This window comes from Burkholderia sp. USMB20, from assembly GCF_000949135.2.
Lineage (GTDB): Bacteria > Pseudomonadota > Gammaproteobacteria > Burkholderiales > Burkholderiaceae > Burkholderia.
The window spans coordinates 1-224909 of the sequence record NZ_JTAN02000002.1 but is presented as its reverse complement, the minus strand read 5'-3'; the positions used below and the strand labels follow the sequence as shown (position 1 = coordinate 224909).

212 protein-coding genes, 7 pseudogenes and 1 riboswitch are annotated in these 224909 nt (G+C 67.5%); of the genes and pseudogenes, 90 read left to right on the top strand and 129 right to left on the bottom strand.

Going from position 1 to position 224909, the window contains the following annotated elements:
• Positions 1-139: 139 nt before the first annotated feature.
• From PL79_RS03715 to PL79_RS03680, 8 genes and pseudogenes are all read right to left on the bottom strand, one after another.
• A complete protein-coding gene (locus tag PL79_RS03715; protein ID WP_044848322.1) occupies positions 140-1951 on the bottom strand; it encodes an ExeM/NucH family extracellular endonuclease in 1812 nt (603 codons plus the stop codon).
• 218 nt (positions 1952-2169) lie between these two features.
• Positions 2170-3111 carry a copper resistance D family protein gene (locus PL79_RS03710; protein ID WP_044848321.1) on the bottom strand — a complete coding sequence of 314 codons (942 nt, stop codon included), beginning with the start codon at positions 3109-3111 and terminating at the stop codon, positions 2170-2172.
• A complete protein-coding gene (gene copC, locus PL79_RS03705; RefSeq protein WP_044848363.1) occupies positions 3108-3488 on the bottom strand; it encodes a copper homeostasis periplasmic binding protein CopC in 381 nt (126 codons plus the stop codon). The genes PL79_RS03710 and copC overlap by 4 nt, the downstream gene beginning before the upstream one ends.
• Positions 3489-3502: 14 nt before the next feature.
• Positions 3503-3850, bottom strand: a complete 348-nt coding sequence (locus PL79_RS03700) for a copper-binding protein (RefSeq protein WP_044848320.1) — start codon at positions 3848-3850, stop codon at positions 3503-3505.
• Between the two features lie 73 nt (positions 3851-3923).
• Entirely contained in the window at positions 3924-5219 is a 1296-nt protein-coding gene (locus PL79_RS03695) for a multicopper oxidase family protein (RefSeq protein ID WP_044848319.1), read from the bottom strand.
• 1 nt (position 5220) lies between these two features.
• Positions 5221-6862: pseudogene (locus tag PL79_RS03690) on the bottom strand (TolC family protein).
• Positions 6859-7164 carry a hypothetical protein gene (locus PL79_RS03685; protein WP_044848317.1) on the bottom strand — a complete coding sequence of 102 codons (306 nt, stop codon included), beginning with the start codon at positions 7162-7164 and terminating at the stop codon, positions 6859-6861. The pseudogene PL79_RS03690 and the gene PL79_RS03685 overlap by 4 nt, the downstream one beginning before the upstream one ends.
• Positions 7165-7251: 87 nt before the next feature.
• On the bottom strand, positions 7252-7638 hold the full coding sequence (locus PL79_RS03680; RefSeq protein ID WP_044848316.1) for a hypothetical protein: 387 nt from the start codon (positions 7636-7638) through the stop codon (positions 7252-7254).
• Between the two features lie 266 nt (positions 7639-7904).
• Between PL79_RS03680 and PL79_RS03675 the strand changes: the two genes are divergently transcribed.
• From PL79_RS03675 to PL79_RS03665, 3 genes are all read left to right on the top strand, one after another.
• Positions 7905-8576 carry a heavy metal response regulator transcription factor gene (locus tag PL79_RS03675; RefSeq protein ID WP_044848315.1) on the top strand — a complete coding sequence of 224 codons (672 nt, stop codon included), beginning with the start codon at positions 7905-7907 and terminating at the stop codon, positions 8574-8576.
• Entirely contained in the window at positions 8573-9988 is a 1416-nt protein-coding gene (locus tag PL79_RS03670; RefSeq protein ID WP_044848314.1) for a heavy metal sensor histidine kinase, read from the top strand. Before PL79_RS03675 ends, PL79_RS03670 begins: the two co-directional genes overlap by 4 nt.
• 139 nt (positions 9989-10127) lie before the next feature.
• Positions 10128-10304: riboswitch (yybP-ykoY riboswitch) on the top strand.
• A 72-nt stretch (positions 10305-10376) separates the two neighbouring features.
• On the top strand, positions 10377-11387 hold the full coding sequence (locus tag PL79_RS03665) for a sodium:calcium antiporter (RefSeq protein WP_044848313.1): 1011 nt from the start codon (positions 10377-10379) through the stop codon (positions 11385-11387).
• Positions 11388-11557: 170 nt separating this feature from the next.
• Here PL79_RS03665 and PL79_RS03660 read toward each other — a convergent pair whose 3' ends face one another.
• From PL79_RS03660 to gstA, 6 genes are all read right to left on the bottom strand, one after another.
• Positions 11558-11926: a copper-binding protein gene (locus PL79_RS03660; protein ID WP_044848312.1), complete on the bottom strand. Its 369-nt coding sequence runs from the start codon at positions 11924-11926 to the stop codon at positions 11558-11560.
• Positions 11923-15129 (bottom strand): efflux RND transporter permease subunit, encoded by a 3207-nt coding sequence (locus PL79_RS03655; protein WP_044848311.1) that lies wholly within the window; start codon positions 15127-15129, stop codon positions 11923-11925. Before PL79_RS03655 ends, PL79_RS03660 begins: the two co-directional genes overlap by 4 nt.
• A complete protein-coding gene (locus PL79_RS03650) occupies positions 15126-16640 on the bottom strand; it encodes an efflux RND transporter periplasmic adaptor subunit (protein WP_044848362.1) in 1515 nt (504 codons plus the stop codon). Before PL79_RS03650 ends, PL79_RS03655 begins: the two co-directional genes overlap by 4 nt.
• Positions 16641-16651: 11 nt before the next feature.
• Complete coding sequence (locus PL79_RS03645; protein ID WP_044848310.1) at positions 16652-17941, bottom strand: TolC family protein; 1290 nt, start codon at positions 17939-17941, stop codon at positions 16652-16654.
• Positions 17942-18032: 91 nt separating this feature from the next.
• Positions 18033-18413 (bottom strand): hypothetical protein, encoded by a 381-nt coding sequence (locus tag PL79_RS03640; RefSeq protein WP_044848309.1) that lies wholly within the window; start codon positions 18411-18413, stop codon positions 18033-18035.
• 83 nt (positions 18414-18496) lie between these two features.
• Entirely contained in the window at positions 18497-19129 is a 633-nt protein-coding gene (gene gstA, locus PL79_RS03635) for a glutathione transferase GstA (RefSeq protein WP_044848308.1), read from the bottom strand.
• Positions 19130-19264: 135 nt separating this feature from the next.
• Here gstA and PL79_RS03630 point away from each other — a divergent pair, with 135 nt between their 5' ends.
• Complete coding sequence (locus PL79_RS03630) at positions 19265-19621, top strand: winged helix-turn-helix transcriptional regulator (protein ID WP_044848307.1); 357 nt, start codon at positions 19265-19267, stop codon at positions 19619-19621.
• Positions 19622-19642: 21 nt separating this feature from the next.
• A complete protein-coding gene (locus tag PL79_RS03625) occupies positions 19643-20011 on the top strand; it encodes a hypothetical protein (RefSeq protein ID WP_044848306.1) in 369 nt (122 codons plus the stop codon).
• A 121-nt stretch (positions 20012-20132) separates the two neighbouring features.
• On the opposite strand, the gene PL79_RS03620 is transcribed toward PL79_RS03625, so the two are convergent.
• The 3 genes from PL79_RS03620 to PL79_RS03610 all read right to left on the bottom strand — a co-directional run bounded on the left by PL79_RS03620 (position 20133) and on the right by PL79_RS03610 (position 23257).
• Complete coding sequence (locus PL79_RS03620; RefSeq protein WP_044848305.1) at positions 20133-21053, bottom strand: LysR family transcriptional regulator; 921 nt, start codon at positions 21051-21053, stop codon at positions 20133-20135.
• Positions 21054-21188: 135 nt separating this feature from the next.
• Positions 21189-22649 carry an NAD(P)/FAD-dependent oxidoreductase gene (locus PL79_RS03615; protein WP_044848304.1) on the bottom strand — a complete coding sequence of 487 codons (1461 nt, stop codon included), beginning with the start codon at positions 22647-22649 and terminating at the stop codon, positions 21189-21191.
• A 263-nt stretch (positions 22650-22912) separates the two neighbouring features.
• Positions 22913-23257, bottom strand: a complete 345-nt coding sequence (locus tag PL79_RS03610; protein ID WP_044848302.1) for a cupin domain-containing protein — start codon at positions 23255-23257, stop codon at positions 22913-22915.
• 198 nt (positions 23258-23455) lie between these two features.
• Between PL79_RS03610 and PL79_RS03605 the strand changes: the two genes are divergently transcribed.
• The 3 genes and pseudogenes from PL79_RS03605 to PL79_RS03595 all read left to right on the top strand — a co-directional run bounded on the left by PL79_RS03605 (position 23456) and on the right by PL79_RS03595 (position 26995).
• Positions 23456-24373 carry a helix-turn-helix transcriptional regulator gene (locus tag PL79_RS03605; RefSeq protein ID WP_044848301.1) on the top strand — a complete coding sequence of 306 codons (918 nt, stop codon included), beginning with the start codon at positions 23456-23458 and terminating at the stop codon, positions 24371-24373.
• Positions 24374-24555: 182 nt separating this feature from the next.
• Positions 24556-25506: an agmatinase gene (gene speB, locus PL79_RS03600; RefSeq protein WP_044848300.1), complete on the top strand. Its 951-nt coding sequence runs from the start codon at positions 24556-24558 to the stop codon at positions 25504-25506.
• A gap of 22 nt (positions 25507-25528) precedes the next feature.
• Positions 25529-26995, top strand: a pseudogene (locus PL79_RS03595) (aldehyde dehydrogenase family protein).
• Between the two features lie 126 nt (positions 26996-27121).
• Here the strand turns inward: PL79_RS03595 and PL79_RS03590 are convergent.
• Complete coding sequence (locus PL79_RS03590; protein WP_044848063.1) at positions 27122-27526, bottom strand: nuclear transport factor 2 family protein; 405 nt, start codon at positions 27524-27526, stop codon at positions 27122-27124.
• Positions 27527-27911: 385 nt separating this feature from the next.
• Between PL79_RS03590 and PL79_RS03585 the strand changes: the two genes are divergently transcribed.
• Positions 27912-28502 carry a GNAT family N-acetyltransferase gene (locus PL79_RS03585; protein WP_044848062.1) on the top strand — a complete coding sequence of 197 codons (591 nt, stop codon included), beginning with the start codon at positions 27912-27914 and terminating at the stop codon, positions 28500-28502.
• A gap of 52 nt (positions 28503-28554) precedes the next feature.
• On the opposite strand, the gene tam is transcribed toward PL79_RS03585, so the two are convergent.
• The 4 genes from tam to PL79_RS03565 form a co-directional block, all read right to left on the bottom strand.
• The gene (tam, locus tag PL79_RS03580; RefSeq protein WP_044848061.1) at positions 28555-29340 is read right to left on the bottom strand and encodes a trans-aconitate 2-methyltransferase; all 786 of its coding nucleotides are present in this window, start codon (positions 29338-29340) and stop codon (positions 28555-28557) included.
• Positions 29341-29460: 120 nt separating this feature from the next.
• Complete coding sequence (locus tag PL79_RS03575; RefSeq protein WP_044848060.1) at positions 29461-29895, bottom strand: GNAT family N-acetyltransferase; 435 nt, start codon at positions 29893-29895, stop codon at positions 29461-29463.
• Between the two features lie 82 nt (positions 29896-29977).
• Positions 29978-30178: a hypothetical protein gene (locus PL79_RS03570; RefSeq protein ID WP_044848059.1), complete on the bottom strand. Its 201-nt coding sequence runs from the start codon at positions 30176-30178 to the stop codon at positions 29978-29980.
• 35 nt (positions 30179-30213) lie between these two features.
• On the bottom strand, positions 30214-31533 hold the full coding sequence (locus PL79_RS03565; protein WP_044848058.1) for a DUF3422 family protein: 1320 nt from the start codon (positions 31531-31533) through the stop codon (positions 30214-30216).
• A 161-nt stretch (positions 31534-31694) separates the two neighbouring features.
• On the opposite strand from PL79_RS03565, the gene PL79_RS03560 reads away from it, so the two are divergent.
• The gene (locus PL79_RS03560; protein ID WP_044848057.1) at positions 31695-32570 is read left to right on the top strand and encodes a LysR family transcriptional regulator; all 876 of its coding nucleotides are present in this window, start codon (positions 31695-31697) and stop codon (positions 32568-32570) included.
• Here the strand turns inward: PL79_RS03560 and PL79_RS03555 are convergent, their stop codons facing one another.
• The 3 genes from PL79_RS03555 to PL79_RS03545 form a co-directional block, all read right to left on the bottom strand.
• Positions 32571-33131: a hypothetical protein gene (locus tag PL79_RS03555; RefSeq protein WP_044848056.1), complete on the bottom strand. Its 561-nt coding sequence runs from the start codon at positions 33129-33131 to the stop codon at positions 32571-32573.
• Between the two features lie 155 nt (positions 33132-33286).
• Entirely contained in the window at positions 33287-33637 is a 351-nt protein-coding gene (locus PL79_RS03550) for a hypothetical protein (RefSeq protein ID WP_044848055.1), read from the bottom strand.
• A 217-nt stretch (positions 33638-33854) separates the two neighbouring features.
• On the bottom strand, positions 33855-34772 hold the full coding sequence (locus PL79_RS03545) for a LysR family transcriptional regulator (RefSeq protein ID WP_044848054.1): 918 nt from the start codon (positions 34770-34772) through the stop codon (positions 33855-33857).
• A 326-nt stretch (positions 34773-35098) separates the two neighbouring features.
• Between PL79_RS03545 and fae the strand changes: the two genes are divergently transcribed.
• The 4 genes from fae to PL79_RS03525 all read left to right on the top strand — a co-directional run bounded on the left by fae (position 35099) and on the right by PL79_RS03525 (position 39671).
• Positions 35099-35623 carry a formaldehyde-activating enzyme gene (fae, locus tag PL79_RS03540; RefSeq protein ID WP_011356415.1) on the top strand — a complete coding sequence of 175 codons (525 nt, stop codon included), beginning with the start codon at positions 35099-35101 and terminating at the stop codon, positions 35621-35623.
• A 41-nt stretch (positions 35624-35664) separates the two neighbouring features.
• Entirely contained in the window at positions 35665-36687 is a 1023-nt protein-coding gene (locus PL79_RS03535; RefSeq protein WP_044848053.1) for an aldo/keto reductase, read from the top strand.
• A 38-nt stretch (positions 36688-36725) separates the two neighbouring features.
• The gene (locus tag PL79_RS03530) at positions 36726-38177 is read left to right on the top strand and encodes an NAD-dependent succinate-semialdehyde dehydrogenase (protein ID WP_044848052.1); all 1452 of its coding nucleotides are present in this window, start codon (positions 36726-36728) and stop codon (positions 38175-38177) included.
• 159 nt (positions 38178-38336) lie between these two features.
• Positions 38337-39671, top strand: a complete 1335-nt coding sequence (locus tag PL79_RS03525; protein ID WP_235879198.1) for an MFS transporter — start codon at positions 38337-38339, stop codon at positions 39669-39671.
• A gap of 157 nt (positions 39672-39828) precedes the next feature.
• Here the strand turns inward: PL79_RS03525 and PL79_RS03520 are convergent, their stop codons facing one another.
• The gene (locus PL79_RS03520; RefSeq protein ID WP_044848069.1) at positions 39829-40128 is read right to left on the bottom strand and encodes a type II toxin-antitoxin system RelE/ParE family toxin; all 300 of its coding nucleotides are present in this window, start codon (positions 40126-40128) and stop codon (positions 39829-39831) included.
• Positions 40125-40382: a type II toxin-antitoxin system ParD family antitoxin gene (locus PL79_RS03515; protein ID WP_044848050.1), complete on the bottom strand. Its 258-nt coding sequence runs from the start codon at positions 40380-40382 to the stop codon at positions 40125-40127. The genes PL79_RS03520 and PL79_RS03515 overlap by 4 nt, the downstream gene beginning before the upstream one ends.
• A 221-nt stretch (positions 40383-40603) precedes the next feature.
• Between PL79_RS03515 and PL79_RS36010 the strand changes: the two genes are divergently transcribed.
• The 3 genes from PL79_RS36010 to PL79_RS03505 all read left to right on the top strand — a co-directional run bounded on the left by PL79_RS36010 (position 40604) and on the right by PL79_RS03505 (position 42216).
• A complete protein-coding gene (locus PL79_RS36010; protein WP_193759804.1) occupies positions 40604-40744 on the top strand; it encodes a hypothetical protein in 141 nt (46 codons plus the stop codon).
• 138 nt (positions 40745-40882) lie between these two features.
• Positions 40883-41866 (top strand): hypothetical protein, encoded by a 984-nt coding sequence (locus tag PL79_RS03510; RefSeq protein ID WP_235879191.1) that lies wholly within the window; start codon positions 40883-40885, stop codon positions 41864-41866.
• Entirely contained in the window at positions 41863-42216 is a 354-nt protein-coding gene (locus PL79_RS03505) for a hypothetical protein (protein WP_044848049.1), read from the top strand. Before PL79_RS03510 ends, PL79_RS03505 begins: the two co-directional genes overlap by 4 nt.
• A 166-nt stretch (positions 42217-42382) precedes the next feature.
• On the opposite strand, the gene PL79_RS03500 is transcribed toward PL79_RS03505, so the two are convergent.
• The gene (locus PL79_RS03500; RefSeq protein WP_044848048.1) at positions 42383-43258 is read right to left on the bottom strand and encodes a LysR family transcriptional regulator; all 876 of its coding nucleotides are present in this window, start codon (positions 43256-43258) and stop codon (positions 42383-42385) included.
• Positions 43259-43490: 232 nt separating this feature from the next.
• Here PL79_RS03500 and PL79_RS03495 point away from each other — a divergent pair, with 232 nt between their 5' ends.
• From PL79_RS03495 to PL79_RS03470, 6 genes are all read left to right on the top strand, one after another.
• Complete coding sequence (locus PL79_RS03495) at positions 43491-44429, top strand: LysR substrate-binding domain-containing protein (RefSeq protein ID WP_011356424.1); 939 nt, start codon at positions 43491-43493, stop codon at positions 44427-44429.
• 336 nt (positions 44430-44765) lie between these two features.
• A complete protein-coding gene (gene aldA, locus PL79_RS03490) occupies positions 44766-46190 on the top strand; it encodes an aldehyde dehydrogenase (protein WP_044848047.1) in 1425 nt (474 codons plus the stop codon).
• A 129-nt stretch (positions 46191-46319) separates the two neighbouring features.
• Positions 46320-47651, top strand: coding sequence for an MFS transporter (locus tag PL79_RS03485; protein ID WP_193759803.1), 1332 nt, complete (start codon positions 46320-46322; stop codon positions 47649-47651).
• Entirely contained in the window at positions 47648-48865 is a 1218-nt protein-coding gene (locus PL79_RS03480) for a mandelate racemase/muconate lactonizing enzyme family protein (RefSeq protein WP_044848046.1), read from the top strand. The genes PL79_RS03485 and PL79_RS03480 overlap by 4 nt, the downstream gene beginning before the upstream one ends.
• Positions 48866-48880: 15 nt before the next feature.
• Positions 48881-50548 (top strand): GMC family oxidoreductase, encoded by a 1668-nt coding sequence (locus PL79_RS03475; protein WP_044848045.1) that lies wholly within the window; start codon positions 48881-48883, stop codon positions 50546-50548.
• 77 nt (positions 50549-50625) lie between these two features.
• Positions 50626-51174, top strand: coding sequence for a hypothetical protein (locus PL79_RS03470; protein ID WP_135800960.1), 549 nt, complete (start codon positions 50626-50628; stop codon positions 51172-51174).
• 145 nt (positions 51175-51319) lie between these two features.
• Here the strand turns inward: PL79_RS03470 and PL79_RS03465 are convergent, their stop codons facing one another.
• The gene (locus PL79_RS03465) at positions 51320-52213 is read right to left on the bottom strand and encodes a LysR family transcriptional regulator (protein ID WP_044848043.1); all 894 of its coding nucleotides are present in this window, start codon (positions 52211-52213) and stop codon (positions 51320-51322) included.
• Between the two features lie 121 nt (positions 52214-52334).
• On the opposite strand from PL79_RS03465, the gene PL79_RS03460 reads away from it, so the two are divergent.
• Entirely contained in the window at positions 52335-53366 is a 1032-nt protein-coding gene (locus tag PL79_RS03460) for an NAD(P)H-quinone oxidoreductase (RefSeq protein ID WP_082088717.1), read from the top strand.
• A 14-nt stretch (positions 53367-53380) separates the two neighbouring features.
• On the opposite strand, the gene PL79_RS03455 is transcribed toward PL79_RS03460, so the two are convergent.
• The 3 genes from PL79_RS03455 to PL79_RS03445 form a co-directional block, all read right to left on the bottom strand.
• On the bottom strand, positions 53381-54202 hold the full coding sequence (locus PL79_RS03455) for a quaternary amine ABC transporter ATP-binding protein (RefSeq protein ID WP_052664826.1): 822 nt from the start codon (positions 54200-54202) through the stop codon (positions 53381-53383).
• A gap of 14 nt (positions 54203-54216) precedes the next feature.
• Positions 54217-55182: an ABC transporter permease gene (locus PL79_RS03450; protein ID WP_044848041.1), complete on the bottom strand. Its 966-nt coding sequence runs from the start codon at positions 55180-55182 to the stop codon at positions 54217-54219.
• Between the two features lie 70 nt (positions 55183-55252).
• On the bottom strand, positions 55253-56290 hold the full coding sequence (locus tag PL79_RS03445) for an ABC transporter substrate-binding protein (protein ID WP_044848040.1): 1038 nt from the start codon (positions 56288-56290) through the stop codon (positions 55253-55255).
• 573 nt (positions 56291-56863) lie between these two features.
• Here PL79_RS03445 and PL79_RS03440 point away from each other — a divergent pair.
• Together PL79_RS03440 and PL79_RS03435 are read left to right on the top strand one after the other, a co-directional pair.
• Positions 56864-58015, top strand: coding sequence for a porin (locus PL79_RS03440; protein WP_044848039.1), 1152 nt, complete (start codon positions 56864-56866; stop codon positions 58013-58015).
• A gap of 882 nt (positions 58016-58897) precedes the next feature.
• Complete coding sequence (locus PL79_RS03435) at positions 58898-60274, top strand: acetate kinase (RefSeq protein WP_044848038.1); 1377 nt, start codon at positions 58898-58900, stop codon at positions 60272-60274.
• A gap of 97 nt (positions 60275-60371) precedes the next feature.
• On the opposite strand, the gene PL79_RS03430 is transcribed toward PL79_RS03435, so the two are convergent.
• The 7 genes and pseudogenes from PL79_RS03430 to PL79_RS03395 all read right to left on the bottom strand — a co-directional run bounded on the left by PL79_RS03430 (position 60372) and on the right by PL79_RS03395 (position 68146).
• Positions 60372-61082 carry a hypothetical protein gene (locus PL79_RS03430; RefSeq protein WP_135800959.1) on the bottom strand — a complete coding sequence of 237 codons (711 nt, stop codon included), beginning with the start codon at positions 61080-61082 and terminating at the stop codon, positions 60372-60374.
• Positions 61083-61090: 8 nt separating this feature from the next.
• Positions 61091-61783 (bottom strand): C39 family peptidase, encoded by a 693-nt coding sequence (locus PL79_RS03425; protein ID WP_044848037.1) that lies wholly within the window; start codon positions 61781-61783, stop codon positions 61091-61093.
• 3 nt (positions 61784-61786) lie between these two features.
• Positions 61787-62275 carry a hypothetical protein gene (locus tag PL79_RS36445; RefSeq protein WP_044848036.1) on the bottom strand — a complete coding sequence of 163 codons (489 nt, stop codon included), beginning with the start codon at positions 62273-62275 and terminating at the stop codon, positions 61787-61789.
• Between the two features lie 230 nt (positions 62276-62505).
• Positions 62506-63744: pseudogene (locus PL79_RS03415) on the bottom strand (hypothetical protein).
• A gap of 971 nt (positions 63745-64715) precedes the next feature.
• Complete coding sequence (locus PL79_RS03405) at positions 64716-65306, bottom strand: class I SAM-dependent methyltransferase (protein ID WP_044845405.1); 591 nt, start codon at positions 65304-65306, stop codon at positions 64716-64718.
• A 344-nt stretch (positions 65307-65650) separates the two neighbouring features.
• A complete protein-coding gene (poxB, locus tag PL79_RS03400) occupies positions 65651-67372 on the bottom strand; it encodes a ubiquinone-dependent pyruvate dehydrogenase (protein ID WP_044845406.1) in 1722 nt (573 codons plus the stop codon).
• Positions 67373-67618: 246 nt separating this feature from the next.
• On the bottom strand, positions 67619-68146 hold the full coding sequence (locus PL79_RS03395; RefSeq protein ID WP_044845407.1) for an Lrp/AsnC family transcriptional regulator: 528 nt from the start codon (positions 68144-68146) through the stop codon (positions 67619-67621).
• Positions 68147-68311: 165 nt separating this feature from the next.
• On the opposite strand from PL79_RS03395, the gene mdeB reads away from it, so the two are divergent.
• The gene (gene mdeB / locus PL79_RS03390) at positions 68312-71038 is read left to right on the top strand and encodes an alpha-ketoglutarate dehydrogenase (RefSeq protein WP_052664666.1); all 2727 of its coding nucleotides are present in this window, start codon (positions 68312-68314) and stop codon (positions 71036-71038) included.
• A 60-nt stretch (positions 71039-71098) separates the two neighbouring features.
• Here mdeB and PL79_RS03385 read toward each other — a convergent pair whose 3' ends face one another.
• The 3 genes from PL79_RS03385 to PL79_RS03375 form a co-directional block, all read right to left on the bottom strand.
• The gene (locus tag PL79_RS03385) at positions 71099-71572 is read right to left on the bottom strand and encodes an RES family NAD+ phosphorylase (RefSeq protein WP_044845408.1); all 474 of its coding nucleotides are present in this window, start codon (positions 71570-71572) and stop codon (positions 71099-71101) included.
• On the bottom strand, positions 71569-72072 hold the full coding sequence (locus tag PL79_RS03380) for an antitoxin Xre/MbcA/ParS toxin-binding domain-containing protein (RefSeq protein WP_044845409.1): 504 nt from the start codon (positions 72070-72072) through the stop codon (positions 71569-71571). Before PL79_RS03380 ends, PL79_RS03385 begins: the two co-directional genes overlap by 4 nt.
• Positions 72073-72182: 110 nt before the next feature.
• Positions 72183-72683, bottom strand: coding sequence for an Lrp/AsnC family transcriptional regulator (locus tag PL79_RS03375; RefSeq protein WP_044845410.1), 501 nt, complete (start codon positions 72681-72683; stop codon positions 72183-72185).
• 191 nt (positions 72684-72874) lie between these two features.
• Between PL79_RS03375 and PL79_RS03370 the strand changes: the two genes are divergently transcribed.
• A complete protein-coding gene (locus PL79_RS03370; protein ID WP_044845411.1) occupies positions 72875-73891 on the top strand; it encodes a 1-aminocyclopropane-1-carboxylate deaminase in 1017 nt (338 codons plus the stop codon).
• Positions 73892-73939: 48 nt separating this feature from the next.
• Here the strand turns inward: PL79_RS03370 and PL79_RS03365 are convergent, their stop codons facing one another.
• The 5 genes and pseudogenes from PL79_RS03365 to PL79_RS36985 all read right to left on the bottom strand — a co-directional run.
• On the bottom strand, positions 73940-77002 hold the full coding sequence (locus PL79_RS03365) for a hybrid sensor histidine kinase/response regulator (protein ID WP_044845412.1): 3063 nt from the start codon (positions 77000-77002) through the stop codon (positions 73940-73942).
• A gap of 61 nt (positions 77003-77063) precedes the next feature.
• Positions 77064-77747: a response regulator gene (locus PL79_RS03360; RefSeq protein ID WP_044845413.1), complete on the bottom strand. Its 684-nt coding sequence runs from the start codon at positions 77745-77747 to the stop codon at positions 77064-77066.
• Between the two features lie 224 nt (positions 77748-77971).
• Complete coding sequence (locus PL79_RS03355) at positions 77972-78169, bottom strand: hypothetical protein (RefSeq protein WP_044845414.1); 198 nt, start codon at positions 78167-78169, stop codon at positions 77972-77974.
• Between the two features lie 241 nt (positions 78170-78410).
• Positions 78411-81434, bottom strand: coding sequence for a hybrid sensor histidine kinase/response regulator (locus PL79_RS03350; protein WP_082088539.1), 3024 nt, complete (start codon positions 81432-81434; stop codon positions 78411-78413).
• Between the two features lie 285 nt (positions 81435-81719).
• Positions 81720-81944: pseudogene (locus PL79_RS36985) on the bottom strand (sel1 repeat family protein); the annotation flags it as partial.
• Here PL79_RS36985 and PL79_RS36000 point away from each other — a divergent pair.
• The 4 genes from PL79_RS36000 to atsR are packed head-to-tail and all read left to right on the top strand — an operon-like array spanning position 81850 to position 85570.
• Positions 81850-82272: a hypothetical protein gene (locus PL79_RS36000; RefSeq protein ID WP_193759802.1), complete on the top strand. Its 423-nt coding sequence runs from the start codon at positions 81850-81852 to the stop codon at positions 82270-82272. The pseudogene PL79_RS36985 and the gene PL79_RS36000 overlap by 95 nt on opposite strands.
• A gap of 40 nt (positions 82273-82312) precedes the next feature.
• Entirely contained in the window at positions 82313-83191 is an 879-nt protein-coding gene (locus tag PL79_RS03340) for a response regulator (RefSeq protein WP_044845415.1), read from the top strand.
• Between the two features lie 48 nt (positions 83192-83239).
• Complete coding sequence (locus PL79_RS03335; protein ID WP_044845416.1) at positions 83240-83740, top strand: molybdopterin-dependent oxidoreductase; 501 nt, start codon at positions 83240-83242, stop codon at positions 83738-83740.
• A 9-nt stretch (positions 83741-83749) separates the two neighbouring features.
• Complete coding sequence (gene atsR, locus PL79_RS03330) at positions 83750-85570, top strand: hybrid sensor histidine kinase/response regulator AtsR (RefSeq protein WP_044845417.1); 1821 nt, start codon at positions 83750-83752, stop codon at positions 85568-85570.
• Positions 85571-85638: 68 nt separating this feature from the next.
• On the opposite strand, the gene PL79_RS03325 is transcribed toward atsR, so the two are convergent.
• Both PL79_RS03325 and PL79_RS03320 read right to left on the bottom strand, forming a co-directional pair.
• On the bottom strand, positions 85639-86058 hold the full coding sequence (locus tag PL79_RS03325; protein ID WP_044845418.1) for a secondary thiamine-phosphate synthase enzyme YjbQ: 420 nt from the start codon (positions 86056-86058) through the stop codon (positions 85639-85641).
• A gap of 10 nt (positions 86059-86068) precedes the next feature.
• A complete protein-coding gene (locus PL79_RS03320; protein ID WP_044845419.1) occupies positions 86069-86395 on the bottom strand; it encodes a thioredoxin family protein in 327 nt (108 codons plus the stop codon).
• Positions 86396-86623: 228 nt separating this feature from the next.
• On the opposite strand from PL79_RS03320, the gene PL79_RS03315 reads away from it, so the two are divergent.
• The 6 genes from PL79_RS03315 (at position 86624) to PL79_RS03295 (ending at position 90187) form a co-directional block, all read left to right on the top strand.
• Complete coding sequence (locus PL79_RS03315) at positions 86624-87328, top strand: flavin reductase family protein (RefSeq protein ID WP_044845420.1); 705 nt, start codon at positions 86624-86626, stop codon at positions 87326-87328.
• Positions 87329-87601: 273 nt separating this feature from the next.
• Complete coding sequence (locus tag PL79_RS03310) at positions 87602-87934, top strand: DUF2322 family protein (protein WP_044845421.1); 333 nt, start codon at positions 87602-87604, stop codon at positions 87932-87934.
• 116 nt (positions 87935-88050) lie between these two features.
• Positions 88051-88191, top strand: a complete 141-nt coding sequence (locus tag PL79_RS35995; RefSeq protein WP_193759801.1) for a hypothetical protein — start codon at positions 88051-88053, stop codon at positions 88189-88191.
• A gap of 102 nt (positions 88192-88293) precedes the next feature.
• Entirely contained in the window at positions 88294-89145 is an 852-nt protein-coding gene (locus tag PL79_RS03305; RefSeq protein WP_044845422.1) for a hypothetical protein, read from the top strand.
• Positions 89146-89544: 399 nt separating this feature from the next.
• Positions 89545-89913: a type II toxin-antitoxin system RelE/ParE family toxin gene (locus PL79_RS03300; RefSeq protein ID WP_415749152.1), complete on the top strand. Its 369-nt coding sequence runs from the start codon at positions 89545-89547 to the stop codon at positions 89911-89913.
• Positions 89900-90187: a helix-turn-helix domain-containing protein gene (locus PL79_RS03295; protein WP_044845424.1), complete on the top strand. Its 288-nt coding sequence runs from the start codon at positions 89900-89902 to the stop codon at positions 90185-90187. The genes PL79_RS03300 and PL79_RS03295 overlap by 14 nt, the downstream gene beginning before the upstream one ends.
• 75 nt (positions 90188-90262) lie before the next feature.
• Here the strand turns inward: PL79_RS03295 and PL79_RS03290 are convergent, their stop codons facing one another.
• The 3 genes from PL79_RS03290 to PL79_RS03280 all read right to left on the bottom strand — a co-directional run bounded on the left by PL79_RS03290 (position 90263) and on the right by PL79_RS03280 (position 91940).
• A complete protein-coding gene (locus PL79_RS03290) occupies positions 90263-90577 on the bottom strand; it encodes a hypothetical protein (RefSeq protein WP_442861523.1) in 315 nt (104 codons plus the stop codon).
• Positions 90578-90692: 115 nt separating this feature from the next.
• A complete protein-coding gene (locus PL79_RS03285; RefSeq protein WP_044845426.1) occupies positions 90693-91262 on the bottom strand; it encodes a hypothetical protein in 570 nt (189 codons plus the stop codon).
• Positions 91263-91481: 219 nt separating this feature from the next.
• Entirely contained in the window at positions 91482-91940 is a 459-nt protein-coding gene (locus tag PL79_RS03280; protein ID WP_006486309.1) for an Lrp/AsnC family transcriptional regulator, read from the bottom strand.
• A 126-nt stretch (positions 91941-92066) separates the two neighbouring features.
• On the opposite strand from PL79_RS03280, the gene PL79_RS03275 reads away from it, so the two are divergent.
• The 3 genes from PL79_RS03275 (at position 92067) to surE (ending at position 94233) form a co-directional block, all read left to right on the top strand.
• Positions 92067-92804, top strand: a complete 738-nt coding sequence (locus PL79_RS03275) for an AzlC family ABC transporter permease (protein ID WP_044845427.1) — start codon at positions 92067-92069, stop codon at positions 92802-92804.
• A complete protein-coding gene (locus PL79_RS03270; RefSeq protein ID WP_082088540.1) occupies positions 92794-93096 on the top strand; it encodes an AzlD family protein in 303 nt (100 codons plus the stop codon). Before PL79_RS03275 ends, PL79_RS03270 begins: the two co-directional genes overlap by 11 nt.
• Positions 93097-93453: 357 nt before the next feature.
• Complete coding sequence (surE, locus tag PL79_RS03265) at positions 93454-94233, top strand: 5'/3'-nucleotidase SurE (RefSeq protein ID WP_044845428.1); 780 nt, start codon at positions 93454-93456, stop codon at positions 94231-94233.
• Positions 94234-94252: 19 nt separating this feature from the next.
• Here the strand turns inward: surE and PL79_RS03260 are convergent, their stop codons facing one another.
• The 5 genes from PL79_RS03260 to PL79_RS03240 all read right to left on the bottom strand — a co-directional run bounded on the left by PL79_RS03260 (position 94253) and on the right by PL79_RS03240 (position 98534).
• Positions 94253-95074: an SDR family NAD(P)-dependent oxidoreductase gene (locus PL79_RS03260; protein ID WP_044845429.1), complete on the bottom strand. Its 822-nt coding sequence runs from the start codon at positions 95072-95074 to the stop codon at positions 94253-94255.
• Between the two features lie 69 nt (positions 95075-95143).
• Positions 95144-95611, bottom strand: coding sequence for a cupin domain-containing protein (locus PL79_RS03255; protein WP_044845430.1), 468 nt, complete (start codon positions 95609-95611; stop codon positions 95144-95146).
• A 163-nt stretch (positions 95612-95774) separates the two neighbouring features.
• Positions 95775-97127 carry a pyridoxal phosphate-dependent decarboxylase family protein gene (locus PL79_RS03250; RefSeq protein ID WP_044845431.1) on the bottom strand — a complete coding sequence of 451 codons (1353 nt, stop codon included), beginning with the start codon at positions 97125-97127 and terminating at the stop codon, positions 95775-95777.
• A gap of 20 nt (positions 97128-97147) precedes the next feature.
• Positions 97148-97447, bottom strand: a complete 300-nt coding sequence (locus tag PL79_RS03245; protein ID WP_040139054.1) for an ArsR/SmtB family transcription factor — start codon at positions 97445-97447, stop codon at positions 97148-97150.
• 187 nt (positions 97448-97634) lie between these two features.
• Positions 97635-98534, bottom strand: coding sequence for a LysR family transcriptional regulator (locus PL79_RS03240; protein ID WP_044845432.1), 900 nt, complete (start codon positions 98532-98534; stop codon positions 97635-97637).
• Between the two features lie 128 nt (positions 98535-98662).
• Here PL79_RS03240 and PL79_RS03235 point away from each other — a divergent pair, with 128 nt between their 5' ends.
• A complete protein-coding gene (locus PL79_RS03235) occupies positions 98663-99700 on the top strand; it encodes an aldo/keto reductase (RefSeq protein ID WP_044845433.1) in 1038 nt (345 codons plus the stop codon).
• A gap of 230 nt (positions 99701-99930) precedes the next feature.
• Here the strand turns inward: PL79_RS03235 and pdxR are convergent, their stop codons facing one another.
• The gene (gene pdxR, locus PL79_RS03230) at positions 99931-101409 is read right to left on the bottom strand and encodes a MocR-like pyridoxine biosynthesis transcription factor PdxR (protein WP_044845434.1); all 1479 of its coding nucleotides are present in this window, start codon (positions 101407-101409) and stop codon (positions 99931-99933) included.
• Between the two features lie 131 nt (positions 101410-101540).
• On the opposite strand from pdxR, the gene PL79_RS03225 reads away from it, so the two are divergent.
• A complete protein-coding gene (locus tag PL79_RS03225) occupies positions 101541-102017 on the top strand; it encodes a GNAT family N-acetyltransferase (RefSeq protein ID WP_044845435.1) in 477 nt (158 codons plus the stop codon).
• A gap of 45 nt (positions 102018-102062) precedes the next feature.
• On the opposite strand, the gene PL79_RS03220 is transcribed toward PL79_RS03225, so the two are convergent.
• Entirely contained in the window at positions 102063-102788 is a 726-nt protein-coding gene (locus PL79_RS03220) for a class I SAM-dependent methyltransferase (protein WP_044845483.1), read from the bottom strand.
• Positions 102789-103006: 218 nt separating this feature from the next.
• On the opposite strand from PL79_RS03220, the gene PL79_RS03215 reads away from it, so the two are divergent.
• Entirely contained in the window at positions 103007-104014 is a 1008-nt protein-coding gene (locus PL79_RS03215) for a hypothetical protein (protein WP_044845436.1), read from the top strand.
• Between the two features lie 229 nt (positions 104015-104243).
• Complete coding sequence (locus PL79_RS03210) at positions 104244-105053, top strand: TlpA family protein disulfide reductase (protein ID WP_044845437.1); 810 nt, start codon at positions 104244-104246, stop codon at positions 105051-105053.
• Positions 105054-105168: 115 nt separating this feature from the next.
• Here the strand turns inward: PL79_RS03210 and PL79_RS03205 are convergent, their stop codons facing one another.
• Entirely contained in the window at positions 105169-105573 is a 405-nt protein-coding gene (locus PL79_RS03205; RefSeq protein WP_044845438.1) for a hypothetical protein, read from the bottom strand.
• A 431-nt stretch (positions 105574-106004) separates the two neighbouring features.
• On the bottom strand, positions 106005-106268 hold the full coding sequence (locus PL79_RS03200) for a hypothetical protein (protein WP_135800956.1): 264 nt from the start codon (positions 106266-106268) through the stop codon (positions 106005-106007).
• Between PL79_RS03200 and PL79_RS03195 the strand changes: the two genes are divergently transcribed.
• The 3 genes from PL79_RS03195 to PL79_RS03185 all read left to right on the top strand — a co-directional run bounded on the left by PL79_RS03195 (position 106267) and on the right by PL79_RS03185 (position 108544).
• The gene (locus tag PL79_RS03195; protein WP_044845439.1) at positions 106267-106656 is read left to right on the top strand and encodes a fucose-binding lectin II; all 390 of its coding nucleotides are present in this window, start codon (positions 106267-106269) and stop codon (positions 106654-106656) included. The genes PL79_RS03200 and PL79_RS03195 overlap by 2 nt on opposite strands.
• Positions 106657-106782: 126 nt before the next feature.
• Positions 106783-107601: a fucose-binding lectin II gene (locus PL79_RS03190; RefSeq protein ID WP_044845440.1), complete on the top strand. Its 819-nt coding sequence runs from the start codon at positions 106783-106785 to the stop codon at positions 107599-107601.
• 202 nt (positions 107602-107803) lie between these two features.
• The gene (locus tag PL79_RS03185; protein WP_044845441.1) at positions 107804-108544 is read left to right on the top strand and encodes a fucose-binding lectin II; all 741 of its coding nucleotides are present in this window, start codon (positions 107804-107806) and stop codon (positions 108542-108544) included.
• A gap of 185 nt (positions 108545-108729) precedes the next feature.
• Here PL79_RS03185 and PL79_RS03180 read toward each other — a convergent pair whose 3' ends face one another.
• Positions 108730-110100, bottom strand: a complete 1371-nt coding sequence (locus PL79_RS03180; RefSeq protein ID WP_044845442.1) for a M23 family metallopeptidase — start codon at positions 110098-110100, stop codon at positions 108730-108732.
• A 325-nt stretch (positions 110101-110425) separates the two neighbouring features.
• On the opposite strand from PL79_RS03180, the gene PL79_RS03175 reads away from it, so the two are divergent.
• A complete protein-coding gene (locus tag PL79_RS03175; protein ID WP_044845443.1) occupies positions 110426-111301 on the top strand; it encodes a mechanosensitive ion channel family protein in 876 nt (291 codons plus the stop codon).
• Positions 111302-111355: 54 nt separating this feature from the next.
• Here the strand turns inward: PL79_RS03175 and PL79_RS03170 are convergent, their stop codons facing one another.
• Complete coding sequence (locus PL79_RS03170) at positions 111356-112501, bottom strand: branched-chain amino acid ABC transporter substrate-binding protein (RefSeq protein WP_044845444.1); 1146 nt, start codon at positions 112499-112501, stop codon at positions 111356-111358.
• Positions 112502-112571: 70 nt separating this feature from the next.
• Positions 112572-113609, bottom strand: coding sequence for a histone deacetylase family protein (locus PL79_RS03165; protein WP_044845445.1), 1038 nt, complete (start codon positions 113607-113609; stop codon positions 112572-112574).
• Between the two features lie 125 nt (positions 113610-113734).
• Here PL79_RS03165 and PL79_RS03160 point away from each other — a divergent pair, with 125 nt between their 5' ends.
• The 5 genes from PL79_RS03160 to dbpA all read left to right on the top strand — a co-directional run bounded on the left by PL79_RS03160 (position 113735) and on the right by dbpA (position 118818).
• Positions 113735-114223: an Lrp/AsnC family transcriptional regulator gene (locus tag PL79_RS03160; protein ID WP_044845446.1), complete on the top strand. Its 489-nt coding sequence runs from the start codon at positions 113735-113737 to the stop codon at positions 114221-114223.
• A 61-nt stretch (positions 114224-114284) separates the two neighbouring features.
• Positions 114285-114614, top strand: coding sequence for a hypothetical protein (locus tag PL79_RS03155; protein ID WP_044845484.1), 330 nt, complete (start codon positions 114285-114287; stop codon positions 114612-114614).
• A gap of 537 nt (positions 114615-115151) precedes the next feature.
• A complete protein-coding gene (mqo, locus tag PL79_RS03150) occupies positions 115152-116795 on the top strand; it encodes a malate dehydrogenase (quinone) (RefSeq protein WP_044845447.1) in 1644 nt (547 codons plus the stop codon).
• Positions 116796-117226: 431 nt separating this feature from the next.
• Complete coding sequence (locus PL79_RS03145) at positions 117227-117424, top strand: hypothetical protein (protein ID WP_044845448.1); 198 nt, start codon at positions 117227-117229, stop codon at positions 117422-117424.
• Positions 117421-118818 (top strand): ATP-dependent RNA helicase DbpA, encoded by a 1398-nt coding sequence (gene dbpA, locus PL79_RS03140; RefSeq protein WP_044845449.1) that lies wholly within the window; start codon positions 117421-117423, stop codon positions 118816-118818. Before PL79_RS03145 ends, dbpA begins: the two co-directional genes overlap by 4 nt.
• Positions 118819-118847: 29 nt before the next feature.
• Here dbpA and PL79_RS03135 read toward each other — a convergent pair whose 3' ends face one another.
• Positions 118848-119795, bottom strand: a complete 948-nt coding sequence (locus tag PL79_RS03135) for a LysR substrate-binding domain-containing protein (RefSeq protein ID WP_235879190.1) — start codon at positions 119793-119795, stop codon at positions 118848-118850.
• A gap of 58 nt (positions 119796-119853) precedes the next feature.
• Here PL79_RS03135 and hndA point away from each other — a divergent pair, with 58 nt between their 5' ends.
• On the top strand, positions 119854-120804 hold the full coding sequence (gene hndA / locus PL79_RS03130; protein WP_044845451.1) for a 2-hydroxy-1-naphthoic acid nonoxidative decarboxylase: 951 nt from the start codon (positions 119854-119856) through the stop codon (positions 120802-120804).
• Positions 120805-120888: 84 nt separating this feature from the next.
• Here the strand turns inward: hndA and PL79_RS03125 are convergent, their stop codons facing one another.
• The 17 genes from PL79_RS03125 to PL79_RS03045 form a co-directional block, all read right to left on the bottom strand.
• Positions 120889-121791 carry a SphA family protein gene (locus PL79_RS03125; RefSeq protein WP_044845452.1) on the bottom strand — a complete coding sequence of 301 codons (903 nt, stop codon included), beginning with the start codon at positions 121789-121791 and terminating at the stop codon, positions 120889-120891.
• 67 nt (positions 121792-121858) lie between these two features.
• Complete coding sequence (locus tag PL79_RS03120; RefSeq protein ID WP_044845453.1) at positions 121859-122680, bottom strand: alpha/beta fold hydrolase; 822 nt, start codon at positions 122678-122680, stop codon at positions 121859-121861.
• 37 nt (positions 122681-122717) lie between these two features.
• Complete coding sequence (locus PL79_RS03115) at positions 122718-122927, bottom strand: 2-hydroxymuconate tautomerase (RefSeq protein WP_082088541.1); 210 nt, start codon at positions 122925-122927, stop codon at positions 122718-122720.
• A gap of 9 nt (positions 122928-122936) precedes the next feature.
• On the bottom strand, positions 122937-123725 hold the full coding sequence (gene dmpH / locus PL79_RS03110) for a 2-oxo-3-hexenedioate decarboxylase (RefSeq protein WP_044845454.1): 789 nt from the start codon (positions 123723-123725) through the stop codon (positions 122937-122939).
• Positions 123722-124768 (bottom strand): 4-hydroxy-2-oxovalerate aldolase, encoded by a 1047-nt coding sequence (gene dmpG, locus PL79_RS03105; protein ID WP_044845455.1) that lies wholly within the window; start codon positions 124766-124768, stop codon positions 123722-123724. Before dmpG ends, dmpH begins: the two co-directional genes overlap by 4 nt.
• A gap of 44 nt (positions 124769-124812) precedes the next feature.
• Entirely contained in the window at positions 124813-125733 is a 921-nt protein-coding gene (locus PL79_RS03100; protein ID WP_044845456.1) for an acetaldehyde dehydrogenase (acetylating), read from the bottom strand.
• A 41-nt stretch (positions 125734-125774) separates the two neighbouring features.
• Positions 125775-126557, bottom strand: a complete 783-nt coding sequence (gene dmpE, locus PL79_RS03095) for a 2-oxopent-4-enoate hydratase (RefSeq protein WP_044845457.1) — start codon at positions 126555-126557, stop codon at positions 125775-125777.
• 28 nt (positions 126558-126585) lie between these two features.
• Positions 126586-128097, bottom strand: a complete 1512-nt coding sequence (locus PL79_RS03090; RefSeq protein WP_044845458.1) for a 2-hydroxymuconic semialdehyde dehydrogenase — start codon at positions 128095-128097, stop codon at positions 126586-126588.
• A 99-nt stretch (positions 128098-128196) separates the two neighbouring features.
• A complete protein-coding gene (locus PL79_RS03085; protein WP_044845459.1) occupies positions 128197-128646 on the bottom strand; it encodes a GlcG/HbpS family heme-binding protein in 450 nt (149 codons plus the stop codon).
• Positions 128647-128667: 21 nt separating this feature from the next.
• Complete coding sequence (locus PL79_RS03080) at positions 128668-129612, bottom strand: catechol 2,3-dioxygenase (protein WP_044845460.1); 945 nt, start codon at positions 129610-129612, stop codon at positions 128668-128670.
• A 25-nt stretch (positions 129613-129637) separates the two neighbouring features.
• A complete protein-coding gene (locus PL79_RS03075; RefSeq protein WP_044845461.1) occupies positions 129638-129994 on the bottom strand; it encodes a 2Fe-2S iron-sulfur cluster-binding protein in 357 nt (118 codons plus the stop codon).
• A 1-nt stretch (position 129995) separates the two neighbouring features.
• Positions 129996-131060: an NADH:ubiquinone reductase (Na(+)-transporting) subunit F gene (locus tag PL79_RS03070; RefSeq protein WP_044845462.1), complete on the bottom strand. Its 1065-nt coding sequence runs from the start codon at positions 131058-131060 to the stop codon at positions 129996-129998.
• Positions 131061-131085: 25 nt separating this feature from the next.
• The gene (locus PL79_RS03065; RefSeq protein ID WP_044845463.1) at positions 131086-131442 is read right to left on the bottom strand and encodes a phenol hydroxylase subunit P4; all 357 of its coding nucleotides are present in this window, start codon (positions 131440-131442) and stop codon (positions 131086-131088) included.
• A 74-nt stretch (positions 131443-131516) separates the two neighbouring features.
• On the bottom strand, positions 131517-133067 hold the full coding sequence (locus tag PL79_RS03060; protein WP_044845464.1) for an aromatic/alkene/methane monooxygenase hydroxylase/oxygenase subunit alpha: 1551 nt from the start codon (positions 133065-133067) through the stop codon (positions 131517-131519).
• 37 nt (positions 133068-133104) lie between these two features.
• Positions 133105-133374, bottom strand: a complete 270-nt coding sequence (locus tag PL79_RS03055; RefSeq protein ID WP_044845465.1) for an MmoB/DmpM family protein — start codon at positions 133372-133374, stop codon at positions 133105-133107.
• Between the two features lie 37 nt (positions 133375-133411).
• A complete protein-coding gene (locus PL79_RS03050) occupies positions 133412-134407 on the bottom strand; it encodes a phenol hydroxylase (protein ID WP_044845466.1) in 996 nt (331 codons plus the stop codon).
• Positions 134408-134423: 16 nt separating this feature from the next.
• Complete coding sequence (locus PL79_RS03045) at positions 134424-134636, bottom strand: phenol hydroxylase subunit (RefSeq protein WP_311766337.1); 213 nt, start codon at positions 134634-134636, stop codon at positions 134424-134426.
• Between PL79_RS03045 and PL79_RS35990 the strand changes: the two genes are divergently transcribed.
• From PL79_RS35990 to PL79_RS03035, 3 genes are all read left to right on the top strand, one after another.
• Entirely contained in the window at positions 134635-134859 is a 225-nt protein-coding gene (locus tag PL79_RS35990; protein WP_193759809.1) for a hypothetical protein, read from the top strand. The two genes, PL79_RS03045 and PL79_RS35990, sit on opposite strands and share 2 nt — an antisense overlap.
• An 81-nt stretch (positions 134860-134940) precedes the next feature.
• Positions 134941-136629, top strand: a complete 1689-nt coding sequence (locus PL79_RS03040) for a sigma-54-dependent Fis family transcriptional regulator (RefSeq protein WP_044845468.1) — start codon at positions 134941-134943, stop codon at positions 136627-136629.
• Between the two features lies 1 nt (position 136630).
• The gene (locus PL79_RS03035; RefSeq protein WP_044845469.1) at positions 136631-137371 is read left to right on the top strand and encodes a GntR family transcriptional regulator; all 741 of its coding nucleotides are present in this window, start codon (positions 136631-136633) and stop codon (positions 137369-137371) included.
• Positions 137372-137395: 24 nt separating this feature from the next.
• Here PL79_RS03035 and PL79_RS03030 read toward each other — a convergent pair whose 3' ends face one another.
• A complete protein-coding gene (locus PL79_RS03030; RefSeq protein WP_044845470.1) occupies positions 137396-138220 on the bottom strand; it encodes a phosphate/phosphite/phosphonate ABC transporter substrate-binding protein in 825 nt (274 codons plus the stop codon).
• A gap of 355 nt (positions 138221-138575) precedes the next feature.
• On the opposite strand from PL79_RS03030, the gene PL79_RS03025 reads away from it, so the two are divergent.
• Together PL79_RS03025 and PL79_RS03020 are read left to right on the top strand one after the other, a co-directional pair.
• Positions 138576-139601 (top strand): fatty acid desaturase, encoded by a 1026-nt coding sequence (locus PL79_RS03025; protein ID WP_044845471.1) that lies wholly within the window; start codon positions 138576-138578, stop codon positions 139599-139601.
• Between the two features lie 226 nt (positions 139602-139827).
• Complete coding sequence (locus PL79_RS03020) at positions 139828-141030, top strand: benzoate/H(+) symporter BenE family transporter (protein WP_044845472.1); 1203 nt, start codon at positions 139828-139830, stop codon at positions 141028-141030.
• Positions 141031-141057: 27 nt separating this feature from the next.
• On the opposite strand, the gene PL79_RS03015 is transcribed toward PL79_RS03020, so the two are convergent.
• Both PL79_RS03015 and PL79_RS03010 read right to left on the bottom strand, forming a co-directional pair.
• Positions 141058-141945 (bottom strand): NmrA family NAD(P)-binding protein, encoded by an 888-nt coding sequence (locus PL79_RS03015; protein ID WP_044845486.1) that lies wholly within the window; start codon positions 141943-141945, stop codon positions 141058-141060.
• A 295-nt stretch (positions 141946-142240) separates the two neighbouring features.
• Entirely contained in the window at positions 142241-143146 is a 906-nt protein-coding gene (locus PL79_RS03010) for an AraC family transcriptional regulator (RefSeq protein WP_044845473.1), read from the bottom strand.
• Positions 143147-143338: 192 nt separating this feature from the next.
• Here PL79_RS03010 and PL79_RS03005 point away from each other — a divergent pair, with 192 nt between their 5' ends.
• Positions 143339-143572, top strand: a complete 234-nt coding sequence (locus PL79_RS03005; protein WP_235879189.1) for a hypothetical protein — start codon at positions 143339-143341, stop codon at positions 143570-143572.
• 38 nt (positions 143573-143610) lie between these two features.
• Here PL79_RS03005 and PL79_RS03000 read toward each other — a convergent pair whose 3' ends face one another.
• Entirely contained in the window at positions 143611-144564 is a 954-nt protein-coding gene (locus tag PL79_RS03000) for a LysR family transcriptional regulator (RefSeq protein ID WP_044845474.1), read from the bottom strand.
• Positions 144565-144664: 100 nt separating this feature from the next.
• Here PL79_RS03000 and PL79_RS02995 point away from each other — a divergent pair, with 100 nt between their 5' ends.
• The 3 genes and pseudogenes from PL79_RS02995 to PL79_RS36435 form a co-directional block, all read left to right on the top strand.
• On the top strand, positions 144665-146023 hold the full coding sequence (locus tag PL79_RS02995) for an NAD(P)/FAD-dependent oxidoreductase (RefSeq protein WP_044845475.1): 1359 nt from the start codon (positions 144665-144667) through the stop codon (positions 146021-146023).
• 323 nt (positions 146024-146346) lie between these two features.
• Positions 146347-146781, top strand: coding sequence for a hypothetical protein (locus tag PL79_RS02990; protein WP_044845476.1), 435 nt, complete (start codon positions 146347-146349; stop codon positions 146779-146781).
• A gap of 149 nt (positions 146782-146930) precedes the next feature.
• Positions 146931-147118 (top strand): annotated as a pseudogene (locus tag PL79_RS36435) (histidine-type phosphatase); the annotation flags it as partial.
• A gap of 7 nt (positions 147119-147125) precedes the next feature.
• On the opposite strand, the gene PL79_RS02980 reads toward PL79_RS36435, so the two are convergent.
• Positions 147126-147377 (bottom strand): energy transducer TonB family protein, encoded by a 252-nt coding sequence (locus tag PL79_RS02980; RefSeq protein WP_044845477.1) that lies wholly within the window; start codon positions 147375-147377, stop codon positions 147126-147128.
• A gap of 79 nt (positions 147378-147456) precedes the next feature.
• The gene (locus tag PL79_RS02975) at positions 147457-147747 is read right to left on the bottom strand and encodes a hypothetical protein (RefSeq protein WP_044845487.1); all 291 of its coding nucleotides are present in this window, start codon (positions 147745-147747) and stop codon (positions 147457-147459) included.
• A 30-nt stretch (positions 147748-147777) separates the two neighbouring features.
• On the opposite strand from PL79_RS02975, the gene PL79_RS02970 reads away from it, so the two are divergent.
• The 6 genes from PL79_RS02970 (at position 147778) to PL79_RS02950 (ending at position 154375) form a co-directional block, all read left to right on the top strand.
• Positions 147778-147975, top strand: coding sequence for a hypothetical protein (locus PL79_RS02970; RefSeq protein WP_135800955.1), 198 nt, complete (start codon positions 147778-147780; stop codon positions 147973-147975).
• A gap of 166 nt (positions 147976-148141) precedes the next feature.
• On the top strand, positions 148142-148441 hold the full coding sequence (locus PL79_RS02965) for a hypothetical protein (RefSeq protein WP_044845478.1): 300 nt from the start codon (positions 148142-148144) through the stop codon (positions 148439-148441).
• A 16-nt stretch (positions 148442-148457) separates the two neighbouring features.
• Positions 148458-148592, top strand: a complete 135-nt coding sequence (locus tag PL79_RS36845; protein WP_268906912.1) for a hypothetical protein — start codon at positions 148458-148460, stop codon at positions 148590-148592.
• Positions 148593-148909: 317 nt separating this feature from the next.
• Complete coding sequence (locus tag PL79_RS02960) at positions 148910-150514, top strand: EAL domain-containing protein (protein WP_082088543.1); 1605 nt, start codon at positions 148910-148912, stop codon at positions 150512-150514.
• Between the two features lie 251 nt (positions 150515-150765).
• The gene (locus tag PL79_RS02955; RefSeq protein ID WP_135800954.1) at positions 150766-153132 is read left to right on the top strand and encodes a DNA polymerase II; all 2367 of its coding nucleotides are present in this window, start codon (positions 150766-150768) and stop codon (positions 153130-153132) included.
• A gap of 115 nt (positions 153133-153247) precedes the next feature.
• Entirely contained in the window at positions 153248-154375 is a 1128-nt protein-coding gene (locus PL79_RS02950) for a molecular chaperone DnaJ (protein ID WP_044848817.1), read from the top strand.
• Between the two features lie 45 nt (positions 154376-154420).
• On the opposite strand, the gene PL79_RS02945 is transcribed toward PL79_RS02950, so the two are convergent.
• From PL79_RS02945 to PL79_RS02920, 6 genes are all read right to left on the bottom strand, one after another.
• Positions 154421-155326, bottom strand: coding sequence for a LysR family transcriptional regulator (locus PL79_RS02945; protein ID WP_044848816.1), 906 nt, complete (start codon positions 155324-155326; stop codon positions 154421-154423).
• 79 nt (positions 155327-155405) lie between these two features.
• Entirely contained in the window at positions 155406-156650 is a 1245-nt protein-coding gene (locus tag PL79_RS02940) for an acyl-CoA dehydrogenase family protein (protein WP_044848815.1), read from the bottom strand.
• A gap of 38 nt (positions 156651-156688) precedes the next feature.
• Positions 156689-157447: an SDR family NAD(P)-dependent oxidoreductase gene (locus PL79_RS02935; RefSeq protein WP_044848814.1), complete on the bottom strand. Its 759-nt coding sequence runs from the start codon at positions 157445-157447 to the stop codon at positions 156689-156691.
• 7 nt (positions 157448-157454) lie between these two features.
• Complete coding sequence (locus tag PL79_RS02930; RefSeq protein WP_044848813.1) at positions 157455-158219, bottom strand: SDR family oxidoreductase; 765 nt, start codon at positions 158217-158219, stop codon at positions 157455-157457.
• Between the two features lie 58 nt (positions 158220-158277).
• The gene (locus PL79_RS02925; protein WP_044848812.1) at positions 158278-159309 is read right to left on the bottom strand and encodes a phosphotransferase; all 1032 of its coding nucleotides are present in this window, start codon (positions 159307-159309) and stop codon (positions 158278-158280) included.
• 20 nt (positions 159310-159329) lie between these two features.
• Positions 159330-160004: a histidine phosphatase family protein gene (locus tag PL79_RS02920; protein WP_044848811.1), complete on the bottom strand. Its 675-nt coding sequence runs from the start codon at positions 160002-160004 to the stop codon at positions 159330-159332.
• 211 nt (positions 160005-160215) lie between these two features.
• On the opposite strand from PL79_RS02920, the gene PL79_RS02915 reads away from it, so the two are divergent.
• On the top strand, positions 160216-160371 hold the full coding sequence (locus PL79_RS02915) for a DUF3309 family protein (RefSeq protein ID WP_044848819.1): 156 nt from the start codon (positions 160216-160218) through the stop codon (positions 160369-160371).
• Between the two features lie 132 nt (positions 160372-160503).
• On the opposite strand, the gene PL79_RS02910 is transcribed toward PL79_RS02915, so the two are convergent.
• The 19 genes from PL79_RS02910 to PL79_RS02820 all read right to left on the bottom strand — a co-directional run bounded on the left by PL79_RS02910 (position 160504) and on the right by PL79_RS02820 (position 183020).
• A complete protein-coding gene (locus tag PL79_RS02910; RefSeq protein WP_044848810.1) occupies positions 160504-161793 on the bottom strand; it encodes an acyl-CoA dehydrogenase family protein in 1290 nt (429 codons plus the stop codon).
• A gap of 172 nt (positions 161794-161965) precedes the next feature.
• Complete coding sequence (locus tag PL79_RS02905) at positions 161966-162640, bottom strand: TetR/AcrR family transcriptional regulator (protein WP_235879188.1); 675 nt, start codon at positions 162638-162640, stop codon at positions 161966-161968.
• Positions 162641-162807: 167 nt separating this feature from the next.
• A complete protein-coding gene (locus PL79_RS02900) occupies positions 162808-164313 on the bottom strand; it encodes an NAD(P)/FAD-dependent oxidoreductase (RefSeq protein WP_044848808.1) in 1506 nt (501 codons plus the stop codon).
• 11 nt (positions 164314-164324) lie between these two features.
• A complete protein-coding gene (locus PL79_RS02895) occupies positions 164325-165566 on the bottom strand; it encodes a thiolase family protein (RefSeq protein ID WP_044848807.1) in 1242 nt (413 codons plus the stop codon).
• 25 nt (positions 165567-165591) lie between these two features.
• On the bottom strand, positions 165592-167145 hold the full coding sequence (locus PL79_RS02890; RefSeq protein ID WP_044848806.1) for an AMP-binding protein: 1554 nt from the start codon (positions 167143-167145) through the stop codon (positions 165592-165594).
• Between the two features lie 39 nt (positions 167146-167184).
• Positions 167185-168315: a saccharopine dehydrogenase family protein gene (locus tag PL79_RS02885; RefSeq protein ID WP_044848805.1), complete on the bottom strand. Its 1131-nt coding sequence runs from the start codon at positions 168313-168315 to the stop codon at positions 167185-167187.
• 171 nt (positions 168316-168486) lie between these two features.
• Positions 168487-169176 (bottom strand): c-type cytochrome, encoded by a 690-nt coding sequence (locus PL79_RS02880; protein ID WP_044848804.1) that lies wholly within the window; start codon positions 169174-169176, stop codon positions 168487-168489.
• On the bottom strand, positions 169177-170655 hold the full coding sequence (locus tag PL79_RS02875) for a flavin monoamine oxidase family protein (protein ID WP_044848803.1): 1479 nt from the start codon (positions 170653-170655) through the stop codon (positions 169177-169179).
• Positions 170656-170700: 45 nt separating this feature from the next.
• Positions 170701-171672 (bottom strand): WD40/YVTN/BNR-like repeat-containing protein, encoded by a 972-nt coding sequence (locus PL79_RS02870; RefSeq protein ID WP_044848802.1) that lies wholly within the window; start codon positions 171670-171672, stop codon positions 170701-170703.
• Between the two features lie 30 nt (positions 171673-171702).
• Positions 171703-171987 carry a hypothetical protein gene (locus PL79_RS02865; protein ID WP_044848801.1) on the bottom strand — a complete coding sequence of 95 codons (285 nt, stop codon included), beginning with the start codon at positions 171985-171987 and terminating at the stop codon, positions 171703-171705.
• 31 nt (positions 171988-172018) lie between these two features.
• The gene (locus PL79_RS02860) at positions 172019-174379 is read right to left on the bottom strand and encodes an efflux RND transporter permease subunit (RefSeq protein WP_044848800.1); all 2361 of its coding nucleotides are present in this window, start codon (positions 174377-174379) and stop codon (positions 172019-172021) included.
• Between the two features lie 55 nt (positions 174380-174434).
• Positions 174435-176279 (bottom strand): DUF1302 domain-containing protein, encoded by a 1845-nt coding sequence (locus PL79_RS02855; RefSeq protein ID WP_044848799.1) that lies wholly within the window; start codon positions 176277-176279, stop codon positions 174435-174437.
• Positions 176280-176359: 80 nt separating this feature from the next.
• Positions 176360-177727 (bottom strand): DUF1329 domain-containing protein, encoded by a 1368-nt coding sequence (locus PL79_RS02850; protein ID WP_135800953.1) that lies wholly within the window; start codon positions 177725-177727, stop codon positions 176360-176362.
• A 214-nt stretch (positions 177728-177941) separates the two neighbouring features.
• The gene (locus PL79_RS02845; RefSeq protein WP_044847491.1) at positions 177942-178355 is read right to left on the bottom strand and encodes a RidA family protein; all 414 of its coding nucleotides are present in this window, start codon (positions 178353-178355) and stop codon (positions 177942-177944) included.
• A gap of 17 nt (positions 178356-178372) precedes the next feature.
• Entirely contained in the window at positions 178373-179206 is an 834-nt protein-coding gene (locus PL79_RS02840) for a phytanoyl-CoA dioxygenase family protein (RefSeq protein WP_044847492.1), read from the bottom strand.
• Between the two features lie 246 nt (positions 179207-179452).
• Positions 179453-180076: a TetR/AcrR family transcriptional regulator gene (locus PL79_RS02835; protein ID WP_044847493.1), complete on the bottom strand. Its 624-nt coding sequence runs from the start codon at positions 180074-180076 to the stop codon at positions 179453-179455.
• Positions 180077-180149: 73 nt separating this feature from the next.
• Positions 180150-180824: a hypothetical protein gene (locus PL79_RS02830; protein WP_044847494.1), complete on the bottom strand. Its 675-nt coding sequence runs from the start codon at positions 180822-180824 to the stop codon at positions 180150-180152.
• A 41-nt stretch (positions 180825-180865) separates the two neighbouring features.
• Positions 180866-181525, bottom strand: a complete 660-nt coding sequence (locus PL79_RS02825; RefSeq protein ID WP_044847495.1) for a c-type cytochrome — start codon at positions 181523-181525, stop codon at positions 180866-180868.
• A gap of 10 nt (positions 181526-181535) precedes the next feature.
• Entirely contained in the window at positions 181536-183020 is a 1485-nt protein-coding gene (locus tag PL79_RS02820) for a flavin monoamine oxidase family protein (protein WP_044847496.1), read from the bottom strand.
• A 390-nt stretch (positions 183021-183410) separates the two neighbouring features.
• On the opposite strand from PL79_RS02820, the gene PL79_RS02815 reads away from it, so the two are divergent.
• Both PL79_RS02815 and PL79_RS02810 read left to right on the top strand, forming a co-directional pair.
• On the top strand, positions 183411-184139 hold the full coding sequence (locus PL79_RS02815) for a response regulator (protein ID WP_044847497.1): 729 nt from the start codon (positions 183411-183413) through the stop codon (positions 184137-184139).
• Positions 184136-185263 carry an ATP-binding protein gene (locus tag PL79_RS02810; RefSeq protein ID WP_044847498.1) on the top strand — a complete coding sequence of 376 codons (1128 nt, stop codon included), beginning with the start codon at positions 184136-184138 and terminating at the stop codon, positions 185261-185263. The genes PL79_RS02815 and PL79_RS02810 overlap by 4 nt, the downstream gene beginning before the upstream one ends.
• Before the next feature lie 63 nt (positions 185264-185326).
• On the opposite strand, the gene PL79_RS02805 is transcribed toward PL79_RS02810, so the two are convergent.
• Positions 185327-186007 (bottom strand): hypothetical protein, encoded by a 681-nt coding sequence (locus tag PL79_RS02805; protein ID WP_044847499.1) that lies wholly within the window; start codon positions 186005-186007, stop codon positions 185327-185329.
• Positions 186008-186313: 306 nt separating this feature from the next.
• On the opposite strand from PL79_RS02805, the gene PL79_RS02800 reads away from it, so the two are divergent.
• Complete coding sequence (locus tag PL79_RS02800; RefSeq protein WP_044847500.1) at positions 186314-187618, top strand: MFS transporter; 1305 nt, start codon at positions 186314-186316, stop codon at positions 187616-187618.
• Positions 187619-187764: 146 nt separating this feature from the next.
• On the opposite strand, the gene PL79_RS02795 is transcribed toward PL79_RS02800, so the two are convergent.
• Positions 187765-188709 carry a LysR family transcriptional regulator gene (locus PL79_RS02795; RefSeq protein WP_044847501.1) on the bottom strand — a complete coding sequence of 315 codons (945 nt, stop codon included), beginning with the start codon at positions 188707-188709 and terminating at the stop codon, positions 187765-187767.
• A 155-nt stretch (positions 188710-188864) separates the two neighbouring features.
• Between PL79_RS02795 and PL79_RS02790 the strand changes: the two genes are divergently transcribed.
• The 8 genes from PL79_RS02790 to PL79_RS02755 all read left to right on the top strand — a co-directional run bounded on the left by PL79_RS02790 (position 188865) and on the right by PL79_RS02755 (position 197029).
• The gene (locus tag PL79_RS02790; RefSeq protein ID WP_044847502.1) at positions 188865-189941 is read left to right on the top strand and encodes a 4-hydroxythreonine-4-phosphate dehydrogenase PdxA; all 1077 of its coding nucleotides are present in this window, start codon (positions 188865-188867) and stop codon (positions 189939-189941) included.
• 59 nt (positions 189942-190000) lie between these two features.
• Positions 190001-191173: an L-rhamnonate dehydratase gene (locus PL79_RS02785; RefSeq protein ID WP_044847503.1), complete on the top strand. Its 1173-nt coding sequence runs from the start codon at positions 190001-190003 to the stop codon at positions 191171-191173.
• Positions 191174-191181: 8 nt separating this feature from the next.
• Positions 191182-192099: a dihydrodipicolinate synthase family protein gene (locus tag PL79_RS02780; protein WP_044847504.1), complete on the top strand. Its 918-nt coding sequence runs from the start codon at positions 191182-191184 to the stop codon at positions 192097-192099.
• A 98-nt stretch (positions 192100-192197) separates the two neighbouring features.
• Entirely contained in the window at positions 192198-193490 is a 1293-nt protein-coding gene (locus PL79_RS02775; RefSeq protein ID WP_044847505.1) for an MFS transporter, read from the top strand.
• Between the two features lie 57 nt (positions 193491-193547).
• Complete coding sequence (locus PL79_RS02770) at positions 193548-194495, top strand: YncE family protein (protein WP_044847506.1); 948 nt, start codon at positions 193548-193550, stop codon at positions 194493-194495.
• The gene (locus PL79_RS02765) at positions 194473-195429 is read left to right on the top strand and encodes an amidohydrolase family protein (protein WP_044847507.1); all 957 of its coding nucleotides are present in this window, start codon (positions 194473-194475) and stop codon (positions 195427-195429) included. Before PL79_RS02770 ends, PL79_RS02765 begins: the two co-directional genes overlap by 23 nt.
• A gap of 126 nt (positions 195430-195555) precedes the next feature.
• Complete coding sequence (locus PL79_RS02760; RefSeq protein ID WP_052664798.1) at positions 195556-196512, top strand: hypothetical protein; 957 nt, start codon at positions 195556-195558, stop codon at positions 196510-196512.
• Between the two features lie 67 nt (positions 196513-196579).
• Positions 196580-197029: a GNAT family N-acetyltransferase gene (locus PL79_RS02755; protein WP_044847538.1), complete on the top strand. Its 450-nt coding sequence runs from the start codon at positions 196580-196582 to the stop codon at positions 197027-197029.
• 133 nt (positions 197030-197162) lie between these two features.
• Here PL79_RS02755 and PL79_RS02750 read toward each other — a convergent pair whose 3' ends face one another.
• The 4 genes from PL79_RS02750 to PL79_RS02735 all read right to left on the bottom strand — a co-directional run bounded on the left by PL79_RS02750 (position 197163) and on the right by PL79_RS02735 (position 205611).
• On the bottom strand, positions 197163-200048 hold the full coding sequence (locus PL79_RS02750) for a bifunctional YncE family protein/alkaline phosphatase family protein (RefSeq protein ID WP_052664799.1): 2886 nt from the start codon (positions 200046-200048) through the stop codon (positions 197163-197165).
• Between the two features lie 268 nt (positions 200049-200316).
• Complete coding sequence (locus tag PL79_RS02745; RefSeq protein ID WP_044847508.1) at positions 200317-202251, bottom strand: SMP-30/gluconolactonase/LRE family protein; 1935 nt, start codon at positions 202249-202251, stop codon at positions 200317-200319.
• Positions 202252-202706: 455 nt separating this feature from the next.
• Positions 202707-204014, bottom strand: a complete 1308-nt coding sequence (locus PL79_RS02740) for a dicarboxylate/amino acid:cation symporter (RefSeq protein WP_044847509.1) — start codon at positions 204012-204014, stop codon at positions 202707-202709.
• Positions 204015-204405: 391 nt separating this feature from the next.
• Positions 204406-205611, bottom strand: a complete 1206-nt coding sequence (locus PL79_RS02735; RefSeq protein ID WP_044847510.1) for an MFS transporter — start codon at positions 205609-205611, stop codon at positions 204406-204408.
• A gap of 619 nt (positions 205612-206230) precedes the next feature.
• Between PL79_RS02735 and PL79_RS02730 the strand changes: the two genes are divergently transcribed.
• On the top strand, positions 206231-208378 hold the full coding sequence (locus tag PL79_RS02730; protein ID WP_044847512.1) for a TonB-dependent receptor: 2148 nt from the start codon (positions 206231-206233) through the stop codon (positions 208376-208378).
• Between the two features lie 275 nt (positions 208379-208653).
• Here PL79_RS02730 and PL79_RS02725 read toward each other — a convergent pair whose 3' ends face one another.
• From PL79_RS02725 to PL79_RS02715, 3 genes are read right to left on the bottom strand one after another with little or no spacing between them, the layout of a single operon-like run.
• Entirely contained in the window at positions 208654-208830 is a 177-nt protein-coding gene (locus PL79_RS02725) for a DUF1289 domain-containing protein (protein ID WP_185500436.1), read from the bottom strand.
• 2 nt (positions 208831-208832) lie between these two features.
• Positions 208833-210116: a CDF family Co(II)/Ni(II) efflux transporter DmeF gene (gene dmeF / locus PL79_RS02720; protein ID WP_044847514.1), complete on the bottom strand. Its 1284-nt coding sequence runs from the start codon at positions 210114-210116 to the stop codon at positions 208833-208835.
• Positions 210117-210127: 11 nt separating this feature from the next.
• A complete protein-coding gene (locus PL79_RS02715) occupies positions 210128-210400 on the bottom strand; it encodes a metal/formaldehyde-sensitive transcriptional repressor (RefSeq protein WP_044847515.1) in 273 nt (90 codons plus the stop codon).
• A 185-nt stretch (positions 210401-210585) separates the two neighbouring features.
• On the opposite strand from PL79_RS02715, the gene PL79_RS02710 reads away from it, so the two are divergent.
• The 5 genes from PL79_RS02710 (at position 210586) to PL79_RS02690 (ending at position 215653) form a co-directional block, all read left to right on the top strand.
• Entirely contained in the window at positions 210586-211563 is a 978-nt protein-coding gene (locus PL79_RS02710; protein WP_044847516.1) for a chromate resistance protein ChrB domain-containing protein, read from the top strand.
• Positions 211560-212738, top strand: a complete 1179-nt coding sequence (locus PL79_RS02705; RefSeq protein ID WP_044847517.1) for a chromate transporter — start codon at positions 211560-211562, stop codon at positions 212736-212738. The genes PL79_RS02710 and PL79_RS02705 overlap by 4 nt, the downstream gene beginning before the upstream one ends.
• A gap of 66 nt (positions 212739-212804) precedes the next feature.
• Positions 212805-213233 (top strand): chromate resistance protein ChrB domain-containing protein, encoded by a 429-nt coding sequence (locus PL79_RS02700; protein WP_044847518.1) that lies wholly within the window; start codon positions 212805-212807, stop codon positions 213231-213233.
• Entirely contained in the window at positions 213220-214476 is a 1257-nt protein-coding gene (locus PL79_RS02695) for an MFS transporter (RefSeq protein ID WP_044847519.1), read from the top strand. Before PL79_RS02700 ends, PL79_RS02695 begins: the two co-directional genes overlap by 14 nt.
• A gap of 91 nt (positions 214477-214567) precedes the next feature.
• On the top strand, positions 214568-215653 hold the full coding sequence (locus PL79_RS02690; protein WP_044847540.1) for a YncE family protein: 1086 nt from the start codon (positions 214568-214570) through the stop codon (positions 215651-215653).
• Positions 215654-215919: 266 nt separating this feature from the next.
• Here PL79_RS02690 and PL79_RS02680 read toward each other — a convergent pair whose 3' ends face one another.
• Positions 215920-218001: a hypothetical protein gene (locus PL79_RS02680; protein WP_044847541.1), complete on the bottom strand. Its 2082-nt coding sequence runs from the start codon at positions 217999-218001 to the stop codon at positions 215920-215922.
• Between the two features lie 239 nt (positions 218002-218240).
• Between PL79_RS02680 and PL79_RS02675 the strand changes: the two genes are divergently transcribed.
• Positions 218241-219359, top strand: a complete 1119-nt coding sequence (locus PL79_RS02675; protein WP_044847520.1) for a helix-turn-helix transcriptional regulator — start codon at positions 218241-218243, stop codon at positions 219357-219359.
• A 514-nt stretch (positions 219360-219873) separates the two neighbouring features.
• Here the strand turns inward: PL79_RS02675 and PL79_RS02670 are convergent.
• The 3 genes and pseudogenes from PL79_RS02670 to PL79_RS02660 all read right to left on the bottom strand — a co-directional run.
• Positions 219874-220002 (bottom strand): annotated as a pseudogene (locus PL79_RS02670) (IS256 family transposase); the annotation flags it as partial.
• Between the two features lie 204 nt (positions 220003-220206).
• Positions 220207-221499: a beta-ketoacyl-ACP synthase II gene (gene fabF, locus PL79_RS02665; RefSeq protein ID WP_044847521.1), complete on the bottom strand. Its 1293-nt coding sequence runs from the start codon at positions 221497-221499 to the stop codon at positions 220207-220209.
• 177 nt (positions 221500-221676) lie between these two features.
• Positions 221677-222318 (bottom strand): acyl-homoserine-lactone synthase, encoded by a 642-nt coding sequence (locus PL79_RS02660; RefSeq protein ID WP_044847522.1) that lies wholly within the window; start codon positions 222316-222318, stop codon positions 221677-221679.
• A gap of 325 nt (positions 222319-222643) precedes the next feature.
• Here PL79_RS02660 and PL79_RS02655 point away from each other — a divergent pair, with 325 nt between their 5' ends.
• Complete coding sequence (locus PL79_RS02655; protein WP_235879186.1) at positions 222644-223306, top strand: LuxR family transcriptional regulator; 663 nt, start codon at positions 222644-222646, stop codon at positions 223304-223306.
• 92 nt (positions 223307-223398) lie between these two features.
• Here PL79_RS02655 and PL79_RS36430 read toward each other — a convergent pair.
• From PL79_RS36430 to PL79_RS02645, 3 genes and pseudogenes are all read right to left on the bottom strand, one after another.
• A pseudogene (locus tag PL79_RS36430) lies at positions 223399-223518 on the bottom strand (IclR family transcriptional regulator); the annotation flags it as partial.
• A gap of 32 nt (positions 223519-223550) precedes the next feature.
• Positions 223551-224354: a transglutaminase family protein gene (locus tag PL79_RS02650; RefSeq protein WP_044847524.1), complete on the bottom strand. Its 804-nt coding sequence runs from the start codon at positions 224352-224354 to the stop codon at positions 223551-223553.
• 8 nt (positions 224355-224362) lie between these two features.
• Positions 224363-224909, bottom strand: a 547-nt coding sequence (locus PL79_RS02645) for an alpha-E domain-containing protein (protein ID WP_135800951.1), incomplete at its 5' end; no start/stop codon positions are given.

The following is a 224909-nucleotide window of genomic DNA, read 5'->3' as shown; positions in this document are numbered from 1 at the left end:
CGAATCGGGCACGTGATGCGTGGAGGAGAGAGAGGCCGGTGAGCGAGCGACAGCGCATGACTTGCGCGCCGCCGCCGACTCAAGCGACGACGTGCGGCAGCGCCGCACGCCGTACTTCAGAGGTTCGACGTGGAGAAGATCAGCGCCCGCCGCCCGGCAGCGCGATATCGATCAGCACCGGATCGTGGTCCGACGAACGATACGCATCCGGCGCGTAGAAGGTCTTCTGCTGCTCGGCCGACTTGTACGCGAGCGTGTACTGCAGCGCGAGCGGCTCGTCCGCGTTGATGTGCCATTCGTGCACGGCCTTCACGTGCGATGCGAGCGGCAGCGACGCGAGCGCGTGATCGAGGTAGCCGGCTTCGCCGTTGTACACGTAGCTGTACGCATTGGCGCCGATCCAGCGCGACACGAGGTTGCGGTAGCCGCGCGATTCGAGCAGGCGGATCGGGTCTTCGTACGTGTAGCTGTTGAAGTCGCCGATCAGCAGCGTGCCCTGCCCCGCGACGCCCGTCGGCGTGCCGGCGAGCCAGTCGGCCAGCTTCGCGGCCGCGCGCGTGCGCGTCGGGTTCCAGCAGCCCTGGCCGTCGCCCTGGTCGAGATCGTCGTTCGCCGCGTCCGGGCAGTTCTTCGACTTCAGGTGGTTGACCGCGATCGTCAGCGCCTGCTTGCCGCCGATCCGGCGGAACGACTGCGCGAGCGGCTGGCGGTTCTTGTCGTCGATCGCGAGCGTCGACGCGCGGCCGACGGGTTCGACCGCGCGGCTGTCGTAGATCATCGCGACCGTGATCGCGTCACCGCCGAGGCGCGACGTGCCCGGGTCGACCACGCGCCAGTGGCTGCCGAGCTTCGCCGCGAGCTGGCGCACCGCGCTCAGTTCGCCGTAGCCGTTGTTCTGGATTTCCATCAGGCCGATCACGTCGGCGTCGAGCGCCTTCAGCGCGCTGACGATCTTCGCTTCCTGGCGCTGGAATTCCGGGTAGCTCTTCGCGCCGCGGTTGTTCGGATCGTCGAAGCCGCCGCCGAGACCGTTGCCGTTGAAGTAGTTGAGGACATTGAACGACGCGACGCGCAGGTTCGATTTCGGATCGCGCGCCGGGGCGTTGGTGCGCGGGTTCGAACGCGCGTCGAACGTCGGCGCGGCCGCGCCGGGCAGCGGCTGCACGCGCCATGCGCCGTAACGCACCTCGAGCACGCCTTCGACGTCGCGCACCGTGTAGCCCGAGCGCAGCGTGTTGGCGGCCGACAGTTCGGGCGCCGGATACGGCACGGTCGCCGGGTTCTGCTTGTTCGAGCCGTCGTCGAGGATCAGCCGGTTGCGTGCGTTCGCATCGATCTGCGTCTGCGCCTGCGACGGCGGCACCACGCTCGTCGGCGTGTGCAGGCGGCCGTTGCTCAGCATCACGCTGCCGTAGCGGCCGAGCTCGTAGTTGTCGGTGACGGTGAGCGTCTGCGGCAGGCGCACGCGCATCCCTTCGTACGCGGCGAACGCGTTCGGGTTGTCGACCGGCAGCGTGAGCGTCGTGGGCGTGACCGTCTGGCCGTTCGCGCACACCGCGATCGCGCCCGACAGCGTCAGCTGCGTCTGCCCGTATTTTTCCTCGACCTTGCCGCTCACGTGCACGAGATCGCCGGCCTTCGCGCGCGCCTTCGGCGCATAGACGAACAGGCCTTCGGACACGCCCGGCTGGTTGCGGCGCTGCGCGTCGGCCTGCTGGACGAAGAAGCCGCCGAAGCCGTCCGTGCCGCCGAAATCGGCGGTGACGACCGCTTCGATCGACACGTTCTGGCCGGCGAGCGGCGACGGCGCGCCTGGCCCCTGGATGTCGGCGATCGGCGTCGTGCTGCCGCCGCAGTTCGGGCTGACGGGGGCGGCAGTGGCGGCGAAGACCGGTGCGGCAAGCGTGGGAAGCAGCAATAGCGGGGCAAACAGGCGGATTGTCGAGCGCATGGCGGGGAATCCCGGTTGTGAGGATAGCGAAAGCTTAGCGGCGCTCGATGACAGTTGTTAGTAACCGGAAGACAGATGAACGTAATCTTCGACACCGCTGCGCGATGGCGATCGACCGCGCGCCCGCGGTCGGAAAGCGGGAAATCGCCTGACGAATCCCGCCCCCTGTTGCGACGCGACGATTTCCCGATGCCGGCTTCGCCACGCCAACCGTCGAGCTAAACCGTCCCCGGCAACGCGCTCGACACGAGCACGGCAGCCACCATCAGCACGCCGGCCAGCACGACCGCCTCGATCCGCAGCACCGCGCCGAACCGGCGCAACAGGCCGGCCGGCGTCGCAGCGTCCGGGTCCTTCAGCGCCGCCAGCAGCTTCGGCATCTCGAAGAACCGGTTGTGCCCGCCGAGCGCCGCCGCGATCAGCACGAGCGCGAGCTTGAACAGCAGGATCTGTCCGTACGTCGACGCAAGCAGGTTCGCGGGCGTATCGACACCGCGCCAGCCGTTGTAGGCGCCGGTCGCGAACAGCACGATCAACGCATACGTCGACGCATCGGACAGCGACTGCACGAACGAAGCGCCGGTCGCGCGTTCGCTCGTCGGCATGCCGGCAAGACGCGGCATCACGCCGAACGCAGTCACGAACACGAGCCCGACCCACGCGCTGATCGCCAGCAGATGCAGCCAGTCGACCCACACCGGCACGCTGAACAGCCCCGCGTCGACCGGATGCCCGCCGTTGCTGCGCGCGAGTGCGACGCCCGCGAGTGCGGCCCACATTGCGAACGGAAAGCGCGTGTCGTTCGCATGCCGAAGCAATGACAGCAGCACGACGACCGCCGTGAACACCGCACTGGCCAGCCACGCGTGGCCGAAGCCGGTGCCGGCGAGCATCGAGCGGACGGCCGGCCCGGCGTCCAGCATCGACACGTCGCTCATCAGCGCGCAGTGCGCCCAGAACGCGGTGGTGCTCGCGAGCAGCGACACGACGGACGCGATGCGCGGCGTCGCGACGAGACGCCGCGCGATGCCGTGCTGCCACGCCGACTCGCCGCGCGCGAGCCAGTGGCTGCCGAGCAGCGCGCCGACGATGACGGCGAACCCGGTGTTCTGGATCGCCACCGACACGAGCCTCAGGAGGCCGACGAAGCCCTCGTTCACCCCTTCACCCTGAACGTATAGGTACCCTTGGTGCGATGCGCGTCGGCGGTCATCGCCACCCACTGCACCGTGTACGCGCCGGGCGCGAGCTTCGGGATCGCGACGGTCATCACGCGCGGATTCGACGCATCGACTTTCGCCTTTTCGTGCGCGACGGCGTTGCCGCTCGCGTCCGACACCTTCACCGAGCTGAACGCCGGTTCGAGGTCTTCGTTGAACGCAAGGCGCAACGTGTCGGGCGCGGTATCGACCGTGCTGCCCGTCGCCGGCGCGGCGCTTTCCAGCTTGCCGTGCGCGAACGCCGCGGCCGGCACGGCGGCGGCGATCGCGCCGGCCGCGGCGAGGGCGGCCAGCCGCCCCAGAGTGGTGATCTTCATGGTCGGGCCCGTCATCACGGCTTCTTCAGCTCGACGACGGTCAGCGCGCCGCTCACGTCCTCGGCGACGAAGTCGACCTTGTCGCCCACCTTCACCTGCGACAGCATCGCCGTGTCCTTCACCTTGAACGCCATCGTCATCGCGTCCATCCCGAGGTTGTCCAGCGGACCGTGCTTGATCGTCAGCTTGCCCGTGCCCGTATCGATCTTGCGGATCTCGCCGTGCGACATCCCGCGCTTCGCGTCGGCGCCCTGCATCGCGCCGCCGCTCATGTCCATGCCGGCCATGTCGCCAGCCGCGTACGACGCGGCGGAAAACGCCAGCATGCAACCCGTTGCAATCGAAACCAGTCCCTTCTTCATCGTGCGTGCTCCTGAGTGAATGAAACGAAAACCGGCGGCCGCATCGTCGCGGCCGCCGCATGCTGCCTGCCGCTCAACCGTCCGGCAATTCGCCGGTGTATTCGTACGCGACGGTGCCCCTCGGATGCCGGAACCAGCCCGGATCGCGATAGTCGTTGCGGCCGAGCCCCTGCCGCACCTTGCAGACCGTGAACATGCCGCCCATCTCCAGCGGCCCGAACGGGCCGGTGCCCGTCATCATCGGCAGCGTGTTGTCGGGCAGCGGCATCTCCATGCCGCCCATCGCGCCGCCGGTGCTGCCCATCGCCATGTAGTCGGGCACGAGCTTGCCGATCTTCTGCGCGAGATCCTTCTGCGGCACGCCGATCAGGTTCGGCACCTGGTGACCCATCGCGTTCATCGTGTGATGCGACTTGTGGCAATGGAACGCCCAGTCGCCCGGACGATCGGCGGTGAACTCGATCGCGCGCATCTGGCCGACCGCGACGTCGGCCGTCACCTCCGGCCAGCGCGCCGCCGGCGGAATCCAGCCGCCGTCGGTGCCGGCCACCTCGAAGCTGTAGCCGTGCAGGTGAATCGGATGGTTCGTCATCGTCAGGTTCCCGAAACGAATCCGCACGCGGTCGCCCGCCCGCACCGGCAGCGGGTCGATGCCCGGAAACACGCGCGAGTTGAACGTCCACATGTTGAAGTCCGTCATCTCGTTGACGCGCGGCGTGTAGCTGCCCGGATCGATGTCGTACGCGGCGAGCAGAAAGACGAAGTCGCGATCGACCGGCATCGTCGCGCGATCCTTCGGATGCACGATGAACATGCCCATCATCCCCATCGCCATCTGCACCATCTCGTCGGCGTGCGGGTGATACATGAACGTGCCGTGCGCCTCCAGCTGGAACTCGTAGACGAAGGTCTTGCCGGGCGGGATATGCGGCTGCGTAAGGCCGCCGACGCCGTCCATGCCGTTGGGCAGCCGCAGCCCGTGCCAGTGGATCGTCGTGTGCTCGGGCAAGCGGTTCGTCACGAAGATGCGGACCTTGTCGCCTTCGACGGCCTCGATCGTCGGGCCCGGCGACTGGCCGTTGTAGCCCCACAGGTTCGCGTTCATCCCGGGCGCCATCTCGCGCACGACGGGTTCGGCCGTCAGGTGGAACTCCTTCCAGCCGTTCTTCATGCGCCACGGCAGCGTCCAGCCGTTCAGCGTCGCGACGGGCGTGTACGGGCGGCCGTTTGGCGGCACGAGCGGCGGCTGCGTGCCGGCCTTCGCCATCGTGGGTGCTTCGGGCAGCGACGCCGCGCCGGCCTTGCTGACCATCGCCGCACCGAGCAGCGCGGCACCCGAGCCGCTGAGAAATTGTCGACGGGACACCATGTCAATGACCTTCCGGATGCGTTGCGGGCGCCGGTTGCGCCACGGGTGAAGAAGCCGGCCGCGACGCAGCGTCGGGCGTGGATGCGGCGGGAGCGTTCGCGCGTGGCGTTGGCCGTGTTGGCTGTGTTGGCTGTGTTGGCTGTGTTGGCTGTGTTGGCTGTGTTGGCTGTGTTGGCTGCGTCGCCTGCGTTGCCTGCGTTGCCTGCGTTGCCTGCGTTGCCTGCGTTGCCTGCGTTGCCTGCGTTGCCTGCGTTGCCTGCGTCGGCTGGCCCTGCGTTGTCTGGCCAGTCGGCAGGCGGGCCGACGGCCGCCTGCAGATCGTTTCAGCGAGCCAGTAGTCCTTCAGTGCATCGATGTAGCATTCACCGCGCCGACTGCTCGCGCGCATCGGCCAGCAGCTCGAACACGCTCGCGAGCATCCCGTTGTAGCGCAGCAGCAACTCGTCCGAGATCGTCCTGCGCAGCGGCACGACTTCGTCGCGATAGTGCTTCGCGACGTCGTAGCGCGTCGTGTATGCCGCATACGATTCGCGCACTTCCGAGCGCGCGTCGATGGCCGTCTGCGCGAGCCGGTTCGCCGACTGCATGTAGACGGCCTCGGCCCGCGCGACCTTCGCGCCGCCCCAGTCGAACAGCGGAATCTCCACGCTGATCTCGTAGCCGTGCTCGTGCCCCTTGTCGGTCTCGTAGTTGTTCACGTAGCCGAGATCGACCGCGTTGACGAAGCGTGTCGCCTTGCTGAGCCCGAGCGACGACGCGACGCCCTGCGTCCGCAGCTTCGCGGCCTGGATGTCGAGGCGGTTGTGCATCGCATAGCGCTCGAGATCGGGCAGATCGGGGCGTGCGTTCGGCAGGTCGGGCAAGCGCTCGGGCAGCGCGTACCGCGTGCGCTCGCCCCACAACCCCATCGCGCGCGTGAGCTTCTCGCGCGCGGCCACGGCCTGCTGCTGCGCCTTCGCCTGCTGCGCGACCGCGTCCGCATGGAACGCCTGTTCGCGTGCGTAGTCGAGCCGGCTGGAATTGCCGGCCTGCCGCATGCGCTGCGCGAGTTCGGCGGCCGCGCTCGCGGCGTCGCGGACCTGTTGCGCATAATTCGCGGCCTGTTCGGCGGCGACGGCTTCGACATACGCACGGCGCGCGTCGGCCGCGACCTTCAGCATCGTGTCGGCGGTTTCGAGCCTGGTCTGCTCGAAGCGGCGGCGTTCGATGTTCGTCGCGAGCGGCAGCGTCAGCAGCGCGAACACGTTGGCCGAGAACGTACGGCCGAGACTCAGTTCGCCGTCGCCGGCCCGCGTGCGGCTGAACGAGAAGCGCGGATTCGGCAGCCGGCCGGCCTGCACGAGATCGGCCTCCGACAGCCCGAGTTCCGCATACGACGCCTGCAAGCCGCGATTGTTCAGCAGCGCAAGCTGCACCGCGTCGTCCATCGACAGCGGTTTCGCGAGCAATTCCTTCGTCCGCTTGTCGACGGCTTCGCGGTCGGCATCGGTCCTGACGATGACGGCGTCCTTCCCGATGCGCTCGGATGCGGCGGACGACACGGCGTCGAAGCCGCCGTCCTTCGAAAACGTCGTGCAGCCGGCGAGAAATGCCAGCGCGAGCATGGTCGCGCCGAATCGCGGTGAAATCGCAAATCGCGTCATTGCCCGGCCCCTCCGTGCATCGAATGGGCTGCGCCGCCCGCCGGGTTTCCGGGCTTCGCGTGTCCGGTCGCGTGTCCCTTCGTGGGTGCCTTCACGGGCCGCTCCATCACGTCCCGGTTCAGTTGCTTCCAGCCGGGGCCGGCGTCGTCGCGATACGGCACGTAGCCGTCGAACGCGGACGTCGTCGTGACGTCCGGCACCGACGCGGCCGCATCGGCCGGATCGGGAAAGGCGGTTTGCGCGGGCGCGAGCGACGGCACGAGGCTCGCCGCGCCAAGCAGCGCCGCAATGATCAATCGCATGGATGTTTCTCGTCGTGAGTCGTGCGGCGGACGTCGTGCGTTCGCCGGCACCGTGTGTGGATCGCGGCCGGTGGCCGCGGGCAGGGACTAGACGGAAATCCGGCGCGGCGGCCTGTCGATGCCGCCGGTCAGGAACGACACGACGACGGTCGAAGGCGCGAAAGAGACGATCGCGGTACCGATGTCCGACGTAACGGGCACCGCAGGCACCTCCGCCATGCCCGTGCCGAAACAGCAGGATCCGCAGGCGGAACAAGGCGTCGCATGCCGCGAGTGGTTGTCGTGCTCATGCGGTTCGCCGTGCATGCGCTGCATTGCAGGCGACGCAGCGGGCGCAGCGGCGCTCGCCCCATGCTCCGCATGCGGCACCGCAGCGACCGTGCCCGCGCACTGCATCGACCCGGTCGCGAACGACTGGAGCGGCACGCACAGCGCCAGCAGCACGACGAGGATGAATTTGCGCCAGTACGACATGGATGCGGAATCAGGCAGACAATGACCGGATGAACGGGAGCGGCGCCGCGACGGCGCGCTCCGGACACAAGACGGCCGCAGCTTATCGTCGCCGGCGTGACGACGACATGGCCGAAACATGACCGGATTTTCATGAAGGGCGGCACGGCATCGCACGCGCGGCGGATGACAATTCCGTCATCCGCCGGTCATCTTTCGCGCACGCGCGGCGCCGTAAGCTCACGCGTTACACTGACCGGCCGGAATCACCCACGGCCTGCACCACCATGCGGATACTGATAGTCGAAGACGAACCCAAGATGGCGTCGTACCTCCGCAAGGGGCTGACAGAGGCGAGCTACACGGTCGACGTCGCCGAGAACGGCCAGGACGGGCTGTTCCTCGCGCTGCACGAGGATTTCGATCTCGTCGTGCTCGACGTGATGCTGCCGGAACTGGACGGCTTCGAGGTGCTTCGGCGCCTGCGCGCGCAGAAGCAGACGCCGGTGCTGCTGCTGACGGCCCGGGAGGCGATCGAGGACAAGGTCACGGGGCTCGAACTGGGCGCCGACGATTACCTGCTCAAGCCATTCGCGTATGCGGAGTTCCTCGCCCGCATCCGCTCGCTGCTGCGGCGCGCGCCGCGCAATGCGCGCGAGATCCTGCAGGTCGCCGATCTGGAAGTCGACCTGATCAAGCGCCGCGTGCGGCGCGCCGACACCCGCATCGACCTGACCGCGCAGGAATTCGCGCTGCTGCAGCTGCTCGCGGAACGCGAGGGCGAAGTGCTGACGCGCACCTTCATCACGTCGCAGATCTGGGACATGAATTTCGACAGCGACACGAACGTCGTCGATGCGGCGATCAAGCGCCTGCGCGCGAAAATCGACAACGCGTACGAGAAGAAGCTGATCCACACGATCCGCGGGATGGGCTACGTGCTCGAGGATCGCGCGTGACCGGCGGCCCCGCCCCGTATTCGCTGCTTCGGCGCCTGACGCTCGCGTTCGCGGCCGTGGCCGCGCTCGTGTTCGCGCTGACCGGCGCGTACCTGTATCGCTCGCTGTCCGCCGAATTGACCCGGCGCGACGACATCGAAATCGCCGGCAAGCTCGACCAGTTCCTGCAGCTCGCGCACGCGAGCGGCTCAACCGCCGCCCTGCGCGCCGATCCGGCCGTCTTCCATGAAGTGCTGCTGTCGCATCCGGGCGTCTATCTCGGCATCTACGACGGCGCGAACCGCCCGCTCGTCGAACACACCGACGCAGCCGGCCACTCGCTCGCGTCGGTGATCGCACGGCCGCAGCCGGCCGGTGCCTCGCGCGCGGCCGCCAGCCCGTTCACCTGCGCGCCGCCCGGCATCGGCCCGTCGCGCTGCGTGCGTGCACGCGCCACGTTGCCGTCGGGCGAAACCGTCCAGGTCGCGGTGGCGCGCACGGCTGCCGATCGCCAGTCGCTGCTCGAAAGCTATCGCGTCGACATCTGGCTCGCGGCCGCGCTCGGCGCGCTGCTGGTCGGCGCGCTCGGTTACGCGGTCGCGTCCCGCGGCCTGCGTCCGGTCGAGAGCCTCGGCCGGCAGACGTCGCGCATCGAGGCGCACAACCTCAACGCGCGTCTCGACGCGCGCGGCGGCCCGGTCGAGTTGCGCGAGCTCGCCACCTCGGTCAACCGGATGCTCGACCGGCTCGAGCGCGCGTTCGTGCGGCTGTCGCAGTTCTCGTCCGACCTCGCGCACGACATGCGCACGCCGCTCGCGAACGTGATCAGCGCGTCGCAGGTCACGCTGTCGCGCGCGCGCACCACCGAGGAATATGAAGCGCTGATCGATTCGAACATCGAGGAATGCGAACGGCTGCAGCGGATGATCGAGAACATGCTGTTTCTCGCGCGCACGGACAACGCGCGGCAGCACCTGAAGACCGCCGAACTCGACGCCGGCAACGAACTGCGCCGGCTCGCGTCGTATTTCCAGGCGCTGGCCGACGAGGCCGGCGTGCGGCTCGACGTGCGCGGCGAAGCGCCGGTCGTCGCGGACGCGACGCTGTTCCGCCGCGCCGTCAGCAACCTCGCGTCGAACGCGCTCGAACACGCGGAAGCCGGGTCGACGATCGAGCTGGCCGTCTCGACCCGGCCCGGCTTCGCGGTCGTCGAAGTCACGAACCGCGGCGTGGCGATTCCGCCCGAACAGATCGAGCGGATCTTCGAGCGCTTCTACCGGATCGATTCGTCGCGGCACGGCGCGGCGCGCAACGCGGGGCTCGGGCTCGCGATCGTCAAGTCGATCGTCGAACTGCACCGCGGCAAGGTCGAGGTCGTGAGCCAGGGCGGACGCACGACGTTCGCGCTGTATTTCCCGGCCGGCGCTGCGTGACACGCGCGTGACGCCGCCGTGCGCGCACACCGATTGCTTCCTGGAATTGCGTGTGCGTCCGTCGGAAGGCGGCTGACCATCCCGAATGAAGCGGCATGACCGCACACGCTTGCCGAAAGCGGCCGGCTCGGCTAGACTGCCCTTCGTCTTTGGGGAGTAGCCTGCTTTCCATCCCCGGAAAGCGAATGCGTCAACACACTCGGCCTGCGGCCGTGGCGTATTCGGCCGTATCGGTCTGGCGAGACCATCGACGCATCGCGTCGTTCCTGGTCGGACGTCGGCAGATGCGTCATGGTTCGTCCACGTCCGACCACGGAGTCCCCATGTTCCTCCTGGCTTCCCTCTCGCGTTTCGCCACTGCCCGCCTGCCTGCCTGCGGAGGTGCCGCATGACCCTGATGCTCGTCGAACTGGCGTTCATGCTGATCGTCATCCTGGTCGCGGCCGAACTCTTCACGAATGCGCTCGAACATCTCGGCGAACGGCTGAAGATTTCCGAAGGCGTGACCGGTTCGCTGTTCGCCGCCGTCGGCACCGCGCTGCCCGAAACGATGGTGCCGCTGCTCGCGCTCGCCGGCGGCACGTCGAACGCGGCGGTCAACGAGGAGATCGGCGTCGGCGCGATTCTGGGCGCGCCGCTGATGCTCGCGACGCTGACGACCTTCCTGATGACGCTCGCCGTGATCCGCTCGCGCGGACTGACCGGCACGATCGCGCCCGAGCGGACCGGCTTCGTGCGCGACCTGAACTACTTCATCGCCGCATTCGCGCTCGCCACCGTAGCGATGTTCGTCCCGCATCACGTGTGGGCGGTCCGCGCGCTGCTCGCCGCGATGCTGGTCGGCGTCTACGTGATGTACGTCGTGATGACGTTCCGCGCGTCGACCCGGCTCGTCGATGCCGGGCACGGCACCGAGGCGCCGCACGCGATGTTCCTGTCGCGCGTCGGGCTGCCGACCAACCTCGCGACCATCGCGCTGCAGCTCGCGCTCGGCGTCGCGCTGCTCGTCGGCGGGGCGAAGGGCTTCATCCACGGCGTCGAAGGCGTGTCGCACCTGCTCGGTATTTCCGCGCTGCTGCTGTCGCTGATCATCGTGCCGATCGCGACCGAGTTGCCGGAAAAGGTCAACAGCGTGCTGTGGATCCGCCGCAAGAAGGACACGCTCGCGTTCGGCAACATCACCGGCGCGATGGTGTTCCAGGGCACGCTGCTACCGGCGATCGGCATCATGCTGACGCCGTGGGAGCCGCGCCCCGAAGTGCTGACCGGCGTGGTCATCACGCTCGCGGCGGCGGTCTGGCTGCGTGTCAATGCGCGTGCGCGCGGGCTCGCGATCTGGGCGCTGCTGGCGAACGGGGCCGGGTATGTCGGCTATCTGTTCGTGACGTTGACGCGCTGAAGACGCTGAAGACGCTGAATGCGTTGAAGGCGCTGAAGGGTGCTGAAGGTGCTGAAGACGCGGATCGGGCGCGTCGCCCGACAGGCGCACGCCCCCGAACGCTGCCCTCGTAACCGCACTGCGCTTGACGACGCTCGATGCGGGCGGCCATGCCGCCCGCATCCCCGCGCTTACGACGCCTTCACGAGCTTGACGATCGTCAGCGTGCCGTTGACGTTCTCGACGCGGACCTTCACCTTGTCACCCGCATGGACCTCGGCGAGCATGGCCGCGTCCTTCGCCTTGAACGCCATCGTCATCGGCGGCATCCCGACGTTCTCGAGCGCGCCGTGCTTCAGCGTGATCTTGCCGCTCGCGGCATCGACCTTCTTCACTTCGGCATCGGTCAGCGCGGCGTGCGACTCGGCCGCACCGCCCGACGACATCTTCATGCCGGACATGTCCATGCCCGGCATGTCGCCCGCGGCCAGCGCGGGAACGGCGAACACGCCGGTCGCGAAAACGGCAGTGGCGGTGGCGATCAGTTGATTCATCTTCATCGGGATTCTCCAGTTGAGGTGGACGGCACGTTCATGCCGTGAGGAACTGCATCGGATTGCCGCTGACGGCTCGCGCCTCGCGCACGACGGCGCTGCAGCAGAAGCCACGCGGCGGGAATGACGAACATCGACAGCAGCGGCGCGGTGATCATGCCGCCGACCATCGGCGCGGCGATGCGCTGCATCACTTCGGAGCCGGCGCCGTGTCCGACCATGATCGGCACGAGGCCGGCCAGCACGACGGCGACCGTCATCGCTTTCGGCCGGACGCGCAGCACCGCGCCCTCGCGAATCGCGTCGAGCAGCACGGCATCGGTCAGCGGCGTGCCGGCGTCGAGGCGGCGCTGCAGCGCGCCCTTCAGGTACAGCAGCATCACGACGCCGAACTCGGCGGCCACGCCCGCCAGCGCGATGAAGCCCACCGACGTCGCGACCGACACCGCGTGGCCCAACGCCCAGACGAGCCAGAAGCCGCCGATCAGCGCGAACGGCACCGTGGACATCAGCAGCAGCGCATCGGCCGCGGAGCCGAACGTGACGAACAGCAGCACGAAGATCACGACGAGTGTCACCGGCACCACGGTGCGCAGCGTCGCCGCCGCGCGTTCGAGATACTCGAACTGTCCCGACCACGCGATCGAATAGCCGGGCGGCAATGCGACCTGTCGCGCAACGACCTGCCGCATCGCACGGACTGCCGTACTCAGATCGGTGCCGCGGATATCGACGTACACATAGCCGGACAGCCGCGCGTTCTCGCTGCGGATCATCGGCGGCCCGTCGGCGATCGCGATGCGCGCGACGTCGCCGAGGCGAATCTGCGCGCCGCGCGCGGTGACGACCGGCAGTTGCCGCAGGTTCTCGAGCGAATCGCGGAGCTCGCGCGGATAGCGCAGGTTGATCGGGAACCGCTCGCGCCCCGCGATCACTTCGCCGACATCCTCGCCGCCGATCGCCGACGACACCACCGACTGGATGTCGGCCACCGACAGCCCGTAGCGCGCGGCCGCGAGCCGGTCGACGTCGACGTCGAGGTAGCGGCCGCCGTTCAGCCGTTCCGCGAGCGCGGACGTGACGCCCGGTACACGTTTCACCGCCGCCTCGACCTGCGTCGCGATCGCGTCGATCCCCGCCAGGTCCGGCCCGGAAATCTTCACGCCGACCGGCGTCTTGATGCCGGTGGACAGCATGTCGAGCCGGTTGCGGATCGGCGGCACCCACACGTTCGACAGGCCCGGCACCTTCACCGTGCGATCGAGTTCGTCGACGAGCTTCTCCGGCGTCATCCCCGGCCGCCATGCGCTGCGCGGCTTGAAGCGGATCGTCGTTTCGAACATCTCGAGCGGCGCGGGATCGGTCGCCGTATCCGCGCGCCCCGACTTGCCGAACACCGTGTCGACCTCGGGCACGGTCTTGATCAGCCGGTCGGTCTGCTGCAGCAGTTCGCTCGCCTTGTCGGCCGAGATGCCCGGCAGCGCGGTCGGCATGTACAGCAGATCGCCTTCGTCGAGCGGCGGCATGAACTCGCCGCCGAGACGCGACAACGGCACGACGGTCAGCAACAGCGCGGCGATCGCGACGCCGATCGCGCGCCACGGGCGCTGCAGCGTCGCTTCGAGCAGCGGCCGGTACACGCGGGTCAGCACTCGGTTGATCGGGTTCGCGTGCTCGGGCGGAATGCGGCCGCGCACGAGATACCCCATCAGCACCGGCACCAGCGTCACCGACAGCGCGGCCGCGGCGGCGATCGTGTAGGTCTTCGTGAACGCGAGCGGCGCGAACAGCTTGCCTTCCTGCCCTTCGAGCGAAAACACCGGCACGAACGACAGCGTGATGATCAGCAGCGAGAAAAACAGCGCCGGCCCGACCTCCGCGGCCGACGCCGCGACGAGTTCCCAGCGCCGCGCCGTCGTGATCGGCTCGCCGGGATGCGCGTGGCCGTAAGCCTCCAGATGCTTGTGCGCGTTCTCGATCATCACGATCGCCGCATCGATCATCGCGCCGATCGCGATCGCGATGCCGCCCAGCGACATCAGGTTCGCGTTCACGCCCTGGTAGCGCATCACGATGAACGCGGCCAGCACGCCGAGCGGCAGCGACAGGATCGCGACGAACGCGCTGCGCAGGTGGAACAGGAACACCGCGCAGACGATCCCGACGATCACGAACTCCTCGATCAGCTTGTCGCGGAGGTTGTCCACCGCGCGCTCGATCAATTGCGAGCGGTCGTAGGTCGTGACGATGTCGACGCCGGGCGGCAGCGATCGCTTCAGGTCGGCGAGCTTCGCCTTCACCGCGTCGATCGTCGTCAGCGCGTTCTTGCCCGAGCGCATCACGACGACGCCGCCCGCCACCTCGCCCTGCCCGTCCAGTTCCGCGATCCCGCGCCGCATCGCCGGGCCGACCTGGATGCGCGCGACGTCGCCGAGCAGCACCGGCGTACCCGCGTCGTCGGTGCGCAGCACCACGTGCCGGAAGTCGTCGAGCGTGCGCAGGTAGCCGGACGAACGCACCATGTACTCCGACTCGGCCAGCTCGACGACCGCGCCGCCCGATGCCTGGTTCGCCTTGCCGAGCGCGTCCGCGACCGCCGCCTGCGTGATGCCGTACGCGCGCAGCTTGTCCGGATCGAGCACGACCTGGTACTGGCGCACCATCCCGCCGACGCTCGCCACTTCCGACACGTCCGGCACGGCCTTCAGCTCGAACTTCAGGAACCAGTCGTTGAGCGCACGCAGTTGCCCGAGGTCGTGACGGCCGGTGCGATCGACGAGTGCGTACTCGTACACCCAGCCGACCCCGGTCGCATCCGGCCCGAGCGACACGGTCGCGCCCGCGGGCAGGCGGCTCTGCACCTGGCTCAGGTATTCGAGCACGCGCGAACGCGCCCAATACGGGTCGGTGTGGTCGTCGAACAGCACGTAGACGAACGCGTCGCCGAACGACGAGTACGCGCGCACGGTCTTCGCGCCCGGCACGCCGAGCAGCGTCGTCGTCAGCGGATAGGTGACCTGGTCCTCGACGACCTGCGGCGCCTTGCCCGGATACGACGCCTTGACGATCACCTGCGTGTCCGACAGGTCGGGCAGCGCATCGAGCGGCGTCTGCCGCAGCGCATGCACGCCCCACGCCGCGATCAGCACGGTGGCGAGCAGCACCAGGAAGCGGTTGCGGACGGACCAGCGAATCACGTGCGCGATCATCGCGTGCCTCCCTGCGGCTCGACCTTCGTCAGCCGGTAGCCGTCGTCGCGCTGCACGAACGCGAAACGCACCGTCTGGCCAGCCTTCACGTCCGGGAACGCGTGTGCCGACGGCTTGCCGAACGCCATCGTCATCGCGCCCCAGCCGAGTGCCGGCACCGGCTGATGCGAGAACGTGATGTCGTCGTCGGTGACTTGCTCGACCTTGCCGGTGGTTTCGTACACCGGCGCGGCCGCGGCGGCCGGCGCTTGCGACGCGCTCGCGCCCGCCGCGCCTTCCAGCCGCGGCAGCACGCTTTTCAGGCTCGCTTCCGAATCGATCAGGAACTGCCCCGATGCGACGACCGTATCGCTTTCGCTCAACCCGTCGAGCACTTCCGTGTCGCCGCCGACGTCGTTGCCCAACTTCACAGATACCGGCCGGAGCCGGCCGTCGCTCGTCTTCACGATGACGATCGTGCGCTTGCCGGTCGCGATCACCGCTTCGGACGGCACCAGCAGGCGCGACACCGCCTTCCGCGCCGCGACATGCACGCGCATCAGCATGCCGGGCGTGAGCCTGAGCGCCGCATTGTCGATCTCCACACGCGCCTGCAGCGTGCGGCTGCCCGTGCTGATGCCGGGCAGCACTTCGCGGATGCGGCCGGTGAAGTGCCGCGCCGGATCGCCCGCGAACGTCGCGTCGACCGCCATCCCCGGCTGCACGTTCAGCGCGAGCGCTTCCGGCACCTCGACGATGAGCCAGAGCGTCGACAGCCCGGCGATCTTCGCGAGCGTCTGTCCCGGCGCGACCATCGCGCCATCCCGCACGTTCAGTTCGCTGACGACGCCGGTTTCCGGCGCGCTCAGCACGACGTGCGTCTGCGCGCGGCCGGTGCGATCGAGCGCGGCGATCATCGCGTCGGGCATCGACAGCGCACGCATCCGCGCGCGTGACGCATCGAGCAGGCTGCCGTCCATCCCGCCCCGCTTGAGCGCGAGATATTCCTCCTGCGGCGCAAGCCATTCCGGCACGAACAGCGACGCGATCGGCGCGCCCTTTTCGACGCGCTGCATCGGCGCCCGTGCGTAAAGCCGGTCGATGTAGCCGGTGACGCGCGACTGCACGACGTCCGCGCGGGATTCGTCGAATTGCGTGGTGCCCACCGCATCGAAACCGTCCGCCGTCTGCTGCCGGCGCACGGTCGCATAGCGGATGCCGAGGTTCTGCTGCAGGCCCGGATCGATCCGGACGCCCCGTGCATCGCCGCCCTCGTCCGCATAGACGGGCTGCAGTTGCATGTCCATGAACGGCGATTTCCCCGGTTTGTCGAAGTGCTGGTTCGGCACCATCGGGTCGTGCCAGTACAGCACCTTGCGTCCGGCCTGCGAATCGGGCGTGCCTGCCGCCGCGACGGCAGCCGTTGCCGCGCCGCCCGATGCATGGCGCATGCCCGCGACATAACCGGCGCCGAGCAGCGCCGCGCCCGCGCATGCCAGCAGCACCGCACGCGCCAGTGATTGCTTCGTCATGAGGTTCTCCTTCACTGCGCGGCGGCCATCGTCGCCGGCACGACCTGATATTCGAGCTGCGCCCAGGTCCGCGACACGTCGCGTCCGAGCTCGAGCACCTGCAACTGCGCGTCCAGTTGCGCGCGCCGGGCGGCGAACGTGTCGGCGAGCGAACCGGTGCTGGCCCGGTAGGCGGCCGTGGCGAGCTGCACGCGCTGCCCGGCGGCGGGCAACAGCGATTCGCGCAGGGTCGCGAGGCGTTCTCGGCCGCTTGCCAGCGTTTCGGACTGCGTACGGATATCGGCTTGCACTTGACGCAGCGTGTCCTCGTACATCAGGCGCGCCTTCGTCGCGAGCGCGGCCTTTTCGGCGACGTCGCGGTTCTGCCGGTTCTTGCGATCGAGCGGCAACGGGATCGTGACGCCGACGGACACCATGTTCGAATACGCGCCGCCGCGCTGCTGGTACGCGATCTCCCACGTCCAGTTCGGGCTGCGCTCGCTGTCGGCCACCGCGGCGTCGGCCTCGGCGACCGCGATGTCGTCCGCGGCGGCGACGAGCGCCGGTTGCGACACGCGCAGTTCGTCCGGCGGCAACGACGCCACGAAGGATTCGGGCGCGGGCGGCGTACCCGTCACGTCCGTGACGGGCGCAGCCGTCCAGCGGCCGAGCGCGATGAGTGCGGTGCGATAGGCCTGCCGCGCGTCGAGCACCTGATCCTGCGTTTGCGCCAGCATCGCGCGTGCCTGGACGACCTCGCCTGCGCTCGCCTTCGCGCCGCGATACGACGCCTGCGTCACGTCGAGCTCATGCCGCATGTGATCGAGCAGCGCCTGGCGAAGCGCGAGCGCCTGCTTCGCGTAAATGGCGTCGAGCCAGGCCGCGGCGGTCCGCTGGCGCACCGTGGCCAGCTGCACGAGATAGTCCGCGCGTTCGCGGCCGACTCGCTCGTCGGCCAGCGCCGCGCGCAGCCGCCGCTTGTCGCCGGACACCCATTCCTGCTCGATGCCGATGCGGCGCATCGTCATGAAGTCCTGGCCGACGGTGAAGCGCTGCCCGCCGTTGACCGGCAGGTTGTCGATGCCGGCCTTGAGCATCGGGTCCGGCAGCTGGCCGGCCCTGACTGCCGCTTCCGAACTCGCGCGCACCGAAGCCTGCGCGGCCTGCATCGACGCGGAACGTTCGGTGGCGGCCTGCAGCGCGGCGTCCAGCGTGACGGGCGACTGCTGCGCATGGGCGCCCGCCGCCAGCAGCGCCGCCCAAAGCACGGGCGCGCGCCGGCACGCACGCCGCAAGCGCGGCGTGCAGAAATCGAATGACATGGTGTAACCCCAAGTCGGAACCCGAATGGATTCCACGTCCCGAACACGGGACGAACCTCACCGCCTCGGCGGTGAACCGGTCAAATCGGGATCAGCTGATGCGGGGCGGGCGCCACAACCCGTTCGGGTCGCGGATCGGGACGGACTGCGCGTAGTGGAAGACGATCGTGCTGGCGAATGCAGCGGGACGGCTCACGTCGGCGCGGGCGGCCGGGTGATAGAGACTGCCGAACTGGCATTGGGCCGTCACCTTGCAGGCCATGCCCTTCGCTTTGGCCTTCGTGGTGTCGGTGGGCGACGCTTTCATCGAATCGCAGCCGCTCATGTCGGCGGACATGCTCATGCCCGTCTTCGCTTCCATCGACATCGTGTGCTGCATCGGACATTCACCGGTCAAGCCGCTGGCTGCCAGCCCGCTGATGGGCAGCACCGCGCAAAGCAGCAGCAGGATGAAGGTCCGAAGCAGTTTCATGGCGGCGATTATAGCGCGGCGGTTTGCGGTATGGCGCGGCGACGTGTGCGGCTTCTGACGGTGTCTGGCGCCGCCCCCACGCGCTAGCGTGCCAGCCCATCGACGGCCAGCACCTGCTGCACGGCCGGCCGCGCCCGCACCCGCTCGTACCACGCGCGCAGGTTCGCATGGCGGCTCAGGTCGATGTCCGCGTTGTACACCGAGCGCATCCAGTCGGCCTTGCCCCAGCCCGTCAGCGCGAACAGGTATGCATCGGCGATCGTGAACGTATCGCCCGTTACATACGTGTTGCCGTCGAGCTGCCGGTCGATCCACGCAAAGCGGCTGTCGAGCTTCTGCCGCACCGGGTCGACGTATTGCCCCGCCTGCACCGCGTAAAGCAGCGGGATGAAGCCCTTGTGGATCTCGGTGCCGAGGAAGTTCAGCCATTCCATCAGCCGGTAGCGGGCGAGCGTGCCGTACGCGGGCGCGAGCCGCGCTTCGGGGCGCCGGTCCGCGAGATACTGCGCGATCACCGGTCCTTCGCGCAGCATCGTGCCGTCGTCGAGTTCGAGCAGCGGCACGTAGCCGAGTTCGCTCACATCGTAGTAATTGCGCCCGTCTTCAATGACGTGTTTGCGCGCGTCGACCTTGATGACCTGCGCGTCGATGCCGCTTTCGCGCAGCACGATGCAGATGGCCTGCGAACAGCTGCCGGGAGCGTGATAAAGCTTCATGCGTTTCCTTGATTGGGTGGTTCGACTATCGATTCGCCGCGACGCGGGCGCTAATATCTCGCATCGGCGCAGCACTGAGAAGAAGGCAGTCGTTTGTGCCGTAGTCACAAAAAAGTTACCGACAGGGTCAGCGGCATGAAGACGAGTGCGACAGGATGTTCCGTGGAAGAAGCGATGCGCATGCTCGGCGGCCGCTGGCGGCTGCTGCTCGTGTCGTATCTGCTCGACGGGCCGAAGCGCTTCAGCGACCTGCGCCGCGACATGCCGGGCATCTCGCAGCGGATGCTGACGCTCGATCTGCGCGCGCTCGAGGACGCCGGCTTCGTGCGGCGCACCGTGTATCCGGAAGTGCCGGTGCGCGTCGAGTACGATCTGACCGCGGACGGCGACCGGCTGCGGCCCGTCGTCGAGGTCATGCGCGAATTCGGGCTGTGGCTGAAGGCGCGCGATGCGCGTTGCGAGGTCGACGCGCAAGCCGCGCTGCCCCGATAACCCCTTACCGAGAGAAACATCATGGAACTACACGCTACCGTCGGCGCGGCCACGTCCGATGTCGACGACGACGAAAGCTTCGCGAACATCTATTGCCACGACGCGGCGCAGAACTATTGCTTCTCGCTGCTGCGCTTTCCGGAGGAAACGTCGATCGAGGTGATGGTGCTCGACCAGCTCACCGCGCACGTGAACGACCTGTCGGTGCGTCTCACGGGCGACACGCTCGATGTCGAACTCGACGAGCGCACCGCCGCGCGGCTCGACGGCAACACGCATTACGTGATTCATCTTGCGCCCGGCGAACACGATCCCGTCGCGCTGCGCGCCGCGCTGAAGGAAATCTTCGACGGCAAGAGCGGATATCGCGACGACAGCGCAAGCGCGTAACGCGAGCCGCCCGATACTCGTTCACATCCCGCGCGTTCGCCGACCGCCCGGGACACGCGTTTCGCGATTCCAGCCGCTGTTCCTCGCCCGCGGGGCGGCGCGGCCGCACGACCGGCACGCGCTATGCAGCCAGCGCGGCCGCCTTGATGTTGAACGCGCGCAGCAAGTCCTCGCGGAACGCATCGACGATCGGCTTGCCGCTCGCGTTGCGCTTCATCGCGAGATGCAGCGGCACATCGAAGCCGAACGTCGCACGGCCGACGGCCTTCACGAGCCCACGCTGCTCGAACGGCTCCGCGTAATGCGCGGGCAGGTAGCCGAGATGGCCGCCCGACAGGATCAGGATCGTCGCGGCCTCGATGCTGTCCGCGCTCGCGGTCACGCGCCGCTCCGGCAGCGGACACTGTTCCTCCGGCACCGGATAGGTACGCCACACCCAGTCGTGCGCCTGCAGGTCGTCCATCGACACCGGCCGCGACACATGGAACAGCGGATGGCCGCGACCGCAGTAGATCACCTGCTCCTCGGTAAACAACGGCGTGTAGTCGAGCCCCGGCACGCGATGCCAGAAATACCCGATCGCGAAATCGAGCTGGTTGTTGACGAGGCCCTCCTCGAGTTCCTGCGGCGATGCGACCTTCATCGAGAACGTGACGGCCTGGTCGCGCTTGCGGAACGTGCCGATCGCGTCGGCGACGCGCGCGTTCTCGACGAGCGGCGCCTGCCCGATCAGCCCGATCGACAACGTGCCGACCAGCTTGCGGTCGATGTCGCGCACGCGCGCGACGAACTCCGACGTCGCCGCGACCAGCGTGCGCGCCGTGGCCGCGAAGCGTTCGCCCTTCGATGTCAGCCGAAAGCCGCCGCGACCGCGGTCGCACAGCTTGAAGCCGACACGCGCTTCCAGCGCGGAGAGCTGCGTGCTGATGGTCGACTGACGCACGCCGAGCGATGCCTCGGCGGCCGTGATGCCGCGTGCGTCGACGACGGCCAGGAAGACCCGGATGAGCCGGAGATCGAGATCGGTGGTATTCGAAAACATGCTTCAAGCCGCTGCGCTTCTCGCGCGTTGCCGGGCCGGCACGACACCGGCCGCCCGCGCCGATGAACCTGACCGGACGCGCGCCGTCATCGGCAACGGCACGCGCCATACCCGTCGCTCATGAACGACCGGCGCTTACATCGGGAAGCCCATCGCCTTGAGCCCGTTGATCCACGCGCGCTTCCAGCCGCCTTCGGCATCCGCGCCGTCGAACGCGTGGAACGTGATCTTCGCGGCGACCCAGCGCATCGGCTCGGGCGGGATGTAGCTCGGGCTCTGGTTCGCGATGTCGAGCTTGCGCTCCGGGCTGTCGCGGTCGAACAGGATGTTCAGCCCCATGAACGCGCCGAACCGGCTCGCCGCGACGCCGAAGCCCGTGTAGCCGGCGACGAACACGGCCTTGCCGCCGAGATAGCGCTTCGCGAACACCGAGCCGCGCGAGCAGTAGTCGATCGGGCCGCCCCACGCGTGCGAGAAGCGCACGTCGGCGAGTTGCGGGAAGGTCCGGTAGAACGCCTCCGCGAGCCGGTAGTAGGTTTCGCGCCGGCCGTCCTGGTGCGGTTCCGGGTCGCCGTCGAAGTGATAGCTGACCAGCCCGCCGAAGATGATGCTGTTGTTCTTCGTCAACCGGAAATAGTTGAGCTGCGTGCGCGTGTCGTACACGCCCTGGCGATTCTTCCAGCCGATCCGCGCGAGCTGTTCGTCGGTGAGCGGCTCGGTCGCGAGCACGTGATCGCGCACCTGCATCACGCGGCGGTTGATATCAGGAATGCCAACCTTTGCGGTGCCGCTGCCGAACACGACACGCGGCGCGCGCACGCTGCCCTTCGGCGTCGTCACGTACACGGTGCTGCCTTCGTCGGTGACGGTCGTGAGCGGCGTGTGCTCGTAGAGCTTCACGCCGAGCGACAGCGCCGCGCGCTTGAGCCCCCACGCGAGCTTCGCCGGATGCACGATGCCGCTGCGGTTGCGCGACCACAGCGCGCCCGCGAACAGCGGCGAGTTCAGTTGCTCGAGCGTTTCCTCGCGGTTCAGCAGCACGACGTCGTGCCCGTATTCGCGATGCAGGTCGTAGTCGCCCTTCAGGTGCGCGAGGTGCCCGGGGTCCACCGCGACCGTCATCTCGCCGTTCCACTCGATGTCGGCGTCGATGGCGTAGCGCTTCAGCGTGTCCTCGAAGCCGTCGAGGTTGTGGTGGCCGAATGCCTCGAGCTGCGCGATGTCGTTCGGGAACACGCGCACCGCGTTCGGCAGCCCGTGCATCACCGACGTCGAGATGATCCCGCCCGCGCGGCCCGACGCGCCGTGCGCGACCTTGCCGGCCTCGATCAGCACCACCTTCAGGTGCGGCATCTGTTCCTTCGCCTGCACGGCCGTCCACAGCCCGGTGAAGCCGCCGCCGACGACCAGCAGGTCGGCCGTCACGTCGCCGACGAGTTCCGGCTCGGCGGCCGGCGCGGCCGGGTTGTCGAGCCAGTACGGGAACAGTTTCGTATTCGCGAGCGCCTCGGCGGCGCCCAGTGCGACCGGCGCGTGACGCGCGGCGTGCGCGTGAGCCGGTGCGGCTTGTGCTGCTTCGTTGACTTCCATTTCCATGATCCCAGCCATTCCACGTGATCGCGGCCCGCGCATGCGATGCGTGCACGGCGTGCCGAATTCGCCGATTTCAGCGATTCCGCCGATTACTTCGGTTGCCCCGGTTGCTTCGGTTGCGCCGACGGCGACGATCGGCACGATGCACCGCAAGCCGCGACGCGCGCCTTCGACACCCGCGCGACGCACGTCGCCTGCAGTCGATCGAAAACGCCGCCGCCGGGCCTCGCATCAACCTGACGACGACGCCACGGCGGCCGCTCGCATCACGACTTCTCGAGCAGCACGTAGAACTTCTTCGCGTCCTCGATCGTTTCCCAGCGGCCCGTGAAACCGGCCGGCAGCAGGTAGCCCTGGCCCGGCGTGAATTCCTTGCGGTTACCTTCGACATCGGTCAGCGCGATCCGGCCCTCGACGAGCCACACCGCTTCGTCTGCCGCGGTTTCCGGGAACTCCACGGAGCCGACCTTGCCTTCCCACCAGCCGATGAGGTAGCTGCCGCTCTTGCCTTCGGCCGCGCGCCAGTCGCTTTCGTCCATCCCGAAGTCGAGCTTCGTGAATTCGCCCACGCCTGCGCCCAGCGGCAGGATGTCCTTGATCAGTTTGGTCATTTGAATCTTTCGTCTCTCGATTGAAAAAAGCAGAGACAAAGTTACTCATTTACACTGCCCCGGTATGCCCCCCTGCGGGGGGGACAAACCGCGTTTTCCGCGGCGCGCAGGGTCGCAGGACTCCATACCGTATTTCCCCCTAATGACGTTTTTGACTTCGGACGCTAGAATCGCCGCCGCTTTTCACCGGGGAACCGCATGCTGCTCAACGTGAACCCCTTCCACCGCGACACCGACCGCTTCAACGTGTCGTTCAAGGCGCTGGGCGAGCTGATCGAGACGGTCGGCACGCCGCACTTCGTGCCGCGTCTCACGCAACTGCTGAACGACGTCGTGCCGCTCGACGTCGCGCACGTCGAGCGCTCGCGCGTCGACGGCACGATGCCCACCGGCTACCGCTGCGAATGGATCGGCAGCAGCGGCATCGGCACCGCGACCGCCGACATCTCCGACGTGATGACGCTCTACTACGAGCGCTTTCTCGACAGCGACCCGCTGTTCGCGGGGCTGCGCGGCAAGACGGGCACGATGCTGGTCGTGCGCGACATCGCGGCGATCCCGCCCGGCGAATTCCGCCAGCGGCTGTTCGACGACGTGCATATCGGCCATGAATGCGTGCTCGCGCGCGGCACCCGCTATGCGCAGCATTCGATCGCGCTGGAACGCGGCCGCGATCGCCCGCCGTTCACGCTCGCCGAAATGAACCGCTTTCGCAGCATCAGCGACGTGCTGTTCCCGCTGCTCGAGCTGCACGCGTCGACCACCGCCGCGCGCCGCATCGCGCACCCGACGCCCGACGTGCATCCGCTCGCGCAGTTCGACGCGCGGATCGCGGCCGACGGCGTGAAGCTGTCGAAGCGCGAATACGAAACCTGCAAGCACCTGATCTCCGGCAAGACCGTGCCGGAAACCGCCGACATCCTCGGCGTGCGCGTCGCGTCGGCCGAGTCGTACGTGAAGCGTGCGTTCGCGAAGCTCGGGGTGCGCACGAAGCGCGAGCTGGCTGCGTGGGGCTCGGCCGTGCCGGCGTTTCCTGCGGCCGCAATGCGTGACCACGTAGGCGACGAAGGCAACGACGGCGACGACGCCGGCACGCCGCCCGCGATCGCCGGCTGATCCGGTCGCGCGTCGACGGCCGCCCGCCGCCGGTCGCCCGCAGCCGGTCGCGCCGCGTCGATGCGGCGGCGCCGTTCGCATCGAGACCCGTCGATGTAAACGTTGCGACTTCAAGATCTTCGCGCCCGCGTTCTCCTCTACCATCGGCCGATCGCTTTTCACCATAAAGAGGAGACGGCCCCATGCACCGCGAACTGAACCAGCCGATGGGCGGCAACGAGATGCCGCGCTTTGGCGGCATCGCCACGATGATGCGCCTGCCGCAGGCCGACACGACCGACGGCCTCGACGTGTGCTTCGTCGGCGTGCCGCTCGACCTCGGCACGTCGAACCGCTCGGGTTCGCGCTTCGGCCCGCGCCAGATCCGCACCGAATCCGTGCTGCTGCGCCCGTACAACATGGCCACGCGCGCGGCGCCGTTCGATTCGCTGCAGGTCGCCGACATCGGCGACGTCGCGACCAACCCGTATGACCTGAAGGATTCGGTGCGCCGCATCGAGCACGCGTATGACGAGATCGTCGCGCACGGCTGCCGGCCGATCACGCTCGGCGGCGACCACACGATCGCGTGGCCGATCCTGCGCGCGCTGCACAGGAAATACGGCAAGGTCGCCGTGGTGCACGTCGACGCGCACGCGGACGTGAACGACACGATGTTCGGCGAGAAGATCGCGCACGGCACGCCGTTCCGCCGCGCGGTGGAAGACGGCCTGCTGCAATGCGACAAGGTCACGCAGATCGGCCTGCGCGGCACCGGCTATCACGCGGACGATTTCGACTGGTGCCGCCAGCAGGGCTTCACCGTCGTGCAGGCGGAGGAATGCTGGAACCGGTCGCTCGCGCCGCTGATGGCGCAGGTGCGCGAACGCGTCGGCGACACGCCGGTGTATCTCAGCTTCGACATCGACGGTCTCGATCCGTCGTTCGCGCCCGGCACCGGCACGCCGGAAATCGGCGGCCTGTCGGTGCAGCAGGGTCTCGAGATCATTCGCGGGATGAAGGGGTTGAACATCGTCGGCGCGGATCTCGTCGAAGTGTCGCCGCCGTACGATCCGACCGGCACCACCGCGCTCGTCGGCGCGAACCTCGCATTCGAGATGCTCTGCGTGATGCCGGGCGTCGCCTACCGCTAATCCGATCGACAGGAACACGTTCATGTCCACCGCCGAGCTTTCCCCTTCGCGCGGCCATCGTGCTGCCCGCGCGCGCATCGCCGGCCAGCCCGTGCGCACGCATTCCGATGAAGCCGGCGCGGCCGATGCTCGATGGGGGCGTGAGCCGGGCCGCGACGATCGGCTCAGGAATCGCGACGGGCCGCACGTCGACGGCCGCGTCCCGCCGCCGCGCCCGACGGCGTTCGCGGCTGCGCGACACCGCCGCGGCGAGCGCGGCCGCCTGCTCGGCGACGATCGCCGAGCGGTCGAAGCCGACCGCGAGCGGCTCGCGGCGCTGCAGGATGCACTAGCGCGGCGCCCGTTGGACCGACGCCGACGTCGGCGAGCGCCGCGACGTTCGCGTATTACGCGACGCTGTGCGGAAACCCGGCGCTGTTCGAGCCGAGCCGTCGCGTTGCGAGCGACCCGTCGCGGGAGCGCTTCACGACGCGGTCGGCGTCGCCGCGCTGATCGTGCCGTGGAACTTCCCGATGGTACGACCGCATGGAAGCTCGCGCCCGCGCTCGCGGCCGGCTGCACGGTCGTGCTGAAGCCGTCCGAACTGACGTCGCCGGCCGAGCACGCGCTGCTCGACCTGATCGCCGAAGCCGGCGTGCCGGACGGCGTCGTCAACGTCGTGAACGGCGGCGCCGAGGTCGGCGCGGCGCTGACCGCGCATCCGCTGATCGACAAGATCTCGTTTACCGGCAGCACGGCCGCCGGCCGCAAGGTCATGCAGGCCGCGGCCGAGGACATGAAGCGCGTGACGCTCGAACTCGGCGGCAAGTCGTCGCTGATCGTGCGCGACGACGCCGATCTCGACGCCGCGGTGTCGCTCGCGGTCGCCGGCGCCTTCACGAACGCGGGCCAGATGTGCTCGGCCACCGCGCGCATCCTCGTGCACGACAGCCTCTATCGCAGCTTCATGGCCGCGTTCGAGACGGCCGTGCGCGCGCTCGTCGTCGCGCCGCCTGCCACCGCGGAGGTCGCGATGGGGCCGATGATCTCGGCCGCGCACCGCACGCGCGTCGAGGCGATGCTCGCGCAAGGCATCGCGGCGGGCGCGCGCGTCGCGTTCAGCGGGCGCGTCGCCGAGGCCGGCGGCAATGGCTTCTTCATGGCGCCCGTCGTGGTCGCGGAGCCGGCCGCCGACAACCTGCTGTGGACCGACGAGGTGTTCGGCCCGGTCGCGTGCGTGAAGTCGTTCCGTACCGACGACGAGGCGATCGCGCTCGCGAACGACACGCGCTACGGGCTCGTCGCGACCGTCGTGACGCGCGACGCGGAAGTCGCGAAGCAGTTTCAGGCACGCGTGCGTGCCGGGCTCGTGTGGATCAACGCGCCGCAACTCATCTACCCGCATGTGTGCTGGGGCGGCTTCGGGCTCAGCGGAATCGGCCGCGAACTCGGCGTGACGGGCCTGCGCAGCTACCAGGAACTGCGCCACGTGATGCGCGCGATCGATTGATCTGGGCGGCCGTTCAGGCCACCGGCGGCACCATCCCCGGCGGGCGGGCGCGGCACCGCGGGCCATGCCGGCCGCGCCGGATGCCGAAGCCGCCGGGCACAGCGGCCCGACGCATCTTCGGTACCGTCACCGTCGATGCGCGGCCGCTTCGGCCTCCGTATCGTGATACTCGACGAACGCCGCGATCTTCCCGCTTTCGATCGTGAGCAGGTGTACCCAGTCGTCCTCGTAAGTGCGCCCGGTCGAGTGGACACGCCAGCGCTGCGTACCGAGCACGACGACCCGGTTGCCGCTCGCGATAAACTCGAGCGGCTCGAAGCGTTCCGCGGTCTGCGTCGACGCAAGCGCCGCGAAGAACGCCGCGACCGCCTGCGGCCCATGTCGTCTGCCGACGAACGGAACGACGTCGGCCGGCCCCGGGATGAACCAGTCGACGCTGTCGGACAGCGTCTGCAGAATGCCCTCGATATCCGCGCGGCCGAACGCCGCGTAAGCCTGCTGCACGAGTTGCACGTTGTCTTGTTCGCTCATCGCCCTCTCCCGTCATCGCAGGTTCGCCGCGGACAATTCAGCATAGTCGAACCGCGAAGCGGCCCCCATGAGGGTCTCCGGCAATCAGGCCGTGTGGATTCCGTATGAGCAATCCGTTGCGTGATCGCATCGCCCTGCCAAATGAAGCAATGCGCCGACGAATACGCGGCATGGCCGGGATCGGCGCTCCGCCACGAGACGAGATGCGGATGAGTCCGCGCCGATATCCCGCATAATCGGGCGTTGAGCGCCGCCGCGGGAAGAGACATCGTGCGAGCGCATCAATTCAAAACAGGAACGGGTGCAATCCGGCTCTCGCTGCCAGGCGGCGGCGGCCGCCCCGGGGGAAGACCAGGCAATCCCGCTGAAGACAGGACACCGACACATGGACCGAGCCGAGCACATCAGCATCGAACAGGCGGTCGATCTGCCCGCCGACGAACTGAACGGATGCGACTTTTCGTTCGAGATCGCGTGGGAGCTGAATGCGCCGTACCAGGATCTGCTCGATTTGCGCGCGCTGCCCGTGCAGCGCAAGGACTACGGCTTCGATCCGGCCGGATGGGCGCGCGAGGCGTCCGGCGGCACCGCGCTGTTCCGCGCGAGCGCGGGCGGGCGCCTCGCGGGATTCGTCGCGATCACCGAAAGCTGGAACGGGATGGCCGAGATCGCGGAACTCGCGGTCGACCGCAGCTGCCGGCGGCAAGGGATCGGCCAGTTCCTGCTCGCGGCCGCCGAAGCGTGGGCGCGCAGCCGCGGGTTCGGCTTCATGCGGCTGGAAACGCAGGCGAACAACGTCGCGGCCTGCTGCACGTACGCGCGGGCGGGCTTCGTCGTGGGCGGCCACGACCGCTTCCTGTACGCCGACGGCGCGAACGACGGGGAAGTCGCCCTCTTCTGGTACAAGGATCTGCGCGACGGGCAAAGCGCGAAGAGCCGGACGGTCGATCCGGAATCGATGCGGCCGCTGTCCTGACCGACGACCCGCCGCCGCCCGCTCCGGTCCTGCTTGCGCCTTTGCTTGCGCCTTACTTCCGCGTCGCGACGATGAACAGGCGCGGGAACGGCAGCAGCACGGTGCCGTCGTCGAGCGACGGGTAGCCATCCGGACCGGCGAGCGCATCGCGATAGCGCGCGACGAACGCGTCGCGTTCGCCTTCATCGAGTGCCGCGAGGAACGGCCGCAGCGCGCTGCCCTTGAACCATTCGACGACCGCGTCGGCGCCGCCGCGCAGCGGATGGTAGTAAGTCGTGCGCCAGACATCCACCCGCGAACACGACGGCGACAGCAGCGCGTAGTAATACCGCGCGTCGAACCGCTCGGTGCGCGCCGCGCCTTTGAGCTTGTCCGCCCAGGGCCCGCCCGCGGCGACCGCGCGCATCAGCCGGTGCGCGGGTTCGTCGAGGTTGTCGGGCATCTGCACCGCGAGATGGCCGCCCGGCGCGAGCCGGCCGACGAGCGACGGAAACAGCGTGTCGTGCGCCGGCACCCATTGCAGCACCGCGTTCGACAGGATCAGGTCGTAGCCGCCCGGATCGTCCCACGTGGAGACATCCGCGAGATCGAAACGCAGCGCGGGCAGGCGCTTGCGCGCGGCCGCGATCATGTCCGGCGACGCGTCGATCCCGCGCACCGTCGCGTCGGGTGCGCGCGCGATCAGCGCTTCGGTCGAATTGCCCGGCCCGCAGCCGATGTCGAGCGCGGTATGGATCGGCGTGTCCGGCACGGCGGCCAGCAGGTCGCGGACAGGCCGCGTGCGTTCGTCTTCGAATCGCACGTACTGTCTGGCGTATTGATCGGGTGGAATTGTCACGATATGCCTCCGGCTCGGCGTGGACGGCGTCGCGCTACCCGTCGCCGTCGATGCAGCACATGCTGCGATCCCGCCGGCCTTCGGTAGCGACGCCGGCGCGGTGACGTCAGGCTACCTCGCTCAAAGCGTCTTGACCATGAACACGCGCGCCGTCCCTTCCGGCTCGCACGGCACCTCGCCGAACGCCTCGTAACCGTGCTTCCGGTAGAAGTCCGGCGCCTGGAACGTAATCGTGTACAGCACGGCGCGCGCACACCCGCGCCGCTTCGCCTCCGCTTCGGCCTCGCGCAGCAGCCGGCTGCCGAAACCGCCGCCACGCAGCGATTCCGGCAGGTAAAAGAGGTCGATGAAGAAGAGGCCCAGCGACGTCCGGCCGGTGAGGCCGCCCACGACCTCGCCGGTCGCGGGATCGGTCACGTAGACGTCGAGCGCCGCCGTGTCGGATCGGCCCGTCATCGCGTGGTTGAACTCGCCGAGCTTGCGGCTGATGAGGTCGCGTGCGGCCGGCTGCTCGATGTCGGTCAGTTGAAGCGAAACGGCGGGATGCGCGTTCATGGCGTGAAGGTGTACGTGAAGGGGCCGCCGGGCCTGCAGCGTCCACGGCGGACGTCGTGAATCGACGCGAAACGACCAGGCGTCAGTTGTACCCGAGAATCGCCACCGCCGCGACATCCGGCCGATCGATCGTGCTGCCGACGAGCGACGTCATCGGCTCCTGCAGCACGGCCTGATACGACGTCACGCGCACCTCTTCCGGCGCGCCGGCGTCATCCCGACCGGGTTCGTCGAATGCGTCGTAGCCAGTGAAAAAACCCGCTTGCGATTGCGTAAAAGTCATCTCCACTCCTTTCGATATGTCGTCGATGTTCTGATTCAATTTGCCTGTTGCAACGTCGCCGCTTGCACGGCTGCGCCGCCATGCGCGGCCTCCGACCGCGCGAGCTGCGCGCGCGTGCGCCGCGTGATGTGAATCACCGCGAACACGACCGGCGCGATCAGCAGGCCTTCCGCGAGTTCGGGATCGACCGGCAGGTTCATCACGTGCAGCGCCTTGAACGCCGCGGTCGCGAGCGACAGCACGTAGTACGAAATGGCCGCCACCGACAGCCCTTCGACCGCGTGCTGCAGATGCAGCTGGTTGCGCGCGGTGCGCTCCATGCCCGCCAGCAGGCGCGTGACGTCCTTTTCCTGCGCGAGATTCACGCGCGTGCGCAGCAGGTCGACCGCGCGCGCGATCCGCGCGGCGATCTGCTCGTGACGCGCCCACACGCTGCGGCAGGTTTCCATCGCCGGCGCGAAGCGCCGCTCCATGAACTCCGCGATCGTCGGCATCCCTTCGATGCGCTCCTCGCGCAACTCGTGGATGCGCGCCAGCACGAGCTTTTCGTAAGCACGCGACGCGCTGAAGCGGCCGCCGGACCCCGACAGCGCTTCGACCCGCACCGCGAGATGCGTGAGCTTCACGAGCAAGGCCGCGTCGTCGCCGTCGGCGCCGCCCGCGTCCATCCGCTGCATCAGCGTATGCAGCGCCGCGTGGATCTCGTCGAGCTCGCGGCTCATCCGCCGTGCGACCGGCAACGCGAGCAGCGCCATCATCCGGTACGTCTCGATTTCATGGAGGCGTTGCAGCAGGCGGCCGCCCTGCTCCTCGCGGAAATCCTCGTCGACGACGAGAAAGCGCATGAAGCCGTCGTCGCGCACGTGCCAGTCGCAGTACACCTTGCCGCCGCCGAGCACGTTGCTGCCGACGAGCGCGGGCCCGTCGATCCAGCGGCGCAGGTCGCCGCACACGAGCCGCGCGGCATCGCCCGACAGCAACTCCATGCGCACCGCGACGAAGCGGATGCCCGCGAGCCGTGCGAACCAGGCGGCCGGAATCCCTTCGATCGCGAGATCGTCGAAATAGCCGGTGTCGCGGCGCGGCGCGACGAACGTGAAGGTCGAGAATTCGGTGTGGCGCTCCCACTTCAGGTACCAGCCGCCCGGCGATTGCACCGCGTAGTGGGTCGCGCCGTCCTGCGGCGCGGCAATGCCGGTGTCGCGGCACAGCGCGTGCAGCAGCGTTTCGTGGATGTCGGGCTGGCCGTCCGCGTAGATCGCGTAGTGCGTGAGCGACACGGCTTCGGCGAGCCGCAGGAACGGCCGGGCATGCAATTCCGCGGCCAGTGCGGCACGCAATGGATGATCCATCATCGGTACACCACTCTTCCCTGTTCGGCGCTGCGTGCCGGGCAGGCCGGCGTGATCGCCGCACCGCATCGGACGATGCGGCCGGCTCGATGCCACTATGGCAGACACACAGCGACAATAAAAACGCATAATGCTGATCGTTACGTTCAGTTTTCCTGATACCGATGAAGATGCTCGATCACGACGTGCTGGCCACCGTCGTCGCCGTCGCGGAAACCGGCAACATGACCCGTGCCGCCGAAGCGGTGAACCGCTCGCAATCGGCCGTGAGCATGCAGATCAAGAGCCTGGAAGACGCGATCGGGCGGCCGCTGTTCGTGCGCAAGCCGCGCAGCATCGTGCTGACCCGCGAAGGCGAGGTGCTGCTGGGATTCGCCAGACGAATGCTGGCGCTGCGCGACGAGGCGTGGGCGGCCGTGGTGCGGCCGGAAGTGACGGGTAAGGTGGTCATCGGCGTGCCGGACGACTATGCGTCGTCGCTGCTGCCGTCGGTGCTGAAGAAATTTTCGGCGACCTATCCGAAGGTCGAGATCCAGGTGATCGGGCTGCCGAGCAGCGCGCTCGCGCCGCTCCTGAAGGACGGCACGGTCGATCTCGTGTGCGGCACGCGCATCAAGGGGCTGTCCGGCGACTTCATCCGCCACGAGCCGATGGCATGGGCCGCGATGACGAACGGGCCGCGCGTATGGGAAGAACGGCCGCTGCCGATCGCGGTGTTCATGCCGGGCAGCGTCGCGCGCGAGAACGCGATCCGCAGCCTCGAACGCGCGAAGCTGCCGTTCCGCACTTCGTATGAAAGCCCGAGCCTGCTCGGTCTGCTCAGCATGGTCGAGGCCGGCCTCGCGGTCGCGCCGCTCGCGCGCTGCGCGATACCCGCGCAACTGTCGATGCTCGGCCGCTCGCACGGGCTGCCCGATTTGCCGCCGCTCGAACTGATCCTCGCGCGCAGCACGAAATCGAAGCGCCCGCCGTGCGACTTTCTCGCGGAACAGCTGATGGAAGACCTGCAGCGCCAGACCGGCCAGACCGGCGACGCGTGATCAGCGCGTCGCGCCGAACCCGGCCGCGCCCAGCGCCGCATTGACGTTCGCGGCTACCCGATCGACGAGCGCTTCCAGCGTATCGCCGCATACCTGCGCGTGTTCCGGCGCGACGTGCTCCGCGCGTTGCCAGCCCCACTGCGCGCCCGACACGACCGACAGCGTCGCGCCGAAGCGGTTGCCGTGGCGGCGGCCGAAGGTGCTCACGCGCCGCCCGGCCACGTAGTCCTGCTCGGGCAGGCAGAGCCGGATCTCGACCGCGACCTGGTCGCGATCGTTGACGCGCGCGGCGGGGCTCACCGACGCTGCGAACACCTTGCCGATCCGCCAGGTCACGAAGCTCTCCCAGGCCTCGAGCGGCCCGCCGGCCGCGTCGACCCGCTCGGTGTCCACCGACCACTGGTGCCGGTCGGGCACGACGATCGCCTGATGCAGCAGCATTTCGGCCACGCGCACCGTCGTCACGAGCTGACGCGCGAGTTGCTGGCCGGACGGCAGCAACGCCGTCCGTAACCGGCCGCTCGTCGGCCGCGCGACAGGTACGACTTCCAATAGATCCATGACTCCTCCGTATTCGTGATCGGCGCCGCGCACGCAGCATCGCGCGCCGGTTCGCCGCCTGCGGGCGGACGACACGGCGACCGGCGATCGGGCGGCGGATCGGACAAGCCATCAAGGAACGAACGACAACCCACGAGCAACAACCGTTCCCAGCTTCACCGTGGGTTCGGCCCGACATGCAATCGGCGCGCGACCGGCCCGATCACAGCATCGGCCTGCTGCGCGATCAGCATGTGCAGCGTGAAATCCAGGTCTTCCGGCGCGATGTCGAAGTGCACGTGGACCACGTCGCGCACGGCACGCGCGCTGCCGACATACACGCCGAGCGGGGAATGCAGCAGCGCCGCGAGCCGGGCGTGCGCGCGTTCGCCGGAATCGGCCGTCAAGGTGACGGGCAACTGCAGGCGCGGGCGCGGCGGCGGGAACGGAATGACATTGCTGGGTGCGCCGGCGCGCAACTGGCGGCCGGCGACATCGCTGGCGGGAACGGGATGAATGAAGGTCATGGAGCGGACGGAGGCCGTCCCGGCTGTTCGACACGTCCCCAGCTTAGAAGAGACCGGATAAACGTCGTGCAAAAAAACGGGCCGCCCGTGCAAAAAACGGCACGGGGGACATAACACGACAGCGAGCTGCGGCGGGCCGCGCGATCGTCATGCGCGCGTTGCGGCCGCGCGCCGCGGTTCGCGTCAATCTCACCCGCGTTTGCGCCGCCCTGCCCCGCTAAGCGAACGCTTCGAGCGACGCGCGCCGCCGCTCGTCGACCATCGATTCGATCAGCGACACCAGATCGTCGGTCAGCGGATCGCAGATGCCCGGCGAGCGATGCAGTTCGAGATCGGCCGCCGGCAGCGGCGGCAGCCCGTCGGTCTCGTCGAGCACGCGCCAGTTCTCGGGCAGCGTGCAGCGGTCGATCATCGTCACGGCCGCGCCGTGGTTCACCGCGATCTTGATGCCGGTCGGGCTCTGGCTCGTATAGACGACGTGATACGGCCGCTCGGCCGTCGCGAGCGCCTGCAGCCCGCGCTGCCGGTAGCAGCACGTCTCCGGAAACAGCGCGAGCGGCACCGACGCCTGCGGGCCGAGCGCGAAATCGCGGTGCGCCGCCCACACGACCTCGTGCCGGCCGAGCAGCCGTCCGCCCGCGTTCGGCCCGTGCCGCACGACGAGCGCGACGTCGAGCTCGCCGGCCTGCAGCCGTTCGAGCAGTTCGAGCGACGTGCGGCAATGCACGTGGAAGCGCGCGCCCGGCCGCATCGCATAGAACGACTTCAGCAGGTCGGGCAGCCAAAGCTCCGCATAGTCCTCGGGCAGCCCGAAGCGCACGACGCCGCGGTCGCTGCTCGCCTGCTTCAGCGCGAGGATCGCGTCGTTCTGCACCTGGATGATGCGGCGCGCATGGATCAGGAAGTTCTCGCCGTCGCGCGACAGTTCGAGCCGCCGGCTGTTGCGCATGAACAGGTGCGTGTCGAGCCGCTCCTCGAGCGTGCGGATGCGCAGGCTGATCGTCGATTGCGTGCGATGCAGTTGCCGGGCCGCCGCGGTGAAGCCGCCGCTCTCGACGACGGCGACGAATGCGCGGATCAGCTCGGGATCGAGCGAACTGAGCTTCGACCAATCGGGCCTTTGAATGGCAGCCATCGGAATTACTCGCTTTCGAAAAAAGAAGGGAAGACGAAAGATAGGGCTCGGAGCACGCCGATTGTTGTCCGGAAGCGCCCGGCCCTCCAACCCTTGCCCGGGTATGACAAACCCGGAGCCGGTTCGCGAATGCCCACCCGCCGATCCCGCCCCGCCCGCCGTCACGACGCCGGCCGAGGCCCGCCCGGCGGGCCTCCGCGCGCCGGGCTCAGGGCATTCCCGGAGACGACGAAAACTCATAACCCGATCAGAAAACATCGATTCACCGGCCGCGCCGCGGCCCACCACAATCGCCTCACTCCCAACCTCATCGACGAGACACCGCAATGACCGCATCCCAACCCAGGCAGCTTTACATCGGCGAAGGCTTCGAAGGCCCCGGCGTCAACCTCGCGCACATCAACGTGCTGGTCGGCCCGCGCAACGGCCCGGCGGGCCAGGCGTTCGCCACCGCCCTCGCGACGCCGTCGGCCGGCCATGCGCCGTTCGTCGTGATCGCGCAGCCGGGCGTGCCGACCAAGCCGCTCACGCTGTACGTCAACAAGGCGCAGATCGCCAGCGATTTCCACGGCAACGCCACGTGGGGCGCGTCGCAGGCCGGCATCGCGAAAGCGGTGGCCGAAGCGCTCGAGAACGGCACGCTGCCGCCCGAGGCGGAAAACGACTGGGTCGTCGTGTCGGCGAACTGGGTGAACCCGCAGACCGACGATCTCGATGCCGTGTTCGAGAACAACTATCGCGCGTGCCGCAACGCGATCGTCGCCGCGATGGAAGGGCTGCCGCATCGCGACGCGGTGTTCGCCGCCGCGCGCGACGTGTCGAACCCGTTCTACACCCCGAAGAAAAACTGACGACGACGAGCGGCCGACACAAGGCCGCACCTGGAGGAAACATGGAATACGTCCGCCTCGGCCAGTCCGGCCTGAAGGTGTCCCGCCTGTGTCTCGGCACGATGAACATGGGCACCCCCGAATGGAAGCCCTGGATCTTCGACGAAGCGCAGAGCGAGCCGATCGTGCGCCGCGCGCTCGACGCCGGCGTCAACTTCATCGATCTCGCGGACTTCTATTCGACGGGCGTCGGCGAGGAAGTGGTCGGTCGCATCCTGAAGCGCAACGCGCGCCGCGAGGAGCTCGTCGTGACGACCAAGGTCGGCTACGACATGGGCAGTTATCCGAACGCGGGCGGCCATTCGCGCAAGCACGTGCTCGACGGCGTCGACGGTTCGCTGACGCGGCTCGGGATGGATTACGTCGACATCTTCATGCTGCACTTCTTCGACGTGAACACGCCCGTCGAGGAAACCATGAGCGCGCTGCACGACATCGTGCGCGCGGGCAAGGCGCGCTATATCGGCGTATCGACGATGTACACGTGGCAGTTCGCGAAGATCATGCAGGCCTGCGAACGAAACGGCTGGGACAAACCGATCAACATGCAGCTGCAGCTGAACCTCGCGTATCGCGAGGAAGAGCGCGAGATGGTGCCGTACTGCATCGACCAGGGCGTCGGCGTGTCGGTGTTCAGCCCGCTCGCGCGCGGCCTGCTGACCTGCGAGCCGCAATCCACGCGCAACCAGACCGACTTCTTCACCGCGCAGATGTACGGCGACGCTGCGTCGCTCGCAATCGCGGAATCGGTCGCGAAGGTCGCGAAGCGCCGCGGCGTGCCGCCCGCGCAGATCGCGCAGGCGTGGGTGCTGAGCCGCCCCGGCGTCGCGAGCGTGCTGGTCGGCGCGGATTCCGTCGCGCAGTTCGACAGCGCGCTCGGCGCGCTCGAAACGCAGCTCACCGAGGAAGAACTGCACGAACTGGAGCGCAACTACACGCCGTGCGACCTGATCAACGACTACACGGCCGGCAAGCGCATCGCGCGCGCGTCGCGTCCGGCGCAGGGCAGCTTCGCAACGGACTGAAGGGCTGCGGCTCCGACGCACTGAAGGAACGACACACAATGAACGAATTTCTGAGGACCGGCCATTACATCGGCGGCGAATGGCACGAATCGCATGGCGCGAGCGATGCGACCTATCCGGTGCTGAACCCCGCGACCGGCGAGACGATCGCGAAAGTCGCGAAAGGCGGCGCCGACGACACGCAGCGCGCCATCGACGCGGCCGCGCACGCGTTTCCCGCGTGGCGCGCGCTGACCGCGAAGGAGCGTGGCGCACGCGTGAAGCGCTGGGGCGAGCTGATGCTCGAGCATCGCGATGCGCTCGCCGAGCTGCTGACGCGCGAGCAAGGCAAGCCGCTCGCGGAAGCGCGCGGCGAAGTCGCGTACGCGGCGAGCTTTCTCGAATGGTTCGCGGAAGAAGCGAAGCGCATGTACGGCGACGTGATCCCGAGCCCGAAGCCGGATTCGCAGATCGTCGTCACGCGCGAGCCGGTCGGCGTCGTCGCGGCGATCACGCCGTGGAACTTCCCGCTCGCGATGATCACGCGCAAGGCCGGCCCCGCGCTCGCGGCCGGCTGCACGATGGTGCTGAAGCCGTCCGAGGAAACGCCGCTGTCGGCGTTCGCGCTCGCGGTGCTGGCCGAGCGCGCGGGCGTGCCGGCCGGCGTGTTCAACGTCGTGTCGGGCGACGCGGTCGCGATCGGCGAGACGCTGACGAGTTCGTCCGTCGTGCGCAAGCTGTCGTTCACGGGCTCGACGCGGGTCGGCAAGCTGCTCGCGAAGCAGTCGGCCGACACGCTGAAGAAGCTGTCGCTCGAACTCGGCGGCAACGCGCCGTTCATCGTGTTCGACGATGCCGATCTCGATGCGGCGGTCACGGGCGCGATCGCGTCGAAGTTCCGCAACACGGGCCAGACCTGCGTATGCGTGAACCGCTTTCTCGTGCAGGACGGCGTGTACGACGCGTTCACGCGCAAGCTGGCGGACGCCGTGCGCACGCTGCGCGTCGGCAACGCGCTCGCCGGTGAAGTCGACCAGGGGCCGCTGATCAACGAGGCGGCGCTCGGCAAGGTCGAGCGGCACGTGGCCGATGCAACCGCGAAGGGCGCGCACGCGCTCACCGGCGGCAAGCGCCACGCGCTCGGCGGCACGTTCTACGAGCCGACCGTGCTGACCGGCATGACGCCCGACATGCTGATCGCCGAAGAGGAAACCTTCGGCCCCGTCGCCGGCTGCTTCCGCTTCACGACCGAGGAAGAGGCCGTCGCCGCGGCCAACGACACGCCGTTCGGGCTGTCCGCGTACTTCTACACGCGCGACCTCGGCCGCGCGTGGCGCGTGTCGGGTGCGCTCGAGAGCGGGATGGTCGGCGTCAACGACGGGATCATCTCGACCGAAGTCGCGCCGTTCGGCGGCGTCAAGCAATCGGGGCTCGGCCGCGAAGGCTCGAAGTACGGCCTCGACGAATACGTGGAACTGAAGTACACGCTGATGGCCGGCCTCGGCCGCTGACCGCTCCCCGCGGTCGATCCGCGCCGCGCGCCGCCCGGGCGCGCGGCGCCTTGCACGGCGCTCGCGGGCATTCGTGCCCGCGCAGGCCGCCGCATCGCGCATGACAATCCAGGAGGCAGCTTGACCCCAGCCAACGTTCAATCCGGCACCGCGCGCGCGTTGCCGCTGTCGCGTGGCGCCGAGGCGCCGCACCGCCCCGTCGCGCTCGACGACGTGCCGCTCAACCGTTTTCACGTGAAGATCGCCGGCCTCACGTTCGGCGCGCATTTCACCGAAGGCTACACGCTCGGCACGATCGGTTATGCGCTCGCCGCGCTCGGCGGGCAGATGCCGATCGACGCGTTCTGGATGGGGATGATCGGCAGCTCGGCGCTGATCGGCATCTTCTTCGGCAGCCTCGTGTTCGGCTGGCTGTCCGACCGGATGGGCCGGCAGAAGATCTTCCTGACGAGCTTCGTGATCATCACGGCGGCCGCGTTCGCGCAGTTCTTCGTCACGTCGCCGCTCGAACTGTGCGTGCTGCGCGTGCTGATCGGCTTCGGGATGGGCGGCGACTTCACCGTCGGCCACGCGATCCTCGCCGAATTCTCGCCGCGCAAGCATCGCGGTGCGCTGCTCGGCTCGTTCAGCGTGATCTGGACGATCGGCTATGTCGCCGCGAACGTGCTCGGCCTCGCGTACGGCGACGCCGCGCCCGACGCATGGCGCTGGCTGCTCGCGTCGGCTGCATTGCCCGCGCTGATCGTGCTGGTGCTGCGGATCGGCACGCCCGAATCGCCGCGCTGGCTGCTCGGCAAGGGCCGCGTGCAGGAAGCGCGCGCCATCGTCGCGAAACATTTCGGGCCGCACGTGATGCTCGACGGTTCGGCCGAACCGCAGGCGAATGCCGGCTTCGCGCGACTGTTCCGGCATGACCTGATCCGCCGCACGCTTTTCAACTGCGCGTTCTTCGTGTGCCTCGTGATTCCGTATTTCGCGATCTACACGTTCCTGCCGACGATCCTGAAGACGATCGGCCTCGCCGAAGGCTTCGGTGCGGACCTGCTGCTGAACGCGTTTCTCGTGCTGGGCGCGCTGATCGGCATCTGGCTGACGATCCGGCTGTCGCGACGCGGCTTCCTGATCGGCTCGTTCGCGGTGACGTGCGCGTCGCTCGTCGCGCTCGCGGTGCTGCCGTCGACGGCGGCCGTCGCGATGATCGTCGCGTTCGCGATCTTCACGCTGACGATGTCGGCGTTCAGCAACCTCGTCGGCGTGTTCCCGCCCGAGTGCTTCCCGACCGAAGTGCGCGCGAGCGGCGTGGGCCTCGCGATCGCGTGCAGCCGGCTCGGTTCGGCGATCGGCACGTTCCTGCTGCCGGCCGGCATCGCGACGCTCGGCTTTCACGCGACGATGTTCGCGCTCGCGGGCGTGCTGCTGGTGGGGATGATCGTGTCCGTCGCGTGGGCGCCGGAGACGAAGCATCTGACGCTGGAGGAAGCGTCGGGGCATTGACGAGGGTGGCGGGCCGCGTGGCCGCCGGCTTCATCGCGCGCGAGGCTTTTGCCTCGACTCGCCGCCGATGCGCGCCGGCGACACCGAGCGCGATTCTGTCGCACCCGGTCGTGGGCGGGCTCGCTCATTCCGGGCGCGATGAGATGCGCGCGTTCGCTCAGAACAGAATCGACGCGTAATCCCGCGCGCCGTGCAGGACGTGAAGGATGTCGATCCGCGTCGGCGGATCGCCGACGACTCGATAGAAGATCTGGTAGTTGCCGTACACGCGGTGCCGCACGCCGTAACGCTCGAAGCGCGGCACCAGCGGAAACGCCAGCGGCATCGCGGCCAGACTCATGCACTTGTCGCGAATCTCCCGCACGAACGTCACGGCGCGTTGCGGGTTGTCGCGTGCAATGTAATCGGCGACCGCTTCGAGTTCGGCAATCGCAAAATCGGACAGGCGCACGATCAGGCCTGCCGATCCGCCTGCGCCCGATACTTCGCCTCGAGATGATCGAAGACTTCCGCCGCCTCGGCGCCGCGCCCTGCTTGCGCATCGGCCAGGCTGCGCGAGATCACCGCGTCCAGCGCGTTCAGTTGCGCCTCGCGATCCTGGATCAGGCGCACGCCTTCGCGCAGCACTTCGCTCTTGGACCCGTAACGCCCCGATTCGACCAGCTTCGCGACATAAGCCTCCAGTTGCGGGCCCAGTTCCGCACTGATCATGTCGACCTCCCGACCGGATTGAATTCGATCCATCAAGCGTATCCCGGCTATCAACTATTATCAAGAAGACGATCTCCAGAGGGGCAGCGCGAATGCTTTCACATCCGATCGGGCGGATGAACGGAACCTGATTCCGACAGGCTGCTGCGGCGCCGGCATTCATCCGGTTTTCGCCTTCACGCGTGAAGCCTTGCCGAACGCTCACCATGCGGACACCGATCATGATCGAAGACATCGTCACGCCACAACCTGGCCTGAAGGTCTATGCGTCGGACACCGACGTCTTCGCCGCGCACCAGGCAGCACTCGCGCGCCATCTGCATCCGCTCGTGTCAATCGACCTGTCGGCGGTCGATCCGTAATGGGAGGGCTGGATCCACCTGATCAGCCCGGTCGAACCTTATGACGGGCTCGTCGGGCAGGACACGGCCGCGTGCCACAACGACTATCTGCGCGCGAACTGGATCGGGTTCCGGCTCGACGAAAACAACCGCTATACGTTGCTCGGCGACCCGCGCTACTTCTATCCGGAGAACCCGCCCGACACGTACGACGCAGGCTTTCGCAAGGAACTGGACACGCATTACACCGGGCAACAGGCCATACGAGCCGGTCAGCCGCGCGGCGCTGCTGACGTTCGACTGGTCGTAAGGCCGGCGGGACGGCGGGCGTTCCGTCTCGCGGTTGGCCGTTCGGCGGACTCGGCGCGGCGGATTCGCGGCGATATGCTGGGGTTTTCCATTCTTCCGGCCGCAACCATGCCCGCCCAGCATGTCGATCTCTGCCATGTTCTGCCGTACGAGGCGACGTACTTCGACGATCGTCTCGCGATCGATCGAAACGACCTCGACATTTCCGCGTTGCTCGGCGTGAGCGGCGACGTCTCTGACGAACTGCTCGTTTCGTTGTGCGGAGCGCCTACGGGATCGGAGATTCAAGCCTATCTCGACAGCAGAGGCTCGTTGACCTTCTCGGTCACGAACACCACGTGGATCCGATCCGAGAACCGCGTATCGGTGCGTCGAGAATCGGACACATCCCTACTCGAACTCAAGACAATCGATCTCGTCGACAACGCAATCGCGGGACTCGGCGCGGCGATGCTGTGGCGCATCGTCAGGGCGTCTGATACGTTGGGCATCACCCGAATCATTGCATTTGCAGCGGGGGGCCGGAAAGCAGCGCCCAAACCGGGCGGGCGCCAGCTATGCGGGTACTACGCGTGGCCACGGTTCGGTTTCGACGCGCCCATTCCCGACAAGTGCAGCGATGAAGCGGCGTTGTTCCAGTATTTCCAGGGACACCCGATCGGTCTTGCCGACGGATCGCTCCGGTCGCTGCGTGCGCTCTATGCGACGCGATTCGGGCGAGATTTCTGGCGCGTGGCGGGATCGCACCGCTGGATGACATTCGACGTCGCACCGCATGGCACATCCGTGCACGCGTTGCACCGATACCTGATCGAAAAGGGGATTTACGAATGAACGCAAAGCACACGCCGATTGCCGGATTCCGGATCGCGCGCGCCACGGCGAAGCGGGGCCGGCCGGCGAACCGGCATCGCCTCGCACTCGTCTCCGAAGCCAGGCAACTCCTCGACATGCTCGTCGCAAACGAACTCCATCAAAGCCTGGCGCGCGTCATGCGCAAGTCCGCCGTCGGGCACGACACACGGCCAGCCGACATGCCGGCGTCCCCGCCGCGACGCACCGTCTTCAACGTCGGGCGTATCGATCTCTCGAAATGCCAGTTGCCGGTCGTATCGATCGCGGAAATCGAAGCCAGCGGCCGCCGGGAGACACTCATGCACTTCGGACACGACCCCGACGCGTAGCCGGCAACGACGGGAAAAAGCCGTCCGGTTCGGCTCGACAACGACCGTTTACGTCTCCCGTTGGTAACGGTCTTTAACGGACACCATGCCGGAAGCACTGTCCGACAGTGCCCGGCCTGATCCGATTTTTCCCGCATTCCGATCAGTCGCGTCCCACAATCGCCGCCTAACCCTTCCGCCCCGCCTGCCCCCGCAACCACGCGGCAAACGCAACCACGTGCTCGACCGCGATACTCTCCGGCTCGACATCGAGCCAATAGCCGAACGGTCCGATCGGCTGCACCGGCGACAGCCGCACGAGGCTGCCCTCGGCGATCTCCTCCTCGATCATGTTCAGGTCGACCACCGCGAGCCCCGCGCCCTTGCGCGCCGCGCGGATCGCCTGTTCGAGCGTGGAAAACTCGATGCCGTCGGCGATCCGCGCCACCGGCACGCCGGCCTGCTCGCACCAGTCGGCCCATAGCGTCAGGCGCTTGCCTTCGTGCAGCACATGCAGCGACGGCAGCCGGCCGAGCAGCACGTCGAGCGCATCGCCGCGATAACGCGGCGCGCCGACGAGCGCATGCCGTTCCATCATCAGCAGCTCCGACTGCATTCCCGCGCGCGCCGCGCGCCCGAAGCGGATGTGGCAATGGCAGTCGTCGGCCGGCTCGGTGCGGATCGACAGCTCGACGTCGGGCAGCGCCTGCGCGAGCGTGCCGAGCCGCGGCGAAAACCACTGCGTCGCGAAGGTCGGCGGCAGCGACACCGTCAGGCGCCGCTTCGCACCCGGCCGCGTGGCGGCGACTTCGTCGACGCCGCGTTCGATCGTATCGAACGCCTGCCCGATGAACGGCAGCAACCGCTGGCCGGCATCGGTCAGGCGCACGCCCTTGTGATCGCGCTCGAACAGCCGCGCGCCGAGCGCCTCCTCGAGCAGCCGGATCTGCCGGCTCACCGCCCCCTGCGTCACGCACAGCGAAACCGCCGCACGGTTGAAGCTCAGGTGACGCGCGGTCTCTTCGAAAAATCGCAGCGCGATCAACGATGGCAGGCGTCGCATGATGTGTGTCCCTTTCGTTCGTATCGTTCGTATCGTTCGAGCTGTTGCGGGCCGGTGCCGCCGTCCATCCCGCCGGCAGTCTCATCGCAACGACGTGCATCAACCGCCGCGCCGCAAAAAGCCCCGAGGGCCCGCCCCCTTCGTCGCATCCATTCATCGCCCCCAGCACCCGCGCCGCCCGCCTACAATAAGCATCCCGCACCAGACACGACACCGCCCCGTGAGACGCAAGATGCCGGCGCTGAATGCGCTGAAAGCCTTCGAGATGGCCGGCCGCACCGGCAGCTTCACGCGCGCGGCCGAGCTGCTCAACGTGACGCAGAGCGCGGTGAGCCGCCAGGTTCGCCAGCTCGAGGGCCAGCTCGGCGAAACCCTGCTCGAGCGGCGCCATCACCAGCTCGAACTGACGGCGGCCGGGCGCGTGCTGCTGCGCGCGCTGCAGCAATCGTTCGACAAGATCGAGCTGACCGTTCGCAGCCTGCAGGAAAAAACCCACCTGAACCGCCTGCGCGCGAACGTGCCGCCCACCTTCGCCGCGCGCTGGCTGATGCCGCGGCTCGGCCGGCTGCGCGACGCGCATCCCGAATTCGAGCTGAGCCTCACGACCCGCATCCACGACAGTCTCGGCGAATCGCGCGTGCTCGACTGCGCGATCCGCTTCGGCGACGGCGAATGGGACGGTTTCGACAACGCACTGCTGATGCAGGAGCAGCATATCGCCGTCTGCGCGCCCGCGCTGTATGCGCGGCTGCGACAGGACGGCGCGCCGATCGACCTGAACCGCTTCACGCTGCTGCACGTGCTCGCCACCGACGACCAGCGCTACCTGACCTGGCAGCACTGGCTGAAGGCCGCCGGCATCGCCGACGTCGACACGCGCGGCGGCTACGAATTCGACCTGCTCGACCACGCGATCCGCGCGGCGATCGACGGCCTTGGGATCACGATCGCCGATCGCCACATGGTCGCGCGCGAACTCGCGACCGGGCAGTTGATGCAGGTGCTCAACGTGCACGTCGACGGCCACCAGTCGTACTGGTTCGTCACGCGGCCCGAGCAGACGAACCTGCCGCACATCGTCCAGTTCCGCGACTGGCTGCAGCAGGAAGTGTGGCTCGCGAAGCGCCATCTCGAACCGTCGTCGCCGCTGCCGCAAGTGCCGCTGGCCTAGCACACGATCCGTGCCCCAAGCGTAGCCGACCGCCCCGCGCCGCGCCGAAGCGTCAACCGCGGCCGACACCTTACCGGCTCCCGCTCGCGCGCGCATCCGGATCAGTCGAAAAATGCGGGCCCGCCGCCGCCCGTCCCGCTCGCGGCCCGCACCACGGCAGCCTTGCCGGACGCACGATTCCGGCCGATCAGCCGAGTAACGTGCGTTTTTCTCATGCTCGACGCTAAAATAAGTCGTTTGTCGTGCGCTAAACGCATGAAGAGAATGGCCTCTGTCCCGTACCGCGCGTGTCGCCACCCGAAGCGATTCGCCCGCATTCATCGGAGGAGTCACTTCATGCGCACTGAACGCAACTACGTGAACGGCCGTTTCGTCGCCCCGGAAAGCGACGCGTTCATCGTGGTCCACAATCCCGCCACCGAAGCGCCGTTCGCGCGCGTGCCGGCCGCGACGCCGGCCGACGCGCTCGCCGCCGTCGACGCCGCGGCCGCCGCGCAAAAGGCGTGGCGCAAGCTGCCGAGCGCCGAGCGCGCCGTGTACCTGCACCGCTTAGCCGACGCGCTGACCGCGCGCGCTCCGGAGATCGGCGCGGCGCTCGCGCAGGAATCCGGCAAGAGCATCGAGGACGCGTCGAACGAGGCCGTCTACGCGGGCCAGATCACGCGCTATCACGCCGAGTGGGCGCGCCGGATCGAGGGCGAGATCATCCCGAGCGACACGCCCGACGAGAACCTGTTCCTGCAGCGCGAGCCGATCGGCGTCGTCGCATGCCTGATCCCGTTCAACTATCCCGTCTACACGCTGCTGCGCAAGGTCGCGCCCGCGCTGATCGCCGGCAATACCGTGGTCGTGCGGCCGAGCAACCACACGCCGGTGTCCGCGTTCGAGATCGCGAAGGCGGCCGACGAAGCGGGCTTCCCGCCGGGCGTCGTCAACATCCTGACGATGGATCACGCGACGGCCGAAGCGCTGTGCACGCACCCGGCAGTCGGGATGATCACGCTGACCGGCAGCGTGAACGCGGGCCGCAAGGTGCTCGATTACTGCAAGGCGAACATCGCGAAGCCGTCGCTCGAACTCGGCGGCAAGACGCCCGCGATCATCGAGCCCGACGCCGATCTCGAACGCGCGGCCGCCGCGCTCGTCGCGTCGAAGACGACCCATTGCGGCCAGCTCTGCACGGCGATCGAGCGCGTGTACGTGCACGACAGCGTGCACGACCGTTTCGTCGCGCTGCTGAAGGAGAAGATGGCCGCCGTGCGCATCGGCGACCGTGCGCAGGACGCCACGCGGATGGGCCCGCTCGTCAGCGCATCGGCGCGCGCGCACATCCACGGGATGGTCGAACGTGCGATCGCGGCGGGTGCGACGCTCGAAACCGGCGGCGCGATTCCCGACGGCCCCGGCTTCTTCTACCCGGCCACGCTGCTCACCGGCGTGCGGCAGGACATGGAGATCGTGCAGGAGGAAACTTTCGGCCCGATCATGCCCGTGCTGCGCTACACGACGATCGACGAAGCGATCGCGCAGGCCAACGACCACCAGTTCGGCCTGTCGTCGGTGCTCTATACCGAGCGCTACCGCACCGCGATGACCGTCGCGAACGCGATCGAGGCCGGCGAGCTGTACGTGAACCGCACGCCGGCCGATCCGTACCAGGGCTTCCACGCCGGCTGGAAGCGCTCGGGCCTCGGCGGCGACGACGGCAAGCACGGGATGCTCGAATTCACGCAGACGCGCCTCGTCGTCATGAAGTACTGACACCGCCGCACCCAAGCACCGTTTCCGGCGCGCGCACGACGACACCCCGCCGCGCGCCGCCCCTGACCCACCAGAACATAAAAAACCTGCAGGCGTCCGCCTCAAGGACGCCTGATGGAGGAAGACATCATGCCGACCCAACCGTCGACGCCCGCCGCGTCGCTCGCGCTGCACGACGACGCTCACGCGTCGCAGCATTCCCGCGCGCAACGCTACCTGCAACTGCTGCTGCTCGTGATTGCCGCGGGCGCGATCTACCCGATGCTGTATCTGCGGCAGGTGTACCAGCCGACGATGCTGCAGTTTTTCCATATCGACGACGTGCAGCTCGGTTACCTGTATTCGTCGCTCGGCACGATCTTCCTCGTCAGCTACCTGCCGAGCGGCTGGCTGGCCGACCGCCTGTCGCCGCGCTGGCTGATCTGCTTCTCGCTGCTCGCGACGGGCGCGCTCGGGCTCGTCTACGCGACCGGGCCGTCGTTCCACACGCTCGTGCTGATCTTCGGCGGCTGGGGGCTGACCACCGGCCTCACGTTCTGGGCCGCCGTGATCAAGCGCGTGAACATGATCGCGGGCCCTGACGAACAGGGCCGTTTCTTCGGGCTGCTCGACGGCGGCCGCGGGCTCGTCGAGGCGCTGCTCGCGACGATCGCGATCACGCTGTTCGCCTACGTGACGCAGGCGCGCGGCGGCACCGATGCAGCCGGCTTCACGCTCGTCGTGCATCTGTACGCGTTCTTCTGCATCGCGCTCGGCGTGCTGCTTGCGCTGGTGAAGGATCCGTCGAGCGCGGGCGAACGCAAGGCCGTGACGGAGCGCCGAAAAGGCAGCGTGCTGACCGACCTGAAGACGCTCGCGGCGATCCCCGAGCTGTGGCTCGTCGCCGCGATCGTGTTCTGCGGCTACCAGGTGTTCTGGGCGACCTACAGCTTCTCGGCCTACCTGCACGAAGGCAATTTCGGGCTCAGCGCGACGGCGGCCGGCTTCATCACGACGCTCAAGCTGTGGATGCGTCCCGTCGGCGGCATCGGCGGCGGCTTCCTCGGCGACCGCGTGTCGAAGGTGTCGGTGCTGTTCTGGGCGCTGGTGCTCGCCGCGCTGTCGCTCGTCGGGCTGATCGCCGCGCCCGCGCACAGCCCGCAGGCGATGCTCGTCGTGCTCGTGCTGTTCATCGGCATCCTCACCTATGCGATCCGCGGCCTCTACTGGTCGCTGCTCGACGACTGCAAGGTGCCGACCCATTGCGCCGGACTCGCGATCGGCCTGATCTCGGTGCTCGGCTATTCGCCCGACGTGTTCGTGCCGCTGATCAACGGCTACGTGACGCAGACCTGGCCGGGCGCGCACGGCTACCAGCTCTATTTCGGCTACATCGCTGCGATCGCGCTCTGCGGCGCGGGCGCCGCCGCGTTCCTCAAATACCGCCTCAACCGCCTTTCCCGTATCCAGGAGTCCGCATGAAGATCGTTTCGCTCGAAACCCATATCGTCGCCGTGCCGCCGCCGCATGTCGGCGGGATGTACTGGATCTTCGTGAAGCTGAAGACCGACGACGGCATCGAAGGCGTCGGCGAGATCTACTCGGCGACGTTCGGCCCGAAGGCGATGGCGCCGATCATCGACGACGTGTTCGAACGCCACCTGCTGAACCGCGACCCGCATCACGTCGAACGGCTGTTCCGCCAGGCCTATTCGAGCGGCTTCACGCAGCGGCCGGATCTCACGATGATGGGCGTCGTCAGCGGCCTCGAAATGGCGTGCTGGGACATCATCGGCAAGGCCGCCGGCAAGCCCGTGTACGAACTGCTCGGCGGAAAGATCCACGAGCGGCTGCGCTCGTACACGTACCTGTACCCGAAGAACGCGAAAGGCGAATACGACTACGACGATCCCGACCTCGCGGCCGAATGCGCGGCCGAGAACGTGAAGCTCGGCTTCACGGCCGTCAAGTTCGATCCGGCCGGTCCGTACACGGCCTACTCGGGCCACCAGCTGTCGCTCGAAGTGCTCGACCGCTGCGAGACGTTCTGCCGCAAGGTGCGCGAAGCCGTCGGCAGCAAGGCCGACCTGCTGTTCGGCACGCACGGGCAGATGGTGCCGTCGTCGGCGATCCGGCTCGCGAAGCGGCTCGAGAAATACGACCCGCTGTGGTTCGAGGAGCCGGTGCCCCCCGGCCAGGAAGAGGCGATCGCGCAAGTCGCGAAGCACACGTCGATTCCGATCGCGACCGGCGAGCGCCTGACCACCAAGTACGAATTCCACAAGTTGCTGCAGGCGGGCGGCGCATCGATCCTGCAGTTGAACGTCGCGCGTGTGGGCGGCCTGCTCGAAGCGAAGAAGATCGCGACGCTCGCCGAAGTGCACTACGCGCAGATCGCACCGCACCTGTACAACGGGCCGGTGGGCGCGGCCGCGAGCATCCAGCTCGCGACCTGCACACCGAACTTCCTGATCCAGGAAAGCATCATGACGTGGGGCGGTTTCCACGCCGAAGTCGTGAAGACGCCGATCCGCTGGGAAGACGGCTACATCGTCCCGTCGAACGAACCGGGCCTCGGCATCGAACTCGACATGGACGTCGTGAAGCGCCACACGCCGTACACCGGCGAACGGCTGCACCTGCAGATGGGCGAACACCCCGTCGACGTGAAGGATCTCGCCCCCGCGAAGGGCTGAGCGCAAAGGACAGACATGAGCTACGACTACATCATCGTCGGCGCGGGCTCGGCCGGCTGCATCCTCGCGAACCGCCTGAGCGAATCGGGCCGGCACTCGGTGCTGCTGCTCGAAGCGGGCGAACGCGACGCGTCGTTCTGGTTCAAGGTGCCCGTCGGCTTCACGAAGACCTACTACAACCGCCGCTACAACTGGATGTACTACAGCGAGCCCGAGGCGCAGCTCGCCGATCGCAAGCTGTACTGCCCGCGCGGCAAGGTGGTCGGCGGCTCGGGCTCGATCAACGCGATGGTCTACGTGCGCGGCCAGCGCAGCGACTACGACGACTGGGCGGCCGCCGGCAATCCGGGCTGGGCGTACGACGACGTGCTGCCGTACTTCCGCAAGCTCGAAACCCACGCGGCCGGTGCGACCGATCCGCAGCATCACGGCGCGACGGGGCCGATCCACATCACGTCGATGAAGGCCGACGTGCATCCGATCGTCCACGAGTTCCTGAAGGGCTGCGGCGAACTGAACCTGCCGCGCACCGACGATTTCAACGGCGCGCAGTTCGAGGGCGCGGGCATCTACGACCTGAACACGAAGCACGGCGAACGCTGCTCCAGCAGCTTCGCGTACCTGCGTCCCGCGCTGGGCCGCGCGAACCTCACGCTGCGCTCGGGCGTGCTCGTGCGGCGCGTGACGTTCGACGGCACGCGCGCGACCGGCGTGGTCGTCGCGGGCGGGCATGGCGACGAAACGCTGGTCGCCGCGCGCGAGGTGATCCTCGCGGCCGGCGCGGTCGATACGCCGAAGCTGCTGCAACTGTCGGGCGTCGGCGATCCGGCGCTGCTCGCGCGCTGGCGCGTGCCGCTCGTGCACGCGCTGCCGGCCGTCGGCCGCAACCTGCAGGACCACCTGTGCGTGAGCTTCTACTTCAAGGCGAACCGGCCGACGCTGAACGACGAGATGGGCACCCTGCTCGGCAAGATGAAGATCGGCTTGCGCTACCTGCTGACGAAGCGTGGCCCGCTCGCGATGAGCGTGAACCAGGCGGGCGGCTTCTTCCGCGGCACGGCCGATGCGCAGGAGCCGAACATTCAGCTTTACTTCAACCCGCTGTCGTACCGGATTCCGAAGAGCGACCGCGCGAGCATCAAGCCCGAACCGTACTCCGGATTCCTGATCGCGTTCAACCCGTGCCGGCCGACGAGCCGCGGCACGATCGAGATCGCCTCGAACCGCGCGGAAGATGCCGCCAAGATCCACATCAATGCGCTGACCACGCAGAAGGATCTCGACGAGGCCGTGCAGGGCAGCAAGGTGATTCGTGCGCTGATGCGCGCGCCGGCGCTGAAGTCGATGACCGTCGAGGAAATTTCGCCGGGGCCGCAGGTCGATTCCGACGAAGCGATGCTGCAGTATTTCCGCGAGCAGTCGGGTTCGATCTACCACCTGTGCGGCTCGTGCGCGATGGGGCCGGACGCCGCGACGTCGGTGGTCGATGCGTCGTTGCGCGTGCACGGGCTGCAGGCGCTGCGGATCGTCGATGCATCGGTGTTCCCGAACATCACGTCGGGCAACATCAACGCGCCGACGATGATGGTCGCGGAGAAAGGCGCGGATCTGGTTCTGGCGGATGCGGCGCGCGGCGAGACGGCTGGCGCGCGGACAGGCGAACGGGAGCCCGTCGCGCACTGAGTGGTCGCCAGGGGGCCTGTCGAAAGTCGTTCATAATTCACGAGGTCTCCCTCCTCGTGCGACAGGTTCCCGATTCAATGGCGACACAAAAAAAAGAAATGAAGAGATGGCACGCAATCATCTTTCTCTCGCTGATTCTTGCGCCGCTCATCATCATGTTCGTCGGCCTGTTTGCGACGGAGCGCTGCTATCCCGCCGACTGGCCCGGTTCCTCGGCGGTCGTCGCCGGATTTGCCATTGCCTTCGCGCTGCTTGCCGTCATCGTCACGTCGGACCTTCGAAAGGCGGGCGGCCTCAAGGAGCTCCTTTTCTGCCTTTTCATGTTCGGCGGCCTGGGCATGATGTTCGGCGAATTCTCGCTCACGGCGCTGGTCAGAATGACCGCGCATTCGCCCCGCTCTTTCGAGGCCGGCTTCGCGCTGGACGAGTCCGGTCCGAAGGGCTGCCGGCGCCAGGTCACATTCATGGACGCCGGCCTCGATGCGCCGGTCTCGGTGTGCAACCGTGATCTGGATCTGCCTGACGCAAGCGCGTCGGGCATCGTCCGCGTCAAGGAACTGGTCGGCCCGTACGGCGTGCGGCTGACCGACATATCGGTCGTCACGTCGACCGCGGCCGGCGAGTAGTGCCGTCTCGCAACAAATCACCGCCAGCACGGTTCACACTCGTGCGCCGCTCCACGAACCGCCTCGCATCATCGTCGGCCGGCCGCGACGGAATATCGTCCGGCGTGCCGTCGAGCAGGATCGCGATCCGGTCGCCGTCCCTGCCTCAATCCCCCGCCCCGCCCTGCACCGGCACCTCGCCAAACACCCGCACGATGTGATCGATCATCGCGCTCATCCGCGCGGTATGCCGCAAGTCCTTGTGCGTCACCATCCAGACTTCGTAAGGACGCGCCGACGTACGCGCCGGCCACACGCGCACCAGCGCGTCGCGCTCCGCGATCGGCACCGGGAGTTCGGCGAGCCCGAGCCCGGCGCGCGCCGCCGCGCGCAACATCAGATTCGAATTCAGCCCCGACACGATCCGCCCCGCGCGCACCGGCTCGCCGACCACCGTGAGCGGGCCGCGTGCATTCAGGTGCGGCAGGAAGCACACGAGGTCATGCCCTTCGAAGCCGGTGCCGGGCACCGGTTCGCCATGCCGCTCCAGGTATTCCTCCGACGCGTACAACCCCGTCGGCCACGCGGCGAGCCGGCGCGTGAGCAGATCGGGATTGTCGGGCTTGATCGTGCGGATCGCGATGTCCGCCTCGCGCTTGGCCAGGTTCTCCACCTGCGTCGACGTGTTGAGCAGCACGCGCACGTCCGGATGCTCGTCGTGCAGGTCGCGCATCGCGCGCATCACGAATTCGAGCCCGATCGTATCGGTCGTCGTCACGCGCACGTCGCCGGCAAGACGCCGGTCGACGCCCTGGGTCTGCCGCACCAGGTCGATCGCCGATTGCTCCATCTTCTCCACGTTGCGCAGCGCGACCTCGCCCACCGCGGTCGGCACGTACCCGGCCGACGTGCGCAGGAACAGCGTCGCGCCGAGCGCGCGCTCGAGCGCCGCGAGCCGCCGGCCGACCGTCGCCTGGTCGAGCCCGACCGCCCGCGCGGCGCCGCGCAGGCTGCGTTCGCGGTGGATCGCAAGAAAGATCCGTGCGTCGTCCCAGTTCAAGCGCCTTCTCCCGGTGTGATGCAAATTTGCATCTGTGGTCGTGAAAATCGCTGCGCGAATTCATCAAGGCCCAAGCCTATACTTTTTTCACCGACCACTCACCAGTCTTTTCGAGGCAAACATGTCCGATACGCTCTCCCCCGTTCCCGCCGACATGGCGGCAGTCGAAATCACCCGCCCCGGCGGCCCCGAAGTCCTTGCAACCGCACGTCGCCCCGCGCCGCAGCCGAAGGCCGACGAAGTGCTGATCCGGGTTCACGCCGCCGGCGTGAACGGCCCGGACGTGCTGCAACGCAAGGGACTCTACAACCCGCCGCCCGGCGCATCCGACATCCCGGGCCTGGAAATCGCGGGCGAAGTCGTCGCGACCGGCGCAGCCGTGCACGGCTTCGCGCCGGGCGACCGGGTCAGCGCGCTGGTGACGGGCGGTGGTTATGCGGAATATGCGGTCGCCCATCACCTCACGACGATGAAGCTGCCGCCCGGACTCGACATGATCGAAGCCGCGGCGCTGCCGGAAACGTTCCTGACGGTCTGGCTGAACCTGATCCAGCGCGGGCGGCTGCAGGCGGGCGAATCGGTGCTGATCCACGGCGGCGCGTCGGGCATCGGCACCACCGCGACGATGATCGCGAAGGCGATGGGCGCGTCGACCGTCATCACGACGGTCGGCTCGGAAGCGCATCGCGCCGCGAGCCTGCGGCTCGGCGCGGATCACGCGGTGCATTACCGGGAAGAAGACTTCGTCGCCGAAGTCGACAGGATCACCGCCGGCAAGGGCGTGGACGTGATCCTCGACATCATCGCGGGCGACTACGTCGCGCGCAATTACCGGGCCGCGGCGATGAACGGGCGGATCCTGCAGGTCAGCGCGCTGAACGGGCCGGCGAAGGAACTCGACGTGTGGCCGATGATGACCAAGCGCCTCACGCACATCGGTTCGACGCTGCGCTCGCGCACGCCGGAGGAGAAGGGCGCGCTCATCGCCGAACTCGAACGGCACCTGTGGCCGCACGTCGCAGCCGGCACGGTCAGGCCGCAGGTGTTCCGCACCTTCCCGCTCGACGACGCGCGCGGCGCGCACGTGCTGATCGACTCCGGTGTACACGTCGGCAAGATCGTGCTGACGACGGCCGCGCACCGCGCGGCCTGACCGGGCACGACGCGTCAGTTCACGCTCGTGCGCTTCTCGACGAACCGCCGCACATAATCGTCCGCCGGACGCGACAGGATGTCGTCCGGCGTGCCGACCTGCACGAGCGTGCCATCACGCAGGATCGCGATCCGGTCGCCGATGCGCAGCGCCTCGTCGAGATCGTGCGTGATGAACACGATCGTCTTCGACAGCGTCGCCTGCAGTTCGAGCAGTTGATCCTGCATCTCGGTGCGGATCAGCGGATCGAGCGCGGAGAACGCCTCGTCCATCAGCAGCACGTCGGTATCGGCCGCCAGCGCGCGCGCCAGCCCGACACGCTGCCGCATCCCGCCCGACAGCTCGTCCGGATAATGATCGCCGTAGCCGTCGAGCCCGACCTTCGTCAGCCAGTTGCGCGCGGCCTCGGCCGCGTCGTGGCGCTTCTCGCCGCGCGTGCGCAGCGCATACGCGGCGTTGTCGAGCACGGTCTGGTGCGGCAGCAGCCCGAAGTTCTGGAACACCATGCTGACCTTGAAACGGCGCAGCTCGCGCAGCCCATGCGCGTCGAGCTTGATCACGTCGCTGCCGTCGATCACGATCTCGCCGGCCGTCGGCTCGATCAGCCGGTTGAAGTGCCGCACGAGCGTCGATTTCCCGGAACCCGACAGCCCCATGATCACGAAGATCTCGCCCGACTCGATGCCGAGGCTCACGTCGTTGAGCCCGACGTTGCAGCCGGTTTCGGCCAGCACGTCGGCCTTGCGCTTGCCCGAGCGCAGCAGGTCGAGCACGCGCGCATGCGCGGCCTGCGGCCCGAACAGCTTGTACACGTGTTTGACGTCGATGGTCGCCATGTCTGCCTCCGTTCCTATGCGCGCGACGATTGCGTCGCCTGATTCGAATCGACGCCCGCCGACTCCGCCTTGCGCGGCAGCCGGTACGGCACGCGCGACGCGCCCTTCTGTCGGCGCTGCTGTGCGAGCCGGCGGCGCGCGCGCCGCTCCTGGCCGAAGCCCTGGCTGATCCGGTCGATCACGATCGCGAGGATCACGATCGCGAGGCCGGCCTGCGTGCCCTTGCCGACGTCGAGCGTCTGGATGCCCGCGAGCACGTCCTCGCCGAGCCCGCGCGAGCCGATCATCGACGCGATCACGACCATCGACAGCGCCATCATCGTCGTCTGGTTGATGCCGGCCATGATGCTCGGCCGCGCGAGCGGCAACTGCACGTTGACGAGCAATTGCCAGCGCGTCGTGCCGAACGCACGCGCGGCTTCCGTCACGTCCGGATCGACCTGGCGGATGCCGAGATCGGTCAGGCGGATCAGCGGCGGCAGCGCATAGATGATCGTCGCGAGGATCGCGGGCACCTTGCCGAGGCCGAACAGCATCAGCACCGGGATCAGGTACACGAAGCTCGGCAGCGTCTGCATCACGTCGAGCACGGGCAGCAGCATCCGGCGCAGCCATGCGCTGCGCGACGCGAGGATGCCGGCCGGCACGCCGATCGCAACCGACAGCACCGTCGCGACGAGCATCAGCGCGAGCGTCTGCATCAGCTTGTCCCACAGGCCGAAGCAGCCGATCGCGTAGAGCAGCAGCATGAAGAGCGCGCCGAGGCCGATGCGGCGCGTCGCGTTCCACGCGATCGCGCCGACGACCAGCAGCACGAGCCACGGCGGCGCGACGCGCAGCGCGCCTTCGAGCGGCACGAGCAGGTAGCGCAACACGAGCGCGCTGAAGTGATGGAAGCTGTCGCCGTATTGCGCGACGAACGTCTCGAGCGCGCTGTTCACCCAGTCGGCGATCGACAGGTGCAGAAAGAAGCCGTTCATGTTGATTCTCCGTCGCGCCGCGAAGGCGCGTGACGGCGGCGGCGGGCGCGGGCCCGCCGCCGCGCGCAGGTTACGCGCCCTTCAGGCTGCCGGCAATCTTCTGCGCGACGTCGGCCGGCACCCACTGCTTCCACATGTCCTGACGGGTCTTCAGGAACTGCGTGGCCATCGCCGCGCCGTCGATCTTCTTCGTCGTCATCTCGAGGATCGTCTGGTTCAGGAAGTCCATCGGGAATCGCACCTTGCCGAATACGCCGACGAGATCGGGATTCGCATCGGCGAACGGCTTCGACACGCCGACCGTCAGCCGCGACACCATGTACGACGACGCGCACTGGTGCGTGCTGCTCTCGTCGCGCAACGTCTTCCAGCATGCTTCGTTATAGGCCGGCATCTTCAGCGCCGTGAACTTGTATTTCGCCATCAGCGCGGCCGGGCCCCAGTAATAGAACACGATCGGCGCGCCGCGCTGGTACGCGGACGCGATCGCCGCGTCGAGCGCCGCACCGGTGCCCGGGTGGAAGTTCGTGTACGACTGGTCGAGCTTCAGCACCTTCAGCAGGCGCGTGTTCACGCGCTCGCAGTCCCAGCCCGTCGGGCAGTTCAGGAAGCGGCCCTTGTCCGGTTCCTCCTCGTCGGCGAACACCTGCTTGAACTTCGGCAGATCGTCGACCGACACGAGCCCGGGCGCGACCGGCTTGATGTTGCGCGCCGGATCGCCCTTCACCACGTAGTCGGGCACGAACCAGCCTTCGGTCGTGCCGCCCGGCAGCGTGTCGCCGATCAGCTTCACGGCGCCCGACGAAACGGCCTTCGCGGTGATCTCGCTGCGGCCCGTCCACTGCTCGGCCCAGATCTGCAGGTCGTTGCGCGCGAGCGCCGTTTCGGTGGCGGCCGTGCTGCCCGGCACGACGTCCGTCTTGCAGCCGTAGCCCTTCTCCATGATCTGCCGCAGCACTTCGGTCGCAAACGATCCGCTCTCCCACGTGATGCCCGCGAAATGGACCGTCTTGCCGTCGGCGCACGCGCCGCCGGCCGCATGGGCCGCGGGCGCGGACAGGATCGCCGCGGCGGCGAGAAGGACCGTTTTCAGTCGTCGAATCTGCATGGTGGGTCGTCTCCAAATCGAATCTGTTGTTTGTGCGTCGCGGCATGCGCGGCGACCGGCAAATCGCGAAGCCAGCCACGTCCGGTCAGGCTGCATGGTCGAGCCACCAATATGTTTAGGGAAACGAGTAATTCCGATCATTGCAATCGGCAGCGCCAATCGATCGTCGGGTGCCTCGCGAGGCCCGCCGGACGGGCCCCTCAGCCGATTCACCGGGCCCGCGCACGGCCCGGAACGGGCTGCGTCGAGCCTTGTTCGGGCACCGCTCGACCCACATTGAAGCGCGGCGCCGCGCACACCGTTTCGACCGTCGAAACGACCCGCCGCGCCCCATTGGCGAACCCGATCCCATCCATCGAAATTACTCGCTTTCGAATCCGTTTCGGCTTGGGAAGAATGCGCGGTGTCATCGGAGGAGACACGACCCGACCCAGCCGGTCGCCGCGCCGCCGCGCATCGCGCGTTTCCGGCGCCGCGCGCGCTGCGCCAGGTCGCCCCGGATGACGGGGCGCGCCTCGCCGGACGCGCTCACGACAACCGATACAAGAAGCTGGATATCCCGGAGATCTCTCAATGAAAAAGACCCTGACGGCGCTCGCCGTAACGGCAACCTTCGCAGCCCCCGCGTTCGCGCAAAGCAGCGTCACGCTGTACGGCGTGATCGACGAAGGCCTGAACTACACGAACAACGTCGGCACCGGCCACGTCTACGAGATGGCGAGCGGCTACGCGCAAGGCAGCCGCTGGGGCCTGAAGGGCAGCGAGGATCTCGGCGGCGGCATGAAGGCGATCTTCCAGCTCGAGAACGGCTTCGACGTGAACACCGGCCGGCTCAACCAGGGCGGCCGCATGTTCGGCCGCCAGGCGTACGTCGGCCTGAGCCAGACGCAGTACGGCACGCTGACGTTCGGCCGCCAGTACGACTCCGTCGTCGACTATCTCGCGCCGACCACGGCCAACGGCAACTGGGGCGGCTACCTGCTCGCGCACCCGTTCGACAACGACAACACCGACAACTCGTTCCGCCTCGACAACACGGTGAAGTACGCGAGCCCGAACTTCGGCGGCTTCCAGTTCGGCGGTGCATACAGCTTCAGCAACAGCACGAACTTCTCGGACAACCGCGCGTACAGCTTCGGCGCGCAATACCAGAACAACGGCCTGCTGATCGGCGCCGCCTACCTGCAGGCGAACCGTCCGGGCGACGGCTCGGCCGGCGCGATCACCGCGAACGACGCGAGCTACATCGCCGAGCGCATGCGCGTGTTCGGCGCGGGCATCAACTACACGTTCGGACCCGCGACGGTCGGCTTCGCGTACACGAACTCGAACTACAAGAACCCGACCGGCAACGGCTACCTCGGCGCGCCGGGCGCGATCATCGCACCGGGTGCGACCGTCAGCGCGATCAAGTACCAGAACTTCGAGGTGAACGGTTCGTACCAGATCACGCCGGCGTTCATGGTCGGCGCGCAGTACGTGTTGTCGCTCGAGAAGTACGACGCATCGACCGGCGACGCGAAGCCGAAGATCCACTCGGTCGGGCTGATGGCCGACTACAACCTGTCGAAGCGCACCGACGTGTACGTACAGGCCGCGTACCAGCACATCGCCGGCGACAAGACGAACTCGATCCTCGACAACGCGTTCATCCCCGGCACCGACGCGCCGTCGTCGACGTCGAACCAGGTGGCCGTGCGTCTCGCGCTGCGCCACAAGTTCTGACGCAACCCGGTTCTCCGTTCTTCACGCGACACCCGCGCCGCTCGGCCCGAGGTGTCTTCGCCCGCCCGCAAGCGCCAGCCTGCCGGCGGGTTTTTTGTTTCGCGCCGCGACGACGCGAGGCAACGTGATTCGGCGCAGGTCGTGCGTGTGCCCGGTCAACGCTGACAGGACAATCGCCCACGAGCCGGTACGCTGCGTGCCACCTCGACGTCGGGCACCGCCCATGCCGCACGATGAGCGCGACGTATCGCGCGGGCATCAAGCCCGAGCCGTATTCCCGATACCTGATCGCGTTCAACCCGTGCGGGCCGACGAGCCGCGGCACGATCGCGCTCGCGTCGAATCGTTTCCCGCGCAACCGACGCGCCCCACGGATGGAAGGGAACGCGCGACTTCCGCGCGATCGCCTCTCCGGCAACGACGGTCGGCCCCCTGCATCGCCTGGTCGGAACAACGCCCGCCGGCACACGGGAAAACACTGCCATGAACCCGCCGCGCAGCCTGCGCGCACGGGCTCGAAACGTGCATTCGGTTTTGACGCAAGGCCCCGTGAAACAGGGAGAACCGTGACGTCCGTTGTCCACCGTACGTGGGCAAGGGTTTGTCTGGTTGGTTTTCGATGCCCGCCTGCACTAGCCTCGTGAGGTCTGCCCCCGCGTCGTTCGGCCGGCGGGACATGACGTCGTGCACATTGACAATCGAGTATCGGCGCGCGGCCTCGCTGCCGACGTTTCATTGCGTTCGATCACGCATGTCGTTGCCGCCGGAGAAACATCCTCTGGCTCGCGTGCGATGTGACGCGAGGCGATCCGGGGCAACACGCGCGCCGGCCAGCCGTCGGTGTGCACCGGGGAACCGCAGGCCCGATCGTGGAGACGCACCGTGAAGCGCATGCCATTTCGCTGCATCCATGCCATCAGCTATGCAAGCGTGCTGCTCTTTCAGGCCCAGGCGCAAGCGCAGTCGCTGGACGCCCAGTCGACGCAGGAGAACATTTCCGCGCTGCGCCACGAAGTCGATCGCCATCTGCAGGAACTGAGTGCACTCAAGCGCAAACTGGCCGACGAGGAAGCCAATCTCTCGCGCCTGAGCCGGGCGCTGGACAACCGCGAACTCGCGGCCCGGCGTGGCGCGGGCACCGGCGATGCCGGCGGCTCCGGCGACGCGGCGACGCAGGCCGATACCGGCTCCCCGGGCAGCGCGCCCGGCGCGGCCGGCAACGCCCCCGGCAACGTGCAATCTTCGGCCGGGTCCGCCGCGCCGCCGAGCCGGCCGGTCGGCCAGGCGCCGGTGGCGGAAACCGCACCGCCGCCTGTCGCGCCGATCTTCGATCAGCCCGGCGTGCTGACACCGAAGAACAAGTTCGTCGTCGAGCCGTCGTTCCAGTTCAGCTATTCGTCGTCGAACCGCGTCGCACTCGTCGGCTACACGATCATCCCGGCGCTGCTGATCGGCCTGGTCGACGTGCGGGAAGTCAAGACGACCACGCTGACGGGCGCGGTCGCGGTGCGCTACGGGATCACCAACCGGATGGAAGTCGAAGTCCGCGTCCCCTATGTGTACTCGACGAACGACACGATCAGCCGCGAGATCTTCACCGGTACCGCCCAGGACAACGCGTTCAACAGCCACGGCAAAGGCCTCGGCGACGTCGAAATGACGCTGCGCTACCAGTTCAATACCGGCGGCCCCGACAAGTTCTATTACATCGGCTGGCTGCGCTTCAAGAGCGCCACCGGCAAGAGCCCGTTCGACGTCGTCACCGACTGCGTCACGCGCTGCGTCGGCAATGCCACCGGCACCGGCCTGCCGCTCGAGCAGCCGACGGGCTCCGGTTTCTACGCGATCCAGCCTGGCCTCACGTGGCTCTTTCCGTCCGACCCGGTGGTGTTCTTCGGCAACCTGAGCTATCTGCACAGCTTCAGCCGCGACAATCTCAGCCTCACGATTCGCGATGGACAGAAGGACTTCATCGGCAAGGTGCAGCCCGGCGACATCTGGGGTTTCAATATCGGCATGGGCCTCGCGCTGAACGAGAAAGCGTCGGTGAGCCTCGGCTACGACCAGAGCATCGTACTGCCGACGAAACAGAACGGCCAGACGGTACCCAGTTCGGTGCGCGTGATCCTCGGCTCACTGCTCCTCGGTTACTCGTACCGGTTGTCGCCGAAGACCACGCTGAATCTCTCGATCGGCGCCGGCCTCACACGCGACACGCCGGACGTGGTCATGACGCTGCGCGTGCCGATTGCATTCTGATTGTCCGCGTGCGCGTGCGGCGGGCCCGCGCGCCGCACGCGGGCCCCGGCGCGCCACTACGCGCTCATCTGCCATTCATCGGTCGCTCACCGAGCCTTCATCGCCCCGGCAACACGCCGATCAACGCATTGTTCAGCGTCGACATCACGTTCAGGTTCTTGAACGTCGACAGTGTGTTGACGGTCGTGTTGATCGTCGTCACCGCCTGGATTTGCTGGTTGTTCAACGTGTTCTGGATTACCGCGCCGGTCAGCGCCGGCAGCGCGGCGGGCTGCGCGGCGTTGCCGGCGCCGACCTGGATCAGCGCGCCCGCGTTCGCGGCCGCCAGCGCCTGCGCCTGTTGCGCGGTGATATGACTGATGTCCGGGATGTTGAAGCTGGTCGTCGTGACCAGATTGCCGTTCACGAACGCGACACGCGACACGCCGAACGAAACCTTCAGACCGCTCGGCATATCGAAGCCGCCGCGCATCGCATCGAGGCGCGCGTCGCTGAGCGCGATCGCGCCGGCTGCCGGCCAGTTCCGTTCCTGCGCGCCGCCCGGCTCCACGGCCGGCGGCCCTGCCGCACACTCCGCCATCGCGAGCGGCGCGGCACGCAGGATCGGCACCTCGCCGGCCCGCGACTCCACAGGCGCCATATCGGCGCCCGCGTTCGCGGCGGATGCCTCGACGATGCCGCTCGCCTGCGCGACCGGCGCGTCGGCCGCGGCCAGCGCGTCGTCCTGCATCGCCGCCGCACTCACGGACGTCACCCCGCCGCACACCATCACGGCGATGCCGGCGATGTACCTGGTCTGGGATCTCATGACGGTCCTCAAAAGTCGTTCGGGCCGTGCTTCGGCATCACGACGTTGTACAGGCCGTCGCGCGCGATACCGGTGTAGAGCGGCGCGCTGGGCGCGACGCGCCAGTCACGCGGGTCGTTGAACACCGCCAGCTCGGGCCGGTTGTGAATCACGAAAATCACATGGTCTTCCCACTTCTGCTCGAAGCTCGCCAGCGACATCGGGCGCGTGCCGGTAGCAGGATCGCCGACGAGCACACGCCCGTCACGCAGCCCCTTCACGACCACGAAATGGTGATAGCCGTGCTCGGTGATCAACACGATCGCCGGCGTGTGCGTCCTGGCGAGCGTCTGCAACGGCAGCTCGAAGCCGTCCGCGACGAAGCCGTGCGCGTCGAGAAACCGCCGGATGTCGAGCAGCGAGAAGCCCTGCTGGCGAATCTTCTCCTGATTGCCGTTCTCCCACATCTGGGCGAAGGCGGTCTGCTCGGTCATCGGATAGTCATACTGATAAGTCAGCAGCGTCGCGACGGCAGCCGACCCGCAACTGAAATCGAATTGCTGCTTGACGGTGCGCTTGAAGCGGGCCTCCTTGAGACTCGTGACGTGCATCGCATAGCCTGCGCCCGCCGGATCGACGACCGTCATCTCGTCCGCCCATGCAATCGGGACGGACAGCGCGTAAGCGAGCGCCGCGATGCATGCTGCGGCAACCTGTCTCATCGCTCAGTTCCCGAAGCGCACGTTGAGCACCGTCGCGTTCTGAATCAGCACGTTGGCGCCGGTATTCTGGATGACCGTAGGCAGGCCGCTCGCATTGGCGAACGAGCCGTCGGCGATCGAATTCGAGCCGGTCGACACGCGGTTCGCCACGTTGTCGGTCACCGCGCCGGTCAGATAGTTTTGGCCGATCAGCGCATCGCCGCCCCGATGCTCGTCGAGCTGGTCAGGCGTCATCGCGACACCGAAGCTGCCCGCTTGAGCGGTCGCGGTGTCGGTCGCAGCGGGTATGGCTGCCGCAGGGGGCGCGACGGCCGCGGCCGGATCGGCGTAATCCGCGCGCGCGGCGGGTGGGGAAGCTGCGGCTGCCGGCGCAACATCGGCGGTGGCCTCCGCCGCAACGGTTCGCGACCCGTCAGCCGTGGCATGGGCCGTCAGGCCCGGCAGCAGCGCCGCAGGCAATATCACCAGCAAAAGTGCCGTTCGGATTCGCATGGCTGTCTCCTTGGTCCCTGCGCGAGCCGGCTCGAAACCGGCGCACAGGGAGCGGAATCCGCGTGACCGTCGATCGACGGAAATCAGCCCGGCCTGCGCCAACGAGAGCGAGACGGCCGTTCGGCCATCCCGCCCTCGCCGGCGGTCCTGTCCATCGGCGATGGAACGCAAGTCGCGGGCTCGCCTGCGCCCGCGTCAATGCATCCGGCTCGCCAGGACCGGCCGGCCGGCTAACGTCCTACGGACAGGTTCGCCTGCACGGTCACGGCCTGCTGAACGAACGACGCCATGCCGCTGTTCTGGTTGGCGACCATGATGCCCGCGGCGGTCTGGCCGACACTCGCCATCGCGTTGGACATGTTGAACGTCCCCGCGTTGACCGCATTGGCTCCGCCTGCGCCACCCGCGCCGCCGACCGCGCCGTTACCGACACCGCCGTTGCCGGTGCCGCCTGCGCCGCCGCGCCGCCATCGCGCCCACCGCGCCGCTACCCGCGGTTGCGCCGCCGTTGCTGGCCGTCGTCGTCGCGCCGCCGTTCGTCGCGCCGCCGCCGTGCCCGCGCCGCCGGCACCGCCGTTGCCCGCCGTGGCCGCCGCGCGCGCCGGTGCCGCCGCGGCCGCACCCGCGCCGCCGATGCCTGCGCCCGATCCGCCCGAAGCGGTCGACGTACCCGCCGACCCTGCGCCGCCTGAGCCACTGCCCGAGCCGGTGCCGGTACCCGTGCCGGTGCCGGTGCCGCTGCCGGCCGATGCCGACGCGCTTCCGCTGCCATGATTCCTGGCCCACGCGGAGCCGGGATTGGCTGTGCCGGTGCCGCCGCCCCAGCCTGTGCCGCTGCCCTTGCCGGAACCGCCTACACCGACCGAGGCCGCGATCGCGCCGCCGCCCGTGCCGGAGCCGGAGCCGCCGCTCGCAGTGGCATTGCCGCCGCCCCCGCCGCTGGCGTCAGGTGAGCCGCCGGCTCCGCCGCCGCCGCCGTTGCCGGTGCCGGCCGTCGCGCTGCCATTGCTGGCGTTGCCCGCCGTGGCGCTGCCGTTATGCGCGCTGCCGCCTTTGCCGCCGGCGCCGCCTGCACCGCCGCTTCCGCCATTACCGCCGATGCCGCCGTAGCCATACCCGTTGCCGCCCTTGCCGCCGCTTCCGCCGGCCGCGCTGCCCGAGTTGGTCGCGTTGTTGCCGATGCCCCAGACCTGGACATTGCTCACGTACCCGTCGAGTTTGCTGATCGCGACGATCTTGGTGCTGTTGTACGAATCCTGGTAGACACTCGCGCCAGGCGAAACTTCATTCGCATTGGACCCGGTGGAGCTGGTCTGGGTTGAGCTGACTGCGTTGCTGAGAGTGTTCGATCCGTCATCGGCTTTCTGACTGCATGTCGAACTGGTATCGCTGCTGCATGGATTCGCCATTGCGTAGCCGCTGCATCCCAAGGCGAGAAGCGCAGCAGACGCCAATAGAGTTTTGCGCATGAAATCCTCCTGAAGTAACGAGGAACGGCTTGGCCAACTGCACCAATCCGGAGGACAACACGCATCGGCGATGCCAATCCCGCCAGCTGCCTGACGACAGGGAGCCGGTTGGATGCTTTGCGCGACATAACCCGCCTCGCCCGATTACGGCATGCGACTTATGTTTCAGGTCTGAAACGTGTCGATCGGCACGGGGCCGGGACACCCTCGACCCGCGGATGGATTTCTCTATGTATTCAAACGCTTGTCCGATCTTCCGAAGAAGGTCCCTGCAAGCGCGGAATGTTTCACTTTTGAACGGCCGCGGCCGGCCCATACGGGTATGCCCGTAGCACCGGATATCCAATCCCAATCGCAAACGCAGGCCAGGCAAGGACGCCCGCCGAATTCATTCCGATGAGGCATCAAAATCCCGCATGGAGTGCCATTTAGAAATGTTTCGACTATGATTCGGCGCTTTTTCCTCGGATCCTGTCCGCGGCGAGCGCGGGCGCGCGCGAGTCCGGTTATCGGCCGGAACGAGGATTCCTGCCGGCAAGCGCCGTGGAATGGCGACGCAAATCCCGCCGAGGTGCTCCGCACGTGACCCACGGGCTGCCTGCGGTGCAACCGCGTGCGGGTACCGGCAGGCTGCCGCTCAAAACGCAGGCGAAACGCCCCGTGCTTCGCTAGCACGCTCCCGCCAGATCGGTTCGCACTCCTCTGCTTCTCGACGAACCGCCGCACATCATCGTCCGCCGGACGCGGCAGGATGTCGTCCGGCGTGCCGTCGCGCAGGATCGCGATCCGGTCGCCGATCCGCGATGCGTCGTCGAGATCGTGCGTGATGAAGCGGCTACGCGACGCCGCTCGACCGCTTCATCCGGCAGGCCGCGTCGCGGCCTGCGGCGCGCGTGCCGGACGCCGCAACATGAGCCGCGACCGACGGCCTCCGCAGGGTCGATGAAAGGAAGCGTGTCAGGATGCGGGCATCACGCCACCTGTCCGATGGCGGCCCTGCGCATCGTGACGATGCGCGCGGGCGGAATATTTGCCCACACGATTCGGCTGGCATCGGCAACGAATGCCGGATCGCGCAGCGGGTGACGCTCGGGCACGCGCAGGTCGTAGGTGAACTGGATCATCACGCCGTCGACCGACAGCACACGCTCGCACTGCCCGACGATCGCCGTCACGTCCTCGCGCGGCAACGTGCGCAGCGGCAGGCAGGACACGATCGCGTCGACACGCGCATCGGGCGGCAGCAACCGCTCGAGCTGCCGCGCGTCGCCCGATACGATCGAAATCCCGGGAAAGCGCCGCCGCAGGTGCTGCACGAACGCCGGCGCCCGCTCGACCACGACGAGGCGCCCCGGCGCGACGCCGCGTTCGAGCAACGCGGCGGTGATCGCACCGGTGCCGCCGCCGAGCTCGACGACGAGCCCGTCGCCGTCCGGCACCGCATCGGCCATCTCGCGCGCCAGATGCCGCGAACTCGGGCACAACGCGCCCACCGCGGCCGGGCGGCCGACCCACTCGCGCACGAACAGTGCCGAGACACGCAACGCATTCGGCCAGATCATCGGCCAACCTTGCGCGGTTGCGCCATCAGCTTCGGCGTGCCAATGACTGCCTGTAACAGGGCTACGACGCCACGGGGCTCTTTCACGTGCATCCTCCTGAACAAATCCGTCCGCCACGCACGCGCGGCGCTCCATCGATTCTAGGAAATGCAAACTTAAGGCGACGTGAAGATTGTCCCTGATTGCGCCGCCACTGCCGGCCGTGCAATCGACGGCTTCCCGCTCGGCGGTCGACGCGCCGCCGAAGCTGCGCGGGGTACCGCGCGCCAACGATCGTGACCTGCCGCAGGGCCGTCCCGATTGCCGACGGTTCGACGCTCGACGGTTCGCGCCGCCTCACCGCCTCACCGCAGATTGGTCCGCGCCAGCTCGACGATCTCGTCGCCGCGCCCGCTGAGGATCGCGCGCAGCATGAACAGGCTGAAGCCCTTCGCATGCGCGAACTCGATCTTCGGCGGCATCGCCAGTTCGTACTTCGACGTCACGACGTCGACGACCGCCGGCCCGTCGTGCGCGAATGCGGTGCGCAGCGCGTGCTCGACGTTCTCCGAATGCTCGACGCGCACGCTGAAGATCCCCGCGCCCTTCGCGATCGCCGCGAAGTCGGTCGGGCTCAGGTCGACGTTCGTGTCGAGATAGCCGGCCGCCTTCAGCTCCATCGACACGAAGCCGAGCAGGCTGTTGTTGTAGACGACGATCTTGATCGGCAGGTCGAGCTGGCGCGCGGTCAGCAGATCGCCGAGCAGCATCGACAGCCCGCCGTCGCCCGACAGCGACACGACCTGCCGCCCAGGGTGCGCGCCCTGCGCGCCGAGCGCCTGCGGCATCGCGTTCGCCATCGAGCCGTGATTGAACGAACCGTGCAGCTGGCGCTTGCCGTTCATCGTCAGGTAACGCGCGGCCCACAGCGTCGGCGTGCCGACGTCGGCCGTGAAGATCGCGTCGTCGGCCGCGACTTCGTCGACAATCTTCGTCAGGTATTGCGGATGGATCGCGCGGCCCGGCGGCTCGGCCACCGCGAGATCGTCGAGGCCCTTGCGCGCGGCCGCGTAATGCTTCAATGCGTTCTCGAGGAAGCGCCGCTGCGTCTTGCGCGTGAGGCGCGGCAGCAGCGCGGCGATCGTTTCCTTCACGGTGCCGACGAGCCCGAGCGCGAGCGGCGCGCGATGGCCGAGCTGCGAGCCCTTCCAGTCGATCTGCGCGACCTTCGCATTCGTCGGATAGAACGGCCGGTACGGGAAGTCCGTGCCGAGCATCAACAGCGTGTCGCACGATTCCATCGCGTGATAGCCGGAGCTGAAGCCGATCAGGCCGGTCATCCCGACGTCGAACGGGTTGTCCCATTCGACGAACGGCTTGCCGCGCAGCGCATGCACGACCGGCGCGCCGAGCGTGTCGGCCAGCGCGACCACTTCGTCGTGCGCGCCCTGCGTGCCGCTGCCGCACAGCAGCGTGACCGCGTCCGACCCATTGAGCAGCGCCGCGAGCCGGTCGAGATCGGCGTCCGCCGGCAGGATCGACGGCGGCGCCGATTCGCTCCACGCGGGCGCTTCCTCCGGGCCGTCGCCGAGCGCGATGTCGCCCGGCAGCACGATCACCGCGACGCCGCGCTCCTCGATCGCGGTGCGCATCGCGCGCGCGAGCACGCGCGGGAACTGCGACGCGTTCGTCACAAGTTCCGCGAAATGGCTGCATTCGCGGAACAGGTCCTGCGGATGGGTTTCCTGGAAGTAGCCGAGGCCGATCTCGGTCGACGGAATGTGCGCGGCGATCGCGAGCACCGGCTGGTGATTGCGGTGGCAGTCGTACAGCCCGTTGATCAGGTGCAGGTTGCCGGGGCCGCAGCTGCCCGCGCACACCGCGAGCCGTCCGGTCGACGCGGCATCCGCGCCCGCGGCGAACGCCGCGCTTTCCTCGTGCCGCGTATGCATCCAGCGGATCGAGCCGATCTGGCCCAGGCTGAACGACAGGCCGTTCAGGCTGTCTCCCGTCACGCCCCAGATGCGCTCGACGCCCGCTGCCGCCAGCGTCTTCGCCAGGTATTCCGCCATCGTCTGTCTAGCCATCATGCCCTCGCTCGTTGATCGGTCGTCACACGATTGAATCGACTCCGGCAGCCGCCTTCGCCGCTGACCGAACGAGCATACGCGATCGTGCCGCGCGGCGTCGTGAAGATGCGGGCGCCCCGCGCAACGACGCGCAGCGGCCGGACCGCGGCAGTCCGCCCCTTTCGACGGCGTCGGGCAATCGTCGGCGCGTTGTCGCCGTTTCGTCTGAAACCTGAAACCGGACGGGGCGCCGGCGCCCCGCGCTCAGCCCCAGTCGGACGCCGACTCGTCCGGATCGACGAGCGTCAGCCCGGCCGCCGGCAGCGGCAGCGCGGTCTTGTAGCGCACCTGCTTCAGCGCGAAGCTCGACCGGATGTTCGACACGCCGGGAATCGTCGTCAGCCGCTCGATGATGAAGCGCTCGAGCGTGCGCATGTCGGGCATCACGACGCGCAGCAGATAGTCGGCGTCGCCCGACATCAGGTAACACTCCATCACCTCGGGCCGCTGCGAGATCGCCTCCTCGAAACGCTGCAGCGCATCCTCGACCTGCTTCTCGAGGCTGACCTGGATGAACACGTTGATCCGCAGCCCGAGCGGCTCGGGATCGAGCAGCGTGACCTGCTGGCGGAACAACCCGAGCTTCTCCAGCGCGCGCACGCGGTTGAAGCACGGCGTGGCGGACAGGTTCACCGCGCGCGCGAGCTCCGCGTTCGTGATGCGCGCGTTATGCTGCAGCTGGTTCAAGATGCCGATGTCGATGCGGTCGAGCCGACGCGGGTTTGCGCTCATGGTCGAAATATTCCGGAAGAGTGGCTACATCCGGAATATTTACACTATCCGCGAGCGAAATCCCAATGAAATCAGACGCATATTTTGCGGATCGACGGGTAGCATGATCCGACCGATTGCCACTGATTGCGCGCCGCTCCGAACCGGCGCGCGGGGAGACCTGCGATGACGGACCTGTCGAACGGAATCGACGCCACACGGCGCGCGGGCGCGGCTCACGCCGACGCCGACCCGGAAGAAACCGCCGAATGGCTGGAAGCGCTCGACGCCGTCGTCGCGCACGTCGGCAAGGAACGCGCGCAGTACCTGCTCGGCCGGCTCGCCGCGCATGCGCACACCCGCGGGCTCGCGGCGCCGCGCGGCCCCGTCACGCCGTACCTGAACACGATCGCCGCGCACGAACAGCCGCCGTATCCGGGCGACGCCGAGCTCGAGGAACGGCTGTCCGCCGCGCTGCGCTGGAACGCGCTCGCGATGGTCGTGCGCGCGAACCGGGCATACGGCGAACTCGGCGGCCACATCGCGAGCTACGCGTCGGCGTCGGACCTGTTCGAAGTCGGCTTCAACCATTTCTTCCGTGCGGCGCCGGCCGACGCAGGCCATGAAAGCGGCCCGAACGGCGACCTCGTGTACTTCCAACCGCATTCGTCGCCGGGCGTGTATGCGCGCGCGTATCTCGAAGGCTACCTCACTGAAGATCACCTGAAGCACTACCGTCGTGAAATCGCCGGGCCCGGGCTGTGTTCGTATCCGCATCCGTGGCTGATGCCGGATTTCTGGCAGTTCCCGACCGGCTCGATGGGCATCGGCCCGATCAACGCGATCTACCAGGCGCGCTTCATGCGCTACCTGCAGCATCGCGCGCTCGCGAACACCGCCGGCCGCACCGTGTGGGGCTTCTTCGGCGACGGCGAGATGGACGAGCCCGAATCGCTCGGCGCGCTGTCGCTCGCCGCGCGCGAAGGGCTCGACAACCTCGTGTTCGTGATCAACTGCAACCTGCAGCGGCTCGACGGCCCGGTGCGCGGCAACGGCCGCGTGATCGACGAGCTCGAAGCGCTGTTCGCCGGCGCCGGCTGGAACACGATCAAGGTGCTGTGGGGCTCCGACTGGGATCCGCTGTTCGCGCGCGATCACGCGGGCGCCCTCGCGCGCGCGTTCGCCGACACCGTCGACGGCCAGTTCCAGACCTTCTCCGCGAACGACGGCGCGTACAACCGCGCGCGCTTCTTCAGCGGCGACCCCGCGCTCGAAGCGCTGGCCGCGCAGCTCACCGACGCGGAAATCGACCGCCTGCGCCGCGGCGGCCACGATGCGCGCAAGCTGCACGCCGCGTATGCGCGCGCGCTCGCCCATCGCGGCCAGCCAACCGTGATCCTCGCGAAGACGATGAAGGGTTATGGAATGGGCACGGCCGGCCAGGGGCGGATGACCACTCACCAGCAGAAGAAGCTCGACGTCGACGACCTGAAGGCGTTCCGCGACCGTTTCCGGTTGCCGCTGTCGGACCACGACGTCGAGCAGTTGAAGTTTTACAAACCAGCGGAAGACAGCCCGGAAATGCGTTACCTGCATGCCCGCCGGGCTGCCCTGGGAGGCTATCTGCCCAGAAGGCGGATGGCGGCATCGAAGGGGCTGACCGTCCCTTCGATGCCGGCCTGGGGTGCGTTCGCGCTGGAGGCGGCCGGTCGCGAGATGTCGACGACGATGGCGCTCGTGCGGATGCTCGCCGCGTTGATCAAGGATCGCGACATCGGTCCGCGCGTCGTGCCGATCGTCGCCGACGAGGCGCGCACGTTCGGCATGGCGAGCCTGTTCCGGCAGGTCGGCATCTACTCGCCGCTCGGACAGCGCTACGAACCGGAGGATCTCGGCTCGATGCTCTACTACCGCGAGGACACGCGCGGCCAGATCCTCGAAGAAGGGATTTCGGAAGCCGGCGCGGTGTCGTCGTGGATCGCCGCCGCGACCGCGTACAGCGTGCACGACCTGCCGATGCTGCCGTTCTACATCTACTACTCGATGTTCGGCTTCCAGCGGATCGGCGACCTGATCTGGGCTGCCGCCGACCAGCGTTCGCGCGGCTTCCTCGTCGGCGCGACGTCGGGCCGCACGACGCTCGGCGGCGAGGGCCTGCAGCACCAGGACGGCAGCAGCCATCTCACGGCGTCGACGATTCCGAACTGCCGCGCTTACGACCCGGCGTTCGCGTACGAAGTCGCGACGATCGTCGATGCCGGCATGCGCGAGATGGTCGAACAGCAGCGCGACGTGTTCTATTACGTGACCGTGATGAACGAGAACTATGCGCAGCCGTCGATGCCCGACGACGATCCGGCCGCCCGACGCGAAGGCATCCTGAAGGGCATGCATCGGCTGCCGTCCGCAGTGAACGCGACCGCACGCGTGCAGTTGTTCGGCGCGGGCGCGATTCTCGGCGAGGTGCTCGCCGCGCAGCGGATGCTGCAGGACGACTGGGGGATCGATGCAGCCGTCTGGAGCGTCACGAGTTTCAGCGAGTTGCAGCGCGACGGGATGGAAGCCGAACGGCTGTCTCGGCTCGGCGACGGATCGGCATCGTCGTATGTCACGCGGATGCTTGAAGGAACGCAGGGCCCGGTAATCGCCGCGACCGATTACGTGCGTGCGGTGCCCGAACTGATCCGCGCGTACGTGCCGCGCCGCTACGTGACGCTCGGCACCGACGGGTTCGGCCGCAGCGACACGCGCGACGCGCTGCGCGCGTTCTTCGAAGTCGATCGCGCGAGCATCGTGCTCGCCGCGCTGAAGGCGCTGGCTGATGACGGGGAACTCGATGCGACTATCGTGCGCGACGCGCGGGAGCGTCTCGGCAAGACCTCGTATCCGGGCGTCGCGCCATGGCAGCGCTGATCGGGCGACGCGATCGAGCGGCAGCCGACAACAATTCGTCGACCGAAACAATACGGCCGGCTAGCCGAACAGGCGAGGATCCAGCGCGAACGCTTCCTTGCCGATCACTTTCACACTTGAAGCAAAATCCGCATGCAGCGGGTTCAGCAGCAAGTTGAAGTCGGTCGGGCAGACGACGGACGGTACGCGCATCGCCAACTGCTCGCCCGCTTCGAGCCAGGCCTGCCCGATTCGGGCGGTCGACTCCGGGTCCTGCGACAGTACTGCCCAGTCGTCCGGCAGGTCCGGCTGGTACGCGTGGTCATGCACGGTGTCGGGCACCTCCAGCGTCACCAAATAAAATCCGCCTGCCGGAAGCAACCCGGACATATGGACGAGCGCCTCGAGCAACGACGTCGACGCATGGCAGCAGGTATACAGCACCCGCATGCCGCGAGGATTCCAGCGGCCGCCTGCGATCGCCGCGCCGTTCCCGCTCAGGTCGTCGGCCAGGTAGTGCCCCTTTCGTTCTTTCGCGAGACGATACAACCTCACGCGCCGACCCCGAACTGGGCGCGGTTCAGAATGTCGCGCACCCGGTCGTAGCCGGGCTGTACGTCGAGCACTTCGAGCGGCTTCAAACCGTCGAGCTCCGCGTTCGCCCGGTTCATCCACGCCGCTGCGCGTTCGCCGTCCTCAAACAGTTCGGTGGCGAGACCCCGTACATAGAGCACGCGCGCAACGCGATCGGATTCGCCTTGCGACAACCGGTCGTGTTTGGCAATTTTCCGCAGAATGGTCGAGCTGGGCAGGCTCAGCGCGCTCAAGAGGGTCTGAACCGGCACGCCGAGCAACTCGCGCGCGACGCGCTCGATGATGACCGCGTCGAAACCCTCCGCAATCGCGCGCCGCTGCGACATCGGCGCCATCCGGGCAAAGGTATCGAAATCGCCCTTGGCGGCGCCCAGGCCGTTCGAGCTACTCGCCTGAGGCGCGGCGCGGGGCGCGGCAGCCCGCTTGGCCGGCTGACGAGCCGCCGGTGTGGTTGCTGCCATGGAAACTCCCAAATGGATTAATTGGAATTCTCATTGTATACACTCAATCGGGAATTTTCAATCGACCAAACGGCATATCCGTAACCAGGGGCAATCGACGGCGCTCCGCACTAAACCGGCAGCGCATGCGTCGACAAAATCTCCTTGAGCACCATGAACGAGCGCACCTGCCGCACGCCGGGCAGGTACAGCAGCTGTTCGGCGTGCAAGCGATTGAAGCTCTCGTTGTCGCGCGTGCGGACCAGCATGAAGTAGTCGAATTCGCCGGTCACCACGTGGCACTCGACGCATCCCGACACCTTCTGCGCAGCCTTCTCGAAATCGGCGAACGCCTCCGGCGTCGAGCGATCGAGCACGAAGCCGATCACGACCAGCATCCCGGCACCGAGCGGCTTCGGATCGAGCAACGCGACGATGCCGCGGATCAACCCCATCTCCTTCAGCCGCTCGACGCGCCGCAGGCATGCCGGCGCGCTCAGCTTCACCTTCGCGGCGAGGCTCACGTTCGAGATCGACGCGTCCTGCTGCAGCTGCCGCAGGATCGCGCGGTCGATGCGATCGAGCGCCGGCGCGGCATCGGCGGGGGCGGCGCTGCTGCGATCTAATTTCATTGCGTCTCCGATGAATTCTGCGAACCAAAATTATCTGCTTCTGCTTTTCTACATCGATAACGTAGGCGTTCGACATTTATTTCGCAAGCTCATTTCCCGGCGTCCTGCCTATCATCTTTGTATCGGGACACGGCGCACCGGCCGCACGCGACCGATCCGATTTCCTGCCCACCGTCTTTCGGAGACTGTCGATGAACCTGCAACGTTTCCCCCGTTATCCGCTCACGTTCGGCCCGACGCCGATCCAGCCGCTCAAGCGCCTGAGCGCGCATCTCGGCGGCAAGGTCGAGCTGTACGCGAAGCGCGAGGACTGCAACAGCGGCCTCGCGTTCGGCGGCAACAAGACGCGCAAGCTCGAATACCTCGTGCCCGACGCGCTCGCGCAAGGTGCCGACACGCTCGTGTCGATCGGCGGCGTGCAGTCGAACCAGACGCGCCAGGTCGCGGCCGTCGCCGCGCATCTCGGGATGAAATGCGTGCTCGTGCAGGAACATTGGGTGAACTACGAGGATCCCGTGTACGACCGCGTCGGCAACATCCAGCTGTCCCGGATGATGGGCGCCGACGTGCGGCTCGTCGCCGACGGCTTCGACATCGGCATTCGCCGCAGCTGGGAAGAAGCGATGGAGAGCGTGCGGCAGGCGGGCGGCAAGCCGTATCCGATTCCGGCCGGCTGTTCCGAGCATCCGCTCGGCGGGCTCGGCTTCGTCGGCTTCGCGGAAGAAGTGCGCGAGCAGGAAGCGCAGCTCGGATTCAAGTTCGATTACGTCGTGGTCTGCTCGGTCACGGGCAGCACGCAGGCGGGGATGGTCGTCGGCTTCGCGGCCGACGGGCGCGCGGATCGGGTGATCGGCATCGATGCGTCGGCGAAGCCGGAGCAGACGCGCGAACAGATCACGCGCATCGCACGGCATACGGCCGAACTGGTCGGCCTGGGGCGCGACATCGGCGAACGGGACGTCGTGCTCGACACGCGTTACGGCGGGCCCGAATACGGTTTGCCGAGCGACGGCACGCTCGAGGCGATTCGTCTGTGCGCGCGACTGGAAGGCATGCTGACCGATCCCGTCTACGAAGGAAAATCGATGCACGGGATGATCGACAAGGTGCGCCTCGGCGAATTCGAACCGGGGTCGAAGGTGCTGTATGCGCATCTCGGCGGCGTGCCGGCGTTGAGTGCGTATGCGGAGATCTTTCGCAACGGATGACGAACCGGCGCGCGCGGCGGGCGCGCGCCGCCGCGGCGCGCCGCAACCCTAAGCGCTCCGCTCCCCGCTATCGGGCAACAGACGTTCGAGCGCGGCGTCGATCTCTTGCCGGAACCCGGACCAGCAGCGCTCGACCGCACCGATATCGCCGTCGTTCGCCGCGCGCTCCATCCGGGCACATGCGTCGCTGGCTGCGACGTCGCCTACCAGTGCGAAACCGCCGCGCATCGAATGCAGTTCGACCTTGATCCGCTCGAGATCGCCGGTCGCGAGCGCATCGCCGATCGCCGCCAGCGACTTCTGGGTTGCGTCGTTCAGGGTGTTGCGAATCTCGATCGACACGTGGGTCGGACCGCCTGCCTCGTCGGCGACGGTGACGGCCGCAAGATGGCGCGCCGCCTGTCGGCGCAGCACTGCATCAAGCGCCTGAATCGACAGCGGCTTGAGCACGACCTCCGCCACGCCGGCCGCGACGCACCGACGGTAATCGTCGTCGGTCGCATGCGCGGTCATCGCGATTACCGGCACCGTCGAACCCTGCTCGTGAAGCAGCCTCGCCAGCGCGAAGCCGTCGAGTTCGGGCATGCCCAGATCGGTCAGCACGATGTCGAACGGATGGGCGAAGTACGCACGCATCGCTTCGGCACCGTTCGTCACGATCGTCGCGTCGTGACCGAGCACGTCGAACTGATCCTGCAACAGCGCGCGACTCGCCGGATGATCCTCGGCGACCAGCACGCGCAGCGGCTCGCCGTCTTCGTGCGGCGGCGGCGCGTCGCCATCGTCGCCATCGTCGCCATCGTCGCGACCGTCGCGACCGTCGCCACCGTCGTCTCCGTGACCCGCGACCGGCGCCGGCAGCGCCGCGCACCAGCCGGCCGGCGCCGCAGGCAACGGCAGCGCGGCGACGAAGGTCGTGCCTTCGCCGAGCCGGCTGGCGACGCTCAACTCACCGCCCATCAGCTTCGCGATGCGCTGGCACAGCGGCAATCCGAGCCCCGTGCCGCCGAAGCGCCGATAGATCGACGCGTCGGCCTGGATATACACGTCGAACAGCGTCGCCATGCTGCCCTCGGGAATGCCGACGCCCGTATCGCTCACGGCAATCTCGACCGCGCGCCCGCCCGCGCCGGCCGGCGCGATGCGCGCCTCGATCGTCACGTCGCCGTGCGTCGTGAACTTGATCGCGTTGCTGACGAGATTCGCCACGAGCTGCTGCAGCCGCACCGGATCGCCGACGTAGCCGTCGGCGAGCTCGGGCGCCAGCCGGCACGCGAGCGTCAGGCGCTTCGCTTCGGCAAGCGGCCTGAAAATCGCGGCGACGTCGCGCAGCACGCCGCGCAGATCGAACGGAATATGCTCGAGCGCCATCTGGTTCGACTCGGCCTTCGACAGGTCGAGCACGTCGTTGATCACGCGCAGCAGCGCATCGGACGACGACATGATCGTCGCCAGCCGGCGCCGCAGCGGCGTCGGCATCGCCCCGCGCTCCATCAGCTCCAGATTGCCGATGATCGCGTTGAGCGGCGTGCGGATCTCGTGGCTCATCGTCGCGAGAAACGTCGATTTCGCGCGGTTCGCCTGCTCGGCGGCTTCGCGTGCTTCGCTCAGCGACGCCTCCGCCTGCTTGCGGGCCGTGATGTCGAGCAGCGTGCACAGCAGCACGTCGATCCCGCGATACTTGGTGCGCACGATGTGCGCGTCCAGGTACACGGTATCGCGCCCGCGGCGCTCGACGGGCAGCTCGTGCGTGACGAGCGCGCGGGTGCCGCCGCCGCGTGCGCCGTCGCGGTACGCGCGCCACAGGCGCTTGCCGAGCGGCTCGCCCGCCCCCTCCCGGTCGTACGCGAGCATCGCGTCGTTGCGCACGATCGCTTCGCCGTCGGCCAGCGACAGCAGCACGAGCCCGGCCGGCGCCGTGCGGATCAGCGTCCGGTTGAGCGCCTCGCTCTCGATCAGGCGGATCGCGCGCCGGTTCGCGACGCGCAGCGCGCGCCGGTCGAACGTGACGATCGCGAACCACAGCACGGTAATCGCCAGCAACGCGCCGCCGACCGTCAGGCTCGCGGATGCGGCGACTGCCGCCAGCACGCTGCGCCACGAGAACGTCGTCACCAGCACCAGATCGGTGTCGGGCAGCGCGTCGCCGATCACGAAGCGACCGCCGATGCGGCGCGCGGCCGCGCGCTCGCCGTGCGGATGGTTTGCCTCTTCGAGCGCGTACGCGATCATCCTGCGATCGGACGACTGGCCGCCGAGGACGTCGCCGTCCCCATCGACGAGCGCGTAGCTGCGGTCGATCTCGTGCGACGCGAGCAAATCCTCCGTCTGTGAACGGGCATTGAACATGAACCAGCCGACCGGCCGGCCGGCCGCGTCGCGAAACGGCTGCGCGACGCGCAGCACCGTACGCCCGAGCAGCGGATCGAAGCGTGCGTCCACGAGCGTGCCGCTGTCGCCCGTGCGCGCCTGCGGCAGCGCGCTGTCCTCGCGCGGCATCAACTCATGCCGCAACGTCGCGAGATCGACGCCGGGCGGCAGCGCGAGCGCGCGCTGGGCGAGTTCGCGGCCCACCACGCCGAGAAACTCGCCATTCAGCCCGATCACGTAGCCGCTCAAGCCCGAATGCACGGTTTGCGCGGTCGGCAGGATCGTCACTTCGGCCTGCCGCAATATGATCGCCAGATACGCGGCATAACTCTCGGCCGGATGGGCCCGCGTCACGTTCGCGAGCGCGACGAACGTCGGCTGCCCGCCGCGCCCGCGGTACACCAGCTTGCCGCCGTCGGCCGCGAAGCGCGCGAGCACGTCGGGCGACGCGTAATCGCCGCGCCGCCACAGCAGCTCCATGTTGTCGACGTAGCGGTTCAGCAGGACCTTGGTCACCTGCAGCTCGGCCTGGAGTTCGGCCTTGCGCCCGAGGAACGCCGAACGCGATCGCGCCAGATAATCGTGGACGTCGAGCCGCATCACGAGCAGTGCGCACAACAGGATGAATGCGGTGATCGCGGCGCCGCCGCCGTACAGCAGCGCCTGCTGCTGGCGCCGGACGCGGCCGGGGTCGAAGGGTTTGCCGCCCATCGCGGCGTGCCGTTTGAGTTTGTCTGGCATGCGTTCGGGTGATGAGGATGACTGGCGTGCCGCGCGTGGCCGGCGCGACCGGCCGGCCACGCTATTCGGGTGCGCCCGGTGTGCCCGGCGCGGGCGACGCCGACGCGTCGGGGAGCTTCCCCTCGTCGGCATAGCGAATCAGATCGGCATCGCGGACGATGCCGAGCTTCTTCATCGCACTCGACTTCTGCGAGCTGATGGTCTGCTTGCTGCGATGGAGCTGCGCGGCGATCTCGCCGACCGTGTAGCCGGCGCAGAACAACCGCACGACCTCGATCTCGCGCGTCGTCAGCGCACGGGCGATCGGCGTCGTATCGATGTCCTGCAGCAGCTGCTTGACGTGCGGCGACATGTAGTTCGCGCCGACATAGGCCGCATGCACGGCGCCGATCAGGTGCGAGATCGCGTCGGACTTGCTGAGGATGCAGCTCACGCCCTGCCGGTGAATCGCATACAGCACGCTCGGATTGTCGATCATCGTGATCGTCACGATATGCAGCGCGGGAAAGCGGCGCTGCAGGAACGACAGCAGCCCGAGGCCGTCGCCGTACTTGCCGCCCGGCATCACGTAATCCAGCACCAGCACGTCGCTCTGCTGCGCGTCGAGCGCGGCGACCAGATCCGTCGAATTCGATACGGTGCCGACGAGCCGGATCGTGCTGTTGCCCTGAAGCGCCTGCGACATGCCGAGCGCGGACGCCGGATGATCATCGGCCACCATCACGCGCACAAAGAATTCGTCCATGTTCTTGTATCCCGAGGCTTGCAGTCATGCATCCGGTTTCCCGCCGCGACGGCAAGCATGCTCGCACCATCGCGTCGACGATTGGCCGTGATCGGCTCGCCGGATAAAAAGTGACTCGATTTTAAGATAATTCCCGAAGCGCTTCCGTCCGGGTCGAACGCACGTCGGTCCGTTGCGCGCGACGCGGCGGCAAGGTCACGGCGCGCAACCCGCAGGAGGACGCGCTACGGCCGGCCCGAATCGCCCGGCAGATCGGGCGAGTCGCCATCCGTCCTGCTCTTCCATTCGTTGATCGCGCGTCGTTTCTGCGCCGGCGACATCAGTAGAAACTCGTTCATCAGCGTCAGGAATTCCCGGCGGCCCTTCTCGGAAAGCGCGGCGAACTCGAGCAGCAGTGCGAATATCTTCCATGCGTGACGCACGGCGTTCCCCTCCCAGGTTGATGTGAAATGTGCCGTGCGGCGTCCGCCGGCATCCTGCCTGTTTCATTTCCGGCCGCGACAAAGCGCTCCGCGCGTTTGCCGCGTTTGCCGCGTTTGCCGCGTTTGCCGCGTTTGCCGCGTTTGCCGCGTTTGGTGCATTTGCTGCATGTGCTGCATTTGCTGCATTCGCTGCATTCGCTGCATTCGCCGCATTCACGGCGGTCGATCGCTCGACAACCGCTTACTCGTCACGCAGCGCCGTCGCGCGCTCGGCAGGCCGCCTAAGCCACGGCATGCCGCTGTCGTGCTGCGCGAGCGCGGCGCGCAGATGCGCGAGCGTCACGGGCTTCGTCAGGACGCGCCGCACGCCGGCCGCCGCGCAGCGGCGCATGCCGTCCGGCGTCAGGTGCGACGTCACGACCAGCACGTCGCAACCGGCCGCGCTGCGCGCAGCCTCGGCGAGCACGTGGGCGCACATGTCGGGCAGGTCTGCACCGATCAGCAGCACGTCCCAGCCGCCGCCGGCCAGCGATTCGAGCGCGGCACGCCCCGACTCGACCTCGGCCGCCGCGCAGCCGAGCGCCTGCAGCTGCTCGCGGAAAATCGAGCCGTTGACGGCGACGTCGTCGGCGACCAGCACGCGCAATGCACGGCCGCCGCCGCGCGGCATCGCGTGGTCGTTCGGCGGCGAAGCGTCGCCCGACGAAGCATCACCCGGCGAAGCGTCGCCCGACGACTCGTCATCGGCCAGCGCCGCACGCAGACCGCCGAGCGAATAGCTCGACACGCGCACCGTGCCGCCCGTCCGGTACGGTTCGAGCGGGCCGTCGCGTGTCGCAAGAATCAGCGGCGCGCAGTCGCGCAAGCGATCCAGTTCCGCATGCGACCAGGCATCGGGATCGCCGAACAGCACGACCGGCCCGGCCACGCCGGCCGGCAGGCTCGACGGACTGTCGTACACGTCGATGTCGAATCCCCATGCACGCAGATGCGGCAACGCGAACGCACGCCACTCGGGATCGGCGGCGACGAACGTCAGCGCACGCGCGCGAGCCGGCCTGCCGGACGCGGCGACATCCACGCCGAGCGGCAGAAGAACCGTGAAGCAACTGCCGACGCCCGGCTCGCTCGCCACCTCGATGCGGCCGCCCATCGCCGCGACGAGCCGTTGGCACAGCGCGAGCCCGAGCCCCGTGCCGCCATAGCGCCGCGTGATCGACGAATCGACCTGCGAGAACGCGCTGAACAGCTTGTGCCGATGCTCGGCCGCGATGCCAATTCCCGTGTCCTCGATCGCGACCGACAACCCCGGCGCGCCTTTGCCTTCCTCGACGACCGCCACGCGCACGGTCACGCGGCCCGCGCTCGTGAACTTGATCGCATTGTTCAGCAGGTTGCCGAGTACCTGCGCGAACCGCGTCGGATCGCCGCGCATCGGTTGCGTGTCGGCTGCGTCGACTTCGCAGAAGAGTTGCAGCCCCTTCGCCTTCGCGATCGGCGCGAACGCGCTCAACTCGCGTGCGACCGCCGCGATCGCGTCGAACTCGATCGACTCGACCTGCATCGCGCCGGCCTCGATCTTCGAAAAATCGAGAATGTCGTTGACGAGCGCGAGCAGGCTCGTCGCCGACGTGCGCAGCGTGCCGACCCGGCCATGTTGTACCGCGTCGAGCGCCGAGCGCTCGAGCAGTTCGAGGTTGCCGAGGATCACGTTCAGCGGCGTGCGGATTTCATGACTCGTCGCCGCGAGAAACGACGATTTCGCGGCGTTCGCCGAGTCGGCCGCGCGCACGGCCTCCTCGAGCTTCTGCATCAGTTGATGCTTCGCGGTCGTGTCCGCGACCGCGGCAATCAGCACGTCCGTCCCCTGATAGCGCGCGCCGCATGCGATGAATTCGAGGTGCAGATGCGCGTCCTCGCCGCCGCCCAGCACGAGATCGTCGTGCAGCACGCCGTCGCCGCCGCTGGCGACGTGCGCCTGCCACGCGGCGGCCACCTGGTTCGACAGCGCGTGAAAGTCGCCGCCGAACCGCGCGACCATCTCCCTCAGCGCGGGGCTCGCGAGCAGGAAATGTCCGTCGTCGCGCGCGATCAGCCCTAGCCCGATCGGCGCCATCTCGATCACGCTGCGGCACAGCGCCTCGCTGTCGAACACGCGCTGCGAACGCGCATAGAGCGGCGCGAACTCGCGTCGGTGAAAACGCAGCAGCAATCCCCACATGACGGTGAGCGTCAGCAGCGTTGCCGCCAGCAGCGTGCCGGCCGAACGCGCGACACCAGCCGCGACGTCGGCCCACGACAGCGCATACGTGAACGTCCAGCCGGTCGATTCGAGCCGGCCGTGAAACAGCAGGAAGCCGTCGCGGAACACGGGCGCCCCCGACGACGCGCGACCGCGCCACGGCGCCAGTTCCAGCAGGCGCGCGGTGCTGCCCGCATCGCCCGCGGTGGGATCCATCGCGACGAGCCGGCCATCGGCCGTCGTGATGTAGAACGCGCCGCCGGGGCGGTAATCGGCCAGCCACGACAGCAGGTAATCGGGGGAATATTCGGTCACGAGCACGGCGAACGTCCTGCCGTTGTCGCGCGCTTCGGCCGCGATCCGGATGCGCGGCTGCCCGGACACGGGATCGGTGAACGGCGGCAGCCAGCGCACGTGCGGCCGGGCATCGACGATCGGCGGATACGCGCGCTCGAAATCGATGTGCAGCGCATCGAGCACGCGGGCGCGCGCGTCGGGCGATGCCAGCGCGGGATCGTCGGGATTCCGGTTCGGCACCAGCCCGAACATGCCCGTGCGCGTGCTGTAGTGGTAACCCTCCAGCGTGCGCCCGCGATTGATCGAACTCGCCGCGCAGATGCGCGACAGCAGCACCGACAGCGACAGGTAGCGCGCCACCTCGGCGCGATCGCCGGTTCGCCCGGGCACGCCGAGCACGAGCGACGGATGCGGCCGGATCGCGACGCGCTGGCCGTCGCGAAAGAACGCGTCGACGTCCGACGCGGGCGCGCTATCGGCTTCGCGCCAGATCAGCTGCGCGTTCGTGACGCCGTTGCGGAACGACGTCTCGCTCACCTGGATCTCGTTGAGCGTCTGCTCCAGCCCGTTCAGGTAATTGCGCCGTTCGCCCTCGACATGGCCCGAGATGATCGCCACCATCCCGAGACCGCATGCAATCAGGACCAGGATCGTAACGACGATGCCGCCACCGAACACCGAAATGCTCAGATAGCGGCGCAGGGATTGGAGCGGACTCTGCGGCATGACGAGCGACGAGCACCGCGGCGCCGAACGATGCCGATCCGGATCGCACGATGTTGCGGGAACTCACCAGTGGAAAGGTGAAATGAGTTCCGACAATGCCAAACGCGTGCGGGAGCGTCCACCCCGGCCGAACCGTTTCGTACTTGTCAATTACGATTGAAGCGTCATTTAGAACTTGACCTAGATTCGAAGCCGCGCAAGGCCGCGGCGGGGTGCGTCCCGGCCGCGTGCCGACACACCCGACGCGCGGCGGCCTGGCACACGCCGTCGCCGCGGAAATCACTCGAGGTCATAGGCAGGCTTCGGCTGAGTCTTCGCGGCCTGCTTCAGCGACACGATGAGCGGATCCTCGCGGCCATCCGGATCGCCCTTCTTTTGATAGGAAACCTAAACTTCAGGGCGATCGAAACACCCTATGTCATCGCAGATCCGCACGGTATTGCCGGTGACGGACGGATCCCGCGCACACGCGGTCAACAGCAACTCCGGTGCGAGTAACCGGCGAACCATTTCGCGCTTTTTTCCCCACGTCTTATTCGCGCCGTATTGCTTCGCACGATCCCGCCCCCGCGAGCGCGTACCCGGCTTGCGCGCGGCGAGGCGAATACAATTCACCCACGCCGACACGCAGTCCAAGGCTCTCTCAGGCTCTCTTTGGCTCTCTTCGAATCGTTCAGTCACGCGCTGGCTGCCGCTTTTCGCCGGGCCGAATGTGTCGACACCGGCCTCCAAACATGACGCGACAAACAATAGTGACGTGGTGAGCAATAATAATGGAGAAAAATGGCATGTCAAGGTGATTCGCATTTTCAAAGTTTGCGTATTGCGTCACTTTTGAATATGCTCTTCGTCGCTCAACCTCAGGAGACCCCATCGAGATGCCCAATAGCGAGCAGGCCAACGTCGATCTCATCACCGCCACCAAGGTGCACGATCTGCTGACGCGCAACGGCATTCCGCCGCGCAGCCACAACACCACGATCGCGAACGTGCTGGGCCTCAGTTTCTCGGTCGTCACGCGCAAGATGAAAGGCCTGATCCCGTGGAACCTGTCGCAGTTGCAGGACATCGCGACGCACTTCGGCGTGCCGCCCGCGATCCTGCTCGACGACAAGGGCACGCAGCCGGCCGCCGCCGAGATGATCGACGCGACGCTCGTGATCGAGTCGCGCCGCTTTCGCTGCCGCGCGGCGATCTCGGCGAAGGCCAGCAGCCAGATCGAAACGGATTTCGTCGCGCTGCAGTGGCAGGGCGAATGGATCGTCACCGAACGCCAGCACGCACGCGAAGGCCGCCTCTATCCGGTCGACGTGATCGAACTGCGCTCGAGCCAGCCGACCGTCTACGCGGCGCGGATCGCGGTGGTCGACGATTCGCAGGACGTCGCCGAAACCGTATGCGAATATTTCATCGAAAAAGGCGTGAACGCGATTCCTTACTATGACGGCGCATCGTTCCGCAAGGCGCTGGAAGTCGAGGATTTCGACGGCTACATCCTCGACTGGATGCTGGGCGACCAGACGGCCGCCGAGCTCGTGCGCGGCATCCGCTCGAGCGAGAACGGCGACGCGCCGATCTTCCTGCTGACCGGCAAGATCTCCACCGGCGAGGCGAGCGAGGACGAAATCGCGCACATCGTGTCGCATTACAACGCGCGCTGCGAGGAAAAGCCGGTGCGCCTGCCGATCCTGTTCGCCGAAGTCGCGCGCGAACTGAAGATCACGCTGCCGTCCGCCACGGCCGCCGCCGCGAGCTGAGACCACGGCGAAAACCCACCACCACACGCACACGACCGAAGGAAAAACATGCGCGTTTCGACCATCTGGATCAAAAGCCTGGTCACGGCCGGCCTGCTCGGCATCGCTGCCGCGAGCTGGGCCGCGTCGTTCACGTTCACCGTCGACGGCAAGATCGGCCGCAGCAACCAGCCCGGCAAGACCATGTTCGTCTTTACCGAGCAGGCGCTGATGGCACTGCCGCAGTACACGATCGTCACGTCGACGAGCTGGACGCCGAGGGCGACCTTCACCGGCCCGCGCCTGTCCGACGTGCTGAAGGCCGTCGACGCGCACGGCACGCAGATCGAGTTCCGCTGCATCGACGAATACACGTTCACGATCCCCGTGTCGGATGCCGACAAGTACGGCGTGATCCTCGCGCGCACGATGAACGGCAAGGTGCTCGGCAACGACAACTACGGCCCGCTGTGGATCATGTATCCGCGCGACCAGTATCCCGACGAGCTCAAGACGCCGCTCGGCGAAGCCAAGTTCGCGTGGCAGATCATCGGCCTGACCGTGAAGTAAGCGCGCGACATGAAGCGCGGGCGGTGGAAGAACAGAAAAATCATCCTGGTCCTGGGATCGCTGTGGATCCTGGGATTCGCCGCATGGGCGTTCCTGCTGTGGGACCTGCTCGCGACGTCGGTCAACGAGGGCGTGCTCGAAGGACCGCGTGAAGGCGTGTTCTGGACCGCCGCGCAATACCGCAACGTCTACACGCGCTTCGACCGCCAGCTGATCCTCTACGCGACGCACGTGGACGACGACTTCGACCACGTGCAGATGCAGCTCGACAGCCTGTCGGTGTCGTTCGGGTTCCTGCAGCGGCCGTCCGAGGTGTCCGAATACTGGCTGCGCATCCCGCGTGCCCGCGCCCAGATCGCGGCGCTCGGCGAATTCATGACGCGCCTGAGGCAGGAAGTGCCGTTGCTGCGCAGCGCGCCGGGCGGCGCACAGCGCGTGATCGACGAGGTCAGTACGTACTGGCCGAAGGTCAACGGCCTCGCGAACGACTTCCGTGCGATCGAGATGGCGCAGCGCGACTTCACGTTCCATCAGCTGAGAGAAAAGCAGCAGGCGATCGTATCGCTCGGCATTATCCTCGGCGTGATCCTGTGCGCGCTGTTCCTGCTGCTGTTCTATACGATGCGCACGCGCGACGATCTGCTCGAACGACAGAACGCGGCGCTCGATGCGGAGCGCAAGGCATCCGATCGCGCGTTCGAGATGATCGAGGCGAAGAACGCGTTCCTCGGAATGGTCAGCCATGAACTGCGCACGCCGCTGCAGGCGATCTGCGGTTCGATCGAGATCCTGCTCGCGCGGCCGCAATCCGACGCGAACCTGAAGACGATCCGGCGACTGCAGAATTCCGCATCGTCGCTCGAAGCGCTGGTCAAGGACCTGACCGATTACATCAAGCTGCGCTCGACCAAGCGCCTCGCCGAAACCGAAACGGTCGGCATCGCATCGCTGCTCGCCGAAGTGCTCGATCCGCTGCGCGCGAAGATCGCGGCCAAACGGATCGCGGTCGCGCAGCAGGTCGAGCCTGGCGATCTCGCGATCCGCTCCGATCGCAAGCTGTTGCGTCAGGTGCTGTCGAACCTGATCGAGAATTCGGTCAAGTACACGGCCGGCGGATCGATCGACGTGTCGATCACGCTCACCGACGCGCCGGCCGGCCAGCAATTGAAAATCGCCGTGCGCGACACGGGCGCCGGCATCGCGAAACAACACCTGTCGAAGATCTTCGAGCCGTTCTATCGCGCGAACGACGCGGTGGGGCTGCACGTGGACGGAATCGGCATGGGGCTCGCCGTCGTGCGCGAGATCGTGACGACACTGCGCGGGCATGTGGACGTGCGCAGCACGGTGGGCGAAGGCAGCGAGTTCGTCGTGACGCTGCCGGCCGAAGTGCCGGGCATCGACACGGCCGGCCACGCGGCCGGGGATGCCTCCGCACTGCCGCCCGCGACCGAGCACCGGGACCGGCGCGCGCTGGTGGTCGACGACAACGACAACGCACGCGAAACGCTCGGCGCGATGCTGTCGGCGCTCGGCATCGAGGCCGATCTGTGCGGCACCGGACAGGAAGGCGTCGCACGCTTCGGCACCGGCCGCTACGACATCGTCGTGCTCGATCTCGAGCTGCCGGACCTGAGCGGCTTCGAAGTCGCGCGGCGCATTCGGGCAGTGGCGCAACCCGACGACGACGGCCGCCATCCGGCGATCCTCGGCGTCAGCGCGTATGAGTCGGCGGCGCTGCGCGAAAACAAGCAGGTATTCGACGAATTCCTGCCGAAGCCTGTCCACCTGCGCGAACTCGGCGCGCTCGTCGAGAAGCTGCTCGCGTAAGCCCGCGATAGCGTGCGCGCCTGCGCACGGCATCGCATCGCGCGCTGCGCCGCGTCACCCGTCGATACTCATTCGCCGATCAGATGCAGCACGATGTCGCGCCGGTGCGCGGCACGGCGATGCTCGAACAGGTAGATGCCCTGCCACGTGCCGAGCACCATGCGCCCGTGCTCGACCGGAATCGACAGCTGCACCTGCGTCAGCGCCGTGCGCAGATGCGCGGGCATGTCGTCGGGCCCTTCGGTGTCGTGCTCGTAGCGCGTGTCGTCCTCGGGTGCGAGCGTCGCGAAATAGCGTTCGAGATCGCGCTGCATCGACGGATCCGCGTTCTCCTGGATCAGCAGCGACGCGGACGTATGGCGGCAGAACACGGTCAGCAGCCCGGTGCGGATCGCCTGCTGGTCGACGAATGCGCGCACCTGCGGCGTGAACTCGACGAGGCCGCTCCCGCGCGCGTCGACGCCGATGTGCGTGATGGCCTGTTGCATGATGTCGACCTCAGGCGAATGCGGCGAAGCCGTCGGCTTCGATCTGCTTCGCGTCGGCGGGGCGCACGACGCGCGCGACCTCGACGCCGTCGCGCAGGAACACCAGCGTCGGCCACAGCTTCACACCGAACGAGCGGCCGAGCGGGCGGCCCGGGCCATCCTCGATCTTCAGGTGACGCACGGCGGGATGCGCGGAAAACGACGCGGCGATCGCGGGCTGCGCACTCGCGCAGATCCCGCACCAGTTCGCACCGAATTCGATGACGGTTGCGCCGCCCAGTGCGTCGACTTCCGCGCGCGTCGGCGCATTGGCGGTGTAGCGTTGCTCGGTATCCATCAGGCCCTCGTGAGCGTTGGCGGAACATGGCCGCGCGCGCCTGCGTGATGCGGCGGGCTCGGCCTGCGATTTCCTACTGTAGCGGAAAAGCGCGCGCGATGTCGGCGGACTCCGGCAGACGCGTACACCACCTGCGCGCGGCGGCGGAATGACATGACAAGATCCGGAGCGCCGCGCCGCCGCGACAGGATCAGCATGAGGACCGATCCATCAACGAAGGCGCCGACCATGAATGCTCCGCATCGCGTCACCGAACCGAACATCCTCTATTTCGGCACGCCCGTCGTGCTGGTCAGCACGCTGAACGAAAACGGCACGGCCAATCTCGCACCGATCTCGTCCGCGTTCTGGCTCGGCTGGCGCGGCGTGATCGGCATCGCCGCCAGTTCGCAGACCACGCGCAACCTGCTGCGCGCGGGCGAATGCGTGCTGAACCTGCCGTCGTCGGCACAGGCGCACGCGGTCGACCGGATCGCGCGCACGACGGGCACGTATCCGGTGCCCGACGGGAAGCGGGCAAAAGGTTACGTGTTCGAACCCGACAAGTTCGGCACGGCCGGGCTCACCGAGGCGGCGTCGCAGACCGTCGCGCCGCCGCGCGCGCTCGAATGCCCGGTGCACATGGAGGCCGTCGTCGCGGCCTCGCACGGGATCGGCGACGACACGCCCGACCTGCGCGGAAAGATCACCGTATTCGAGCTGCGCATCCAGCGTGTGCACGTGCATCCGGATCTGCTGGCTGACGGCGATCCTGACCACATCGTTCCCGACAAATGGTCGCCGCTGATCATGAGCTTCCAGAAGTTCTACGGCCTGGCGCCGCATCAGGTGCATACGTCGCGGCTCGCCGAGATTCCCGAGCGCGCGTATCGCAGCCCGGACATCGAGCGCTCGCGTGAGGCCGGCATGTCGATGGACGTTGCCCGGCGATAACGCGCGGCGGCCCGCGTGACGCGAACCGCGTCGAGATCGTTCGTCACGGCGTGCCGCACTTCCCTGAATCCGCTTCATTGCCGCCGCGCGTCGGTGCGGCGGATAACCTGGAGAACACCGATGACCGCCTCTCCAAATCGTGCTTCGTCCTGCACGGTCGCACCCACCGCGCGCGCCCTGCATCGTCTCGCGCACGGGCCGCGCGAAACCCAACGCCCGATCGGCTAAGATACGGGCCGCCTCGCCCCTTATCGAACCGACGGAGTGTTTTCAGTGATTCAACCGACCCCAGTATTCAAGGACAACCTCGCTCAACTGCCGGCCATCGACGGCGTCGCGCGCATCGATCTCGTCGGCGCGAACGGCGACGTGGTCGCGAGCATCGAGAACCAGCCGGGCAAGCAGGGCTCGCTCGCGGTGTACAACTACCTGAAGCAGGCGTTCGGTGCGCTTGACGCGAAGGCCGCCGAGCACGGCCTCGCCGTGTTCGCGGAGCACACCGCCGACGCGCGCAACCGCCCGGGCGCGCACCCGAACGTCGATCGTCTGCTCGCGATCGTCGACGGCGGCGAAGCGCTGCGGATCGACGTGGTCGCGAAGGGCTGAGCGCCGGGCGACGGGCGGGTACGCTGCGGGCCGATGCGCCGCAGCGGCTCGCGCCCGTCGCGCGCTTCACCGTGCGTCCGTCACTGCCACACGTCACGGTTCCGACGAGGTCACGCATGGCCACATTCCGGTTTCCATGCGCGCAATGCGACGAATGGCACGCAGGCGAGCCGAGCGTATTCCACAACGGGATGTCCGCCGAACGCGCGCAGGCGCTGTTCGAGAAGGTGCTGCATCAGGACGGAGCGGCGCACTGACGCCGCCACCTCGTGCACCGCTTGCCGTCGTGACACCTGCGCGGAAAACCGCGACCATCGCGACTCCCCGTTCTTTCCCCGGAGACCATCCACGTGCATCGCATGACTGTCCCGCTGTTTGCCCGCCGCATCGCATCGATCGCGGTACTCGCGTGCGTCGCACCCGGCGGTGCAGCGTCGGCCGAGACGCTGCGTGCGGCCTCCGATATCGCCGGCGCGTCCCTGGTTCCGCTCGGCGCGCTGCCGCGCTCGCCGGAACACGGCACACTCGACGCGTTCTGCGCGCAATATCGCGCGAAGACCGCCACTGCGGCTGGCCGCGACGTCGCGAGGCTCGGCTGGATCGTGACTTCTGAAGCGCCGCTCGGCCGCTACACCGTCGTCACGTTCGCGAGCGGGTTCAAGCCGGGGACGAGCGCGATCTGTTTTGCGCGCAACGCGAACATCGGCGTCTTCGACGGCACGACGCTCGTCGCGCTCGGCTATACGGCACGCTCGGCCGGCTGGCAGCTCGGCTCGGTCGAGCAGCTGGAAAGCGGCGCGTTGCTGGTCTGGGGCGGTGACGGCCCGTCGGCGCCCGTCGCCGAGCTGCGCGAAGAAAATGGCGGCTTGCGCCTGACCGCGGTCGCGGCGGAACGCACGTACTGTCGCGGCCGTGCGGTCGTGCCCAACGTGTACGGCAAGCCGCTCGACGTGGCGCGCAAGATTCTGATCTCGCATGGCTGGCAGCCGCTGCGTCCGCACGAGAAGCCGGATCCGATGGACGGCGCGGCGACGCTCGCGAAGCACGGGATCATCGAAGCCGAAGCGTGCTCGGGCACCGGCATGGGCTATTGCGCGCTGCGGTATCGGAGTGTGTCCGGCGTGCTCGGCGTGACGACGGCCGGCGGCGAGCCGGACACGCCGTCGGCGAATACCGTGATCGATTATCAGGTGGCTTGCCGGAAGCAGTGATCGGCGCGGTGGCGTGCGCGTGATTCGTGCGCGATCGCATGACATGCGTTCGTCGTCGCGCCGAAAAGCAGCGAATCCATTGGCGATCGACTGTACCGGCGCATCGAATCATCGGCCGTCCGGTCAATTGACCCGCTCCACGCTCGCTCCCAAACTGACCTCCCTTTCACGCGCGTTCACGCGTGTCCGGCATAAAGGGACTTCCATGATCGACCTCTCCACGCCGAAGCTTCCAACGTGCGCCACCCGCGCCGATACCGAATCGCACGCGTTGCCCGATTCAGGCCATCCGAATCTCGTCGAACGCCCCCTTCCTGACCGAAATCCCCACGCGACGTAACGACGCTTCGAACGCACCGAACGCCCGCCCGCGTCCACAGTCGCGGGCGAACTCCGCACTTGCACGAACATAACATATTTGTTATCATGCCAGCTAACGCGTACGAAATTCAATTCTTCAATGCGCGCGTAGAGACGGGGGTCGTCACGTTACCGACGACGCTGCTTGCCCGTTTTTTTGCGCTCGCTGATCGCATGGAGCAGTACGGCCCGAATCTTGGCGAGCCGCATACCCAGTCAATGGGAAACGGGCTGTACGAAATGCGACTGAAGGGCGCCGAAGGTATCGCCAGAGTGTTCTATTGCGCGATCGTCGATCGGCGTATCGTCATGCTTCATTGTTTCGTGAAGAAGACGCAAAAGACGCCCCGGAAAGAACTGGAGATCGCGCGCTACCGACTCAAGGAGGTTCAAGATGGCAACGTATAAGGAACTGCGCGCGCGGGCATTGTCCGACCCCGAGGTGCGCGCCGAATACGAACGACTGAACCGCGAAGAACTCGCACTGCTCGACGTGATGCTGGCTGCTCGGCGAGACGCCGGCCTGTCGCAAGCCGATGTAGCCCAGCGCATGGGCACCAAAGCACCGGCAGTGACGCGACTCGAGCGCGCACTCGCAACGGGCCAGCATTCACCGTCCATCGATACACTGCGCAAGTACGCGGCAGCTTGTGGCAAGAAACTCGTGATCTCGTTCGCTTGATTCCTCGTTCCGACCACCGGCCGGTCGAGCGGCCGGCGCGTCGCCACGGTTGTTCAAACCCCGGACGATGCCGCATCAGCAATCAGATGCGCCACCGGTTTCCGCCTCTTCCGAGCCACGCAGTTCCCGCGCCCCGGGATCGCGTCCACGCGTATCCACCACCACACGCAACTCACGGCTCTCGAACACGCTCGCCGGCGTCACCGTGCGGCGCTGCCACGGAATCCGGCCGAAATACCAGATCTTCCAGAACCCGAGCGGATGATCGGGATTGCGGCGCAGCAGCGTATCGAGGGTCTCGACGTCGCCGAGCGTACGCACCCGGCCGACGAGCCACGAGCGGCCGGGAACCCGTGTCGATGTGCATGCGAACCTCCCGCGAATGGACATGGCGCGAGCATGTCAGCCGCGGCCGCGTCGCGCATCCGCGCCGTGCGTGAGGGAATCAATCCGCGCCGCCGGGTAGCGAATTCCGGTACCAGCGCGCAGCACGCGTGCGCAATCGTCAGCGATTCGCGCCCAGCGCCACGCGCAGCCGCTCCATCAGCCGCGTGTAGTACTGCATCACGTCGGCCTTGTCCGTCACGTTCGAGGTCGAGAACCGCTCGGACCACGCCGCCTTCCATTCATACGTGCCGTGCACGCTGCGGTCACCGTCCGGCGACAGGATCAGCGAACGGATCCGCGCATCGCGACCCGGCCCCGTGTGCATCTCGAACAACGCGTGGATGAACGTGTGATACGCGTCGTACACGTCGTCGTCGAACAGGTAGCGGTAGATGTGAAACGTGCGGTCGAGTTCGCGCTTCGCGCGGATCACGTCGTCCGGCGAGATGTCCTTCCAGTAGCCGATCCACGTATAGAAGCACAGCAGCGCATTGAGTTGCGGCGCGACCGTGTCGTACAGCGTGAGCCGCTTCTCGATCAGCCGCTGGTTGGTCCACTGCACGAGCTCGAGCCGCTTCAGCCGGCGCGCGACGAGCCAGCCCAGGCACGCGACCGACAACGGCGTCAGCACACCGAGCACGAGCTTGACGATTTCCAGCGAATTCCACGGATCGTTGAATGGCTGCATGAATGGCTCGACAAGAAAAACGCATCGATCGGCCGGTCACGTCGCGCGCGGCGCGCGTGTTCGTCGATCGCGTCGCGGTTGACCGTTAGTTGCTTGCGCATCGAAGTCGCACTGCGATGCAGCCAGTGCGCGGCGAAGCGGCTTGTCCCGACAGTGTATCGGCCGATCGTCACCGGCTGGTGACGATTCGCCGCATCGCCGTCGCGCGCTCGCGGCACGTTACGTCGGCAGTGCCGACGTGAGCTTGACCTTCTGCATCGGAATGTCGGTCTTCACGCTGAGCACGCCGGGAATGCGCGTGAGGTATTCCATCTGGAAACGCCGATAGTCGTCGATATCGGCCGCGACGACGCGCAGCAGGAAATCGCAGTCGCCGGCCATCAGGTGGCATTCGACGACTTCCGGCATCTGCTGGACGGCCTCGGCGAAGCGGTTCACCGATTCCGCGTCCTGCCCCTTCAGCCACACGCGCGTGAAGATCGTCAGCCCCTTGCCGACCTTCGCCGGGTTCAGCACGGCCACGTATTTTTCGATCACGCCCGCTTCCTCGAGCAGCCGCACGCGCCGCAGGCACGGCGACGGCGACAGCCCGACCTCGTGCGCGAGTTCCACGTTCTGCATGCGGCCGTCGCGCTGCAGCGCACTCAGGATCCGGCGGTCGATCGCGTCAAGCTTCATTGGCATCGAATTCCAAAAAAATCGCAAATCACTCGTTGAATGCCAAATTCTCATAAAAATTGGTCCGCAACGCAACCCGATTCGAGTCAAAAAAGCAGACAATCCTCCTCCCCCGAAGGAGGAGTAATGAGCAGTAGCGTTTCAACGTCGACCGGGCTTCGCGACAAGCCCGCCTATGTCGCCGAGATGGGTCGCGGCTTGCGCGCGGCGCTGCCCGTCATGCTGGGTTTCGTGCCGTTCGCGCTGGTGCTCGGCGCGCAGGCCGCGCAAAAAGGGCTGAGCCTGTTCGAGGTGCCGATGATGACGGGCCTGAACTTCGGCGGCGGCTCGGAATTCGCGGCGATCCATCTGTGGACGTCGCCGCCGCACATCGCGCTGATCGTCGCGATGTCGTTCCTCGTGAATTCGCGCCACATCCTGATGGGGGCGGCGTTCGCGCCGTACATCCGGCGCCTGCCGCGCCGCCGCGCGTTCGCCGCGCTGTTCTTCATGTGCGACGAAAGCTGGGCGATGTCGCTTGCCGACGCACGCTCGCGCTCGGCCACGCACATCAGCGTCCCCTATTACGCGGGCGTGTGTTCCGGGCTCTACCTGACGTGGATCTCGATGACGACGCTCGGCGCGGCACTCGGCCCGACGATCGGCGACGTCGAGCAATACGGCTTCGACATGGCGTTCACCGCCGTGTTTCTGGTGCTGCTGCGCGGCATGTGGAAAGGCATGCGCGCGAGCCGTCCGTGGTTCGTGAGCCTCGTCGTCGCGGCCGCCACGCACCTCGCCGTGCCCGGCGCGTGGTACGTCGCGGCCGGCGCATGCGCGGGTCTGATCGCCGCGCTGCTGTGGGAGCCGCGCGATGCTGCCTGATTTCGCGACGGTGGCGACCATCGTGCTGATGGCGTCGACGACCTACCTGTCGCGCGCGCTCGGCTACGTGCTGCTGCGCAACCGCACGCTGAGCCCGCGGATGGCGTCGGTGATGGAGAACGTGCCCGGCTGCGTGCTGATCTCGGTGATCGCGCCGGCCTTCGTGTCGACGCGCCCGGCCGACCTGCTCGCGCTCGCCGTCACGCTGATCGCGGCGACGCGCCTGTCGATCCTGCCGACCGTGATCGTCGGCGTCGCGTCGGCCGGCCTGCTGCGGCATCTGCTCGGGTAATCGGATCTCGCGGGTCCCACCCGCCGCCCGGGCGGCACATCGAACCGGAAAAACGGGCGCGCCATGCGCCTGTTTTCGTATCCGCGTATCCACGCGCAGCGCGCCGGGCGCCGGGCGCCGGGCGCCGGGCGCGGCGCGGCGCGGCGCGGCGCGGTGCGGTGCGGTGCGGTGCGGTGCGCTGAGGTGCGCTGAGGTGCGCTGAGGTGCGCTGAGGTGGCTGAGGTGAGGTGCGCTAAGGTGAGGTGCAATGAGATGCGGCATGACACGACACAACATGCGCCGCGACGGGATGCTAGCCTTGCGGGTGTACCTGCGATGCCTTTCCCCTCTCATTGCCTACCTGCGAGGATCGTCCCGATGCAAGAAACCCGCCCGCTGTTCGACCGCGTCCTGCTCACCAACGACGATGGATTCGACGCCCCCGGCCTTGAAGTGCTCGAACAGGTCGCCACGCAACTGGCGCGCGAAGTCTGGATCGTCGCGCCGGCCGAGGACCAGAGCGGCACGTCGCATTCGCTGAGCCTGCACGAACCGCTGCGCGTGCATCGCAAGGGCGAGCGCCGTTTTGCGGTGCGCGGCACGCCGGGCGATTGCGTCGCGATCGCGGTCAGCCACCTGATGAAGGACGCGCGGCCCGACTTCGTGCTGTCCGGCGTCAATCGCGGCGCGAACCTCGGCACCGAAACGGTGTTCTCCGGCACGGTCGGCGCCGCGATGACGAGCATGCTGGTCGGCGTGCCGGCGATCGCGCTGAGCCAGGCGTTCGTCGACCGCAACGCGGTGCCGTGGAATACGGCGCTCACGCACGCGCCGGACGTGATTCGCCGGCTCGTCGCGGCCGGCTGGGACAGCGACGCGTGCCTCAACGTGAATTTCCCGGCGCGGCCGGCCGACGACGTGCGCGGCCTGAAGGTGACGAACCAGGGCGCCGGCACGCTGCAAGGCGTCGACATCGTGTCGGGGCGCGATCCGCGCGACATCGAATACCACTGGCTGAAACTGGCGCGCGCACCGCGCGACGACGATGCGGGCTCGGAAACGGTCGCGCTCGGCGAAGGCTATATCGCGGTCACGCCGCTGAAGTTCGAACGCACGCACGACCAGGCGCTCGCGCGGCTGCGGTCGAACCTCGGCTGACCTCGAGAACGGTTACCGGTCACGTCAGGTTCATTCCCCCGTCGAGCATCACGATCTCGCCCGTCACATAATCGGACGCAACGAGCATCGCAACCGTCTGCGCGACGTCGTCCGGCGTCGCCGCACGGCGCATCGGCGCGCGCTCGCGCCAGAGCTGCTGCGCGTCGGTCCAGTCCGCGGTCAGCGGCGTATCGACGAGCCCCGGCGCCACCGCATTGACGCGAATCGCCGGCGCGAGCGTACGCGCCAGCAAGCGCGTCGTGTGATTGAGCGCGGCCTTCGCCGCCGCATAGGGAATCGACGCCCCCTTCGGCCGTACGCCGGCGTGCGAGCTGACGTTGACGACGCACCCGGCACGCCCGCCCGACGCCGCTTCGAGCAGCGCGGGCTGCGCTTCGGCGACGAGCCGGAACGGCGCGATCACGTTGATCTCGTGCATCTCGCGCCACACGTCGGGCGTCGCGGCGGCGAGATCGTCGTGCGGAATCACGCGGCTGACGCCCGCATTGTTGACCAGCACGTCGAGGCGGCCATGCACCGCCAGCGCGTCGCGAATCAACCGCACGCGTTCCGCGTCGTCGGCGAGATCGGCCTGCACGTAGGTCGCGCCGAGTTCGCGCGCCATCGCGCAACCGGTGTCGGCGGAACTGCGCGAATGGAGGATCACCGCGTAGCCGTCGGCCGCCAGGCGTCGCGCGATGGCCGCGCCGATTCCCGACGTCGATCCGGTGACGAGCGCGACAGGCCGATGCACGCGCGACGCGCGGGGCTCGGCGACGGTTTCGGTTTCAGGTTCCGTTTCGGAAATCGGGGCATTCATCGGCGGATGCGGCGCGTCCATGGCGTGGAATCCTGTCAGTGGCGTTCCCGCATCATAAGCATGACGACGGCCGATGCGGATGCGTGCCGTCTACGGCCGTTTCGGCAGGTCGACAAAATCCTCGAGCTCGCCGGCGATGTAAAGCCGCTTGCCGATTCTCGGGTATTCGCAGACGTCGTGTTCGAGGCGCTGGCCGAGGATGAACAGTTCCAGCGGCACCTCGCCGGTGTTCTGCAACGTGTGTGCGTCGCCGCCGCGCGGAAAACCGAGGAAATCGCCCGGCCCGATTTCGCACGTGCGTTCGCCGATCGTGACCGAGCCGGTGCCGGACAGCACGTACACGCATTCTTCCTCGTACAGGTGGCGGTGATACTCGGCCGATTCGTGCCCGGGCATCAGCGTGAGCAGGTGCGCGCCGATCTGCGTGAGGCCGGTCAGGTCGCTGAGCTGTCGTTTGAGGCGAACGGCATTGGGATTGAGCGAATGCACCGCGCGCGTCGGTTCCATCTTCGCGATGTCGGCGGCTTTCAGCAGCTCCCGGGGAGGTGTCGTGGACATGGGGATCTCGTCGGCGTGAATGCTGCGGTTGGGCGCGCCGCCCGGGCGGGCACGGCGCGCATGCCGCACTATTGTCCGACATTTTCACGCAGACGAGCCGCACATCTCCAGATACGGATAGCCGGCGGCGGCGGCACGCGCGCGACGCATTCGCCGCCGCCGCTCAACCGACGTGCACGCCGCGCAGCGTCGTCAGCAATGCGACGAGACGGTCGACGTGCTCGTCCTCCGTGCGCCACGACGACACGCTGATCCGGAACGCCGGCCGCCCCTGCCATACGGTCTGGCCGAACCATACGTCGCCCGAGTCCTGCGCGGCCTGAAGGATCGCGATCGTCTCGTCGTCGGTGCCGGCGCGCACGAGCACCTGGTTCAGCACGACACGGTTCAGCACGTCGTAGCCCGCCGCGCGCAGGCCGTCCGCGACGCGCTGGGCCTGTGCGCAATGCCGCTCGACCATCGTCGCCACGCCGGCGCGGCCGAGCGCACGCAGCGCGGCCCACACCGGAATGCCGCGCGCACGCCGCGAGAATTCGAGGTTCAGGTTCTTCTGCGCATCCTGCGCGCCGCTCAGGTAGACGGCATCGCTGTTCATCGCGGTCGCGAGCGCGGCCGCGTCGCGGCAGATCACCATCGCGCCGTCGTACGGCGTGTTGAGCCACTTGTGGCCGTCGGTGGTCCAGCTGTCCGCGCCGTCGATGCCGTCGGTCAGCGCGCGCTTCGACGACGCGCGCGCCCACAGCCCGAACGCGCCGTCCACGTGCACCCACGCGCCGGCGGCCTTCGCGCGCGGAATCAGCGCCGCGAACGGATCGAATTCGCCGGTGTTCACTTCGCCGGCCTGCACGCAGAGGATCGTCATGTCGTCGAGCGGCGGCAATTGCGCGGGGTCGATGCGGCCGTGCGCGTCGACCGGCGCGACGATCAGGCGCTTCATCCCGAAGCCGAGCACGCGCAGCGCCTTCTTCACCGTGATGTGCGCGAGCTCGGAGAGCACGACCTTCACCTCGGGTGCGCCGATCAGGCCGTCCGCGTCGACGTCCCAGCCCTTGCGCGCGAGCAGCGCCCGCCGCGCGGCCACCAGCGCGACCAGCGTGCAGGCCGTCGCGCTCGTGCCGAAGCCGACCGCGCTGCCTTCCGGCAGCCCGAGCACGTCGACGACCCAGCGCGCGGCCTGCCGCTCGATCGTCGCGGCCACCGGCGAATTCGCGAACGACGACGCGCACTGGTCCCACGCGAGCATCAGCCGCTCGGCGGCGGCTGCGGCCGGCAGCGTCGCGCCGATCACGAAGCCGAAGTAGTTCGGGCCGTTCGATGCGACGGTCGCGGGCGTGCCCTTGTCGTCGAGCAGGCGCAGCACGTCGTCGGCCGGGCGCCCCGCATCGGGCAGCGGCTCGTCGAAGGCCGCAAGACCCGCGAGCGCCGCCCCTTCGGGATAGGCGCGCCGTTCGTCGGTCGCGGCGAGATACGCTTGCGCGCGCCGGTCGGCATCGGCCAGCAGGGCGAGTTCATCCATGTCGATTGCCTCTGTGAAGATCAGAGTTGCAGGAGGTCGCGGCCCAACCGATGCAGCGCATCGTCGATCCGCTTGTAGTACGTGAACTTGCCGACGCGCGTCGCCCGCACGAGCCCGGCATCCGCGAGGATCCGCATGTGGCGCGTGGTCGTCGCCGGCGCGATGCCGAGCTTCTCGGTAATGTACGTGCAGCACACGCCGAGCTCGTCGAAGTCGCCGTGCGGCTGCGGCGGGAAATGCTTGCGCGGCTGCTTGAGCCAGCGCATCACGGCCAGACGGCTTTCGTTGGCCAGTGCGCTGATGCGGGTGACGTCGTCCATGGTTCCGGTCTCGCTTGACGTTTTGAATATTAGCTAAATGACGAAACGTGGACAACCCGCTTCGCGGGCGATTTTGCGTTCACTGGCGTGCGGGAAGCGGCCCCGTTCCGCTGATGCACCACATTGGGCATCATCGCGTCGGACGCTGACGCGCAAACGCATCGGCCGCGGCGCGATCCGGTTGCGCTCACCCCACAACCAACGCCTGCGCCAGCCGTTCGATCAGCGCCCGCACGCGCCGCGGCTGCACCGCGCCGCCCGGATAGACGATCTGCAGGTCGACTTCGCCCGGCGAGAACTCGCGAAGGATCTCGACCAGCGCGCCGGACGCCAGATCCTGGTCGACGTCGAGCAGCGACTTCAGCGCGATCCCGTGCCCCGCGACGCACCACGCGCGCACGAGCGCGCCGTCGTTGGCGACGCGCCGGCCGCGCACCGTCACGCGCTTCGGTTCGTCGTCGATACGGAACGGCCACTCGGCATACAGCTCCTGGCCGAAGCGCATCACGATGCAGTCGTGCGCGGCAAGCTCGGCCGGATGCCGCGGCGTGCCGTGGGCGGCGAGATACGCAGGCGCGGCGCACACCACGCGGCGCGAGCGGCCGAGCGAGCGGCCGAGCGAGCGGCTGCGCAGCGCGCTGTCCGCGAGCTGGCCGCGACGGATCGCGAAGTCGAGCCCCTGCCCGACGAGATCGACGTAGCCGTCGCCGAGATGCAGGTCGACCGTGACGCCCGGGTGTTCGGCCAGGAACGCGTCGACCACCGGCACGACGCGCGCCTGCCCGAGATCGGCCGGCGCGCTCAGCCGCACGGGCCCCGACAGCGTCTGCGCGCCGAGCCGCACGCGGCTTTCGAGTTCGTCGGCCTCGGCGAGCAGGCGCCGCGCGCCCGCGACCAGCGTGCGGCCCTCGTCGGTCAGGCTGATCGCGCGGGTCGTGCGCGTGAGCAGCGTCGCGCCGTAGTGGCGCTCGAGCGCCGTCAGCCGCTCGGAAACCGTGGCCGGCGACAGGCCGACCTCGCGGCCGGCCGCGGCCAGCCCGCCCTTCTCCACGATGCGCAGGAACAGCGCGAGGTTATCGAGCAGCATTCTTCGCTTCCTCCGAAGGATATTTTCGAAGTCTGCCCAATTATCCGGATGAACCGCAAGCGCTAGAGTGAACGCTCACCTTGCCGACGCCCGCTCGCGCCGGCCTCGACGACGAGAGGACACCCGCCATGGAATACCGCACGCTCGGCCGCTCCGGCCTCAAGGTTCCCGCGCTGAGCTTCGGCGCAGGCACGTTCGGCGGCACCGGCCCGTTGTTCGGCGCCTGGGGCAACACGGACGTCGATGAAGCGCGCCGCCTGGTCGACATCTGCCTCGAAGCCGGCGTCAACCTGTTCGACACCGCCGACGTGTACTCGGACGGCGCATCCGAGCGCGTGCTCGGCGCCGCGATCCACGGCCGGCGCGATCAGGTGCTGATCTCGACCAAGACGGGCCTGCCGACCGGCGATGGCCCGAACGACGCCGGCACGTCGCGCGCACGGCTGATCCGCGCGGTCGACGACGCGCTGCGCCGCCTCGATACCGACTACATCGATCTGCTGCAGCTCCATGCGTTCGACGCGGCCACGCCGGTCGAGGAAGTGATGTCGACGCTGGACGACCTGGTGCGCGCGGGCAAGCTGCGCTACATCGGCGTGTCGAATTTCGCGGGCTGGCAGATCATGAAATCGCTCGCGGTTGCCGACCGGCACGGCTGGTCGCGCTACGTCGCGAACCAGGTCTACTATTCGCTCGTCGGCCGCGACTACGAGTGGGACCTGATGCCGCTCGGCGCGGACCAGGGCCTCGGCGCGCTGGTGTGGAGCCCGCTCGGCTGGGGCCGGCTCACCGGCAAGATCCGCCGCCACGCGCCGCTGCCCGAACGCAGCCGCCTGCACGATACGGCCGGCTTCGGGCCGCCGGTCGACGACGAACGGCTGTACGACGTGGTCGATGCACTCGACGCGATCGCCGAGGAAACCGGCAGGACCGTGCCGCAGATCGCGCTGAACTGGCTGCTGCAGCGCCCGACCGTGTCGTCGGTGATCATCGGCGCGCGCAACGAGGAACAGTTGCGCCAGAACCTCGGTGCGCTCGGCTGGTCGCTGACCGATGCGCAGGTCGCGAAACTCGATGCGGCGAGTGCGATCGAAGCGCCGTATCCGCACTTCCCGTATCGCCGGCAGGACGCATTCGCACGGCTCAATCCGCCGATGTGTGGGTAGGCGGAGCAGCGGACCGTCGCACACCGATGCAGTGACGCGACGACGCGACGACGTAGCGACGTAGCGACGTAGCGACGTAGCGACGTAGCGACGTAGCGTCGTAACGGCGTAACGGCGTAACGGCCTAGCGACATAGCGGCGTAACGGCATAACGGCATAACGGCGTAGCGTCGTAACGACGTAACAACGTAGCAACGTAGCAACGTAGCGACGACACGGCACAACGACCGTCACCGCGCGGCCAGCACGCGGTCGATCATCTCGCCGATCCGCCGCGCGAGCCCGTCCATCCGCTCGGCCGGCACGCCACCGTAGCCGAGCACGAGCCCGTTGTAACCCGCCGCGGTGCCCGGCAGGCAGAACGACGACAGCGGCCGCAGGATCAGCCCGTGCGCCTGCGCGACGCGGCTCAGTTCCGTGTCGGCCACCGGCACGTCGAGCCGTGCGGACAGATGCATGCCGCCCGCGCCGCCCGACACCGTCAGCCGCGTATGCAGCCGCCGCGCCAGCGCGTCGTGCAGCGCGTCGCGCCGCTCGGCATACACGCGGCGCATGCGCCGCAGATGCCGCGTGAAATGCCCGGCGTCGATGAAATCCGCGAGCGCGCGCTGCTCGACGGCGCGGCCCTGCAGCATCAGCGCGCCCGCCGCGTCGCGCAGCGGCTGCGCAAGCGCGGCCGGCACGACCATGAAGCCGAGCCGCAACGCCGGAAACATCACCTTGCTGAAGGTACCGAGGTAGATCACCGGCGCGTCGTCGGCGAGCCCCTGCACGGCCGCGTGCGGCGTGCCGTGGTGGCGGAACTCGCTGTCGTAGTCGTCCTCGACGATCCATGCGCCGGCCGCGCGCGCCTGCGCGACGAGCGCGAGCCGCCGTTCGAGGCTCATCACCGCGCCGAGCGGATATTGGTGCGACGGCGTGATGTAGACGAGCTTGGGCGGACGAGCGCGCCAGTCGTCCGGATGCGGCGCGAGCCCCTGCGCATCGACGCCGATCGGCTCGACGCGCAGGTCGGCCGCGAGAAACGCATTGCGCGCACCGTGGTAGCCGGGATTCTCGATCCATGCGACATCGCCCGCGTCGGCCAGCGCGCGGGCGCACAGGTCGAGCGCGCCCTGCGTGCCGTCGGTGACGATCACCTGCGCGGCGTCGCAGCGCACACCGCGCGACGCGCGCAGATAGCCGGCGATCGCGTCGCGCAGCACCGCGTCGCCTTCCGCGGACTGATAGCCGAGCTGCGCCAGCCCCGCCGAGCGCCATGCGCGCTCGACGCAGCGCCGCCACTGCGCGAGCGGGAAGGCATCGACGGCCGGCACGCCCGGCATGAACGGCAGCGATTCGTCGAGGCCGCTCGTCGCGCGCTCGGCCTGCGCGACGCGCCGCGACAGCACCGCCGTAGCGCCGGCGGGCGCCGCGGCGGCGACCTGCGACCCGCGCAACCCCATCCGGGCGACCACCGTGCCCTGCCGCGTGCCGGTCACGAACCCTTCCGATGCGAGCCGCTCGTACGCGTACAGCACCGAATTGCGTGCGATGCCGAGCTCGTCGGCCAGCGTGCGCGATGCGGCAAGCCGCGTGCCCTCGGCGATCCGGCCGCTCAGGATCGCGTCGCGCAGGCACGCGTACAGCCGCTGCTGCTGCGACATCCGCATGGCCGCGTGCGGCCCCGCTTCGCGCTCGAAGGTCGACAGCAGCAACGCGTAATCCATCGTGGCTCCAGATTGTGTGGATGTCATGGGTCTACACATGGTGCCACGAACTTTCTATCGTAGAGGTCTGCGCGCGTTTCCGGTCGTGCCGGCAACGCTTCACTTCATCCATCCTCGAAAGGTTCGCGACCATGAACGCTACCGACACCGGCCTGACCGTACGCCCCGTGCGCGAAGACGATTTCGACAACTGGCTGCCGCTGTGGGACGGCTATAACCGCTTCTACGGCCGCTTCGGCGATACCGCGCTGCCGCGCGAGATCACGCGGCTCACGTGGTCGCGCTTCTTCGACGGCTACGAGCCCGTGCATGCGCGTGTCGCGGAACGCGACGGCCGGCTCGTCGGGCTCGTGCATTTCCTGTATCACCGCAGCACGACGCTGGCCGGGCCGACCTGCTATCTGCAGGATCTCTTCACGCTCGAGCGCGAACGCGGCAAGGGCGTGGGCCGCGCGTTGATCGAAGCCGTGTACGACGCCGCGCAGGCGCAGCGCGCCGAACGCGTGTACTGGCAGACGCACGAGACGAATCGCACGGCGATGCGGCTCTACGACACCGTCGCGGAGAAAACCGGATTCGTGATCTACCGGAAGGTCTTGCCGCGCTGATCATGCGGCGTGCCGCAGGCCACACGCCGCGCGGCCGCGGCGGTTTCAATCCAGCGGCCGCGCCTTGATCCACAGGAACAGCGGCACGCGCGACCACTGCTTCAGCGTGTCCGTGTCGGCGCGATCTGGCAGCGGCTCGCGCAGCGACACGATCGCGAAGCCGGCCGCCTCCAGCGCATCCATGTAGGCCTGGAGCGGCAGCGACCAGCCCGCGAAGTGCATCGACAGCCCGTCGCGCGTTTCCACGCCCTCGAAATGCTCGCTGCCGAAATACGTGCCTTCGAGCACGAACGGCGCGTCGGGCTGCGGCCCCGCGAAACGGCCGCGATCGCGGAACGGATGCACGAGCGACACGAACAGCAGCCCGCCCGGCTTCAGCACGCGACGTGCCTCGCGCAACGCGGCCGCCATGTCGTCGAGGTCCATCAGCACGTTGTATGCCATCACGATGTCGAAGCTGGCCGGATCGAACGGCAGCGAGGCGGCATCGGCGAGCGCGTAGCGGTGCGCCGATGCCGCGCGACGCGCGGCGTCGAGCATCGCGGGCACCGCGTCGCTCGCGGTCACGTCGTAGCCGAGCGCCTTCAGTTCGCGGCTCACGCGTCCCTCGCCGCAGCCGATCTCCAGTGCGCGGCCGGTACCGCGGCCGAGGTAGGTCGCCAGCCCGTCACGATACTTCCAGAACGCATCGTGGCCCGGCCTGCCGGCCCAGTCGATCCATTGGTCGGCGACGTGCGTCCAGTGTTCCGTGATGGCTTTGCTGTCGGTCATGTTCGCTCCCGATCGGTGTTCGTCGTGCTGGCCCAGGATGCGCATGGTAAGCCGAAGCGGCGGTGCGCGTGAGCGCGTTGCGCGGCTCGAGGCCGCCGCGGCCGGTTTCCGTTTCCGGCGGCGGCGTTCTACAGTGGTTACGACAGACGACATGCGCCGCCGCACATCGTTCGCGTTCGGCGCGCGTGCCGATACCCCCCCGATTCCGAGGAACGTCCATGCCGAGTATCGTCGCCGGCCCCGCCGATCTGCCGCCGAGCCCCGTCGCTGCCGAAACGCGCATGGTGCACGACGTCGCCACGCTGCGGCCGTCGGACTATCGTTCGGCCGACGGTGCATCGTGGGTCATTGCCACCCTCACGCCGGCCCCGGACAGCGGCAAAAACGTGACCGGCAATACCTACTTCGATACCGCGAAACGGCAAACCGTCGCAGTGCCCGACGCGCGTCGGCGTTACGCGAACCGCGGCACCTGGCAGGTTATCGCGAGTTCCAGCCCGGCGGTGCCCGCCACCGGCCGCTACGACTGGCTCACGCTCGCATGGCTGCCGATCAACGGACGGCCGCTGCCGCAAACGCCCGAGCATCTGTATTCGCCGTTCATTCGCGGCGGCACGATCGTCTATCGGTGGAATCCGGACGCGCAAGGCGGCGAGCAGTTCGGCAACGTGCGGATGATCTTTCCGGCGTGGCAGCAGCAGGTCGCGGACGTGCTGCGCGGCGCGCCCGGCGACGTCGCGCAGGCGGCGGCGCCCGCATCGGCGCTCGATCGCGTGCAGCAGGACGGCAATCCGATGGCCGCCGTGCTCGACTTCGCCGCCGCGCTGCATGAGGAACCGGCCGACCGGATCGCCGCGCGCCTGCCGGCATTGCTGCGCGCGAGCGACCTGCACGAAGTGTCGGCGATCGTGTTTCAGTGCATCGCCGCATCGCGAGAAGCGGACCGGCCGCGCTTCGTCGAGGCGATCAACGGGTCCGTCGCCTCGATCGACGACGGCGCGCGCTTGCTCGCGGTCGCCTACGGCGCATTCGCGGCCGGCAGGGCGAAGCCGCGTCCGTTCAGTGATGCCGAACAGGCCGCGCGCATCAACGACGTGTTCACGGCCTTGAAGCAGCGGACGTCGGCACTCGGCGTGCCGGCCGGACAGGGTTCGCCGTGGTACGAATTCTTTACCGCGTACCGGCTTGGCGGTGCGCCTTCCGGCTCGAGCGGAAGCAGGCAGTAATTACCGGGCCTGCGCGATCGTCGGTCGGCCTGATGCGTCGCGAGACTTCGACGAAAACGACGTCGTCCTGAATGCCGGCGCCCGGCATGCGATTCGCACGCGTCGGGCGGCGCATGGCGCTCGGTCACCAAGGGAACCCGTGTGCGTCCCGTAGGGTCGAAACGTCACATGACCGTCGACGGCATCGCGTCCGCCGGTCGATCCACGATCCCCGCACCCTTTTCTCCCCATGTTGAGCATCGGTCCCTTCTCGATCCGCGTCGTCGCGGTAGCCGCCGCCGCGCTGCTGGCGTGGCTCGTTGCCCGCTTCATCCAGCGCCGCCCGCCCGATGGACATCACAAGAGCGCGTCGAGCCTGATCCTCGACGTGCTGCTGCTCGGGCTGGTCGCCGCGCGTATCGGCTATGTCGCGCAATGGTGGCGCGACTACGCGACGACGCCGCGCGCCATCGTCGCGCTCGGTGACGGCGGCTTCGACTGGCGCATCGGCATCGCTGCCGCGCTGGCGTTCGCCGTCTGGCGGCTGCGTCGCCTGCCCGCGCTGCGCAAACCCGTGGCGGCCGGCATCGTCGCGGGCCTCGCCGCGTGGGGCATCGCGCAAGGCACGCTGGCGACACTGCAGCGCACCGCGCCGCCGTTCGCCGCGCTGCAGCTCGAAGCGCTCGATGCGACGCCCGTCCTGCCGCAACGCTTTGCAGGCAAGCCGGTCGTGGTGAACCTGTGGGCGACGTGGTGCGCACCGTGCCGGCGCGAGATGCCGCTCCTCGAACAGGCGCAACGCGATCATCCGGGCCTCACGGTGCTGATGCTCAACCAGGGAGAAAACGCGCGGGCCGTGCGCGCGTTCCTCGAACAGCAGGGGCTGCGCTTCGACAACGTGCTGCTCGATCCGTCGTTGCATGCGATGCATGCGTACGGATCGCGCGGGCTGCCCACGACGCTGTTCTTCAATGCGAAAGGCGAGCTCGTCGAATCGCACATGGGCGAGCTCACCGCCGCGCGATTGAAGGATGTGGTGGCGCAGCGTTTCGGTCAGTGATGCCGTCGGCCGCCTGCTCGACGCCACGATCGATCGTCGATGGCAGCGCGCGTTCCCGCAGCCGCGACCGACTCGACCGCCGACACGCCGGCACTTCGACCACCATCGGCAACGCTCACGGCCTCGACAACACCATCACCCGCCCCGACACGCGCTGAAGCTTCAGCCACCCCGTGTCGGCGGTAAACCTGAGCTGCTGCAACGGGAAATCGAATCCCGCCTTCTGCGCGGCGCTGACCACCGCATCGGCGATCCAGCGAATCAGTTCCTTTCCTTCGTCGGTCGTCTGGTGACCGTTCTGGACACCATAGAAATAGCGGTTCCCTGCGTTGACCTCGTTCTGCAGCTGCATCCAGTGCCCCGGGAGGCCGGGCAGGGTCCTGAACAGGTCGGCCACGCGCTGCGTCGTCAGGCCGCGCGCCCACAACGCGCCGTTCACGGCGGGCCGCGCCAGGTTGTGACGGTCTGCGTCCTGTGCCTGTCCCTTGATCTCGCCTTTCAGACTATCGGGTTTCGTCATCGCACTGTCCTCGTGAGGGCCCGGTAAAGGGCCAATTGAATGAATAAATCCGCCGAATAGCGAGCGCACGCGCGTCTTGCACGATACCGCTAATCTCGGAATTGATCGCCTGTCAGGTATATCAGGCCGCGCTTGGCAATGTCGCGCGCAAAAATCAGCCGCGTCCGATAGGCGTCGCGACAGCAGGCCGATATGCTTCGTCGGGTGCGGTGCCGGTGAAATGCCCTGTTCAAGTTCGGAGTGAGCCGGTCATTGAGCTTCGTCGGCGCCGCACCCCGCTTCGTTGCGAGCCGGCTTCGGCGCGGGCGCCCGAAGATGGCCGTGGGCGCGGCCACGACAGGGAAAGACGATGTCGAAACAGCACGCTGCCCTGAGCGAACGCCGAGCGTCTGCGTAGAAACCGCATCTTCCCGTCATTCCCGTCATTCCCGTCATTCCCGCCTGCACACCCCGCCATTATTCAAAAAAGCGCGACACGCATCGATATAATTTCCGAGATATATCGAACGGCACTCCATTGAATATTCACCATTAAATCGAACTGTTTCGGTTTCCGATTTTCTGAACAATTCCCATTCCCGGTCGAATATTTTTTCATTTATTTTTCGCCATGCTGACTGAACCGTGTTTGAAACTGCAAGCGTTTGCGAGACACGGTGAAGTGCCTTATCCATCGACTTCCAGGAGGAAAGCATGGCCGAATCTCAAACGTCTTCGAATCGCGCCGGCGAGTTTTCGATTCCGCCGAACACCGACTTCCGCGCGATTTTCTTCGCGAATGCTGCCGAGCAGCAGCACATCAAGCTCTTCATCGGCGACAGCAAGGAACCGGCCGCTTATCACAAGCTGACCACGCGCGACGGCCCGCGCGAAGCCACGCTGAATTCGGGCAACGGCAAGCTGCGCTTCGAAGTGACGGTAAACGGCAAGACGTCGGCCACCGATGCGCGCCTCGCGCCGATCAGCGGCAAGAAATCGGACGGTTCGCCGTTCACCGTCAACTTCGGGATCGTCGTGTCGGAAGACGGTCACGACAGCGACTACAACGACGGCATCGTCGTGCTGCAGTGGCCGATCGGCTGACCTGACGCACGATCGGCGGCCGCGCCGTGCCGGCCCGCCGTCGTCGGGCCGGCCAGCGGTTCGCGCTCATCAAGCGGGCCTCACGCAGCACCCCAATCCAAAACAGCGTTATCACAGGAGACTTCCATGCCGCTTCTTTCGGCTTCGATCAACAGCGCACCCGTCGTCACGTCCGAGACGTACGTCGACATCCCCGGCCTGCATATCGACATCGCCAAGGCAGAGATTCGCGACGGGAAACTGCAGGTCATCCTCAACGTGCCGACGCCGTACGCGACCGGCAACAATTTCCCCGGCATCTATTTCGCGATCGCGACCGACAAGGGCGTCGTCGCGGACGGCTGCTTCACCTATTCGTCGAAGGTGCCCGAAAGCACCGGGCGCATGCCGTTCACGCTCGTCGCGACGATCGACGTCGGCAGCGGCGTCACGTTCGTGAAAGGGCAGTGGAAAAGCGTGCGCGGCAGCGCGATGCATATCGATTCGTACGCGAGCATTTCCGCGATCGGCGACACGGCCGCGCAATCGTCGTCGCAAGGCGGCGGGAATCAGGGCACCGAAACCGGCGGCGGCGCCGGCAACATCGGCGGCGGCGGCGAACGCGACGGCACGTTCAACCTGCCGCCGAACATCAAGTTCGGCGTGACCGCACTCACCAACGCGGCGAACGACCAGACGATCGACATCTACATCGACGACAACCCGAAACCGGCCGCCACGTTCAAGGGCGCGGGCGTGCAGGACCAGAACCTCGGCACGAAAGTGCTCGACTCCGGCAAGGGGCGCGTACGCGTGATCGTGACGGCGAACGGCAAGCCGTCGCGCATCGGCTCGCGGCAAATCGATCTCTTCAAGAAGTCGTACTTCGGAATCGTCGGCTCGGAAGACGGCACCGACGACGACTACAACGACGGCATCGTGTTCCTGAACTGGCCGCTGGGCTGAACCCGGCGATGCGCGGCGCGGCAACGCGTGCGCGCCGCCGTCGAACGCGCAATGGCGACGACGCCAACCGCCCCGGCCACCCGTTGTGAAGCGATTCATTCGAGCAGTCATTTGCAGTCCCACGCCGCGCTCCGCGCGCGACCACGGCGAGATCCGCTCACCGGCCGCGCGATGCGAGACATTCCATCAAGACGAGGAAGACATGTCACAACCGTTTACCCATGACGATCTCTACGCCCTGCTGCAACTTGCCGGCAACGATGCAACCGCCGTGCAATCGAACGGCGATCAGGCCGTGCTCGACCGGATGCGTCAGTTCATGACCGCGCAGCTCGTGGAAAAGCTGCCGCAATACGATGTGTTCGTCGACATTGCAACGATCCCGTACAGCTTCGACGTCGGCAGCTGGCAGAACAAGGTGAAGGCCGATGCGGCCGGGCAGGTGATCGCCTGCACGGTGACGTGGGCCGGCGCGCCCGGCGTGCTGCCCGGCGCGGCAGCGAAGTTCGGTGTTGGTGCGGTGGTCAATTACTTCTCGAAGGCGACACCGCAGCCGCAACCCACGCAGCCGGACACCACGGCGACCGGCGGCGGCGAACGCGACGGCATCTTCAACCTGCCGCCGAACATCGCATTCGGCGTGACGGCGCTCGTCAATTCGTCCGCGCAGCAGACGATCGAAGTCTTCGTCGACGACAACCCGAAACCGGCCGCAACGTTCCAGGGCGCCGGCACGCAGGACGCGAACCTGAACACGCAGATCGTGAACTCGGGCAAGGGGAAGGTGCGCGTGGTCGTGACGGCGAACGGCAAGCCGTCGAAGATCGGTTCGCGCCAGGTCGACATCTTCAAGAAGACCTATTTCGGGCTGGTCGGCTCTGAAGACGGTACGGACGGCGACTACAACGACGGCATCGCGATCCTGAACTGGCCGCTGGGTTGACGGGCTGACCGTTAAACGGAAGGCAAGCGCCGGGCGCTGATTGGCCCGGCGCTTGCCTTTATTGCTTCCGATGCCCGCCGGGAACATCGCACACGGGCATGACAAGCACCGGATGGATAGCCTGAAACATGACGTGGTCGCGCCTGCACCCGGCACGCCGGGCGAGCACGGGCGACGTCGCGACATCAGCCGTCGTGCCGGGCGCCACGTTGTGACATCGCGAGCGGCGCCGTCAAGCTGGCCGCGGCCAACTGCGTGCGCGCGGCGTAGGCCACGCGGTTGAACGCGACACGCTGCTCACCCTTCAGTTTCGCTGCCTTCGACGCCTGCACGAGGCCGATCGGATCGACAAGACGACCGTGTCGGCGGACCTCGAAGTGCAGATGCGGGCCGGTCGCGGTCCCGGTACTGCCGACCGCGCCCACGCGTTGACCGCGGGCGACCCGCGCACCGGTTCGCAGCGTGGGCTCGAATGCCGACAAGTGCGCGTAGTACGACGCATAGCCACCGTCATGACGGATCACCACGTACTTGCCGTAACCGCGCGGCTCGGTGCCGATGAACGTCACGACGCCGCGCTCGGAGGCATGGACGGCGCGCCCTGTCGGCGCGGCAAGATCGACGCCCGAATGCACGTGGCGCGCACCGGTCACCGGATGCACGCGCGCGCCGAAGCGCGAACTGGTGCGTGTCGACCGGACCGGCATCGCGAACCGGGTGCCTTCGAACGGCATGCCGTCGAGATCGTAATAGGCGCCCGGCACCCCCGCTCCGGGGGCGAACCACACGGCCGCGACGCGCCGGCCGCGAAAGCGGATGTCGAGCGCCGTCACGCGCACGCCGCCCGGCAGTGCCGCATCGTCATCGGGTTCGAATGCGACACGGAAGGTGTCGCCGGTCGCGCCGTGCAGCTTCGGGTCGATACGACCGGCCAACATGCGCGTCAGTTGCGCCGCGACACCGTCGGGCAATTCGGCACGCGCCAGCGACGCACGCAGGCTGCCGGTGATCGCACCGGCCCGCGTGCCGCTCTCCTGCTCCGCGAGCACGAACGGTTGCGCGGACGCCAGATCGACACGACGCGATGCGAATGCCGAAGACGCACCGATCGCGGGCAGATGCGATGCAAACCCATAATCGAAACGCCCTGCGTAACCGCGCTCGATCGCACCCCGCGCCGCATCGCAAAGGACAACGTACGGCGCACAGGCGCCGGCACGCACGACGAACCTGCCGGGATAGGCCTCCGCACGCACACGCACCGCCTGCGAATCCGCCACGATGCGCGGCACCACCGTCGACGCAAGCAAGCCGCCCCAGACGGTGCGGGCGGAATTGAAGAAGGGCACGTCGACAAGGTCGGCCGCTTGCGCCGCCACGGGCGCGGACGGCTCGGCACCGGAGGATGCCAGCGCCATCGCGCCCTGTGTGCCGGCAAGCCACGCCGCCGCAACGACACCGCGCAGCAGCGCGCGGCGAACGGGAAAGCGGATGGCGCCGCGTTGCGCGGATCGACCTCGTTCGCGTGCGAGACGTAAACACAGGTCGAACCGCATCGCGTCGTCACTCGCTATCTATGAAAACTGGAAATGAACCGGGTATCGCGGAGGAAAGAGCGTCGCGATCCGGAAGCCTGGAGGCGAGTGTACTGGCGCGACCAACACCGCTGAATAGGACCGATCCGATTTGGTCAGATGTTGTCTTAGTACATGAACGAAAGATAAAAGTCGCCGCAAAAAATGCGCGGGATGCGCCCCTTCGGTCGCGTGACACCGCGCATGGCTGTACAGTCGAGGGTTGCCCGCGCACGCACGCATGCCCGCCCGGCCACGGCGGGTGCGCCGCCCGTCGCGCCTTCTGTCCTCAACCCGGAATCCCGTCATGTTTCTCGATCATCTTCATCCGGAACGCTGGACGTTCCTGTGGAACGCGTTGTCCACGCTGTCGCTCAGGCTCTGCGCCGCCCTCGCGCTGCTCGTCGCGGGCTGGTGGCTGTCGAAACGCATCGGCAACTGGCTGAGCCGGCTGCTCGCGAACAAGGAGCGCGTCGACGACACGCTGCGGCCGATCCTCTGCGACGTCGCCGTGTGGGGCATCCGCATCGTCGCGATCGTCGGCGCGCTGTCGCAGCTGGGCATCGAAACCGCGAGCATCGTCGCGGTGCTCGGCGCGGCCGGCCTTGCGATCGGGCTCGCACTGCAGGGCACGATGCAGAACATCGCGGCCGGCATCATGCTGTTGCTGCTGCGGCCGTTCAAGGTGGGCGACTACATCGACGGCGGCTCGAGCGTCGCGGGGACGGTGGACGAAGTCGGCCTCTTCATGACGCGGCTGACGAAGCCGGACGGCATCTGCGAATACGTGCCGAACAGCGCGCTGTGGGGCAGCGCGATCCGCAATTACACGCGCAATCCGACGCGCCGTCTCGATCTCGAGGTGGAAGTGTCGGTGCACGACGACATCGATCGTGCGCTCGACGCGCTGCGCGCGCTGGCCGAAGCCGATCCCGACGTGCTGACGGAACCGGCACCGGACGTGATGGTGATGCGCTTCGACGACAGCACGGCGATCGCGAACATGCGCGTGTGGACGCACACCGACAAGTTCTGGGCGATGCGCTGGCGCCTCGCGCGCCAGGTGCGCAAGACGCTCGCCGATGCGGACTGCGCGTTGCCGATCCGCACGCGCGAACTGCACATCGTGCATGAAGCCGAACAGCAGCGCCGGTCCGACCCGCGCCGCGTACAGGCGTCGTAAGACGCCGGGGCGCACGAGCGCGCACGGCGCGCTGCGTCGTGCGCCCCGCTCGCGTCACATCCTGACGATATCGAGCAGCGCCTTCTTGCCGCTCTTGTAAGTGAATACCGAGATCGCACCGTGCTTCAGGTCGCCCTGCGGCGTGAAGCTCGTTTCGCCGATCACGCCGCGATAGTCGGTCGCCGGCATCGCGGCCAGCACCTTCGCCGGCTCCGTGGAGTTCGCGCGCTTCATCGCGTCGACGATGATGTACACCGCGTCGTACGAGAACGGCGCATACACCTGCATCGGCTGGCGATAGCGCGCCTCGTAACGCTTCACGAACGCCGCGCCGCCCGGCATCTTCTCGAGCGCGATGCCGGCTTCCGAACACACGACGTTGTCCGATGCCGGGCCCGCGAGCTTCGGCAGGTCGGTCGAGCACACGCCGTCGCCGGCGAGGATCTTCGCGCGCATGCCGAGCTGGCGCGCCTGCTTCGCGAGCGGACCGCCCGTCGCGTCCATCCCGCCGTACATGATCGCGTCGGGGTTCTCGCCCTTGATCTTCGTGAGGATCGCGCGGAAGTCGATCGCCTTGTCGTTGGTCGCATCGCGCGAGACGATCTTCATCCCGGCCGCTTTCGCCGCCTTTTCGAACTCGGTCGCGAGGCCCTGCCCGTACGCGGTCGAATCGTCGACCACGGCGACCGTCCTGATGCCCAGCTTCTTCGCCGCGTACATCGCGAGCGCGGGCCCTTGCTGCGCATCGGTCGCGACGACGCGATAGGTCGTCTTGAAGCCCTGCTGCGTGTAGGTCGGGTTGGTCGCGGCCTGCGAGATCTGCACGACGCCGCCGTCGCGATAGACGCGCGATGCGGGAATCGACGTACCCGAGTTGTGATGGCCGACGACGCCGACCACCTTGTCGTCGACGAGACGCTGCGCGACCTGCGTCGCGGTGCGCGGGTCGCCCGCGTCGTCCTGCGCGTCGAGCTGCAGCGTGACCTTCCTGCCGCCGATCACGAGCCCCTTCGCGTTGATTTCCTCGACCGCGAGCCGCGCGCCGTTCTCGCTGTCCTTGCCGAGATGCGCGATCGCGCCGGTCAGCGGCGCGACGTGCCCGATGCGCACGATCTCGTCCGCGTGCGCGGACAGCGCGAATAGTGCACACGCCAGCGCGACCGCGCATGCCGTCTTGTTCCGATGCCGATTCCGATTCATGTTCGTCTCCTTCCTTGTCGCTGTTGGTTCGTGATCCATACCATCGTCGATTGCAGGCAAAGCGAGGCGGTCACGCGCGCCCTTCGAAGCCGAGCAGCACGTTCACCGCGTTGATACCGATTTCCTCGACCATGTAGCCGCCTTCCATCACGAACAGCGTCGGCAGGTTCAGGCGCGCGAGCGCTTCGCCGATCCGCAGGTAGTCGGGCGAGCGCAGCTTGAAATGGCTGATCGGATCGTGCTCGAACGTGTCGACGCCGAGCGACACGACGAGCAGGTCGGGCGCGTGCTTCGCGATCGCGGCAGTGGCCTGGCCGAGCGCCGCCGAGTAGGTATCCCACTGCGTGCCCTTCGGCAGCGGCAGGTTCAGGTTGAAGCCTTCGCCCGCGCCCGCGCCGCGCTCGTCGGCATGGCCCGAGAAGTACGGATACGACACCGCCGGCTCGCCGTGCAGCGACGCGAACAACACGTCCGAGCGCTCGTAGAAGATGTCCTGCGTGCCGTTGCCATGATGGAAGTCGACGTCCAGCACCGCGACGCGCGCCGCACCGCTCGCGATGCCGTGCTGCGCGGCGATCGCCGCGTTGTTCAGATAGCAGTAGCCGCCCATGTACTCGCGGCCCGCATGGTGGCCGGGCGGGCGGCACAGCGCGAACGCGGCGCGCATGCCGCCGTTCGACAGCAGGTCGGCGCCGGTGAGCGCCGAGTTCGCACTCGCGCGCACCGCGTCCCACGTGCCGGCGTTGATCGGCGCACCGGCATCCATCGCGAAGAAGCCGAGCTTGCCGTCGATGAAGTCGGGCAGCGTCGCCGCCGACGGCATCGCGCGCACCGGCCACACGAGCGGCAGCGCCTGGCAGGTGCGGCCGGTCGCGGCCCATTCGTCCCATGCGCCGGCGAGAAAGTCGACATAGCGCGCGCTGTGCGCGCCGGCATAGCTCGCGCGGTCGAACGCGCGCGGCGCGATCACGTCGCCGAGGCCGGCCGCGCGGACCTGCGCGAGCACCGTTTCGGCGCGAAGGGGGTTCTCGAACGAATCGGTGATCGCGCCGTCCTTCAGTTCGACGCCGCGATGCAGATGGTGATCGCTGCTGTAGACCGTGAGCATGGTTGACCGTTGCAGTGAAGGCTGTGAGGGGTGGCAACAGTCTATTGAGGCCAGCCGGCAATAACTTTGCTTTTCAACTCTTCGTTTCGTACAATTTTGAGAAAACCGTCTACGGAGACCCGGAAATGAGCAAAAATCGCGCTTCGGTGGAGCTGGACGGCGTCGATCGCGCGATGCTCCGCCTGCTGCAGGAAGACGGCGCGCTGTCCAACGCGACGCTCGGCGAACGGTTGTCGCTGAGCGTCACGCCGTGCTGGCGGCGGCGCAAGCGGCTCGAGGACGAAGGCGTGATCACCGGCTACCAGGCGAACCTCGACCGCCGCGCGCTCGGCATGAACGTGTTCGCGTTCGTGCAGGTCACGTTCAACATGCATTCGGACCAGGATTCGGATCACTTCGAGGACGTGATGCGGCGTCACGACGAAGTGACGTCGTGCCACAAGATCACCGGCGCGGCCGACTACATCCTGCAGGTCGTGGCCGCCGATCTCGACACGTATGCGGAATTCGTCGAACGCGTGCTGCGAAAGCAGGCCGGCGTGTCGTCGATCCAGTCGAGCCTCGCGCTGCGCGAGGTCAAGTTCTCGTCGCGCGTGCCGGTGCCGGACGCGTGATCGATCAAGCGCCCGCGCACGGGCATCCGCTGTCGACCTTCATCCCATGGAGCGCTACCGCATGAAACATTGCATTCCTTCCGCGCCGCTTGCTGCCGCGATCGCTCTCGCGTTTGCATTGGGCGCGTGCGCGACGCAACCGCCTGCCCCGCTTCCACCCAATGTCGCCGGGCAGGACACGCAAGGCGCGCAGACCGCCCAGGCTGCCGAAGCCGCCCCGCCGATGGTCGGCGGCGATCGCGACGCGCACGGCTGCATCGGCTCGGCCGGCTATGCCTGGTGCGAAACGACCCGACAATGCGAGCGCCCGTGGGAACTCGCGAAGGCGCATGGTTTCGCGAACTCGGCGCAGGGGTACGAGCAGTTCTGCCGGAACGGCGCAGCGAAGTGAAGGAATGCGATGTGACCGGGTCGCGATGCAACGTCGCGCCCCGATGAAGCGCGAGCGCGATGCGCGCCATGCCCGTCGCGCGCGTTTCGCCCCGCTGATCCCGCCTTTTTTCCCGTTCCGCGCACCGTCATTCCGGAAACCCGGACACACAAAAAACCCCACGAAATCAGGGATATTCCGCGCGAGCGACACGGCAATCGAGTTCGGTTATATTACGCGCCCCTTGCCATCCCGCCCCGCGGAACGCATTGCGCGCGGCCGCTTTCGACGCGGCCTGAAACGCCTTCCGGCGAGGCCCGCAGCAAGGGCCTGCGCGCCCGTCGCACGACCGTGAAGCAGCTGATTGCACGAGCACATGAAGCCGATCCGAAGGTGTCCTTCGCAACGGCTTCGCGTGCGCAAATGCAACGGTGAACACGGTCGGTCCGGAAATCCGGATTCGCGGTCCGGATCTCCGGATGCGCGATCCGGTTGCGAATCCGCATCGGCCGGGCGGCATGGCAAACCGATGCATCCAAGTTGAAAAAGGGATCTGCTGTGATCAAAACGTTACGGGTAATACTGTCGGCGCTCGCGCTGTGCGTCGCGACGTCGTCCGCGCATGCCGCCGATACGAAGAAGGTCGACGTCCTGCTGGTGGGCGGCGGCATCATGAGCTCGACGCTCGGCGTGTGGCTGCACGAGCTGCAGCCCGACTGGTCGATGACGATGGTCGAGCGCCTCGACGGCGTCGCACTGGAAAGCTCGAACGGCTGGAACAACGCGGGCACCGGCCACTCGGCGCTCGCCGAGCTGAACTACACGCCGGAGAAGGCGGACGGCAAGATCGACATCTCGAAGGCGATCGAAATCAACGAGTCGTTCCAGATCTCGCGCCAGTTCTGGGCCTGGCAGGTCCGGCAGGGCGTGCTGAAGAACCCGCACTCGTTCATCAACTCGACGCCGCACATGAGCTTCGTGTGGGGCGACGACAACGTCCGCTTCCTGAAGAAGCGCTACGACGCGCTGCAGGCGAGCCCGCTGTTCCGCGGCATGCAGTATTCGGAAGACTACGACCAGATCAAGCAGTGGGTGCCGCTGATGATGGAAGGCCGCGACCGCAACCAGAAGGTCGCGGCGACGTGGACGCCGATCGGCACCGACGTGAACTTCGGCGAGATCACGCGCCAGTTCGTCGGCTACCTGAAGACGCAGCCGAACTTCTCGCTGTCGCTGTCGAGCGAAGTGCGCGAGATCACGCGCAACGCGGACGGCACGTGGCACGTGTCGTGGGTCAAGCTGCACTCGGATGAACCGCCGCAGGCCGTCGACGCGAAGTTCGTGTTCATCGGCGCGGGCGGCGGTGCGCTGCACCTGCTGCAGGCGTCGGGCATCCCCGAGGCGAAGGACTACGGCGCGTTTCCCGTGGGCGGCTCGTTCCTCGTGACCGACAACCCCGAGGTCGTGAAACGCCACCTCGCGAAGGCGTACGGCAAGGCGTCGGTCGGCTCGCCGCCGATGTCGGTGCCGCACCTCGACACGCGCATCATCGACGGCAAGAAGATCATCCTGTTCGGGCCGTTCGCGACGTTTTCGACCAAGTTCCTGAAGAACGGCTCGTACTTCGACCTCGCGAAGAGCACCAACCTGCACAACGTCGCGCCGATGATGCGCGTGGGCGTCGACGAATTCCCGCTCGTCGAGTATCTCGCCGGACAGCTGATGCTGTCCGACGACGACCGCTTCAACGCGCTGAAGGAATACTTCCCGGACGCGAAGAAGGAAGACTGGCGCCTGTGGCAGGCCGGCCAGCGCGTGCAGATCATCAAGCGCGACCCGAAGAAGGGCGGCGTGCTGAAGCTCGGCACCGAGATCGTCAGCTCGCAGGACGGCAGCATCGCGGGCCTGCTCGGCGCATCGCCGGGCGCGTCGACGGCCGCGCCGATCATGCTGAGCCTGATGCAGAAGGTGTTCAAGGACAAGGTAGCGACGCCCGAATGGCAGCAGAAGCTCCGCCAGATCGTGCCGAGCTACGGCACGAAACTGAACGACAGCCCGGCGAAGGTCGTCGAGGAATGGACCTATACGAGCGGCGTGCTGCAGTTGTCGCCGCCGCCGAAGATCGACCTGACGGTGCCGTCGCAGGCGACGGGCACGGCTCCGGCGCGTCCCGCGAAGGCGGCGGCCGACATGGCGCTGTAACGCGTCCGGTCCCGTTTCGCCACATCGCACGGCCGCCCTTCGGGGCGGCCGTTTTTCATCGCCAATGCGGACGGCGCAGCGTGCTGCGTCGTGCGTAGGCTTCGCCGGCTGCCATACCGCCGGCCGCACCACGGCCGCACGCCCGCTGCCGGGGCCGTCCGCCACCGGTCGTCCGCCACCGGCCGTCCGCCGCCAGCCGAACCGCTGCCGATCGCCACGCTGCGGGCCGCGCGGGGCCGGTCGCCCCAGCCGCCCTCCCGCATCCGCTAGAATTGCGGGCACGCGCGACACCGTCGCCACCGATCCACCATCCGCATCGACGCGGTCCACGCGACCGCCGGTGCGGCCCGCGCCCGAGCCGCGCGAGCGCCGCACTTCGTTGCCGCGCCCGCCCGGGCGCGCCACCAACCGAATTCAGCTGGAGAAAGACCGTGTTTACTTGCCGAAACCAGAGCTGCGGCACGCAGTGGGAAACGTCCGACGTCGTCATCAAGGACGAAGGCCAGGGGCTGCTGTTCCGCTGCCCGCTGTGCGGCGCGCGCAACTATCTCGAGCGCTTCGAGGACGATGAAGGCAACGTCGCCTACGAACAGATGGAAGGCAAGCCTTACCTCGGAGACCTCGAATGACGCAGCCGACCGCCACGCCCTTCAGCGCGCTGCCGCTGACGCCCGCCACGCTCGCGAACCTCGCGCAGCTCGGCTATGTCGACATGACGCCGATCCAGGCCGCGAGCCTGCCGATCGCGCTGGCCGGCCAGGACCTGATCGCGCAGGCGAAGACGGGCAGCGGCAAGACCGCCGCGTTCTCGCTCGCGCTGCTGGCGCGCCTCGACGCGCGCCGCTTCGACGTGCAGGCGATGATCCTGTGCCCGACCCGCGAACTCGCCGACCAGGTCGCGCAGGAAGTGCGCCGCCTCGCGCGCGCCGAGGAAAACGTGAAGGTGCTGACGCTGTGCGGCGGCACGCCGATGCGCCCGCAGGCGCAGAGCCTCGAGCACGGCGCGCACATCGTCGTCGGCACGCCGGGCCGCATCATGGATCACCTCGACCGCGGCAACCTGAAGCTCGACGCGCTGAACACGCTGGTGCTCGACGAAGCCGACCGGATGCTCGACATGGGCTTCTTCGACGACATCGCGAAAGTCGCGCGCATGTGCCCGACGACGCGCCAGACGCTGCTGTTCTCGGCGACCTACCCGGACGGCATCGCGAAGCTGAGCCAGCAGTTCCTGCGTAATCCGAAGGAAGTGAAGCTCGAGGAGCGCCACGACGACAGCAAGATCCGCCAGCGCTTCTACGAAGTGACGGAAACCGAGCGGCTGCACGCGGTCGGCCAGTTGCTGAACCACTACCGGCCGGTGAGCACGATCGCGTTCTGCAACACCAAGCAGCAATGCCGCGACCTGCTCGACGTGCTGCACGCGCAGGGCTTCCACGCGCTCGCGCTGCACGGCGAGCTCGAACAGCGCGAACGCGACCAGGTGCTGATCCAGTTCGCGAACCGCAGTTGCTCGGTGCTGGTCGCGACTGACGTGGCCGCGCGCGGGCTCGACATCGCGCAGCTCGAGGCCGTGATCAACGTCGACGTGACGCCCGACCCCGAAGTGCACGTGCACCGTATCGGCCGCACCGGCCGCGCGGACCAGGAAGGCTGGGCGCTGAGCCTCGCCAGCATGGACGAGATGGGCCGCGTCGGCGCGATCGAGCAGGCGCAGAAGCGCGACGTCGAATGGCATCCGCTCGCGGAACTGAAGCCGGCCGGCAACGACACGCTGCTGCCGCCGATGGAAACGCTGCAGATCCTCGGCGGACGCAAGGACAAGATCCGCCCGGGCGACGTGCTCGGCGCGCTGACCGGCGATGCGGGGTTCGACGGCAAGCAGATCGGCAAGATCAACGTGACCGAGTTCTCGACCTATGTCGCGGTCGAGCGCGGCGTCGCGCGCGACGCGCTGCGCAAGCTCAATGCGGGGAAGATCAAGGGCAAGCGGGTCAAGGTCCGGTTGATGGACGAAGAGTGACGCGGTGATGCCGGCGCGCGCCGCAATCCTTATGCGGCGCGCCCGCCCAGCATCGCCAGATACTGCCGTACCGTGCCCCATTCCCCGCCGCTGCGGCTGAGCGCGACGAGTTCCGACCCCGGCACGCTGCCGGCGAGTTTCCGGTACACGACGTTCGGCGCCGCGATCCGGCTGAGCGGCGCCGGCACCAGCGCCACGCCGAGACCGGCGCCCGTCAGCGCCAGCACCGACAGCGTGCTGCTTACCTTGTGCGCGATGTGCGGCGTCTTGCCGAGCACCCGCCGCAGGATCGCCAGCTGCCCTTCGTCGTCGCCGTCGGCGGCATAGAAAATGAACGGTTCGTCCGCGAGCGCCGCGACGCTCACCGAGCGCCGCTTCGCGAGCGCATGCCGGTCGCTCATCATCACGTCCCACGCCCAGCTGCCGACCGTGCGCACGGCCAGCTTCGGATCGAACGCCGTGCCGAAGGCCGGGCAATAGCCGATATCGAGCCGGCCCGCGAGGATCGCGTCCTGCTGCGCGGCCGGCGCCATTTCGTGCAGGTCGAGCGCCACTTCCGGCCATGCCGCGTGAAACGCGATCAGGTCGTCGGACAGCCGCCCCGTCGCGACCGCATTGCCGACGAAGCCGATCCGCACCACGCCCGTCTCGCCGCGCGCCGCGCGCTGCACGACCGTCTTCGCGCGCGCGGCCTGCTCGAGCGTGTGCCGCGCTTCGGCCACGAGCAAGCGGCCCGCGTCGGTCAGCAGCACCTTGCGGGTGCTGCGCTCGAACAGCGTCGCGCCGAGTTCCTCCTCGAGCGCGCGGATCTGCGCGCTCAACGCGGGCTGCACGATATGCAGCCGCTCCGCCGCGCGGCCGAAATGCCCTTCTTCGGCAACCGCGAGAAAGTAGCGCAAATGGCGAAGGTCCATACGGTCGATTGACCACCCGAAACGATTAATCTCGAAATCTAATCTATTGGAATGAAAAATCAAGCGCGCGCATCCTGATGGTCATCCGCTGCGTCGCAGCCCACCTGCAAGGAGCCTCGTCGTGTCCGACCGCAACCGCATCGATGTTCACCAGCATGTCGTCCCGCCGTTCTGGGCCGCAGCCCTCCCGTCGCACGGCGGCGATCCGTCCGGCTGGGGCAGCCCGACCTGGAGCCCGGAAGCCGCGCTTGCGTTCATGGACTCGCTGGAGATCCAGACCGGCGTGCTGTCGCTGACGGCGCCCGGCGTGCAGGGCTGGAACGGCCAGGTCAAGCGCGACATGGCGCGCCAGGTCAACGAATACGTGGCCGGCCTCGTCGCGCAACGGCCGACCCGCTTCGGCAACTTCGCGACGCTGCCGCTGCCCGACGTCGACGGCACGCTCGCCGAGATCGATCACGCGTTCGACACGCTGAAGGCCGACGGCGTCGTGCTGCTCAGCAACTACGGCGGCACCTATCTCGGCGATGCGGCATTCGACGCCGTGTGGGCCGCGCTGGATCGCCGCCACGCGGTGGTGTTCATTCATCCGGCCAAGCCCGCGATCGACGTGCTGCCCGGCATGCCCGGCCCGCTGCTCGACTACCCGTTCGATACGACGCGCACCGCGCTGCAGCTCGTGCTCAACGGCGTGATCGCGCGCTACCCGAACGTGCGCATCATCCTGTCGCACGCCGGCGGCTTCCTGCCGTACACTGCGTACCGCTTTGCCGAACTCGCGCCGGGCGTGCGCAACGACGTGCCGGATCGCGACGGGCTGCTCGACCTGCTGCGCACGTTCTACTTCGACACCGCGCTGTCGTCGCCGTCCGCGCTGCCGAGCCTCACCGCGTTCGCGCAACCGGATCGCGTGCTGTACGGCAGCGACTTCCCGTATGCGCCGCCGGCCGTCAGCACGTCGTTCACCGCGGCGCAGGACGCGTATGCGGCGCTGGGCGCCGACCGGCACGCCGCGCTCAACCGCGCGAACGCGCTGCCGCTGTTCCCGCGCCTCGCCGCACTCGCGCGATAACGCGCGACGCAGTGCCGCGTGACGCCCCATCGCGGCCGCGTCACGCGTGCAACCGCCCGCGGCCGTCCGTGCCGCGCGGCACCGTCAGAACGGAATGACGGCCTTCGCCCAAACGGCCTCGCCGGCCGGCCGGTTGCGCACGAAGAATTCCTTCACGACGCGCGCTTCCAGGCTGACCTTGCCGAACTGGTAACGGACACCGGGGCCGATCGCGAACGTCTGTCCGCGAAAGCCGTCGCCCGCGACCGGCTGGCCGTTCTGCATGTCGTCGGTGGTCTGCTTGACGAAGTAGCCCGACAGTCCGACGCGCGCCTTCGGCGTGACCGCATAGCTCGCCGAGTAATCGATGTGGAACAGGTTGCCCGAGTGGTAATGGGTGTCGTTGTTCGGCGAGTTGAAGCTGTACGTGATCTTCGCGGACACCTCGACCTTGTCGTTCGGCAGCCACGTCACGCCGAACACCGGCCGCGCGGTGTAGTAGTTCTTGCCGGTGTTCAGCGCCGCATGCATGTCGTACTGGCCGGTCGGGAACACGAATTCGATCGCCGCGACGGTGCGCAACGCGCCCGATCCCCACGCGATCAGCGCGGGGCTGACGATCAGGTCGCCGAGATTGGTGCGGTCGAACGACGCGCCGCCCGCATCCAGCGCCAGATGCTCCATCGGCAGCACCGCATACGCACCGTAGCGCCCGCCGAGCACCGACAGGTTCGACATCCACACGACGCGCGGAATCAGCACGTCGGCATCGAGCTTGAATCCGGGCACCGAACCGTTGCCGTGCGAATCGTTGAAGCGCGACGCATGGTAGTGCGTGTAGTACAGCAGCGCGTACAGCCCGGCGGGCGGCAGCGCGCCGGCGAAGAACGCTTCCGCGCCCTCGCCGATCGTGTCGCCGCCACCCTCCGTTGCAAACGCGCCGCTGCTCAGCGCCATGCCCGCGCACGCGGCGAGCGAAACCAGTCCGAAGGCAGCCTTTCGTTTCATCGATGTCTCCAATATTCGTTCTACTGAATTGATTTTTTATGGTCGTCCCGCGCGCCGCCCCCGCCGGCTATTCGCTGAAATGCTCGATCACGAGCCGGTTGAAGCGCGCCGCATGCTCGATCTGCGTCCAGTGTCCGCAGCGGCCGAACACGTGCAGCTGCGCATTCGGCAGCAGTTCCAGCAGCCGCGTCGAGCTGTCGAGCGGAATCACGCGGTCCTCGCGGCCGTGCACGATCAGCGTCTCGTGCGGCAGCGCGCGCAGTTTCGCCTCGTCGCTCGCGAGCGCATCGACCCAGCGCTGACGCGGCGCGGGAAACATGTTCGCGAACGCCTCCTGGTAGCCGGGCCGCACGCTCGCGTCGTAGCGCAGCTTCGCGAGCTCGTCGTTCACCAGCGTGCGATCGAACGCGAAGATGTCCAGCAGGCCGCGCATGTTCGCGATCGACGGCGTATAGCCCCACACGGCATCGAGCCCTTCGGTGAGCGTGAAGCGCGTGCCGGCCGCGCCCATCAGCACGAGCCGGCCGACCCGTTCGGGCGCGCGGATCGCCAGCGCGAGCGCGAGCGCGCCGCCGAACGAGTTGCCGATCACGTGCGCGCGCTCGACGTCGAGCGCATCGAGCAGGCCGAGTGCGTGGTCGACCCAGTGGTCCATCGAATACACGTAATCGCGCGGCCGCTCGGTTTCGCCGAAACCGGCCATGTCCGGCGCGATCACGCGAAACCGCGCGGCAAGCGCGGGCATCGTGAGCCGCCAGTTCGCATAGGCCGTGACGCCCGGCCCCGAGCCGTGGATCAGCAGCACCGGCGGCCCGTCGCCGAGGTCGTGATAGTTGGTGTCGAGACCGGCCGCGACGATCCGGCGGCCCAGTTCGGGATTGCTTGACATGATGCTTCTCCAGTCGGTTTCGGTGGCGCGCGGCGCGTCAGCGCCCGCGTTTCTTCGCGCTCTGCCCGCCGATCCCGAAATGCGCCTTCGGCATCTCGGTGATGATCACGCGCACCGATTCGAGCGGTGCGTCGAGCGAGCGATGGATGGCTTCGGTGACTTCCGCGATCAGGCGTTCCTTCTTGTCGTCGTCGCGGCCTTCCAGGATGTACAGATGAGCTACCGGCACGATGGCCTCCCGTTGCATTCGGAACGTTCAGATGAAGCGCAGGCCGACCGAGCCGATGTCCTGCACGCGCAGCGTCACGTTGTCGCCGGCCGCGACGGCCACCGCCTCTGTGATGCCGCCCGACAGGATCAGGCTGCCCGCCGGGATCGATTCGCCGCGCGCGCCGAGGTGGTTCGCGAGCATCGCGATCGCCGCGGCCGGATGCCCGAGCACGGCCGCGCCGGCACCGAACGCGACCGGCAGCCCGTTTTTCTCGAGCACTATGCCGAGCGTGCGCAGGTCGACGCCGTCCACCGGCAGCGGGCGGCCGCCCGCGACGAAGCGCGCGGCCGACGTGTTGTCGGCCACCACGCTCTTCAGGTCGAACTTGAAATCGCGGTAGCGGCTGTCGATCACCTCGATCCCGGCGACGACGAAATCGGTCGCGGCGAGCACCGCGCCGACGTGGCAGCCGGGCCCCTTCAGTTCGGCCTTCGTCACGAACGCGATTTCCGGCTCGACCTTCGGATGGATCAGCGCGGACGTGTCGCACTCGCCGCCGTCGGGCAGGTCGTAGACGTCGGTGAGGAAACCGAACACGGGCGTGTCGACGCCCATCTGCCGCATCTTCGCGTGCGACGTCAGGCCGGCCTTGTAGCCGACGATCCGCGCGCCGCGCGCGAGCTGCCGGCGGCGGATCGCATCCTGCACCGCGTAGGCGTCGTCCCAGTCCATCTCCGGATGGCGGTCGGTGATCTTCGGCGTGTCGCATGCTTCACGCATGCAGTCGTCGAGATGCGCGGCGAGCGCCTCGATCGTGTCGGTCGACAGGTTCATGCGGCCTCCCGCTTCGCTTGCGCCGCGCGCGCCTTCGCGAGCGTCAGCGCGGTGTCTTCGATCATGTCCTCCTGGCCGCCGACCATCCCGCGCCGGCCGAGCTCGACGAGGATGTCGCGCGCCGGAATCCCGTATTTGTCGCCCGCCCGCTTCGCGAACAGCAGGAACGATCCGTACACGCCCGCATAACCGAGCGTCAGCGCGTCACGGTCGATCCGGATCGGGAAATCCATCATCGGTACGACGAGATCCTCGGCGACGTCCTGGATCTTCCACACGTCGACGCCGGTTTCGATGCCCATCCGCTCGCACACGGCGACGAACACTTCGAGCGGCGTGTTGCCGGCGCCCGCGCCGAGCCCCGCCGCCGCGCCGTCGATCCGGTTCGCGCCGGCCTCGATCGCGGCGATCGAGTTCGCGACGCCCATCGCGAGGTTGTGGTGACCGTGAAAGCCCAGCTCCGTGTCGGGCTGCAGCGCGTCGCGCACCGCGCCGAGGCGCGCCTTCACGTCGTCGGGCAGCATGTAGCCGGCCGAGTCGGTGATGTAGATGCAGTTCGCGCCGTACGACTCCATCAGCTTCGCCTGCTTCACCAGCCCTTCCGGGCTGTTCATGTGGCTCATCATCAGGAAGCCGACGGTATCCATGTCGAGCTTGCGCGCCATCGCGATGTGCTGCTCGGAGACGTCCGCCTCGGTGCAGTGCGTCGCGACGCGGATCGTATGCACGCCGAGCGCGTGCGCTTCCTTCAGGTGATCGACGGTGCCGATGCCCGGCAGCAGCAGCGCCGACACCTTCGCGCGCTTCAGCAGCGGGATGACCGCGCCGAGGTATTCCGCGTCGGTATGCGCGGGAAAGCCGTAGTTCACCGACGAGCCGCCGAGGCCGTCGCCGTGCGTGACTTCGATCAGCGGCACGCCGGCCGCGTCGAGCCCGCTCGCGATCGAGCGCATCTGGTCGAGCGTCATCTGGTGACGCTTCGGGTGCATGCCGTCACGCAGCGTCATGTCGTGGACGGTGATTCGCTTGCCTTTGAGATTCATTTCCGTTCCTTTTCGTCCGGTCGTGGAAGTCGCGTCCGCGGGCATCAGGCCGCCTGCGCGGCCGATGCCAGCGTGAGGCGGCCGGCCAGCAGTTCCTCGGCGAACATTTCGGCGGTGCGCGCGGCGGCGGCCGTCATGATGTCGAGGTTGCCCGCGTATTTCGGCAGGTAGTCGCCGAGGCCTTCGACCTCGAGATAGACCGACACACGATTGCCGTCGAACACCGGCCCGTTGACGAGCCGGTAGCCGGGCACGTAGCGCTGCACGTCGGCGATCATCGCGTGCACCGATTCGACGATGCGCGCTTCGTCGGGTGCGCTCTCCGTCAGGCAGTGCACGGTATCGCGCATGATCAGCGGCGGGTCGGCCGGGTTGATCACGATGATCGCCTTGCCCGCCTTCGCGCCGCCGATCTGCGCGACGGCCGCGGCCGTCGTGCGCGTGAATTCGTCGATGTTCTTGCGCGTGCCGGGGCCGACCGAGCGCGACGATACGGTCGCGACGATCTCGCCGTACGCGACCGGCTGCACGCGCGAGATCGCGCGCACCATCGGGATCGTCGCCTGGCCGCCGCAGGTGACCATGTTGACGTTCATCTCGCCGGAGCCGATGTGGTCCTTCAGGTTGACCGGCGGCACGCAGTACGGACCGATCGCCGCCGGCGTCAGGTCGATCATCAGCACGCCGAGCGCATTGAGCTTGCGGCTGTTCTCCGCGTGGACGTACGCGCTCGTCGCATCGAACGCGATCTGCACGCCGTCCGCCTGCACGTGCGGCAGCAGGCCGTCGACGCCGTCCGCGGTGGTCTTGAGGCCGAGTTCGCGCGCGCGTTTCAGGCCGTCGGAATCGGGATCGATGCCGACCATCCACACGGGTTCGAGCACGGGGCTGCGCATCAGCTTGGCGAGCAGGTCGGTGCCGATGTTGCCGGGACCGATCAGCGCGCAACGGATCTTTCGGGTCATGGGGAATGCCTCGTTAGCGTGGAAAAGAGAACGGGCGGCGCTCACGCGAACCGCACCGAACACGCGCCGATCCCGCCGATCGACACGCGGAAGTTGTCGCCGCGCGCGGCCGGCGCCATCGCGGCAAGCGCGCCGGACAGGATCACTTCGCCGGCCTTCAGCGGAATGCCGAGGCGGCCGAGCGTGTTGGCGAGCCACGCGACCGCATTCACCGGCGAGCCGAGCGCGGCCGCGCCGGCACCGGTGCCGATCACGTCGCCGTTCTTCTCGAGCACCATCCCGCAGGTCGACAGGTCGACGCTGCGCGTGCTCACGGCCTTGTCGCCAAGCACGAACACGCCGCACGACGCGTTGTCGGCGACCGTGTCGCCGATGCGGATCTTCCAGTCGCGAATGCGCGAATCGACGATCTCGAAGCACGGCATCACGCATTCGGTCGCCGCCAGCACCATCGCGTTCGTCACGCCCGGGCCGAGCAGGTCGCGCTTCAGCACGAACGCGATCTCGCCTTCGGCCTTCGGCTGGATCAGCGTGTCGAGCGCGATGCACTCGCCGTCGCCATACACCATGCCCGACAGCAGGTAGCCGAAGTCGGGCTGGTACACGCCGAGCATGTCCATCACCGCCTTCGACGTGACGCCGATCTTCTTGCCGATCACGGTCTCGCCCGCGTCGAGGCGGCGCTGCACGAAGCGCTGCTGGATGCGGTACGCGTCGTCGACCGACAGGTCCTCGTGCTGCGACGTCAGCGGCGCGATCGGTTCGCGCGACGTCATCGCGTCGTACAGCCGGTCGCCCAGCGTGGTAATCAACGTGGAGTCCATAAGAGTGTTCCGGTCAGTAACGGTTGGGTCAGAGCTTCACGCAGACGTTGCGCAGCTCCGTGTAGAACTCGAGCGAATGCACGCCGCCCTCGCGGCCGATGCCCGATTGCTTCGCGCCGCCGAACGCGGTGCGCAGGTCGCGCAGGAACCACGAATTGACCCACGCGATGCCAACGTCGATCGACGCCGCGACGCGATGCGCGCGCGACAGGCTGGTCGTCCAGATCGCGGTCGACAGCCCGTACGCATTCGCGTTCGCGCGGCCGATCACTTCGGCCTCCGAATCGAACGGCATCACGAGCGTGCACGGCCCGAAGATCTCGTCGCGCGCGATCGGCGAATCGTCGCCGAGGCCGGTCCAGATCGTCGGCTGCACCCACGCGCCGCCGCGCAGGTCGTCGGGCATGTCGGGCACGCCGCCGCCCGTCACGATCGTCGCGCCGAGTTCGGCCGCCTTGCGGTAATACGACAGCACCTTGTCGCGATGCTCCTGGCTGATCAGCGGGCCGAGGCCGGTCGATGCCGCTTCCGGGCGGCCGGGTTGCAACTGCTCGGCGCCGGCCTTCAGCGCCGCGACGAAGCGCTCGAACAGCGGACGCTCGACATACACGCGCTCGGTGCCGAGGCAGACCTGCCCCGCGTTCGCGAAGCACGAGCGCAACGTGCCTTCGACGGCCGCGTCGAAGTCGCAGTCGGCGAACACGATCGCCGCGTTCTTGCCGCCCATCTCGAGACTGACGGGCCGCGCGCCGTCGGCCGCGGCCTTCATGATGGCCGCGCCGGTGCGCGTCTCGCCGGTGAACGTGATCGCGTTCACGCCCGGATGGGTCGTCAGGAATTCGCCGGCGGAAGCCGGCCCGAAGCCGTGCACGACGTTGTAGACGCCGCGCGGCACGCCCGCCGCGTTCATCACTTCGCCGAGCAGCGCGGCCGTCTGCGGCGTCTCCTCCGACGGCTTCACGACCACCGTGTTGCCGCACGCGAGCGCGGGGCCGACCTTCCACGTCATCAGCAGCAGCGGCAGGTTCCACGGACAGATCACGCCGACCACGCCGACCGGCCGGCGGATCGCGTAGTTGAGCGCGCCGGCGCCGTCCGGCGTCGCCATCTCGAAGGTTTCGCCGGGCACGTTCTTCACGACGTCGGCGAACACCTTGAAGTTCGCGGCGCCGCGCGGAATGTCGATATGGCTCGCGAGGCTCACCGGCTTGCCGGTGTCGGCCACTTCCGCTTCGAGGAAATCGTCGAAGCGGCGCGTGATGCCGTCGGCCACCGCATACAGCAGCTCGACGCGCTGCGCGACCGTCAGCCCGCCCCACGGGCCGGCCAGCGCCGCGCGGGCGGCCTGCACCGCCGCGTCGACGTCGGCGCGGCTCGCTTCGGCCACGCGCGCGATCACCGCGTTGTCGAGCGGCGAGCGCTTGTCGAACCAGCGCTCGCCCGCGCGATAGTCGCCGTCGATGAAGTTGCGGACGCGCCGCGGTTCCGGCTGCCCGCCGGCGGGGCCGCGTGTCGCGGCGTTGGGTTCGGTGTCGTACATGATGGAGTTACCGATAGTCGTGAATCCGTGATCCGTGGGTTCGTGAAGCGTGTTCGCGTGCGATGTCGTGCCGCGCCTTTCCGTGTCGCATGCCGCGCGTCACGACCCGCCAAGGCCGGCCGCATCGAGCCCCGCCTGCGCGCATTGCGCGTCCTGTTCCTCACTGCCGCCCGACACGCCGATGCCGCCGATCAATGCACCGTCGTCGACGATCGGCAGCCCGCCGCCGAACGCGACGAAGCGCGGTCGCAGCACGAGGCCCTGCCGCACGGCGTCCGAGTGCGACGCCAGGGCGGCGTGCCACGCGCCGGTCGGCAGACCGAAGCTCGCGGCCGTGTACGCCTTGTCGATCGCGATGTCGATCGAATGCAGCGGCGCGCCGGGCATGCGCACGAACGCCGCGAGCATCCCGGCCGCATCGACGACCGCGACGTTCACGCGCACGCCGAGCCGCCCGGCGGCCTCGGCCGCCGCCTGCGCAGCGCGCGCGGCGGCAGGCCAGTCGATCGTGCGCAGCTCGACGCTGCGGGTCGTATCGTTTCGGTTCATGGCGCTGCGCTCCTTCGCGGGTCAGGTATAGACGGTCGTGAACGCTTCGTTCAGCTCGCCGGAGTGGAAGAAGATCCCGCGCCCGAGTTCCTCCTCGGTCCACGTGGTGACCGGGCGATCGGGTTGCGCGAGATAGCCGAGCCCCGCGAACGTCTCGTTGCGGTTGCCGCTCGGATCGAAGAAGTAGATCGTGGTGCCGCGCGTGATCCCGTGCCGCGTCGGCGCGACGTCGATCTTCACCTTGTTCTTCGCCATCACGTCGGCCGACTTCAGCACGTCGGCCCAGTCGTCGAGGAAGAACGCGATGTGATGCAGCCCGTTGCGCGGGCCACCGACGAAAGCGATGTCGTGCGGCGTCGTGCTGCGGAACATCCACGTCGCGGCCTGGATCGTGTTGCCCGGGCCGACCATCACCTGTTCCGCCAGATGGAAGTCGAGACACTCGGCCATGAAGCGCGTGTTCTCCTCGACGCGGTTCACGCCGGCCTCCGGATTCAGCTCGCACATCAGCAGGCAGTGGTCGAGCCAGTGCACGGCCGAGCCCGGCACGTCGTCGGGCCACGGATCGGGGTTCAGCGAGCCGACCGCGGTGCCCACCAGCTCCTTCTTCGCGAACAGGCGCAGCTCGTGCCCGCTCGGCAGCAGGAACCGCAATTGACGCCCGACCGCCGGCAGCGCGCCTTCGGGCAGCATCTCGGTCGCGATTCCGTATGCTTCGATACGCTGCTGCAGCGCGTCCAGATCCGCGTCGTGCTCGACCTTGTACGCGGCATGCTTGAGCCCCGCCTGATCGGACAGCGACAGGATCAGCGAATACTTGTCCCATTCGTCCCAGCATTTCAGGTAAACGTTGCCCGCAGCGTCGCGCATCGTCTCCTGCATGCCGAGCACGCGCACGTAATGACGCAGCGCCGCTTCCATGTCCATCACCTTCAGACTGACATGACCAATACGCATCACACCCATGATGTGTCTCCTCCTGGTTTCCTGATTACTTGTCGATCGCCGGCGCGCCTGCACAGGACGCGCCGCAGAAGAACGGCTTTTTCAACCGGCCGGCCACTTCGAGTTCGACGTCGCCGTCCGGCACGACGCGGCACGCCAGCGCGTAGCCGTCGCTTTCCTCCTCCGCGCTCACGTGCGCTCGGCTGATCGGCCCGAGCTTGCGCACCGCGCCGCGCAGCACACGCACCTTGCAAACGCCACACCCGCCGTTCAGGCAGCCGACCGGAATGCCGCGCCGGCCGAGCTTCGCCATGCCGGCCAGCAGCGACTCGCCGGACACGCACGCATAGCGCTCGTCGGTCTGCGCGATCCGGACCGTCCCGCATACGCGGCCCGCGTCCATGTCACACCCGCCGGAACAGCGGGCTGCGCGTCTGTTGCGCGTCCGCCGCCGAGATGAACTTCTCGTGATAGATGTCGCGCTCGAACAGGCGCCCCTGCATCAGCGTCGTGATGCACGCGTCGATCATCGCGGGCGGTCCGCACAGGTACGCCTGGTGCCCCGAGAAGTCGCCGTCGAAATGCGCCTTCGCGACGTCGTGCACGAACCCTTGCGCGACGTCGCCGCCCGCATCCGGCGCGCCTTCGGACAGCGCCGGCACGTACGTGAAGTTCGGATGGCGTGCGGCGAGCGCGCGGAATTCGTCGTGGTAGTACAGCTCCTTCGCGTTGCGCTGGCCGTAGACCAGCGTGATCGGCGCGGTGACGCCGCTCGCGAGCAGGTCCGCGATCATCGAACGCGGGCTCGACAGCCCCGATCCGCCCGCCATGAAGATCATCGGACGCGCGGCCGAGCGGCGCACGAAGAAGCGGCCGTACGGACCCGACAGCCGCACGCGGTCACCCGTCGCGAGCTGCTCGTGCAGATAGCCGGTGCCGAGCCCGCCCGGCACCTGCCGCACGTTCAGCTCGATCTCGCCGGTGGCCGCGACCTCGGCCGGCGCGTTCGCGATCGAGAACGCACGGCTCTGCCCGAGGCCGGGAATCTCGAGCTGCACGTACTGGCCCGCCTGGAAATGGATCGGCTGCGACAGCTTCAGGCGGATCGACTTGATGGTCGGCGTGAGCTGCTCGATGCGCGTGACGTCGGCCGCGAAGTCCTTGACCGGGATGATCTCCGCGTCGGGCTCCTCGTCGACGTCGGCCTCGATCACGGTGTCGGCCTGCAGCGTCGCGCAGCACGCGAGCGCCTTGCCTTCCTCGCGCTCGAAATCCATCAGCGCGAACGGGTTCGCGTCGCCGAGATCGGTTTCGCCGTCGAGCACGGCGACCTTGCAGGTGCCGCACAGGCCGTGACAGCACGCGTGCGGAATGTAGATGCCCTGGCGCAGCGCGGCGTCGAGCATCGTCTGTCCTTCCTCGACCTCGATCGTCACGCCCAGCGGCTCGATGGTAAGTTGATGGCTCATGATGGTTCGCTCGTCCGCGTGGCGGTCAGAAGCTCGCGCCGCCGAGGCCGTCGAGGCCCGGCGTGCGGAAGCTGATCAGGTCCTTGTGCCCGAGGCCGTTGTCGGCCAGGCTCTTCGCTGCGTCGGGCGTCCACGGCTCGCCGGAGCGAAACCACGCGACGCGATCCCAGTCGATCTTCGCGAAGTCGGGGTGATAACCATAGACGGGCGGCAGCACCTTGTCGGCCAACGCGCCGAACGGCAGGTCGGGCGGCAGCGGCAGGCAGAACGGCGCCGGGAACATCAGGTGGTCTTCCCAGCACACGTAGAGCAGCGGCGCCGGAAACCTCCCGACGGCATCCTTGATCGGGAAGTCGTAGGGTTTGAGCGCGATGACGGCCATGTTTGTCTCCTGTCGGCCCGCGTTCGCGCCGTGGCGCGCGCGGGTCCTGTTCAAGGTTGCGTATCGATTGCGGGTCAGTTGCGGGTGGCCTGGCCGCGCCAGGCCGCGAAGTTCTTCTGGTCTTCCGAGCCATCGAAATCGAGGTTGTCGCGGCCCATCTGAACTTCGTAGTAGTCGAGCACCGCGGCGAGCGGATCGAAGCCTTCCGCGCTCGGGTCCGCATCGGGCGGGAAGCAGTTGCCCTGATGGATCTGGTGCACCGGCAGCCACGCCTGCACGTATTTCTGCGGCTCGTGGTCGAAGATTTCCTTGCAGTGATCGCTGCAGAAATGGAACTTGTTGCCGAGGTAGTTCGACTCGCGCGCGCCGATCTTCTTCGGGTTGCCGGGCTCGGTGAACAGCATCGGGATCTGGCAGGTCTGGCACAGCATCGGCAGCGTCTTCATGTAGAAGCGGTTGCCGGCTTTCGCCTGCTCGCCCCAGTAGTCGAAACGCGGCCGGTAGTAGCGGTCGAACGAATCGGGATACTTCGCGGACAGCCACGCCATCTCGTCTTCGGTCGGCACCCAGGTGTGGAACGCGGACGCCGCGTTGAAGCCGTAGAACGTCGACCAGGCCTGGTGGCTGATGTGGTCCTTGCCTTCGCACGCGTCCTGCCAGCCCTTCGGCTCGCGAATCCCGTAGCGTGCGAGATCCTTGAACAGCGCGCCGCCGTTCTGCTCCGCGTACATCTCCCACGATTCGCGCCAGCTCATCACGCGCTTCGGCTGCATGTAGTCCATCATCATCGCGACCAGCGTGAGCAGCCGGTAGCCGCGCCAGAACCACTTGTCGATCCAGCGCTGCACGATCGGCACGTTGTCCGGGTCCTGTTCGAGCAGGAACTTGATGCACTCGATGCCGAGCGTCATGTGACGCGATTCGTCCGACTGCGCGGAGAAGCCGAACGTGACGGTCGACATGTCGCCGTTGTACGCGGCGCCCGACATGAACGGCACGAACAGCAGGTTCGTCAGCACGTATTCGAACGAGAAGCTGACCGCGGTCAGGAACTCGAACGGGCCCGACGAATACGCATCCTCGAAGAACGACTTCGGCACCGACAGATACCAGACGCGATCGAACCAGTGGTTCGAATGATGGAAACCGTTGAAGAACTTGTTGTACGTCGACATCGCGTGCGTTTCGGTCTGGTAGTGCCGCAGCTCGTCGATCGACTGCATCTGGCATGCGATGCGCGCGCCCTCGCCGGTGAAGTGCCGGCCGACGTGCGCGAAGCCGCGATGCGCGAGATATTCGAGCGGCGTCACGCCCTGGATGAACAGCTTCAGCGCGTTGATGTAGCGGGCGTCGGTCACGCCGAGGAATGCGTTGTTCTGCGTGAACGCGTCGATCACCGCGTACAGCTTCTTCTCCTTCTCGCCCTGGTATTTCCAGTACGCATCCATCGTCAGGCGGAACGGATCGACCCACTTGTCCCAGTCGTGGATCTTGATGCCTTCATAGCGGTCGTACGGGAAGACCTTCTCCATCGGCTGGTAGGTCGTCTCCCAGCCGAGGCCGCGCGTCATTGCCGCGTAGCGGTCCTTCAGGCCGAGCTTTTTTTTGAGCGTTGGCGTGTCCATGCGTGTCTCCGTGTTGTCGGTGCGCGTAGCGCGGCGTTCAGTGCGACCAGCTCAGCGTGAACTGGTCGTCGTCCTCGTCGATGTGGCCGGACAGCGTGATCAGGTTCACCTGCAGCTGCTGCAGGTCGAAGCGCGTGCCGGTCAGTTCCTCGATCGTGTCGCGGCGGATCGTCAGCCGGTCCGGCGCGTCGATCTTGACCATGCCGGGCGACTCGACCACCACCGCGCGCGGGTTGTCGGCGACGATCGCGTCGACGATCGGTCTGGAGTCCTCATTGGCCTGAAAGGCGATGAATACGTTGGACATGCTGGTTATCCTTGGGATGTGAGGTGAATGCCCGTCGTCAGAGCGCGATGCCGAGCTTCGCGACACGCGCGTGGAACTGCTCGCGCACTTCGTCGAGCGCGGCCTGGCCGGCGTCCTGCAGCGCGCGTGCGGCGACCGGCGCGAGCGCCGCGTCGGCCCGGGCCGACCAGTCGCGGGTCCAGCGGGCGAGCAGCGCGCGGTTGTCGTCGGATTCGGCGGCCATCGTCTTCACGACCGCGTCGATCCAGCGGTTCGATTCGGCGTGCCATTCGGGCATGAACGCAGTCAGCATCGCGACCGCCGAGCCGCCCGCGAGCGCGATCCGCTCGTCGACGAAACGGTCGTAGACGAGCGGATAAAGCAGCCCGTCGAGCGCGAGGTTCTGCGCGACGAACAGCTCGACCGGGTCGGCCACCACCAGCGTGTCCTCGACGTAGCGGCGCAGCGGCTGCCAGGCGGCGTCGTTCGTCCAGGCCGCCTTGGCCGCGTCGAGCACGTCGGGCTCGGCCATCGCGAGCGCAAGGCGCGTCAGGTACTGCGCGACGCCGAGGTTGTCCATCGCATGGAACATCGCGGGCGCCGTGAACGCGGTGCCGTAGCCGAGCGCGCAGATCTGCGCGTTGTTCATGTTCGCGCCCCACGCGACGTGGCGCAGCGGCACCAGCACGTCGAGCGCGTGCGCGGCGACGTCGTCGCGCATCAGGCCGATCATCCGGCGCGACTCGACGAACTCGAAGTTCGACTCCATCGCGTCCTGCTGGCGCGCCCGCGTGGTCGCCCACGACGCGTAGTAGAACTGGCGCGGATCCTTCAGCGCGTACCAGCTCGCCATCCGGATCGCCGAACGCGACGGATCGAAGATCTCGTGATCCGGATCCCAGGTCGGCCGGTAATGGAAGTTCGCCTGGGGCTGCGCGCCCATCATGCCTTCCTGGTAGCGCGTCGCCGTCTTGTCGCCGCCGATGTGCTGCGCGACGTGCGCGAAGGTGTGCCGGAGCGGCTTGATGTCGACTGTCTTCAGCTCGATGGTCACTTCTTGCTCCTCAATGTCATGGGTTCGCTTCGACGTCGAGCCGCGTGACCTGCTGTTCGCGGCAGAACGCATCGAAGGCGGCAGGAGGCAACGTCAGCTCGACGCACAGCTCCGGCGCACCGCCGATCGACAGCTCGAATTCGACGAAGCCGCGCACGTTCGTGCCCGTCACGCGGACGCACTTGCGGCCGGGGTCGAGCGGGGAAAGATCGGTCGGGTGCTGATTCATGATCGGTGTCGCCTCCATACCGGACTTCAATGCAGCATCCGTGCCACGTTCGGATCGACCTTCAAAAAATCTCGATAATTCAGGGAAAGCCCTGACGCAAAGTTCGAATTCGCGATCCACAATGGCGGTTAACCAGAACGGCAAACGCACGCCGGCGAACCTGCCGGAACCTATATCCGGCGGCCTTTTTCATCATTTGAGCAACTCGGTCGAGCGCATTTGATGAAATGATCAAATCGATCCGCTCACCGCGGCGCTGCTGGCGAAAACTTTGAAAATCACGAGAAATCTCGACGGAGGAGACATGACGCGGCCCAGCCTGCCCCCTTTGCCGCCGGACACCGACCTGCGCAAGCTGATCCATTTTTCGGCGAGCGACGGTCGCATCTGGCTGGCCGGACAGCGGATGGTGCTGCTGCATGCCGGCGCGCTGGCGACGCTGCGCCAGGAACTGATGGAAAGCGTCGGCCCCGCGCAGACGCGGCGTTTCTTCACGCGGGTCGGCTTCGCGGCCGGCGAACGCGACGCCGCGCTCGCGCGCGAGATCCGCAGCGGCGCGTCGCTGTTCGACATGTTCCACGTCGGCCCGCAACTGCACATGCTCGAAGGCGCGGTGCAGGTCACGCCATTGCGTTTCGAGGCCGATCCCGCGACCGGCGCGTTCTACTGCGAATACCGCTGGGAACATTCATGGGAAGCCGACGTGCACCGCCGCACGTTCGGGCCGCAGCCCGAACCGGTGTGCTGGATGTTGATCGGTTATGCGACCGGCTATACCAGCGCGTTCATCGGCCGCACGATCCTGTTCAAGGAAACGACCTGCGTCGGCATGAACGATCCGCACTGCACGATCGTCGGCAAGCCGGCCGACGAATGGCCCGACGCGGAGGAAATCACGTCGTGGTTCAAGGCCGACTCGCTGATCAACACGATCCGCGACCTGCAGACCGAAGTCGAATCGCTGCGCCTCGAGATGACGCCCGACGACGGCCGCACGCGGCTCGTCGGGCGCTCCGACGCGTTTCGCGCGGCCTATGCGCTGCTGGAGACGGCCGCGCCGACCAAGGTCGCCGTGCTGCTCACCGGCGAGACGGGCGTCGGCAAGGAACGCTTCGCGCGTGCGCTGCACGGCCTCAGCCCGCGCGCGGCGAAGCCGTTCGTCGCGATCAACTGCGCGGCGATTCCGCATGCGCTGATCGAGTCGGAACTGTTCGGTGCGGAGAAAGGCGCGTTCACGGGCTCGCAAACCGCCCGCGCCGGGCGCTTCGAGCGCGCGGACGGCGGCACGCTGTTTCTCGACGAGATCGGCGAGCTGCCGCTCGACGTGCAGGCGAAGCTGCTGCGCGTGCTCCAGGAGGGCGAGGTCGAGCGGCTCGGCGCGACCGACGGCCGGAAGGTGGACGTGCGCGTCGTCGCGGCGACCAACCGCGATCTCGAACAGGCGGTGCGCGACGGCACCTTTCGCGCGGATCTCTACTACCGGATCAACGTTTATCCGGTGCTGATTCCGCCGCTGCGCGACCGGCAGGACGACATCGCACCGCTCGCCGACGCGATGCTCGACCGCTTCGCGGCGCTGCACGGCAAGCCGACGCCCACGCTGACCGATTACGCGTACGACGCGCTGCGCGGCTACCGCTGGCCCGGCAACGTGCGCGAGCTCGAGAACCTGATCGAGCGCGCGGTGATCCTGTCGCGGCCGAACCGTCCGGTCGACGCGAAGGACCTGTTCCCCGGCGTCGGCTCGCCCGGCGGCGCGACAGTCGACCGGGCCGGGCAGATCCGGCCGGCGACCGCGATGTCGATCGACTGCGGGTCGATCCTCGACCAGCTGCAAGGCGGCGGCGGCCTCGACGGCCTCGAGCGGGCGCTGCTGCATGAAGCCGTCGACCGCGCGAACGGCAACCTGTCGGCCGCCGCACGCCTGCTCGGGCTGACCCGCGCGCAGCTCAGCTATCGGCTCAACCGCAAACAGGATCAGGAGGACGCGTGACATGAACAGCATCCTGCCCGCCCATCCGTTCGACGATCCGCCGCCGGCGCTCGAACCGGCCGCCGACGACGCCGCCGAACCGCACGCCCGCACGCTCAGCGAGCACGCGTATCACCAGCTCCGGCAGCACATCATCGAAGGGCATTACCCGCCCGGCACGAAGCTGCGCGTCGAGCACCTGAAAGACGTGTACGGCGTCGGCGCGGGCACGCTGCGCGAGGCGCTCACGCGGCTCGTCAGCGATGCGCTGGTCGTCGCCGAAGGGCAGCGCGGGTTTCGCGTGACGCCGATGTCGGTCGACGATCTGGAAGCGATCACGCGCCTGCGCATTCATATCGAGGTCGATGCGCTGCGCGACTCCGTGCGGCACGGCGACGACGCATGGGCGCAGCGTGTGCGGCAGAGCTTCGAGCAGTTGTCGGCCTGGGAGCAGCCGGTGTCGATCGAGCACCGCGCCGCATGGGAAGCGTGCAACCGGCGCTTTCACGAAGCGCTGATCTCGGCGGCCGCGACGCCGTGGACTTACCTGATCCTGCGCATGCTGTCGCAGCAAAGCGAGCGCTACCGACGCGTGTGCATCGGGCTCGGCGATTCGAAGCGCGACGTGCATGCGGAACACACGTGCCTGTTCGAGGCCGCGATGCGCCGCGCCGATGCGCGCGCCGCGCTCGCGCTCGAAGACCATATCGGCACGACACTCGCGGTGGTGCGCAACGCGCCGCCCGGTACGTTGCCGTTCTAGCGTGCCGCCGCGCGGACGACGCGATCACGCCAGCTCGGGATACCCGTGCGCGGCCGCATCCCGCGCAAACCCGGCAATCGTGTCGTACGCGCCCGGCGGCAGGCGCTCGAATCCCTTCAGCCGCAGTGCGCTCGCCCGCGCCGGATCGAGCGCGACCGCGTGATCGAGCGCATCCTGCAACGCCTCCACGAGCCGCCCTTCCAGCGCTTTCGACGCGATCAACGGCAACCCCGGCGCCGACGCCGTCATGCCGATGATCCGGATCTCTTTCAACAACTCGGGCAGCGCGTCACGCACGTACGCGAAGGTCACGCAATCGATCGCCGCGCAATCGGCAACGCCTGCCGCCAGCGCGCGCAGCACGTTCAGGTGCGAGCCGAACGGCACGACCGAACCGAAGAAACGCCCGTCGTGCGCATGCGGCGCGACCGCGTGCCGGAACGCGTTCATCCCGCTGTGCGAATCCGCGCCGTTGAAGGCGGCCCGCAATCCGCGACACGCAGCCAGCGTCGTCGCGCCGCCCGCATGCACGCGCGCCGACGCGACCAGCACGCTGCTGTAGCGCGCGCCGTCGCAGCCGGGGGCATCGAAGGCCGGTGTCGCAATCAGGTGCGCGGTATCGCGCAATCCGAGCATCCGGTACGGATAACCGCACGTCTGCGACAACAGCAGGTCGTTGCGGCGCCACAGCGCGTGCAGATCCCCGAACGGCTCGTCGAGCAACGCGACGCCGGCCGGCCCGCCGGCGCGCGCGAACGCATCGAGCGCGTCACGCAGCAGCGCGCGCCACAGCGCGGCGTGGCGCGGCGTCACGTTGTACATCGGCAGTCCGGCGATCCATTGGCTCATGCGGGCATTCTACGCATTGGCGGCGCCCTGGAGAAAGCCCGTTCGCCCGGGCGTCGCCGGGGTCCGGCACGCGGCCGGGGCCGGGGCCGGGGCCGGGGCCGGGGCGGCCAATGCTTATCGGCCGCGCAGCGATAAGCAAATCCGAATTGCTTGGTTGGCCTGACTACGCGGCCCGGTTAGCGTTCCAGTGTCGCGACGCCGCCGCATGCCGCTGTAGCGGCTGACCGCGAGCCGCGACGCCGGTCGGCCAACCGCATCGCAGCCCGCACCGGCGCGATCGTCCGCTACCGGTTATCCGTATATCGCCCGCTTCACCGGCTTCACCGGCTTCACCCGCTTCAACCGCCCCAGCACCATGGCCGAATACTTCGACGTCGACCACGCGCGCGCGATCGCCGCGCTCGACGCCCGCTTCACTGCCCGTACCGAGTGGCCGACCTGGCTGCTGGTCGTCGCGATCTACGGCGGCTGGCTCGCCGTGCTGCTGCTCGTGCGTGCCGAGCGCCTGTCGCTCGCGGCCGCGACGCCGCCGCTGATCCTGCTCGGCGCGTGGCACATGTCGCTGCAGCACGAGCTGCTGCACGGCCATCCGACGCGCTCCGCGTTCGTGAACCGGCTGCTCGGCTATCCGCCGCTGACGATCTGGTACCCGTACACGCTCTATCGCGACACGCACCTCGACCATCACCGCGACGAGGACCTGACCGTGCCGGGCGTCGACCCGGAAACGAACTACGTGTCGCGCGAGCAGTGGGCGCGGCTGCCGCGCTGGCGTCGCGCGCTGACGGTTGCGCGCACCACCTTCGTCGGACGTCTCGTGTTCGGGCCGCCGACGAGCATCGCCGCGATGTTCGCCGACGCGTTCGCCGCGTTCCGGCGCGGCGACTTCCGCTATCTGCCGATGTGGGCGACGCACGCCGCCTGCGTGGTCGCGCTGCTCGCGTGGCTGCAGTGGGCGATCGGCGTGCCGTGGTGGTACTACCTGCTGGCGGTGACGTGGCCCGCGCTGTCGCTCGCGATGATCCGTTCGCTGTTCGAGCACCGCGTCGCGCGGCATCCGAAGGCGCGCATCGCGATCAACGAGGCCGGTTTTGCGATGCGGCTGCTGTACCTGAACAACAACTACCACCTCGTGCATCACGACCTGCCGAGGCTGCCGTGGTACGACCTGCCGCGCGCGTACCGGATGCGGCGCGACGCCTATGCGGAGAAATGCGGCGGCTTCGTGATCCGCGGCGGGTATCGCGAACTGCTGGCGCGCCATGCGTGGACGCCGACCGACACGCCCGTGCACCCGTTCGACCAGGGCACGGCATCGCTGTCGACGGGCGGCGGTGCGAAGGTCGCCGCGGTCGACGGGTATCTTCAGATCAGTACGTAACGCGCGAGCGGGGCCGCGCTCCGCCGTGAAGCCGCCCGATACGACGACGCGACGACGCGCGCCAAGCCGCCCCGGCGCGCGTTCATTACAAAAAGCCGACAACGCCGAGCTTCATCGGCGAATTGCCAATTCCACCGGCAATGTCCAGAATGACGACTCGTCCGGGGTTCCAACAATCATTCGCCCCGGCTCAGCCTCCCGGCCGCGCGCCGCATTCCCTACGACGATGCAACCGAACACCTCGCCGGGCGCGATCCGCTCGATCGGCAACGACTGGTCCGTCTCCGCGGTCACCGCGGGCTTTCTCGCGGTGCTGATTTCCTACGCGGGCCCGCTCGCGATCTTCTTCCAGGCGTCGCAGGCCGCGCATGCGTCCAACGAGATGGTGGCTTCGTGGGTCTGGGCGATCTCGATCGGCGCGGGCGTGTCGGGGCTGTTCGCGAGCTGGAAACTGAAGGCGCCGGTCGTGACCGCGTGGTCGGCGCCCGGCACCGCGCTGCTCGTCGGCCTCTTTCCGCAACTGACGCTGAACCAGGCCGTCGGCGCGTACATCACGGCCGCGCTGATCATCCTCGTGATCGGCATCACCGGCTATTTCGACCGGCTCGTGCGCCATATTCCGCGCGGCATCGCGTGCGGGATGATGGCCGGCATCCTGCTGCCGTTCGGCATGCGCGCGTTCTCCGCCGCGACCGCGCAGCCGGTGCTCGGGTTCGGGATGATCGCCGCGTACGTGATCTTCAAGCGCCTGCTGCCGCGCTACAGCATCGTGCTCGTGCTGCTGACGGGCGCCGCGCTCGCGACGCTGCTCGGGATGGCGCATCTCGGCAACGTGTCGCCGAGCATCGCGCGGCCGATCTTCATCGCGCCCGAATGGACGCTCGGCACGACGCTCAGCCTCGCGCTGCCGCTCGTCGTCGTCAGTCTCACCGGCCAGTTCCTGCCGGGGATGACGATCCTGCGCGTGTCGGGCTACCACACGAGCGCGCGGCCGATCATCACGGCAACCAGCGTGATGTCGCTCGCGGTCGCGTGCTTCGGCGGGATCACGATCGTGGTCGCGGCGATCACCGCGGCGCTATGCACCGGCAAGGACGCGCACGAGGATCCGGACCGGCGTTATATCGCGGGCATCGCGAACGGCGTGATCTACCTGATCGGCGGGCTCTTCGCGGGGACGATCGTCACGCTGTTCTTCGCACTGCCGAAGGCGTTCGTCGCGATCCTCGCAGGGCTCGCGCTGATCGGTGCGATCGGCGCGAACGTGCACGGGATCTTCGAGGACGAGGCGCATCGCGAAACGTCGGTGATCACGTTCCTCGCGACCGCTTCGGGGATGACGTGGCTCGGGCTCGGGTCCGCGTTCTGGGGGATCGTGATCGGGTCGGTCGCGTATGCGGTGTCCGGCAGGGCGCGGCGGCAGGCGTAACGCGCATCCTTTCTGCCGCCACCCCGCTCACCGCGCGTGCGCGCGCACCAGGGTCGCGAGCGCGTCCGCCAGTGTCGTCGTGCCGTACACCCGCTCCGACACGCCGGCCTCGACATCGATCTGCCCCGCGTTGTGCACGTCGTACAGATCGACGATCAATTGCGCATGCCGTTCGCTGAGCCCCGCGCGCAACAGCGTCGCGGTCCATGCGTCGCGCGGCAGTTCGCGCGCGACGATCTCGCGGTCGGCCGCCGCGCCGAGCGTATCCGCGATGTCCCGCACGCTCGCGCGCTGCGGCCCTTCGATGCTGACGATACGCGGCCCGTTGCCGGTTTCGGCGGAATCGAGCAGCAACTGCGCCGCCGCGACACCCACATCGGGCGCCCAGACCGTCGGAAACACCTTGTCGACCGGATGGTGAAAGCTCGGCAGCACACCGGTTGCGAGCGCGACGGGCAACACGCGCGTCCAGTTCTGCAGGTGCTCGGCCGAGCGCAGCAGCGTGAGCCGCGTCGGAACCGTCTTCACCGCTTCTTCCAGACGATGAAAGAGCCGCGTGATGCCCGTGTTGCCTTCACGCTCCGCGCCGTAGTCCGACAGCGCGAGCAGCGCCGGCGGCGGATTCGCGGCAAGTGCGCCGGTCACGATGTCGATCGTCCGCTCCATCGTTGCCGCGGGGTCGCTGTCGGCGACCGGCACCGGACACAGCATCTGCACGGCTTGCGCGCCATCGAGCGCCGCCGCAACCGCGCGTGCGTCGGTCAGGTCGGCAATCGCGACGTCGCAGCCGAGTTGCGCGAAACGATCGCGCCGGCGTGCGTCGCGCAGCACCGCGCGCACGGGATGGCCTGCCTGACGCAGGGTCGTTGCAGTCGACAGTCCGACGTTGCCTGATGCGCCGAAAATCACGAACACGATCCGCTCCTGGGGGATGAAGGTGATGTGATTGTCGGTGCGCAGCGCCAACGTGACGCGCACGGACGGATGACGCGAGCAGGAAAGGATGACGGATCAGGCGCGTGCCGGGTTCGTCCGCTGCATGGCAGGAACCGGACGTTGTACGACACGGTGTCGAACGCTTGCGGTCGAGGCTCGCATGGTGCTGCCAGCCACGCTCATGCAGTCGAAACGAAGCATTGTCCGCGCGTGACGAATCGAGCACTCACCGATCGTCGTCGCGCACGCGCGGACATTGAGCCACCGCGCTCGATCAACGGTCGTCGCCGTCATAAGCGAGCCTCAGCCCACCCCGCGCCCCTGACCGCGCGATCTCCGTCGGCGTCGCGCCCAGCACGCGATTCATCCAGTTCGCCATGTGGCTCTGATGCGCAAACCCGGCTTCGAGCGCGATCTGGCTGATGCTGAGCCGGCCTTCGAGCAGCAACGCCTTCGCACGCTCGACCCGGCGCCGCACCACGTACTGATGCACCGGCATCCCGAGCGTCTCGCGAAACAGCACCTTGAAATGCGGCACGCTGATCGACACGAGCGCCGCGAGTTCGGCGAGCGTCATGCGTCGCTCGAGGTTCGCCTCGACATAGTCGATCACGCGGGCCGCCGCCTTCGGCGCAAGCGTACGCCGGCGCTCGCGGAACGCCGGTTGGCTGTCGACCAGCCGCGCGACGAGCGCCGTGCACAGGCTCTCCGCATAGAGCGGGTCCGACGCGTCTTCCGCCTCGAGTTCGGCGGCCATCGCCCACGCGATGTGCTGCAGGCGCGGATCGCGCACCTGCAGCCGCCGGCGGATCTGCGCCTGCGACGGCTTCAGTTCGAGTTGCTCGAACGTGCGCCGCACGAACGTGTCGCTGAGCGCGATGTGCAGGATCCGGCAGTCGGCGCTGTCGGTCCACCGGCCCGGCACGCCGGCGGGAATCACGTCGACGTCGCCGTGCGCCTGGATGCGCGACACGCGTTCGCCGTCGCACACGCAATCCGCGCGCACGGGCGAACCGATATGCACGCCGATGCGGTGATGCTCGGCGGCCGGAATCCGGTACGTGCCCGCGCGAATCTCCAGCAGCGACGCGCCGAAGCCGCGCCAGCCGAGCCCGCGGCTGGAGCGCAGGCTGACCGGCACGCCGTTGTCGGTCGGCGCGGCGAGAATCGGATCGCTCATGGTTCCCCTCCACCAGATCGGGTGTCGAACGCGCATTGTGACGCTTTTCCGCGGTGCTTGCCGGGCGCGCACGCCCGTTCCCGCACCGCGCGGAAAAAGATCATCCGTTTCTGCTCCAGCCGATCCGTGCCTGCGCGCCAGCAAGCGCCGACACGCCTACGATCGCCTCATCCGACACCTACGGAGCCCGTCATGCCCGATTGCCGCCCGTTTCGCGCGACGTTCGCCGCGCCGCCGCCGTCCGGGGCCACCCGCGTTGCTTCCCGCCGCGCTTCTCGCCCCGCTTCCCGCCCTGTTTCCCGTCCTCGTTCCGGCAGTATCCGCGCGACACTCGCCGCACGTTGCCTGCGCATGATCGGCTGGTACCGGCTCGAGCGGCTGCTCGCGTCGATTCCCGACAGCAACGACGACTTCGGGATCGTTTAACCGCCGCGACACAGGGCACACGCGCCGCCCGCGTCGGCCTACTTGCGCCGCCGCTCGTGCGGCGCGACGGTCGCGCCGTCGATCACCGGCGCGCCCTGCTTGATCAGGAAATCGCGAAACAGCCCCGTCACCTGCGAGATCCGCCGGTCGGCGAGCGTGACCACATACCATTCGCGCTCGATCGGGTTACCCGGAAACGGCAACTGCCCGAGCAGCCCCGTGCGCAACTCGAGTGCACACGCGTGCAACGACAGGAACGCGACGCCGAGCCCCGCTTCGGCCATCTGCTTGATCGCCTCGTTGCTCGACAGTTCGGAGCCCACGTGAAAGCGATGGCCGGCCGTCTTGAACAGGCTCTCGACCGTGGAACGCGTGCCCGCGCCGCGTTCGCGCACGAGCAGGTGCGCGGATTCGAGATCCTTCAGCGCGACGCGCTTGCGCTGCATCAGCGGATGGCCGGGCGCCGCGACGAACACCATCGGATGCTTCGCGAATTCGACCGCGTGCGTGCGCAGCTCCTTCGGCGCGCTGCCCATCACCGCGAGATCGATTTCATGCGTCGCGAGCATGCGGATGATGTCGTCGCGATTGCCGACCTTGAAATAGGTCTTCACGTGCGGACGCGTCGCGGTGAATTTCACCAGCAGCGGCGGGATCAGGTACTCGGCCGTCGTGATCGCGCCGATCCGCAGCGTGCCGCCGAGATCGCCCGTCAGCGCGGCCACTTCGTCGCCGGCCTCGCTCCACAGATGCAGGATCTCGCGCGCATAGCGCGACACGATTTCACCGGCGGCGGTCAGCTGCACGCCGCGCCCCACCCGCTGCAGCAGCGCGGCGCCCACCGCCTCCTCGAGCAGGCGCACCTGCAGCGACACGGCCGGCTGCGTCAGGTTCAGCTCCTCGGCCGCGCGCGACACGCTGCCGAGCCGCGCAATCATGTCCAGCGCCTTCAGCTGCCGGAACGTCGCGGTCTTTCCTATAAGTGAATACATATGAGTCGCTTATAAACATTAAATTGTTCGCGTAGGTTCAAAACTATATCGTCGGTTCTTGAGCAATGTCATCCGAATCGTCATCAGCGGGAGCCACAACATGGACACCATCACGCCTACCCTTGCAACGGATCGCGCACCGCGCGTGCCGCGCATCGTGATCGTCGGCGGCGGCGCCGGCGGCCTGCAGCTCGCCACGCGCCTCGGCGACACGGTCGGCCGCCGCGGGCAAGCCGACGTCGTGCTCGTCGACCGCTACCCGACGCACTTCTGGAAGCCGCTGCTGCACGAAGCCGCGTCCGGCCATCGCGATCCGGCCTCGCACACGATCGAATACGCGGCGCAGGCGAAGCGCCACGGCTTCCGCTTCGTGCAGGGCGCGCTGCAGCGGGTCGACCGCGCGGCACGCACGGCGACGATCGCCGCGGTGCAGGACGCGGACGGCACGGAGATCCTGCCGCAGCGCGAGCTCGGCTACGACGACCTGGTGCTGGCAGTCGGCAGCGTGACGAATTTCTTCAACGTGCCGGGCGCCGCGCGCCACGCGTTGCCGCTCGAAAACCTCGACCAGGCCGAGGACTTCCGCCGCAAGTTCCTCGCCGCGTGCACGAAGGCGAACCACCTGGCCGAGCAGCAGCCGGCGCGGCGCGCCGCGCCGATCTGCATCAACGTGATCGGCGCGGGCGCGACGGGCGTCGAACTGGCCGCGGCGCTGCGCCATGCGATCCAGCAGCTGACGACGTATCGCTTCAAGGCGCTGGTGTCCGCACGCGACGTGCACATCCGGCTGATCGAAGGCGGCCCGCGCATCCTGCCTGCGCTCGACGCAAGGCTGTCGGCCAAGATGCACGCGCAACTGCGCACGCTGAACGTCGACGTGCTGACGGACACGCGCGTCGCGGAAGTCGGCGCGGACGCGGTCACGACCGCGGCCGGCGAGCGGCTCGCGAGCGACATCACGATCTGGGCGGCCGGCGTCGCGGGCCCCGCGATGCTGCGGGAACTCGGCGACATCGCGCTCAACCGGTCGAACCAGGTGATCGTGACCGAGACGCTGCAGACGCCCGACGATCCGCACGTGTACGCGTTCGGCGACTGCGCCGCGTGCCCGTCGGCCGACGCGGGCGGCTTCCTGCCGCCGCGCGCGCAGGTCGCGCACCAGCAGGCCGTGTACCTGTGCGAAGCGCTCGCGCGGCGCCTCGCCGGCAAGCCGGTGGCGGGCTTCACGTTCCGCGACGCGGGCACCGTCGTGTCGCTCGGCCAGGCCGGTGCCGTCTATCAGGCCGACCTCGGCGTGCGTTCGCGCTCGCTGATCGTCGACGGGCTCGCCGCGATCGGGCTGTACAAGTTCCTGTACCGCAAGCACCTGTTCAGCGTGTACGGACTGAAGCGCGCGCTGTTCCAGTCGCTGAGCCACTGGCTGCAAAGCCGCAACCAGCCGTCGATCAAGCTGCACTGAGCGTCGACGGCCACGCGGCATCGCAAGACGGCGTATCGGGCGCACCTCGCCCGATACGCCGTTTTTTCATGTGCACACATCCGGTGCATTCATATCGCGCACGCGGCGGGTGCGTCACGTCGAACGCCATCGATACGATGCCATTCGTCCGGAACACATGGATCGCATGCATCCCGCGCCGGTACTGGCTCGCCGCCCGATTCATCAGCCAAACCCTATGAGTCGGCTATAAATATTAATTGGTTGCAATTTCCGGATCGACGCTAAGGTGTCGGGCATTCCCGTCCGCGAACGGACCGTCACGTCTCAGGAGAGGAATCACCGTGGTCATCGAAGCCATCGTCACCCGTCTCGACGCCGCATTCGCGCAGATCGAAGCGACACCGGATTCGCACGAATCGCGCAACCAGCGCGATGCGATCATCCAGTGGCTCGACAGCGCGTCGGAGCAAGGATATCGACTCGGTCTCGTCACGACGCTGCCGGCCGCCCGCCTCAGCGACATGTTCGAAGGCCAGTTCGGCCGCGCGAACCTCGACCGCTTCTCGGTCGTCGTGACCGACGCCAATCAGCAGGACTCCGTAGCAAATCAGCATCCGTTCGACGTCGCGCTGCAAGCGCTGGGCGTGCCGCCCGAGCGCGCGGTGGCCGTCGCGAGCAGCGAACCGGAACGCCGCGAAGCCGAGACGTTCGGCCTGTCGCGTTGCGTGCGCATCACCGACACGATGCGCTCGATCGCATCGGCAGGCGTGCACTGAGCCGAGCACCGCATACGGGCCGGCTCGCGCCGGCCGGTCGCGATCGCGCCGATGCCGACGATTGCCCGACCGAATTCCGACATTCCGCCGTCAAGGCGGCCTGCAAACACTTCCAGGCTCGACCGATCCTGCCCGGCGACCGGATGTCGGCGATGGCCGCGAAACTGCGATGGGACGTGTATCGCAATGGCTCGCGGCTCATCGTGAAGATGATGCTTGTACAACGAGCGCGAGATGGAATTCCACGCGGCGTGCGACGGCGCGAAGATCGCCGCGGGCAGTCACTTCTACGACTACGCGGTACGCGGAATTGAAGCGCCGTTACGGGTATCCGTGACGCGCCGTCAGTCCACCGGGTAATCGAGATCGTGCCAGCGCTTGGCCGATTTCCCGCCGGAGCCGAGGTGACCGCCGGGGAAGCGCATCACGGCGATCGCGTGCAGCGCTTTCGTGTCGAGCGCGGGGTCGCCGCAGCTGCGCCTGACCTTGAGATCGCGGACGCGCCCCTGCTCGTCGAGCCAGACCCGCACGATCACGCGCCTTCTCGACGCGGGAGTCGGCACACCGCGTGACAACAGGCGATCCATCAGCGACATGAAGTTCTCCCCGATCGTCGAATGCTACGGTTATCGCCGCGTGCATCGATGAACGACGCACGCCGGTGTGCGCGCCGCGTCAATGCCGGGCGGCTGTGCTCATGTGTGCCGGCGCGCCCTTCGGCTTCGCGGCGACATGCGCCTTCGGCTCGGCGCCGGCCGCATGTTGCACCTTGCCGGTCTTCGCGGGAGCCGCGTGTGCGTTCGGCGCAGGTTTCGCGCCGGCATGCGCCGCGACCGGCGCCTTCGACTGCGACTGTGATTGCGAACGAACGGTTTGCCGCCCCGGCTTCACGGCCGCCGCGCTGCTCGCCGCCACGGGCGGATGCTTGACCTGCTGCGCGTACGCGTTGACGTCGTGATCGCTCATCCACGATTCCGTGTAGGCCGCCGACGCGGGATGAGCCAGGTTGAGATACGCGACCGATGCGACGAGAAAGGCACGAACATGCGTGCGACGATTGAATGCGGTAATGACGAATGCTCCTTTGCGAATTGGCTCGACGCCCTGTATCGGCGCCGTCGTGGCGGCACGATAAAGGAGCGCATTCCGCACCGCAAGCGTCTGCCGGAGATCCAAACGATTCTTGACGTTTGAACGATCGATCCGGTGCGGGCGAGCTCGAACCGGCGCGGCAGCCGCGCGGTCGCTTCGGCATGCACATGTCGTCGCGCACGGGGCCGGAACGCTGAAAGCCAATCCCCCCGACGACGCCGAACTAGGATTCGCCGACGGTGTCGAACGTGCATCGCCGGAGATTCACATGAAACGCGCCACCCCGTTCGCCCTCCTGATCCTGCTTGCCGCCGCCAGCTTGCCGGCACTCGCCGGCAGCGCCGCGTCGCCGGTCCCGCAGCAAGCGAAAAACTGCGTACCGTCCTCCACGTCCGGCGGCACGGCGCCCGGCTCCCGCGCTGCATCAAAAGCGCCGCCGATTCGCGTGTGCGTCGGCGACTCCGACACGCAGCTGAACCTGCCTTGGTTCCTGACCGACGTCCTCACCGCCGTGGACACGCATCAATCTCCCCGCGACCTGCTCCACAAGATGCGCGACGATTTCTGAAGCGCTGCTGTCGCTGATGCACGCGCTGGAACAACTCGCAGCACGCGGGCTGGACCTCGTTCAAGGCGCGCCGATGCCTGGATCGCCGGAGATGACGCGCGATGCAAATATTTCCTCGCAAGCATCAATTAAGAAATTACGCGATTTTTGAATATCAATATTTCGTAATCGAGGGCTGCACGCCTTATACTTGCCGCGCACCATCCTCGTGCCAAGAGAAGGTGTCTTCTGTCCCGGCCGCTCACCGATGCGGCCGGTTTTTTTTCGTGTGCGATACCGATATACATGCGTGGTCGGGGTATGTTACGGAGAAGCGCCTCGAATCCAGCGCCCCGCCGCGATGCCGCTTCGTGCGTTTCGCGAGCGTAGAATCGCTTTGCGTCCCGATATCGGCGCGAGCCGCGGTGCCCCGGCCGGGCACGGCGAACGCATCGCGTCTAACCATCGACCGGTTCGATCTGCATTCTCATGCGTACAACAACAAGTACGACCCGAGGACCTGCCGCGCCCGCACTGCCCCCGAAGCCCGCATTCCAGCGCAGCGGCGCGTGGCCGCACGTCGTTTTCCCGTTTGCCCTGATCGTCTGCATCCTCGTGTTCGTGGTCGCGCTCGTCGTTGCCGGGCGCCTGGCACGCGACGCGATCGCGCAGCACGAACGCGTCGTCGCGAACGACATCGTGATATCGGTCGACCGCGTTCTCGACGGAATTCGCTCGCGTCACCCGGCCGAGCTGGACGCGCTGGTCGGGCGACCCTGCATGACGATCTTCAGGACGCTCGCCGAAGTAGGCACTCACCTGCGCTATCTTCGGGCCGTCGGGCTGGCGAACGACGGTCGCGTCACATGCTCGTCGGCACTGGGCGCGATCGACGTCCCGCTCGCCGCATACATTCGCGCGCCCGAGCCGGGGATGACGGCCATCACGCTGCTTCGGCAAACGCCGTTTCAGCATCGCGTTCCGGTGCTGGCGGCGTTTCGTGCGACCGCGCCCGAATCCGGCGTCCTCTATGTGGTCGAAGGCGACTATCTGGCGGACATGCTCGCGCACGGCGCCCGCTTCGGTGCGGAAACGGCCACGCTGTCGATCGAAGGCGCCGGAAGCATCGATCAGCGTGGCGCGTTCGTGCCGCCGTTCGGCGCGGCGCCGCCCACTGGCAGCGCGATCGCGTCGAGCGCCTGGCCGTTCACGGTCTCCGTCACCTCGTCGGAACCCTACGTTTCGCAGGTGCAGCGGCGCTACGGACTGATCTGCGTGACGATCGCGCTGCTGGTCAACGGCCTCGTCGCGGCCGCGTACCTGCTCGCGATGGCGCCGCGCCGGCTGTTGCTGAAGGCCGTTCGCAATGCGCTGAAGCGCAACGAGTTTCATGTCGTCTATCAGACTATCGTCGATGTCGAAACGCGCAGGACCGTCGGCGTCGAGGCGCTGCTGCGCTGGCAGCATCCGAAATGGGGGCCCATCAGTCCGGCGGTGTTCGTCCCGCAGGTGGAATCGAGCACGATCCTGCCGAAGGTGACCGAATTCGTGCTGCGCACGGCCATCTCGGAACTGTCCGCGCTCGCGCCGTCGATGCCGCTGCATGTCGCGATCAACGTCGCGCCGAAGGATCTCGAACGCGCGCGCTTCGTGTCCGTCGTCGAAGACGCGATCCGCCGGCTTCCGCCGGGCTGCACGCTGGTGCTCGAAGTCACCGAGCGCATCCTGCTCGAGAAGAATCCGCGCACCACCGAGATGTTCGCCACGCTGCGCGCGAAAGGCGCGAAGTTCGCGATCGACGACTTCGGCACGCATCACAGCAACCTCGACATGCTGTCGCGCTTTCCATTCGACTACGTGAAGATCGATCGACAGTTCATCTCCCGGCTGACGACGGGCAACGCGAAACTGATCGAAGGGATCGCCGCCGTCGCGCACCACTACGGCCTGAAGATCATTGCCGAGGGCGTGGAGACGGAGGAGCAGCATCGCGCGCTGCATGCGGTCGGGATTCAGTATGCGCAGGGCTATCTGTACCAGCGACCGCAGCGACCGGAAGACCTGAAACGAGAATTCGCGCCGATGCCGGCCTAGCGCCTGCGCTGCGGCAACGCTGCCGCAGCTGCCGGCCGACGCGCTCGCGCACTCGACAGACGAATGCGTACCGCCCGAACGTCATCCTGCCTGCGCGCGACGCCGATTGCTTCACGCGGTCGATGCCACGCGCACCACGTGGCGGATCCGGCGCCGCGTCCTGCCACCCGATGCCAGCGGCGCCGCTTCGGCGGGAACCGCGCGAGAAGCGCTAAAATCCGCCGCCTGGGCATCCACGACGAGCAAGTGTTTTGACTGCGTTCGAGCAGGGTTTCATCCTCACCCGCCACTGGCGGGACACCGCGTCCGGCATCGAGATCGAGTTCTGGCTGGCAACCGAACACGGTCCGCGCCGCGTGCGGCTGCGCCCGCAGGAAGCCGTCGCGTTCGTGCCGGCCGAGCAGCGGGCGCTCGCCGAACGCACGCTGGCCGGCGAGCGCGATGCCGAACTGCGCCCGCTCGCGCTGCGCGACTTCCGCCAGCGCGCGGTGGCCGGCCTCTACTGCCGCCGCTACCGCCATTTGTCCGGACTCCAGAAACGCCTCGCCGCGGCCGGCGTCGACGTCTACGAAGCCGACGTGCAGCCGCCCGACCGCTATACGATGGAGCGCTTCATCACGGCGCCCGTGCAGTTTCGCGGCACGGCCGGCCGCGACGGCACGCTGACCGACGGCGAACTGAAGCCCGCGACCGGCTATCGTCCCGCGCTGCGCTGCGTATCGCTCGACATCGAGACGAGCGTCCACGGCGAGCTGTATTCGATCGCGCTCGAAGGCTGCGGGCAGCGGCAGGTCTACATGCTCGGCCCGCCGAACGGCGACGCGCGCGCCGCGGACTTCAAGCTCGACTACTGCGACAGCCGGCCCGACATGCTCGCGCGGCTCAACGACTGGTTCGACGAACACGATCCCGATGCGGTGATCGGCTGGAACCTCGTGCAGTTCGACCTGCGCATCCTGCATGCGCACGCGGAGCAATACGGCGTGCCGCTGAAGCTCGGGCGCGGCGGCAGCGTGCTCGAGTGGCGCGCGCACGGACAGCAGCCCGACCATTTCTTCGCGGGCGCGGCCGGCCGCCTGATCCTCGACGGCATCGACATGCTGAAATCGGCGACGTGGACGTTCCCGTCGTTCAGCCTCGAATACGTATCGCAATCGCTGCTCGGCGAAGGCAAGTCGATCGACAATCCGTATCAGCGGATGGACGAGATCCAGCGCCGCTTCGATCACGACAAGCCCGCGCTCGCGCACTACAACCTGAAGGACTGCGAACTCGTCACGCGCATCTTCGACAAGGCCGACCTGCTGTCCTTTGCACTCGAACGCGCGACCGTCACGGGCCTCGCGGCCGATCGCACCGGCGGCTCGGTCGCCGCGTTCACGCACCTGTACCTGCCGCGCATGCACCGGCTCGGCTACGTCGCGCCGAACCTCGGCGACGTAACCGGCCAGAACAGCCCCGGCGGCTTCGTGATGGATTCGCGACCCGGCCTGTACGACTCGGTGCTCGTGTTCGACTACAAGAGCCTTTATCCGTCGATCATCCGCACGTTCCTGATCGATCCGGCCGGTCTGATCGAAGGGCTCGCGCATCCGGGCGACGACACGTCGGTGCCCGGCTTTCTCGGCGCGCGCTTCTCGCGCACCGCGCATTGCCTGCCCGACATCGTGCGGCGCGTGTCGGAAGGCCGCGACGAAGCGAAACGCCAGCGCAACGCGCCGTTGTCGCAGGCGCTGAAGATCATCATGAATTCGTTCTACGGCGTGCTCGGCTCGACGGGCTGCCGGTTCTTCGATCCGCGCCTCGCGTCGTCGATCACGATGCGCGGCCACGAGATCATGCACCGCACGCGCGAGCTGATCGAGGCGCAGGGTTACGAAGTCATCTACGGCGATACCGATTCGACCTTCGTGTGGCTCGGGCGCGAGCACGACGACGACGCGGCCGCCGCGAAGGGCCGCGCGCTCGTCGAGCACGTGAACCGCTGGTGGCAGGCGCACCTGCGCGATCGCTTCGGGCTCGAAAGCGCGCTCGAACTGCAGTACGAGCGGCATTACCGGCGCTTCCTGATGCCGACCGTGCGCGGCGCGGAAGAAGGCAGCAAGAAGCGCTATGCGGGCCTCGCGCGCGCGGCGGACGGCGGCGAGGACCTTGTGTTCAAGGGGCTCGAAACGGTGCGCACCGACTGGACGCCGCTCGCGCAGGCATTCCAGCGCGAACTCTACCGGCGGGTGTTCAAGCGCGAGCCGTACCAGGATTTCATTCGCGACTACGTGCGGCGCACGCTCGCCGGCGAATACGATGCGCAACTGATCTATCGCAAGCGCGTGCGCCGGCCGTTGAGCGAATATCAGCGCAACGTGCCGCCGCACGTGCGCGCCGCGCGGATCGCCGACGAATTCAACCAGGCGCGCGGCAGGCCGCTGCAGTATCAGCGCGGCGGCTGGATCAGCTACGTGATGACGACGGCCGGCCCCGAACCGCTCGAAACGATGCGCTCGCCGATCGACTACGCGTTCTACGTGAGCCGCCAGCTGCAGCCGGTCGCCGATGCGATCCTGCCGTTCCTGCGCGACGATTTCGAACGCGTGATTTCCGGGCAGGGGCAATTGTTCTGAGCGCGATGCGCGGCGAGCACGGCTGCCCGAGCCGAGCGTCTCGCCACCGGACCCGGCGATGCCGGCTAAAATACCGGCCTGCCGCGCCTTCCGCCGCGGCCGGAGGACCTTCATCATGACCGCACGTCGCGGTGCCGCGGTCGCCATCGCGCCCGGTCACGAGACAGCCAGCCTGTCCAAAGCCCAGCAAACCTTCAATACGCTCGTCAAGCACATCGAAAAGCGGCGCGAGCGTCTGGGCGCATGGGAAGCCGTCACGCCGGCCTTCCAGAAGAAATTCGTCGACGGGCTGTTGCCGCTCGAACAGGAAGCGACCGCGCTGCGGATCAGGCTGCTCCATCTGCTCGACGACGCGTTCCTGCAGAAAGGCCTGAGCAAGGCCGAGCAGCGCATGCTGTCCGACCTGATCGCCGACATGGCGCGCGACTTGCTGAACGTCAGCGACGACGCGGCGCTGAAGATCATTTACAACCGCCATCGCGCATCCGACGACGCCGCCAGCGCCGCGGCCGACCCCGAGCCGATGAAGCGGGAGCCGAAGCCGATGCCCGCCGCGGAACCGGCCGACGATCTCGACACGCTGTCACCCGACGAGCTCGCCGAGCGCATGCAGGCCGAACTCGACGCCCAGTTCGAGCGAGACATGGCCGCTCACGCGGCACGCGAGGCCCAGCGCGCGAAGCGCAAGAAAGCGCCGAAGCAGTCGGCCGCGCAGGCGAAGCGCGAGGCCGAGCAGGCCGAATCGAGCAAGTCGATCCGCGAGATCTATCGCAAGCTGGCCAGCGCGCTGCATCCCGATCGCGAAACCGATCCGCAGGAACAGCAGCGCAAGACCGTGCTGATGCAGCGGGTCAACCACGCGTATGCGAAGGGCAATCTGCTGCAACTGCTGGAACTGCAGCTGGAGATCGAACAAATCGACCGACGCGCGATCGACGGCCTGAGCGAAGCACGGCTCACGCGCTACAACGGCATCCTGGAGGAACAGCTGCGCGAGCTCGATCAGGAGATCCGGCACGTCGAGAACGATTTCCGGCGTACTTACGGCATCGCGTCGTCCGTCAAGATCGCGCCCGATACCGTGATCCGCATGCTCGCGCGCGACATCGCCGGCATGCAGCGCGGCAACCAGGACCTGACCGTCGCGCTGCGCGAGTTCGAGGATCCGGACTACGTCAGGGACTGGTTGAAGGACATGAAACGCCGGCCGGTATCGTCGCGCTTCGACGACGATTCGTTTTGAGCGAAGCCGGCGTGGGCCGGCGCGCGGCGCGCACGCGCCGTCACATCACGGCGACTCGCCGATCCCGCCCATCAGCGTCATCAGCTGCTCGCGCAGCCACTGGCTGCCCTGATCCTGATCGGCGCTGCGATGCCAGTAGCAAAAATATTCGAGCCCCGGCATCTCGAACGGCAGTTCGAGAATCCGCGCCGGATAGCGCTGCAGCAACCGAAGCGGCGCCGTCAGCGCGAGGTCGCCGCGCATCGCGATCAGCGGCGCGACCATGTAGTGCTGCACGCGCATCTGGATGTTGCGGCGCAGCCCGAGCCGCGTCAGTTCGGCATCGACGTGCCCGCTGCCCTTGCGGCGGCTCGACACGTGGATGTGCCCCATCGACAGGTAGTCGTCCAGGGTCAGCGTGTCGCCCTTGAACGGGTGGTCGTCGCGGATCATGCACGCGTAGCGGTCGCGCACGAGCAGCGCCTGGTGCAGGTGCGGGTCGCCGATCAGCGGCGCGTCGATCGCGATGTCGACGGAGCCGTTCGCGAGCGCGGTCGCCACTTCGCGGCGGTCCATCGTGTAGCTGCGCACGTGCATGCCGGGCGCATGCGTCTGCAGCAGTTCGCCGAGGGCCGGCAGCAGCAGCGCTTCGGTCAGGTCGCTCATGCTCAACCGGAACACGCGCTCGGACGAAGCGGGATCGAACACGTCGCCTTCGTGCGCGCTCGAATCGAGCAGCTGCAGCGCCTCGCGTACGCGGCCGACGATGTTCTCGGCCAGCGGCGTCGGCATCATCCCGGCCGGCGTGCTGACGAACAGCGGATCGTTCAGCGTCTTGCGCAGCCGCGCCAGCGCGTTGCTGACGGCCGGCTGCGTGAGGTTCAGCACCTCGGCCGCGCGCGTCAGGTTGCGCTTGTTGTAGATCGCCTCGAATACGACGAACAGGTTCAGATCAATCTTCGAAAGGCGCATCGCCGGATCTCCTTGCCGGCATCTTAATACGGCGTGCGTCTCCCGTTCGCCCACGTCGCTGGCTCGCGCGGTGCGCCGCTCAGCCGCGCGGCGGCCGCGTCAGGTACGGTTCGGTCGAGCCGCGCACGGCGTCCTTGATCTCCATGCGCGCGATCGCCTGCAGGTGCACCTCGTCCGGACCGTCGGCGAAGCGCAGCGCGCGGCCCCAGGTCCACAGGTCGGCGAGCGGCGTGTCGGGGCTCAGGCCCGCCGCGCCGAACACCTGCATCGCGCGGTCGCATACGTTCGTGTACACGGTCGGCACGAGCGCCTTGATCATCGAGATTTCCTTGCGCGCCGCCTTCGCACCGACCTTATCGATCATCCACGCGGCCTTCAGCACCAGGAGGCGCGCCTGGTCGATCTCGATGCGCGAGCGCGCGATCCATTCGCCGATCGTGCCGTGCCGGTTCAGCGGCTTGCCGAACGCCTCGCGCGACTGCGCGCGGTCGATCATCAGCTCCAGCGCGAGCTCGGCCGCGCCGATCGAACGCATGCAGTGGTGGATGCGGCCCGGCCCGAGGCGCGCCTGCGCGAGCGCGAAGCCGCTGCCTTCCTCGCCGAGCAGGTTGCGCGCCGGCACGCGCACGTTGTCGAACGTGATCTCGCAGTGCCCTTCGGGCGCGTAGTGATTGACCACCGTGATGTTGCGCACGATCGTCACGCCCGGCGTGTCGCGCGGCACGAGGATCATGCTCTGCTGCTGATGCGATTCCGCTTCGGGATCGGTCTTGCCCATCACGATGAAGATCTTGCAGTTCGGGTGCGCGGCGTTCGTGATGAACCACTTGCGGCCGTTGATCACGTACTCGTCGCCCACGCGCTCGATGCGCGTCGTGATGTTGGTCGCGTCCGACGATGCGACGTCGGGCTCCGTCATCGCGAACGCCGAACGGATCTCGCCGCGCAAGAGCGGCAGCAGCCACTGCTCGCGCTGCTCGGGCGTCGCGAACATGTGCAGCAGTTCCATGTTGCCGGTGTCCGGCGCGTTGCAGTTGAACACCTCCGACGCCCAGCTCACGCGCCCCATGATCTCGGCGAGCGGCGCGTATTCGAGGTTCGTCAGGGCCGTGCCCGGCTCGTCGGCCTTCAGGTGCGGCAGGAACAGGTTCCACAGGCCTTCGGCCTTCGCGCGCTCCTTCAGCGCCTCCATGAACGACACGGGATACTGCCCCGCATGCACTTCTTCGTTCCACTGACGAATGCGCGGCACGATGTGCGCGTCCATGAACGCGCGCACGCGTTCGCGCAGTTCTTCCACTTTCGGGGTGTAGCCAAAGTCCATGATCGACTCCTCGAGATTCCGGTTTCCGTTCGTTCGGTTCAGAAGGCCGAGACACCGCCGTCGACGGCGACGGCCTGCCCGGTCAGATAGGTGTTTTCCTTCGCGCACAGCGTGAGCATCGTCGCGACGATTTCCTCGGGGCGGCCGAGCCGCTTCATCGGCGAGCCCTGCGCGAGAAAGTCCTGGCGCGCGCCGAGGTCGCTGTCGGTGACCATCGGCGTCGCGCTGTAGAACGGGCACACCGCGTTCACGCGAATGCCGTGGCGCGCGTATTCGAGCGCGGCCGTCTTGGTGAGCCCGACCACCGCGTGTTTCGACGCCGCATAGGCGGCCAGCTTCGGCGCGCCGCCGAGCCCGGCCATCGACGCGACGTTCAGGATCACGCCTTCGCGTTGCGCGAGCATCTGGCGAATCTGGTGCTTCATCGCGAAGAACACGCCCTTCGCGTTCACCGCGAAGCTCAGGTCGAGATCGGCTTCGTCGGTATCGATCAGCGCCTTCATCGGCGGGGCGATGCCGGCATTGTTGATGCCGACGTCGAGCCGTTCGAAGCCCGCGACCGCCGCCTGGACCAGCAACGCGACGTCGGCTTCGACGCGCACGTCGCAGCGCTGCGCGATCACGTCGGCGCCGGCTGCGCGCAGCCCCGCGGCCACACGTTCGAGCGCCGCTTCGTTCAGGTCGCCGAGCGCGAGCCGCGCGCCCATCGCGGCCAGCTCGCTCGCGAGCAGCGCACCGAAGCCGCTCGCAGCGCCGGTGATCATCACGGCCTGCCCGGCATAGCTGTCGATTTTCATCGCGCGCTCAGATCGTCAGGCCGCCGTCGACGACGATGCATTCGCCGTTCGTGTAGCTCGCCGCATCGGACACGAGATACAGCACGGTGCCGGCCATCTCGCGCGGCTCCGCGTGGCGGCGCAGCGGGATCTTCGTCATCCAGGTTTCGTAGATGTCCTTGTCGGCGAACAGCGCGCCCGCGAACTTCGTCTTCGTCAGGCCCGGCAGCAGCGCGTTCACGCGGATGCCGAACGGCCCGCACTCCTTCGCGAACGCCTTCGTCATGTTGACGACCGCGGCCTTCGTGATCGAGTAGATGCCTTGCCGGTCGCCCGGCTGCAGCGCATTCACCGACGCGGTGTTGACGATCGCGCCGCCGCCCTGCGCCTTCATCAGCTTGCCGGCCTCGACCGACATGAAGAAGTAGCCGCGGATGTTCACGTCGACGGTCTTTTCGTACGCGGCGAGATCGGTGTCGAGGATGTGCCCGAAATACGGATTCGCGGCCGCGTTGTTCACGAGGATGTCGAGCCGGCCGTGCTTGCCGCGGATCGTCTCGAACGTCGCGGCGATGTCCTCCAGCCGCCCGACGTGGCACGCCAGCGCTTCGGCGCGGCCGCCCGCCGCGACGATTTCGTCCGCCACCGCCTGGCAGTCGTCGAGCTTGCGGCTCGACACGATCACGTGCGCGCCCTGCTGCGCGAGCAGCTTCGCGATTTCCTCGCCGATGCCGCGGCTCGCGCCCGTCACCAGCGCGATCTTGCCCGTCAGGTCGAACAGATTCGTTGCCATGTTGCTGTGCTCCTCCATTGATGTGTTGTCATGCCGCCGCGCGGCGCTTCCGTCGCGGTCAGCGCTGCGCGCCGATCACGTCGACGGCCATCTCGGCCAGCCGGCCGGCCATCGCGCCGACGCGCAGCGCCTGCTCGCTCGACGCGTTGCCCTGCAGCGCGCGCGCCTTCACGCCCTGCGCGATCGCCGCGAGCCGGAAGAAACTGAACGCGAGATAGAAATGCCAGTCGCGGATCGGCTCGATGCCGCGCAGCTCGCAATAGCGCGCGACGATCGCCGCTTCGTCAGGAATGCCGAGTTCCGAACGATCCTGGCCCGCGAGCCCGCGCACCTGGCCGCCCGACGGCAGCCGCAGGCACATGCAGAAATACGCGAGATCGGCGAGCGGGTTGCCGAGCGTCGACAGTTCCCAGTCGAGCACGGCCTGCACGCGATAGCCGTCGCGCGCGAACATCAGGTTGTCGATCCGGAAATCGCCGTGCACCAGCGCGGGCCGGCCGGTGTCCGCCGGGCACGCCTTCGGCAGCCAGTCGATCAGCGTCTCCATCGCGTCGAGGCGCTCGGTTTCCGCCGCGCGATACTGCTTCGTCCAGACGCCGATCTGGCGCTCGAAGTAGTTGCCGGGGCGGCCGTAGTCGGCAAGGCCCACCGCGTCGACGTCCACGTCGTGCAGCGCGGCCATCGTGCGCAGCAGCTCGTCGTAGCAGGTCGCGCGCTCGGCCTTCGGCAGCTCCGGCAGCGCCGGATCCCAGAAGATCCGGCCGTCCTCGAAGCTCATCACGTAGAACAGGCTGCCGATCACGTCGCGGTCTTCGCAGAGGTGATACGGATGCGCGACCGGCACCGCGGTGCCCGACAGCGCACTCAGCACGCGGAATTCGCGATCGACCGCATGCGCGGATTTCAGCAGCTCGCCGGGCGGCTGGCGGCGCAGCACGTAGCGGCCGCTCTTCGCGTGCAGCAGGAAGGTCGGGTTCGACTGGCCGCCGGCAAACTTCTCCATGTCGAGCGGGCCTTCGAAACCCGGCACGTGCGCTTCCAGATAGCGCGTGAGGCGGGCTACGTCGAGGGGCTGGGAAGGATTCGTCATCGTCGCGATCGTTCGTGGGGTCAGCCGTAGGTGCGCCACGTGTGCCGTTCGGGATCCTCGAGATGCGGGATGCCGTTGAACGACGCAAGGTGGAACGCTTCGGCGTTGAAGAAAAACTGCGAAAGACTGCTGTTGCGGATCTGCAGGTTCAGCGCGATCGCGCTCGACGGCGGTGCGGCGAGCACCTGCTGCACGGTCACCGCGATCGGGCCGCCGGAGCTCACCGCGAGCACGCGCTGGCTGCCGCCGCCGCGGATCGCAGCGCGCGCGTCGGCGACGCGCTGCTGGAAATGCGCCCAGGTTTCGGGGGCGGTGTCGCCGAGCCTGTCGTCGGCCCACAGGTGCAGCACCTGCCGCAGCGCGCGAAAGTGCTCCTTCATCGAGCCGGCTGCGAGCCGCGCGATCTCCGGATAGTCGTTCGCCGCCGCCGCGAACAGCCCGTGGAAGTCGTATTCGTTCAGGCCGGGATGGCGGTCGACCGCCACGCCGTCGCGGCCCATTCCGCGCAGGATCGCGGCGACCGTCTGCGCATGCCGGTTCATCGTGCCGCAGATCACGCGATCGAACGCCAGGCCCTGCCGCGAGAAGTATTCGCCGAGCCAGACGCCCTGCTGCTCGCCCGCGGCGGACAGCCGGTCGTAGTCGTCCGTGCCGAACGACGCCTGCCCGTGCCGTACCAGAAAGAGTTCAGCCATTGCCTGTTCCGCCTGAATGAAACCGAAGGATCAGCATAGCGACCGGGTCCGCATTTTTGAAATTTATTTTCTGAATCGGAGGCTATTCATCTCATGAATTCCCGGTATCCAAACAGTGCGCTTTCGCCGGGTTGCGCTGACGGCCGTGCATCGAGGCACAGGAATTGCGCAAGCAGGCACCGTCAAGTCGAACAAGTTCAGGAGGGGTGCGATGCTCGGTACAATCCTTATCATCGTTCTGGTTCTGCTGCTGATCGGGGCGTTTCCGGCGTGGCCGCATAGCCGAAGCTGGGGCTACTGGCCATCGGGCTCCCTCGGGCTGATCGTCGTCATCGTCGTGATACTCGTGCTGCTGGGCCACATCTGAGTGTGACGACGCGTGCCTGTCGGGCGGGCACGCGTCGTTCGGTCCCGGCGCCGTGGCTTCTTTACAAACGCAAGCAAGCGGGGAAGCCCGGCAACGGCGCGCGATCGCGGCCCGCGCCGCCGCCGCGCGCACTTACTCCCGCGTCCACCCGTTCTGATAAAGCTCCCCGGCCAGCACGCCGAGACGCGACGCGAGGATGTAGTTCTCGCCATCCTCGATCAGCGCCGAACGCACGTCGCGGAACAGCTTCTCGATCGGAAACTCGCGCGTGGTGCCGTTGCCGCCGAACAGCTGGAACGCCTCGTGCGTCACCTTCATCGCTTCCTCGGTCACGCTCACCTTGGCCTGCGCGGTCGCGTACGGATGGCTCTGCGGCGACATGCGCGAGAACGCGAGGCTGCGCCGCGCGATCGCGCGCGCCATCTCCAGCCGGCGCAGCATCTCGCCGATGCGCAGGTGCGTCATCTGGTGATCCATCAGCAGCGCGCCGCCCTGCTTGCGCTCGTGGCAATACGCGAGCGCGAGTTCGAACGCCGCGCGCGCGACGCCGACGAACACCTGGCACATGTGCGTGCCCGCATACGACCACGTCGACGCGAGATTGCCGAGATAGTCGTCCTTCAGCGCGATCGCGAAGCGCTTCGGCACCTTCACGTTGTCGAAATAGATCTCGCCCTGCGGCAGCGAGCGCTGGCCGATCTTGTCGAGCGGCTTGCCGCGCGACACGCCCGGCAGATCGAGCGGCAGGATCATCGCGATGCCGTTGGTGAACATGCTGCGCTCGCCTTCGCCGTAAAACCCGTCGCCGTAGTCTGCGGCCATGTACGCGAGCGCGACCTGCGCGACCGAGCCGTTCGAGATCCACGCTGAGCTCTGTCCGTTGATCACGATCTCGTCGGCGCCGACCTTCGCGGTCACGTTGCCGACCGGCTGCCTGCCGTTCCCGGCGAGCTCCTGCCGATACAGGATCGCCGCGTCGGAGCCGCGATCGGGCTGCGTGTTCATCCAGCAGCCGACCTTGCCCGCGCACATCTCGACCAGCTCCTGGCTGCCGACCGAATGCGCCATCATCAGCGGCATCGTCGCGGCGCCGATCGACACGGCCAGACCCGAATCGCCCCAGCCGAGTTCCTCGCCGATCAGCGACTCGATACGCACCGCGGTCTCGGGCGGAAACTGCGCGATCAGTTGCGGATCGAGCCCGAGCTTCGCGCTCTCGACGATCGCGGCCCAGTACGGCGAGCCGGGTGCGATCGCCTCCTCCGGCGTCATCCGGTCGAGCTCGCGCCCGATCGGCCGCAGCACGTCGCGCGCGAAGCGGTGAACCGTGTGCTGGATCGCGTTTTCCTCTTCGCTCAGCGGCGTCTCGAAGCCGGTCAGGCCGACCAGCGGCAGCGCCGCGGACTTGTTCAGACGAATCATCTCCGTTCTCCTCCTGGACTCCATTCATGTCGACCGGGCAGCAGACGCACCCGGCCATCCCACATCTAGTAACACATACCAAACATAGGTCATCATGACAAACACAGGAAGCAAAAAAAAGACAGGGTATTCCCCTGTCTCGTTCACCGCATCGACTGTGCGCTGCGCGTCGTTATTTTCCCGCGGGCGCCGTCAGCGTGCCGTACGCGATCGCGCGCGACGTCGCGATGAAATACGTGTCGAGCGCCTGCGTATGGCGCCCGGTGCCGTACTGCATCGCGAAGCCGTCGGCGAGCGCGATCAGCATCGTCGCCGCATGCCGGCTGTCGGCCGCGCCGAATTCCGGATTGACGGCACGCAGCAGTTGCGCGAGATCGTGCGTCAGCGTCGCATACCACTCGTCGTATAGCTTGAAGCATTCGGGATCGGTGGCCGCGAACGACAGGAAATGCCGGAACAGTGCGTTGTACTTCGCATCCTTCGCATCGGAGATCGAGCGCTGGATGATCTCGTCGAACACGTCACGCGGCGACGCGTCGCTGCCGAGCGCGCGCTTCATGTCGTCGAGATAGGTATCGATGACCGGCTCGATGACGGCCCGCAACACGGCGATCCGAGTCGGGAAGTAGTACTGCAGATTGCTGACGCTGATGCCGGCGGCGGCGGCGACCGCACGCTGCGAGAATTCCAGCGGGCCGCCGTCCAGCAGCAGCTTGCGCGCGACGCGAATGATCGTGTTGCGCGTGCGCAGGCCTTGCGCCCGCAAACCGTCGGGGTTGCCCGCTGCTGCGGTGGCAGTCGAAGTGCGCCGTTTTCGGGGGCTGCGCTGCTCGTTGGACACTGTCATCGTGTTCGTCGTGAAGATGGCGTTTCGGCTTCGTCGAATGGACGCTCCGTACCTTACGGAGCGCAAACGACTATACCCGATGCGAGCCTCATTTTCCATCGAGCCGCCCCACTGCCGGGCGGTCCGGCCGGATCCGCGCCGGCGCGCCGCGACGAGCGTGCGCGCCGCTAGGTCGCGCGCACCTTGCGGTTCACGCGTTCGTCGAGCAGGTTCGCGACGCCGAGCATCGCGGTCATCGCGCACCAGCGCAGCGGCTCCCGCGGCACCGACGGCGTCTTGTGTGTCAGCGTGTCGAGCAGCGGCGATCGTCCGTCGTGAATCCGCTCGGCCAGCACGCGCCCGATCAGCGACTGCGTGCCGACGCCATGCCCCGAGCAGCCGGCCGTGTAGAACACGTTGCGGTGCGTGCCGGCCGCACCGACCACCGGCAACGCGTCGCCGGCGAACGAAATGTAGCCGCTCCAGCAGGCGCGCACCGGCACGTTGCCCAGTTGCGGAAAACGCGCATGCAGCGTTTTCGCGAGCGCGCGATACGCGTCGTCGTCCGGCACGTTCGGCGTTTGCGAACCATACACGTAGTGCAGCCGCTTGGTCGTCAGCAGCAGCGTGTTGCGCGCGGTGAGGCGGTGGCTTTCCATCGTCAGGTGCGGCGTCACGATGCCCTCGCGATTCGGCCAGCCGAGCGCGTCGAGTTGCGCGTCGGACAGCGGCTCGGTTTCGAGCGCCGACACGCGCAACGGCATCACCTTGTCGCCGAGCAGGCCGAGTTGCGGCGTGTACGCGTTGGTCGCGAGCACCAGCACCGGCGCGCTCGCGCTGCCGCGCGCGGTGCGCACGCGCACGTGCTCGCCTTCGTCGAAGCCGAGCAGCGCGGTGTTCTCGTACAGCTTCACGCCGGCCGCGAGCGCCGCGCGCCGCAGCCCCATCACGTACTTGCCGGGATCGAGCGTGCCGCCGCCCGGCACGTACGCGCCGAACAGGAAGGCCGGCGGAATGCCGCGCGCACGCATCGCGGCGCCGTCGAGGAACTGCGCGGGCGAACCGAGCGCGATGCCGGTTTCCATGCTCTCGCGCAAGCGCTTCTCCTGCGACGGATGCACGCCCGCGCGGATGATGCCCGACGCACGGTAGTCGCAATCGATCGCGTAATCGGCGAGCTTGCGTTCGACGTACGCGACGCCTTCGTCGTAGAAACCGACGATTCGCTTCGCCTGGTCGTGCCCGACGCGCTTGACAAACAATTCGTACTCGAGCCCCTGGCCGCCCGCGAGATAGCCGGCGTTGCGCCCGCTCGCGCCGAACCCCGCGAACTCGCGCTCGAGCACGACGACGCTCGCGCCGCGCGCGGCCAGCTCGAGCGCCGTCGACAGGCCGGCGAAACCGGCGCCGACCACGATCACGTCCGCGCGCACGTCGCCCTCGAGCGGCGGCTGCAGATCGGCCGGCGCGTCGATCCAGCCGCCGACCGGCCGGTATTTCTGCAACGCGGCATCCGCGCGGACTTCCTCGCCCCACCGCGCGAGCGGGCTCGCCGCATCCGCGCCGGCTGCCTGCATCGCCGCCGCCGCACCCACGCCACCCACGCCGCTCACGCGGCCCGCCGCGCGCGCGCCGGGCTGCCGCGCTGTCGGGTCCGTCTGTCCGGCCGTCGTCGCACCGTATGCGTCGCTCATGTCCGCCTCCGTCAATCCCTGCTGAGTATGTGAATCGCCAGCGCCGCTTCCTCGATGCCCTGCAGGCCGCCGCCGTTTTCCTGAATGGCGTGGCGCGCGCCCTGCACCTGGCGCGCACCGGCCTCGCCGCGCAATTGCGTGACCAGTTCGTAAAGCTGCCCGATGCCGGTCGCGCCGAGCGGATGACCCTTTGATTCGAGGCCGCCCGACGTGTTGATCGGGATTCGCCCGCCGAGCGTGAACTCGCCGCGCTCCGCGGCCGGGCCACCTTCGCCGAGCGGCACGAAGCCGAGGTTCTCGGCCTGGATGATCTCGCCCATCGCCGACGCGTCGTGCACTTCGGCGACGTCCATGTCCTCCGGCCCGACGCCGGCCTGCTCGTACGCCTGCAATGCGGCGAGCCGGCCGATGTGCTTGTGCGGCTCGTCGATCCGGCGCCGCGAGAAGCTGCGGATCACGCTCGCGGCGACGCGGATGCAACGGCTGCGATCGGCACCGATGCGCGCGAGCCCTCCCTCGGTGCAGAGGATTGCCGCGGCCGCGCCGTCCGACAGCGGCGCGCACATCGGCAGCGTGATCGGGTACGTGATCGGCGGCGCCGCCAGCACCTCGTCGATCGTGAACGGCTGGCGGAACTGCGAGTACGGGTTGTGCACCGAATGCGCGTGGTTCTTCGCGGACACGGCCGCGATCTGCCGCTGCGTCGTGCCGTACGTGCGCATGTGATGCCGGCACAGCGCCGCGTAGATCTTCATGAAGCGGCTGTACGGCCGCCCGGATTCCGAGCCGGGCGGCGGCTCAATCCCCTCGCCGAGCCGCGCGAGCGTCGCGAAGTTCTCGTCGACGCGCGCGACGTCCCAGCCGGCCTCGAACAGCGCGAACGATTTCGCCTTGTCCGAGACGTTCATCTTCTCCGCGCCGAGCGCGAGCGCGACATCGCACGCGCCCGACTGCAGCTCGCGCACCGCGAGGTGCACGGCCGTGCTGCCGGACGCGCACGCGTTCTCGACGTTGAACATCGGAATGCCGTCGAGCCCGATCTTGCCGAACACGACCTGGCCAGGGATCGATAGCTGCCCCTGCAACGCGCCGTTGGTGATGCCGGAGTAGAACGCCGCGCGGATCGCGTCGGCATGGCAACCGGCATCGCGCAACGCGCGCTGCAGCGCCTCGCGCGCGAGGTCGTCGACGCTGCGGTCGGGGTGCCGGCCGAACACGGTCATTGCGATGCCGGCGATGTAGATTTTGCTCATCGTCTGGAGTCCATATCTATTCCGGTCAGATCCGGCGTTGCCGGCCTTGCCAGTACTGTTCACGCAGGTCCTTCTTCAGCACCTTGCCTGCCGTGCTGCGCGGCAGCGCCGCGATGAAGTCCACGCTCTTCGGCGCCTTCACCGAGCCCAGCTGCGCCTTGCACAGCGCGATCAGTTCCTCGGCGCTCACCTGCTGGCCCGCGTTGAGCTCGACGACGGCCTTCACGGCCTCGCCCCACTTGTCGTCGGGCACGCCGATCACCGCGCAGTCCTGCACGGCCGGATGCGCCCAGATCACCTGCTCGACTTCGCTCGGATAGACGTTGAAGCCGCCGCTGATGATCATGTCCTTCTTGCGGTCGGTGATGTGCAGGTAGCCGTCCCGATCGAGATGGCCGATGTCGCCGGTATGCAGCCAGCCGTCGACGATCGTCTCGGCCGTCTTGTCCGGCGCGCGGTAATAGCCCTTCATCACGAGGTCGCCGCGCACGCAAATCTCGCCGGTTTCGCTCTGCTTCAGCACGTCGCCGCGCTCGCCGACGATCTCGACGCGCACCAGCGGACTCGGGCGGCCGACCGACGCCAGCCGTTCGTCCGGCGCCAGCGCGCCGTCGACGAAATGCTCGGCCGGCGTCAGGTACGAGATCGACGCGGGCGCTTCGGTCTGCCCGTAACCGCCCGTCATCACCGGGCCGAACACGTCGATCGCGCGCTTGAGCTTCTCGACCGACATCGGCGCGGCGCCGTACAGGAAATAGCGCAGCGACGAGAAGTCGACCTTGTCGATGCCGGGAATGTCGAGCAGCCGGTAGATCACGGTCGGCGGCAGGAAGAACTCGGTCACGCGGTGCTTCACGATCGCGCCGAGCAGCAGCGCGGGGTCGGGCTTCGGCAGCACGACCACCGTGCCGCCGCGCGCGGTGCACGGCAGCGACATCATCCCGGCCGTGTGCGTCATCGGCGCGGCAGCGAGATTGACCGGCCGCTCGGCGCCATACGACATCGCGATCATGAAGTTCGCGAAGTACGTCTGGAACGAGCGGTGCGTGTTCATCACGCCCTTCGGCAAGCCGGTCGTGCCGCCGGTCGCCGACAGCGTGATGACGTCGTCCATCCCGTAGTCGACCACCGGCGGCGTCGCCGGCCGTCCTTCGCTCCACGTCGCGAGCGACGGCGCCCACGGCAGGTCGGCGTCGATGCACACCCACAGCCGCACCTTCGGCAGGCTCGGCCGCAGCGCGTCGATCGCAGCCGCGAACGCGTGGTGGAAGAACAGCACCTCGCAGTCGAACGCGTCGAGCACGTACTGGTTCTCGGCCGGCGCGTTGCGGCCGTTGACCGGGATATACGCGAGCCCCGCGCGCCACATCCCGAGCGCGCAGCTCCAGCCGGTCACGTCGTTGTCCGCCCATACCGCCGCCTTCGCCTCCTTCGCGAAGCCGGCGGCGAGCAGCCCGTTCGCGATGCGGCACGACAGCTCGCCGATCTCCTGGAACGTGTAGCTGCGCTCGTCCTGGATATACGCGATGCCGTCGGGATTGATGCGCCACCCGCGGTCGTAGAAATCGATAATGGCCATGTCACGTGTTCCGTTGAATGAAGATCGGCGCGGCGGCCGTCACAGCTGCGTGACCGTCGCGCGCGCGAGCCCGCGCTGTTCGAGGAAGCCGAGCAGGTAGCGGTGGCCGAACGCCTTCGAGCCCGACGCGAAGCCCGTGCGCGCGACGTCGCCGTCGAGCAGCTTGAGCACGCCCGCCGCGTGGATCGCGCCGGTCGAGATGTACGGCGTGATGCCGTGCACGGTCGCGCGCACCGACGCGAGCTGGCCGCGGCCAATCGCGAAGTCGACGCTGCGCTGGATCGTCGTGCGCTCGCGCGGCGGCATCGTCGGCGTGGTCGAATCGACGACCTGCTTGAGGATCGCGTCCTGCTGCTCGCGCGGCAGATGCTTGTATTCGGCTTCCCATTTCTGCCCGAACTGGTGCACGAGCTTCATCACGTTGTTGTCGTAGAAGCCGACGCACGAGATGCAGCTGCGCACGCGCGGGTCGCGCTCGAAATAGACCGGCAGCGACGTGCCGCCCCACGGCAGGCAGAACACCGGCTGCATGAGTTCCGGCGTCGCGACGGTGAACGACGCATCGGCCGCGTGCGGCACCAGCGCCTTCTCCCACAGGTAGCAGGACTCGTGGCGCGCGCCGTCGAAGATCGTCGCGGTCGAGCCGATGCTCACGCCGGCCGCGCCGCGCGGGCCGCGGGTCAGCGTGGCCGTCTCCAGCGCGTCGATGCCCGGCGTTTCGAGCGCGAGTTCGGCGGCGATCTCGGCGAACGTGTACATGTACGCGTTCGACGACGACACCAGCAGCCCGGCCTGGCGGTACAGCTCGCCGAACTGGTCGCGCACCGCGCGGATGTACGACTGCTCGCCGGTCGTATCGAGGTGGTGACAGCCGGCCTTCAGCGCGGCCTCGACGCCGACGAGCCCGAAGCTCGAGAACGGCCCGACGGTATTGCAGACCACCTTCGCGCCGCGAAACGCGTTCACGAGCGAATCGACGTTGTGCTCCGCCTCGATGATTTCGTATTGCGCCGATTCGAGGCGCACGACGCGTTGCGCCATCATTTCCTTCGCGCGGCCCGCGTTGCGCGCGATCGCGGTGAACGGGATGTTCTGGTCGATCAGCCAGTCCATGATCAACATGCCGGTGTAACCGCTTGCGCCGTAAACGACGACGGGGTGCTTGGCCATGGTTGTCTCCTGAAACGTGAGTTGTTGAAAATCGGGTCGGTCGGACGTTCGCTACTGCTGCTTCACACTCGGGTGCTTTTTATAGAACACATTACCAATCTTAGGTCACTATGACAAAGTAAACGACGAAGAAAAAGGCAGGGTATTCCCGAGCGCGGCGCGTCGTCCGCATCATCGGGCCGCAACGCCTGCGCCACCCGCACCGTCCGGCGACAGGCCGGCCAGGTAGTGCGCAACGGCCCGCGTGTCGTCGCCGGACAGCGTCGCGGCCACGCCGTTCATCACACCGGTCGGATCGTGGCGCTGGCCCGACCGGAATGCCGCGAGCTGCGCTTCCAGGTAAAGCTGGCCCTGGCCCGCGACGCGCGGCACGTGGTCCTTGCCCGTCAGCGCCGCGCCGTGGCAGGCCTGGCAGCTGCGGGCCGTGACGAGCGCCATCCCGCGCTGCGCGAGCGCCGTGTCGGCCGCCACCATCTCGTTGCGCGCGGGCGCCTGCCGCGCGAAATAGGTCGCCAGCGCGTCGATCTTCGCGTCGTCGAGTTCACGCGACAGCGGCCCCATGTACGCGTTGCGGCGCTGGTCGCTCGCGAATGCGCGCAGCTGCGCGGCGATGTAGCTCGCCGGCTGGCCCGACAGCGACGGATACCACGCGTTGCGCGACTGCCCGCGCGTGCCGTGGCAGAAGAAGCAGGTCTCCTGCTGCTGCGGCCACGCGCCGCCGTTCGCCTGGTCCTCGCTGCCGATCGCGGTCATCGACTTCTCGTAACGCATGCCGTCGATCAGGTCGGGGCCGTACAGCGTGCCGGCGGCCGCCACGCCCGCGATCGCGAGCGCGACGCCGATCATCCAGGTTCGTTTCATTTACGCCTCCCTGCCGCGGCCGGCCAGCTTGCCGAGCGCCTGCAATGCCGCGCGGTGCCCGGATCGCACCGCGCCGTCCATCGCGCCGGGCCACAGGTCGGCCGTCTCGGTACCCGACCAGATCAGCCGGCCGGCCTCCGGGCGCAGGTACTTGCCCCATTTCGTCCAGAAGCCGGGCGGCAGCGGATGGATGCACTGCAGCGTCCACGGATCGACGCGCCCCCAGTCGTAGTCGTGAAACTGCGTCGGATGCAGCGCCTTGTCGCCGAACGCACGCGCGAAGATGGCCGACAGCGTCCGTTCGGCGGCCTTCGGTTCGGCCGGCAGCGCGCCCGGCGCGACGAACGCGGCGAGCACGCCGACCGAGCCGTCCGGCGGCGAGTTGTCGTACGCCATGAAGACCGGGCCGCCGACCTCGAAGATCTGTCCGTTGTAGCCGTCGCCGCGCCAGAACGGTCGGTCGTACACGTGGACCGTCTTGCGCATCGGCGCATTCGCGGGCCAGTTGCGCTGCAGTTGCGCGCGGCCGGCCGGCAGCGGCGGATCGAACACGATCTGCTCGCAGAGCGCCGGATTCAGCGCGACGATCACGCGCCGCGCGCGGAGCACGCCGCGATCGGTCTGCACGTCGACGACGTCGCGATCCCAGCCGGAAATCCTGCGCACCGGGCAGGACAGCTGCACCTTCGTGCCGAGCTCGCTCGCCATCCGCAGGCTCAGCACCTGCGAGCCGCCGACGAAGCGCGTTTCCTGTGCGCCGCCCTTGGTCGACTCGAGCTTCGCGTAGTCGCAGTCGGCACTGTTGATGATCGACAGGTAGTGCAGCAGCCCGAGCTGCGCCGGCGCGCCGCCGAGCGACAGCTTCGCCGCGACGGCGAGGAAGTAGCCGTCCTCGTAGGTCACGCCCTGTCGGCGCAGCCAGTCGCCGTAGGTCAGCTTGTCGAGTTCCGCCGCGTGCTGTGCGGTCCACGGCTCGCGCGACGGCACGCCGCGCGCGAGCGCGCCGAGCTTCGCGCCGATCGCGTCGTCGCCGCCCGTGCCGCCGTGCAGATCCTGCGCGACGCGCGTGTCGCCGGCGAGCACGACCGTCTTGCCCGCGTAGAAGGTCGGGAACGTGTCGACGCCGAGTTCGCGCGCCAGGTCGGCGATCGCCGTCTGGCCGGGGCCGATCCACTGGCCGCCGGCTTCGGACACGACGCCGTGCCCGAGATCGTGGTTGTAGGTCCGCCCGCCGACGCGGTCGCGCGCCTCGACGACGACGAACGCGTCGCAGCCGGCGCGCTTCAGGTCGCGCGCGGCGGTGAGCCCCGCGAGGCCGGCGCCGATGATCACGACATCGAGGACGCCGTTCGCAGCCGCGGCGGGCATTGCACCGTCGGCGAACGACATCTCCCCGGCCGCGAGCGACGCGGCGCCCGCCGCCGCGAGACGCAAAATCTGTCGCCGGGTGTGCGCGTCCGGCTTGTGCTTGCGATTCATGATAAGTACTCCATCCTTCCTTGCTTTTCTGTCAGCGGATTCGATTCATGGCGCAGCCAGCACGCCGTCTTGCGAAAACAGGATCGGCCTGCCGCGCGCATCGATCAGCGCGGCGGTGAGCGCCGCGCGATCCGCGCGCTGCGCGACGTCGAACGGGCCATCCGCGACGCGCTGCGCGAGCGTGAGCCCGTCGAGCCCCACGCCGACCAGCCCGCCGCCGGTCGCGACGAGACCGGTGATCGAGCTGCGCGTGCCCGTCTTCAAGGCCGTCCACGTCGCGCCGCCGTCGCGGCTCTCGAACAGGCTGCCGAGCAGCCCGCCAACCACGAGCCGGCCGTCCGGCATCGCGACGCCGGACCACAATGTGCCTTTGCCGCCGGTCGGCAGATAAGTCCAGTTCGCGCCGGCGTCGGTCGACTTGAGCACCATCCCCTGCTCCGACACGATGTAGAGCGCATGCGCGGCGTCGGCGAACACGCGGTACAGGTTGCGGTCGGCCTTGCCGCCGCCCGGCGGCTTCGGCAGCGTCGTGCGCGTCCAGGTCCTGCCGCCGTCGTGCGTCTGCAGCATCAGCGACCACAGGCCTACGGCGATGCCGTCCTGCACGCTCGTGAAGAGCACGGAGAACAGCGGTTGGTCGACCGACGTATCGAGCCGTTGCGTGACCCATGTGTCGCCGCCGTCGTCGGTCGCGAGAATCGCGCCCCACTGGCCGACGGCCCAGCCGTGCTTCGCATCCGCGAACGACACGGCCGACAGCGTCGCCGCTACCGGCACCCGGCGCGCCTGGCGCCAGGTCTTGCCGTCGTCGTCCGACAGCAGCACGATCCCGTGCTCGCCGACCGCGACGATGCGCGAGCCGGCGCGTGTCGCATCCGTCAGCATCATGTGCGTCGGCGCGGCCCACGAATGGGCGGGCTTCGCGGCCCAGGCCGCGACCGTGCCTCCGTCCTGCGACTGCGCAAAGGCCGTCACGGCGGCGCAGAGTGCGGTGCAGGCAATAAGCGTCTTGATCATCGTGAGTCTCTGAAGTGGTGTACGCGGGCATCAGTGGTTGAACAGATTCGACCAGCCGGCATTCGCTACGCCGAGCGCAACGGCCGGTGGCTGGTCGGCACCCCGCGCGGCCGCTGCCTGTCGCCCGGCGTTGCCGTCGGTCGACGACGGCGCGACGCGCGCTTCGTCGGCCGCAGTGTTGCGCACGCCGATGCGTCTCGCGTCGACAGCGAACGCATGAGCCGACGCGTTCCGGTCCGCGGCCGCTTCGTGAAATCGCGGGAAGGCAACCGCCGCGATGCAAAGTGCGGCGCACGCCGCCAGCGTCTTGACCATGATCGAATCTCCGTCAGGATGTTCGTGAGCTTCAGTGACTGAACAAGCCCGGCGCGCGCGCCGGCTTGCGGCGCGGGAACCAGCGTTCGAGCAGCGACGCGAGCGCCGGCAACGCGGTCATCGCCATCACGAGATTCACGATGAACATGAACGCGAGCAGCTTGCCCATGTCGGCCTGGAACTTGAGCGCGGAGAAGCTCCACGTCGCGACGCCGATCGCCAGCGTGATCGCCGTGAAGATCGTCGCGACGCCCACTTCGAGCATCGCGTGCTGCACGGCCTTCACGATGTCCTGCCCGCCCGCCAGATGCACCTGCAGCCGGTTGTAGATGTAGAACGCGTAGTCGACGCCGATCCCGACCGCCAGCACCATCACCGGCAGCGTTGCGACGGTCAGCCCGATCTGCAGTTCCTTCATGAACCAGTAGCCGATGAAGGTCGCGACCGACAGCGGCACGCAGCATGCGAGCATCGCGCGCCAGTCGCGGTACGCGAGGAATACGAGGATCAGGATCGCCGCGTACACGTAGAGCATCATCGGCAGCTCGCTCTTCGCGACTTCGTCGTTGGTCGCGGCGAGCACGCCCGCATTGCCGGCCGCGAGCCGGACCGTGATGCCCGGGAACGGATTGGCCGCGCGGTACTGCTTCACGTCGTCGAGGATCCGGTTGATCGTCGTCGCCTTGTGATCGGTCAGGAACAGGTGCACGGCCGTCATCCCGCAGTCGCGGCTCATGAAGCCCTTCACGCGCGACACGTCGACCGACACCGCGCCGTAGTTCTCGGCATCGATCGGCACGACGTTCATCTTCGGGAAATCCTCGTTGTAGCCCTGGTTGTAGGTACGCAGCATCGCCGAGTACGACTGCACCGACACCACGCCCGGTTCGGTGCGCATCGCGGCCGAGAAGTCGTCCTCGTACAGGCCGGCCGCCGGGTTGTCGCAGGCCTTGCCGGTGGATTCGAGCGCGACCGTCAGCCAGTCGAGGCCCATGTCGTAGTTGCCGGCGATCGACGTCGCGTCGCGGTTGAAGCGCGCGTCGACACGCAGTTCCGGCGCGCCCGGCTGCAGCGTGCCGATCACGCGATCGCGGCTTTGCCACGCGGCGAGCGCGAAGATCCCGACCGTCAGCGCGACGGTGAGGCCCGCGTACTTCGGCTCGGCCACCCGCGCGAGCACGCGCAGCGGCCTGGCGCGTTGCTGCGCGCGCCTGAGCGAATCGTCCGCATAGGTCTTCGTGAAGTTGAAGCAGGACGCGGCGACCGGCAGCAGGATCAGGTTGGTGACGATCTTGTACGCCACGCCGAGCGACGCGGTGATCGCCAGCTCGCGCACCATCGGGATCGGAATCAGCAACAGCGTGACGAACGACACGAACGCGGTAATCAGCGCCAACACGCCGGGGATCAGCAGCCCGTTGAAGCTGTGGCGCGCCGCGTCGAACGAACTCTGCCCGTGCGCGATCTCGCGGACGATGAAGTTCACCTGCTGCACGCCGTGCGACACGCCGATCGCGAACACGAGGAACGGCACCAGCACCGCGAGCGGATCGAGGCCGAAGCCGAGCAGCTTCAGCGTGCCGAACTGCCAGACGAGCGACGTCAGCGAGCATGCGACCAGCAGCACCGTGAAGCGCACCGAATGGCAATACCAGTACACCGCGAGCGTGGTCAGCAGCAGTGCGACCGCGCAGAAGCCGAGCACGGCCGTCGCGCCGTCGGCGATGTCGCCGATCTGCTTCGCGAAGCCGATGACCTGGATTTCGTAGCCGGCGTCCTCGAACGGCTTGCGCACCTTCTGTTCGAGCAGATGGTTGAACGCGACGTAGTCGAGCACCTTGCCGGCGCTGTCGCGCTCGTTCAGCTCGGCGGTGATCATCGCGCTGTCCTCGCCGTGCGACACCAGCGTGCCGACGTAGCCGCCGAGCGTCGTCGCGCGGCGCACGCGGGCGACGACGTCCGGCGTCAGCTGGTCAGGCGTGATCGTGCCGGGAATGATCGGTTCCGCGCGAAAGCCCTCGTCGGTCACTTCGTTGACGAACGCGTTCGGCGTCCACAGCGAGCGCACGCCGATGCGGTCGACGTTCGGCAGATACGTGACGGCCTGCGTGACGTCGTACAGCCGCCTGAGCCCTTCCTTCGACCAGATCGATCCGTGCTTCGCGCGCACGACCACCGTGATCCGGTTCGCCCCGAGCAGGTCGTTGCGGTATTGCTGGAACGTGCGGATGTACTCGTGCCCGATCGGCATCTGCTTTTCGAAGCCGGCATCCATGCGCAACTGCACGGCGAACACGGCCATCGCGACGGTGAACAACGCGATCGCCGCGAGCACGATCGCGCGATGACCGAAGAAGAGCCGTTCGAGGCGGCTGACCAGACGATTGAGCACGACATTACCCCTTCATGATTGGCGGCGGCGCACGCCGCCCTTAAGCACATCGGCGTCAGAAATTCCGCGTGACGAACAACCCGACGAAATTGCGGTCCGCGTACGGCTGGCCGACCGTGTTGTGGCCGCCGAAGAACGCGGTGAAGTTGATGCCGGCCTGCCAGTTCGGCGGGTTCTGGTTGAACAGCACGTAGACGTTCACCGACTTCGCGCCCTGCATGTAGTTCGCCGTGAAGGTCGGCGTATAGCCGTACAGGCCGTCCGAGAACGTGACGCCCGGCGTGACCTGCCAGCCCGGAATCAGCGTGCCGTCATAGGTCCAGTTGAAGTCGATCGTCGCGCCGACCGAGCTCGCGGTGCCCTGGCCCATCCCGATCGGATAGCCGAGCGCCGAGCCGTTGTTCAGCCACGGCAGGTAGCCGGCCTGCGGCACCTGCGTGACGGTCTGCCCGTCGATCGTGCGCGTGACGCCGCTCGATTTGAGCCCCGGGTAGTAGATCCACGTGAGTTCCCAGGTGAGCGCGGCCGAATCGGCACCGAGCCATTTCAGGAACGGATACTCGCTGCGCGTGAGCGCGAGCAGCCCGTTGATGTCGTACTGGAATTTCTTCTTGTCGACCCACTGCGAGCAATTGATGCCGGCCACGCCGTTCGTGTTCAGGTCGAGCGGGCCGCCCGCGCCGTAGCAGCTCGACAGCGCGACCGCGTCGCGCGGCCGGTACGACAGTTCGGTGCCGATCGCCCAGGGCCCGAGCCCGAAGTTCGCGCTGACGCCGAACAGCTGGCGCCGGCCGAGATACGACCATTGCTCGGTGCCGTTCGCGAGCGACGCGAGCACCGGTGACTTGTCCGTGTAGTTCAGGTAGTAGAACGCGAAGTTCGCGTCGAACGAGCGCGGCGAGTAGTTGAACTTCACGCCGAACTGCGGCCGGTATTTCGCCGGCAGGTTCGTGACCGACGGCAGGCCGATGCTGTTGAACGGCGGCCCCGCGAAGTCGCCGTTCACGAGCCCGTTCCTGATCGTATCCAGCGTGCCCTGGTTGCCGGCGGCCGCCCCGCCGCCGATCGCGTTCGCGATCGTGCCCGCGCTCGGGCCGGCCACGTTCAGGTTGTTGGTGTTCAGCGTGAACGGCTCGGCGCCGCGGCCGAAGCCGTTCGTCACCGACCAGTACGAGCCGACCGGCGGGTAGCGGTTGCCGTTCCACTGGAACTGGTAATAGCCCTCGGTGCTGAACCCGTGCGACAGGTCGGCGGCGAAACTCACCATCGGCGCGGGCAGCAGCGCCTGCTTGAGCTGCGAGCCGGGGATCAGCAGTTTCTGCACGTCGAGCGAGTTGGTCGCGTTGATGCCGCTCTGCGCGAACATGCTCTCGCCCCAGTTGATCACCTGGTTGCCGAGCCGCACGTGCGCGTTGCGCCCGCCGATCGTGAAATCCTTCTGCGCCCACAGGTCGAGCAGTTGCGCGTTGTAGACCACCTGCGCGGACGCGGTGCTCGACAGCGGCGTTCTCGCCGTGTTCCCGGCGAGGAAGTCGTACATGCCGGTGCCGCGCACCATGAACTTCAGCCCTTCGCTCGGCATCTTCAGCAGCAGTTCGCTGGTCGCGCTGAGATAGGTGCTGAACGGCTGGCCCTTGCGGTAGTTCAGGTCGCCGCTGTCCGCGTAGCCCCATTGATTGGTGTTCGCAGCCGCGCCGCAGCCGTATGCGTTCGGGTCGCCGGTGAGCGAGCAGCTCGGGCTCTTGGTCCGGATCCCCGCGCCCGCCGTCAGGTTCGTGACCCACGAGCCCTGCAGGCCATTGATACCCGTCGTGAAGTCGTAAGCGTATGCATTCGACGCCGCGGCACCCGCGAGCGCAATCAATACTGTAGTATTCCTTACCAATCGTGCCGGTTCCATGATCCTTCTCCGCCCCTGTCCGACGCCGGCGCGCGGTCGTTGCGCGCGCCGGTCCCTTGTGGTCCGTCAGTCGACGGCGATCACCGTTCGCTGACCGAGCGCAGCGATTCGGCCGTGTAGGAATCCTGCTTGAAGCGCGGATCGTCGGCGTGCTCGAGCCAGCGGACGTCCTTGCCCTGCCCGATCGACGTCGCATCGAGCACGTAGCGGCCGTTGTTCATGTCGTACTGCGCGAGCGGTTCGTTGTCGCAGGTGCCGCCCAGCTCCCAGACCGGGATCGGATAGCTCTCCCGCACCTTCCACAGCTTGCCCTGCGCGTCGTAGTCCTCGCCGACCAGCGCGAGCCAGCTGTCCTCGTCGAGATAGAAGGTCTTCTTCGATGCGACGTGCCGCGCGCTCGGCTTGAGCGTCGCCTCGACCACCCACACGCGGTGCGTCTCGTAGCGCCGGCTCGCGGCCGCGATGCCGTCCGGCGTCGCGACGTCGTGCAGCTTGCTCTTGAACTTGTACAGGCCGAACGCGTTGTACGGGACGATCATTTCCTTCTTGCCGACCAGCTTCCAGTTGAAGCGGTCGAGCGCGCCGTTGATCATGTTGCCTTCGTCGATCAGGTACTGGTTCTCGAAGCCGATCAGCGGCGCATCGTGCGTATAGGCCGGCATGCGGCGCACGCGGCGCTGGCCGGGGAAGTAGTAGTACGTCTCAGATGCCTTGTCGAAGTACTGGCGCTGCACGAATGCCTGGCCGGCCAGCGCGGCCGGCGAATTCATCTGGAAGTACACGGCGGCGCTCAACTGGTCGACGTCCTGCGGCGATAGCTTGCCGAGCTTGCCCGACGGAAAGTAGTACGTCTGCGGGCCGACGGCGTCGATCCATTCGCTGCTGCCCGGACGCGGCGACACGGTCGTCGCCATCTGCGCCCAATCGACGCCTTCGCCGCGATAGCGCATCTCGTAGTTGAGGATCGCCTCGATCCCGCTCTTCGGTTGCGGGAACGGCACGCCCGGCAGCACCGCCGATCCGAGCGTCTCGCCGGCCGGCCCGAGCTTCGCGGCCGCGAGGTTCGCCTTCGAATTCTGCTCGACGGCGTCCGGCAGCTGGCATTCGCGATGGGACGGATAGACGTCCATCCGGTAGCCTTTCTTCTGCTTGATCAGCGCGACCTGCCCGGGCGACAGCTTGTCCGCGTACTTGTCGACGTTCGCCGCGTCGATCGAATACAGCGGCTTCTCGTTGCGGTGCTTCCAGAAATCGGCGCGTACCTTGCCCCACTCCCAGCCCGCGTCGGGCGACTGCTTGCCGGCGTAGGCCGGCACCGTGCCGTCCTTGCTCGCCGATCGATCGGCGCCCGCCGGCGTCAGGTCGTCCGCCGCGACGGCCGTGCCGATCGCGAGACACGCAGCGGCCGCGAGTGCGGACACGGCCCAGAATCGATGCTTGATCATCATGGTTCTCCTTCCCACCGCGCGTTCGTTTGCCCGACACGGGCCCCGCGCATTCACTCCGCCCGCGCTCGTCACCCGACGATCGCGTCGCTCCCTGATGGCGGCCGGCCGCGATGACGGCCGGCCGCCTGCCTGTTCCGATACGATTTCGTCATTCCTCAGGACTGCGATTCATGATGCACGCTCGTCGAGAAGGAATGACGTGCTGCCGCCGGGTTCAGTCCTTGCCCGACCCGGCCACCGCGACCGCACGCACTTCGACGCACATCCCCGGCAGCGCCAGCTGCGACACGCCGACTGCCGTCCAGGACGGATAGCGGGTCGGGAAATACACGTCCTTGACTGCCGCGAAGCCCTGCGTGTCCTGCTGAAGATCGGTGTGGAAGGTCGTCAGTTCGACGACGTCGGCGAGGCTCGCGCCGGCCGCTTCGAGAATCATCTTCAGGCTCTCGAATGCGATCCGCGCCTGCGCCGCCACGCCGTCCGCCGGCTGCATCTGCGCGTCGAGACCGACCTGGCCCGACACCCAGATCGTGTCGCCGACGCGCGTGGCCGGCGAGAAGTGGTACGCGTCGTACCACGGCTGGAACGGAGGCGGAACGATCGATTGCCGCTTCGGGTTGGCTGACATGATGAAAAACTCCTTGCTCAGACGAGTTGACGGAAACACGGTGCGCGGAACGGGTCGCCGGCCTTCAGCCCGGCGAGTTCCTCGACGAACAGCACGCCGGCCGGCGTGAAGCCCGAGCGGCTTTCATCGGGCAGCGGGCTGAACACGGCGTCGTCGCCGAAGAAGCGCAGCACGAGCGTGTGGCGATCGGGGAACGCGGCATCGACCGCGCCGCCGCCGTGCAGCACGCCCGGATGCAGCAGCAGCACGTCGCCCGGCTTGGTTTCCCACGACACGATGTCGTACGCATCGGGCGCCACGCGCCGCTCCGCCTCGATGTTCGGCAGGCGCGGCCACACGTCGCCGCCATGCAGCGGGTCGGTCGGGTCCTCGGCGTTCTGGAACGTGGTGCCGTCATGGCGCACGCCGTGATGCGAGCCGCGCACGATCTCCAGCGCGTTGCGCTTCGGCACGTGCTCGAAGCTGATCCACGCATTGCCGAAGTGCATGCCTTGCCACGGCAGGTACGACGTGTCCTGGTGCCACGGCGAGCGTGCGCTCTTGCCGCCGGCCTTCATGAACAGCTCCTCGGCGAAGTACCACACGTGCTTCGAGCCCCACAGGTCGGCGAACAGTTTCCCGAACGGCAGCGTGGCGACCAGTTCGTCGAGCCGCGCCTTCGCATACGGGTTCGCGTTGTCGTTGTGCGACCGGTATTCGGTGCCGTCGAGCAACGCCGCTGCCATCGGCCCCGGGTTCTCCATCCCCCAGTCGAACACCGCGCGGCATTGCGCGAGCTGCGCCGCGTCGAGTGCGCCTTCGACGAGAACCGCGCCGTCCTCGAAAAAGGCCTTGCGCATGAGTGCATCCATCGTAGATCTCCTGATTCGTCCAACCACTGCCGGCCAGCGATCGCTCACTGCCGACGCCTTCAGTAGAACATGGTGACAATGTTAGGTCATCATGACAAAAATAAAGAAAAGAAAAAGACGGGGTATTCCCTGTTTCGTCTGCATGTTCGCGGGTCCGTCACGACGGCTGGCCGCTCCGCCATGACAAACCGCTTTCAGCCGTCATACAACCCGGCGACGAAGCGCGCCCGGCGCTTCGCCGTTACGTCATTCGCACCCGCGGCCGAACACCGCGTGCGTGAGGAAACCGACCAGCGCCGCATCGGCCAGCGTGTCGGCGTTGCGCCGCCCGTCGGCCGCACAGCATGACTGCATGCCGTCGCCCAGCGCGGTCAGGCCGAGCGCCAGCACCTGCGATGGCAGCGGCAGCGACACGTCGACGCGCGCCGCGAACGCGTCGATGCACGCGGTCGCGAGCGCCTGCCGCTCGCGCAGTAACGCGCCGAACTGCGCGCGGAATGCCGGATCGCGCGCCGCCTGCAACTGCGCCTCCAGCCACATCAGCCGCGACGCATGCCGCGCGGCCCCCGGCCGCCAATACGCGAGCATCGCGCGTTGCGCGTCCTCGGCCGAACCCGCCGGCAATCCGGCGAGCCGTTGCAGCGCGGTCGCGGTGTCGTCGTGATCGCGCCGCAGCAACTCGAACAGCATCTCCGTCTTGCTGCCAAAGTGTGCATAGAACGCACCGCGCGTATGCCCGGCCGCCGCCGCGATGTCCTCGACGCTCGCGGCCGCATGGCCCTTCTCCGCGAAAATCACACGCGCGGCGCCGAGCAGGCGTTCGCGCGTCGCATCGCGCCGCTGCGCGCGGGTCAGGCGAGCCGGGGCCATCCGTACGCTCCATGAGCGTCGCGGCCGGCCCGCCGCACATCGCGAGCCGTCAGCGCTTCCTTTGCATAACTACTCATTTCGGATACGACAATACGTTTGCGCTCGCCGTGCCGCGTCCGGCGTCGCGCTCAAGTGCGCAATACGCGTAATAAAGCGCGGCGGTCAGGTACGACCAGGTGAGCAATGCCAGCACGTAGAAATTGAACACGACGTTGGTTTCCTCGCCCGGGATCTTGTAGAAGTCGTAGATGCACGCGATCGCCAGCGAAGCGACGAGCGCGATCGTCGTCGTCAGCGCATGGAACGCGTGGCCCGCACGCGCGAGCCGCAACACGAAACCCGCGAGATAGATCGACATCAGCGTCCACATCGTCACGTAGAAGTACGGCAGCGCGTGCTGCAACGCGCCGGCCACGAGCGCAATCGTCCCGAGCGTCGCGAGCACGAACAGCGTCACGTCCTGCCGCACCGATGGCCGGTAGCCGTGCGTGACGGCCATCAGGCCCGCGACCGCGATCACCGGCATCCCGAACCCGCGCGAGAACGCGTCGAGGAAGTGCGAAACGAAGTACGACACCGGCGATTCGGTCGCGAAGAAGATCACGGCATTGGATGCCGAGATCGTCACGATCCACCACTCGAAGCCGAGCAGGAAGTTGCGCTTGCGGACGAACTTGAAGCCGTACACGCCGGTCGTCGCCGCAAGCGTCGCGCTGGCAAGACAAAGGACAAGTGATCTGTGATCCATGGTTCGAACTCCCGAGGTCGATTGCTGCCGTTGACGTTGATTCACCGTGTGCCGGGACCGAGGCTCGCGAGATAGGTCGCGACCGCCGCCCGATCGTCCGCCGACATCGCCTGCGCGACGCGCTGCATCGTGCCGGTGGCCTCGATACGGACACCGTTCGCGAATGCGTCGAGTTGCGCGCGCAGGTAGTCGGCGCCCTGCCCCGCGAGCCGCGGAAACTGCGCCTGGCCGGTCAGCCGCGCGCCGTGGCAAGCGACGCACGCGCCGCCCGTCACCAGTTGCTCGCCCTTCGCGCGCAGCCGCGCGTCCGGCTTGAAATAGCGGTTGTCCTGCGGCGCCTGCTTCGCGTAGTAGTCGGCCAGTCGCGCGATCTCGGCGTCGCTCATCGTCATCGCGAGCGGTGCCATCGTCGGGTTCGCGCGTCGTCCGCTCGCGAATGCGTGAAGCTGGGCGACCACGTAGGGTGCGGGCTGGCCGGCGAGGCTCGGATACGCGTCGCTCAGCGACGTGCCCTTCACGCCGTGACAGCCCATGCAGACGTCGGTCGTGCGTGGCCACGGGCCGCCGTCGGCGTCGTCGGCCTGCGTCGTCGTATCGATATGGCGCTGCAGGCGATAGAAGCCGAGCACCGCGGGGCCGTAGACGGCCAGGAGCACGCCGGCGATCACGAGCGCGGCGAGCAGCAGCATGCGTTTCTTCATCTTCGGTCTCCTACGCGCGACGCAGTGCATTGAGCGCCTGAAGCGCGGCCTGGTGGCCCGAGCGCACCGCGCCGTCCATGTAGCCGGCCCAGATGTTCGCGGTCTCGGTGCCCGACCAGATCAGGTTGCCGCACGGCGCGCGCAGCGCGTCGCCGTGCGCGGTCCAGAAGCCGGGCGGAATCGCCGATACGCAGGTGATCGTCCACGGGTCGGCGAGCCCCCAGTCGCGATCGTGGTACGACACCGGCGCACGCGCGTCGTCGCCCCACGCCTGCGCATAGAGGTCCATGTGCATCTGCTTCGCGGCCTGCGGGTCCGACGGCATCAGCGCATTGCGCACGAACGCGTTGATCACGCCGATCTCGCCGCCCGGCGGCGAGTTGTCGTAGGCCCAGAAGATCGGCCCGTCGGTCTGGAAGATGTGGCCGTTCAGGCCCTTGTCGCGCCAGAACGGGCGGCGATAGACCATCGCCGTCTTGCGCGCCGGCGAATGCGCGGGCCATGCGCGCTGCAGCGCGCCGCGCTTGTCGGGCAGCGGCGGATCGAACTGCACCTGCTGGCACAGCGCCGGGTGCAGCGCCATCACGACCTTGCGCGCGCGCACCGTGCCGCGATCCGTCTGCAGCGTGACGACGGCGCGATCCCAGCCGACGATCCGGCGCACCGGCGACGAGAGCCGCACCTTGTCGCCGAGCTGTTGCGCCATCCGGATGCTGAGAATCTGCGAGCCGCCGACGAAGCGGGTTTCCTGCGCGCTGTGCCGGATCGAGTCGAGCTGCGCGTAATCGCAAGCGGCGGAGTTGATCATCGACAGGAAATGCAGCAGCCCCATCTTCGCCGGCGCGGTGCCGCCCGACAGCGAGATCGACGCGTTCCAGCCCATCCGGTCCTCGGGCTTGATGCCCTGCTGCGCGAGCCAGTCGCCGACCGACAGCCGGTCGAGTTCGGCCGCCTTCGGCGACATCCACGGCGCGCCCGACGGCACGTCGCGCGACAGCCGGCTCAGCTTCGCGGCGATGGCCTCGTCGGTGCCGAACGTGCCGTCCAGGTCGATCTCGGCGCGGCCGTCGCCGCCGAGGATGACCGTCTTGCCCGCGTAGTAGCTCGGAAACGTGCCGACTTCCAGTTCGCGGGCGAGATCCGCGACGGCCGTCTGACCCGGGCCGATCCACTGGCCGCCGACTTCCGACACATGGCCGCCGCCGATGTCGTAGTTGAGCGTGCGGCCGCCGACCCGATCGCGCGCCTCGAGCACGACGAAGGATTCGCAGCCCGCGTAGCGCAGGTCGCGCGCGGCGGTCAGCCCGGCGAGCCCGGCGCCGACGATCGCGACGTCGAGCACGTCGCCGTCGGTGCCGGCGACCGGTGCGGTATCGGCACCGGCGCGCGCCGCGCCGAGCGCCAGGCCGCCGGCCGCGACGGACGCGCCGGCGATCTTCAGCCACTGCCTGCGCTGCGGGTCGGCCGACCCGCGGGAGGATGACTTGCTGGACATGATGGTTGGGTTCCTGCCTGCAAAAGGGCGCGAACGACCGCGTGCCCGGCGGCACGCGACTTTCGTCCGCGCGAAATCCGACGACCGAATGCGTCGAGGCCGGTGCGTACGCCTGCCTCGCCGCGTGCCGAAGGTCCCCGTCACGATAAGGATTCGTCGGCTCGCTTAATTAGTAAATGTTGCAAAAGATAGGTCATGATACATAAAACTGGATCGAGAAAAAAAGACAGGGTATTCCCCTGTCGCGCGAGCGATGGCAGCCGTCCTGAAAGGCGCCGGACAGCCGGCATGGCCGGCCCGGGCCGGCCGCTTCCCGTCTCCGGTCGACGGCATGGGCGGTACGGTAGTATTGCGATTCGATGGAACCCCGATGCACCTGAACAAGCGGCCATGTCCGATATTTCCTCCTCTCCCGGCGCCGGCCAGGCGCTCGTCCTGATCGCCGAGGACGAACCCGAGATCGCCGAGATCCTCACCGCGTATTTCGCGCGCAGCGGCCTGCGCACCGTGCACGCGGCCGACGGCCGCCGCGCGCTCGAACTGCACCTGTCGCTGAAGCCCGACCTCGTGCTGCTCGACGTGCAGATGCCGCACGTCGACGGCTGGAAAGTCCTCGCCGAGATTCGCCATCGCGGCGATACGCCGGTCATCATGCTGACCGCGCTCGACCAGGACATCGACAAACTGACCGGCCTGCGCATCGGCGCGGACGACTACGTGGTCAAGCCGTTCAACCCCGCCGAAGTCGTCGCGCGCGCGCAGGCCGTGCTGCGCCGCTCGATGGCCGGCTCGCGCCAGGAAGAACAGCGCGTGCTGCGCGCGGCCCCGTTCGAGATCGATCTCGAGCATCACGAAGCGACGGTCGAGGTCGACGGCACGCGGCACACGCTCGTGCTGACGCTCACCGAATTCAAGCTGCTCGCGCAGCTCGCCCGCACGCCGCGGCGCGTGTTCAGCCGTGCCGAGCTGATGGCCACCTGTCTGCCGGAAGGCGACACGCTCGAACGCACGGTGGACAGCCACGTCAGCAAGCTGCGCAAGAAGCTCGACGATCTCGGCATCAACGGCGTGCCCGTCAGCGTGCGCGGCGTCGGCTACAAGCTGTGGAGCGGCGAGTGAAGCTCGACGGATTGAGCCGGCAGATCGCGCTGACGATGGGCGCGATGGCGTTCGCGGTGACGCTGCTGGTCGTGCTGACGGCCTACGGGTTCTACTACCTGCTGTACCTGTACCAGCCCGCGTCGTTCGAGCAGACGAACTGGATCCCGACCGGCCCGGAATGGGTGTGGCTGATCGCCACCACGGCGGTCGGGCTCGTGCTGTCGGTTGTCGTCGCGATCCACTTGGCGCGCCGCATCCTCGTGCCGCTGAACTCGGTGACCGACAGCATCCGCCGCGTCGCGCGCGGCGATCTCGGCGCGCGTGCCGTCGCCGGCGATCGTTCGCTGCACGAAGCGGCGCTGCTCGCCGACAATTTCAATGCGCTCGCGAGCGAGCTGCAGCGCGTGACCGACGAACAGACCTTCTGGAACGCCGCGATCGCGCACGAACTGCGCACGCCGGTCACGGTGCTGCGCGGCCGCCTGCAGGGGCTCGCCGAAGGCGTGTTCACGCCGAGCGAAGCGCAGTTCCGCAGCCTGCTCACGCAAGTGGAAGGGCTCACGCGGCTGATCGAGGATCTGCGCGTGGTCAGTCTCGCCGACAGCGGCCACCTGAGCATCGAGATCCGCGAAGCCGATCTCGCGGCGGACATCCGCGCGGTCGTCGACGTGTTCGCGCACGCGCTGCAGGCCGCCGGCCAGCATCCGGTGCTCGATCTCGACGCGCGGCCGATGCGCTGCGACCCGGTGCGGATCCGTCAGGCGCTGCTCGCGCTGCTGGAAAATGCGCGCCGCCATGCGGTGCCCGGTGCGATCCGGATCGAGACGCGCATCGAGGGCGGGATGTGCCGGCTGCGGGTCGAGGACGACGGCCCCGGCATTCCGGCCGACTTCGCGCCGCACGTGTTCAAGGCGTTCCGGCGCGTCGACGATGCGCAGCCCGGCGGCAGCGGCCTCGGGCTCGCGGTCGTCGCGGCGATCGCCCATGCGCATCGCGGCGGGGCCGTCTGCACGCCGGCGGCCGGCGGCGGCACGCGGTTCGAGGTGTATTGGCCCGACCATCTCGAGCCGACACCCGATGAACGGCGCTTTCCGGCGCAGTCGGCCGCGCCGTCGAACCCGCTTCCGGGCGCAAGCGACTGATCCGGCCCGGAGCCCCGCCCGCCGGGCCATTGCATCGAATGGCTGCACGCGCAGCCTTGTTCGTCACGCGTTCGGGTCACGCCCCACGCGTTCGAGCGGCGGCTCGAATTCCAGCAGCGTGTACTCCGCGACCGACACCGTCGATTGCCCCGCCGGCCCCTTCACGACGACCGCACGCACCGCGCCGGCCCGGTCGAACTTCAGCCGCGTGCCGGCGCTCACCTGACGCAGCGCTTCCAGCTCCTCGACCCGCGTGATCGCGAGCTTGCGCACCGCGCCGGACACGTACACCGGCAGGAACACGAGCGCGATGAAGATCGACACCGTGTCCTTCGACGCGCTGTCCAGCACCGGCTGGCCCGACAGCACGCGCGACAGCGAGGTCGCGCTGACGAAGATCGCGAGCACCGTCGCGCCCGCGCCGAGCGACGAGAAGCGCTCGGCCGCCTGCTTGGTACGCGCCTTCACGAGCGCGCGCGCCGGCGCGGACGGCACCAGCCATTCGCGCTTCGCGCCGTAATACCCGGCGATCCCGAGGAACAGCGTCATCGCACCGCTCACGATGAGCGCGCTGAACAGCGCGTCGAGCATCACGCACACGAACTCGAGCACGAACACGGCAAGCAGCGGAATCAGCAGCAGCCGGAACGAATAGCCGTCGCGGCCGTGCCCCTGGATCCACCATTTCACCGGCTGGAGTTGCCAGAAGCGGTTGTCCCGGTGGCGTGAAAGTCGTTGTTCCATGTCCGTCCATTCCCGACTGTGCGATTGCGCCGCGTCACTGCATCATGACGGCACCGGCGTCGAAACGCGTTCGACCCATGCCGTGCGTCGTGTCCGTGCGCGGCCATCCCGCATCATGCCGCAACCGTTCGTGGAAAACCCGCACGGCGCCCCGAGCCGGCACCCGAATGCGGCGAAACCGAACACCGCAGGTTATCGATTGATCCAAAAGATTCAATAGACGATGCCTCCTCCGGCGCGCGATGCTGGCCCGGCCAGTGAACGCGGCGTCATTGCAACGACGCGCACAAGAATGGAGTGAGACACATGCCGACCGATCACCGTCAACGACGCCACACGCTGTGGCTGCTGTGCGCGCTTTCGTTCATCCTCTACGTCGACCGCGTGAACCTCGCGACCGCGGCCGGTGCGATCAAGGCCGAACTCGGGCTGTCGAACACCGAACTCGGCATCGCGTTCTCCGCGTTCGCGTATTCGTACGCGATCTGCCAGATCTTCGGCGGCTGGATCGCCGACCGCTTCGGCGCCCGCATCACACTGATCGGCTGCGGGCTGATCTGGGTCGCGTCGACCTTCATGACCGGGCTCGTGCACAGCCTCGCGCTGCTGTTCGCCGCGCGCCTGCTGCTCGGGATCGGCGAAGGCGCGACGCTGCCCGCGCAGGCCCGCGCGATCACGCACTGGTTCACGCGCGAACGGCGCGGCGTCGTGCAGGGCTTCACGCATTCGTTCTCGCGGCTCGGCAACGCGGTCACGCCGCCGATCGTCGCCGCGCTGATGACGTGGCTGTCGTGGCGCGCGGCGTTCTTCGTGATCGGCGCGGTGACGCTGGTGTGGCTCGTGTGGTGGATCGTCGGCTTTCGCGAGTATCCGGTCGGCGGCAGCGGCGACCACGACGCGCACCGCGCACGCGCCACCGCCGCCGCCACCATCGCCGCCCGGCCGACACCGGCGCCGGGTCCGACGCCGTGGGGCCCGCTGTTCCGCCGGATGGCGCCGACGATCTTCGTGTACTTCTGCTACGGCTGGACCGCCTGGCTGTTCTTCACGTGGCTGCCGACGTTCTTCCTGAACGGCAAGGGCCTCGACCTGAAGTCCACCGCGCTGTTCGCGTCCGGCGTGTTCTTCGCGGGCGTCGTCGGCGACACGCTCGGCGGCTGGCTGTGCGACCGCATCTACCGCAAGACCGGCAACCTCGCGCTGTCGCGCCAGAGCGTGATCGTCGCGAGCTTCACCGGCGCGCTCGCCTGCATGCTGCCGCTCGCGTTCGTGCATTCGACGGCCGGCATCACGCTATGCCTGTCCGGGTCGTTCCTGTGCCTCGAACTGACGATCGGGCCGATCTGGGCCGTGCCGAGCGACATCGCGCCGACGCACGCGGGCATCGCGAGCGGGATGATGAATGCGGGTTCCGCGATCGCGGGGATCCTGTCGCCGATCCTGTTCGGCTATCTCGTCGACCACACCGGAAGCTGGACGGTGCCGTTCGTCGGGTCGGTCGCGATGCTCGTGATCGGCATCGTCGCCGCGCTGCGGATCCGGCCGGATCGTGCGCTGTCGGCATCGACGCCGTCGCTCGCCGAAGCGCCGGCCGCGCCGTCGGCACGCTGACGCGGGGTGGCGGCGGTTCGCCGCGCGGTATCGGGCTTGGTCCTGCTCGGCGTGGATTGTCCCGACCTGCCCTGATCGCCGTCATCACGCACCGCGAGCGAAGCTCGCCGGTGCGTGACGCCGCAACGTAGCCGCCCCGCCTTCCATCAATCGCCCGCGCCCTGGCCGCCTTCCCGATGGAACAGCGCCAGAAACTGCTGCGCCGGAATGCTCAGCGGCCGATCACGCCGCACGAGGCTGCCATACGACGGCAGCTTCTGGTCGAGTTCGTAATCGATGATCGCAACCAGCCCGTGCTCCGCGTTGCGCTGCGCAACTGTCAACGGAATCACGCCGAGCATCCGCGAACGGTCGACGAGGTTCATCGTCGTCAGGATCGACCCCGTTTCGACGAGCCCGCGCGGCATCGGCTGGTGACGCGCGCGGAACTCGCGCTCGACCACCTCGCGCGCCGGGCTGCCGGCCGGCTGCAGGATCCACGTGTAGTCGAGCAGCGCGTCGAATTCGACCGGCCCCGCGCCCGCGAGCGGATGGTCGCGGCCCGCGATGATCGCGAGCGCCTCGTCGTCCACCACGCGGAAGTCGCAATCGGTGCCGACGTTGCGGCCGATCACCACCTCGAGCACGCCTTCGCGCAACTGCGGCATCAGCCGGTCGCTGGTATCGACCGCGATGTCGATCGCCAGCAGCGGATAGCGCGCCTTCAGCTGCACCAGCGCCTCGGTAAGCCGCCCCGGCGACGCCGCCATGATGCTGCCGATCGCGAGCCGCCCCGCGCTGCCGAGCTGCAGCTCGCCGAGCTCGCGATTGAGCGCCTCCATGCTGCCGCGAATCCCGCGGAAATAGCCGAGCACGCGCTCGCCGGCCGGATTCAGCACGAGCCCGCGCCCGACGCGATCGAAGAGGCGCTGGCCGAGCGCGCTTTCCAGTTCGGCCAGCATCTTCGTCGCGGCCGGCTGTGTGAGGCCGAGCTGCCCGGCGGCCGCGCGCAGCGTCGAGCATTCATCCACCGCGAGCAGCAGCGCGATCTGCCGCATCCGCAGCCGGTTCAGTAATTGGGGAGTCGAGTCTCGTCGATCGATCGAGCCCATTTCGATTACTCCAGGTTATCGATTCATCAAGAGTTTTCAATTTACCGACTCATTCCGTCTACCTAGCATGAACCCCATACACCAACGGCCACACGCCGCCACCGGAGACACCGCATGAACATGCAACCGCCCGCCGCCCGCCACGGAGACGCCGCATGACGACCGCCGCCGCCGTGCCCGCCGCTGCACTGCCCGCCGCTTCACTGCCCGTCGTCGCGCTGACCCTCGGCGACCCCGCCGGCATCGGCGCCGAACTGATCGCGAAACTGCTCGCGCGGCCCGACGCGACGTCCCGCGCGAACCTCGTGCTGATCGGCGACCGCTGGCTGTGGGAAGCCGGCCAGCGCGTCGCCGGCGTGACGGTCGACGTCGAACCCGTCGCGTCGCTCGCCGCCGTGCGCGGCCGGCCGTCCACCGCGCGCGCCGCGTTCGTCGCGCTCGACACGATCGATCGCGCGCAGGTCACCGTCGGCCAGCCCGGCGCGGCCGGCGGCCGCTCGACGCTGACCGTGCTCGACCGCTGCCTCGACGCCGCGCTCGCCGGCGACATCGACGCGATCTGCTTTGCGCCGCTGAACAAGTACGCGATGAAGCTCGGCGGGCTCCGGCACGACGACGAGCTGCACCACTTCGCCGCCGCGCTCGGCGTGACCGGCTACTTCTGCGAATTCAACACGCTCGGCGAGCTGTGGACCGCGCGCATCTCGTCGCATATTCCGCTGAAGGATGCGGCGGCCCAGCTGAGTGTCGAGCGAATCGAACAGGCATCCGAACTGATCTACCGGTCGCTGCTCGCGAACGGCGTCGCGGCGCCGAAGGTCGCGATCGCCGCGTTCAACCCGCACGGCGGCGACGGCGGCAGCTGCGGCCGCGAGGAAGTCGACATCATCGAGCCGGCCGTGCGCAAGCTGCAGTCGCGCGACTGGCCGACCGACGCGCCGTTCCACGGCCCGTTCCCCGCCGACACGATCTTCCTGAAGGCGCAGGCCGGCGACTACCAGGCGATCGTCACGATGTACCACGACCAGGGGCAGATCGCGATCAAGCTGCTCGGCTTCTCGCGCGGCGTGACCGTGCAGGGCGGGCTGCCCGTGCCGATCACGACGCCCGCGCACGGCACCGCGTACGACATCGCGGGCCGCGGCACGGCCGACGTCGGCGCGACCTGGCAGGCGCTGCAGATCGCGTGCCGCATGGGCGCCGCGCGTCGCACCCCCACCGCTTCGGCGTGACGCTCGCGCGCCAGCCGCACACGACACACACGACAACATCGATTCCAGGAGACACCTACATGAAGATCCGCTCCGTGCGCGCCCGCGTATTCCAGTGGAAAGGCAAGACCGTTCCGCCGCAGGGCAACTTCTGCTCGAACGCGATGGACCTGCTGTACGCGCCGCAGGAAACCATGAGCACGTTCCGCTTCCATGCGTGGACGGTCGTCGAAGTCGAGACCGACGACGGCATCGTCGGCCTCGGCAACGTCGCGCTCGCGCCGCACGTCGCGAAGGCGATCATCGACCAGTACCTCGCGCCGCTCGTGATCGGCCAGGACCCGTGGGACTACGAGTACCTGAACCAGCGGATGTACCGCGCGACCCATGCATGGGGCCGCAAGGGCATCGGCATGGCGGCGATCTCGGCGGTCGACATCGCGATCTGGGACATCCTCGGCAAGAGCGTCGGCAAGCCGGTGTTCAAGCTGCTCGGCGGCCGCACCAAGGAGAAGATCCCCTGCTACTACTCGAAGCTCTACCGCACCGACCTGAAGGCGATGCAGGAGGAAGCGCGGCAATACCTGAAGGAAGGCTTCCGCGCGTTCAAGATGCGCTTCGGCTACGGGCCCGCGCACGGCCAGCAGGGCGTGGTGGAGAACCTGAAGTCGGTCGCGGCGATCCGCGAGGTGATCGGCTACGACAACGACCTGATGCTCGAGTGCTACATGGGCTGGAACCTCGAGTATGCGAAGCGCATCCTGCCGAAGCTCGAGAAGTACCAGCCGCGCTGGCTCGAGGAGCCGGTGATCGCCGACGACATCGACGGCTACGCGGAGCTGAACCGGCTGACGAGCATTCCAATCTCGGGCGGCGAGCACGAGTTCTCGCTGTACGGCTTCAAGCAGCTGCTCGACCGCAAGGCCGTGTCGGTCGTGCAGTACGACACGAACCGCGTCGGCGGGATCACGATGGCGCACAAGATCAACGCGCTGTGCGAGGCGTACAGCGTGCCGGTGATTCCGCATGCGGGCCAGATGCACAACTATCACCTGACGATGAGCACGCTCGCGTCGCCGATGAGCGAGTACTTCCCGATGTTCGACGTGGAAGTCGGCAACGAGCTGTTCTATTACATCTTCGACGGCGAGCCGGTGGCCGAGAACGGCTTCCTGCAGCTGCGCGACGACGTCCCGGGCCTCGGTCTCACGCTGAAGACCGAGTTCCTCGACCAGTTCGACATCGTCGAGTGAGGGCGCCCATGAACGCACGCTACCAGGGCGTCTTTCCGGTCGCGCCGACGATCTTCGACGCGCATGGCGCGCTCGACCTCGACGGCCAGCGCCGCTGCCTTGACTTCATGATCGATGCCGGCTCGCAAGGCATCTGCATCCACGCGAACTACTCGGAGCAGTTCGCGCTCGGCGACGACGAACGCGACCTCATCACGCGCACGACGCTCGAGCACGTCGCCGGCCGCGTGCCGGTGATCGTCACGACGTCGCACTTCAGCGCGCGGATCTGCGCGGAACGCAACCGCCGCGCACAGGCACTCGGTGCCGCGATGGTGATGGTGATGCCGCCGTATCACGGCGCGACGTTCCGCGTGCCCGACGCCTCGATCCGCGCGTTCTTCCGCGAAGTCGCCGACGGCCTCGACATTCCGCTGATGATCCAGGACGCGCCCGCGAGCGGCGTCGCGCTGCCGGCGTCGCTGCTCGCGACGCTCGCGCGCGAGATCGACGCCGTGTCGTACTTCAAGATCGAGACGCCCGGCGCCGCGTCGAAGCTGCGCGAGCTGATCGCGCTCGGCGGCGACGCGATCGAAGGGCCGTGGGACGGCGAGGAAGGCATCACGCTGCTCGCCGACCTCGATGCCGGCGCGACCGGCGCGATGACGGGCGGCGGTTATCCGGACGGCATCCGCCGCATCACCGACGCGTATTTCGCCGGACGCCGCGACGAAGCGTGCGAGCAATACGCGCGCTGGCTGCCGCTGATCAACTACGAGAACCGCCAGTCGGGCTTCCTGACCGCGAAGGCGCTGCTGAAGGAAGGCGGCGTGATCGCGTGCGACCGGCCGCGCGCGCCCTGGCCCGAACTGCATCCGCAGGTGCGTGCTGGCCTGCTCGACGCGGCACGGCGGCTCGATCCGCTCGTGCTGCGCTGGGGCCGCTAGCCATCGTTTCGTACCCGCAACGCGCGTTGCGTTGCGCATCGGCGTGACGGCGGCCCGACAGAAGGCCGCCGCCGCTCATCACATGGATCGGAGACACCATGACTCTGCTGAACCCCGCCACCCCGGCCTATGAAGCCGGCGATGCCATTCCGCGCCGCCGCTGGCTGCGCGTGATTCCGCCGCTGCTGCTCGCCTGCATCGTTTCGTACATGGACCGCGTGAACATCGCGTTCGCGATGCCGGGCGGGATGAACGCCGAACTCGGCATGAACGCGACGATGGCCGGCCTCGCCGGCGGCATCTTCTTCTTCGGCTACCTGTTCCTGCAGATTCCGGGCGGCCGGCGCGCCGCGCTCGGCAGCGGCAAGAAGTTCATCGCGTGGTCGCTCGTGAGCTGGGCCGTTCTGTCGGTGCTGACCGGGCTCGTCACCCATACGTGGCAACTTTTGGCGCTGCGCTTCCTGCTCGGCGTGGCGGAAGGCGGGATGCTGCCGGTCGTGCTGACGATGGTCAGTCACTGGTTTCCCGACCGCGAACGCGGCCGCGCGAACGCGATGGTCATCATGTTCGTGCCGCTCGCCGGCATGATTACCGCGCCGCTGTCCGGCTTCATCCTCGCTGCTTACGACTGGCGTCACCTGTTCTACAGTGCCGGCGCGCTGTCGCTCCTGTGCCTGTTCGCGTGGCTGATGTTCGCCGACGACAGCCCGGAAACCGCGCGCTGGGTGTCGCCGCGCGAGAAGGCGTACATCCTCGACGCGCTGCGCGACGAACAGGCGCGCAAGCAGGCCGCCGGCACGCCGGCCGCCGCGTCGTTCGGCGCGATACTGCGCAACCCGACGATCTGGCTGCTGATCGCGATCAACTTCTGCTATCAGGTCGGCATCTACGGCTATACGATGTGGTTGCCGACGCTGCTGAAAAACCTCACGCACGGCGGGATGGGCAAGGTCGGCCTGCTCGCGATGCTGCCGTATGTCGCGATGGTGATCGGGATGTTCGCCACGTCGTATTTGTCGGACCGGACCGGCAAGCGCCGCCTGTTCGTGCTGCTGCCGCTCGTCGGCTTTGCCGCGTGCCTCGCGCTGTCGGTGCTCACGCATGCGTCGATGATCGTGTCGTTCGCGTTCCTGATCGGCTGCGGCTTCTTCCTGCAGGCGGCGGCCGGCGTGTTCTGGGCGATTCCGCCGAAGCTGTGCAGCGTCGAGACGGCCGGCAGCGCGCGCGGCCTGATCAACGCGCTCGGCAACCTCGGCGGCTTCTGCGGACCGTATGCGGTCGGCGTGCTGACCCAGCACGTGAGCGCGGCTGCCGGCGTGTACAGCCTCGCCGTCACGCTCGCGGTGGCCGGCCTGCTCGCGCTGACGCTGCCCAGGCGCTGCGAAGACTGACCGGACACGCACCGACACCGACGCGCGCACGCGCGAACGAATCAACGGAGACACACCATGAACGACATCCTGTTGCTGGTGCAGAAATGCGCCCACACCTTCAGCTTCTACGACCTCGAGACGAAAGCCGCGCTCAAGCACATCGTGCTGCCAAACTTCCCGCACGAGTTCACCGTCGACGTGAACGACCGCTTCGCGTACGTCGGCATCTTCGGGATCGAGACCGCGTGGTCGCGCGGCCATGAAGGCGATCACCGGATCGCCGAGATTGACCTCGTCGAGCGCACGCACACGCGCATGCTCGACCTGTGGCCGTACTACCGGCCGCACGGGATGGCGGCCGATCGCGACGGCCGGCTGTACGCGATGAGCGAGGCGCACGACATGCTGCTCGTGTTCGACGCGCCGACCCGGCAGGCCGTGCCGAACATGGCCGTACCGTCCGGCGGCGTGAAGACGCACCTCGTGACGCTCACGCGCGATGCGAGCCGCGCGTACGGCGTGCACCTGCTGTCGAACACGGTCACGCAATTCCATCCGCGCGACGCCACCGTCGCGCCGCGTGCGGTGATGCCCGGCCCGCGTCCCGAAGGCAATGCGCTGTCGAGCGACGAGCGCACGCTGTTCGTCGCGAATCGCGGCGACGACACGCTCGTCGAGATCGACACCGACACGATGACCTGCGGCCGCCGCGTGAAGACCCGCAGCGATCCCAACCGCATCTACCGCACCACCGCGCCGGACGGCCGCGACCTGCTGCTGCTGACCAATTCCGGCGAGCGGTCGATCTCGGTGTTCGATGCACGGCAGCTGGAGGAAATCGAACGCGTCGCGCTGCCCGCGAACCCGACCGCGCTGTCGTTCCATCCGTCGCGGCGCGTCGCGTACGTGTCGTTCCAGGACGACTACGTGCGCGAACTCGATCTCGATGCGTGGCGGTTCGTCGGTGCATTGCCGACGCTGCGCGAACCGGATGCGTCGTATGTGCTCGCCGGCACGCGCTGAGCGGCGCGACGACGCACCGCCGCCCGACGCGATGCCGGCGGCGCTCGTCGACGCGCATCACCACCTTTGGCAGCTCGGCGCGGGCGCGCACTACCCGTGGCTGCAGGACCGGTACGATCCGGCGCACTTCATGTTCGGCGACTACGCGGCGCTGTGCCGCGATTTCGGCGTGGACGACTACCGGCACGCCGCGCAACGCGCGCCGCTCGTCGCGAGCGTGCACGTCGAGGCCGAACGGGCGCGCGACGAGGCGCTCGCGGAGACGCGCTGGCTGCACGAGGTCGCGGCCGCGCACGGGCTGCCGTCGGCCGTCGTCGCGTGGGTCGACCTGCTGGCCGACGACGCGCACGAGCGGCTCGCCGAACAGGCCGCATGGCCGCGCGTGCGCGGCGTGCGGTTCAAGCCGCGCACCGCTGCGTCGCCGGACGCGGCCGTCGACGGGCCCGGCACGCTGCGCGACCCGCGCTGGCCGGCCGCGCTGGAACGCCTGGCCGCGCATGGCCTGAGCTGGGACCTGCGCGTGCCGTTCTGGCATCTCGGCGACGCGGCCGCGCTGCTGGCCGATGCGCCCGGCGTCGACGTCGTGCTCGAACATGCCGGGCTGCCGTGGGACCGCTCGGACGCGGGGCTCGCGCGCTGGCGCAGCGGCATGGAAGCGCTCGCCGCCTCGCCGCGCGCGACCGTCAAGATCTCCGAACTCGGCTTGCGCGATGCGGTGTGGAACGACGCGGACAACGCGCGGATCATCCGCGACACGATCGCGATATTCGGCTGGCAGCGCTGCCTGTTCGCGAGCAATTTTCCGGTGGCGGGGTTGCGGGTGTCGTATCCGGCGCTGCTGCGCACGTTTGCTCGCGCGATGGCAGACCTCGACGATGCGGCGCGCCGCGCGATCTGGCATGACAACGCGATGCGTGTGTACCGGATCGCGTGAGCGGGCTTGACGCATCGGCCGGATGGCCAGAATCGTACGTATCCGGTTGACCGCAGGATGATTCGAAAGGTATACGAAAGCATTGCGCTTCGCGCGTCGATGGCCTTTCGAGTCAACCCATCCGGCATGATCAACCGCAATGGAAACACGGCCGGCTTCGCCGCGGCCGGTACACTTGGCGACATGAGCCACTTTCGCATTACCTATGACGGGCCGGCACTCGAATCGTCCGAAATGGACGTGCGGGAACTCGCCCCCGCCCTTCTCGCCGTCGGCGACTTGCTCGAGGCCTCGGCCAAGGCGCTCTGCGGAGACCAGGTTCGGCCACAGGTGAACGTCCGGGGCAGCTTCAAGACCGGCAGCTTCGGCATCGACTTCACGCTCGCGAACTCGCTCCTCGGCAGAATGCGCGACATGCTGAGCGGCAGCGAAGGCGCGGCACTCGCCAATGCCGTCACGATTCTGACCGCGCTCGGCATTGCCGGCCCGAAAGTCGGAAAGGGCCTGTTCGCGGTACTCAAGTGGTTACGCGACCGCCCGATCCAGCGCGTTCGGATGAACGAGCGCACCGCCGCGCTGCACGTCGATGGCGAAACGCTCGAGATCGAACTGTCCGTCCTCACCCTGCTGCGGGACGTGAGTGTCCGCGAGGCGACCACCCGTGCGCTCATGCCGCTTTCGCGCGACGGCGTGACGATTTTCTCGGCCGGCACCGACACGGACGTGTTCGAGACCGTCACCCGGGACGAGGTCGACTGGTTCCGCGTACCCGAACAAGCCAACGTACCGATCCTCGACGAGTATCGCAAGATGGCGTTTTCGATCGTGTCGCTCGCGTTCAAGGACGACAACAAATGGCGTCTCTACGACGGTGCCGCCACGATCCACGCCGCGATCACCGATGCGAATTTCCTGACGCGCGTGGACAACAACCAGATCAGCTTCAGCAAGGGCGACGTACTCGTCTGCAGCGTGCGCGTACAGCAGTGGCAGACCGCCGACGGAGCCAAGACCGAATACGAGGTCACGAACGTCCTCGAGCATCGTCCGGCCGCGCGGCAAATCCAGTTGCCCGGCCTTTGACCGGCATGCCGCGCTCGTGAATCATGCGCTGCATGCCATCGAACCCGCTCTCGAACGCGCTCCGACCATGCCCCCTGCGATCCGCCTGCGCCCGGCGTCTGCCGCCGACCTGCCGTTCCTGCTGAGGCTGCGCCGGCTCACGATGACCGAGCATCTGCAACGCGTCGGCGCGCCCACCGACGACGCAGCGCACCACCAGCGCATCGTGGCGAATTTCGACGATGCGATGATCGTCTGCGAAGGCACGGATGCCGATGCCGACTCGATCGGCTTGCTGAAGGTGACGCGCGCCGCCGACGAATGGCACGTCCACCAGATCCAGATCCTCCCGTCGCGACAAGGCCGAGGCATCGGCGAAGCCGTGCTGCGCGAACTGCTGAGCGAAGCCGCGCACGAGCCCGTGCCCGTATCGCTCAGCGTGCTGCACGGCAACCCGGCGCGGCGCCTCTACGAACGGCTCGGGTTCCGGCTCCGTTCCGAAACGGACAGCAGCGCGAACCTGATATGGCACGCATGACGCCGTGCGGCCCGGCCAGCCACTCACGTAGCGCACCGGACGCCGCCGACGCAGCCCCCCGCCGCACACCTCGCAAAAAAAACACGGGCCCTCCCGCCGGGAGGGCCCGCTTGCAGACCGTCCAGCCGGACGATCAGTCGTCGTCGCGGCTCGCCACCTTCTGCGTCACGCCCCTGAGCTTCGGATACGGCTGCGATCCCATCATGCCCTTCCACAACACGCGGTTGAACTGATCCGCCGGCACCTCGTCGGCATCGTCGAAATCGAACTTCGCCGTCACCTTCGCCCAGTACGCCGCATCATGCTTCGGCGTGACGTCCGGCCCGGCCGCGTAGTGCAGCAGGTTCTCGCCCGCCCCGTCGGCCAGGCGCAGCCCGGTGCCCTTCAGCGCCGTCGACGCGACGGCCGTGTAGGTCCACGACGCCGGGCCGTGCACGTCGAACACGTCGGTCATCGGCCGCTGGTACGCGGTATTCAGGTTCATGTGCTGCGTGCCGAGCACGTCCTCGATGGTGCGCAGCGCATTGACCTGGCTGTAGCGCGTCCGGATCACCGCGCCCTGCTTCACGTACGGCCCGACGATGTACGCGGGCCCGCGATGCGAATCCACGTGGTCGGGGCCGTCCTGCACGTCGTCCTCGGTCACGACGATCAGCGTGTCGTTCGCATACGGGCTTTTCGCGACGGCTTCGAGCAGCCGGCCGACCGCCAGGTCGTTGTCCGCCTGCTGCGTCTCCGGCGTGTTCACGCCGGCGAGCGCCGTGCCGAACGCCCCCATGTGATCGTGCGACAGGCGCACCAGCGACAGCGTCGGCAGGTTGCCACCCGCGACGTACTGGTCGAACTCGCGTTTCCACTCGTCGAGGCGCCACTGGTCCGGATAGTTCTGGTCGAACCCGCGGAAATACACGTCCGTCATCGACGCGAGCCGCGGGTCGAGCGCCGCGGCCTGGACGACGCCGGCCGCGTGCGGATCGACGATCGGGTTCGCGGCCGTGCCGATGCTGCCGACGTTGTTCACGAGGAAACCGTAGTTGCGTACCGTGCCGCCGCCGGCCAGCACCGCGTCGAAGATGTAGCCGCGCTGGCGGCCGAACGGCGCGTCGGACGACGCATGGTTGCCGGTGCCGGGCAGCAGGTTCGCCGCGCCGCCCGGCAGGGCGGCGGCCGCGTTGCTGTAGTTCGTGGTGCCGGCCGGGCCGGCCGCCGCATCGCGCTGCTGCACCGTCTCCCAGTTCACCGGCACGTTGCGGTTCGTGCCCTCGCTCTCATACGACAGGCCGCGATTGACCGCCGCGTAGTTGATCTGCTGGGTGATCGTCTCGGTGTTGGTGACGCGCCCCTGCAGCGCCCACGACCAGCCGTCCATGCTGCCGTCGCCCGGGTTCATGAAGTTGTCGAGCGTCACGAACTGGCTCGCCAGGCGATGGAAGTTCGGCGTGATGTTCCGGCCGAACTGGGCGAGCTTCGGATCGCCGTTGGCGCCGTTGCCGATGTCGCCGAGCACCTGGTCGAACGTGCGGTTTTCCTTCACGACGTAGATCACGTGCTTGATGTGACGGCGCAGGAAGCCCATCACTTCGTTGTCCCTGTCGTTGTCTTCCGGGCGATAGAAGTTGTTGCGCGCGGCCTGCTGCGTCAGCGTCGGCAGCTCGTGGGCCGCCGGTACCGGCGCGCTCACGAGCGACGCGCGCTCGAGCTGGAACTGGTATTCGTTCGACGCGCGCGACGCGGCGGCCTGCGCGGGCGTCGCGCCGAACAGGTGGTCGGGGTTCGGGCCGGTGGTGCTCTTGCCGTTCACCACGTACATCCACGTGCCGTCGGCGCTGAACGTCACGTCGTGCGGCTCGAACGCGGTCGGAATCAGGCCGGTGACGCGATACGCGCGCTCGCCGACGAGCGGGATCACGGCGATTTCGTTCGCGCCGGCATTGGTCGCATACAGCGTGCGGCCATCGCGCGACAGCGTGACCGCGTACGTCGCCGCGCCCGTGTGCGCCTGGCCGTGCGCCAGCACGCCGGCCGGCGCGCGCGCGTCGATCCGGGTCACGACCGCGTTGGTGTTCGTGTCGATCACCGCGACCTGGTCGGCGTTGTCCTGCGCGACGAACAGCCTCGATTGCGACGCGTCGAGCGTCATGCCGAGCGCATTGCCGTCCAGCTTGATGCGCTTGAGCAGGCGGCCGCGGGACGGCGACGACACGTCGATCGCGACGATCTCGCGATCGCGATCCGACGACACGTACGCGACGCCGTTGCCCTTCATCGCGACCGCGAACGGGAACGTGCCGCCGGCGTCGCCGCTGCGGCCTTCGTTGCCGGAGAAGAACGGCCGCAGGTCGTGCTCGTAGCGCACGTTGCGGGTCGCGGTATCGATCACGCTGATCGAGTCGTTGTAGTTGTTCGCGACGACGAGCGTCTTGCCGTCGGCCGACAGCGCGAGCCCGGCCGCGTTCGGCTGCACGCGAATGCCGACGCCCTTGCCGGCGTGGCCGAGCGCGATCGTCGTCGACAGCGCCCACGCGCCGCCCTGCTGCGCGTAGACGTAGACCGCATCGTCGCTGCCGCCGGTCGCATAGAGCGTGCTCCCGTCATGCGAAAACGCCAGGCCGACGAACGCGTTGGTCTGCTGAAGCACCTGCCTGAGCACCGGGCGCGTCTTGTTCGCGCCCGCGACGTCGTACAGGAAGATGAATTGCGTCGAGGCCGCGGTGTCGACCGAACCGTCCGGCTTGTACAGCGAGTTCTGGCCGGCGGTGATGATCGCCAGCGTCTTGCCGTCCGGGCTCAGTTGCGAGCGCACGGCTTCTCCCGCGACGAAATGCGGATAGGCCGGCAGCCCGGGATTCAGGAATTGCTGGACTGCGCCGCGCACGGCGAGCGGCGTGACGAACTGACCGCTCGGCACGCGGGCGGCATCGGCGGCGTCGAAACCGTCCGCATGCGCGTGCGACACAAGCAACACGGCCGACATGACGGCTCCGAGCCGGAGCGCGCGCTTGACCTGGCTATTTTTCATAGGAATCCTCTGTACTGATGGGGCGATTACCGTCTGACGTGTCCGGCATGATCCTGGCGTTGTCTGCCCGTGTCGCGCGGCGGCGAGGGCCCTTGCCAATCGATCGAGTGCATTGCGTCGACGATTGCCGACGTGCCGGCATTACATCGCCGCCCAATGTCAAGCGGATGACCGGCTCCGTTGCGGGCCGGCTTCTTACACATCGTTACAGCGAAGGCATTTCGATGACAGCCATCGCGGTGTCATCGTGGCCGTGAGGGGCTCGCTCTCAAGGCGTCCACCGGTAAACGGTGATGCTGTTCCCTTTCACGTTGTTCTTCGTCACCACGTACTCGCCGTTCGCGCGACGGTATGCACGCACGCTGTACATCGCATCGATCGCGCTGCTGGTATCCACGGTCGCCGGGCTCGCGTTGACGAGCGTCGTGTCGAGATTGCCGGTGTCGAGATTGAATGCGTCGATGTTCGGCCACAGCGGCCCGCTGCTGCTGAACCAGTAGCCGACGAACAGGTGGTTGCCGGCCGCATCGATCGACTTCGCGCCGCTGTGCGGCAGCGTGATCACCGGGTTCGGCTTCGTCGTGTTGCCCGCGCGCCAGCCGTGATACACCTCGATGCGCGTGCCGATCGACGTCCAGTCGGTACTGCCGACGACGCCCTGCGCGAGCACCATCGTGTCGCTGTCGGCGAGATAGACGATGCGCGTGAGCGGCTGGATGCTGGGCGGCACCGGCGTCGGCACGCCCGGCCCCCACGACGGCTTGCCGCTCGCATCGAAACCGGTCAGCGGATAGTGATAAATGGCGCCGGTCTTGTCGAGGCCGGCCCATACGCCGCCGTTGCTGTCGAGGCTGAAGCCGGCCGACACGCGCCGGGTCGTGTTGAACGCGGGCCCGGGGATCGATCCGTCCGGAATCGCGACGTAGCCGTTGGCCGCGTTGAAGTGGAAGAAATAATAGACCGGCGGATTCTGCCCCGCCGCGACGAGGATCCGGTTCGCGCCGACCGACGTCAGCAGCCCGAAGTGCTCGTCGCGCTGCGTGTCGCCCATATTGATGCGCGGGTCCGACGGATACGTGAACGGATCGACGGTGTTCGCGACGAAGGTGCCGCCCGCGGTGCCGCTGTAGACGTGCGTGGCGCTGTAGAACAGCGCGCCGTCGGTGACCGGGTCCGGCGCGGCGATGCCTTCGAAATTGAGTGACTGCAGCGTCCACCGCAGGCTGCCGGTGCTGCCGTACGCGTGAATGTCGGTCGCGCCGTTGCGGCCGAGATCCCAGCTGCCACCCCACGGGTTGTTGAGCACGTACAGGTTGCCGGCCGTGTCCTTGCCGATGCCGGCCACGCGGGTGAAGCGCTGCGCGCCGACTTGCCCCTTGGTGCCCGTCGTCGTGTCGAGATAACCGCCGCGCACGCCGAACGTGCCGGCCAGCGCGGGCCGGCCCGCGACGGTATAGCGCTTGATGTTCATGTCGGGGCCTTCGTCGCCGACCATCAGCTGCCCCGTCGCCGCATCGAAACAGAGCGCAGACGGCTGCGACCCGGCGGCCAGCCGGATCGTGTTCAGCAGCGCACCGGCCGGGCTGAACTCGACGACCGCGCCCGCGCTCTTCTGCGCGACCCAGACGTTGCCCGCACCGTCGACGGCGAGCGCGCCGGGCGCCGATACGCCGATGTGGCGCTGCCACACGCCGTCGGTCGTGAACACCCGCACGCGATTGCCGTAGAAGTCGCTCGCATAGAGCAGCGAGCCGGCCGTGGCGAGCCCGGTGACGACGTCGATGCGCGGCTGGTCGGTCGCCGTCGTGACCTGAATCAGCTTGTCGCGGAACCGCGTCGCGCGGTTGTAGCGCCCGACCGCGCCGCTGCCGTATCCGTTGCCGGGCTGCAGCGCGACGAACAGCGACGTCGCGTTGCCCGTGATCGCGCTGCCCTGGAATTCGGAATGCGTGCCGATCGAGCCGGCGCTCTTGCCGTTCTGGTAGATCGCGACGCCGCCCTCGTCCTCGTCCCACATCGACGCGGTGTAGATCACGCCTTCGGGCGCGACCCACATCGAACGCGCGACGTTGCCGACGTGCGCGGCGAGCGTGCCGTACGTGTTCGCCAGCCAGTCGGTGGTGTTGCCCGCGTATCCGGCCGGCGCAATCGTGGCGATCGCGGCGGCGAGCAGCACGGCCTGAATCGGTTTTCCGGCGACCATGGCTGATGCTCTCCTGAATGGTGGAATCATTCACATGATGGGGCGGCCGGATGGTTTGAAATCGGCAGTGCGTAAATACTGCCGCCTAAATCATCCGGTGCAGTCGCTATTACATCGCGCGCGCATTCGATAATCGGCTGCAGCGAGAATAGCGTTATATAAATCGAAAAAAATTGCGGACCGACGGCGCAGACGGCGCACGCGATTGCGCGAGAGTGAATGACCACTTACGCGCGTACCTTGATATCGAGGAAATCCGGCGTTCGCCGACGGGAATATCACCGCGGGTCCGAATGCGGCGTATCGGGAATGGGGAGGTTTTTCGGCGAATCGGGAAAATCGCCACAGGCAGGTAAAGGAACAACTGCCGGCGGGTATTGCCGGCAGATATTGCACCGGCCTGTATCCAGGTCGAATCCAGGCCGGTGCAGATCATTTCATTTGAAACGGGGAAATCACGCGGACGTCGCCGTCTCCCGCACTTCCACCTGCCTGATCTCGCCGCCGCCGTCCGGATCCGTGTCGTCGCGCGAATCGCCGAGCTGGCCTTCCCACTTCGCGACCACCGCAGCCGCGATCGAGTTGCCGACCGCGTTGGTGGCCGAGCGCCCCATGTCGAGGAACATGTCGACGCCCATGATCAGCAGCAGTCCGGCTTCCGGCAGATGGAACTGGCCGAGCGTCGCCGCGATCACGACCAGCGATGCGCGCGGCACGCCCGCCATCCCCTTCGACGTCACCATCAGCATCAACAGCATCGTGATCTGCGTGCCGAGCGGCAGGTCGATCCCGTACACCTGCGAGATGAACAGCACCGCGAACGTGCAGTACATCATCGAGCCGTCGAGGTTGAACGAGTACCCGATCGGCAGCACGAAGCTCGAGATCCTGCGATTCACTCCGAACCGGTCGAGCGCGTCGAGCAGCTTCGGATACGCGGCTTCCGAGCTCGCCGTCGCGAACGACAGCAGGAACGGCTCGCGGATCAGGCGGATCAGCGTGAACGCGCGCTTGCCGAGGAACGCCACGCCGGCGAGCGTCAGCACGCCCCACAGCAGCGCCAGCGCCAGGTAGAAGCTCGCCATGAACTTCGCGAACGTGAGCAGGATGCCGAGCCCTTCCGTCGTGATCGTCGACGCCAGCGCCGCGAACACCGCGACCGGCGCGAACCACATCACCGCGCCCGTCACCTTGAGCATGACCTGCGCGAGATCGTCGATCACGCCGGTCAGGCGCTTGCCGGCGTCGCCGAGCGCGGACAGCGCGGTGCCGAAGAAGATCGAGAACACGACGATCTGCAGGATCTCGTTGTTCGCCATCGCCTCGGCGATCGATTTCGGCACCAGGTGGACGACGAAATCCTTCAGCGTGAATGCGCCCGTCTTCAGGTTCAGCGCCGCATCGGCGGCCGGCAGCGGCAGGCTCAGGTGGCTGCCCGGCTTCAGGATCGTCGCGGTGATCAGGCCGAGCAGCAGCGACGTGAACGACGCGATGAAGAACCAGCCGAACGCCTTCACACCGACGCGGCCGACCGACCCGCTGTCGCCCATCTGCGCGATGCCGACGGTCAGCGTCGCGAACACCAGCGGCGCGATGATCATCTTGATCAGGCGCAGGAACACGTCGGACAGCAGCGACACGTAGCCGGCGACGTCCCTGGCCATTTTCGGGTCGGGAAACGCGCTATGACAGGCGTAGCCCACGGCAATGCCAAGCACCATCGCGATGACGATGTACTTGGTGATGTTGTGCTTCTTCTTCATTAGCAATCCAAATTACAGAACGGGTGTTTCCAACGGCAGGTCGATCGCCGGCATTGAAACGGGGATGGAATTCCGCGAGCGCGGTGCGCGCCGTTTTCGAATGCCGGAGCCCGTCCGTGGGCATGGCCACGGCGAACAGGGGACGCATTCTATCGCAAACGCCGGACAATCTTTCAAATCTGAAAGCTAAGGGCGGAATGCGACGCGCGGAACTAGGCGGAGTGGGGCTTCGCCGGTCTGGGGCTTCGGGCTTCGGGCCTCGGCTTCGGGCTTCGGGCTTCGGGCTTCGGGCTTCGGGCTTCGGGCTTCGGGCTTCGTGCTTCGGGCACCGTCGCGCCCGCCCGTCAGTTCGGCCTTGTGCGGGGCGTCGGCGAACCCCCGGCGTGACGCATCACGCCGGCGACGTGCCGGGTCGCGGCATGAACCGGCACAGGCACAGCGGCACCACGACCAGCGCCGCGCCGGCGAGAAACGTGGCCGACGCGCCGAAACGCGCCCACAGCGCGCCGGCGATGCTGCTCGCGAGCAGCATGCAGATGCCGCTCACCAGGTTGAACACGCCGAACGCGGTCCCGCGCAGCGTGGCCGGCGAGGTTTCCGACACCATCGCGGCGAGGATGCCCTGCGTGAAGCCCATGTGCAGCCCCCACACGGCCACGCCGGCGAACATCGAGAGCGTCGACGTGCCGATGCCGAGCAGCAGGTCGGCCGCGATCAGCAGCACCATGCCGGCCGCGAGCAGCACGCGGCGATCGAGCCGGTCCGACAGGATGCCGACCGGCCAGGCGGACGCCGAATAGGCGACGCTCATCGCGACCATCACGCCCGGGATCCATGCCGCATCGAGCCCCGTCTGCTGCGCACGCAGCACCAGGAATGCCTCGCTGAAGCGCGCGAGCGTAAACGTCGCGCCGGCCGCGACGACGAACCAGTAACCGCGGGGAAACTCGCGCAGCGCGTTCCAGCGCAACGGCGAGCGAAAGCGCCGGTCCGGTTTCGACTGCTCGGGCTCCCGTACGCCGAAGACGATCAATGCGATCGCGACGAAGGCCGGCACCACGGCGAACCACAGCACGGTCCGGATGCGGTCCTCGAACCAGAGCATCAGCACGATCGCGAGCATCGGCCCGAGAAACGCGCCCACGGTATCCATCGACTGACGCAGGCCGAAGCAGGCGCCGCGGATTTCGGGCGGTGCGACGTCGGCCACGAGCGCGTCGCGCGGCGCGCCGCGAATTCCCTTGCCGACGCGGTCGAGCAGACGGGCCGTCACGACCACGGCCGGCGTGGACGCCAGCGGAAACAACGGCTTGGTCAGCGCCGCGAGGCCATAGCCGATCAGCAGCAGCCCCTTGCGGCGCCCGAGCCAGTCGCTGATCGCGCCGGAGAACACCTTGACGATCATCGCCGTCGCTTCGGCCGCCCCTTCGAGCACGCCGAGCGCGGCGACGCTCATGCCCATCGTCGACACCAGATAGATCGGCAACAGCGCATGGATCAGTTCGGACGACAGGTCCATGAAGAGGCTCACGAGGCCCAGGGCCCACACGGTCCGTGGAATCGCAGGCTTGCCGGCAATCGGGGTTGGAGCGCTCATGATCGATCTGCATCGAGGTTGCGGGCGGTGCGACTTGCCACGGGGTTCCCTGTCCCGACAGGACAGGCGCGCCGCGGCGCGGGAACACGTCAGCGCCGGTAATCGGCACACCGCGCGGCAGGACTCGCGTGACTGTGCCGACTGCCCGGGCCGTCCGCGACCTCGACACGCGGCGCGGCCGCTGCCCGTTCCGTCAGGCCGCGCACGCCGGCAGTATCCGACCGCTTCGTGACACCGACCGTGACGAGATGCCACGGCCGCCGGAAGATTTCAGGATACAGCGCGCCATGCCAGACCGGCACGCGCGCCGCCCCGCCGGTCACCACCTCGTAGTCGGATCGACAGACTCGCAATACCGAACGGTTCGATGACCGTGCCGGATCAATCCCGACGAACCTCCCCGCGCGACGCGCCCCGCTGGCGCTTCAGTCGCCGTCATTGCCTGGCCGCACGCCGTGCTCGTCCGGATCCGGCACGAACGCATCCTTCGGCGTCAGCAAACATCAGACAAAAACAAGAATCCCGGTTATCGCGCAACACTTGTTGACCCTTACTTCCTTTCAAATGATAATGCGTCGCGTTTCGAGATTACGAATCATTACACAGGGCAGGTTGGGAAATGAAACACGTGTTGCACCCGGCGCGACGGGCCATTCTGGCCGCCATCGCGTGCCAGCCGATCATGGTCGGCGCGGCCTTCGCACAGGAAAACGCAAGTGCACCGACCGGCACGGCCACCGACGTGTTGCCGGCGGTGTCGGTGAACGCCAGCGCGCTCCGCGATCCGGGCGAAGGCTACAACCCGACGAACGCGGTCAGCGCCACCAGGATCGACGCGCCGCTGCGCGATATCCCGCAGACGGTGAACGTGGTCACGGCCGAAGTGATGCGCGACCAGCATGCGAACTCGCTGCAGGACGTGCTGAAGAACGTCGCGGGCGTCGGGTTCTCGACCGGCGACGGCCAGCGCGACCAGGTCACCATTCGCGGCTTCTCCGCGATTGCCGACCAGTTCGTCGACGGCATTCGCGACGATGCCCTGTATTTCCGGGATCTCTCGAACGTCGACCGGGTGGAAGTGGTCAAGGGCCCGGCTGCCGTTCTTTACGGCCGCGGATCGTCAGGTGGACTGATCAATCGCGTGACGAAAAAACCCGGGATCGACGTGACCAACTTCGGGATCAGCTACGGTTCGTGGGCCGATCGCCGGGTGGAGGCCGACGTCGGGCGCGTCCTCGCGAACGGCGCGGCCGCCTTCCGGATCACCGGGGCACACGAGGAAGCGAAGAGCTATCGCTCGCAACAGTTCCTGAATCGCACGGCGGTCGCGCCGTCGTTCGAGTTTCGCATCGCGCCGAAGACGACGGTCCTGCTGCAGGCGGACTACCTCGAAGATCGTCGCGTGACGGACTTCGGCATTCCGGCCTATCACGGACGACCGGTCGACGTGCCGGCATCCGCGTATTACGGCGCGGCGAACGCCGGCGACGTGGACTATACGCGATCGCGGGTCTATTCGAGTACCGCGACGATCAAGCACGAGTTCAACGACCAATGGTCGATCCGGAACGCCACCCGCTACTATCACTACTCGCTCGACCGGAACAACACGCTGGTCGGCAGCGTCAACGAGGCGGCCCGGACGTTCACGCTGAATCACGGCAACGTCTATCGCGAGGAACACGGCTGGTTCAACCAGACCGATCTCACGCAGAAGGCCACGCTGTTCGGCATGAAGCACGAGTTGCTGTACGGGATGGAATTCGGCCAGCAGAACAAGGATCTCGTCAGCTACTCGGCGCCCGTCACCGGCGCGAACGGCAAGCCGATGAATTTCGACCTGTTCGCGCCCGCCCTTCCGACGCTGCCGCTGCACACGTCGACCACGCCGACGGCCAACAACCTCGGCATCTTCAAGACCCTCGGGTTCTACACGCAGGACCTGATCAGCTTCAACGAGCAGTGGAAGGCGCTGCTCGGCATCCGCTACGATCGCTTCGAGCAGGAGACGCTCGACCGCCGTCCGAAGCAGCCGGGCCTGTCGCGCACCGATACGGCGTGGAGCCCGCGCGTGGGTCTCGTCTGGCAGCCCACCCGAACGCAGTCGTACTACGTGTCGTGGAGCCGCTCGTTCCAGCCTTCCGGCGAAGCGTTCTCGCTGGCGGCCAACAATGCCGAACTCGCTCCGGAAACCACGACCAACACCGAGATCGGCGCGAAGTACGACTGGCTCGGCGGCAAGGCCACCACGACGATCTCGGTGTTCCGGCTGGACCGCAGCAACATCAAGGTCGCCAATGCAAGCAACACAGCGCTGATTCCGATCGGCGAGCAGCGGACCGACGGCGTGGAACTCAGCGGGGCGGCGGAACTCGGCCACGGCTGGCGCGTGCTCGCGGGCTATGCCTACCTCGATGCCACCGTCACCCAGTCGACGGCCGCGTTGCAGGGCAAGCGCGCCACCCTGACCCCGCGCCACTCCGGCAACCTGTGGCTCACCAAGAATCTCGGCAGCGGCTTCGGCATTGGCGGCGGCCTGAACCTCGTCGGCGCGCGCATGGCCGATCCGCAGAACACGGTGACGCTGCCGGGTTACGTGACGGCCGACATGATGGCCTGGTATGCGCACGGACCGATGTCGCTCCAGTTGAACCTCTACAACCTGTTCAACAAGGGCTATATCGTGTCGGCCCACGGCTCGAACCCGAACCTCAACATGCCGGGGGCGCCGCGCAGCGTCATGGCGACGTTGCGATACGAGATGTAGAAGCGGCGCAGTTCCGACGAGGCGTGCCGGGCGGATCGACGACCGTCACCGACCGCCGCCTCGGCAATATCGGATCACGAGCGTCCTGATCCGCGTGACGGCGCGCGGACGGCGTACATCGTCCGGCAAACGCGTTCGTCGGGCATGCACCGGCGTGGCGGGGCCGGTTGAAGCAAGCGACGCGGTCGGCACGCGCATCGCCCCGATCCTTCGTCCCGTCCGCCGCGCGTTCAATCTGCTGCAGCCGTACGCGCGACTTCGCGCATACCTCGACTTCAAGCCCGCGTCAGCTTCGCATGCCGCCGCGCGCGGTCGTTCACGATCTGATGGCGCCGGTGATCCGTCATCTTCTTCCAGTCGCGCGCTTCGTCGCGCGTTCGCAGGCATGCCACGCAATAGCCGGTGCGACCGTCGAACGAACACACGTCGACGCAAGGGGACTTGACCGCCATGCTCATCGCCCTCGCGTCGCGGGCACGACTTCGACGGTCACGTGCGACAGGTTCCTGAACCGCTGCAGCACGCCGTGATAGAAGCGCGCATCGCGCTTCGGATCGTCCGTCACCACCGACACGACCGCGCTCATGTGTCCCGGCCCGAGCCGCCACACATGCAGGTCGCCGACCCGGTCGCCCGTGCCTTCGATCGCACCGCGCACGTTGTCCGTCAGGCGGCGATCCGAATTCATGTCGAGCAGGATCCCGCCCGTATCGCGCATCAGGCCGTACGACCAGTTCGCGATCACCAGCGCGCCGATGATGCCGGCCAGCGGATCCATCCAGACCCAGCCGAACGCCCGCGCGAGCAGCAGCCCGACGATCGTCAGGACGGAGACGGCCGCGTCGGCGATCACGTGGATGTACGCGGAGCGGATGTTGTGATCGCGCGCCGCCGCCGCGGACGTGCCGTGGTCGTGCTCCTCGAACGCCAGTTCGTGCTCGCGGCCGTTCAGCCGGACGATCGCGTTGAATTCATGCGGCTCGGGAATGGCTTCGGTCGACTCCAGATAGCCGCCGCGACTTTGCATCGCGAACACCTGACGGCTGCCGTCCGGGCGGATCGTCGTCACCGACACCGTGCTCGAATCGACGAGCTTCGTCTCGCGCGTCGCAGGCGCGACGCGGAACACCGGCGGAACGCCCTCCTCGAACACCGACACGACGAATACGCCCTGCTGATCGAAGATCTGGTGCGCTTCCTGTTCGTGGTCGTGCGCGTGATCGTCGTGATCGTCATGACCATGCCCGTGATGATGACCATGACCGTGGCCATGATGGTCGCCGCTCAGCAGCCACACGCTCGCGATGTTGACGAGCAAGCCGGCAACCGCGATCGGAATCGCCTCGCCGAAATGAATCGGGACCGGCGCGAGCAGGCGTGCGACCGCCTCGTACCCGATCAGCAGCGCGATCATCGCGAGCACGATCGCGCTCGTGAAACCCGCGAGATCGCCGAGCTTGCCCGTGCCGAACACGAAGCGCGGGTCGCGCGCATGCTTGCGCGCGTAGGTATAGGCGAGCGCGGCGATCAGCATCGCGCCCGCGTGCGTCGACATGTGCAGGCCGTCCGCGATCAGTGCCAGCGAACCGAACAGGGACCCGCCGACGATCTCCGCCACCATCATCGCCGCGCACAGCGCGATGACCATCCAGGTCCGGCGTTCGTTCTGCTCGTGCGCGGCGCCGAGAAAGATGTGGTCGTGCCCTGCGCCGAAGGCGTCATTGCTGAAGCTGTTCATTCCGCCTCCGGTTACTTGAAGTAGCTGTGCACGACTTCGATCAGCTGTTCGGTCGCGCTGCCTTCGTCGTCGTGACCTTCGGCGTCGACCAGATGGCTGCGGATGTGATCCTCGAGCACGACCGCGAGCAGGCCGTTCATTGCGCCGCGACCGCTCGTGATGAGGCGGAGGATTTCGTTGCAACCGCGCTCGTCCTCGAGCGCGCGTTCGATCGCTTCGACCTGCCCTTTGATCCGGCGGACACGGTTCAGCAGCTTCTGCTTTTCCTGGATGGTGTGGCTCATGGTGGTCCTTTCATATACCGGGGGGGACTATATATCAAATCGCGTTTCCCTATAGGGGGAGGGGGTATTTTCCGGAAAAAACCAGACGAATGACGCGCGCCTCGCAGGCCGCCCCGCCGCCAGTCACCGCAGCCGCCGCCAAAGTTAACTTGTAGAAGTCGTAATGCATGAGTAGCATTTGCTACATGAATTCACTCACGACCTGGTCGCTCCTCGTGCTGACCCTTCCCACGCAGAACGCGACGGCTCGCATGCGGTTCTGGCGCGCGCTCAAGGCAAAAGGCTGCGCGGTGCTGCGCGACGGCGTCTACCTGCTGCCCCAGTCGGAAGCGCATGAACGGATGCTGCGCGAGCTCGCGGACGCGATTGCCGACAGCGGCGGCAGCGCTCACCTGTTGCGCGCGCCGAGTCTCGATGCGTCGCAGGAGCGGGAATTCCGCGCGCTCTTCGATCGCGGGGAAGACGACGCCGCCTTTATCCAGGCCCTTGCGGACGCCCGCAAGACCCTCGCCGGACAGTCGGCCTCGGAACTGACGCGCTTGCTGCGCCGCATGCGCAAGGATTTCGACGCCATCCGTGCGATCGACTATTTCCCGGGCGACTCGGCCACCCGCGCCGAAGTCGCGCTGCAGGATTTCGTCGCGCTGGTCGACACCGTGCTGTCGCCGGGTGAACCGCACGCCGCGGACCGCGCGATCCGGCCGCTGGCGATCGGCGAATTTCAGGGCCGCACCTGGGCGACGCGGCAGCGAATGTGGGTCGATCGCGTCGCCAGTGCCTGGCTGATCCGCCGCTTCATCGACGCGCGCGCCCGCTTCGTCTGGCTCGCGTCGCCGGCGGATTGCCCGGCCGACGCGCTGGGCTTCGATTTCGACGGCGCGACGTTTACGCATGTCGGCGAGCGCGTGACATTCGAGGTGCTGCTGGCGAGTTTCGGGCTCGACAACGACCCCGCGCTGATGCGGCTCGGCGAAATCGTGCATGCGCTCGACGTGGGCGGCCCCGCGGCGCCCGAAGCGATCGGCTTCGAGGCCGTGATGGCCGGCACGCGCCAGCAGGCAGAGAACGACGACCGGTTGCTCGAGCAGATGGGCGCCGTGCTCGACGCCCTGTACGCACACTTCACGTCGAACGGCAAAAACCACACCGCGGCCAGATCATGACCACCTCCATCGCCACCACCGAACCGACCTACTCGCTTGGCCAGCTGGTCGCCTACATGCTGCGTCTCGGCACGTTCGGCTTCGGCGGGCCGGTCGCGCTCGCAGGCTACATGCGTCGAGACCTGGTCGAACGTCGCGGCTGGATCACGGAAGCCGACTACAAGGAAGGGCTCACGCTGGCCCAGCTCGCACCGGGGCCGATGGCGGCCCAGCTCGCGATCTATCTGGGCTTCGTGCACTACCGCCTGCTCGGCGCGACGCTCGTCGGCTTCGCGTTCGTGCTGCCGTCGTTCCTGATGGTGGTTGCGCTCGGCTTCGCGTACTCACATTTCGGCGGGCTGTCCTGGATGCAGGCCGTCTTCTACGGCGTCGGCGCCGCGGTGGTCGGCATCATCGCGATGAGCGCCTACAAGCTCACGACGAAAACCGTCGGCCACGACAAGCTGCTCTGGGCGATCTTCGTCACGCTTGCCGCCGTGACCTTCATCACGGAATCGGAAATCGCATGGCTGTTCGTGGTCGCGGGCCTGGTCGGCTGGCTGTGGCGTGCCCCGCCCAAGTGGCTGCAGCGCGGCGGGCTGAACGCGGTTGCCGCCGCCAACCTGCCGGCAGCCAGCGGCATATTGAGCGGCATCGACCTGCCGCAGCTCGTTCAGATCGGCGCGTTCTTCATGAAGGCCGGCGCGTTCGTGTTCGGCTCCGGGCTGGCGATCGTGCCGTTCCTTTATGGCGGCGTCGTCACCGAACATCACTGGCTGAACGACAAGCAGTTCGTGGATGCCGTGGCGGTCGCGATGATCACGCCCGGCCCGGTCGTGATCACGGTCGGCTTCATCGGGTATCTGGTGGCGGGCTTCCCGGGCGCACTCGTCGCCGCACTCGGCACGTTCCTGCCTTGCTATCTGTTCACGGTCATCCCCGCGCCTTACGTGAAGAAGTACGGGCACCGTCCGGGCGTCAAGGCGTTCGTCGACGGCATCACCGCCGCAGCCGTCGGGGCGATCACCGGCTCCGTCCTCGTCATCGCGAAACGCTCGATCGTCGACCTGCCGACCGCGCTGCTCGCGGTCGCGACCGTGCTGCTGCTGTGGCGTTTCAAGAAGTTGCAGGAGCCGGTCGTCGTCACGGCTGCCGCGCTCGTCGGGCTCGTGGCCTACCCGCTGCTCCATCATTGAGCCGCATTGCCGGGAGGCGGCCATGACGCATCGGACGACGTTCGTCCGCCATACAGGAGGCGTGCCGTGAAATGGATTACGCGCGAACGGCCGAAGGTCGACCGCATCGCATGTCCGTGGCTGATTGCGCGGTTCATCGACGATGCGCCGGAATTTCTCTACGTCCCGGGTCCGGACGTCCTGCGACTGGCGGACGAAACGGGCGCGGTGCCCTACGACGTGCCGGGCGTCGAGCTGGGCCACCATGGTGAACGCTGCAGCTTCGATGCGTTTCTCGACCGGTACCGGCTCGACGCCCCGGCGCTGCTCAAGCTCGCCGCGATCGTGCGCGGCGCCGATACCGGACGGCTCGATCTTGCGCCGGAATCGGCCGGGCTGTACGCGATCTCGATCGGCCTGTCCGGACACTTCGCCGACGATCACGAGCAACTGCGGCACGGCATGGTGATGTACGACGCGCTCTACGCGTGGTGCCGGCGTGATGCACGTCCCTAGCAGCCGCCGCGCGTCGACGCTCGCCAGCCGGATGCTGCCGGCGGGCGCGGACAAGGCCGCATGGCTCATCCTCGCCAGCCGCGGCATGCGCGGTTTCTGCGATGGATTCATTGCCGTGCTGCTGCCCGCGTATCTGCTGTCGCTCGGGCTGTCGCAACTGGATGTCGGCCTGATCGGCACCACGACGTTGACGGGTTCCGCGATCGCGACGATCGCGGTCGGCATGCTCGCGAGCCGCTTCACGCAGCGCCGCATGCTGACGCTCGCGGCGGCACTGATGGCGGCGACGGGCATCGGCTTCGCGAGCGTCTCCACGTGGTGGCCGCTGTTCGTCGTCGCCTTCGCCGGCACGCTCAATCCGAGTTCCGGCGACGTCAGCGTGTTTCTGCCGCTCGAACAGTCGCGCCTGGCGCAAGCCGCCGACGGCGACGCTCGCACGGCGCTGTTCGCCCGCTACAGCCTCGTCGGCGCCGTATCGGCAGCGCTCGGATCCCTCGCGGCAGGCCTGCCGATCGCGGTTGCGTCACATACCGGAATCTCGACGCTGGGCGCGATGCGCGGCATGTTTCTGGTCTATGCGGCCACCGGTGTCGTCGTCTGCATGCTGTATCGGCGGCTGCCGCGCCAGGCAGTTCGCGCTGCGCAGGCAGCGCCCCCGCTCGGCCCGTCACGCCCGATCGTCGTGCGGCTGGCGATGCTGTTCAGCGTCGACGCATTCGCGGGCGGTCTCGTCGTCAACTCGCTGCTGTCGCTGTGGTTGATGCAGCGCTTCGGGCTCTCGATCGCGGCTGCCGGCCAGTTCTTCTTCTGGGCGGGCCTGCTCTCGGCCGGCTCGCAGCTCGCGGCCGCGCCGCTGTCGCGCAGGATCGGCCTGCTGAACACGATGGTGTTCACGCATATTCCGTCGAGCGTCTGCCTGATCGGCGCCGCGCTCGCGCCGTCGTTGCCGCTGACGTTGACGCTGTTGCTGATGCGAAGCGCGCTGTCGCAAATGGATGTCCCGACCCGAACCGCCTATGTGATGGCGGTCGTCACGCCGGCGGAGCGACCGGCAGCGGCCAGTTTTACATCCGTCCCGCGCAGCCTCGCGGCCGCTGTCGCGCCGACCTTGGCCGGCGGCCTGTTCGGTCTCGGCTGGCTCGGTGCGCCGCTGGTCGCATGCGGCGCGCTGAAGATCGCGTACGACCTTTCGCTGCTCGCAGCGTTTCGCCACGTCGAACCGGACGACGGCCGGGCACGGTAAGCGCGGCCACCGTCGAACAGCGAACGAGCGGGGAACCGTGCAAAGCGATGCCGCCGCGCCAATGCGGTGGCGGCCGTCGCGGGAGGCAATCATGAAGGATCCTGGACGCTGGCGCTACGGCCTGCCGCTGCTCGTCGCGCTATTAGGCGGGCTCGGCACGTCGGGCCTGCCGATTCACCGGGTCTTCGCCGCGGGCGAAGACGCCTCGACCGGCGCCCTGCCGCTGAAGCATGTCGCGGACATCGCGTTGCCGGGCCGCGCGACACGACTCGACTACGCAAGCCTGGACCCGAGCCGCAACCTGCTCTTCATCGCTCACCTCGGCGACGGCGAAGTGATCGCTTTCGATACGCATGCATCGCGCGTGACCGCCCGGATCGCAGGCGTATCGTCGGTACATGGCGTGCTTGCCGTGCCGGCGCTGTCGCGCATCTACGCGTCTGCGACCGGCTCCGACGAGATCGTCGCGATCGACGCCGCGACGCTGAAAATCGTCGCGCGCATGCCGGGCGGGCATTATCCCGACGGCATGGCCTATGCGGCCGACCTGCACAAGCTGTACGTATCCGACGAATACGGAAAAACGGAGACGGTCATCGATGTCCGGAGCAACCGGCGCGTCGCGACGATCCCGCTCGACGGCGAAGCCGGCAACACGCAGTACGACCCGGTTTCCCGACACATCTTCGTGAACGTTCAGACGCGGCGCCAGCTCGTCGAAATCGATCCGGCGACCGACCGTGTCGTCGACCGTTTCGACTTGCCGGGTGCGAAAGGCAATCACGGATTGCTGATCGAGCCGCGCGCCGGCCTCGCCTTCATCGCGTGCGAGGACAACGACGCGCTCCTCGTCTTCGATATGCGCGCACGGCACATCGTCCGCGCGTTCGACATCGGCGGCGGCCCGGACGTGCTGGCGTTCGATTCGGCGTCGGACGTGCTCTATGTTGCGGGTGAAGCCGGCATCGTTTCGATGTTCAGCGTCCGGGGCCGGAGCGTTGCCAAGATCGGTGAAGGCCGGCTCGGGCCGAATGCGCACGTCGTCGCTGTCGATCCGGGCACGCATCGCTCGTATTTTCCGCTGAAGGATGTCGGCGGCCGGCCGGTGCTGCGCGTGATGGAAGCCGGGAGCGTGGCAAAGCCGGCCGGCACGGTGCCGCCGGGTGCAGGAACGTAACGGGCGAGCATGATCGGCGGCATCCGTCGTCGCGCAGTATCTCGTCCGGTTCGATTTGACACGATCGGCAGCCTGTCGGTTGTCGGCGCCGCCGCCGCGCGTCAGGCCGAACCGATTCTCGCCGGCACGCCGCCCACGATCCGGTCGCGGCGTTCTCCGTCGAACGAAAACACGTCGCGCTCGGCCAGGCTGATCGTTGCCCGCCGGCGGGACGACGCATCGCCCCGCCGGCCGACGCTCGCCGGACGCATTCACCCGGCTGCCTGTTACCGGTCGTACTCGAAGGCCTCGGTGAAGAGCGTGTCGACCGGGTCGGACCAGCTCAAGTTCACGAACGAGAAGTCCGCGCTGCCCGTCCAGCCGGCCACCGACGGGAACGCGACGCCCTGGTCGCCCGGCACGTTGAGCGTGACCGAGGCGCCCGGCTGGACCGGCGACGCCGATGCCGAACCGTTGACGAACGTCGCCGCCGGCTGCCCGGCCGCGGTTGCGCGAATCTGCACGTTGCCGCGTTTGACGAACGGCAGACCCGATTTCGACGTCCAGCCGAGCGGGAAGGTCGCGCCGCCCGCGAACGTGCTGGCGGAGCCCGGCGTCAGCTTGTCGCGCGTGGACTGCGCCAGATCGTGCCACGCGTACTGGCGCAGCGCGTCGGGCGACGGCGACGGCGTACGCAGCCGGACCGTGTAGTGCCGGGCCGGCGTCGACGTGTTGCCGTTCTGGTAGATGTCGATCGTATAGGCGCTGAACGGCTTGATGTCGGCCAGCTCCGCGGTGCTCAGTTGCGGCTTCGCCCATGCGGTATTGTTGCGCGGCGCGTCGCCGGGCCACGTGAACAGGCCCTGGTTGGCCGGGTCCTGCGCGACGCCGGCCAGACGGAAGTTGTTGCGGCACTGCGGGTTCTTTGCCAGTGCGGCGAGTTGCGCCGGCGTCTGCCCGCTTGCGATCTGCGCGCGGATGTTCAGCGTGTCGCAGGTCCCGCTCGACGGCTGGAGAAACACGCCGTTGCGCAAGCCGGGGCCGTTGACGATCGCGAAGTCCACCGCGGTGCCGGCCGCGTCGACGGCACCCACCTGCAGGTTGAGCGAATCGACGAACGCGTTGGTCCCCGTCGACGGATTGGCCGGATTCAGCCAGTCCCACTTCTGTGCGTTCGCATTGACCTTGCTCAGTACCGCGCGCTGATTGCCGACCACGCGCCAGCCGGTATCGCCGTTTGCGAGACTGCCCGCCCGCACCGCGAGCTGTACATGCTGCTGCATGCCGTCGCGAATCCCGTCGCTGCGCGTCCACGCGAGCTTGACCCACATCGTGTCGCTGGCAACGACGCGGATGACTTCCGGCAAGCTGAAGCTCGCGTTGTTCATCGCATCGTCGGCCACGATGCCCGGCGTGCCGCCTGCCGGCGCGCCGAACTCCTGGTCGACCGACATCCCGTTGTTGAGGTACGCGGAAGGCACGCCTGCATTCAGCGCGCCGGACGCGACGTCGTCGACGAAGATCCGGCCGCATGCCGATACGCTGCCGCCCGTGCGCGCAGCGCCGGTCGAACCGGCGAAGCACTGGTTGAGCGCGCTCTGCAATGCCGCCAGATCGCTGGCGCTCGGCAGGTTCGACACCACCGCGCCATTGATGGTCGCGGCGGCCGGCAGGCTGGCCTTGTCGCTCGCCTGCGGCGCGACGCCGGGCGCGAGCTGAAGCTGCACCGGCGTATCGCTGGACGCGCCCGCCACCGAGCTGATCTGGACGCCGCCATCCGGCAGGACGTTGATCTTGATCTGGTCGAGCAGCCGGTCGAGACCCGGCGCGCCCGCCGTCAACGGGCCGGAAATCAGGTCGACGCCCGCATTGCCGGTGGCGGCCAGCAGGTCGGCCAGCGCCGACGAATAGGCTTGCACCGTGCTGGCGACGGCCTGGGCCGTGACCTTGCTTTGCAGCAAACCGGTGTCGGCCAGCAGCTTGGTCGGGTTGTCGCCGACGATCGTGGCGGCGATCGCGTTCGTGATCGGCGTGATGTTGATCGTCTGCGTGCCGGCCGTGGCGCTGAGTGCGATCAGCGTGGCCTGCGAGTCGGCGACGTTGCCGTATGCGGACAACGCGAAAGGCGCGGTCAGGCCGGTCACCGTGCAATGAAACGCGCCGGTCGACGCATCGGCCGGGCAGTCGACCGCTTTGCCGGTCGCATCGACCAGTTTCACGGTGGCGGCCTGCATCGCGGCGCCGGCGGCCGCGACCCCGCTGACCGTCTGCGCGGCGGGCGGTGCGGGTGGCGAGGAGGAATCGCTGCCGCCGCCACAAGCCGACAGGACAAGCACTGCAATACCGGATACGACAGGTGTGAGTTTCATTGCGTTTCCCCCGAGCCCCTTCTGGTTGATGCGTGTCACATACATTGCGCGTGCACGCTGAATGGCGAGGATTCTCGCAAAGACGATTTTCTCGATCATCATTCAGGTGGATGAAAATCGGGAAATAACAGGGCATGAAATGCAAATAACCTGTGTTAGCCTGAAAAAAATTCGGTATTCGAAGCAATATCGTCAGACAAAATCAGAATACGAAGATCGCGAAGCGACGGGGTGAACACATGCAACGAGACCAACTCATCGGGGACCTCTATGAGGCCGCGCTGCATCCGGACGGTTTTCTCGAAGTTTTTCACCGGGTATCCGAATCGCTCGGCGCGGACGTATTTCACATGTTCAGTTGGGACGTCGCGCGCAATGCCCCGAAATTCTCGATCTATTCGCCGCGCGCGGAATTCGACGAGATCATCGCGCTCTACGATCAGTATTACGGCGCGCTCGATCCGCGCCGCGGCTTCGTCGAGAACGCACCGCTCGGCGAATTCGTTTGTTGTCAGGATCACCTGACCGAGCGCGACGTCGAACGCAGCGAGTTCTTCCAGGACTATCAGATTCCGTCGGGATTTCGCTACCTGATGGGGATTCGCTTCGCGCGCCCCGGCAGCGACAACATTCTGCTCGGGTTACTGCGCGCGCACGGCCGCACACCCTATTCTTCAGAAGAACGCGCGACCCTGACCGGTATGGCCGGGCATCTGCAGCGCTCGATCAACCTGTGGCAAGACGCGCGAGTGCTGCATCGCGACGCCACGCTCGGCGCCGAACTGATGGAGGAACTGGGCCTCGCCGTCTTTGCGCTGGACCGGCACGCGCGCGTCCAGTTCGTCAACCGGGCGGCCGAGTCGATGCTGCGCGCCACCACCTGCCTCAAGCTCGAGAACGGGCACCTGAGCGCGACGAGCGCGCCTCAAAACGAGGCGCTCAAGGCGGCGCTGGCGCGCGTCGCGAAGACCCGCAAGAGCGAGAGCCTTGCCCTGTCCGGCACGTTGGCCGCGGCGCACGAGATTTTTCTCGGCATCGCGGCATTGTCCGGACAGGCGCTCCATGCCACGTTCGGCGATGCGACGATACTGATCACGGTCAGGCGACGCAGCGGCGCCCCGCTCGTCGTCGCACAACAGCTGCGGCAATCGTTCGGCTTGTCGAGCGCCGAAGCCGCGGTCGCCGAAGCGTTGATCAGCGGCAAGACGCCCGACGAATGTGCGGCGAGCGCCGGCGTGTCGCTTGCGACGGTTCGCAGCCAGTTGCGTGCGATCTATGAAAAGACCCACTCGCGGAATCAGGCTGAAGCGGTCGGACGGATGCTGTGGGTCCTACCGCAACACAAGCTCACGAATTGATACGTCGAAAACGGCGAGCGGGGCAGCGGTCAAAACGCTTTGGCATTTTTTAAGCTTGTCGGTGGAGGACATCCGCGTTCCTTGAGCAGGATCTTGGCTGAACCCGATGAGAATTCGTCGGAACTCGGTGGTGCTGCTAAATCATTGGCGGCTATACGATGGACGCGATACTTCCTCGTCCCATGCAATTTGCATGGTTCGTTAGCCCCGGCAAGTTTCACGGCCATTGTCGGGGCCTTTTTTGATTTCAGTTCCTGTCCCACTCGCTCGCCGACGCGGCCATGCCGACCTCCGATCGGCTGTCGCGGAGCGCGACGGCGAGACGGCTGGTGTGCACACTCGCTGCACACATGCCGGCCATATTCCCGGTGTTTCAGGGCCGCTCCAATTGCCCCAATGGCGTCCGTTCCAGCAGGACGGCGAACAGATGAGTGCTCGGCCACGGCCAGCACGGCGGCCGGGGTGATTTGGTATGGGAGGTATCCGGAATTTCGTGTGTGAGGCGGGTTAAAACTCAGACTCCGATGCTGAGTCGTTCCGGGTAAAGCAATGCAAGCTGCGGCATCACGCTTCTCCAGGCGTGCCGGGAGCCTGTCCACTTGGCAACGACGTTGCGCAAGGCCAACCGGATCGGCACGAGCGCGTGCCGACATTTGCGCCTGCGGCGGATCCAGGCGTGGTGCGCGAGGCTGAGGGGGCGGACAGCACGTCTGGCGCACGGCTGGATCGGCCCGCGACTCACCATCGAACCGATGGAGCGCTGGCGGCGCCATAGCATGGCGTCGAACGCTAACTATTCGTAATACTTACGAAATCAGAAGCATGCGCAAACCCTGTTGGTGTGCAGTCAATGCGACCCTGCTGATCTATCCGGCGGGTAGCGTTTAAACAGCACCGATGCATTGACGCCGCCAAACCCGAACCCGTTGGACAGTGCGATCTCGACGGGAACGCGCCGTGCGGAAGGCCCGATCAGGTCAAGTCCGGCCGCGGCTTCGTCGGGGTGCTCGAGATTCAGCGTTCCGGGCAACACGCCATCCCGGAGCGCGAGAATGGAAAACGCCGCTTCGATGGCGCCCGCCGCCCCGAGCAAATGCCCGGTTGCCGACTTGGTCGAGGAAATCGCCGGGCCTGCGCCCACGCCGAAGACAGTCTTCAGCGCCTCGATTTCGCCGGCGTCGCCGACCGGCGTCGATGTCGCATGCGCATTGACGTAGTCGACCTGCTCCGGGGCGATTTCGCCCATCGCCAGGGCCAGCTTCATCGCTCGCATCGCGCCGGATCCGTCGTCGGGACCGGCGGTCATGTGATAGGCGTCCGCCGTGGTTCCGTACCCGATGATTTCCGCGATCGGTCGGGCGCCACGTGCGAGGGCATGGTCCAGGGACTCGACCACGAGCATGGCCGCTCCCTCGCCCATGACAAATCCGTCACGATCGCGGTCGAACGGGCGCGAAGCGCGAATCGGCTGATCGCCGAAGCCGGTCGACAACGCTCGCGCCGCCGCGAATCCGCCCAGGCTGACCTTGTCGAATGCGGCTTCGGCACCGCCCGCCAGCACGACATCGGCCTCACCGGTCCGGATCATGCGCATCGCGTCGCCGATCGCCTGCACGCTCGCCGCACAGGCCGTCACCGGACAGCCGAGGGGCCCACGGAACTGATGCTTGATCGAAATCTGGCCGGCCGCCAGATTCGAGAGAAAGAACGGAATGGTGAACGGCGACAACCGCCGCACGCCACGCGTCTCGCCGATCCTGACCGCCTCCGCCAGCCCGGGAAACCCACCGATGCCCGACGCCACGACCGTCGCTGTCCGCTCGCGCTGATGCTCGGCTTGCGGAGCCCATCCGGCTTCCGCGAGCGCCTCGTCTGCAGCGACCATCGCCATCTGGATGAAGCGGTCCATCTTCCTCAGTTCCTTGTTCGGCACCGAGAGTTCCGGATCGAAACCGCCGTCGGGATCGTCGGCCTTCCCCTGGACGGTCCCGCCGACCTTGGCGGACAGTTCACCGACGATGTCGTCACCGAGCCGGCGAAGCCCGGAGCCGCCTCCGATCAGGCGCTGCCACACCAATTCCTTACCGCAACCCAGCGGGGACACAATGCCAATACCGGTTACCACCACTCGAAGCGTCATTTCACCTTCCCCTCACGGACCAGGACCAGCTGACCCACATCGTTAAAGCCGTTCATCTTCAGGCACACCTTTAGTAATGCTGTATTGCGCCGAGCCACTTCAGGAGAGAGCCGGGGCCGCCCGACTCGCGGCGGACCCTGGACCTTCCCGATGCGCGTCGCGAATTCGCTGCGCTCGTCAGAACGCGTGCGACACATGCGCACTGCGCGACATGTTGAGCGGCACGTCGTACTCCAACGCGTCGAGGTTCAGCGCTGCGCGCGTTTGTTGATCTATCTCGATCCAGAACGGCAAGGTCGGCTTGCCTTCGATCATTTGCGGCGGCGCAGCGCGATGCACATTGACGCCCATGCGCTTCAGAAGCCGTTCGTTGCCGAGCACCGAGAATGCAATGAGACGGTCGGCGCCATGTGCGTGCGCGACACGGACGATTTCGGACATCAGGGAGCGCGTGTTTTGCCACGATTCTTCCGCCGTCAACGGCTCGCCGCTCGGCATGCTCATCGCGAAGCGGGACAGTTCCCACACATTGCGCGTACTGGGAAGGGAAGCACCGCCCATCAAATCCGGAAAAACCTCACCCAGCAGATAAGGCTCGTCGGTCGGCAACAACCGGCCGCAACCGACGATTTCGCCGCTGCGGTCGAAAGCGACGACATAAAGGGGGGCCGCGTGATCGAAGTCGTCAAATTCGATGCCATCGTCCGTAGGCAACGACCAGCCGAGTTCCTGTATGAAGACCTTATGCCGAAACTTCGCAAGTCGATACATCGTCTCGTGACTCAAATCAGCGCTTTTTCCCGACAATAAAGTCAGCATCGCGAATGCCCTCTCTCTTATCTTCAGAATTGTTAGGCGCGATTGGACCCGAAATTGAAAAGACGAAAAAGCTGCCCGAATGGGCAGGTGGCAGACGTCTGGACGCCACTTCAACACCCGCCGCCAGATAACAATTCAGTATCCGACACCATGCTTGCCGCTCGATATCTCAAATATTGACGACGATCCTTGAATAATTTATAAAAAATCGATCAGCGCACCAACCACGAAATACAGCCCCTTTAGGGACAAGATTGACCAAAAAGGTAATGATATGCAGGCCTGGACAGAGAAGTATCTGAATGGATACGCTGGGGAAAAATCCGTGGCTGACGTGTTTCTGGAGTTCACGGCAGACGTGCGAGCACTTGGATTCGAGTACTGTTCGTTCGGTCTGCGCGTTCCGTTGCCGGTGAGTCATCCGCGGTTCATGCTGCAGTCCAACTATCCGGAGACGTGGGTCGAGCGCTATGTGAGCCAAAACTATTTTGCCGTCGATCCGACGGTCCGGCATGGGCTCAGTCACCTGACACCCCTGATCTGGCGCGCCGACAGCCAGACACAAAACGTCGAATTCTGGGACGAAGCGGAGCACTTCGGCTTGCGCCACGGCTGGTGCATGCCATCCATCAGCCGCACCGGGGCGATCGGACTCGTGACCATGGTGCGATCGGGCGAGCCGATCGAGGAGAGTGAACTCGCGGAAAAGGGATACCAGATGTCATGGCTCGCGAACATCGCCAACTGCGCGATGAGCATGCATCTGCTTGCGCAGCTTGCGCCCGAATATGCCGTCGAGTTGACGGCACGCGAGCGCGAGGCGTTGCAATGGTCCGCCGCGGGGAAAACCTACTCCGAGATTGGCAAGATCATGTCTGTCGACGAGCGGACCGTGAAATTTCACCTCGTCAATGCGATGCGCAAATTGAATTCGGCCAACAAGACCGAGGCCGCGGTCAAGGCGGCAATGCTGGGGCTCTTGTTCTGACGTCATTTGCTTCGTCGCTCACTCGCTGAATAGCGAAGCAGCGCGTTGGTCCTGCTCACTGGGGGGCAAGGCGCGTTACAACCGGTAGCCGACGCCAGGCGTTCGAGAATGTCGAGGCCCTTGTCGAGCGCGGGTGCGCGATAGCAGTCGATAGCGTCGATCGAATCCGGCAAGTCGCAGCCCGATAGCAGGCTGCGGGTCGTTTGCGTCATCGGTGCGAGTACTGAAATTTCCGTCGATCGACTCACCGGGCCGACAGTGTGACCGCAATCTCCGCGGTCAGCGTTTCAGCGCCCGAGTTCGACTGGATGCAGGTGACCGGCGCGGCGCCGCAAGCGTCGATGCCAGTCGCCAGTTTCACGTAGTGTTCGTCGGGACAGAGATTGTTCGCCGGATCGAAGCCGATCCAACCGAGATGGTCGACATAGACTTCAGCCCACGCATGATCGATTGCCTGGATTCCGTCGTCGCCTATCAGATAGCCGGAAGTGAAGCGCGCGGGAATGCCGAGCCGACGGGCCACGGCGATGAATACATGAGCATGGTCGCGACAGGTCCCGTGGGAACTGATCCACGCAGCTTCTGCATCGGTGGCGTCGTCGCAATTCTCCGACCGGGGTGCGAGGCGATCGTGCACGATGTCCATCAACTCGTGTAGTTGCAGAAGACGGTTTTGCGTGCTCTTCAGGGCAGAGGCAAGCTCCATCAGCGAGTCCCCGGGACGCGTGAGAGGCGACTCGCGCAGGAACAGCCACGGATTCGTACGATCGTCTGCAGAACCAAACACACTATCCTTGTTGTGCGTCGTCACTTCGCCGCGTGAAACGATGACGATCTCCTTGCGGTCGTTCGGGTGACACACAAGGTCGACATGGTTGCCGAATCCGTCGATGTACGACAATGCCGGCTGCATGTCGTTTGCAAGCAATTCCCAGGACCCGACCGTCTGACCGGGATTCGACGACGGCCGCAATCGAAGGCGCTGCAATGCCTGCTGCAACGGCTCGTCGACGGTATAACGCAGGGTATGGGTGATCCCGATATGCATTGCGGTACTCAATCGAAGTTGTAGGCCTGGGCGATTTCGAGCCCCAGTCGCTGGTTGCGCCGAATGAATCCGGTCAGAAACTCGTGCAGGCCGTTCTTGAAGACTCGTTCGATCGTACTGTCGGAAAGCATCGTGAGCGTCTGTGCGGCGGTCCCGTGGCACGCGTGAGCGATGCCATGCTCTTTCACGAGCAAATTGAGACTCGACATGACGCGTCCGTAGCAATAGCGCAGCGAGCGCGGCATGCGGCCGTTCAGGACCAGGTAGTCCGCGATGTTCAGCGGCTTGTACTGCACACCGTACACCCAGCGGTACGAGTTGTTTGCCTCGACCGACCGCAGGATCGATTCCCAGTGGTTGGTATCGAGGATCGTGCCCACGTGCGACACCGACGGCAGCAGCAGGTGGTATTTCACGTCGAGGATCCGCGCGGTGTTGTCGGCCCGCTCGACGAACGCGCCGATCTGCGCGAAATCGAAGATCTCGTTGCGCAGCATCGTGCTGTAGAAGCTGCCGAGGATCAGCGCGGTTTCGCGCTTCACTTCGTCGAGCACC

What these genes read in the sequence shown, in the direction of transcription:
- PL79_RS03715 (WP_044848322.1), bottom strand. Translation starts at nt 1,951, where the DNA reads ATGCGCTCGACAATCCGCCTGTTTGCCCCGCTATTGCTGCTTCCCACG.
- copC (WP_044848363.1), bottom strand. Translation starts at nt 3,488, where the DNA reads ATGAAGATCACCACTCTGGGGCGGCTGGCCGCCCTCGCCGCGGCCGGC.
- PL79_RS03700 (WP_044848320.1), bottom strand. Translation starts at nt 3,850, where the DNA reads ATGAAGAAGGGACTGGTTTCGATTGCAACGGGTTGCATGCTGGCGTTT.
- PL79_RS03695 (WP_044848319.1), bottom strand. Translation starts at nt 5,219, where the DNA reads ATGGTGTCCCGTCGACAATTTCTCAGCGGCTCGGGTGCCGCGCTGCTC.
- PL79_RS03685 (WP_044848317.1), bottom strand. Translation starts at nt 7,164, where the DNA reads ATGCGATTGATCATTGCGGCGCTGCTTGGCGCGGCGAGCCTCGTGCCG.
- PL79_RS03680 (WP_044848316.1), bottom strand. Translation starts at nt 7,638, where the DNA reads ATGTCGTACTGGCGCAAATTCATCCTCGTCGTGCTGCTGGCGCTGTGC.
- PL79_RS03675 (WP_044848315.1), top strand. Translation starts at nt 7,905, where the DNA reads ATGCGGATACTGATAGTCGAAGACGAACCCAAGATGGCGTCGTACCTC.
- PL79_RS03665 (WP_044848313.1), top strand. Translation starts at nt 10,377, where the DNA reads ATGACCCTGATGCTCGTCGAACTGGCGTTCATGCTGATCGTCATCCTG.
- PL79_RS03660 (WP_044848312.1), bottom strand. Translation starts at nt 11,926, where the DNA reads ATGAAGATGAATCAACTGATCGCCACCGCCACTGCCGTTTTCGCGACC.
- PL79_RS03655 (WP_044848311.1), bottom strand. Translation starts at nt 15,129, where the DNA reads ATGATCGCGCACGTGATTCGCTGGTCCGTCCGCAACCGCTTCCTGGTG.
- PL79_RS03650 (WP_044848362.1), bottom strand. Translation starts at nt 16,640, where the DNA reads ATGACGAAGCAATCACTGGCGCGTGCGGTGCTGCTGGCATGCGCGGGC.
- PL79_RS03645 (WP_044848310.1), bottom strand. Translation starts at nt 17,941, where the DNA reads ATGTCATTCGATTTCTGCACGCCGCGCTTGCGGCGTGCGTGCCGGCGC.
- PL79_RS03640 (WP_044848309.1), bottom strand. Translation starts at nt 18,413, where the DNA reads ATGAAACTGCTTCGGACCTTCATCCTGCTGCTGCTTTGCGCGGTGCTG.
- gstA (WP_044848308.1), bottom strand. Translation starts at nt 19,129, where the DNA reads ATGAAGCTTTATCACGCTCCCGGCAGCTGTTCGCAGGCCATCTGCATC.
- PL79_RS03630 (WP_044848307.1), top strand. Translation starts at nt 19,265, where the DNA reads ATGAAGACGAGTGCGACAGGATGTTCCGTGGAAGAAGCGATGCGCATG.
- PL79_RS03625 (WP_044848306.1), top strand. Translation starts at nt 19,643, where the DNA reads ATGGAACTACACGCTACCGTCGGCGCGGCCACGTCCGATGTCGACGAC.
- PL79_RS03620 (WP_044848305.1), bottom strand. Translation starts at nt 21,053, where the DNA reads ATGTTTTCGAATACCACCGATCTCGATCTCCGGCTCATCCGGGTCTTC.
- PL79_RS03615 (WP_044848304.1), bottom strand. Translation starts at nt 22,649, where the DNA reads ATGGAAATGGAAGTCAACGAAGCAGCACAAGCCGCACCGGCTCACGCG.
- PL79_RS03610 (WP_044848302.1), bottom strand. Translation starts at nt 23,257, where the DNA reads ATGACCAAACTGATCAAGGACATCCTGCCGCTGGGCGCAGGCGTGGGC.
- PL79_RS03605 (WP_044848301.1), top strand. Translation starts at nt 23,456, where the DNA reads ATGCTGCTCAACGTGAACCCCTTCCACCGCGACACCGACCGCTTCAAC.
- speB (WP_044848300.1), top strand. Translation starts at nt 24,556, where the DNA reads ATGCACCGCGAACTGAACCAGCCGATGGGCGGCAACGAGATGCCGCGC.
- PL79_RS03590 (WP_044848063.1), bottom strand. Translation starts at nt 27,526, where the DNA reads ATGAGCGAACAAGACAACGTGCAACTCGTGCAGCAGGCTTACGCGGCG.
- PL79_RS03585 (WP_044848062.1), top strand. Translation starts at nt 27,912, where the DNA reads ATGGACCGAGCCGAGCACATCAGCATCGAACAGGCGGTCGATCTGCCC.
- PL79_RS03575 (WP_044848060.1), bottom strand. Translation starts at nt 29,895, where the DNA reads ATGAACGCGCATCCCGCCGTTTCGCTTCAACTGACCGACATCGAGCAG.
- PL79_RS03570 (WP_044848059.1), bottom strand. Translation starts at nt 30,178, where the DNA reads ATGACTTTTACGCAATCGCAAGCGGGTTTTTTCACTGGCTACGACGCA.
- PL79_RS03565 (WP_044848058.1), bottom strand. Translation starts at nt 31,533, where the DNA reads ATGATGGATCATCCATTGCGTGCCGCACTGGCCGCGGAATTGCATGCC.
- PL79_RS03560 (WP_044848057.1), top strand. Translation starts at nt 31,695, where the DNA reads ATGAAGATGCTCGATCACGACGTGCTGGCCACCGTCGTCGCCGTCGCG.
- PL79_RS03555 (WP_044848056.1), bottom strand. Translation starts at nt 33,131, where the DNA reads ATGGATCTATTGGAAGTCGTACCTGTCGCGCGGCCGACGAGCGGCCGG.
- PL79_RS03550 (WP_044848055.1), bottom strand. Translation starts at nt 33,637, where the DNA reads ATGACCTTCATTCATCCCGTTCCCGCCAGCGATGTCGCCGGCCGCCAG.
- PL79_RS03545 (WP_044848054.1), bottom strand. Translation starts at nt 34,772, where the DNA reads ATGGCTGCCATTCAAAGGCCCGATTGGTCGAAGCTCAGTTCGCTCGAT.
- fae (WP_011356415.1), top strand. Translation starts at nt 35,099, where the DNA reads ATGACCGCATCCCAACCCAGGCAGCTTTACATCGGCGAAGGCTTCGAA.
- PL79_RS03535 (WP_044848053.1), top strand. Translation starts at nt 35,665, where the DNA reads ATGGAATACGTCCGCCTCGGCCAGTCCGGCCTGAAGGTGTCCCGCCTG.
- PL79_RS03530 (WP_044848052.1), top strand. Translation starts at nt 36,726, where the DNA reads ATGAACGAATTTCTGAGGACCGGCCATTACATCGGCGGCGAATGGCAC.
- PL79_RS03515 (WP_044848050.1), bottom strand. Translation starts at nt 40,382, where the DNA reads ATGATCAGTGCGGAACTGGGCCCGCAACTGGAGGCTTATGTCGCGAAG.
- PL79_RS36010 (WP_193759804.1), top strand. Translation starts at nt 40,604, where the DNA reads ATGATCGAAGACATCGTCACGCCACAACCTGGCCTGAAGGTCTATGCG.
- PL79_RS03505 (WP_044848049.1), top strand. Translation starts at nt 41,863, where the DNA reads ATGAACGCAAAGCACACGCCGATTGCCGGATTCCGGATCGCGCGCGCC.
- PL79_RS03500 (WP_044848048.1), bottom strand. Translation starts at nt 43,258, where the DNA reads ATGCGACGCCTGCCATCGTTGATCGCGCTGCGATTTTTCGAAGAGACC.
- PL79_RS03495 (WP_011356424.1), top strand. Translation starts at nt 43,491, where the DNA reads ATGCCGGCGCTGAATGCGCTGAAAGCCTTCGAGATGGCCGGCCGCACC.
- aldA (WP_044848047.1), top strand. Translation starts at nt 44,766, where the DNA reads ATGCGCACTGAACGCAACTACGTGAACGGCCGTTTCGTCGCCCCGGAA.
- PL79_RS03485 (WP_193759803.1), top strand. Translation starts at nt 46,320, where the DNA reads ATGCCGACCCAACCGTCGACGCCCGCCGCGTCGCTCGCGCTGCACGAC.
- PL79_RS03480 (WP_044848046.1), top strand. Translation starts at nt 47,648, where the DNA reads ATGAAGATCGTTTCGCTCGAAACCCATATCGTCGCCGTGCCGCCGCCG.
- PL79_RS03475 (WP_044848045.1), top strand. Translation starts at nt 48,881, where the DNA reads ATGAGCTACGACTACATCATCGTCGGCGCGGGCTCGGCCGGCTGCATC.
- PL79_RS03470 (WP_135800960.1), top strand. Translation starts at nt 50,626, where the DNA reads ATGGCGACACAAAAAAAAGAAATGAAGAGATGGCACGCAATCATCTTT.
- PL79_RS03460 (WP_082088717.1), top strand. Translation starts at nt 52,335, where the DNA reads ATGTCCGATACGCTCTCCCCCGTTCCCGCCGACATGGCGGCAGTCGAA.
- PL79_RS03455 (WP_052664826.1), bottom strand. Translation starts at nt 54,202, where the DNA reads ATGGCGACCATCGACGTCAAACACGTGTACAAGCTGTTCGGGCCGCAG.
- PL79_RS03450 (WP_044848041.1), bottom strand. Translation starts at nt 55,182, where the DNA reads ATGAACGGCTTCTTTCTGCACCTGTCGATCGCCGACTGGGTGAACAGC.
- PL79_RS03445 (WP_044848040.1), bottom strand. Translation starts at nt 56,290, where the DNA reads ATGCAGATTCGACGACTGAAAACGGTCCTTCTCGCCGCCGCGGCGATC.
- PL79_RS03440 (WP_044848039.1), top strand. Translation starts at nt 56,864, where the DNA reads ATGAAAAAGACCCTGACGGCGCTCGCCGTAACGGCAACCTTCGCAGCC.
- PL79_RS03430 (WP_135800959.1), bottom strand. Translation starts at nt 61,082, where the DNA reads ATGAGATCCCAGACCAGGTACATCGCCGGCATCGCCGTGATGGTGTGC.
- PL79_RS03425 (WP_044848037.1), bottom strand. Translation starts at nt 61,783, where the DNA reads ATGAGACAGGTTGCCGCAGCATGCATCGCGGCGCTCGCTTACGCGCTG.
- PL79_RS36445 (WP_044848036.1), bottom strand. Translation starts at nt 62,275, where the DNA reads ATGCGAATCCGAACGGCACTTTTGCTGGTGATATTGCCTGCGGCGCTG.
- PL79_RS03405 (WP_044845405.1), bottom strand. Translation starts at nt 65,306, where the DNA reads ATGATCTGGCCGAATGCGTTGCGTGTCTCGGCACTGTTCGTGCGCGAG.
- poxB (WP_044845406.1), bottom strand. Translation starts at nt 67,372, where the DNA reads ATGGCTAGACAGACGATGGCGGAATACCTGGCGAAGACGCTGGCGGCA.
- PL79_RS03395 (WP_044845407.1), bottom strand. Translation starts at nt 68,146, where the DNA reads ATGAGCGCAAACCCGCGTCGGCTCGACCGCATCGACATCGGCATCTTG.
- mdeB (WP_052664666.1), top strand. Translation starts at nt 68,312, where the DNA reads ATGACGGACCTGTCGAACGGAATCGACGCCACACGGCGCGCGGGCGCG.
- PL79_RS03380 (WP_044845409.1), bottom strand. Translation starts at nt 72,072, where the DNA reads ATGGCAGCAACCACACCGGCGGCTCGTCAGCCGGCCAAGCGGGCTGCC.
- PL79_RS03375 (WP_044845410.1), bottom strand. Translation starts at nt 72,683, where the DNA reads ATGAAATTAGATCGCAGCAGCGCCGCCCCCGCCGATGCCGCGCCGGCG.
- PL79_RS03370 (WP_044845411.1), top strand. Translation starts at nt 72,875, where the DNA reads ATGAACCTGCAACGTTTCCCCCGTTATCCGCTCACGTTCGGCCCGACG.
- PL79_RS03365 (WP_044845412.1), bottom strand. Translation starts at nt 77,002, where the DNA reads ATGCCAGACAAACTCAAACGGCACGCCGCGATGGGCGGCAAACCCTTC.
- PL79_RS03360 (WP_044845413.1), bottom strand. Translation starts at nt 77,747, where the DNA reads ATGGACGAATTCTTTGTGCGCGTGATGGTGGCCGATGATCATCCGGCG.
- PL79_RS03350 (WP_082088539.1), bottom strand. Translation starts at nt 81,434, where the DNA reads ATGCCGCAGAGTCCGCTCCAATCCCTGCGCCGCTATCTGAGCATTTCG.
- PL79_RS36000 (WP_193759802.1), top strand. Translation starts at nt 81,850, where the DNA reads ATGTCATCGCAGATCCGCACGGTATTGCCGGTGACGGACGGATCCCGC.
- PL79_RS03340 (WP_044845415.1), top strand. Translation starts at nt 82,313, where the DNA reads ATGCCCAATAGCGAGCAGGCCAACGTCGATCTCATCACCGCCACCAAG.
- PL79_RS03335 (WP_044845416.1), top strand. Translation starts at nt 83,240, where the DNA reads ATGCGCGTTTCGACCATCTGGATCAAAAGCCTGGTCACGGCCGGCCTG.
- atsR (WP_044845417.1), top strand. Translation starts at nt 83,750, where the DNA reads ATGAAGCGCGGGCGGTGGAAGAACAGAAAAATCATCCTGGTCCTGGGA.
- PL79_RS03325 (WP_044845418.1), bottom strand. Translation starts at nt 86,058, where the DNA reads ATGCAACAGGCCATCACGCACATCGGCGTCGACGCGCGCGGGAGCGGC.
- PL79_RS03320 (WP_044845419.1), bottom strand. Translation starts at nt 86,395, where the DNA reads ATGGATACCGAGCAACGCTACACCGCCAATGCGCCGACGCGCGCGGAA.
- PL79_RS03315 (WP_044845420.1), top strand. Translation starts at nt 86,624, where the DNA reads ATGAATGCTCCGCATCGCGTCACCGAACCGAACATCCTCTATTTCGGC.
- PL79_RS35995 (WP_193759801.1), top strand. Translation starts at nt 88,051, where the DNA reads ATGGCCACATTCCGGTTTCCATGCGCGCAATGCGACGAATGGCACGCA.
- PL79_RS03305 (WP_044845422.1), top strand. Translation starts at nt 88,294, where the DNA reads ATGACTGTCCCGCTGTTTGCCCGCCGCATCGCATCGATCGCGGTACTC.
- PL79_RS03295 (WP_044845424.1), top strand. Translation starts at nt 89,900, where the DNA reads ATGGCAACGTATAAGGAACTGCGCGCGCGGGCATTGTCCGACCCCGAG.
- PL79_RS03290 (WP_442861523.1), bottom strand. Translation starts at nt 90,577, where the DNA reads ATGTCCATTCGCGGGAGGTTCGCATGCACATCGACACGGGTTCCCGGC.
- PL79_RS03285 (WP_044845426.1), bottom strand. Translation starts at nt 91,262, where the DNA reads ATGCAGCCATTCAACGATCCGTGGAATTCGCTGGAAATCGTCAAGCTC.
- PL79_RS03280 (WP_006486309.1), bottom strand. Translation starts at nt 91,940, where the DNA reads ATGAAGCTTGACGCGATCGACCGCCGGATCCTGAGTGCGCTGCAGCGC.
- PL79_RS03275 (WP_044845427.1), top strand. Translation starts at nt 92,067, where the DNA reads ATGAGCAGTAGCGTTTCAACGTCGACCGGGCTTCGCGACAAGCCCGCC.
- PL79_RS03270 (WP_082088540.1), top strand. Translation starts at nt 92,794, where the DNA reads ATGCTGCCTGATTTCGCGACGGTGGCGACCATCGTGCTGATGGCGTCG.
- surE (WP_044845428.1), top strand. Translation starts at nt 93,454, where the DNA reads ATGCAAGAAACCCGCCCGCTGTTCGACCGCGTCCTGCTCACCAACGAC.
- PL79_RS03260 (WP_044845429.1), bottom strand. Translation starts at nt 95,074, where the DNA reads ATGGACGCGCCGCATCCGCCGATGAATGCCCCGATTTCCGAAACGGAA.
- PL79_RS03255 (WP_044845430.1), bottom strand. Translation starts at nt 95,611, where the DNA reads ATGTCCACGACACCTCCCCGGGAGCTGCTGAAAGCCGCCGACATCGCG.
- PL79_RS03250 (WP_044845431.1), bottom strand. Translation starts at nt 97,127, where the DNA reads ATGGATGAACTCGCCCTGCTGGCCGATGCCGACCGGCGCGCGCAAGCG.
- PL79_RS03245 (WP_040139054.1), bottom strand. Translation starts at nt 97,447, where the DNA reads ATGGACGACGTCACCCGCATCAGCGCACTGGCCAACGAAAGCCGTCTG.
- PL79_RS03240 (WP_044845432.1), bottom strand. Translation starts at nt 98,534, where the DNA reads ATGCTGCTCGATAACCTCGCGCTGTTCCTGCGCATCGTGGAGAAGGGC.
- PL79_RS03235 (WP_044845433.1), top strand. Translation starts at nt 98,663, where the DNA reads ATGGAATACCGCACGCTCGGCCGCTCCGGCCTCAAGGTTCCCGCGCTG.
- pdxR (WP_044845434.1), bottom strand. Translation starts at nt 101,409, where the DNA reads ATGGATTACGCGTTGCTGCTGTCGACCTTCGAGCGCGAAGCGGGGCCG.
- PL79_RS03225 (WP_044845435.1), top strand. Translation starts at nt 101,541, where the DNA reads ATGAACGCTACCGACACCGGCCTGACCGTACGCCCCGTGCGCGAAGAC.
- PL79_RS03220 (WP_044845483.1), bottom strand. Translation starts at nt 102,788, where the DNA reads ATGACCGACAGCAAAGCCATCACGGAACACTGGACGCACGTCGCCGAC.
- PL79_RS03215 (WP_044845436.1), top strand. Translation starts at nt 103,007, where the DNA reads ATGCCGAGTATCGTCGCCGGCCCCGCCGATCTGCCGCCGAGCCCCGTC.
- PL79_RS03210 (WP_044845437.1), top strand. Translation starts at nt 104,244, where the DNA reads ATGTTGAGCATCGGTCCCTTCTCGATCCGCGTCGTCGCGGTAGCCGCC.
- PL79_RS03205 (WP_044845438.1), bottom strand. Translation starts at nt 105,573, where the DNA reads ATGACGAAACCCGATAGTCTGAAAGGCGAGATCAAGGGACAGGCACAG.
- PL79_RS03195 (WP_044845439.1), top strand. Translation starts at nt 106,267, where the DNA reads ATGGCCGAATCTCAAACGTCTTCGAATCGCGCCGGCGAGTTTTCGATT.
- PL79_RS03200 (WP_135800956.1), bottom strand. Translation starts at nt 106,268, where the DNA reads ATGCTTTCCTCCTGGAAGTCGATGGATAAGGCACTTCACCGTGTCTCG.
- PL79_RS03190 (WP_044845440.1), top strand. Translation starts at nt 106,783, where the DNA reads ATGCCGCTTCTTTCGGCTTCGATCAACAGCGCACCCGTCGTCACGTCC.
- PL79_RS03185 (WP_044845441.1), top strand. Translation starts at nt 107,804, where the DNA reads ATGTCACAACCGTTTACCCATGACGATCTCTACGCCCTGCTGCAACTT.
- PL79_RS03180 (WP_044845442.1), bottom strand. Translation starts at nt 110,100, where the DNA reads ATGCGGTTCGACCTGTGTTTACGTCTCGCACGCGAACGAGGTCGATCC.
- PL79_RS03175 (WP_044845443.1), top strand. Translation starts at nt 110,426, where the DNA reads ATGTTTCTCGATCATCTTCATCCGGAACGCTGGACGTTCCTGTGGAAC.
- PL79_RS03170 (WP_044845444.1), bottom strand. Translation starts at nt 112,501, where the DNA reads ATGAATCGGAATCGGCATCGGAACAAGACGGCATGCGCGGTCGCGCTG.
- PL79_RS03165 (WP_044845445.1), bottom strand. Translation starts at nt 113,609, where the DNA reads ATGCTCACGGTCTACAGCAGCGATCACCATCTGCATCGCGGCGTCGAA.
- PL79_RS03160 (WP_044845446.1), top strand. Translation starts at nt 113,735, where the DNA reads ATGAGCAAAAATCGCGCTTCGGTGGAGCTGGACGGCGTCGATCGCGCG.
- PL79_RS03155 (WP_044845484.1), top strand. Translation starts at nt 114,285, where the DNA reads ATGAAACATTGCATTCCTTCCGCGCCGCTTGCTGCCGCGATCGCTCTC.
- dbpA (WP_044845449.1), top strand. Translation starts at nt 117,421, where the DNA reads ATGACGCAGCCGACCGCCACGCCCTTCAGCGCGCTGCCGCTGACGCCC.
- PL79_RS03125 (WP_044845452.1), bottom strand. Translation starts at nt 121,791, where the DNA reads ATGAAACGAAAGGCTGCCTTCGGACTGGTTTCGCTCGCCGCGTGCGCG.
- PL79_RS03120 (WP_044845453.1), bottom strand. Translation starts at nt 122,680, where the DNA reads ATGTCAAGCAATCCCGAACTGGGCCGCCGGATCGTCGCGGCCGGTCTC.
- PL79_RS03115 (WP_082088541.1), bottom strand. Translation starts at nt 122,927, where the DNA reads ATGCAACGGGAGGCCATCGTGCCGGTAGCTCATCTGTACATCCTGGAA.
- dmpH (WP_044845454.1), bottom strand. Translation starts at nt 123,725, where the DNA reads ATGAACCTGTCGACCGACACGATCGAGGCGCTCGCCGCGCATCTCGAC.
- dmpG (WP_044845455.1), bottom strand. Translation starts at nt 124,768, where the DNA reads ATGAATCTCAAAGGCAAGCGAATCACCGTCCACGACATGACGCTGCGT.
- PL79_RS03100 (WP_044845456.1), bottom strand. Translation starts at nt 125,733, where the DNA reads ATGACCCGAAAGATCCGTTGCGCGCTGATCGGTCCCGGCAACATCGGC.
- dmpE (WP_044845457.1), bottom strand. Translation starts at nt 126,557, where the DNA reads ATGGACTCCACGTTGATTACCACGCTGGGCGACCGGCTGTACGACGCG.
- PL79_RS03090 (WP_044845458.1), bottom strand. Translation starts at nt 128,097, where the DNA reads ATGTACGACACCGAACCCAACGCCGCGACACGCGGCCCCGCCGGCGGG.
- PL79_RS03085 (WP_044845459.1), bottom strand. Translation starts at nt 128,646, where the DNA reads ATGAACCGAAACGATACGACCCGCAGCGTCGAGCTGCGCACGATCGAC.
- PL79_RS03080 (WP_044845460.1), bottom strand. Translation starts at nt 129,612, where the DNA reads ATGGGTGTGATGCGTATTGGTCATGTCAGTCTGAAGGTGATGGACATG.
- PL79_RS03075 (WP_044845461.1), bottom strand. Translation starts at nt 129,994, where the DNA reads ATGGACGCGGGCCGCGTATGCGGGACGGTCCGGATCGCGCAGACCGAC.
- PL79_RS03070 (WP_044845462.1), bottom strand. Translation starts at nt 131,060, where the DNA reads ATGAGCCATCAACTTACCATCGAGCCGCTGGGCGTGACGATCGAGGTC.
- PL79_RS03065 (WP_044845463.1), bottom strand. Translation starts at nt 131,442, where the DNA reads ATGGCCGTCATCGCGCTCAAACCCTACGACTTCCCGATCAAGGATGCC.
- PL79_RS03060 (WP_044845464.1), bottom strand. Translation starts at nt 133,067, where the DNA reads ATGGACACGCCAACGCTCAAAAAAAAGCTCGGCCTGAAGGACCGCTAC.
- PL79_RS03055 (WP_044845465.1), bottom strand. Translation starts at nt 133,374, where the DNA reads ATGTCCAACGTATTCATCGCCTTTCAGGCCAATGAGGACTCCAGACCG.
- PL79_RS35990 (WP_193759809.1), top strand. Translation starts at nt 134,635, where the DNA reads ATGATCGGTGTCGCCTCCATACCGGACTTCAATGCAGCATCCGTGCCA.
- PL79_RS03045 (WP_311766337.1), bottom strand. Translation starts at nt 134,636, where the DNA reads ATGAATCAGCACCCGACCGATCTTTCCCCGCTCGACCCCGGCCGCAAG.
- PL79_RS03040 (WP_044845468.1), top strand. Translation starts at nt 134,941, where the DNA reads ATGACGCGGCCCAGCCTGCCCCCTTTGCCGCCGGACACCGACCTGCGC.
- PL79_RS03035 (WP_044845469.1), top strand. Translation starts at nt 136,631, where the DNA reads ATGAACAGCATCCTGCCCGCCCATCCGTTCGACGATCCGCCGCCGGCG.
- PL79_RS03030 (WP_044845470.1), bottom strand. Translation starts at nt 138,220, where the DNA reads ATGAGCCAATGGATCGCCGGACTGCCGATGTACAACGTGACGCCGCGC.
- PL79_RS03025 (WP_044845471.1), top strand. Translation starts at nt 138,576, where the DNA reads ATGGCCGAATACTTCGACGTCGACCACGCGCGCGCGATCGCCGCGCTC.
- PL79_RS03020 (WP_044845472.1), top strand. Translation starts at nt 139,828, where the DNA reads ATGCAACCGAACACCTCGCCGGGCGCGATCCGCTCGATCGGCAACGAC.
- PL79_RS03010 (WP_044845473.1), bottom strand. Translation starts at nt 143,146, where the DNA reads ATGAGCGATCCGATTCTCGCCGCGCCGACCGACAACGGCGTGCCGGTC.
- PL79_RS03005 (WP_235879189.1), top strand. Translation starts at nt 143,339, where the DNA reads ATGCCCGATTGCCGCCCGTTTCGCGCGACGTTCGCCGCGCCGCCGCCG.
- PL79_RS03000 (WP_044845474.1), bottom strand. Translation starts at nt 144,564, where the DNA reads ATGTATTCACTTATAGGAAAGACCGCGACGTTCCGGCAGCTGAAGGCG.
- PL79_RS02995 (WP_044845475.1), top strand. Translation starts at nt 144,665, where the DNA reads ATGGACACCATCACGCCTACCCTTGCAACGGATCGCGCACCGCGCGTG.
- PL79_RS02980 (WP_044845477.1), bottom strand. Translation starts at nt 147,377, where the DNA reads ATGTCGCTGATGGATCGCCTGTTGTCACGCGGTGTGCCGACTCCCGCG.
- PL79_RS02975 (WP_044845487.1), bottom strand. Translation starts at nt 147,747, where the DNA reads ATGAGCGATCACGACGTCAACGCGTACGCGCAGCAGGTCAAGCATCCG.
- PL79_RS02970 (WP_135800955.1), top strand. Translation starts at nt 147,778, where the DNA reads ATGAGCCAGGTTGAGATACGCGACCGATGCGACGAGAAAGGCACGAAC.
- PL79_RS02965 (WP_044845478.1), top strand. Translation starts at nt 148,142, where the DNA reads ATGAAACGCGCCACCCCGTTCGCCCTCCTGATCCTGCTTGCCGCCGCC.
- PL79_RS36845 (WP_268906912.1), top strand. Translation starts at nt 148,458, where the DNA reads ATGCACGCGCTGGAACAACTCGCAGCACGCGGGCTGGACCTCGTTCAA.
- PL79_RS02960 (WP_082088543.1), top strand. Translation starts at nt 148,910, where the DNA reads ATGCGTACAACAACAAGTACGACCCGAGGACCTGCCGCGCCCGCACTG.
- PL79_RS02950 (WP_044848817.1), top strand. Translation starts at nt 153,248, where the DNA reads ATGACCGCACGTCGCGGTGCCGCGGTCGCCATCGCGCCCGGTCACGAG.
- PL79_RS02945 (WP_044848816.1), bottom strand. Translation starts at nt 155,326, where the DNA reads ATGCGCCTTTCGAAGATTGATCTGAACCTGTTCGTCGTATTCGAGGCG.
- PL79_RS02940 (WP_044848815.1), bottom strand. Translation starts at nt 156,650, where the DNA reads ATGGACTTTGGCTACACCCCGAAAGTGGAAGAACTGCGCGAACGCGTG.
- PL79_RS02935 (WP_044848814.1), bottom strand. Translation starts at nt 157,447, where the DNA reads ATGAAAATCGACAGCTATGCCGGGCAGGCCGTGATGATCACCGGCGCT.
- PL79_RS02930 (WP_044848813.1), bottom strand. Translation starts at nt 158,219, where the DNA reads ATGGCAACGAATCTGTTCGACCTGACGGGCAAGATCGCGCTGGTGACG.
- PL79_RS02925 (WP_044848812.1), bottom strand. Translation starts at nt 159,309, where the DNA reads ATGACGAATCCTTCCCAGCCCCTCGACGTAGCCCGCCTCACGCGCTAT.
- PL79_RS02920 (WP_044848811.1), bottom strand. Translation starts at nt 160,004, where the DNA reads ATGGCTGAACTCTTTCTGGTACGGCACGGGCAGGCGTCGTTCGGCACG.
- PL79_RS02915 (WP_044848819.1), top strand. Translation starts at nt 160,216, where the DNA reads ATGCTCGGTACAATCCTTATCATCGTTCTGGTTCTGCTGCTGATCGGG.
- PL79_RS02910 (WP_044848810.1), bottom strand. Translation starts at nt 161,793, where the DNA reads ATGATTCGTCTGAACAAGTCCGCGGCGCTGCCGCTGGTCGGCCTGACC.
- PL79_RS02905 (WP_235879188.1), bottom strand. Translation starts at nt 162,640, where the DNA reads ATGACAGTGTCCAACGAGCAGCGCAGCCCCCGAAAACGGCGCACTTCG.
- PL79_RS02900 (WP_044848808.1), bottom strand. Translation starts at nt 164,313, where the DNA reads ATGAGCGACGCATACGGTGCGACGACGGCCGGACAGACGGACCCGACA.
- PL79_RS02895 (WP_044848807.1), bottom strand. Translation starts at nt 165,566, where the DNA reads ATGAGCAAAATCTACATCGCCGGCATCGCAATGACCGTGTTCGGCCGG.
- PL79_RS02890 (WP_044848806.1), bottom strand. Translation starts at nt 167,145, where the DNA reads ATGGCCATTATCGATTTCTACGACCGCGGGTGGCGCATCAATCCCGAC.
- PL79_RS02885 (WP_044848805.1), bottom strand. Translation starts at nt 168,315, where the DNA reads ATGGCCAAGCACCCCGTCGTCGTTTACGGCGCAAGCGGTTACACCGGC.
- PL79_RS02880 (WP_044848804.1), bottom strand. Translation starts at nt 169,176, where the DNA reads ATGAAACGAACCTGGATGATCGGCGTCGCGCTCGCGATCGCGGGCGTG.
- PL79_RS02875 (WP_044848803.1), bottom strand. Translation starts at nt 170,655, where the DNA reads ATGAATCGCAAGCACAAGCCGGACGCGCACACCCGGCGACAGATTTTG.
- PL79_RS02870 (WP_044848802.1), bottom strand. Translation starts at nt 171,672, where the DNA reads ATGATCAAGACGCTTATTGCCTGCACCGCACTCTGCGCCGCCGTGACG.
- PL79_RS02865 (WP_044848801.1), bottom strand. Translation starts at nt 171,987, where the DNA reads ATGGTCAAGACGCTGGCGGCGTGCGCCGCACTTTGCATCGCGGCGGTT.
- PL79_RS02855 (WP_044848799.1), bottom strand. Translation starts at nt 176,279, where the DNA reads ATGGAACCGGCACGATTGGTAAGGAATACTACAGTATTGATTGCGCTC.
- PL79_RS02850 (WP_135800953.1), bottom strand. Translation starts at nt 177,727, where the DNA reads ATGATGATCAAGCATCGATTCTGGGCCGTGTCCGCACTCGCGGCCGCT.
- PL79_RS02845 (WP_044847491.1), bottom strand. Translation starts at nt 178,355, where the DNA reads ATGTCAGCCAACCCGAAGCGGCAATCGATCGTTCCGCCTCCGTTCCAG.
- PL79_RS02840 (WP_044847492.1), bottom strand. Translation starts at nt 179,206, where the DNA reads ATGGATGCACTCATGCGCAAGGCCTTTTTCGAGGACGGCGCGGTTCTC.
- PL79_RS02835 (WP_044847493.1), bottom strand. Translation starts at nt 180,076, where the DNA reads ATGGCCCCGGCTCGCCTGACCCGCGCGCAGCGGCGCGATGCGACGCGC.
- PL79_RS02830 (WP_044847494.1), bottom strand. Translation starts at nt 180,824, where the DNA reads ATGGATCACAGATCACTTGTCCTTTGTCTTGCCAGCGCGACGCTTGCG.
- PL79_RS02825 (WP_044847495.1), bottom strand. Translation starts at nt 181,525, where the DNA reads ATGAAGAAACGCATGCTGCTGCTCGCCGCGCTCGTGATCGCCGGCGTG.
- PL79_RS02820 (WP_044847496.1), bottom strand. Translation starts at nt 183,020, where the DNA reads ATGTCCAGCAAGTCATCCTCCCGCGGGTCGGCCGACCCGCAGCGCAGG.
- PL79_RS02815 (WP_044847497.1), top strand. Translation starts at nt 183,411, where the DNA reads ATGTCCGATATTTCCTCCTCTCCCGGCGCCGGCCAGGCGCTCGTCCTG.
- PL79_RS02805 (WP_044847499.1), bottom strand. Translation starts at nt 186,007, where the DNA reads ATGGAACAACGACTTTCACGCCACCGGGACAACCGCTTCTGGCAACTC.
- PL79_RS02800 (WP_044847500.1), top strand. Translation starts at nt 186,314, where the DNA reads ATGCCGACCGATCACCGTCAACGACGCCACACGCTGTGGCTGCTGTGC.
- PL79_RS02795 (WP_044847501.1), bottom strand. Translation starts at nt 188,709, where the DNA reads ATGGGCTCGATCGATCGACGAGACTCGACTCCCCAATTACTGAACCGG.
- PL79_RS02790 (WP_044847502.1), top strand. Translation starts at nt 188,865, where the DNA reads ATGACGACCGCCGCCGCCGTGCCCGCCGCTGCACTGCCCGCCGCTTCA.
- PL79_RS02785 (WP_044847503.1), top strand. Translation starts at nt 190,001, where the DNA reads ATGAAGATCCGCTCCGTGCGCGCCCGCGTATTCCAGTGGAAAGGCAAG.
- PL79_RS02780 (WP_044847504.1), top strand. Translation starts at nt 191,182, where the DNA reads ATGAACGCACGCTACCAGGGCGTCTTTCCGGTCGCGCCGACGATCTTC.
- PL79_RS02775 (WP_044847505.1), top strand. Translation starts at nt 192,198, where the DNA reads ATGACTCTGCTGAACCCCGCCACCCCGGCCTATGAAGCCGGCGATGCC.
- PL79_RS02770 (WP_044847506.1), top strand. Translation starts at nt 193,548, where the DNA reads ATGAACGACATCCTGTTGCTGGTGCAGAAATGCGCCCACACCTTCAGC.
- PL79_RS02765 (WP_044847507.1), top strand. Translation starts at nt 194,473, where the DNA reads ATGTGCTCGCCGGCACGCGCTGAGCGGCGCGACGACGCACCGCCGCCC.
- PL79_RS02760 (WP_052664798.1), top strand. Translation starts at nt 195,556, where the DNA reads ATGATCAACCGCAATGGAAACACGGCCGGCTTCGCCGCGGCCGGTACA.
- PL79_RS02755 (WP_044847538.1), top strand. Translation starts at nt 196,580, where the DNA reads ATGCCCCCTGCGATCCGCCTGCGCCCGGCGTCTGCCGCCGACCTGCCG.
- PL79_RS02750 (WP_052664799.1), bottom strand. Translation starts at nt 200,048, where the DNA reads ATGAAAAATAGCCAGGTCAAGCGCGCGCTCCGGCTCGGAGCCGTCATG.
- PL79_RS02745 (WP_044847508.1), bottom strand. Translation starts at nt 202,251, where the DNA reads ATGGTCGCCGGAAAACCGATTCAGGCCGTGCTGCTCGCCGCCGCGATC.
- PL79_RS02740 (WP_044847509.1), bottom strand. Translation starts at nt 204,014, where the DNA reads ATGAAGAAGAAGCACAACATCACCAAGTACATCGTCATCGCGATGGTG.
- PL79_RS02735 (WP_044847510.1), bottom strand. Translation starts at nt 205,611, where the DNA reads ATGAGCGCTCCAACCCCGATTGCCGGCAAGCCTGCGATTCCACGGACC.
- PL79_RS02730 (WP_044847512.1), top strand. Translation starts at nt 206,231, where the DNA reads ATGAAACACGTGTTGCACCCGGCGCGACGGGCCATTCTGGCCGCCATC.
- PL79_RS02725 (WP_185500436.1), bottom strand. Translation starts at nt 208,830, where the DNA reads ATGGCGGTCAAGTCCCCTTGCGTCGACGTGTGTTCGTTCGACGGTCGC.
- dmeF (WP_044847514.1), bottom strand. Translation starts at nt 210,116, where the DNA reads ATGAACAGCTTCAGCAATGACGCCTTCGGCGCAGGGCACGACCACATC.
- PL79_RS02715 (WP_044847515.1), bottom strand. Translation starts at nt 210,400, where the DNA reads ATGAGCCACACCATCCAGGAAAAGCAGAAGCTGCTGAACCGTGTCCGC.
- PL79_RS02710 (WP_044847516.1), top strand. Translation starts at nt 210,586, where the DNA reads ATGAATTCACTCACGACCTGGTCGCTCCTCGTGCTGACCCTTCCCACG.
- PL79_RS02705 (WP_044847517.1), top strand. Translation starts at nt 211,560, where the DNA reads ATGACCACCTCCATCGCCACCACCGAACCGACCTACTCGCTTGGCCAG.
- PL79_RS02695 (WP_044847519.1), top strand. Translation starts at nt 213,220, where the DNA reads ATGCACGTCCCTAGCAGCCGCCGCGCGTCGACGCTCGCCAGCCGGATG.
- PL79_RS02690 (WP_044847540.1), top strand. Translation starts at nt 214,568, where the DNA reads ATGAAGGATCCTGGACGCTGGCGCTACGGCCTGCCGCTGCTCGTCGCG.
- PL79_RS02680 (WP_044847541.1), bottom strand. Translation starts at nt 218,001, where the DNA reads ATGAAACTCACACCTGTCGTATCCGGTATTGCAGTGCTTGTCCTGTCG.
- PL79_RS02675 (WP_044847520.1), top strand. Translation starts at nt 218,241, where the DNA reads ATGCAACGAGACCAACTCATCGGGGACCTCTATGAGGCCGCGCTGCAT.
- fabF (WP_044847521.1), bottom strand. Translation starts at nt 221,499, where the DNA reads ATGACGCTTCGAGTGGTGGTAACCGGTATTGGCATTGTGTCCCCGCTG.
- PL79_RS02660 (WP_044847522.1), bottom strand. Translation starts at nt 222,318, where the DNA reads ATGCTGACTTTATTGTCGGGAAAAAGCGCTGATTTGAGTCACGAGACG.
- PL79_RS02650 (WP_044847524.1), bottom strand. Translation starts at nt 224,354, where the DNA reads ATGCATATCGGGATCACCCATACCCTGCGTTATACCGTCGACGAGCCG.